General features: G+C 52.8%; 215 protein-coding genes, 1 pseudogene and 1 other annotated feature (2 of these 217 running past the window's edge). Of the genes and pseudogenes, 143 read left to right on the forward strand and 73 right to left on the reverse strand.

Features of this window, described 5'->3' with window-relative positions:
- The 6 genes from J9880_RS16505 to J9880_RS16530 form a co-directional block, all read left to right on the forward strand.
- A protein-coding gene (locus J9880_RS16505) for a glycoside hydrolase family 1 protein (RefSeq protein ID WP_095922378.1) crosses the window boundary here: on the forward strand, positions 1-750 show its 3' portion. Its footprint begins 648 nt before the window's first position; the window shows 750 of its 1,398 coding nt (coding positions 649-1,398); its start codon lies beyond the left edge, outside the window; it ends in the stop codon at positions 748-750.
- A 119-nt stretch (positions 751-869) separates the two neighbouring features.
- Positions 870-2,279 carry a carbohydrate porin gene (locus J9880_RS16510; protein WP_408637207.1) on the forward strand — a complete coding sequence of 470 codons (1,410 nt, stop codon included), beginning with the start codon at positions 870-872 and terminating at the stop codon, positions 2,277-2,279.
- A gap of 124 nt (positions 2,280-2,403) precedes the next feature.
- The gene (licT, locus tag J9880_RS16515) at positions 2,404-3,252 is read left to right on the forward strand and encodes a BglG family transcription antiterminator LicT (RefSeq protein ID WP_095922376.1); all 849 of its coding nucleotides are present in this window, start codon (positions 2,404-2,406) and stop codon (positions 3,250-3,252) included.
- 230 nt (positions 3,253-3,482) lie between these two features.
- Positions 3,483-4,964, forward strand: coding sequence for an L-asparagine permease (ansP, locus tag J9880_RS16520; RefSeq protein WP_119822361.1), 1,482 nt, complete (start codon positions 3,483-3,485; stop codon positions 4,962-4,964).
- Positions 4,965-5,100: 136 nt separating this feature from the next.
- Entirely contained in the window at positions 5,101-5,298 is a 198-nt protein-coding gene (locus tag J9880_RS16525) for a hypothetical protein (protein WP_095922374.1), read from the forward strand.
- Positions 5,298-6,104: a hypothetical protein gene (locus J9880_RS16530; protein WP_119822362.1), complete on the forward strand. Its 807-nt coding sequence runs from the start codon at positions 5,298-5,300 to the stop codon at positions 6,102-6,104. The genes J9880_RS16525 and J9880_RS16530 overlap by 1 nt, the downstream gene beginning before the upstream one ends.
- Positions 6,105-6,124: 20 nt before the next feature.
- On the opposite strand, the gene J9880_RS16535 is transcribed toward J9880_RS16530, so the two are convergent.
- A complete protein-coding gene (locus tag J9880_RS16535; protein WP_095922372.1) occupies positions 6,125-6,814 on the reverse strand; it encodes a fumarylacetoacetate hydrolase family protein in 690 nt (229 codons plus the stop codon).
- Positions 6,815-6,906: 92 nt separating this feature from the next.
- Positions 6,907-7,701, reverse strand: coding sequence for an SDR family NAD(P)-dependent oxidoreductase (locus J9880_RS16540; RefSeq protein WP_095922371.1), 795 nt, complete (start codon positions 7,699-7,701; stop codon positions 6,907-6,909).
- 112 nt (positions 7,702-7,813) lie between these two features.
- Between J9880_RS16540 and J9880_RS16545 the strand changes: the two genes are divergently transcribed.
- Positions 7,814-8,260, forward strand: coding sequence for a winged helix-turn-helix transcriptional regulator (locus tag J9880_RS16545; protein WP_095922370.1), 447 nt, complete (start codon positions 7,814-7,816; stop codon positions 8,258-8,260).
- A 181-nt stretch (positions 8,261-8,441) separates the two neighbouring features.
- Here J9880_RS16545 and J9880_RS16550 read toward each other — a convergent pair whose 3' ends face one another.
- The 5 genes from J9880_RS16550 to J9880_RS16570 are packed head-to-tail and all read right to left on the reverse strand — an operon-like array spanning position 8,442 to position 15,476.
- Positions 8,442-10,469, reverse strand: coding sequence for a CocE/NonD family hydrolase (locus J9880_RS16550; RefSeq protein WP_119822364.1), 2,028 nt, complete (start codon positions 10,467-10,469; stop codon positions 8,442-8,444).
- A complete protein-coding gene (locus J9880_RS16555; RefSeq protein WP_095922368.1) occupies positions 10,466-12,109 on the reverse strand; it encodes an ABC transporter ATP-binding protein in 1,644 nt (547 codons plus the stop codon). The genes J9880_RS16550 and J9880_RS16555 overlap by 4 nt, the downstream gene beginning before the upstream one ends.
- Positions 12,106-12,933: an ABC transporter permease gene (locus tag J9880_RS16560; protein ID WP_095922367.1), complete on the reverse strand. Its 828-nt coding sequence runs from the start codon at positions 12,931-12,933 to the stop codon at positions 12,106-12,108. The genes J9880_RS16555 and J9880_RS16560 overlap by 4 nt, the downstream gene beginning before the upstream one ends.
- 12 nt (positions 12,934-12,945) lie before the next feature.
- Entirely contained in the window at positions 12,946-13,893 is a 948-nt protein-coding gene (locus J9880_RS16565; RefSeq protein ID WP_119822365.1) for an ABC transporter permease, read from the reverse strand.
- Positions 13,893-15,476, reverse strand: a complete 1,584-nt coding sequence (locus J9880_RS16570) for an ABC transporter substrate-binding protein (RefSeq protein ID WP_232769639.1) — start codon at positions 15,474-15,476, stop codon at positions 13,893-13,895. Before J9880_RS16570 ends, J9880_RS16565 begins: the two co-directional genes overlap by 1 nt.
- 218 nt (positions 15,477-15,694) lie before the next feature.
- On the opposite strand from J9880_RS16570, the gene J9880_RS16575 reads away from it, so the two are divergent.
- Positions 15,695-15,970, forward strand: coding sequence for a CBU_0592 family membrane protein (locus J9880_RS16575; protein ID WP_095922364.1), 276 nt, complete (start codon positions 15,695-15,697; stop codon positions 15,968-15,970).
- 57 nt (positions 15,971-16,027) lie between these two features.
- Here J9880_RS16575 and J9880_RS16580 read toward each other — a convergent pair whose 3' ends face one another.
- Positions 16,028-16,918, reverse strand: coding sequence for a LysR substrate-binding domain-containing protein (locus J9880_RS16580; RefSeq protein ID WP_095922363.1), 891 nt, complete (start codon positions 16,916-16,918; stop codon positions 16,028-16,030).
- 24 nt (positions 16,919-16,942) lie between these two features.
- On the reverse strand, positions 16,943-18,361 hold the full coding sequence (locus J9880_RS16585) for an aminotransferase-like domain-containing protein (RefSeq protein WP_095922362.1): 1,419 nt from the start codon (positions 18,359-18,361) through the stop codon (positions 16,943-16,945).
- A 168-nt stretch (positions 18,362-18,529) separates the two neighbouring features.
- Between J9880_RS16585 and J9880_RS16590 the strand changes: the two genes are divergently transcribed.
- Positions 18,530-18,802 carry a DUF1127 domain-containing protein gene (locus J9880_RS16590; RefSeq protein ID WP_095922361.1) on the forward strand — a complete coding sequence of 91 codons (273 nt, stop codon included), beginning with the start codon at positions 18,530-18,532 and terminating at the stop codon, positions 18,800-18,802.
- Between the two features lie 145 nt (positions 18,803-18,947).
- Here J9880_RS16590 and metG read toward each other — a convergent pair whose 3' ends face one another.
- Positions 18,948-20,978, reverse strand: a complete 2,031-nt coding sequence (metG, locus tag J9880_RS16595; protein WP_095922360.1) for a methionine--tRNA ligase — start codon at positions 20,976-20,978, stop codon at positions 18,948-18,950.
- A 152-nt stretch (positions 20,979-21,130) separates the two neighbouring features.
- On the opposite strand from metG, the gene apbC reads away from it, so the two are divergent.
- The 4 genes from apbC (at position 21,131) to asmA (ending at position 25,552) form a co-directional block, all read left to right on the forward strand.
- Entirely contained in the window at positions 21,131-22,243 is a 1,113-nt protein-coding gene (gene apbC / locus J9880_RS16600) for an iron-sulfur cluster carrier protein ApbC (RefSeq protein ID WP_095922359.1), read from the forward strand.
- A gap of 147 nt (positions 22,244-22,390) precedes the next feature.
- Positions 22,391-23,032, forward strand: coding sequence for a uridine kinase (gene udk, locus J9880_RS16605; RefSeq protein WP_013575064.1), 642 nt, complete (start codon positions 22,391-22,393; stop codon positions 23,030-23,032).
- Between the two features lie 37 nt (positions 23,033-23,069).
- The gene (gene dcd / locus J9880_RS16610) at positions 23,070-23,651 is read left to right on the forward strand and encodes a dCTP deaminase (RefSeq protein WP_095922358.1); all 582 of its coding nucleotides are present in this window, start codon (positions 23,070-23,072) and stop codon (positions 23,649-23,651) included.
- A 44-nt stretch (positions 23,652-23,695) separates the two neighbouring features.
- Entirely contained in the window at positions 23,696-25,552 is a 1,857-nt protein-coding gene (gene asmA, locus J9880_RS16615; protein WP_232769640.1) for an outer membrane assembly protein AsmA, read from the forward strand.
- 75 nt (positions 25,553-25,627) lie between these two features.
- Here asmA and J9880_RS16620 read toward each other — a convergent pair whose 3' ends face one another.
- Positions 25,628-27,217 carry a TerC family protein gene (locus tag J9880_RS16620; protein ID WP_095922356.1) on the reverse strand — a complete coding sequence of 530 codons (1,590 nt, stop codon included), beginning with the start codon at positions 27,215-27,217 and terminating at the stop codon, positions 25,628-25,630.
- 763 nt (positions 27,218-27,980) lie between these two features.
- On the opposite strand from J9880_RS16620, the gene J9880_RS16625 reads away from it, so the two are divergent.
- From J9880_RS16625 to gndA, 15 genes are all read left to right on the forward strand, one after another.
- Positions 27,981-29,951 (forward strand): polysaccharide biosynthesis tyrosine autokinase, encoded by a 1,971-nt coding sequence (locus J9880_RS16625; protein ID WP_119822370.1) that lies wholly within the window; start codon positions 27,981-27,983, stop codon positions 29,949-29,951.
- 151 nt (positions 29,952-30,102) lie between these two features.
- A complete protein-coding gene (gene wbaP / locus J9880_RS16630; RefSeq protein ID WP_119822371.1) occupies positions 30,103-31,542 on the forward strand; it encodes an undecaprenyl-phosphate galactose phosphotransferase WbaP in 1,440 nt (479 codons plus the stop codon).
- 131 nt (positions 31,543-31,673) lie between these two features.
- Positions 31,674-32,672, forward strand: a complete 999-nt coding sequence (gene pseB, locus J9880_RS16635) for a UDP-N-acetylglucosamine 4,6-dehydratase (inverting) (protein WP_119822372.1) — start codon at positions 31,674-31,676, stop codon at positions 32,670-32,672.
- Positions 32,672-33,823 carry a UDP-4-amino-4,6-dideoxy-N-acetyl-beta-L-altrosamine transaminase gene (gene pseC / locus J9880_RS16640; protein ID WP_119822373.1) on the forward strand — a complete coding sequence of 384 codons (1,152 nt, stop codon included), beginning with the start codon at positions 32,672-32,674 and terminating at the stop codon, positions 33,821-33,823. Before pseB ends, pseC begins: the two co-directional genes overlap by 1 nt.
- Positions 33,824-34,516 carry a pseudaminic acid cytidylyltransferase gene (gene pseF / locus J9880_RS16645; RefSeq protein WP_119822374.1) on the forward strand — a complete coding sequence of 231 codons (693 nt, stop codon included), beginning with the start codon at positions 33,824-33,826 and terminating at the stop codon, positions 34,514-34,516.
- A complete protein-coding gene (gene pseG, locus J9880_RS16650) occupies positions 34,517-36,064 on the forward strand; it encodes a UDP-2,4-diacetamido-2,4,6-trideoxy-beta-L-altropyranose hydrolase (protein WP_232769641.1) in 1,548 nt (515 codons plus the stop codon). It abuts the gene before it with no gap.
- Entirely contained in the window at positions 36,065-37,117 is a 1,053-nt protein-coding gene (gene pseI / locus J9880_RS16655; protein ID WP_232769642.1) for a pseudaminic acid synthase, read from the forward strand.
- An 8-nt stretch (positions 37,118-37,125) separates the two neighbouring features.
- A complete protein-coding gene (locus J9880_RS16660) occupies positions 37,126-38,373 on the forward strand; it encodes a lipopolysaccharide biosynthesis protein (protein WP_232769643.1) in 1,248 nt (415 codons plus the stop codon).
- A 20-nt stretch (positions 38,374-38,393) separates the two neighbouring features.
- A complete protein-coding gene (locus J9880_RS16665; protein ID WP_232769644.1) occupies positions 38,394-39,458 on the forward strand; it encodes an alpha-2,8-polysialyltransferase family protein in 1,065 nt (354 codons plus the stop codon).
- Positions 39,459-39,465: 7 nt separating this feature from the next.
- Positions 39,466-40,536 carry a glycosyltransferase family 4 protein gene (locus J9880_RS16670; protein ID WP_232769645.1) on the forward strand — a complete coding sequence of 357 codons (1,071 nt, stop codon included), beginning with the start codon at positions 39,466-39,468 and terminating at the stop codon, positions 40,534-40,536.
- A 604-nt stretch (positions 40,537-41,140) separates the two neighbouring features.
- Positions 41,141-41,851, forward strand: a complete 711-nt coding sequence (locus J9880_RS16675) for a DUF6418 domain-containing protein (protein ID WP_232769646.1) — start codon at positions 41,141-41,143, stop codon at positions 41,849-41,851.
- Between the two features lie 32 nt (positions 41,852-41,883).
- On the forward strand, positions 41,884-42,648 hold the full coding sequence (locus tag J9880_RS16680; RefSeq protein ID WP_232769647.1) for a DUF4422 domain-containing protein: 765 nt from the start codon (positions 41,884-41,886) through the stop codon (positions 42,646-42,648).
- A gap of 1 nt (position 42,649) precedes the next feature.
- Positions 42,650-43,795 (forward strand): UDP-galactopyranose mutase, encoded by a 1,146-nt coding sequence (gene glf / locus J9880_RS16685; RefSeq protein WP_119822382.1) that lies wholly within the window; start codon positions 42,650-42,652, stop codon positions 43,793-43,795.
- A gap of 338 nt (positions 43,796-44,133) precedes the next feature.
- Positions 44,134-45,027 (forward strand): UTP--glucose-1-phosphate uridylyltransferase GalU, encoded by an 894-nt coding sequence (gene galU, locus J9880_RS16690; protein ID WP_119822383.1) that lies wholly within the window; start codon positions 44,134-44,136, stop codon positions 45,025-45,027.
- Positions 45,028-45,341: 314 nt separating this feature from the next.
- The gene (gene gndA, locus J9880_RS16695) at positions 45,342-46,751 is read left to right on the forward strand and encodes an NADP-dependent phosphogluconate dehydrogenase (protein ID WP_095922354.1); all 1,410 of its coding nucleotides are present in this window, start codon (positions 45,342-45,344) and stop codon (positions 46,749-46,751) included.
- A 102-nt stretch (positions 46,752-46,853) separates the two neighbouring features.
- Here the strand turns inward: gndA and hisIE are convergent, their stop codons facing one another.
- From hisIE to hisG, 8 genes are read right to left on the reverse strand one after another with little or no spacing between them, the layout of a single operon-like run.
- Positions 46,854-47,468, reverse strand: coding sequence for a bifunctional phosphoribosyl-AMP cyclohydrolase/phosphoribosyl-ATP diphosphatase HisIE (gene hisIE, locus J9880_RS16700; RefSeq protein ID WP_232770484.1), 615 nt, complete (start codon positions 47,466-47,468; stop codon positions 46,854-46,856).
- Between the two features lie 23 nt (positions 47,469-47,491).
- Positions 47,492-48,265, reverse strand: coding sequence for an imidazole glycerol phosphate synthase subunit HisF (gene hisF, locus J9880_RS16705; protein WP_095922350.1), 774 nt, complete (start codon positions 48,263-48,265; stop codon positions 47,492-47,494).
- Complete coding sequence (gene hisA / locus J9880_RS16710) at positions 48,247-48,984, reverse strand: 1-(5-phosphoribosyl)-5-[(5-phosphoribosylamino)methylideneamino]imidazole-4-carboxamide isomerase (protein WP_095922349.1); 738 nt, start codon at positions 48,982-48,984, stop codon at positions 48,247-48,249. The genes hisF and hisA overlap by 19 nt, the downstream gene beginning before the upstream one ends.
- 5 nt (positions 48,985-48,989) lie before the next feature.
- Entirely contained in the window at positions 48,990-49,580 is a 591-nt protein-coding gene (gene hisH / locus J9880_RS16715; protein WP_095922348.1) for an imidazole glycerol phosphate synthase subunit HisH, read from the reverse strand.
- The gene (gene hisB, locus J9880_RS16720; RefSeq protein ID WP_229921109.1) at positions 49,580-50,644 is read right to left on the reverse strand and encodes a bifunctional histidinol-phosphatase/imidazoleglycerol-phosphate dehydratase HisB; all 1,065 of its coding nucleotides are present in this window, start codon (positions 50,642-50,644) and stop codon (positions 49,580-49,582) included. The genes hisH and hisB overlap by 1 nt, the downstream gene beginning before the upstream one ends.
- A gap of 14 nt (positions 50,645-50,658) precedes the next feature.
- Positions 50,659-51,792 (reverse strand): histidinol-phosphate transaminase, encoded by a 1,134-nt coding sequence (gene hisC / locus J9880_RS16725; protein WP_232769648.1) that lies wholly within the window; start codon positions 51,790-51,792, stop codon positions 50,659-50,661.
- Complete coding sequence (gene hisD, locus J9880_RS16730; RefSeq protein ID WP_095922345.1) at positions 51,792-53,105, reverse strand: histidinol dehydrogenase; 1,314 nt, start codon at positions 53,103-53,105, stop codon at positions 51,792-51,794. Before hisD ends, hisC begins: the two co-directional genes overlap by 1 nt.
- Before the next feature lie 4 nt (positions 53,106-53,109).
- On the reverse strand, positions 53,110-54,009 hold the full coding sequence (hisG, locus tag J9880_RS16735; protein WP_095922344.1) for an ATP phosphoribosyltransferase: 900 nt from the start codon (positions 54,007-54,009) through the stop codon (positions 53,110-53,112).
- Positions 54,010-54,082: 73 nt separating this feature from the next.
- Positions 54,083-54,204: a sequence feature (His leader region), on the reverse strand.
- Positions 54,205-54,533: 329 nt separating this feature from the next.
- On the opposite strand from hisG, the gene J9880_RS16740 reads away from it, so the two are divergent.
- Positions 54,534-55,358, forward strand: a complete 825-nt coding sequence (locus tag J9880_RS16740) for an SDR family oxidoreductase (protein WP_119822389.1) — start codon at positions 54,534-54,536, stop codon at positions 55,356-55,358.
- A gap of 206 nt (positions 55,359-55,564) precedes the next feature.
- Here J9880_RS16740 and J9880_RS16745 read toward each other — a convergent pair whose 3' ends face one another.
- On the reverse strand, positions 55,565-55,708 hold the full coding sequence (locus J9880_RS16745) for a hypothetical protein (protein WP_165497994.1): 144 nt from the start codon (positions 55,706-55,708) through the stop codon (positions 55,565-55,567).
- Positions 55,709-56,620: 912 nt separating this feature from the next.
- On the opposite strand from J9880_RS16745, the gene flhD reads away from it, so the two are divergent.
- From flhD to J9880_RS16785, 8 genes are all read left to right on the forward strand, one after another.
- Positions 56,621-56,965, forward strand: coding sequence for a flagellar transcriptional regulator FlhD (gene flhD / locus J9880_RS16750; protein ID WP_095922342.1), 345 nt, complete (start codon positions 56,621-56,623; stop codon positions 56,963-56,965).
- A gap of 2 nt (positions 56,966-56,967) precedes the next feature.
- Positions 56,968-57,576: a flagellar transcriptional regulator FlhC gene (gene flhC, locus J9880_RS16755; protein ID WP_095922341.1), complete on the forward strand. Its 609-nt coding sequence runs from the start codon at positions 56,968-56,970 to the stop codon at positions 57,574-57,576.
- 176 nt (positions 57,577-57,752) lie between these two features.
- Positions 57,753-58,643, forward strand: coding sequence for a flagellar motor stator protein MotA (gene motA / locus J9880_RS16760; RefSeq protein WP_095922340.1), 891 nt, complete (start codon positions 57,753-57,755; stop codon positions 58,641-58,643).
- Entirely contained in the window at positions 58,640-59,743 is a 1,104-nt protein-coding gene (motB, locus tag J9880_RS16765; RefSeq protein ID WP_232769649.1) for a flagellar motor protein MotB, read from the forward strand. Before motA ends, motB begins: the two co-directional genes overlap by 4 nt.
- A 36-nt stretch (positions 59,744-59,779) precedes the next feature.
- On the forward strand, positions 59,780-61,810 hold the full coding sequence (cheA, locus tag J9880_RS16770; RefSeq protein ID WP_232769650.1) for a chemotaxis protein CheA: 2,031 nt from the start codon (positions 59,780-59,782) through the stop codon (positions 61,808-61,810).
- Between the two features lie 83 nt (positions 61,811-61,893).
- Entirely contained in the window at positions 61,894-62,391 is a 498-nt protein-coding gene (gene cheW, locus J9880_RS16775; RefSeq protein ID WP_095922337.1) for a chemotaxis protein CheW, read from the forward strand.
- Positions 62,392-63,086: 695 nt separating this feature from the next.
- On the forward strand, positions 63,087-63,482 hold the full coding sequence (locus J9880_RS16780; RefSeq protein WP_195817229.1) for a hypothetical protein: 396 nt from the start codon (positions 63,087-63,089) through the stop codon (positions 63,480-63,482).
- Positions 63,479-63,697: a helix-turn-helix domain-containing protein gene (locus J9880_RS16785; protein ID WP_131694394.1), complete on the forward strand. Its 219-nt coding sequence runs from the start codon at positions 63,479-63,481 to the stop codon at positions 63,695-63,697. Before J9880_RS16780 ends, J9880_RS16785 begins: the two co-directional genes overlap by 4 nt.
- A gap of 825 nt (positions 63,698-64,522) precedes the next feature.
- On the opposite strand, the gene J9880_RS16790 is transcribed toward J9880_RS16785, so the two are convergent.
- Together J9880_RS16790 and J9880_RS16795 are read right to left on the reverse strand one after the other, a co-directional pair.
- Entirely contained in the window at positions 64,523-64,813 is a 291-nt protein-coding gene (locus tag J9880_RS16790; protein WP_133824145.1) for a Bor family protein, read from the reverse strand.
- A 299-nt stretch (positions 64,814-65,112) separates the two neighbouring features.
- On the reverse strand, positions 65,113-66,126 hold the full coding sequence (locus tag J9880_RS16795) for a helix-turn-helix domain-containing protein (protein ID WP_095922333.1): 1,014 nt from the start codon (positions 66,124-66,126) through the stop codon (positions 65,113-65,115).
- 114 nt (positions 66,127-66,240) lie between these two features.
- Between J9880_RS16795 and J9880_RS16800 the strand changes: the two genes are divergently transcribed.
- The 27 genes from J9880_RS16800 to J9880_RS16930 all read left to right on the forward strand — a co-directional run bounded on the left by J9880_RS16800 (position 66,241) and on the right by J9880_RS16930 (position 96,418).
- Complete coding sequence (locus tag J9880_RS16800; RefSeq protein WP_195817227.1) at positions 66,241-67,716, forward strand: MFS transporter; 1,476 nt, start codon at positions 66,241-66,243, stop codon at positions 67,714-67,716.
- Positions 67,717-67,782: 66 nt separating this feature from the next.
- A complete protein-coding gene (locus tag J9880_RS16805) occupies positions 67,783-68,376 on the forward strand; it encodes a hypothetical protein (RefSeq protein ID WP_195817226.1) in 594 nt (197 codons plus the stop codon).
- Between the two features lie 99 nt (positions 68,377-68,475).
- Complete coding sequence (locus tag J9880_RS16810) at positions 68,476-70,170, forward strand: methyl-accepting chemotaxis protein (protein WP_095922330.1); 1,695 nt, start codon at positions 68,476-68,478, stop codon at positions 70,168-70,170.
- Between the two features lie 189 nt (positions 70,171-70,359).
- On the forward strand, positions 70,360-72,030 hold the full coding sequence (locus J9880_RS16815; protein WP_119822394.1) for a methyl-accepting chemotaxis protein: 1,671 nt from the start codon (positions 70,360-70,362) through the stop codon (positions 72,028-72,030).
- Between the two features lie 81 nt (positions 72,031-72,111).
- Positions 72,112-72,984, forward strand: a complete 873-nt coding sequence (gene cheR / locus J9880_RS16820; protein WP_095922328.1) for a protein-glutamate O-methyltransferase CheR — start codon at positions 72,112-72,114, stop codon at positions 72,982-72,984.
- On the forward strand, positions 72,984-74,033 hold the full coding sequence (locus tag J9880_RS16825; protein WP_095922327.1) for a protein-glutamate methylesterase/protein-glutamine glutaminase: 1,050 nt from the start codon (positions 72,984-72,986) through the stop codon (positions 74,031-74,033). The genes cheR and J9880_RS16825 overlap by 1 nt, the downstream gene beginning before the upstream one ends.
- A gap of 46 nt (positions 74,034-74,079) precedes the next feature.
- Entirely contained in the window at positions 74,080-74,469 is a 390-nt protein-coding gene (cheY, locus tag J9880_RS16830; RefSeq protein WP_095922326.1) for a chemotaxis response regulator CheY, read from the forward strand.
- A gap of 10 nt (positions 74,470-74,479) precedes the next feature.
- Positions 74,480-75,124 (forward strand): protein phosphatase CheZ, encoded by a 645-nt coding sequence (gene cheZ, locus J9880_RS16835; RefSeq protein WP_095922325.1) that lies wholly within the window; start codon positions 74,480-74,482, stop codon positions 75,122-75,124.
- Positions 75,125-75,649: 525 nt separating this feature from the next.
- The gene (locus J9880_RS16840; RefSeq protein WP_095922324.1) at positions 75,650-75,841 is read left to right on the forward strand and encodes a DUF4762 family protein; all 192 of its coding nucleotides are present in this window, start codon (positions 75,650-75,652) and stop codon (positions 75,839-75,841) included.
- 138 nt (positions 75,842-75,979) lie between these two features.
- On the forward strand, positions 75,980-76,654 hold the full coding sequence (locus tag J9880_RS16845; protein WP_095922323.1) for a DsbA family protein: 675 nt from the start codon (positions 75,980-75,982) through the stop codon (positions 76,652-76,654).
- A gap of 185 nt (positions 76,655-76,839) precedes the next feature.
- On the forward strand, positions 76,840-77,601 hold the full coding sequence (locus tag J9880_RS16850) for a lysophospholipid acyltransferase family protein (protein ID WP_232769651.1): 762 nt from the start codon (positions 76,840-76,842) through the stop codon (positions 77,599-77,601).
- Between the two features lie 63 nt (positions 77,602-77,664).
- Positions 77,665-79,803, forward strand: coding sequence for a peptidase domain-containing ABC transporter (locus tag J9880_RS16855; RefSeq protein ID WP_195817224.1), 2,139 nt, complete (start codon positions 77,665-77,667; stop codon positions 79,801-79,803).
- Positions 79,800-80,981 carry an efflux RND transporter periplasmic adaptor subunit gene (locus J9880_RS16860; protein ID WP_408637208.1) on the forward strand — a complete coding sequence of 394 codons (1,182 nt, stop codon included), beginning with the start codon at positions 79,800-79,802 and terminating at the stop codon, positions 80,979-80,981. Before J9880_RS16855 ends, J9880_RS16860 begins: the two co-directional genes overlap by 4 nt.
- On the forward strand, positions 80,974-82,917 hold the full coding sequence (locus J9880_RS16865; RefSeq protein WP_232769652.1) for an ABC transporter permease: 1,944 nt from the start codon (positions 80,974-80,976) through the stop codon (positions 82,915-82,917). Before J9880_RS16860 ends, J9880_RS16865 begins: the two co-directional genes overlap by 8 nt.
- Positions 82,914-84,308 carry an efflux transporter outer membrane subunit gene (locus J9880_RS16870; protein ID WP_119822397.1) on the forward strand — a complete coding sequence of 465 codons (1,395 nt, stop codon included), beginning with the start codon at positions 82,914-82,916 and terminating at the stop codon, positions 84,306-84,308. The genes J9880_RS16865 and J9880_RS16870 overlap by 4 nt, the downstream gene beginning before the upstream one ends.
- A 3-nt stretch (positions 84,309-84,311) precedes the next feature.
- Positions 84,312-85,583, forward strand: a complete 1,272-nt coding sequence (locus J9880_RS16875) for a beta-ketoacyl-[acyl-carrier-protein] synthase family protein (RefSeq protein ID WP_232769653.1) — start codon at positions 84,312-84,314, stop codon at positions 85,581-85,583.
- Complete coding sequence (locus J9880_RS16880) at positions 85,583-86,407, forward strand: MaoC/PaaZ C-terminal domain-containing protein (protein WP_131694388.1); 825 nt, start codon at positions 85,583-85,585, stop codon at positions 86,405-86,407. Before J9880_RS16875 ends, J9880_RS16880 begins: the two co-directional genes overlap by 1 nt.
- 56 nt (positions 86,408-86,463) lie before the next feature.
- Positions 86,464-86,718 (forward strand): acyl carrier protein, encoded by a 255-nt coding sequence (locus J9880_RS16885; RefSeq protein ID WP_095922316.1) that lies wholly within the window; start codon positions 86,464-86,466, stop codon positions 86,716-86,718.
- Positions 86,719-86,726: 8 nt separating this feature from the next.
- A complete protein-coding gene (locus J9880_RS16890; protein ID WP_133824154.1) occupies positions 86,727-87,461 on the forward strand; it encodes an SDR family NAD(P)-dependent oxidoreductase in 735 nt (244 codons plus the stop codon).
- A 704-nt stretch (positions 87,462-88,165) separates the two neighbouring features.
- Entirely contained in the window at positions 88,166-88,714 is a 549-nt protein-coding gene (locus J9880_RS16895) for a tyrosine-type DNA invertase (RefSeq protein WP_095922315.1), read from the forward strand.
- A 496-nt stretch (positions 88,715-89,210) separates the two neighbouring features.
- A complete protein-coding gene (locus tag J9880_RS16900) occupies positions 89,211-89,732 on the forward strand; it encodes a fimbrial protein (RefSeq protein ID WP_095922314.1) in 522 nt (173 codons plus the stop codon).
- Positions 89,733-89,821: 89 nt separating this feature from the next.
- Entirely contained in the window at positions 89,822-90,508 is a 687-nt protein-coding gene (locus J9880_RS16905; protein WP_131694385.1) for a fimbrial biogenesis chaperone, read from the forward strand.
- A 101-nt stretch (positions 90,509-90,609) separates the two neighbouring features.
- Positions 90,610-93,168: a fimbria/pilus outer membrane usher protein gene (locus J9880_RS16910; protein ID WP_095922312.1), complete on the forward strand. Its 2,559-nt coding sequence runs from the start codon at positions 90,610-90,612 to the stop codon at positions 93,166-93,168.
- A 14-nt stretch (positions 93,169-93,182) separates the two neighbouring features.
- A complete protein-coding gene (locus J9880_RS16915) occupies positions 93,183-94,271 on the forward strand; it encodes a fimbrial protein (RefSeq protein ID WP_229921055.1) in 1,089 nt (362 codons plus the stop codon).
- Positions 94,272-94,306: 35 nt separating this feature from the next.
- Positions 94,307-94,861, forward strand: coding sequence for a fimbrial protein (locus J9880_RS16920; protein ID WP_095922311.1), 555 nt, complete (start codon positions 94,307-94,309; stop codon positions 94,859-94,861).
- 117 nt (positions 94,862-94,978) lie between these two features.
- Positions 94,979-95,692, forward strand: a complete 714-nt coding sequence (locus tag J9880_RS16925) for a response regulator transcription factor (RefSeq protein ID WP_229921054.1) — start codon at positions 94,979-94,981, stop codon at positions 95,690-95,692.
- A 75-nt stretch (positions 95,693-95,767) separates the two neighbouring features.
- Positions 95,768-96,418, forward strand: coding sequence for a helix-turn-helix transcriptional regulator (locus tag J9880_RS16930; RefSeq protein ID WP_095922310.1), 651 nt, complete (start codon positions 95,768-95,770; stop codon positions 96,416-96,418).
- 105 nt (positions 96,419-96,523) lie between these two features.
- Here the strand turns inward: J9880_RS16930 and J9880_RS16935 are convergent, their stop codons facing one another.
- The gene (locus J9880_RS16935; protein WP_095922309.1) at positions 96,524-97,075 is read right to left on the reverse strand and encodes a tyrosine-type DNA invertase; all 552 of its coding nucleotides are present in this window, start codon (positions 97,073-97,075) and stop codon (positions 96,524-96,526) included.
- Positions 97,076-97,658: 583 nt separating this feature from the next.
- Here J9880_RS16935 and flhB point away from each other — a divergent pair.
- The 5 genes from flhB (at position 97,659) to J9880_RS16960 (ending at position 102,154) form a co-directional block, all read left to right on the forward strand.
- Positions 97,659-98,813, forward strand: a complete 1,155-nt coding sequence (gene flhB / locus J9880_RS16940; RefSeq protein WP_095922308.1) for a flagellar biosynthesis protein FlhB — start codon at positions 97,659-97,661, stop codon at positions 98,811-98,813.
- A complete protein-coding gene (gene flhA, locus J9880_RS16945; protein WP_095922307.1) occupies positions 98,806-100,890 on the forward strand; it encodes a flagellar biosynthesis protein FlhA in 2,085 nt (694 codons plus the stop codon). Before flhB ends, flhA begins: the two co-directional genes overlap by 8 nt.
- A 1-nt stretch (position 100,891) precedes the next feature.
- Positions 100,892-101,308, forward strand: a complete 417-nt coding sequence (locus J9880_RS16950; RefSeq protein ID WP_119822403.1) for a flagellar protein FlhE — start codon at positions 100,892-100,894, stop codon at positions 101,306-101,308.
- 190 nt (positions 101,309-101,498) lie between these two features.
- Positions 101,499-101,837, forward strand: coding sequence for a toxin (locus tag J9880_RS16955; protein WP_095922304.1), 339 nt, complete (start codon positions 101,499-101,501; stop codon positions 101,835-101,837).
- Positions 101,838-101,839: 2 nt separating this feature from the next.
- Positions 101,840-102,154 (forward strand): helix-turn-helix domain-containing protein, encoded by a 315-nt coding sequence (locus J9880_RS16960; RefSeq protein WP_195817528.1) that lies wholly within the window; start codon positions 101,840-101,842, stop codon positions 102,152-102,154.
- Between the two features lie 65 nt (positions 102,155-102,219).
- On the opposite strand, the gene J9880_RS16965 is transcribed toward J9880_RS16960, so the two are convergent.
- The 3 genes from J9880_RS16965 to flgA form a co-directional block, all read right to left on the reverse strand.
- Positions 102,220-102,657: a flagella synthesis protein FlgN gene (locus J9880_RS16965; protein WP_119822404.1), complete on the reverse strand. Its 438-nt coding sequence runs from the start codon at positions 102,655-102,657 to the stop codon at positions 102,220-102,222.
- Between the two features lie 49 nt (positions 102,658-102,706).
- Positions 102,707-103,009, reverse strand: a complete 303-nt coding sequence (gene flgM / locus J9880_RS16970) for a flagellar biosynthesis anti-sigma factor FlgM (RefSeq protein WP_095922301.1) — start codon at positions 103,007-103,009, stop codon at positions 102,707-102,709.
- Positions 103,010-103,171: 162 nt separating this feature from the next.
- Positions 103,172-103,897 carry a flagellar basal body P-ring formation chaperone FlgA gene (gene flgA, locus J9880_RS16975; protein WP_232769654.1) on the reverse strand — a complete coding sequence of 242 codons (726 nt, stop codon included), beginning with the start codon at positions 103,895-103,897 and terminating at the stop codon, positions 103,172-103,174.
- 164 nt (positions 103,898-104,061) lie between these two features.
- Between flgA and flgB the strand changes: the two genes are divergently transcribed.
- The 11 genes from flgB to flgL all read left to right on the forward strand — a co-directional run bounded on the left by flgB (position 104,062) and on the right by flgL (position 114,215).
- Positions 104,062-104,472, forward strand: coding sequence for a flagellar basal body rod protein FlgB (flgB, locus tag J9880_RS16980; protein ID WP_095922299.1), 411 nt, complete (start codon positions 104,062-104,064; stop codon positions 104,470-104,472).
- A gap of 5 nt (positions 104,473-104,477) precedes the next feature.
- Positions 104,478-104,882 (forward strand): flagellar basal body rod protein FlgC, encoded by a 405-nt coding sequence (gene flgC / locus J9880_RS16985; RefSeq protein WP_013575164.1) that lies wholly within the window; start codon positions 104,478-104,480, stop codon positions 104,880-104,882.
- Between the two features lie 11 nt (positions 104,883-104,893).
- On the forward strand, positions 104,894-105,595 hold the full coding sequence (flgD, locus tag J9880_RS16990) for a flagellar hook assembly protein FlgD (protein ID WP_119822406.1): 702 nt from the start codon (positions 104,894-104,896) through the stop codon (positions 105,593-105,595).
- 76 nt (positions 105,596-105,671) lie between these two features.
- Entirely contained in the window at positions 105,672-106,919 is a 1,248-nt protein-coding gene (gene flgE / locus J9880_RS16995) for a flagellar hook protein FlgE (RefSeq protein ID WP_095922297.1), read from the forward strand.
- A 34-nt stretch (positions 106,920-106,953) separates the two neighbouring features.
- A complete protein-coding gene (locus J9880_RS17000) occupies positions 106,954-107,709 on the forward strand; it encodes a flagellar basal body rod protein FlgF (protein WP_232769655.1) in 756 nt (251 codons plus the stop codon).
- 21 nt (positions 107,710-107,730) lie between these two features.
- Positions 107,731-108,513, forward strand: coding sequence for a flagellar basal-body rod protein FlgG (gene flgG / locus J9880_RS17005; RefSeq protein WP_095922295.1), 783 nt, complete (start codon positions 107,731-107,733; stop codon positions 108,511-108,513).
- A 128-nt stretch (positions 108,514-108,641) separates the two neighbouring features.
- Complete coding sequence (locus J9880_RS17010; RefSeq protein WP_095925152.1) at positions 108,642-109,346, forward strand: flagellar basal body L-ring protein FlgH; 705 nt, start codon at positions 108,642-108,644, stop codon at positions 109,344-109,346.
- A 10-nt stretch (positions 109,347-109,356) separates the two neighbouring features.
- Positions 109,357-110,463: a flagellar basal body P-ring protein FlgI gene (locus tag J9880_RS17015; protein ID WP_095922294.1), complete on the forward strand. Its 1,107-nt coding sequence runs from the start codon at positions 109,357-109,359 to the stop codon at positions 110,461-110,463.
- The gene (gene flgJ / locus J9880_RS17020) at positions 110,463-111,431 is read left to right on the forward strand and encodes a flagellar assembly peptidoglycan hydrolase FlgJ (RefSeq protein WP_095922293.1); all 969 of its coding nucleotides are present in this window, start codon (positions 110,463-110,465) and stop codon (positions 111,429-111,431) included. Before J9880_RS17015 ends, flgJ begins: the two co-directional genes overlap by 1 nt.
- Before the next feature lie 141 nt (positions 111,432-111,572).
- The gene (flgK, locus tag J9880_RS17025) at positions 111,573-113,225 is read left to right on the forward strand and encodes a flagellar hook-associated protein FlgK (protein ID WP_119822407.1); all 1,653 of its coding nucleotides are present in this window, start codon (positions 111,573-111,575) and stop codon (positions 113,223-113,225) included.
- 27 nt (positions 113,226-113,252) lie between these two features.
- The gene (flgL, locus tag J9880_RS17030) at positions 113,253-114,215 is read left to right on the forward strand and encodes a flagellar hook-associated protein FlgL (protein WP_119822408.1); all 963 of its coding nucleotides are present in this window, start codon (positions 113,253-113,255) and stop codon (positions 114,213-114,215) included.
- Between the two features lie 328 nt (positions 114,216-114,543).
- On the opposite strand, the gene J9880_RS17035 is transcribed toward flgL, so the two are convergent.
- The 4 genes from J9880_RS17035 to lsrR form a co-directional block, all read right to left on the reverse strand.
- Positions 114,544-115,239, reverse strand: a complete 696-nt coding sequence (locus J9880_RS17035; RefSeq protein ID WP_119822409.1) for a CidB/LrgB family autolysis modulator — start codon at positions 115,237-115,239, stop codon at positions 114,544-114,546.
- The gene (locus tag J9880_RS17040; RefSeq protein ID WP_131694326.1) at positions 115,232-115,636 is read right to left on the reverse strand and encodes a CidA/LrgA family protein; all 405 of its coding nucleotides are present in this window, start codon (positions 115,634-115,636) and stop codon (positions 115,232-115,234) included. The genes J9880_RS17035 and J9880_RS17040 overlap by 8 nt, the downstream gene beginning before the upstream one ends.
- A 588-nt stretch (positions 115,637-116,224) precedes the next feature.
- Positions 116,225-117,817: an autoinducer-2 kinase gene (lsrK, locus tag J9880_RS17045; protein WP_232770485.1), complete on the reverse strand. Its 1,593-nt coding sequence runs from the start codon at positions 117,815-117,817 to the stop codon at positions 116,225-116,227.
- 70 nt (positions 117,818-117,887) lie between these two features.
- Positions 117,888-118,862 (reverse strand): transcriptional regulator LsrR, encoded by a 975-nt coding sequence (gene lsrR / locus J9880_RS17050; protein ID WP_095922287.1) that lies wholly within the window; start codon positions 118,860-118,862, stop codon positions 117,888-117,890.
- A 231-nt stretch (positions 118,863-119,093) separates the two neighbouring features.
- Between lsrR and lsrA the strand changes: the two genes are divergently transcribed.
- From lsrA to lsrG, 6 genes are read left to right on the forward strand one after another with little or no spacing between them, the layout of a single operon-like run.
- On the forward strand, positions 119,094-120,656 hold the full coding sequence (lsrA, locus tag J9880_RS17055; RefSeq protein WP_095922286.1) for an autoinducer 2 ABC transporter ATP-binding protein LsrA: 1,563 nt from the start codon (positions 119,094-119,096) through the stop codon (positions 120,654-120,656).
- Positions 120,650-121,726, forward strand: coding sequence for an autoinducer 2 ABC transporter permease LsrC (gene lsrC / locus J9880_RS17060; protein ID WP_119825189.1), 1,077 nt, complete (start codon positions 120,650-120,652; stop codon positions 121,724-121,726). Before lsrA ends, lsrC begins: the two co-directional genes overlap by 7 nt.
- Complete coding sequence (lsrD, locus tag J9880_RS17065) at positions 121,726-122,751, forward strand: autoinducer 2 ABC transporter permease LsrD (RefSeq protein ID WP_195817216.1); 1,026 nt, start codon at positions 121,726-121,728, stop codon at positions 122,749-122,751. The genes lsrC and lsrD overlap by 1 nt, the downstream gene beginning before the upstream one ends.
- A 28-nt stretch (positions 122,752-122,779) precedes the next feature.
- On the forward strand, positions 122,780-123,781 hold the full coding sequence (gene lsrB, locus J9880_RS17070; RefSeq protein WP_408637209.1) for an autoinducer 2 ABC transporter substrate-binding protein LsrB: 1,002 nt from the start codon (positions 122,780-122,782) through the stop codon (positions 123,779-123,781).
- 19 nt (positions 123,782-123,800) lie between these two features.
- Entirely contained in the window at positions 123,801-124,676 is an 876-nt protein-coding gene (gene lsrF, locus J9880_RS17075; RefSeq protein WP_131694322.1) for a 3-hydroxy-5-phosphonooxypentane-2,4-dione thiolase, read from the forward strand.
- Positions 124,677-124,679: 3 nt separating this feature from the next.
- Entirely contained in the window at positions 124,680-124,970 is a 291-nt protein-coding gene (gene lsrG / locus J9880_RS17080) for a (4S)-4-hydroxy-5-phosphonooxypentane-2,3-dione isomerase (RefSeq protein ID WP_095922281.1), read from the forward strand.
- A 187-nt stretch (positions 124,971-125,157) separates the two neighbouring features.
- On the opposite strand, the gene xylB is transcribed toward lsrG, so the two are convergent.
- Together xylB and xylA are read right to left on the reverse strand one after the other, a co-directional pair.
- Positions 125,158-126,609, reverse strand: a complete 1,452-nt coding sequence (gene xylB, locus J9880_RS17085; protein WP_119825183.1) for a xylulokinase — start codon at positions 126,607-126,609, stop codon at positions 125,158-125,160.
- 92 nt (positions 126,610-126,701) lie between these two features.
- Entirely contained in the window at positions 126,702-128,021 is a 1,320-nt protein-coding gene (gene xylA, locus J9880_RS17090; RefSeq protein WP_095922279.1) for a xylose isomerase, read from the reverse strand.
- 383 nt (positions 128,022-128,404) lie between these two features.
- Between xylA and xylF the strand changes: the two genes are divergently transcribed.
- From xylF to xylR, 4 genes are all read left to right on the forward strand, one after another.
- Positions 128,405-129,397, forward strand: a complete 993-nt coding sequence (gene xylF / locus J9880_RS17095; protein ID WP_095922278.1) for a D-xylose ABC transporter substrate-binding protein — start codon at positions 128,405-128,407, stop codon at positions 129,395-129,397.
- Positions 129,398-129,461: 64 nt separating this feature from the next.
- On the forward strand, positions 129,462-131,003 hold the full coding sequence (locus J9880_RS17100) for a xylose ABC transporter ATP-binding protein (RefSeq protein WP_119825181.1): 1,542 nt from the start codon (positions 129,462-129,464) through the stop codon (positions 131,001-131,003).
- Between the two features lie 64 nt (positions 131,004-131,067).
- Positions 131,068-132,195, forward strand: coding sequence for a xylose ABC transporter permease XylH (gene xylH / locus J9880_RS17105; protein WP_229921105.1), 1,128 nt, complete (start codon positions 131,068-131,070; stop codon positions 132,193-132,195).
- A gap of 180 nt (positions 132,196-132,375) precedes the next feature.
- Positions 132,376-133,563, forward strand: coding sequence for a D-xylose utilization transcriptional activator XylR (xylR, locus tag J9880_RS17110; protein WP_095922275.1), 1,188 nt, complete (start codon positions 132,376-132,378; stop codon positions 133,561-133,563).
- Between the two features lie 55 nt (positions 133,564-133,618).
- On the opposite strand, the gene J9880_RS17115 is transcribed toward xylR, so the two are convergent.
- From J9880_RS17115 to J9880_RS17130, 4 genes are all read right to left on the reverse strand, one after another.
- The gene (locus J9880_RS17115; RefSeq protein ID WP_095922274.1) at positions 133,619-135,043 is read right to left on the reverse strand and encodes a CBM96 family carbohydrate-binding protein; all 1,425 of its coding nucleotides are present in this window, start codon (positions 135,041-135,043) and stop codon (positions 133,619-133,621) included.
- Between the two features lie 252 nt (positions 135,044-135,295).
- Complete coding sequence (yicI, locus tag J9880_RS17120; RefSeq protein WP_232769656.1) at positions 135,296-137,620, reverse strand: alpha-xylosidase; 2,325 nt, start codon at positions 137,618-137,620, stop codon at positions 135,296-135,298.
- A 31-nt stretch (positions 137,621-137,651) separates the two neighbouring features.
- Positions 137,652-139,019 carry a glycoside-pentoside-hexuronide family transporter gene (locus J9880_RS17125; protein ID WP_095922272.1) on the reverse strand — a complete coding sequence of 456 codons (1,368 nt, stop codon included), beginning with the start codon at positions 139,017-139,019 and terminating at the stop codon, positions 137,652-137,654.
- Between the two features lie 193 nt (positions 139,020-139,212).
- On the reverse strand, positions 139,213-140,286 hold the full coding sequence (locus J9880_RS17130) for a sugar ABC transporter substrate-binding protein (RefSeq protein ID WP_095922271.1): 1,074 nt from the start codon (positions 140,284-140,286) through the stop codon (positions 139,213-139,215).
- Positions 140,287-140,587: 301 nt separating this feature from the next.
- Here J9880_RS17130 and J9880_RS17135 point away from each other — a divergent pair, with 301 nt between their 5' ends.
- Positions 140,588-141,742: a PQQ-dependent sugar dehydrogenase gene (locus tag J9880_RS17135; RefSeq protein ID WP_232769657.1), complete on the forward strand. Its 1,155-nt coding sequence runs from the start codon at positions 140,588-140,590 to the stop codon at positions 141,740-141,742.
- Between the two features lie 43 nt (positions 141,743-141,785).
- Here J9880_RS17135 and J9880_RS17140 read toward each other — a convergent pair whose 3' ends face one another.
- Together J9880_RS17140 and J9880_RS17145 are read right to left on the reverse strand one after the other, a co-directional pair.
- Positions 141,786-143,069 carry an MFS transporter gene (locus J9880_RS17140; protein WP_095922269.1) on the reverse strand — a complete coding sequence of 428 codons (1,284 nt, stop codon included), beginning with the start codon at positions 143,067-143,069 and terminating at the stop codon, positions 141,786-141,788.
- Positions 143,066-144,487: a M20 family metallopeptidase gene (locus tag J9880_RS17145; RefSeq protein ID WP_232769658.1), complete on the reverse strand. Its 1,422-nt coding sequence runs from the start codon at positions 144,485-144,487 to the stop codon at positions 143,066-143,068. Before J9880_RS17145 ends, J9880_RS17140 begins: the two co-directional genes overlap by 4 nt.
- Positions 144,488-144,643: 156 nt before the next feature.
- On the opposite strand from J9880_RS17145, the gene J9880_RS17150 reads away from it, so the two are divergent.
- Positions 144,644-145,591 carry a LysR family transcriptional regulator gene (locus tag J9880_RS17150; protein WP_095922267.1) on the forward strand — a complete coding sequence of 316 codons (948 nt, stop codon included), beginning with the start codon at positions 144,644-144,646 and terminating at the stop codon, positions 145,589-145,591.
- On the opposite strand, the gene J9880_RS17155 is transcribed toward J9880_RS17150, so the two are convergent.
- Together J9880_RS17155 and J9880_RS17160 are read right to left on the reverse strand one after the other, a co-directional pair.
- Complete coding sequence (locus tag J9880_RS17155; protein WP_232769659.1) at positions 145,571-146,284, reverse strand: HAD family hydrolase; 714 nt, start codon at positions 146,282-146,284, stop codon at positions 145,571-145,573. The genes J9880_RS17150 and J9880_RS17155 overlap by 21 nt on opposite strands.
- 92 nt (positions 146,285-146,376) lie before the next feature.
- Entirely contained in the window at positions 146,377-146,718 is a 342-nt protein-coding gene (locus J9880_RS17160) for a GlpM family protein (RefSeq protein WP_095922265.1), read from the reverse strand.
- Between the two features lie 310 nt (positions 146,719-147,028).
- Between J9880_RS17160 and J9880_RS17165 the strand changes: the two genes are divergently transcribed.
- Positions 147,029-148,240, forward strand: a complete 1,212-nt coding sequence (locus J9880_RS17165) for a serine hydrolase (protein ID WP_095922264.1) — start codon at positions 147,029-147,031, stop codon at positions 148,238-148,240.
- Positions 148,241-148,316: 76 nt separating this feature from the next.
- Here the strand turns inward: J9880_RS17165 and ybjG are convergent, their stop codons facing one another.
- On the reverse strand, positions 148,317-148,922 hold the full coding sequence (gene ybjG, locus J9880_RS17170) for an undecaprenyl-diphosphate phosphatase (RefSeq protein WP_095922263.1): 606 nt from the start codon (positions 148,920-148,922) through the stop codon (positions 148,317-148,319).
- Between the two features lie 493 nt (positions 148,923-149,415).
- Here ybjG and J9880_RS17175 point away from each other — a divergent pair, with 493 nt between their 5' ends.
- The 4 genes from J9880_RS17175 (at position 149,416) to J9880_RS17190 (ending at position 152,269) form a co-directional block, all read left to right on the forward strand.
- The gene (locus J9880_RS17175; protein ID WP_095922262.1) at positions 149,416-149,703 is read left to right on the forward strand and encodes a hypothetical protein; all 288 of its coding nucleotides are present in this window, start codon (positions 149,416-149,418) and stop codon (positions 149,701-149,703) included.
- Positions 149,704-150,223: 520 nt separating this feature from the next.
- Positions 150,224-151,333, forward strand: coding sequence for a porin OmpC (ompC, locus tag J9880_RS17180; protein ID WP_119825164.1), 1,110 nt, complete (start codon positions 150,224-150,226; stop codon positions 151,331-151,333).
- Between the two features lie 173 nt (positions 151,334-151,506).
- On the forward strand, positions 151,507-151,872 hold the full coding sequence (locus tag J9880_RS17185) for a bleomycin resistance protein (RefSeq protein WP_095922260.1): 366 nt from the start codon (positions 151,507-151,509) through the stop codon (positions 151,870-151,872).
- An 85-nt stretch (positions 151,873-151,957) separates the two neighbouring features.
- On the forward strand, positions 151,958-152,269 hold the full coding sequence (locus J9880_RS17190; protein ID WP_195817209.1) for a hypothetical protein: 312 nt from the start codon (positions 151,958-151,960) through the stop codon (positions 152,267-152,269).
- Between the two features lie 60 nt (positions 152,270-152,329).
- Here J9880_RS17190 and J9880_RS17195 read toward each other — a convergent pair whose 3' ends face one another.
- The 4 genes from J9880_RS17195 to J9880_RS17210 form a co-directional block, all read right to left on the reverse strand.
- Complete coding sequence (locus J9880_RS17195; protein ID WP_195817208.1) at positions 152,330-152,806, reverse strand: hypothetical protein; 477 nt, start codon at positions 152,804-152,806, stop codon at positions 152,330-152,332.
- Positions 152,770-153,135, reverse strand: coding sequence for a tlde1 domain-containing protein (locus J9880_RS17200; RefSeq protein WP_195817207.1), 366 nt, complete (start codon positions 153,133-153,135; stop codon positions 152,770-152,772). Before J9880_RS17200 ends, J9880_RS17195 begins: the two co-directional genes overlap by 37 nt.
- Before the next feature lie 10 nt (positions 153,136-153,145).
- Entirely contained in the window at positions 153,146-153,631 is a 486-nt protein-coding gene (locus J9880_RS17205) for an Hcp family type VI secretion system effector (protein WP_195817206.1), read from the reverse strand.
- A 359-nt stretch (positions 153,632-153,990) separates the two neighbouring features.
- Complete coding sequence (locus J9880_RS17210; protein WP_095922256.1) at positions 153,991-155,673, reverse strand: aspartate:alanine antiporter; 1,683 nt, start codon at positions 155,671-155,673, stop codon at positions 153,991-153,993.
- A 325-nt stretch (positions 155,674-155,998) separates the two neighbouring features.
- Between J9880_RS17210 and ybjM the strand changes: the two genes are divergently transcribed.
- Complete coding sequence (gene ybjM, locus J9880_RS17215) at positions 155,999-156,370, forward strand: inner membrane protein YbjM (protein ID WP_095922255.1); 372 nt, start codon at positions 155,999-156,001, stop codon at positions 156,368-156,370.
- An 80-nt stretch (positions 156,371-156,450) separates the two neighbouring features.
- On the opposite strand, the gene J9880_RS17220 is transcribed toward ybjM, so the two are convergent.
- Entirely contained in the window at positions 156,451-156,717 is a 267-nt protein-coding gene (locus J9880_RS17220; RefSeq protein ID WP_013575818.1) for a GrxA family glutaredoxin, read from the reverse strand.
- Between the two features lie 285 nt (positions 156,718-157,002).
- On the opposite strand from J9880_RS17220, the gene nfsA reads away from it, so the two are divergent.
- From nfsA to rlmC, 9 genes are all read left to right on the forward strand, one after another.
- Positions 157,003-157,725, forward strand: coding sequence for an oxygen-insensitive NADPH nitroreductase (nfsA, locus tag J9880_RS17225; protein WP_232769660.1), 723 nt, complete (start codon positions 157,003-157,005; stop codon positions 157,723-157,725).
- A gap of 18 nt (positions 157,726-157,743) precedes the next feature.
- Positions 157,744-158,646, forward strand: coding sequence for a 30S ribosomal protein S6--L-glutamate ligase (gene rimK, locus J9880_RS17230; RefSeq protein ID WP_131694311.1), 903 nt, complete (start codon positions 157,744-157,746; stop codon positions 158,644-158,646).
- Positions 158,647-158,793: 147 nt separating this feature from the next.
- Positions 158,794-159,276 (forward strand): type III secretion system chaperone family protein, encoded by a 483-nt coding sequence (locus J9880_RS17235; protein ID WP_095922252.1) that lies wholly within the window; start codon positions 158,794-158,796, stop codon positions 159,274-159,276.
- Positions 159,277-159,704: 428 nt separating this feature from the next.
- Entirely contained in the window at positions 159,705-160,814 is a 1,110-nt protein-coding gene (gene potF, locus J9880_RS17240) for a spermidine/putrescine ABC transporter substrate-binding protein PotF (protein WP_112289375.1), read from the forward strand.
- A 269-nt stretch (positions 160,815-161,083) separates the two neighbouring features.
- The gene (potG, locus tag J9880_RS17245; protein ID WP_095922250.1) at positions 161,084-162,217 is read left to right on the forward strand and encodes a putrescine ABC transporter ATP-binding subunit PotG; all 1,134 of its coding nucleotides are present in this window, start codon (positions 161,084-161,086) and stop codon (positions 162,215-162,217) included.
- A 12-nt stretch (positions 162,218-162,229) separates the two neighbouring features.
- Positions 162,230-163,183, forward strand: a complete 954-nt coding sequence (gene potH / locus J9880_RS17250; protein WP_232769661.1) for a putrescine ABC transporter permease PotH — start codon at positions 162,230-162,232, stop codon at positions 163,181-163,183.
- Positions 163,180-164,025 carry a putrescine ABC transporter permease PotI gene (gene potI, locus J9880_RS17255; RefSeq protein ID WP_095922248.1) on the forward strand — a complete coding sequence of 282 codons (846 nt, stop codon included), beginning with the start codon at positions 163,180-163,182 and terminating at the stop codon, positions 164,023-164,025. The genes potH and potI overlap by 4 nt, the downstream gene beginning before the upstream one ends.
- 65 nt (positions 164,026-164,090) lie before the next feature.
- Positions 164,091-164,537 (forward strand): YbjO family protein, encoded by a 447-nt coding sequence (locus tag J9880_RS17260; RefSeq protein WP_095922247.1) that lies wholly within the window; start codon positions 164,091-164,093, stop codon positions 164,535-164,537.
- A gap of 84 nt (positions 164,538-164,621) precedes the next feature.
- Positions 164,622-165,752: a 23S rRNA (uracil(747)-C(5))-methyltransferase RlmC gene (rlmC, locus tag J9880_RS17265; protein WP_232769662.1), complete on the forward strand. Its 1,131-nt coding sequence runs from the start codon at positions 164,622-164,624 to the stop codon at positions 165,750-165,752.
- A gap of 9 nt (positions 165,753-165,761) precedes the next feature.
- Here the strand turns inward: rlmC and fliR are convergent, their stop codons facing one another.
- The 13 genes from fliR to fliF all read right to left on the reverse strand — a co-directional run bounded on the left by fliR (position 165,762) and on the right by fliF (position 177,029).
- The gene (gene fliR / locus J9880_RS17270; protein ID WP_119825013.1) at positions 165,762-166,544 is read right to left on the reverse strand and encodes a flagellar biosynthetic protein FliR; all 783 of its coding nucleotides are present in this window, start codon (positions 166,542-166,544) and stop codon (positions 165,762-165,764) included.
- Between the two features lie 3 nt (positions 166,545-166,547).
- A complete protein-coding gene (gene fliQ, locus J9880_RS17275; protein ID WP_095925151.1) occupies positions 166,548-166,817 on the reverse strand; it encodes a flagellar biosynthesis protein FliQ in 270 nt (89 codons plus the stop codon).
- A 169-nt stretch (positions 166,818-166,986) separates the two neighbouring features.
- Entirely contained in the window at positions 166,987-167,751 is a 765-nt protein-coding gene (fliP, locus tag J9880_RS17280; RefSeq protein ID WP_095922244.1) for a flagellar type III secretion system pore protein FliP, read from the reverse strand.
- Positions 167,748-168,185, reverse strand: coding sequence for a flagellar biosynthetic protein FliO (gene fliO / locus J9880_RS17285; RefSeq protein ID WP_095922243.1), 438 nt, complete (start codon positions 168,183-168,185; stop codon positions 167,748-167,750). Before fliO ends, fliP begins: the two co-directional genes overlap by 4 nt.
- Positions 168,185-168,601, reverse strand: coding sequence for a flagellar motor switch protein FliN (gene fliN, locus J9880_RS17290; RefSeq protein ID WP_095922242.1), 417 nt, complete (start codon positions 168,599-168,601; stop codon positions 168,185-168,187). Before fliN ends, fliO begins: the two co-directional genes overlap by 1 nt.
- Entirely contained in the window at positions 168,594-169,610 is a 1,017-nt protein-coding gene (gene fliM, locus J9880_RS17295; RefSeq protein WP_095922241.1) for a flagellar motor switch protein FliM, read from the reverse strand. The genes fliN and fliM overlap by 8 nt, the downstream gene beginning before the upstream one ends.
- A gap of 7 nt (positions 169,611-169,617) precedes the next feature.
- Entirely contained in the window at positions 169,618-170,118 is a 501-nt protein-coding gene (fliL, locus tag J9880_RS17300; protein WP_095922240.1) for a flagellar basal body-associated protein FliL, read from the reverse strand.
- A gap of 220 nt (positions 170,119-170,338) precedes the next feature.
- Complete coding sequence (locus J9880_RS17305) at positions 170,339-171,742, reverse strand: flagellar hook-length control protein FliK (RefSeq protein ID WP_232769663.1); 1,404 nt, start codon at positions 171,740-171,742, stop codon at positions 170,339-170,341.
- Positions 171,739-172,185, reverse strand: a complete 447-nt coding sequence (gene fliJ, locus J9880_RS17310) for a flagellar export protein FliJ (RefSeq protein ID WP_095922238.1) — start codon at positions 172,183-172,185, stop codon at positions 171,739-171,741. Before fliJ ends, J9880_RS17305 begins: the two co-directional genes overlap by 4 nt.
- Positions 172,186-172,203: 18 nt before the next feature.
- Positions 172,204-173,568, reverse strand: coding sequence for a flagellar protein export ATPase FliI (fliI, locus tag J9880_RS17315; RefSeq protein WP_095922237.1), 1,365 nt, complete (start codon positions 173,566-173,568; stop codon positions 172,204-172,206).
- Positions 173,568-174,329, reverse strand: a complete 762-nt coding sequence (fliH, locus tag J9880_RS17320) for a flagellar assembly protein FliH (RefSeq protein ID WP_119825005.1) — start codon at positions 174,327-174,329, stop codon at positions 173,568-173,570. Before fliH ends, fliI begins: the two co-directional genes overlap by 1 nt.
- Entirely contained in the window at positions 174,322-175,314 is a 993-nt protein-coding gene (gene fliG, locus J9880_RS17325; RefSeq protein ID WP_095922235.1) for a flagellar motor switch protein FliG, read from the reverse strand. The genes fliH and fliG overlap by 8 nt, the downstream gene beginning before the upstream one ends.
- Positions 175,311-177,029, reverse strand: a complete 1,719-nt coding sequence (gene fliF, locus J9880_RS17330) for a flagellar basal-body MS-ring/collar protein FliF (RefSeq protein ID WP_095922234.1) — start codon at positions 177,027-177,029, stop codon at positions 175,311-175,313. The genes fliG and fliF overlap by 4 nt, the downstream gene beginning before the upstream one ends.
- A 283-nt stretch (positions 177,030-177,312) precedes the next feature.
- Here fliF and fliE point away from each other — a divergent pair, with 283 nt between their 5' ends.
- Complete coding sequence (fliE, locus tag J9880_RS17335) at positions 177,313-177,627, forward strand: flagellar hook-basal body complex protein FliE (RefSeq protein ID WP_095922233.1); 315 nt, start codon at positions 177,313-177,315, stop codon at positions 177,625-177,627.
- Positions 177,628-177,662: 35 nt separating this feature from the next.
- Here fliE and J9880_RS17340 read toward each other — a convergent pair.
- Positions 177,663-177,923: pseudogene (locus J9880_RS17340) on the reverse strand (integrase); the annotation flags it as partial.
- Between the two features lie 71 nt (positions 177,924-177,994).
- Here J9880_RS17340 and J9880_RS17345 point away from each other — a divergent pair.
- Positions 177,995-179,172, forward strand: a protein-coding gene (locus tag J9880_RS17345; RefSeq protein ID WP_232769664.1) for an IS3 family transposase whose coding sequence is annotated in 2 segments (ribosomal slippage) — positions 177,995-178,253 and positions 178,253-179,172 — 1,179 coding nt in all. Because the reading frame shifts where the segments join, the coding sequence is not laid out codon by codon here.
- On the opposite strand, the gene J9880_RS17350 is transcribed toward J9880_RS17345, so the two are convergent.
- Together J9880_RS17350 and J9880_RS17355 are read right to left on the reverse strand one after the other, a co-directional pair.
- A complete protein-coding gene (locus J9880_RS17350) occupies positions 179,147-180,013 on the reverse strand; it encodes an acyltransferase family protein (protein ID WP_232769665.1) in 867 nt (288 codons plus the stop codon). The genes J9880_RS17345 and J9880_RS17350 overlap by 26 nt on opposite strands.
- A gap of 100 nt (positions 180,014-180,113) precedes the next feature.
- Positions 180,114-181,262 (reverse strand): acyltransferase family protein, encoded by a 1,149-nt coding sequence (locus tag J9880_RS17355; protein WP_232769666.1) that lies wholly within the window; start codon positions 181,260-181,262, stop codon positions 180,114-180,116.
- A 200-nt stretch (positions 181,263-181,462) separates the two neighbouring features.
- Here J9880_RS17355 and J9880_RS17360 point away from each other — a divergent pair, with 200 nt between their 5' ends.
- The 3 genes from J9880_RS17360 to J9880_RS17370 all read left to right on the forward strand — a co-directional run bounded on the left by J9880_RS17360 (position 181,463) and on the right by J9880_RS17370 (position 183,309).
- A complete protein-coding gene (locus tag J9880_RS17360; RefSeq protein ID WP_232769667.1) occupies positions 181,463-181,735 on the forward strand; it encodes a hypothetical protein in 273 nt (90 codons plus the stop codon).
- Between the two features lie 283 nt (positions 181,736-182,018).
- A complete protein-coding gene (locus J9880_RS17365) occupies positions 182,019-182,924 on the forward strand; it encodes a bestrophin family protein (protein ID WP_095922232.1) in 906 nt (301 codons plus the stop codon).
- A 145-nt stretch (positions 182,925-183,069) separates the two neighbouring features.
- Positions 183,070-183,309, forward strand: coding sequence for a hypothetical protein (locus tag J9880_RS17370; RefSeq protein ID WP_095922231.1), 240 nt, complete (start codon positions 183,070-183,072; stop codon positions 183,307-183,309).
- A gap of 82 nt (positions 183,310-183,391) precedes the next feature.
- On the opposite strand, the gene J9880_RS17375 is transcribed toward J9880_RS17370, so the two are convergent.
- Complete coding sequence (locus J9880_RS17375) at positions 183,392-183,856, reverse strand: GNAT family N-acetyltransferase (RefSeq protein WP_095922230.1); 465 nt, start codon at positions 183,854-183,856, stop codon at positions 183,392-183,394.
- A 330-nt stretch (positions 183,857-184,186) separates the two neighbouring features.
- Between J9880_RS17375 and J9880_RS17380 the strand changes: the two genes are divergently transcribed.
- Entirely contained in the window at positions 184,187-184,360 is a 174-nt protein-coding gene (locus J9880_RS17380; RefSeq protein WP_162928640.1) for a hypothetical protein, read from the forward strand.
- 73 nt (positions 184,361-184,433) lie between these two features.
- On the opposite strand, the gene J9880_RS17385 is transcribed toward J9880_RS17380, so the two are convergent.
- On the reverse strand, positions 184,434-184,634 hold the full coding sequence (locus J9880_RS17385; protein WP_232769668.1) for a DUF7736 domain-containing protein: 201 nt from the start codon (positions 184,632-184,634) through the stop codon (positions 184,434-184,436).
- Between the two features lie 130 nt (positions 184,635-184,764).
- Here J9880_RS17385 and J9880_RS17390 point away from each other — a divergent pair, with 130 nt between their 5' ends.
- A complete protein-coding gene (locus tag J9880_RS17390; RefSeq protein WP_095922228.1) occupies positions 184,765-185,034 on the forward strand; it encodes a hypothetical protein in 270 nt (89 codons plus the stop codon).
- Positions 185,035-185,107: 73 nt separating this feature from the next.
- On the opposite strand, the gene J9880_RS17395 is transcribed toward J9880_RS17390, so the two are convergent.
- Positions 185,108-185,383 (reverse strand): hypothetical protein, encoded by a 276-nt coding sequence (locus tag J9880_RS17395; RefSeq protein WP_095922227.1) that lies wholly within the window; start codon positions 185,381-185,383, stop codon positions 185,108-185,110.
- Positions 185,384-185,620: 237 nt separating this feature from the next.
- A complete protein-coding gene (locus tag J9880_RS17400; RefSeq protein ID WP_095922226.1) occupies positions 185,621-186,076 on the reverse strand; it encodes a DUF4186 domain-containing protein in 456 nt (151 codons plus the stop codon).
- Positions 186,077-186,205: 129 nt separating this feature from the next.
- Here J9880_RS17400 and J9880_RS17405 point away from each other — a divergent pair, with 129 nt between their 5' ends.
- Together J9880_RS17405 and J9880_RS17410 are read left to right on the forward strand one after the other, a co-directional pair.
- Positions 186,206-186,460 (forward strand): hypothetical protein, encoded by a 255-nt coding sequence (locus J9880_RS17405; RefSeq protein ID WP_095922225.1) that lies wholly within the window; start codon positions 186,206-186,208, stop codon positions 186,458-186,460.
- Between the two features lie 71 nt (positions 186,461-186,531).
- Positions 186,532-186,690, forward strand: coding sequence for a YqaE/Pmp3 family membrane protein (locus tag J9880_RS17410; RefSeq protein ID WP_015690040.1), 159 nt, complete (start codon positions 186,532-186,534; stop codon positions 186,688-186,690).
- Positions 186,691-186,755: 65 nt separating this feature from the next.
- On the opposite strand, the gene J9880_RS17415 is transcribed toward J9880_RS17410, so the two are convergent.
- The 5 genes from J9880_RS17415 to fliD form a co-directional block, all read right to left on the reverse strand.
- On the reverse strand, positions 186,756-186,932 hold the full coding sequence (locus J9880_RS17415) for a GhoT/OrtT family toxin (RefSeq protein WP_095922224.1): 177 nt from the start codon (positions 186,930-186,932) through the stop codon (positions 186,756-186,758).
- Between the two features lie 119 nt (positions 186,933-187,051).
- On the reverse strand, positions 187,052-187,732 hold the full coding sequence (locus J9880_RS17420; protein ID WP_229921048.1) for a helix-turn-helix transcriptional regulator: 681 nt from the start codon (positions 187,730-187,732) through the stop codon (positions 187,052-187,054).
- A gap of 392 nt (positions 187,733-188,124) precedes the next feature.
- A complete protein-coding gene (gene fliT, locus J9880_RS17425) occupies positions 188,125-188,487 on the reverse strand; it encodes a flagella biosynthesis regulatory protein FliT (protein WP_095922223.1) in 363 nt (120 codons plus the stop codon).
- The gene (gene fliS, locus J9880_RS17430) at positions 188,462-188,899 is read right to left on the reverse strand and encodes a flagellar export chaperone FliS (RefSeq protein WP_131694371.1); all 438 of its coding nucleotides are present in this window, start codon (positions 188,897-188,899) and stop codon (positions 188,462-188,464) included. Before fliS ends, fliT begins: the two co-directional genes overlap by 26 nt.
- A gap of 13 nt (positions 188,900-188,912) precedes the next feature.
- Positions 188,913-190,340 carry a flagellar filament capping protein FliD gene (gene fliD, locus J9880_RS17435; RefSeq protein ID WP_131694372.1) on the reverse strand — a complete coding sequence of 476 codons (1,428 nt, stop codon included), beginning with the start codon at positions 190,338-190,340 and terminating at the stop codon, positions 188,913-188,915.
- Between the two features lie 253 nt (positions 190,341-190,593).
- Here fliD and J9880_RS17440 point away from each other — a divergent pair, with 253 nt between their 5' ends.
- The 7 genes from J9880_RS17440 (at position 190,594) to tcyN (ending at position 197,404) form a co-directional block, all read left to right on the forward strand.
- Positions 190,594-192,096, forward strand: a complete 1,503-nt coding sequence (locus J9880_RS17440; protein ID WP_131694373.1) for a flagellin N-terminal helical domain-containing protein — start codon at positions 190,594-190,596, stop codon at positions 192,094-192,096.
- Positions 192,097-192,403: 307 nt separating this feature from the next.
- Positions 192,404-193,126 carry an RNA polymerase sigma factor FliA gene (locus J9880_RS17445; protein WP_095922219.1) on the forward strand — a complete coding sequence of 241 codons (723 nt, stop codon included), beginning with the start codon at positions 192,404-192,406 and terminating at the stop codon, positions 193,124-193,126.
- A gap of 54 nt (positions 193,127-193,180) precedes the next feature.
- On the forward strand, positions 193,181-193,687 hold the full coding sequence (fliZ, locus tag J9880_RS17450) for a flagella biosynthesis regulatory protein FliZ (protein WP_095922218.1): 507 nt from the start codon (positions 193,181-193,183) through the stop codon (positions 193,685-193,687).
- A gap of 187 nt (positions 193,688-193,874) precedes the next feature.
- Positions 193,875-194,885, forward strand: a complete 1,011-nt coding sequence (locus J9880_RS17455; RefSeq protein WP_095922217.1) for a D-cysteine desulfhydrase — start codon at positions 193,875-193,877, stop codon at positions 194,883-194,885.
- A 135-nt stretch (positions 194,886-195,020) separates the two neighbouring features.
- On the forward strand, positions 195,021-195,821 hold the full coding sequence (gene tcyJ / locus J9880_RS17460) for a cystine ABC transporter substrate-binding protein (RefSeq protein ID WP_095922216.1): 801 nt from the start codon (positions 195,021-195,023) through the stop codon (positions 195,819-195,821).
- Positions 195,822-195,986: 165 nt separating this feature from the next.
- Complete coding sequence (gene tcyL / locus J9880_RS17465) at positions 195,987-196,655, forward strand: cystine ABC transporter permease (protein WP_095922215.1); 669 nt, start codon at positions 195,987-195,989, stop codon at positions 196,653-196,655.
- Positions 196,652-197,404 (forward strand): L-cystine ABC transporter ATP-binding protein TcyN, encoded by a 753-nt coding sequence (gene tcyN / locus J9880_RS17470; protein ID WP_015697534.1) that lies wholly within the window; start codon positions 196,652-196,654, stop codon positions 197,402-197,404. The genes tcyL and tcyN overlap by 4 nt, the downstream gene beginning before the upstream one ends.
- Positions 197,405-198,019: 615 nt before the next feature.
- Here tcyN and putA read toward each other — a convergent pair.
- The gene (gene putA / locus J9880_RS17475; RefSeq protein ID WP_119824990.1) at positions 198,020-201,994 is read right to left on the reverse strand and encodes a trifunctional transcriptional regulator/proline dehydrogenase/L-glutamate gamma-semialdehyde dehydrogenase; all 3,975 of its coding nucleotides are present in this window, start codon (positions 201,992-201,994) and stop codon (positions 198,020-198,022) included.
- A 515-nt stretch (positions 201,995-202,509) separates the two neighbouring features.
- Between putA and putP the strand changes: the two genes are divergently transcribed.
- The 7 genes from putP (at position 202,510) to phoH (ending at position 210,479) form a co-directional block, all read left to right on the forward strand.
- The gene (gene putP, locus J9880_RS17480) at positions 202,510-203,994 is read left to right on the forward strand and encodes a sodium/proline symporter PutP (protein WP_095922212.1); all 1,485 of its coding nucleotides are present in this window, start codon (positions 202,510-202,512) and stop codon (positions 203,992-203,994) included.
- A 247-nt stretch (positions 203,995-204,241) separates the two neighbouring features.
- On the forward strand, positions 204,242-205,093 hold the full coding sequence (efeU, locus tag J9880_RS17485; RefSeq protein ID WP_095922211.1) for an iron uptake transporter permease EfeU: 852 nt from the start codon (positions 204,242-204,244) through the stop codon (positions 205,091-205,093).
- 44 nt (positions 205,094-205,137) lie between these two features.
- Complete coding sequence (gene efeO / locus J9880_RS17490) at positions 205,138-206,265, forward strand: iron uptake system protein EfeO (RefSeq protein WP_133823879.1); 1,128 nt, start codon at positions 205,138-205,140, stop codon at positions 206,263-206,265.
- Between the two features lie 156 nt (positions 206,266-206,421).
- Positions 206,422-207,717 (forward strand): iron uptake transporter deferrochelatase/peroxidase subunit, encoded by a 1,296-nt coding sequence (efeB, locus tag J9880_RS17495; RefSeq protein WP_095922209.1) that lies wholly within the window; start codon positions 206,422-206,424, stop codon positions 207,715-207,717.
- 167 nt (positions 207,718-207,884) lie between these two features.
- Positions 207,885-209,030: an N-acetylmuramoyl-L-alanine amidase gene (locus J9880_RS17500; RefSeq protein WP_232769669.1), complete on the forward strand. Its 1,146-nt coding sequence runs from the start codon at positions 207,885-207,887 to the stop codon at positions 209,028-209,030.
- Positions 209,031-209,213: 183 nt separating this feature from the next.
- Positions 209,214-209,630: a hypothetical protein gene (locus tag J9880_RS17505; protein WP_119824984.1), complete on the forward strand. Its 417-nt coding sequence runs from the start codon at positions 209,214-209,216 to the stop codon at positions 209,628-209,630.
- Positions 209,631-209,690: 60 nt separating this feature from the next.
- The gene (gene phoH / locus J9880_RS17510; RefSeq protein WP_095922206.1) at positions 209,691-210,479 is read left to right on the forward strand and encodes a phosphate starvation-inducible protein PhoH; all 789 of its coding nucleotides are present in this window, start codon (positions 209,691-209,693) and stop codon (positions 210,477-210,479) included.
- A 77-nt stretch (positions 210,480-210,556) separates the two neighbouring features.
- Here the strand turns inward: phoH and chaA are convergent, their stop codons facing one another.
- Positions 210,557-211,657 (reverse strand): sodium-potassium/proton antiporter ChaA, encoded by a 1,101-nt coding sequence (gene chaA, locus J9880_RS17515; protein WP_095922205.1) that lies wholly within the window; start codon positions 211,655-211,657, stop codon positions 210,557-210,559.
- Between the two features lie 471 nt (positions 211,658-212,128).
- Here chaA and chaB point away from each other — a divergent pair, with 471 nt between their 5' ends.
- The 13 genes from chaB to narH all read left to right on the forward strand — a co-directional run.
- Positions 212,129-212,362 carry a putative cation transport regulator ChaB gene (chaB, locus tag J9880_RS17520; protein WP_095922204.1) on the forward strand — a complete coding sequence of 78 codons (234 nt, stop codon included), beginning with the start codon at positions 212,129-212,131 and terminating at the stop codon, positions 212,360-212,362.
- A 351-nt stretch (positions 212,363-212,713) separates the two neighbouring features.
- Positions 212,714-213,403 (forward strand): gamma-glutamylcyclotransferase, encoded by a 690-nt coding sequence (locus tag J9880_RS17525; protein WP_095922203.1) that lies wholly within the window; start codon positions 212,714-212,716, stop codon positions 213,401-213,403.
- 265 nt (positions 213,404-213,668) lie between these two features.
- On the forward strand, positions 213,669-215,906 hold the full coding sequence (locus J9880_RS17530; protein WP_232769670.1) for a TonB-dependent receptor: 2,238 nt from the start codon (positions 213,669-213,671) through the stop codon (positions 215,904-215,906).
- A 333-nt stretch (positions 215,907-216,239) separates the two neighbouring features.
- On the forward strand, positions 216,240-217,808 hold the full coding sequence (locus tag J9880_RS17535) for an ABC transporter substrate-binding protein (protein WP_119824980.1): 1,569 nt from the start codon (positions 216,240-216,242) through the stop codon (positions 217,806-217,808).
- Entirely contained in the window at positions 217,808-218,860 is a 1,053-nt protein-coding gene (locus J9880_RS17540; RefSeq protein ID WP_131694378.1) for an ABC transporter permease, read from the forward strand. Before J9880_RS17535 ends, J9880_RS17540 begins: the two co-directional genes overlap by 1 nt.
- A 5-nt stretch (positions 218,861-218,865) precedes the next feature.
- Positions 218,866-219,744, forward strand: a complete 879-nt coding sequence (locus J9880_RS17545; protein ID WP_095922199.1) for an ABC transporter permease — start codon at positions 218,866-218,868, stop codon at positions 219,742-219,744.
- Entirely contained in the window at positions 219,734-220,603 is an 870-nt protein-coding gene (locus J9880_RS17550; protein ID WP_095922198.1) for an ABC transporter ATP-binding protein, read from the forward strand. The genes J9880_RS17545 and J9880_RS17550 overlap by 11 nt, the downstream gene beginning before the upstream one ends.
- Positions 220,596-221,273, forward strand: coding sequence for an ABC transporter ATP-binding protein (locus J9880_RS17555; RefSeq protein ID WP_095922197.1), 678 nt, complete (start codon positions 220,596-220,598; stop codon positions 221,271-221,273). Before J9880_RS17550 ends, J9880_RS17555 begins: the two co-directional genes overlap by 8 nt.
- Positions 221,274-221,410: 137 nt before the next feature.
- Entirely contained in the window at positions 221,411-222,988 is a 1,578-nt protein-coding gene (locus tag J9880_RS17560) for an ABC transporter substrate-binding protein (protein ID WP_232769671.1), read from the forward strand.
- Between the two features lie 403 nt (positions 222,989-223,391).
- A complete protein-coding gene (locus J9880_RS17565) occupies positions 223,392-223,913 on the forward strand; it encodes a GNAT family N-acetyltransferase (RefSeq protein ID WP_232769672.1) in 522 nt (173 codons plus the stop codon).
- Between the two features lie 41 nt (positions 223,914-223,954).
- Positions 223,955-225,658 carry a chloride channel protein gene (locus J9880_RS17570; protein WP_232769673.1) on the forward strand — a complete coding sequence of 568 codons (1,704 nt, stop codon included), beginning with the start codon at positions 223,955-223,957 and terminating at the stop codon, positions 225,656-225,658.
- 445 nt (positions 225,659-226,103) lie between these two features.
- Complete coding sequence (locus J9880_RS17575) at positions 226,104-229,868, forward strand: nitrate reductase subunit alpha (protein ID WP_232769674.1); 3,765 nt, start codon at positions 226,104-226,106, stop codon at positions 229,866-229,868.
- Positions 229,865-230,686 carry the 5' portion of a nitrate reductase subunit beta gene (gene narH, locus J9880_RS17580; RefSeq protein WP_120163019.1) on the forward strand. It continues 714 nt past the right edge of the window, so 822 of the gene's 1,536 nt are visible here — the first part of the coding sequence; the start codon lies at positions 229,865-229,867; its stop codon lies beyond the right edge, outside the window. Before J9880_RS17575 ends, narH begins: the two co-directional genes overlap by 4 nt.

Genomic DNA, 230,686 nt, shown 5'->3' on the forward strand with positions numbered 1-230,686 from the left:
ATCGTTCCTGACGGCAAAATCGGCAATATGCTGCTCGGCGGCATGTTATATCCGCTGACCTGCAAACCGGCCGATATGATGGAAACCTTGCAGCAAAACCGCGACTGGTTATTCTTCGGCGATGTGCAGGTGCGCGGCGCGTATCCGGCCTATATGCAACGATTCTTTAAAGATCGCGGAATGGAGATCATTATTACCGCTGAAGATAAAGCTGCATTAAAAGAAACGGTCGACTTTATTTCATTCAGTTATTACATGACCGGTTGTGTGACGACAGATGAAGAACAAAATATTAAGGCGCGCGCCAATATATTAAATATGGTGCCCAACCCGCATCTGAAAAGTTCTGAATGGGGCTGGCAGATTGATCCGGAAGGTTTGCGTTTCTTAATGAATGAACTTTATGACCGTTATCAGAAACCGTTATTTATTGTGGAAAACGGTTTGGGTGCGCGGGATAAAGTCGAAGCAGACGGCAGTATCAACGACGATTACCGTATTCAATATATCAACGACCATCTGGTTCAGGTCCGCGAAGCCATTGAAGACGGCGTCGACGTGATGGGCTACACAAGCTGGGGGCCGATTGACCTGGTCAGCGCCTCGAAAGCGGAATTCTCCAAACGCTACGGCTATATCTACGTTGACCGTGACGATCAGGGTAATGGCACGCTGGAACGCCGCCGTAAGAAAAGTTTCTTCTGGTATAAAGAAGTGATTAATTCAAACGGTGCAGCGTTAACATCCTGATCTGAATTTCCCGCTAATCATCAATAACCCGTGCGGCTTATATATTATAAGCCGCCTGTTCGCCTTGTATTGCCCGATAACAATAATGATGATGTTAATAATCATACGGAAATATAATAATGAAAATTTCTCAGACTTCTGCAACACCTACCACTACACCTGTAAATAATAATATCCGGCTGCTGAAAAACAGTCTTCTGGCGCTGTGTTTTACCACGGCAAGTATTTATTCAGCGCAGGCTGCCGAAAACTGGAACGGCACCGTTCTGGGTTTTGAAGCGCCCGGCGAAGGGATGCTCGGCGATATGATGGGCATCCGGCCGATTATTGAAGATCACGGTTTCCATTATCAGCTGGGCTACCTGAGTGAATCTTCTTATAACGCCGGTGGCGGGTATAACCACGATAAACATCTGGCGTATATCGATCAGTTCTCGCTGACCTTTACGCAGGATCTGGAGATGTACACCGGCATTCCCGACGCCGCCATTGAAGGCAACATTGTTAACCGTAACCACAATGATAACCTGACCACCAAACGGACGCAGGATCCGCGCGTCGGGATTAACGACATTGCGCAGGAAAGCTGGGGCGGGCAGTCGATTACCCGTCTGGGCTGGCTGACGTTTGGCCGCAGCTTTGATGACCGCAAGCTGCACTGGCGTATCGGCATGATGAACAAGAATCAGGATTTCGATCAGATCATTCCCTGCGATTTCCAGTTGCTGAGCCAGTGCGGCGGTAAATCGGCTAACTCCATGACCTGGTACAACTGGAACAAACATTACTGGGGCACCACGATCCAGTACAAACTGACGCCGGAACTGACGCTGAAAACCGGCATCATGGAACAAAACCCCGACGCGTCGGATCGCAAATACGCCTGGAGCGGTTCCCTGAAAGGCGCGCGCGGTATCCTGCTGCCGATGGAAGCCGAGCTGAAAACTAAAGTGAATGGTTTGCCGGGGATTTATAACTTTGGCCTGCTGTATACCAACTCACCGCAAACCGATTTGTCAGAAGGCAAAACGCAAAGCGTGGGCGCGACGGATCCTGAAGGGTATCGCAAACACAGCAGCACCTGGTTTATGTACACCGGCTTCAACCAGCAGGTGACGCAGCGCGGCGACGATCCGAACCGTGGCATGAGCGTCTCTTACAGCCTCGGTCTGGGCGATCAGCGCAGCAACAGTATTCATTACACGCAGGCGGCGTCTATGCGTTATCGCGGGCTGTTTGATGCCCGTCCTGACGACTGGCTGGGCTTTGGCATGACTTACATTAAAATGAGCAATCACTACCGTCAGAATCAGGAAAACCTGAATGACATTTATCAGGTGGATGATTATGGCAATCCGCTGTATACGCCGCTGTCGGGGCATTCGGTGAACGCCGATTTGTATTATCAGATCAAAGTGCGTTCATGGCTGATTCTGCAACCGGATTTGCAATACTGGTACCGTCCGGGCGGGGTGAAGGAAACGCAGGATGCCTGGGTGACGGGACTGAAAGCCATCGTCACGTTCTGAGTGCAAAATTTACGTCTGACTGAGGATCGGATCTGGTAAAATTATCAGGCAGATCCCAAGACTGCGGCAGACAAAACCTGATCATCCGTACGGACGATCGGGTTTTTCTTTTCAGGGAGTTACAATGAAAATCGCCAAAATACTCAATAATAATGTGGTGGTGGTTGTCAGCGAGCAGCAGCGCGAACAGGTGGTGATGGGCCGCGGGCTGGCGTTTATGAAAAAAGCCGGGGATGAACTCGATGACAGCAAGATCGAGAAAATCTTCGCCCTGCAAAATGACGAACTGGTGGCGCATCTGACGGAACTGCTGTCGCATATTCCGATGGAAGTGATGACCACCTGCGATCAGATCATTTCGCTGGCGCGGGGACGGCTGGGGAAATTACAGGAAAATCTTTATATCGCGCTGACCGATCACTGTAATTTTGCCATCGAACGGCAAAAGAAAGGCGTGCCGATCAGCAATGCCTTGCTGTGGGAAACCCGCCGTCTGTACCCGAAGGAATATGCGCTCGGGCTGGAAGCACTGGAGATTATCGATTCCCGTCTGGGCGTGCGACTGCCGGTGGATGAAGCGGGTTTTATTGCCCTGCATCTGGTCAATGCGCAGCTCAACGGCGAAATGCCGGAAGTGGCGCAAATCACCCGCGTTATGCAGGAAATCCTCAATCTGGTGAAGTACCAGTTACGCATCGAATATGACGAAGAGTCGCTGAGCTATCAGCGTTTCGTCACCCATCTTAAATTTTTCGCCCAGCGGATGCTCAGCCGCACGGTAGTGGCGGATGACGACATGACCCTGCATGTGGCGGTGAAAGAAAATTACCCGCAGGCGTGGCTGTGCTCGGAAAAAATCGGCGATTACCTGACCGCGCAGTATCAGCGTGAACTGACCACCGAAGAGATCATGTATCTGTCGATTAACATCGAACGGGTGAGAAAAGAGTGTTTACCGAAAGGAACGGCCTGACCGCACGCAAGGGCAAAATTCTCTGCGCGAAATATGACTGCTCACAATTTTTAATGACGGTTTTTTTTGCCACGGTTAATGAGAACAGGTAGCATCCCTCGCCGTTATTGCACCAAAACAGTTCCGGCTAAAAAAACTACAGTGGGTAAACCCCATAAACGGCGAGGCTTGCAATCGTTTGCTTGCAGCACCCGGCGTCAGGTGAAGGTTATTTTGGAGAACAAGTCATAATGAAGTCTCATAAGAAAACGGCAGAGGCGAAGCACGCGGCGAAACGACGCTGGCTGGACTCGCACGATCATGGTTATCACAAAAGTATGGGCAACCGTCAGGTTCAGATGATTGCCATTGGTGGTTCTATCGGTACCGGTCTGTTTCTCGGCGCGGGTGCGCGATTGCAGATGGCCGGCCCGGCGCTGGCTATCGTCTACGCGGTTTGCGGTATTTTCTCCTTCTTTATTTTGCGCGCACTGGGCGAACTGGTGTTACACCGTCCGACCAGCGGCAGCTTCGTATCCTATGCCCGTGAATTCCTGGGTGAAAAAGCCTCTTATGTTGCAGGCTGGATGTACTTCCTCAACTGGGCGATGACCGGCATTGTCGATATCACCGCAGTGGCGCTGTATATGCATTACTGGGGCACGTTTGGTGATGTCCCGCAGTGGATGTTTGCCCTTGGCGCGCTGGCGATTGTCGCCACCATGAACATGATCGGCGTGAAGTGGTTCGCTGAGATGGAATTCTGGTTTGCGCTGATCAAAGTTGCCGCGATTGCGATTTTCCTGGTGGTGGGCGTGGTGTTCCTCGGCACCGGCAAACAACTCGACGGCAACACCACCGGCTTGCATCTGATCACCGATAACGGCGGTATCTTCCCGCACGGGTTGTTACCGGCGCTGGTTCTGGTTCAGGGCGTGGTCTTTGCCTTTGCGGCGATCGAACTGGTCGGCACCGCAGCGGGCGAAACCAAAGATCCTGAGAAAGTGCTGCCGAAAGCCATCAACAGCGTGATCTGGCGTATCGCCTTGTTCTACGTCGGTTCCGTGGTGCTGCTGGTTCTGCTGCTGCCGTGGAATGCCTATCAGGCGGGGCAGAGTCCGTTCGTGACCTTCTTCAGCAAGCTGGGCGTGCCTTATATCGGTACCATCATGAACATCGTGGTGCTGACCGCCGCGCTGTCGAGCCTGAACTCCGGGCTGTACTCCACCGGCCGTATTCTACGCTCGCTGTCGATGGGCGGTTCCGCACCGAAATTCATGTCGAAGATGAGTGCGCAACAGGTGCCTTATGCCGGTATTCTGGTGACGGTCGGTATTTACGTGATCGGCGTGGTACTGAACTACTACGTGCCATCGCAGGTGTTTGAAATTGTCCTGAACGTCGCGTCACTCGGCATCCTCAGTTCCTGGGCTTTCATCATCGTCTGTCAGATGAAACTGCGTACCGCGATTAAAGAAGGCCGCGCGAAAGACGTCTCCTTCAAAATGCCGTGGGCACCGTTCACTTCGTGGCTGACGCTGGCGTTCCTCGCGGGCGTGCTGATCCTGATGGCGTTTGACTACCCGAATGGTACGTTCACTGTGGCGACGATCCCGGTACTGATTATCCTGCTGGTTCTGGGCTGGATTGGCCTGCGCAAACGCGCCGCTGAAGTGCACGCCGAACAGGCTGCGCAGGAAGAAGCGCATCAGGAAAGCATAGAAGCGAAATAACCTATTTCGTGGAATATCCGTAAAGGGCTGCCGTCATGGCGGCCCTTTTTTATATCCGCATGTGTAATAAATCCGAAACCGCCGGAGTGACCCTGTGGATTGACTAGGCTTAGCCTTTGGTTATGGAGGCCAACCTATGCTTAAGATTGTATTGCAGATTTTTTCCAGCCCGGAAAAATTCCTCGGATTGTTCAGTGCTGCGGATATGGAAAATACGCTGGAAGAGGGCGAGCGTATTTTGATTGATGAGAATGGTACAGCGTCGGTGAACCCGGCCAATCAAAGTATGCAGGCAGACTTTGCCCGCCACGTAAAACGCATGAGTGTGCTGTAATGGCGACAGCGGTTTTCATGGTGTTAATGGTCTGCGGCTACTGGTATACCACCCGCGACATCTCATCACGTTTCAAACTTAAACGGACTTTCGGCTGGGACGTCTATTTTCTGGTGGCCTTGTACGGCTGCATTTTTGTCCTGCAGGGCTTACTGGTTATCGCCCTGGTCTATATGGCGCTGTGGGGGATTTCCGGCGTGATCAACTGGCTGCCCGCGCTGCCACACTTGCATCAGGATGTGCATTATCATCGCGATTTCATCAACTGGAGTTTCCTGGGCATTCAGGCGCCGGTGGTGATTATGCTCGCGGTGTCCGTGATGCTGTGTCTGGTGCGAACCACCTGGTCGCCGGGTTTACGGCTCAATACCGCCGGACGCAAACAGTTGTACAAACAACTCACCCGCGCCAACGGGGTAGAAGGGCTGTTATATCAGTGCATGGAAGAGGGCGACATGGTGTTTATCACCTTACAGTCACGTCGCGTTTATATCGGCATGGTGCATACCGCACGCTGTGAAACCAGTTCGTCGGACAACGTGGTGGTGATCCCGATGGTCAGCGGCTATCGCGATAAAGACACGCTGGAACTGCGCGTTGAGCACAATTATGCCCGTTATTATCAGGAACACGGCGTTACGCCGGTATCTGATCCGGTGAATGCGCTGAAATTCCGCAAGGTGATTTTACTGAGTCAGATCGAAACGCTGTCGTTGTTTGATCCGTCAAGTGCCTGTGCGTTTGAGAAGCTGATCCCACAGGTTGAGGAAGAGATGAGGGGAGAACCGGCTGAAAAGGACGCCTGAGAAAAGGCGTCCTGTGCGCATTACACGAGGGTGAAGCTGAACTCGCTCAGACCGTCGATGCCGCCGGTGATCACATCACCGCGCACTGCCGGGCCGACGCCCGCCGGGGTGCCGGTGTAAATCAGATCGCCTGCCTTGAGTTCCACCGCCTGCGACAGATAACTGATGACGTCCGCCACCTGCCAGATCTGGTCACTCAAATCGCCGCGCTGACGTTTCTCTCCGTTCACATCCAGCCAGATTTTACCGGCCGCCGGATGTCCGGTCTGGCTGACAGGCAGCAGCGGACTGGCCGGTGCGGACGCATCAAACCCTTTGGCAAAATCCCACGGACGCCCTTGTTTCTTGGCCTGCGCCTGAATATCGCGACGGGTCAGATCCACGCCGACGGTATAACCCCAGACGTGCGACAGTGCCTCTTCAGCCGCGATGTTTTTGCCGCCTTTGGCAATCGCAACCACCAGTTCCACTTCGTAATGCAGATCTTCGGTCAGCGTCGGATAAGGCACGTTGCCGCTGGCGGGAACCACCGCATCAGCCGGTTTACCAAAGAAGAAAGGCGGTTCACGGTCGGGATCATGGCCCATTTCGCGGGCATGTTCGGAATAGTTGCGGCCAACGCAATACACGCGGCGCAGAGGAAAACGGGCGCTCTGGCCAGCAACGGCAAGAGAGGGAACTTCGGGTGCAGCAATTACATAGTCAGTCATCGTATTCACTTCACAAAGTTGTCGAATTAACATATTTGCAAAGCGAATCCACATTGACCAGTAAATTTATGTTACTGGTCAATGTGTCAGTGTCAGGCTTTGTAACGCGGTGCCGCGTGAGCCTGCAGGAAGTTCGGCACCATCGCACCGCGCAGGGCATCAAAATCGTCCCACTGTTTTTCATCCTGCAATGGCGGGATAGTGACTTTCTCTTTGCGGTCAAAACCCAGCAGGGCGGCGTCCACCAGTTCACCCACTTCCATCACGCCCGGCACTTCATCGATATTCTTGCCTGAACGTTCCCAGATTTCCGTACGCGTTGCGGCAGGCAGCACCGCCTGAACGTACAGGCCGCGCTGAGCCATTTCAAATTGCAGCGTCTGGCTGAAGGTCAGTACAAACGCTTTGGTCGCGGAATACACCGCCGATTGCAGCTCCGGCGTCAGCGCCATCACGGACGCGATATTAATGATCGCGCCGTCCGGATGTTTGATCAGGCCATCAAACGCCACGCGGGAAAGTCGCGCCACGGAGGTCACGTTCAGGGTGATCAGATTCTCAATGGCATCGGCATCGCTGTTCTCAAAACCGGCTTTGAGGGACGCCCCGGCATTGTTGATCAGCAGGGAAATCTGCGGCGTGGCGCGGATAAAATCCTCAACTCGGGCTAACTCTTCGCTGCGGGTTAAATCGGCAGGCAGCACGGTGATATTGACGCCCGTTTCCTGTTGCAGGCGTTCAGCCAGCGTTTTCAGACGCGCCGCATCACGGGCAACCAGCACCAAATCATAGCCGCGTTTCGCCAGACGGTCGGCATAAGTGGCACCAATGCCGCTGGAAGCGCCGGTGATTAAGGCTACAGACTGAGAGCGAATTGAATCTGACATGAGAAGACCTCTGGGTTGATTAAGTGGTTTAATAATGAAACCAGATGATTTTTAGCACCAGTGGTTTTATAATGCAACCAGATTCTTTCCGACCCTATGAGCAGGAAGTGCCATGAAACGAACCCGTCTGGAAAACACGCCGTGTCCGGCTGGCCGTGCGCTGGATTTAATTGGTGACTGGTGGACGCTGCTGATCGTACGCGACGCCATGCGTGGCATCTCGCGTTTCAGCGAGTTCCAGCGCAGTCTGGGCGCGGCAAAAAACATTCTCAGCACCCGTCTGAAAGCACTGGTGGCGGAAGGCATTTTGAAAATTGAACCGGCAGCCGATGGCTCGGCGTATCAGGATTATGTGCTGACTGAAAAAGGGCTGGCGCTGCAACCGGTGCTGGTCGCGCTGGGGCAGTGGGGAAGTGAATACCTGTTTGAGGAAGGCGAAGCCTGTACGCAACTGGTGGACAGTGAAAACCGCCAGCCGCTGCGCAAACTGGAAATCCGTGCGCAGGACGGGCGGGTACTGGAAAGCCAGGATATTACGGCGATTTTTCCTGAGATTTAAAATTTGAACGCGATCGGCTCCCGCGCCTGCGCAGGGGAGGGTTGGGGTGGGGTATTAAAGCGAAATCAATAAGTTGAAGTTTGCACTGACCAGGTGTCAGCCCTTAAAACCCCCTCCCGGCCTCCCCCTTCGCAGGGGGAGGAGCAAGGCCAAACCCCGGCTTACAGGAGCAAACAAAACCTTACCGCGCAATCCTCTCGTGCCAGTATTTGGTGAACTCTTCCTCGCCGTTGAGGCTCACCACCATATCGCCGCTGACGATAAAGTGCGTCAGGTCGCTGCGCAGTTCGAGGGTGATTTCCGCTTCCATCCACCAGCCTTCACGTCCCATTTTCATGGTCTGCGTCAGCAGATAACGGGCGGATAATGGATCGCTGTTACTCACCGTCAGTTCGCGGCGCAGACCGTGATCGACGGTGGTATCGATATCATCAAAGCGGTAAACCCCTTCGCCAAAGACGCCGCCCACGCCGTGCGTGACGCTGGTCCAGCTGTCGGTGAGGAAATCATAAGTGATGTTGCGGTCCACGCGTCCCGGCGACAGTACCGTTTGCGGCGTCAGCGGCGCGCTTTGCGGTTCTTTGATCGGGCCTTCAATCGCCACCGGCTGCTCGCACACCGGCAGGCTGAGTTGCGCACTGTGCAAATCTAACGTCAGGATCGCCGCTTCTGCCATCGGCCAGATCATCGGCCAGAAGGTGGTCGCCAGCGAGAGTCGCATCCGGTGGCCGGTGGCAAAGCGGTGCGCAATGCCGTCCAGTTGTACCGGTACTTTAACTTTCTGACCGGGGATCAGCGGCACAGATTTGTCGTGACCGTGCAGATGGGAAAGATTCAGCCAGCCGTGGGTGACGCGGTTTACTGCGCCGTCCGGCGAAACGTCTGAAAGCCGGACGTACAACATCGCCGCCGGTTTATCGCTGCTCAGTTCGACGGTGAATTCCGGGAAACCGAAAATGGTCAGCGGTTCGGCCAGCGGTTCGCCGTCGAAGATTTCCGCCATGCCGTCATCGACACGCTGATCCGGCGGCATTTCGCCGGGCACACCGGCGCCCATCCATTCTCCGGCCATCAGACCGTGATTCTGCGGCGAACAGATATTGAGCACGCCTGCGTCAACGTCCGGCTGGGTATTCAGCTGGCCGCGTGTCAGCCAGCGCGGGCTGTGATTAATGTTGCTGGCGGTGCCGCGATCAAATCCGACCCATTCGCCACGACTGACCGGACGCATCGCCGAAGGCGGCTGACTGTCCTGCAACCAGGTCTGGATCATCGGGCCTTCCATCGCGCCGTTGTCTTCGCCTTTCAGCCAGTGATCCCACCAGCGGACGGCTTCCTGTAAGAAACCTATCGCCGGTTCCGGCGTGCCGTCCTGCGGATAAATATGCGCCCACGGGCCGAGAATGGCGCGGCGCGGGACTTTCAGGTTGTCCATCAGGCGGAACACGGCGTTGCTGTAGGCATCCGCCCAGCCGCCGATCGCCATCACCGGACACTGGATTGCTGACCAGTCTTCGCACACCGAACCATGCTGCCAGTATGCATCGCGCAACGGATGTTCCATCCACAGCGCCGGGAAGAATGGCATGTTTTCCAGACGGTTCAGCCAGTCCTGATACCAGCTTTCGCCGACCAGTGCGGGGTCGGCAGGGCGGCTCTGGTACGCCAGCATAATGCCGCCCCACCAGAGGTTGTCGTTGAGCAGGCAGCCACCTTTGTAATGAATATCGTCGCGGTAACGGTCATCCGTTGAACACACTGTGATGATGGCTTTCAGCGCGGCGGGGCGGCGGGCGGCCACCTGCAGGCCGTTAAAACCGCCCCAGGATTTCCCCATCATGCCGACGTTGCCGCTGCACCAGCGTTGTTCGGTGATCCACTGAATGACTTCCAGCGCGTCGTCCTGTTCCTGCAACAGGTATTCATCGGCCAGCAGACCGTCGGATTCGCCGCTGCCGCGCATATCCACACGTACGACTGCGTAGCCGTTTCCGGCGAAAAAGCCGTGCATCGGTTCATCGCGGGTGCGGGTGCCGTCGCGTTTACGGTAGGGAATGTATTCAAGAATGGCCGGAACCGGCTGGCGTTCAGCGCCATCCGGCAGCCAGAGACGGGCGGCGAGACGCGTGCCGTCGCTCAGCGGGATCCACAGATGTTCGGTCACGGTGACGGCGTGAGGGAATTCAGTCACGATACGTTTGGTGCTCATAAGACTCCTGTCGAAGAAATGGCTGCCGCTGGAAGCGCCGTGCCGCGCAGGGCGAGAACTTCGTCCAGCCAGCTGGTGCGCATTTCCGGTACGGAGGTCAGCAGTTTTTCGGTATAGCTGTGCATTGGCGCGCTGAAAACCACGTCGGTATCGCCGCTGGCGACCACCTGCCCCTGATACATCACCGCGACCTGATGAGCGATACGTTTCACCGTACCGAGATCGTGTGTGATGAACAGGTAGGACAGACCGAGCTGTTCCTGCAAACGACGCAGCAGATTCAGCACTTCCTCCGCCACCAGCGGATCGAGCGCCGAGGTGGCTTCATCGCAGATAATCAGTTCCGGCTGCGCGGCCAGCGCGCGGGCAATACAGACGCGTTGTTTCTGTCCGCCGGAAAGTTCGCCGGGGCGACGGTCGATCAGTTTGACCGGCAGTTCGGTCAGGCGCAGTAACTCTTCCACGCGTTCGCGCACCTGCTTTTTGTTCATCCCGAAGTAGAAGGTCAGCGGGCGGCCGATGATGTCCAGCAGGGTCTGGCGCGGATTGAGCGCCACATCGGGAAGCTGATAAATCATCTGCATACGGCGCAGCGTTTCTTTATTGCGCTGGTGGAAATTGTGCGAAAGCGACATGCCGTCGAAATCCACCGTACCTGCGGTGTCGGGCAGCAATCCGACCAGCGCCCGCGCCAGCGTACTTTTCCCGCTGCCGGATTCGCCGATAATCGCCAGCGTTTTGCCGCGCGGCAGTTGCAGGCTGACATCGTGCACCACCCGTTTACCATTGTAGCCGGTGCTCAGTTTACGCATCGTCAGCAACGGCTGACCGGCAGTGTCATGGTCGTCTGCCAGCGGCTTCAGCCCCTGTTCGCGCTCCGCCACCAGACGCCGTGTGTAATCCTGCTGGGGATTTTCCAGAATGGTTTGTGTGTCGCCGGTTTCTACTTCTTTGCCGTGGCGCAGGACCATAATGCGGTCGGCAAGCTGCGCAACAACCGCCAGATCATGCGTGATGTACAGCGCCGCCGTGTTGAATTCGCGCACCAGCTTGCGCAGCATCACCAGCACTTCAATCTGCGTGGTGACGTCCAGCGCCGTGGTCGGCTCATCCATGATCAGTAAATCAGGTTTACAGGACATCGCCATTGCAGCCATCGCACGCTGAAGCTGTCCGCCGGAAAGCTGATGCGGATAGCGTTTGCCGATGTTTTCCGGATCCGGCAAATCGAGCGAGCGGAACAGTGAAATCGCCCACTGACGGCTTTCTTCTTTGTTCATCAGCCCGTGGCGGATGGGACCTTCGCAGACCTGTTTTTCAATGGTCAGCGCCGGATTAAACGAAGCTGCCGCGCTTTGTGCCACATAGGCCACACGCCTGCCGCGCCATTCACGCTTGATGCGTGAGGGCTGCGAAACGATATCGGTGCCATCGAGGAAGACTTCACCACCGGCAATCCGGCAGCCCTGCCGCGCATAGCCTAACGCGGCCAGCCCGATAGTGGATTTGCCTGCGCCGGATTCCCCGATCAGGCCGAGCACTTCGCCCGCAGCCAGCGTCAGGGAAATATCCTGCACCAGCGGCGAACCGTCGAGGGTTTCGATACGCAACCCGCGCATTTCTAAAATCGTGCGTGTCATGCTTCATCTCCATGCGGCAGGCTGTTGCGTGCCAGCAGCCAGTCGACCACCAAATTGACGCCGATCGTCAGCAGGGCAATGGCCGCCGCCGGATACAACGGCGCGAACTGACCAAAGTTAATCGCCTGCGCGTTGTCGCGCACCATGCTGCCCCAGTCGGCATACGGCGGCTGAATACCCAGCCCTAAGAAACTTAAGCCCGCGATAAACAGGAAGGTAAAGCAGAAGCGCATACCAAACTCTGCCAGCAGCGGCGGCAGGGCGTTGGGCAGAATTTCTTTCATCAGCACCCAGCGCAAGCCTTCACCCCGCAGACGGGCCGCTTCCACGTATTCCTGACAGACGATTGCCTGCGCCACCAGGCGCGCCAGACGAAACACGCGGGTGGCATCGAGCAGGGCGATGGTCAGCACCAGCACCGGAATCGAGGTGCCCATCACGGACAATACGATCAGCGCAAAAATCAGCACCGGAATCGACATCACGGTATCGACGATGCGCGACAGCACCACATCAACCCATTTGCCATAAATCGCCGCCGTGAAGCCGGTGACAATGCCGATGATGAAGGAGCTGAAGGTGATGGTCAGCGCAATGGCAATGGTGGTGCGGGCACCGAACAGAATGCGGGACAGCATGTCGCGCCCGAGACTGTCAGTGCCAAAGGGCGTGGCGGCGGAAGGCAGCAGCCAGATGTCGCCGACCTGCTCGGTTTCGCTGTGCGGCGCCAGCCAGGGCGCAAAAATAGCCGCCAGCAGGTTCACCGCAATAATCACAATACCAATCCAGGCCGACAGCGGGATGTTAATGAAATATCGGTTCATGTGTTCCCCCTTTTAGCGCGCATGGCGCAGACGTGGATTGCACCAGATCGCCAGTAAATCGGCAGTGGTGTTGAGAAAAATGTAAGTGCCGCCAAACAGCAGACCGCAGGCCTGAACCACCGGCAGGTCGCGTTTGGTCACGGCATCTACCATGTATTGCCCGATGCCCGGATAGACAAACACCACTTCCACCAGGATCACGCCGACCACCAGATACGCGAGGTTAAACGCCACCACGTTGATGATTGGCGCAAGGGCGTTCGGCAACGCGTGAGAAACCACAATGCGCCAGCGCGGAATGCCTTTGAGCACGGCGCTTTCGATATACGGGCTGGCCATGACCGCCGTCACCGAGGCCCGCGTCATGCGCAGCATATGCGCCAGCACCACCAGCGTCAGGGTAAGCATCGGCAGGGTGCAGACGTAAAGACGGTCAATGAACGACGAGCTGCTGTCGACCATCGCCAGACTCGGAAACCAGGTCAGACGGATGGCGAAGGCGATCACCAGAATGTAGCCGACGAAAAACTCCGGCACCGAAATGCTGATAAGCGTCAGGGTATTGGCCAGCCGGTCAAAGACGGAGCCGCGCCAGATAGCTGACGCGATACCCAGACCGACCGCCAGCGGAATGGCGATGACTGCCGCGTATCCGGCGAGGAACAAGGTGTTTGCCAGACGGGGCAGCAGTTCGTCGCTGATGGCGCGACCGTTCGCCAGTGAATGCCCCAGATCGCCGTGCATAATGCCCGCCAGCCAGTGCAGGTAACGCAACACAGAGGGTTCATCCAGCCCGAGTTGCAGGCGCAATGCGGCCACGGTTTCAGGCGTGGCGCTCTGGCCTAAAATGGCGGTGGCGACGTCACCGGGCAGCATTTCCGTGCCGATAAAAATCAGCACGGAAACCAGCCACAGCGTGATGATGCCCAACAGGACCCGCTGTAAAATCCGTTTTTTCATCATGCCTCCAGCCAGACGCGCTCGGCCAGACGACCACCCATAAAGTTGAACATCGGATGCGGTTTGATACCGCCGACTTTTTTGCTGGCCGCATCCAGATAATCGCCAAACAGCGGGATCATCGCGCCGCCGTTATCGCGCACGATACTTTGCAGTTCGCCATAGATTTCTGCGCGTTTGCCTTCATCAAGCAGGGAACGGGCCTGTAACAGCAGGGCGTCAAACTTCTCATCTTTCCAGTGCGTATCGTTCCATTTGGCGGTGGACTGGTAGGCGGTGGAGAACATCTGGTCCGCCGTCGGGCGTCCGCCCCAGTAACCCATGCTGAACGGCGCTTTCATCCACACGTCATCCCAGTAACTGTCGGCGGGCTGGCGCTTGATGTTGACCTGAATACCGCCTTTCTGCGCCTGTCCCTGGAACAGGGCAGCGGCGTCGAGCGCACCGGCAAAGGCGGCGTCAGAGGAAGACAGCTCGATTTTGAGATCCGTCAGACCGGCTTTTTTCAGGTAGAATTTTGATTTATCCGGATCGTAAACGCGTTGTTCCAGACTGTGATTGAAGAAGCGGTCAGTTTTCGGGATCGGATGGTCATTGCCCAGCGAGCCGTAGCCGCGCAGCACGGTGTCGAGGATTTTCTGGCGGTCGATGCCGTGTTTGATCGCCATGCGCACGTCGTTGTTGTTGTACGGCGCGACGCTGCAATCCATCAGGAAGGTGAAATGCTGGCCGCCGGAAGAACGCACAATGTTCAGCGCCGGGCTGCGTTTAAGGAAATCGACAGTTTTGAAATCGACGCGGTTAATCGCATGAACCTGGCCGGAAATCAGGGCGTTGGTACGCGCGGTCGGGTCGTTGATAACCAGCACTTCTACCGCATCGACAAACGCGCGATCCGGCTTCCAGTAGTTCGGGTTGCGTTTGAACAGGGAGCGTACGCCCGGCTCATACTGATCAAAGATAAACCCGCCGGTACCAATCGGGTGCGACCAGTCGGTGAAGCCGTCCGGCACCACCACCAGATGGTAATCCGCCAGCAGATACGGCAGGTCGGCGTTGCCGCTGTCGAGGGTGATCAGGATCTGGTTGTCGCCCTGTTTGGTCAGGCCGGTAATCGGTGCCAGCTGGGTTTTGATGGCGCTTTTCGATTTGTCGCCGCGATGCAGGTTGATGGAGTAGAGGATGTCATCGGCATTAAGTTTCTTGCCGTTATGGAAGGTCACGCTATCGCGAACGGTAAACACCCATTCGGCGGCACCCGGTTTGGCTTCCCAGGCGGAGAACAATTCCGGCGTGGCTTTGTTATTTTCATCAATTTCAATCAGGCCGTTCATCAGCATATACGCCTGATTTAAGGGCACCCAGTCGCTGAATAATGTCGGGTCCAGCGTATCACTGGTATTTCCGCCTGACATACCCAGTTTTAATACGCCGCCTTTTTTCGGTCCGGCCGCGAACGCAGAGAACGGTGAAAAGCCCATGGCACTGGTAATACCCACAGCGGAAGCGCTGGTAATAAAGCCGCGACGGCTAAGTTGTGCATCCTGCATTAATTTCGTCAAAGGGGAATTATTATCTTTCATTAATTTTCTCCATAGTACGTGCTGGAATTTTATAGGTGCAGGCGAAATACCCCGGGTGTTTCTAAATGGCGCAATGGATTGCCTTGATGATTTATATCAAAACCCCCTGTTGAACTTGCATGAGAATTTATCATGAGGGTATGCGAAAAAGACGCGGCAGAACACCCTGAAAAGCTTTATTTTTCCAGCTAATCATTATGAGGAAAGGAAAGGGACCCGTGGAACTGCATACGGTTGTCGGCTTAATTGGCGTGTTTTGCTATCTTCTGGCTTATGCGCTGGTTCAGATGCGCAGGCTAGCGGTTGATGCTAACAGTTACGCCTATCTTAATATAATCGGCGGTGTGTTTGGGCTGTATTCGTTAAGCCATGATTTTAACCTTGCATCCTGTATTTCACAGTCATGCTGGCTGTTGTTTACATTAATTGGTATGAATTCTGCGAGAAAACGAAGATATCTGGAAAGGAATAAAATCCCGCCTGCGGATATATAATTAACATATAAGATTATTATTATTTTACGCCTCCCCCGGCGAAGGGGGAGGCGTTTATTATGGCTGTTTCAGCCAGTTAATCACTTTGTGCACCACCGGTTTCAGGAATCTGTCCTGCGGGGTCAGCATGTAGCATTTTCCGGCGGCGGCCAGTTTTCCGGGGTGTGCGGCGACTAACTGGCCGTTGTTAATATAATCCTGTACCAGTCCTTCCCAGCCCAGCAGAATTCCATCCCCCAGTACCGCCGACTGCACCAGAAACGGGTAGTTATTGGCACGCCAGGTTCTGCGTGGCGTCACGAAACTGACATCCTGTGAGGCAAACCAGTCGCGCCAGCCGGTCCATTCCCGCTGCGGGTCGTCCTGGATCAGCAACGTCTGTTCGAGCAGATCAGCCGCAGACGCGTCCGGCGGAAGCCGGGTAAGAAATTCCGGCGAACACATCGGATAACACACTTCATCAAACAGGGCCTGAACGTGATAGCCGGACGGTGGCTCGCGGAGATAGAAAATAGCCAGATCAAATTCTGATGACTTGAGGTCTGAAAAACTGTCAGAAATCTTCATGCGGATTTGCAGGTCAGGCAGTAACTGGCGCAAAGAGGAGAGGCGGGACGAAAGCCACAGCCCGCTCATGGCGCTGGTGCAGGCCAGCGTAACCTGCGGCAGGCCGTTCCAGCCCATGACTTCCGCGGTGGATTGCGAAATATCGCCCAGCAGTTTACGTACCTGCTGCGCATAGGTTTCACCGCGCGGTGTCAGCGTGGTTTTACGCTGGGCGCGCTGGAAAAGCTTACAGCCGAGCATGTCTTCCAGCTGGATAATCTGGCGGCTGATGGCGCTCTGAGTCAGATTCAGCTCATCGGCAGCCCGCGAAAAACTGCAATAACGCGCCACGCATTCAAAAGCCACCAGTGTGTTCAGCGGCGGTAACGGTTCTATCTGCACGGTAAAAGTCTCTCCGGATGACGTTTAGCAGTTTTCCAGCATTTGTGAAATCGTCATGCCCACCTGCTGGACAGCACGTTCAGTTTTGGCCGTCAGCGTCTGGGCATAGTTGATGCGCAGGCAGTTGCGGTATTTGCCAGAGGCAGAGAATATCGAACCGATGGCAATTTGCACGAAATGTTCTTCCAGCAACCGGTTCAGGCGCTGCGTATCCACACGTTCATCGAGTTCGATCCACAGCAAAAATCCGCCCTGAGGACGGCTGACCCGCGAGCCGCAGGGGAAATATTTCATCACCCAGTCGGTCATGGTGCACAGATTTCGCTGATACTGATTACGCATCCGCCGCATATGTTGCAGGTAATGCCCCTGTTTGATGAAGTCCGCGATAGCGATTTGCGGCAGGGTGGCGGATGCGCCGGTGGTGATGTATTTCATGTGCAGGGCGCGGTCATGATAGCGACCCGGTGCAATCCAGCCGACGCGCAGACCGGGCGCCAGCGTTTTGGAAAACGAGCTGCACAGAAGCACGCGGCCATCTTCATCAAACGAGGTAATGGTGGCCGGGCGCGGATACTGATAGGCCAGTTCGCCATACACATCGTCTTCGATAATCGCGATATCGTAGCGTTGCGCCAGTCGCAGCAGGCTTTTCTTGCGGTCATCCGGCATGTTGTAACCGAGCGGATTATTGCAGTTGGGCGTCAGCTGTATGGCTTTGACCGGCCACTGCTCCAGCGCCATCTCCAGCGCTTCCAGACTGATGCCGGTCACCGGGTCGGTGGGGATTTCCAGCGCCTTCATGCCAAAGCCTTTCAGGGTCTGCATCGCGCCGTGAAAACTGGGGGAATCCACTGCCACAATATCGCCATGCTCGCAGACCGAACGGATGGCGATAGACAGCGCCTCATGGCAACCGGTGGTGATCAGAATATTGCTGGCATCCATATGGCTGCCGCTGTCGATCATCAGGCGGGCAATCTGTTCGCGCAGATCTTCTGAACCGTAAATGCTGTCGTAATGAAACGCGCTGAGGTTTTGATGCTGCCCGGCACGCCCCATCAGGCGGCTGAGCGGCCTGAGCGTGGCAGCAGTCACGTCCGGCGAGCCGCGCCCGAGCTGAATGACGCCGGGACGATGCGGGGAAGTGATCAGTTCCAGCACCTGATCCCACTGGGAAATATCCACCGGACGCTGCGTCGGGCGGCAAACCGCCGGAAGGGCCGCCTGAATACGGGAATCTTTCACGAAGTAACCCGATTTCGGCCGGGCTTCCACCAGCTGTTTTTCTTCCAGCACCCGGTACGCCTGCTGAACAGTGCTGACGCTGACGCCGTGTTCACTGCTTAACACCCGCACTGAAGGCAGACGGATCCCCGCCGGATAAAGCCCCTGTTCAATACGATCACTCAGAACATTTGCCAGATTTTCGTAACGGTTCATTATCTTTTCCTCAACGCCTGTGCAAAGAAAGCAGTACAGATGGACACAATCTAACGCTGAATCTGTCATCAGATCCAGATCTGTATGGTCGAAATACAAAAAAACTGAATCTGTAATGTTTTTGCCCGTTGTCAGATCCTGATGTCAGGTCGTCAACGGGAGCAGAATATGAAAAATATCATTGAAGAACGGCAGTTTGCCGGATGTGAGACACGGGTTTGTGCAGAAATCGCAGTGCATGAGCGGGCAGTACAGATGCCGCAGAAAAAGGCCGGATGGTTGAAACAGTTTTTTGCCGCAGTACATGGCTGGAATGAGCGGCGCGTCAGTCGCAAGATTTTGCATGCGCTGAGTGCAGATCAGCTGAAGGATATCGGGCTGGCGAAATCGGATATCGACAGGGAGTATCCGCGCAGCGTGTGGCCGAACTGGCCGAAGTGATTATGCTCCCACCCCTGCGAAGGGGAGGGCCGGGGTGGGGTATTAAGGTCAAAAAAATAAGCTGAAGTTTTCTCCAACCCTTAATTTAGTCTGTAAAACCCCCTCCCAACCTCCCCCTTCGCAGGGGGAGGAGCAGTCATGAGTTTTATTTAACCTGCATACCTGGCTGTGCGCCGGAATCCGGGCTGAGCAGGAAGATGTCTTTTCCGCCCGGGCCTGCTGCCATTACCATCCCTTCAGAAATACCGAAGCGCATTTTACGCGGGGCGAGGTTGGCGACCATGATGGTCAGACGGCCTTCCAGTGCTTTCGGATCAGGATAGGCTGAGCGGATACCGGAGAAGATCTGACGGGTTTCGCCACCCAGATCCAGTTGCAGACGCAGCAGTTTGTCCGAACCTTCCACGAAATCAGCGCTCTTGATCAGCGCGATACGCATATCCACTTTGGCGAAATCATCAAAAGTGATGGTTTCCTGAATCGGATCATCTGCCAGCGGACCGGTTGCCGGTGCGTTGGCGGCAGCGATATCTTCTTTTGAGGCATCAACCATCGCGGTCACTTTATCCATTTCAATACGGTTAAACAGCGCCTTGAACGGATTCACCTGATGCGAGAGCAGCGGTTGCGCAATCGCGTCCCAGTCCAGCGTGCAGTTGAGGAACGCCTCAGTGCGCTCTGACAGGGAAGGCAGAACCGGTTTCAGATAGGTCATCAGTACGCGGAACAGGTTGATGCCCATTGAACAAATCGCTTGCAGGTCGGCGTCGCGGCCTTCCTGTTTTGCGACCACCCACGGGGCCTGCTCATCGACATAACGGTTAGCCAGGTCAGCCAGCGCCATGATTTCACGGATTGCACGGCCTGATTCACGGCTGTCGTACGCCTGAGCGATGCTTTCAGCGGCATCGGTGAAGGTTTTGTACAGCGCTTCGTCAGCCAGTTTGTCAGCCAGTTTGCCGTCAAAACGTTTGGCGATGAAACCGGCGTTACGTGACGCCAGGTTAACCACTTTATTCACGATGTCTGCGTTAACGCGCTGCACGAAATCTTCCAGATTCAGGTCGATATCGTCGATGCGTGAAGACAGTTTCGCCGTGTAGTAATAACGCAGGCAGTCCGCATCCAGGTGATTCAGATAGGTGCTGGCCTTGATGAAGGTGCCGCGTGATTTGGACATCTTCGCGCCGTTAACCGTGACATAACCGTGCACGAACAGGTTGGTTGGCTTGCGGAAACCGCTGCCTTCCAGCATCGCCGGCCAGAACAGGCTGTGGAAATAAACGATATCTTTACCGATAAAGTGATACAGCTCGGTGGTGGAATCTTTTTTCCAGAACTCGTCGAAGTTCAGATCGCTGCGGCGGTCGCACAGGTTTTTGAATGACCCCATATAGCCGATCGGCGCATCCAGCCAGACGTAGAAGTATTTGCCCGGCGCATCCGGAATTTCAAAGCCGAAATACGGCGCATCGCGGGAGATATCCCACTGTTGCAGACCGGATTCAAACCATTCCTGCATTTTATTCGCCACCTGCTCCTGCAACGCGCCGGAACGTGTCCACGCCTGCAACATGGCGCTGAATTCTGGCAGATCGAAGAAGTAGTGCTCGGAATCACGCAGTACCGGCGTCGCGCCGGAAACCACTGATTTCGGCTCGATCAGTTCGGTCGGGCTGTAGGTCGCGCCACACACTTCACAGTTATCGCCATACTGATCAGGCGATTTACATTTCGGGCAGGTGCCTTTGACGAAACGATCCGGCAGGAACATGCCTTTTTCCGGATCGTACAACTGGGAAATGGTGCGGTTCTTGATGAAGCCGTTTTCTTTCAGACGACCGTAAATCAGCTCAGACAGCTCACGGTTTTCGTCGCTGTGCGTGGAGTGATAATTGTCGTAGCTGATGCCGAAGCCGGCGAAATCTTTCTGATGCTCCTGGCTCATTTCGGCAATCATCTCTTCCGGCTTGATCCCGAGTTGCTGCGCTTTCAGCATGATCGGCGTGCCGTGTGCATCGTCCGCACAGATGAAATGCACTTCATTGCCGCGCATTCGCTGGTAACGAACCCAGACGTCAGCCTGGATGTGCTCGAGCATGTGACCGAGATGGATGGATCCGTTGGCGTACGGAAGTGCACAGGTTACCAAAATTTTTTTCGCGACTTGAGCCATAGTAAGAGCTTGCTTTCTGTAGTTGAAATCAGGGGTATTGATGTTAACCGAAACCGCCGCCCCGCGTAAACAAACGGGGGGATCTCCTTACGCGTGTTCTGTTATGCTTAAAGGCAGATACATAGTCTGATAACACCTTTCAAGGAGCCGGGATGACATCTCAATCCCCACAGCAGACCACCCCCGCAGGGCTGCGCGCACTCGTGACCGGCGTACTGGCCACCTTCCGCCATTCCACATTGCAAAAAGACCTGTCCGCGATGAAAGCGCTGCATCAGTGCGTACTGATGGACGACGTATTGCACATCGATCTGACGTTGCCGTTCGTGTGGAACAGCGGATTTGACGCATTAAAAGAAGAAACCAGCAATGAACTGTTGCGGGTTACCGGTGCTTCGGCGATTCAGTGGAACCTGCGTCACGATGTCGCCACGATGAAACGGGCCAACGATCAGCCCGGCATCAAAGGTGTCCGTAATATTCTGGCGGTCAGTTCAGGCAAAGGTGGCGTGGGTAAATCCACCACCGCGGTGAATCTGGCGCTGGCGCTGGCGGCAGAGGGCGGCAAAGTCGGTATTCTGGATGCCGATATCTATGGCCCGTCAGTGCCTAATATGCTGGGTACCGAAGACGAACGTCCGACCTCGCCGGACGGGGTGCATATGTCCCCGATTATGGCGCACGGACTGGCGACCAACTCGATTGGTTATCTGGTCACTGATGAAAACGCCATGGTGTGGCGCGGGCCGATGGCCAGCAAAGCCCTGATGCAGATGCTTTCCGACACGCTGTGGCCGGATCTTGATTATCTGGTGATCGACCTGCCACCGGGTACCGGTGATATTCAGCTGACGCTTTCGCAAAACATTCCGGTGACCGGTGCCGTTGTTGTGACCACACCGCAGGACATCGCATTGCTGGATGCAATGAAAGGCATTGTGATGTTTGAGAAAGTGCATGTGCCGGTTCTGGGCATTGTCGAGAACATGAGCATGCATGTGTGCAGCAACTGCGGGCATCATGAGCCGATTTTCGGCACCGGCGGTGCGCAACGTCTGGCGGAGAAATACCGCTGCGAATTACTGGCGCAATTGCCGCTGCATATTTCACTGCGTGAAGATTTAGATCGCGGTGAACCGACGGTAGTGTCGAATCCGGAAAGTGAATTCACCACGATTTACCGCGAACTGGCGGCAAAAGTGGCGTCACAATTGTTCTGGAAAGGCGACGCCATCCCGACAGAAATTGCATTCCGGGCCGTTTAATCTCCCAACTCCGCGATTTATTGCCTGATGTCAGCGATTACACAGCCTTAACGCTGGCATCGGGCAGTGTCTTGTACTTATAATTGGCGCGTTCAAAGCACATGCCTTGTGCTTGCCTTCCAACTTCCAAATCAGGTCTTTAATTTTATGTCTGACAAATTCCATCAGTGTGTCATCGTGGGTATCGCTGGCGCATCTGCTTCGGGAAAAAGCCTTATCGCCAGTACGTTATACCGTGAACTTCGTGATCAGGTGGGTGATGAGCATATCGGGGTGATCCCGGAAGATTGCTACTATAAAGACCAAAGTCACATGACCATGGAAGAGCGTGTCAAAACCAACTACGACCATCCAAGTGCGATGGATCATAATTTACTGTTCCAGCATTTGCAGGCCATGAAGTCGGGTCAGGCGATTGAATTGCCGAGCTACAGCTTCATTGAGCACACGCGTCTGCCTGAGACAGTGACGTTAAAACCGAAGAAAGTGATTATTCTGGAAGGGATCCTGCTCCTGACCGACGCGCGCTTGCGTGATGAAATGAATTTCTCCATCTTCGTTGATACCCCGCTGGATATCTGTCTGATGCGCCGCATGAAGCGTGACGTTAACGAACGTGGTCGTTCGATGGACTCCGTAATGGCGCAGTATCAGAAAACGGTACGTCCAATGTTCCTGCAATTTATCGAGCCTTCAAAACAATACGCAGACATCATTGTGCCGCGCGGCGGCAAAAACCGGATTGCGATTGATATCCTCAAGGCGAAAATCAGCCAGTTCTTCAATTAATCGCGGAACAATCCGTAAAAACCATACCGGAGAAACGATGAGACTTTGCGACCGAGATATAGAAGCCTGGCTCGACAGCGGCAAATTAGGCATTTCACCCCGTCCGCCGGTTGAACGAATTAACGGCGCAACGGTAGATGTGCGTCTGGGTAACGGATTTCGCGTTTTTCTGGGGCATAACGCGGGTTATATCGACCTGAGTGGCCCGAAAGATGAAGTCAGCGCCGCGCTCGATAAAGTGATGAGCGATGAGATTGTCTTGCCGGAAGGCGAAGCTTTCTTCCTGCATCCGGGCGAACTGGCGCTGGCGGTCACCTATGAGTCTGTCACCCTTCCTGACGATCTGGTCGGCTGGCTGGACGGACGTTCATCCCTGGCACGTCTCGGACTGATGGTGCACGTGACTGCACACCGTATTGATCCGGGCTGGCAGGGGCGTATTGTCCTGGAGTTCTATAATTCAGGTAAGCTTCCGCTGGCGTTGCGCCCGGGAATGTTGATTGGTGCACTGAGTTTTGAACCGTTATCCGGTTCAGCGGCGCGCCCGTACAACAGCCGTCAGGACGCGAAATACCGCGACCAGCAAAGCGCAATTGCCAGTCGTATTGATAAAGACTGATTCTGTTTTTTATCCGTTCATTGGGATAAAAACGTGAGGAAGGCATGAGAAGACTACTGACAACACTGGTGATTTTACTGGTGGTTATCATTGCCGGCATGACTTCGCTGGTGTTCCTGATCAACCCCAATGATTTTCGCCAGTACATGGTGGAACGCGTTGAGGTCAAAAGTGGCTATCATTTAGCCATTAACGGATCCCTGCGCTGGCATGTCTGGCCGCAGCTCAGCATCATTGCGGGACAAACCTCCCTGACCGCACCGGGTGCTAAAGAACCGGTTGTCAGTGCTGAAAACATGCGGCTGGATGTCAAACTCTGGCCTCTTCTGTCTCATCAGCTTGCGGTGAAAGAAGTTCTCTTCAAAAACGCGGTGATCCGTTTAACGCCCGATACTGAAGAGAATCAGCCGGACGCGCCGGTCGCGCCTTCCACACCGACGCCGATTGCCCCTGTGGCCACCGGCATCGACGCCGGATGGAAATTTGATATCGATAAGATCACGGTCGCCGACAGTCTGCTTATCTGGCAGCGCGGCGATGATGAGCAAATCAATGTGCGTGATATCAATCTGGAAATGGAAAAAGACGACAGCCGTCAGGCAACGATCCAGCTTTCCACCCGCATCAACCGTAACCAACGTGATCTTGCCTTTACGATGAAGGCGGATCTGGATATGCAACATTATCCTCAGGCTGTCTCTGCCAATATCAGTCAGTTCAGCTATCAGCTCAGCGGTGCCGATATTCCGGTCAAAGGCATTCAGGGTAAGGGCGCTATGCAGGCCCGTTATGAGCGTGATAATGATTCCCTGACCCTGGAACAGCTGGCATTGACGGCGAATGACAATCAGATTTCAGGCACCGCGTCTGCCACGCTGGGCGGCGATATTGCGGACTATCAGCTGAATTTAAATGCCGATAAACTCGACCTTGATGCACTTTCCGGCTGGCAGCCGCTGGCTGCGGAACAACCGGCAGATCAGACCGCTCAGTCGATGACATCAGCCCCTGTTATTGCGCGCGATGTGGACGAGCAGCCTAACGGCCTCAGCAGCCTGCAAGCTTTCAATGCGCGTCTGGCGTTGAAAGTCGCGGATCTGACCTATCGCGGAATGAAAATTCACGATCTGGCGCTGAACGCAGATAACCGGCAAGGCAAGGTCTCTCTCGCGACGTTCAGCGGGACAATGGGCAACGGACATTTCTCCCTGCCGGGTGATATGGATGCCACCGGGAAAAATATCCGGGTTCATATGACCCCGGACGTCGATAAAATTGAACTGGGTAATCTGCTGACCGCGTATGGATTACCGCAGGCGCTGACCGGCAGCTTCTCCATGAAAGGTGAGGTGAACGGCGAAGGATTGTCAGCAGCCGATTTTGCCCGTCGCTGGAAGGGCAACGGCCAGTTGTCGATGGATAATGCACGCCTGAATGGCCTGAATATCCAGCAACTTATCCAGCAGGCGGTCTCCCGCAACAGCGATAAGGTTCAGGGGCTTGAACGTTATGAGCATTACAGCCAGATCGATACCCTGAAAGCCGAAGGGGAACTCGCCGGCGGCAAGCTGACGCTGAGTAATCTGGAAGGCCAGTCGCCGATGGTGTCGGCAAAAGGCGATGGCACGATTGATCTGGCCGCGCAGAAAGTGGATATGAACCTGCTGATCCGCGTGACCGGCGGCTGGAAAGGCGACAGTAACCTGATCAATACGTTGAAAACCACCGACATCCCGCTGCGTGTTTACGGACCGTGGGCGCAAATGGGTTATCAGTTGCAGGTCGATCAGGTGCTGCGCAAAACACTTGAGCAAAGTGCCCGCAGCGCTATTCAGAACTGGATCGACAAGCGGAAAGACAGCAAAGAAAACGATGATGTGCAGAAATATCTGAATAAGTAATTGTTCTTAAACCAAAAAGATTAAACGGGGTGCCCGCAAAGGCATCCCGTTTTTTTATCGGCGAATCGTAACATCTCAGACTTCGTAATCGTCTTCTGATTCGGTTTTAGGCGGGGTGATTTTCACTTTCAATATACGGTGACTGCTCACTTCCAGCGGTTCAAACAGATAATGGTTAATTTCTATCTGTGCGCCAACCTGCGGGATGCTTTGGGTATATTCCATCAACAGACCGGCAAGGGTATGGTATTCCCGCTTTTCATCCACCGGCAGCGCGATATACATCACCAGATCTTCAAGAGGCATATAGCCGTTGGCAATCCAGCTGCCGTCGTCCTGTTGCTGGATATCGTGACGGGCGTCCGGCGTTTCATCCGATTCCGGCAGATTTCCGGCAATGGTTTCCATCACATCGGTCAGGGTAACAATCCCTTCGACAGAACCAAACTCATCCACCACAAAGGCAAAATGGGTTTTCGCCAGCCGGAATTGTTCGAGGGCCATCAGCAGCGAAAGTTGCTCAGGGAAGATCAGCGGCTGACGGATCAGTGCCTTCAAATCTAATTCATTCTGCAGAAGCTGTTGTCTTAGCAGATCAACAACATGCACCACGCCCAAAGGTTCGTCGGTCGAACTGTCCTCCGTCACCACCAGCCTGGTGTGCTGATTTTCGGCAATCTGGCGGGTCAGCACTTCGAGCGGATCATTAAGCTCCAGATTGTCGACGTCATGACGGGAAGTCATCACGCTGCTGACGGTCCGTTGTCCCAGCCCCAGTACGCGCTCAATCATATGGCGCTCTTGATGGTTAAAAATTGCGTCTTCTTCGTTAGCGCTGTCTGCGATCAGGTTGGAAGAATGGGCATCCAGCTCAGCTTCTTCATGTTTACCGCGCAATACACGCAATACCGTCTCTGCCGTACGCTCACGCAAAGACCGGCGCGAGGATAAAAAACGTTTACGGTTAAACTGCGCCAGCTGGTTCAATCCCTCGATGATGACAGAGAAGCCGATAGCCGCGTACAGATAGCCTTTGGGGATGGCGTAGCCAAAACCTTCAGCGACCAGACTAAAGCCGATCATCAGCAGGAAGCTGAGACATAAAATGACTATGGTGGGATGTGCGTTCACAAAGCGGGTCAGCGGTTTACTCGCCAGCAGCATGAGCCCGATGGCAATACAGACGGCAGCCATCATGACGGCCAGATGCTCCACCATGCCGACAGCGGTGATCACGGAATCGAGTGAAAATACGGCATCCAGCACCACGATTTGCGCCACAACGGGCCAGAATTTAGCCCCACTTTGCTGGTGACTCTGCTCCTCATCCTTTCCTTCCAGCCGCTCGTTCAGTTCCATCGTGGCTTTGAAGAGCAGGAATATGCCTCCGGCGAGCATGATCATATCCCGCGCACTGAACGGATGACCGAGAAGGCTGAGAAGAGGGCGGGTCAGAGTTGATAACCAGGAAATGGACGCCAGCAGCAACAAACGCATCACCAGTGCCAGCAGAAGCCCGGTAACCCGTGCTTTATCACGCTGCTGGCGTGGGAGTTTTTCCGCCAGAATGGCGATAAAAATGAGATTGTCTATCCCAAGAACAATTTCGAGAACGACCAGGGTGGCCAGCCCGGCCCAAATCGACGGATCGGCGATCCATTCCATATTGCGTTTTTCACCTTTGGTTACACGGCGGTCGCCGCACGTTGAATAATGGGCGGGAGAGGGTGAAATTTCAAATTTAAATCAGCAGGAACGACCTGCGTCTAAAGAAAAATCAAACCTCGAAATCGGGAGGAGAGTGCAAGGTCAGCAAGGGGGAACATCTCGAACAAAAATTTAGGTAAAAATTAGCATCCGGAACATCCCGGAGCTACAATAGATTGTGCTTTTTCACAGTAACTTGTTCATTTTACAGGTATTGGGATAAAAAATAATCAAATATTGTAATAAGACATAACACGATTGAAAATCAAGCGTGATTTATTAGAAAACATATGATTTTTAGTCCCACTCCGAAAAAATGCTTTTTAGGAGTTATGCGGTTCTAATTTTTCGTCATTGGCATAAAATTCGTTGTTAGACAAAGGGAATTGCTGAAATTTTGAACCGGGATGTGTAAGATTTTTGCACCCTGGATGAACATGGGAAGGGATTTGTAAGCGCATTGGTTGCTATGAGCCAAGGGCGGTAGCGTGCCCAAAAGGTAACTGAAATCTAATCACCTTAGTCCATCAGGATGCTACATACAGACCCAAGCTAGCGGCCCTTTTGAAGGTTAAATAGGGTGAAGTAAACACTTGAGTTTGATATTCATGTCAATCGTAGTATTACTATGAAACTAACATGGTCGAAGTTCTAATCGCCGATTAGAATATTTTAGTTCGAACAGTTAAACATTTAATAAAAAATTAAATTAGAGAGCCTAATGACGAAAAATATTATTGATTCATCTTCTATGAATAATCAAGTAAATGAGATCGACCTCGGAAGGATAATCTCGCATCTGGTTAAAAGAAAATGGATTATAATAACCAGTTGTGCGGTCGCTATGGTCCTTGGGATTATAGCGGCAGCAACCTTGGCTCCAAGTTACAAAGTGAATTCTGTTATCCAGATCAATACACTGCCGGACGACATGTATGTGTCTAAGTCGAGTTCTGCAGAAGAAATACAATGGATAACTTCACGAAATGTAATTGAAAAAACGGTTAATACGCTAAATAAAACGATAAGCATTGAACCAAAACATATTCCAGTAATCGGCGGTCTAATCTCAAAATTGATTAAAAATGACGATGAGCCTGAAATCACTATAACACGACTGGATGTTCCGCGCGAAGTCATTAATCAAGAAATGCTATTAACCATTGAAGAGAACGGAAAATATAAAGTCCAATATAATTCGAAGGAAGTCATCTCTGGTACTGTTGGTGAGGTTAGTAAAAATTCTAATTTCACGATGTTATTGAATGGTACAAATGCGCCTGCAGGATCCCAGTTTATTCTGAAGAAAAATAATCTTGAGGACGTCATCAGTAATATTCAAAAAAGAATGAATGTTATTGAGCAAGCTAAAGATAGTGGATTGTTGACGCTCACTTTAACGGGTGATGATGAAGGGGAAACAATCAAGTTATTAGATAGCATTGTCAGAGATTATGTTCAAAACAAAAACAATCGTAATATAAGTGATGCTGACCAAAGTTTAGTCGGTGTAAATCAACGATTGGAACAAGTTAGTAATGATTTAGATTTAGCAGAAAAGAAATTGAATGAGCTGAACGAGGTTACGCGAACAGGCAAATCTTTATCTCAAAAACAAATCCAGGATGCTGCTACCGCGCTTAATCAAATCAACAGTAATAATGGTTATAACGAAATAGGGGGAGCCGGTGGGGCACAAAATGATACCGCAATTACGGCACTTCCTGGCAGTGGTCAGCAGATACTATTGCGACTAACACGTGAAATCTTGACTGGACAGGAACTTAATGTTCAACTTCAAAACCAGAAGCAAAGACTTGAACTAATCAAATCGGCCAGTATCAATGATGTCAGAGTAGTTGATCCGGCATTTGAAGAAAATAGTTCGACAACTATACTGCGTGTAGCCATAGTTCTCATTGCGGGAATATTAGGAGTTATCCTTTCTTCTGGTTTTATATTGACACGCGCTTTGATTAATAAAAATCTACAAAATGCTTCGGACATTGAATTACTAGGCATGACGGTAAGCACCGGTGTTTCCTTGCCAAAAATCCGTAATAATGAACCCGGTAAATATCTCCATGTTTTAGAAGAGAGGGATTCCGACTTCGAAGAATCGCTTCGAACAGTACGGACCCATTTAAGCTATTTGATGGCTGAAAATAGCAACAACGTGATTGTCATTTCGACACCACAAATTAGTGGGGCCAAAAATGTTCTTGTCGCAAATTTGGCGATTGTCTTCGCTAATGCGGGCAAAAAGACTTTATTAATCGACAACGACATTAAGTCGGATTCTTTAGGAGAAGTATTTGACATTGAATCGACATCCGGATTATCAGAATATCTTAATGATGAAATCGGGTTAACTGATATTCTAAAAAGTAGCAATATCAATAATCTGGATGTAATGACCTCTGGTAATATCAGTAAATATTCTACGGATAAGTTATTGTCAACATCCTATCACTCCATGATTGAAAAGGTTCGGGAAATTTATGATGTTGTGATAATCAATTGTCCTGCAATCTTAAAGGCTAATGATACTGCCATCGTTGGGCGCTTCTCGGAGTGTAGAGTTATTGTGGTAAATAACAATGAAATTACAGCGGATGAGTTGAAGCAAAGTAATAAACGGTTACTACAAAATGGCGTGAAAATTGAGACTACGATATTTTGCATGATTTAATGAGGCGTTTTTTTAATCTGAACGGTTTCATTTTACTATGAAGCCTTAACTCAATGTAAAAGGTTTCTTACAAGGATGAAAAGAAATTTCTGTTGGGAAATTGAGTGCACTCAATAACTAATGGAAATTTCTAACTATAAAGAGTGGCTATATGAAAAACTATAATGCTCGGTTCAGGAAATTTGCTGTGCATTTTTCTTTAGGATTGTCAGATTTTGCTTTTTTTAATCTTTCACTCGTTTTAGCAATAATGATTGTAAACTATATATCAGGCGATATTTATAGGTTCATACCGCGTCGGGAATTATCATCTTTTTATTTATCGCATTTTATCTTATCTCTATTCTGTGTGGGATGGTTTTGGATAAGATTAAGGCATTATACTTTTCGCAAGCCTTACTGGTTTGAATTAAAAGAAATAATTCGAACTATTTTTATTTTTGCAATTATCAATCTTGCACTAGTGGGATTTTCAAAATGGGGGATGTCAAGATATGTTTGGGTATTGACCTGGCTTCTTGCATTAACCACAATTCCCCTCGCGCGTTCGATCACTAAAAAAATACTTAATCGATTTGGTTTATGGACCAAGCCAACTGTAATCATAGGCGCTGGAGATAATGCATTAGACGCTTATGCAGCATTGCAAAGTGAAGAAATGCTGGGTTTTGATGTAAGAGCATTCTTTCGCGTTCAAAATGATTCACATGAAACAGTGGTATCGACCCCCGTGCCTCTGATAGAAAATGAACAAGCCCTCTGGGAAGAATTCGATCCAGGGGAAACGCAATTTATTGTCGCTGTAGAGTTTGATCAGCATTCAATCAGAGACTATTGGCTAATGTGTTTGGCAAAACACCATTGTGCATCAGTTTCTGTCATTCCGACACTCCGGGGCGTGCCATTATATGGCACCGATATGTCCTTCATTTTTAGTCACGATGTAATGATTTTGCGTGTTCATAATAACCTTATGAAACGAAGCTCGAGGCTTATCAAGCGCACCTTCGACATTTTTGGTTCGTTTGTACTTATGATACTTTTATCTCCTGTCTTATTGACGTTAATGTATTTAGTATCACGCGATGGGGGAAGCCCGATATATAGCCATCAGCGTATAGGTCGTTCAGGGAAAAAGTTCGGCTGCCTGAAGTTCCGTTCAATGATAAAAAATTCTCAGCAAGTTCTGGACCAATTGCTTGCGAGTGATCCGGCTGCAAAAGAAGAATGGGATAAGGATTTCAAGCTTAAAAACGATCCACGTATAACCAAAGTGGGTCATTTTATCCGCAAGACTAGTCTCGACGAATTGCCTCAGCTTTGGAATGTGTTCAAAGGCGAAATGAGTCTGGTAGGTCCCAGACCTATTATAGATTCAGAACTTGAAAGATACGAAAGCAATGTTGAATATTATCTAATGGCTAAACCCGGAATGACAGGGCTATGGCAGGTAAGCGGTAGGAACGACGTCGACTACAGCGAAAGAGTTTATTTTGATGCCTGGTATGTTAAAAACTGGTCGCTCTGGAATGATATTGCTATTTTGTTTAAAACCATTAACGTTGTCTTAAAGCGTGATGGTGCGTACTGATCATTATTGTAGTGTCGCTTTATATTATTTTTACTAACAATTAAGATTCCAATTTTATGTTTGTGATATGGATATCGTCAATTAGTTAAAAATAAACCCCTTAATTTATAGTGCTAACTGTGGTGAAGAATATGTTTGATAACAAAACGATCCTTGTAACTGGCGGTACTGGTTCTTTTGGTAATAAGTTCGTACGCATGACTCTGGCGAAATATAACCCAAAGAAAATTATCATTTATTCCCGTGATGAAATGAAACAGTGGGAGATGGCGAAGCAGTTTAAAGATGAAAAACGCATCCGTTTCTTCATTGGGGATGTACGTGATAAAGAACGTTTATATCGCGCTTTAGACGGTGTTGATTTTGTAGTGCATGCAGCAGCAACTAAAATTGTACCAACGGCTGAATATAACCCATTCGAATGTGTCAAAACCAATATCAATGGTGCAATGAATGTTATTGATGCCTGCCTTGATAAAGGTATTGACCGTGTTGTCGCTCTTTCTACGGATAAAGCGAGCAGCCCAGCTAATCTCTATGGTGCTACTAAGCTTGCATCAGATAAATTATTTGTCGCTGGAAATTCATATAGTGGTGCAACTAAAACACGTTTTTCAGTCGTTCGATACGGAAATGTCATGGGATCACGTGGTTCCGTAATCCCATTCTTCCTTTCAATTAAGGAGAAGGGGGTTTTACCTATTACTGATGATCGAATGACGCGATTTATGATTACCCTGGAACAAGGTGTTGAACTTGTCTGGCATGCTTTCGAAGATATGGCTGGCGGCGAGATCTATGTAAAAAAAATCCCTTCTATGAAAGTCACAGATGTTGCCACTGCCACGGCACCAGAAGCACGACAGGAAGTGATAGGTATTCGTCCGGGCGAAAAACTGCATGAGCAAATGATCAGCGCAGAGGATGCTTACTACACTTATGAATATCCTGAGCACTTTAAAATTTTGCCAGCAATTCATAATTGGTGTGATACACCAGAACGTATTAAAGATGGTGTCCGTGTTCCTGAGGGTTTTGTGTACGAAAGCGATTCCAATCCAGAATGGATGAGCATTGAAGAATTACAGGAATGGATTGAAATTAATAAAGATAAAGTAGGCAATATATAATGAATTACATTCCTTATGGTCGGCAGAATATCTCTGAAGATGACATAAAGGCGGTCAGGGATGTATTAACTTCTGATTTCTTAACGCAAGGGCCGGCTGTGCCGGCATTTGAAAAAGGAATATCAGAGTATGTTGGTGTCGCGCATGCTGTCGCTGTTAACAGTGCAACATCAGCTCTTCATATTGCATGCCTTGCTCTTGGGCTGAAAGAAGGCGACTGGCTTTGGACTAGCCCGAATACTTTTGTCGCCTCCGCCAATTGTGGTCGGTATTGTGGTGCAAATGTCAGCTTTGTAGATATTGATCCAAAAACCTACAATTTGTGCCCTATTGCTTTAGAAGGAAAGTTAACCAAAGCGAAAGCTGAAGGTAATTTGCCTAAAATTGTTGTTGCCGTCGATTTTGCAGGACAGTCTTGTGATCTGAAAGCCATTCGTAAATTGGCCGATGAATATAATTTCTTTCTCATTGAAGATGCGTCGCATGGCATAGGTGGATATTATCTTGATGCTAAGATAGGCGCGAGTAAATATTCTGATATCACTATCTTAAGCTTCCATCCTGTTAAGATCATTACTACCGCTGAAGGTGGTATGGCTTTGACAAATAATGATGAGCTTGCAGAAAAGATGCGTCTTCTTAGAAGTCATGGCATTACACGTGATACTGATAGCATGACCAAAAATGCTGAAGGACCCTGGTATTATCAACAGATTGAGCTTGGATTGAATTACCGAATGACGGACATGCAGGCGGCATTGGGGGTAAGTCAGTTGACGCGTATTGACGATTTTGTCAGTCGCCGGCATCAACTTGCGAGACAATACGAAGATCTGCTGGCAAATTTGGATGTGGTCATTCCATTCCAAAGCCCTGATAGCTATAGTGCATTACATCTTTATCCCATCGTGCTCAAAGATGCCTCAAAAAGACTTGAAGTTTTCAATGGCATGAGAGCAGCAAATATTGGTGTGAACGTTCATTATATACCAGTTCATCTTCAACCATATTATATGGACCTGGGGCATAAGGAAGGAGACTATCCTCACTCGGAGGAGTATTACTCTGGTGCCATCAGTTTGCCAATGTATGCAACACTGTCTGATGATGAACAGAAGTTTGTAGTCAACACGTTGAAAGGTCTGCTGTAAATGAAAGTAGCAATCATCCCTGCCCGTGGTGGAAGTAAAAGGATTCCCCGCAAGAATATTAAAAATTTCTGTGGTAAGCCGATGATTGCTTACTCCATTCATGCCGCTCGTGAGAGCGGCCTCTTTGATAAAATTATTGTCTCAACAGATGATAATGAAATTGCCAAAATAGCGATACAATTTGGAGCGGATGTTCCTTTTACACGTCCGGAATCAATCTCTGGTGATTACGCAGGAACCATACCAGTTATAAAACATGCGGTAGAGTGGATAACTGAAAATATCAGTAAGCCAGATTATATATGTTGCATTTATGCAACAGCTCCCTTTATAAACAAAGATGACATATTAAAAGGGCTGGCAGAGATATCCGCAGGGGATTGTGAATATGCTTTCTCTATCACGAGTTATCCTTACCCAATACAGCGTGCATTGATGGTGAGTGAATCCCGTCAAATAGAAATGTTTAACCCCGAGCTTTTTAACACTCGTTCTCAGGATTTAATTGAAGCTTGGCATGACGCCGGTCAATTCTATTGGGGAACCTATGATGCCTGGGTTGCTGAATCTCCGATTTTTACTGCACGGTCCAGAGGTATTATTCTCCCCCGCCATCGGGTACAGGATATTGACACGCAGGAAGACTGGGTATTAGCTGAATTAATGATGAAAGCATCGGGATTAGCGCAGTAAATGAAGATTTTATTTCGTACGGATGCGTCATTGAAAATTGGCTCAGGCCATATCATGAGATGCCTTTCACTTGCTAAAAAATTACGTGATTGGGGGCATACATGTGCTTTTGTAAGCCGTGAGCATACTGGTAATCTCAATTTGACTGTGTTCGAAGCGGGTTTTGATGTTTATTCTTTACCCAACAATACAGTAGTAAGGGTGTCAGAATTAACTAGTGCGCAAATTGTACATCACGCCGAATGGCTTGGTTGCTCCTGGCATGCAGATGCTCAACAGTTTAATGATATTGTGGATCTTTTTAAGCCACATATAGTTGTTGTTGACCACTATTCGTTAGATGAATCATGGGAAAAGTTTATTCAACAAAAATTCACAGGAACCTTTGTTGTTATTGATGACTTGGCTGACCGAAAGCATTATTGCAATATATTGATTGATCAAACTATTATGCGTAAAAGAAAGAGTTACGCGAAACTTGTCAATGAAAATTGCACGATGTTACTTGGTCCGAATTTTGCTTTTATTCGCGATGAATTTATACAGATTAGAAATTACGCTATATCCCAACGTCTAAAATGTCGTGAACCCAAAAAAATATTAGTCACGATGGGCGGCGTAGATGAACATAATGTTACGGAAAAAATATTAGGCCATATTAAAACATTATGCTTAACTGCAGACTGGAAAATAACTGTTGTTCTGGGACAGTTAAATCCTCATATCGAAAAATTAAGAATTACCGCTACTTCCTATCATGAAAATATAGATTTAGTTATTAACAGCAACAACATGGCATCTCTTATGGCGGAACATGATATTGCCATCGGTGCGATTGGCGGCACAACTTGGGAAAGATGCACATTAGCTCTACCTACGATTAACATCGCAATTGCAGATAATCAATTGCAAATAGCTGAGGCTCTCCAAAAATTAGGAATGGTCGTTATTACGACTATAAGTCCCTCATTGGAGGAGTTCAAATTCTGCTGGTCATTAGTTCTTGATAATTATCAGAAACAAGTAAATAAAGCTTTAAGCATCTGCGATGGACATGGTGTGTTCAGAATATCTCAGGAAATCGATCCTCTTTTTGATAAAGAGGGAAATAGTATTGTGCTTGAATATGCTACCAGTGAAGATATTAAATATATTTATAGTTTGCAATGTCTGCCTGAGACCAGAAAATATGCCAGAAATCCTGATATTCCTACATGGGAAGGTCATTATAACTGGATGACCACAAAGCTAACAGATGATAATTGCTATTTTTATATTATAAAAGTAGCAGGGAACTCTTGTGGCAGTCTTCGTATTGACAGTACAAATACCCTTGAGGCTGCAAATGAATTTGAAATTTCAATTTTCATTGACCCGAATTTTTTTGGCAGAGGGATCGCTTCTTCAGCAATGAAAATTTTAATGAAAGAACATTGTGAAAAGACCCTTATCGCAACGGTTCTTGAATCCAATAAAGCATCAAATATCTTATTTAAATCATTAGGTTTCAAAAAACTTAATGAAACTCAATATTTTTGGAAGGCGTGAATGAAAAAGACAATTAAAATTAACGGTCGCGAAATTGGGCCTGACCATGCACCATACATTATCGCTGAGCTTTCTGCTAACCATAATGGTGATATTCAGCGGGCATTTCAGATCATGGAAGCAGCAAAAAAAGCTGGGGCCGATGCTATTAAATTGCAAACTTACACTGCTGATACAATAACAATTGATTGCGATAGTGAGGATTTCCAAATCCATGGAGGTTTATGGGATGGTCAAACTCTTTATAATCTTTATAAAGGTGCCCAAATGCCTTGGGAGTGGCACAAGCCACTTTTTGAGAAAGCGAAAGAATTAGGGATTACTATTTTTAGCTCACCATTTGATTATACCGCAGTAGATTTATTGGAAGAGCTTGCTGCTCCCGCATATAAGATAGCCTCTTTTGAAGCAATTGATCTTCCTTTAATCAAATACGTCGCAAAAACAGGCAAGCCTATGATTATCTCCACTGGCATGGCCAATGAAGAGGAAATTCAGGAAGCGATTAATGCGGCTTACGAAGGGGGCTGCAAAGAGCTCGTTGTGTTGCATTGTGTAAGTGGATATCCAGCACCTGCTGGAGAATACAACCTGGCCACCATTGCTGATATATCAAACCGCTTTAACGTGATTTCAGGCCTATCAGACCATACTATTGATAATACAACGGCCATTGCTTCTGTGGTGCTTGGTGCTTCCGTGATTGAAAAACATGTTACTCTCGATCGCAATGGCGGCGGACCCGATGACAGTTTTTCTCTGGAACCCAAAGAACTGGAGCAGCTTTGTCGCGATGCAAAAGTTGCATGGCAGGCTCTGGGGAAAGTGAACTACGAGCGTAAAGAAAGTGAGAAAGGCAATGCCAAATTCAGACGCTCGCTCTATGTTGTAAAAGATATTGCTGAAGGTGAAGAGTTTACTACTGAAAACGTGAAAAGTATCAGGCCGGGTTTTGGTTTAGCCCCTAAACATTTAGATGATATTTTAGGTAAAAAAGCAGTTAAAAATATACCCAAAGGTCAGCCAATTTCTCTTTCATTAGTAAAAAAATAGGTCTTTACGTGTACCAACATGATGTTTTTTTAAAAAAAATGTTCCCCCTGGGGATAAGGGGAGCAACTTTAGCGAGCAAGTTTTTGCTGATTATTTTTATGGCAAAAGAGTTTTCCATTAAAGATATCGGGGTTTACGCCTTAGTTGTTTCAGGTATTAGCTATCTAGGTTATTTATTAGGATTTGATTTTTATACATACTCATCGCGAGAAGTTGTTGTTGGAAGTCGGGAGTATAAGTCTGGAAAAATAAAGAACCAGTTTTCATTTTATTTTTCTCTGTATGTTGCAGTTATCATAATTACTACTTTTACCTATTACGCAGTTGGTTTTGAAAGTAAATATATATATTTATTTTGTGTGATACTAATTTTAGAGCACTTTTCTCAAGAAGTAATGCGCCTTTTGGTAATATTTGGAATGCCAATCTTGGCTAATATACAGTTTTTCGTTCGAGGAGGACTGTGGGCATATCTGTTTATTATCTATATGCTTTGTGGTAATAATGCTAGTCTTGAAAAACTATGGTTTTTCTGGCTTTTTGGGGATCTGCTAAGCCTGCTATTTATAGTCCCTATATTTCGCATTATTTCATTATCCTCCTATTTATCTTCTAGAGTTGACTGGAGATGGATTTTCCGAGGGCTAAAGGTTTGTATGCCATTATTATTGGCGACTTTGGCTTTAAGGGGGATATTTACGGCTGATAGGTATCTTATCAATACGTTTTCTAATAAAACAGATGTTGGTGCTTACTCCTATTTCTCTAGTTTTTCAGCTGCATTGATGGCTTTTGTCGATGCAGGTGTTGTAGTTATCTTTTACCCCAAGCTTGTTAAGTATTATAAAAATAGCGATCTCAAGAGTTTCGATGAATGCAAAAAGAAGTTTTACAAATCCGTTATTATAACTGGTTCCCTAGTCTCGGCTTGTCTAGCGATAATCGTTCCCCTTATATCATATTATCTTCACAAATCAGACTTGGTGGCACACCAGGGAGTATTTTATGTCTTACTATTGGGTGCTTTTATTTACTGTATATCATTAGTGCCGCATTTTGAGTTATACGCTAAAGGTATGGATAGACAAATAATCGTATCTACTGTGATATCGTTTTTGCTCGGCTTGGTAACAATGTCAATTCTTGGTTTTTACTTTTCTTCGTATGGTATTGCATTTGGTCAGCTAATCGCGATTACATTAATGTGCTATATTAAACATCGAATGGTAAATGCAGTTCGCTTCAGCGATAAATAATTTATTTGAGTGAAAGACAAATGGTATTTGATAATTATAAAGAAATAGCTTTTGTAGGCACTAGGCATCAACTCAATATTTTAGAAGCAATTTTGAGACAGCAAGGAAGAAAGTTAGAAGATATTGATGTTATAGTTACTATATCTGATACCAAGTTGAATGTTAAAAATGAATTACATATTCCTCCGATAGTCACAAAGGTTAGTGACCTTTATGGTATTAAAGAAAAACTAATAAATTTAATTTCCTCAATTAAATCGGAACTTGATAGCAAGTATATTTCTTATTTTAGTAATGATAACAATCTGTTAGTGCAATTAATGATTAATGATACTGATTGTGTTTTCTCTGAAATGATGGAAGATGGGCTGGGAAGTTATTTACCCAGAGTTCGTCCTTTCTGGGGGAAGAAAAACATTAAATCTTATGTTTATCATTTTTTATTGTCATTAATATTCAAGAATAAATATAAATATAACCCTCGATATTATTTTGGGCAGTACACCAGAGCTTCAAGATATTGGGCTCTTTCTGCAAACTGTTTTCCTCTCGTAACCAATGTTCAATTAATTAAACCAGAAAATTATATAAATATCATTTCCAGAGGTTCTGGCCTTCAAACAAATCAATTTCTGAAAAAAACAACAAGTGATACATTAATTTATGTTGAATCTCCTTTAGTTGAGGATCGGATTATTTCCAGGCATGACTATTTTGTATATTTAAATGAAAAGTTCGAGTCGTTTTGTGAAAAATTTGCATTGCATAAGATCTTGATAAAAACCCATCCCAGAAGCAACATGAAGGTGATGATGGAGTTGAAGCAATTTCTTTCGGAAAAAAATCCAAATTTACTTTTTGAAATTTGCGATGAATCTTTTAATTTCGAGTCGGTACTCATAAATTTAATTCAAGATAAGGTATATATTTCTTCTCTATTATCGTCATCAATTTTTTATTCAAACGTATTATTTGGCCAAAATGAACGTGTGTTTTATCTTGATGGCAGTGACTTAAATATTTTTCTTATTGATGACTTCCAAAGATTATTAAAAAGCATAGCGCCAAAAGTTCTTTTTATATAGGTTAAATATGAAAATTTTTCTGATAATAAACGCCCTCTCAAATAGTGGCGGGACCGAGAGAGTGATTTCAATGCTTGCGAATGACTGGAGCGCAGAAAATGAGGTTACTATCATTACAATGAATCGCGAAGCATCATTCTTCCCTATTAATACTAAGATCAAAGTTATTGGGCTCGATGGTGGTTTACTGTCAAATTGGCTTAGAATACGTAAAATAGTTTTTGAACAAAAACCGGATGTAATAATTAGTGCTTCTTTAAAATTATTGAATATATTTATGGGAAGCATTTATTTTACTCTCAATACAAAAAATATAATAAAAATTGCGGCGGAACATATTTCTTATCAATCTGCTGGGGTGAAGATAAATACTTTAAAAAGATTGTTTTATAAAAAATTTAATTATATCTCCGTTCTTACAGAACACGATAAAGAAATCATGAAGTCTACGTTTAAAAATGTAGTTGTCATTCAAAATCCATCGCCGTTCTCTATTGATAATGAGAATAATTCAAAAGATGGTTATGATATGAATTACAAAACAATTGCTGTTGGACGACTCACTTATCAGAAGGGTTTTGATGACCTTTTAATAATTTGGTCCCAGCTGGACAGAAAGCTTAAGGAAATTTGGTCACTTGATATTGTGGGTAATGGTGAGGATGAGCAAAATCTGAAACAACTGGCCGCAACTTTAGAAATTTCGGATAGTGTTAACTTTGTTAAGCCAACAAAAGATATTTTGTCCAATTACCGTCAAAGCAATATTTATCTTATGACATCCAGATTTGAAGGTTTGCCAATGGTTTTAATCGAAGCGAAAACTCTAGGGTTACCTTGTATCGCTTTTGATTGCCAAACTGGTCCGGCAGAAATCATCCACGACAGTGAAGATGGATTTCTTATACCTGAAGGGGACAATCAAAAATTTGTTGAGCGACTAGAACAACTAATGCGCGATCCAGTACTGCTTGATAAAATGAGCAGAACAAGTTCTAAATATGCTGAACGGTATAGTATTTCTTCAGTTAGAGAACAATGGTTTAAACTTTTTTCTGGAAGAAAGATCAATGTTTAGCATATCACTTGGATGGATGTTGATTTTTTTATTATCGTTGATTATTCCACCTAGTATAATATTTAATACTTTTGTTTTATTATATTGGTTTATTATGGTTGCTTTTATCTTCTTAAAACGAGAAAAGTATTCCTATTTTATCCTTGTCTTTATTTGGGCATTTACTTTCTCGGGTGTTTGTTGTTACTTCATTGAGTACGGAACCTATTTAACGGAGACGCAACTAAATTCCTTTCTTAGCGGTGCAACAGTTAGAAACCTATTTCTTGCGGCTACTTTCATTATTTCCTCTTATTGTACTTTTGTAAGCTTAAATAAAACTAAATTAATATCAATTCGCTTTCCTTTTGTACTAAATACTTCAGTGAAGACTGTTTTTTTAGCGATTTTTCTATTTAGCCTCGGGTGTCTAATATATATATATATTAAATATGGGACTCCTAGCAGTCATGGTGTTGACCGTTTTTATTATTGGGGTAATATAGCGCCCGAATGGGGGGGGTATGTACGATTCGTTCTTTCTCAATTATCAATATTCATTGGATACTTTTACGTCACATCTAAAAACAGATATTTCATTATATTGTTTGTCTTGAGCCTTGCTGTGCAAAGTTTAGTCGGAGAAAAATTCTCCGGACTATTTATATCAACATTATATTTCATAATTCCAATACTTTTGTTCTCTAGGAAGAGTGTTTTCCATTTTTTATTTAGATTCAAGAAAACAATTATTTTCAGTTCTTTCATCGTTTTTTTATTAATATTGAGCAGCTATGCCTCCATACGCTCCGCAGGAACAAGTGATGCTCTGGACGCGTTGAGTACGCGTATATTACTTCAAGGTCAAATGTGGTGGGCTGTAGACAGCGTAAGTGACTTAGGTAATCTAAAGAATTTGGCTATAATCATTCACCACTATTTTGGCTTCGGCACTGAATATGAAGGCCAGGGAATGTATTACCTGATGCAGCAAATCTCTCCTCCTGAGGTTTTCGAGAGATATAAAAATGCTGGTATAACATTCACTATGGCATCACCAGTCAATAATATTTACTTTTTCGGATATTACTTATCGGTTATACCCGTTTCTATTATTGGTATTTTCTGCGGATTGTCATTTTGGATGTTGTATCGGTCATTCGTTGTTAAAGATTATATATTGCTTTTTGTGGCAATGAAATTCTATTTTATGATGTTTAGGGTTGCAACAATGGGAGATACGGGCTATTTGTACTCTTACAAGACGGTTGTTTACCTGCTAGTGATAATTTTTTATTGTTTAATGTCGGGTTTTAAAAAACGCACATTCCAATAGCGTAGCATTTATTATTAAACTGAAGGTTCATAATGCAAGTTTTCATTGTGTCGCATAAAAATTATAATTTCCCTCTGGATTCGAATTACTCTCCCTTAAAAGTTGGTTTAAGCCGTCTTGATAATAACGCATCGTTTTTGCAGGACAATACAGGCGATAACATCAGTCACCTTAACTCTTCATTCTGTGAATTAACTGCCTTATATTGGATCTGGAAAAATAATCGCGATGATGAAATTGGTCTTGTCCATTATCGCCGCTATTTCAAACCAGCTACACAAGCAATAGATTTGAACGGTTCGCAAATCGCCAGCAGTGGCGATTTATCATTAGCTTTGAATGAGTCCGACATTATTGTTGCAAAGCCTAGAAACTATGTCATTGCTAATATCAAAGATCACTATCTTAAAGCACATAGTAAAGACGACCTTGACTTGTTGAGAAAGGAAATTGCTCTTCAATATCCTGATTACATATCATCTTTTGACCATGTCATGTCTGATAGTAAGCTCAGTCTCTACAATATGTTTGTTGCAAAACGTAAGGTCATTGAACCCTATTTCGAATGGGTGTTTTCAATTCTTCTGTCCTTAAAGGATAAAATACCGTACGAGACATATGACCCGTATCAGAGGCGTGTTTTCGGATTTATGGCGGAGAGACTTTTTAACGTTTGGTTGTATCATCACCGTAATGAAATAAAAATAGGGTATAGAAAAGTTGTAAATATCGAAGGAGAAAACCTTTTACTCAAAGGGGTAGGTTTTCTTAAAAGACAATACCTAGGGAAGCGATAAAATGAATATAGCATTAGTTGGAGCGGGATTATCAGGTGCGGTTATCGCGCGACAGCTCGCAGAAGCGGGACATGACTGTACAGTATTTGACTCACGTCAGCACATCGCAGGTAACTGCCATACGTATCGTGATGATAAAACCGATGTCATGCTTCATGTTTACGGACCTCATATTTTTCATACTGATGACACAGAAGTTTGGGATTATGTGAACCGGTTTGAGGAGTTCAAACCTTATGTGAACCGCGTTAAAGCTATATTTAATGACCGGGTCTATTCATTACCTGTCAATTTACAAACCATTAACCAATTTTTTGGTAAAACTCTGAGCCCGAAAGAGGCTTACGATTTTATCCGTGAACTGGCAGATAAATCGATCACTGATCCTCAGAACTTTGAAGAACAAGCTCTGAGCATGATTGGAAAAGAACTCTACGAAGCCTTCTTCAAAGGTTATACGCAAAAGCAGTGGGGTTGCAGTCCAACGGAATTACCAGCAAGTATCCTCAAACGTCTGCCATTGCGCTTCAACTATGATGATAACTACTTTAATCATAAACATCAGGGGATGCCTGCTGAAGGTTATACCCAAATGGTTGAACGTATCCTTTGCCACGAAAAAATAAATGTTCAGTTAGGTACCACTTTCGACTCATCACAAGTTAAAGACTTTGACCATGTGTTTTATTCCGGGCCTATAGATGGCTATTTTGCCTATTCAGAAGGTCGTCTTGGATATCGTACTCTTGATTTTGAACGTTTCTATGCTGATGGTGATTATCAAGGCACAGCAGTAATGAATTACTGCAATGAAGAGGTGCCTTTCACCCGCATTACTGAGCATAAATATTTTGCACCCTGGGAAAAACACGAAAAATCTGTTTGTTATCGTGAGTTTAGCCGTGCTTGTCAACCTTCGGATATTCCGTACTACCCTATCCGGTTGGTAAAGGAAAAAGCCTTGCTCAACCGTTATCTTGATATGGCAGAGGCAGAAACCAACATATCCTTCGTCGGCCGGTTAGGGACATATCGTTATCTGGATATGGATGTCACCATCAGGGAAGCGTTAAATGCGGCCTCGATTTTTATTACATCCGTAAAAGAAGGGCAGGTAGTGCCTGTCTTCTTTGTTGACCCACGCTAAATCTGATTATGTTTTTTTTGGATGAAAGTTTTTTTTCGTCCAAAAACCGGGAAACAGTCCTAATTTTATTGATTTGACTCGCAGCGCAGATGGGGAAACTGTTATCGTTATTGGCACCAAACACCTCTTTGCCGGGTCATCAACAATAGATTAAAGATCCTGAGAAAGTACGTAGCGCAGTCAGACTTGAGCGATGGGTCTATAATTATGCGTATAGTTTTGGCGACAAAAGAAAACCGGTTTGTGTGTTTCTGCAAACACAAGTAGGATGCACAAGATTCTGATTTCATAACTAACTGATTTTTAAAATCTATTGGTTTCAAGGAGTATCTTTTACAATGTTGAAAGCTGTTATCCCTGTTGCCGGCCTTGGTACGCGTATGCTGCCAGCCACTAAAGCGATTCCAAAAGAAATGTTGCCTATCGTTGATAAGCCATTGATTCAGTACATCGTTAACGAATGTGCTGCAGCGGGAATCAAAGAAATCATTCTTGTTACACACTCCTCCAAGAACGCAATTGAAAACCACTTCGATACCTCCTTCGAACTGGAAAGCATGCTAGAAACACGCGTTAAACGCCAGTTGCTGGAAGAAGTGCAATCTATCTGTCCTAAAGGTGTGACGATCATGAACGTTCGTCAGGGGCAGTCAAAAGGCCTGGGTCATGCTGTCCTGTGTGCGAAACCTTTAATCGGTAATTCGCCGTTCGCTGTCATCCTGCCTGACGTTCTGATGGATGAAGCATCCAGTGACCTGCGCAAAGACAATCTTGCCGCCATGCTTCGCCGCTTCAAAGAAACAGGCAACAGCCAGGTTATGGTTGAAGAAGTGCCTGAGAAAGACGTGTCTAAATACGGTGTAGTTGATGTGAATGGCGCTGAGGTTGAACCTGGCGAAAGTGCACCCATGACAGCGATTGTTGAGAAGCCTGAGCTGAAAGATGCGCCTTCCAACCTCGCCGTAGTTGGCCGTTACGTTCTGTCTGAAGCTATCTGGCCTCTGCTGGCTATCACACCTTACGGTGCAGGTAACGAAATTCAGCTGACAGATGCCATTGCTATGCTGATGAAAAAGCAAACCGTTGAAGCTTTCTCAATGACCGGGCGTTCACATGACTGTGGCGATAAACTGGGTTACATGAAAGCCTTTGTAGAGTACGGTCTGCGCCATCCAACTCAGGGTGAGGCTTTCTCTGAATGGCTGCAATCTAACTACGACTGCAAAGCATAAATAATGTCAGGCAAGATGTAGTTGAAGAATAAAACCGGGACCCCATGGGGCCCGGTTTTTTGTTTTAACAAAGCTCTTTTTAACCTGCATTTCTGCGATGTTACCGGTAAAGTGAAATCCGTTAGTGAGAATGGAAAGCAGCCAGCCACTGCCCCCGGGATCAGAATATTGTTATGGCTGCAATAGGTTCACCCTTTGCCATTCTCATGTACAATGCTTGTGTTCATTTGTATGGCTCAGTGCAGTTAAACTCACTGTTTACAGGGGTTTAGACTAAAATCTGGGCGATCAACTAATTCAGACAGGAGTTGCTAATGTCCAAACAACAGATCGGCGTAGTCGGTATGGCGGTAATGGGCCGTAACCTCGCGCTTAACATCGAAAGCCGTGGTTATTCCGTATCCATTTTTAACCGTTCCGGCGACAAGACTGATGAAGTCATCGCTGAAAATCCGGGTAAAAATCTGGTTCCGCACTACACCGTTGAAGAGTTTGTTGACTCGCTGGAAAAACCTCGTCGTATCTTGCTGATGGTGAAAGCCGGTGAAGCAACTGATAAAACCATCGCATCCCTGACTCCGCACCTGGATAAAGGCGACATCCTGATCGATGGCGGCAACACCTATTATAAAGACACCATTCGTCGTAACCGCGAACTGTCTGAACAAGGTTTCAACTTCATCGGTACCGGTGTTTCTGGTGGTGAAGAGGGCGCACTGAAAGGCCCATCCATCATGCCTGGCGGTCAGAAAGAAGCTTATGCACTGGTTGCACCGATCCTTGAGAAAATCGCAGCTCGTGCAGAAGATGGCGACGCTTGCGTGGCTTACATCGGGGCGGATGGCGCAGGTCACTACGTCAAGATGGTTCACAACGGCATCGAATACGGCGACATGCAGCTGATCGCAGAAGCCTATTCCCTGTTGAAACAGTCTCTGAACCTGAGCAACGAAGAGCTGGCTACCACCTTCGCTGACTGGAACAAAGGCGAGCTGAGCAGCTACCTGATCGACATCACCAAAGATATCTTCACCAAGAAAGATGAAGAAGGTAAATATCTGGTTGATGTGATCCTGGATGAAGCGGCGAACAAAGGCACCGGTAAATGGACCAGCCAGAGCTCACTGGATCTGGGTGAGCCACTGACCCTGATCACCGAGTCTGTTTTTGCCCGTTACCTGTCATCTCTGAAAGATCAGCGCGTCGCTGCTTCGAAAGTATTGTCTGGCCCGGCTGTTAAACCTTTCGCGGGTGACAAAGCTGAGTTCATTGAGAAAGTTCGTCGTGCACTGTATCTGGGTAAACTGGTCTCTTACGCACAAGGCTTCTCACAGCTTAAAGCAGCGTCAGACGAGAATAACTGGGACCTGAACTACGGTGAAATCGCGAAGATCTTCCGTGCTGGTTGTATCATCCGCGCTCAGTTCCTGCAGAAAATTACCGATGCCTACGCTGAGAATGCGTCTATCGCTAACCTGCTGCTGGCCCCGTACTTCAAAAATATCGCTGACGAATATCAGCAAGCGCTGCGTGATGTGGTGTCTTATGCCGTTCAGAACGGTATCCCGACACCAACCTTCTCTGCTGCGATCAACTACTATGACAGCTATCGTTCTGCGGTTCTGCCAGCCAACCTGATCCAGGCACAGCGTGACTATTTCGGTGCGCATACTTACAAACGCACTGACAAAGACGGCGTATTCCACACAGAATGGTTGGATTAATGCCCTGACCGGCGCGCACTTAGCGTGCCGGTTTTTAAGTCCGATACAAAAAAGCCGCCAATGCATCAGCAAAGGCGGCTTTTTTACGTCCGTAATCTGACGTTATTTCTTATGACGCTGACGCAGATTATCGATCACTGCACTGAGGTTCAGATCCTGATCCTGCAGTAATACCAGCAGGTGATAGACCAGATCTGAAGCTTCGTTTTTCAGTTCAAAACGGTCATTGACGGTAGCAGCCAGCGCGGTTTCCACGCCTTCTTCACCGACTTTTTGCGCGATGCGTTTGGTGCCACTGGCATACAGTTTGGCGGTATACGAGCTTTCCGGGTCGGCGGTTTTACGCGAGGCCAGCAGTTCTTCCAGCTGATATAAGAACGCCCAGTCGGTTTCGGCAGGGTGGAAGCAGCTGTTGTTGCCTTTGTGGCAGGTCGGTCCGACCGGATTGACCAGCACCAGCAAGGTATCGTTATCACAATCAGGCGTGATGCTGACGACGTTCAGGTAGTTTTCCGACGTTTCCCCTTTGGTCCACAGACGCGCTTTGGTGCGTGAATAGAATGTCACTTTACCGAAAGATTGGGTGACGCTCAGCGCTTCCTGGTTCATGTAACCAAGCATCAGCACTTCACCGGATACCGCGTGCTGGATGATGGCCGGCATCAGGTTGTCCACTTTTTCCCAGTCGAGCTGGTCGATTTGTTCACCGGTCAGCAGACCGGTTTTTCCTTCCTGATTACTCACAAGCGGATCTCCACGCCATTTTCGGCTAAATAGCTTTTCAGCTCGCCAATATTGATAATTTGTTTGTGGAACACGGAGGCGGCCAGTGCGCCGTCGACCCGCGCTTCGCGGAATGCATCGAGGAAATGCGGCATGGTGCCTGCGCCCCCCGAGGCGATCAGCGGAACATGACAGACTTCGCGGATCATCTTCAGTTGCTCAAGATCGTAACCGTTACGCACGCCGTCCTGATTCATCATGTTCAGCACTATTTCACCGGCGCCACGTTCCTGCACTTCTTTCACCCAGTCGATGGTCTGCCAGGTGGTGATTTTAGTGCGGGCCTCGTCGCCGGTAAACTGATGAACCTGATAAGTGCCGCTTTCGGCATCATGCCAGGTATCAATGCCCACCACGATACACTGTACACCATAGCGGTCGGCGAGACGGGTGATCAGTGTCGGATCCGCCAGTGCAGGGGAGTTAATGGAAATCTTGTCTGCGCCAAACTGCAAAATCTGGCTGGCGTCTTCAAGGCTTTTAATCCCGCCCGCCACACAGAAGGGGATATCAATGACTTCAGCCACACGCGAGACCCAGCTTTTATCCACCACGCGGCCATCGCTTGACGCGGTAATGTCGTAGAACACCAGTTCGTCGGCGCCTTCCTGCGCATAACGCTGTGCCAGCGGCACGATGTCACCGATGATCTCGTGATTGCGGAACTGTACGCCTTTGACGACCTGGCCGTCTTTAACGTCGAGGCAGGGGATTATCCGTTTTGCCAGCATGAAATTGCCTCCGTCACATTAAATTTACCGTCGAGCAATGCACGCCCGACAATCACGCCTTCCACGCCGCTGTCACGCAATTGCGCGATATCTTCCAGCGAGCCGATACCGCCGGAAGCCTGAAACGCTACCTGTGGATAACGGGCGGTCACTTCGCGATACAGTTCGACGTTGGAACCGGCCAGCGTACCGTCGCGGGAAATGTCCGTGCACAGCACATGTTTGAGACCGAACGGCAGATACTGTTCGACCACCTGTTCCAGCGTGGCATTGGAGTTTTCCTGCCAGCCGCTGATGGCGACATTTTTCGTGCCTTCAGCATCGATACGCACATCCAGCGCCAGCACCAGTGCGTCTGCGCCAAAACGGCTGAACCAGCCCTGCACGGTCGCCGGGTCTTTCACGGCAGTGGAACCGACGACGACGCGGGTCGCACCGGCATTCAGCAGGGCTTCTACATCCTGCTCACTGCGGATACCGCCACCTACCTGAACCGGCACAGAAACACCGGCCAGTAACGTGGTCAGTAACGGGATCTGGCGGGCGGCCGGATCCTTTGCACCGGTTAAATCGACAAGGTGCAGAACCTGCGCGCCTTGCTGCTGATAATCCTGTAAACGCGGCAGCGGATCATTGCCGTAGTCGCGTTGCTGACCGTAATCGCCCTGATGCAAACGCACCACGCTGCCTTCGATCAAATCCAAAGCGGGAATAATCATGCTGTTTACATCTCCAGAAAGTTTTTCAGCAACTGTGCGCCAGCGGCACCGGAACGCTCGGGATGAAACTGCACGCCGAAGAAGTTGTCTTTTTGAACGGCGGCGCTGAAGGGCTCGCCGTAAAGTGTCTGTGCGACCGTATTTTCGCATACCGGCATGGCAAATCCGTGGACGAAATAGAAGTAAGCATTTTCATCAATGCCGCGGAATAAATGGCTGTCGGCGTTGGCGATGACCTGATTCCAGCCCATATGCGGCAGAGGTAAACCCAGATCCTGCATACGCTGGACCGGCGTATCGATAATGCCCAGCGTATCGATGCCGCCATTTTCTTCACTCGACGACGCCAGCAACTGCATACCCAGACAAATCCCCAGCACCGGCTGGGTGCAGGCTTTGATCAGATCAATCAGCTCGCGTTGCTCAAGTTGTTCCATCGCGGCCTGAGCCGTGCCCACGCCCGGCAAAAATAACTTATCCGCCTGCAACACAATCTCCGGCTCACGACTTACCGTCGGCTCATAACCCAGACGCTGAACCGCATATTTAACGGAAGAGAGGTTGGCGCAGCCGGTATCAAGGATAACGACATTCATCACAGCACTCCTTTCGAGCTCGGCAGGGTGTTGCCATCGACGCGGATCGCCTGACGCAGCGTGCGTCCGAAAGCTTTGAACAGGCTTTCAACACGGTGGTGATCGTTTTTGCCCTTGGTTCGCAAGTGCAGGGTACAGGCCATCGCGTAAGACAGGGAACGGAAGAAGTGTTCAACCATTTCTGTGCTCAGATCACCGACGCGCTGATAGTTAAATTCCGCTTTGTATTCGAGGTGCGGACGCCCGGAGATATCCAGCGCGCAACGGGCCAGACATTCATCCATTGGCAGCACGAAGCCGAAACGGCCGATGCCGCGTTTATCGCCCAGCGCCTTATTCAGGGCTTCGCCCAGCGCCAGCGCGGTATCTTCTACTGTGTGGTGATCGTCGATATAAAGATCGCCTTTCACTTCGATGTTCATGCGAAAACCGCCGTGTGTGGCGATCTGATCGAGCATGTGGTCAAAGAAGCCGACGCCGGTGCGGATTTTGCTTTCGCCTTCGCGATCCAGCCAGACATCGACATCAATCGCCGTTTCGCGGGTAACGCGGTTCACTTTTGCGTGACGGTCACGTTTGGTCAGCTGTTCCGCAATGCTGGCCCAGTTCAGCGTATCGCGCTGATAACGCAGCCCGGCGATACCCATATTGGCGGCGAGCTGGATATCGGTATCCCGGTCACCAATCACGTAGCTGTTTGCCGTGTCCAGCACGCCGCTTTCCAGATAGCCCGCCACCAGTTTGGTTTTCGGTTTACGGCAATCACAGTGATCGGCTGGCAGGTGCGGACAAATCAGCACGTCATCAAAAACGATGCCCTGAGACGTCAGGATCTGCATCATCAGGTTGTGCGGCGGGTCGAAAGTGTCCTGCGGGAAACTGGCGGTGCCCAGCCCGTCCTGATTGGTGATCATCACCAGTTTAAAGCCTGCATTCTGCAAGGCTAACAGGGCCGGAATGACGCCCGGCTCGAGGGCCAGTTTGTCCAGACGATCGACCTGGAAATCTTCCGGCGGCTCAGAAATCAGGGTACCGTCGCGGTCGATAAACAGTGTTTTTTGCAATAACGGACTCTGGCTCACATGTGCTCCTTGCGGGGGCTATTTTGATTATCATTAAGGGTCGTGGCGATGGCGCCCGGTAACGGTTGCAGCGCAGTGATCACACGTTGCAGCTCTTCCCGTGTACCGATAGTAATACGCAGGCAGCCGGAAAGCCCCGGTTGCTTGTTCTGGTCACGCAGGATAATGCCCTGATCCCAGAGGTTTTTAAAGACGGCGCTGGATGCGCTGAAGCGGGCGAGCACATAGTTGGTGTCGCTGGCGAAGGCTTCTTCGACACAGGCGCATTGTTCCAACTCTGCGATCAACCATTCGCGGTTGTTCGTGACTTCCGCCACGCGCTGACGCATCACGGCCAGTCCTTCCGGGCTGAGTGCCTGTGCGGCAATATCCGCGACCGGAGTGGATAAAGGATAAGGCGCGATCACCTTCATTAATAAACCAATCAGCTCGCTGTTCGCCAGCGTGAACCCGCAACGCAAACCGGCCAGCGCGAAGGCTTTAGACAGCGTGCGCAGAACGGCCAGATGCGGATATTCCTGCAACCAGCCGGACACCGTCGCCTGCGGGCAGAATTCAATATAGGCCTCGTCGACGGCGACAATGGCGCGACCGCGGGTCATCTCCAGCACGGCACGGATTTCATCCGGATCGATGATATTGCCGGTCGGGTTATTCGGACTGCACACGTAAACCAGTTTCACGCCATCCAGTGCGGCTTCAATCGCCGGAAGATCCAGAGACCAGTCCGCTTTCGCGGCAACGGTGCGGCCTTCCACGCCGATGGTTTCGGCGCTGACGCTGTACATGCCGTACGTCGGCGGGCAATAAAGGATGGCGTCTTTGCCCGGCTCGCAGAACGCGCGGATCAGCAGTTCAATGCCTTCATCTGCGCCACGGCTGACCAGAACCTGTTCCGGATCGACACCGGCGTAGGCCGCGTAACGGTTGATGACCAGCGCAGGCTGACATTCCGGATAGCGGTTAAAGGTCTGTTGCGTAAGTTCGAACTGGGGTGCCAGGGCATATTCGTTGGCATTCAGCCAGACATCACCGTTGCCGCCGAGACGGCGTGCGGACTGATAAGGTGTCAGTTCCTGCACATTCTTACGTGCCAGCGCCTGAACGCTGAGGTTTTTTGCATCGCTCATCAACGTTGCTCCTTTAAAGCATTCACGCGCAAAGTTACGGCATTTTTGTGTGCGGTCAGTTGCTCTGCCTGTGCCAGCGTTTCAATGGTGTTGGCCAGACCCAGCAAACCTTCCGGTGTTAACTGCTGAACGGTCATACGTTTCTGGAAATCCGCCAGACCCAGGCTTGAACAGGTCGCGGTATAACCGTATGTCGGCAGAACGTGGTTGGTGCCGGAGGCGTAATCCCCCGCCGATTCCGGTGACCAGTCACCGAGAAAGACCGAACCGGCGCTGGTGATGCTGTCTACTAACTGCTCCGGCTCGCGGGTTTGCAGAATCAGGTGTTCCGGGCCATACGCATTGCTGATTTCGATACATTGCGCGATGTCCTTCGCCACAATCAGTCGGCTGCTTGCCAGCGCCTGACGGGCAATCTCACTGCGGGATAATGTCTGCAACTGGCGCTCGACGGCTTCGCCGACCGCCTGAGCCATTTTCAGATCCGGCGTCAGTAAAATAACCTGCGAATCCGGGCCGTGTTCTGCCTGCGAAAGTAAATCAGATGCCACAAAGTCAGGCGTCGCGCCGCTGTCGGCGATCACCAGCACTTCCGACGGACCGGCAGGCATGTCGATCGCCGCGCCATCAAGACTCTGGCTGACCTGACGTTTCGCTTCCGTCACGTACGCATTACCCGGTCCGAAGATTTTCGCCACGCGCGGTACGGTTTCAGTGCCGAAGGCCAGAGCGGCAATCGCCTGCGCGCCGCCGAGCTGATACACCTCTTCCACACCGCAAAGTTGCGCGGCATACAGAATTTCATCGGCGATCGGTGGCGGTGAACACAGCACCACTTTCTGACATCCGGCGATGCGTGCCGGGGTGGCCAGCATTAATACGGTTGACACCAGCGGTGCTGAACCACCCGGAATATACAGCCCGACGGACTGAATAGGGCGGGTGAGCTGCTGACAGCGGACGCCCGGCTGGGTTTCAATATCCACCACCGCCAGTTTTTGTGCCTGATGGAACGTGTCGATGTTACGCACTGCGTGCGCCATCGCCTGTTTCACCTCTTCACCTAAACGCGCTGACGCGGCCCCGATTTGCTGTGCGGTGACACGCAGATCCTGAACGTCAGTCTTATCAAAGCGGGCGCAGAATTCGCGCAGCGCACTGTCACCTTCACTGCGCACGCGGCGCAGAATTTCACTGACAGATTCGGTAATACGATCAGAGGCTGACATCGCCGGGCGGGTCAGCAGGTCGCGACGTTGTTGTTCATCGCATTGTTGCCAGTCAATCGGGGTGGTGAACGCGTCAGGCTTCATGGCATTACTCCATCATTTTTTCGATTGGCAGAACCAGAATGGAGCTGGCGCCCAGCGCTTTCAGTTTCTCCATTGTTTCCCAGAACAGGGTTTCGCTGCTGACCATGTGCATCGCCACGCGTTGCTGATCGCCTGCCAGCGGCAGAATGGTCGGACGTTCCGCGCCCGGCAGCAGCGCAATGATTTCGTCCAGACGCTCACTTGGCGCGTGCAACATAATGTATTTGGATTCGCGGGCCTGAATCACGCCCTGAATACGGGTCATCATTTTGTCGATCAGCAGTTGTTTCTCTTGCGGCATTTCACCGTCGCGCTGGATCAGACAGGCTTTGGAGCGGTAAATCACTTCGACTTCGCGCAGGCCGTTGGCTTCCAGCGTGGCACCGGTGGACACCAGGTCACAAATGGCGTCTGACAAACCGGCGCGCGGCGCGACTTCGACCGAACCGTTCAGCAGGCAGGATTTGAAATCGACGCCTTTCTTATCGAGGTATTGCTTGAGCAGGTGAGGGTAGGAGGTGGCGATACGGGCATTTTGCAGGCTCTGCGGACCGGTGTAATCGGTGTCCAGCGGTGTGGCCAGCGACAGACGACAGCCGCCGAAATCCAGACGACGCAGGGTGAAGTAACGCGGATCTTCGCCCTGAGCGCGGCGGCTCAGCAACTCTTCTTCCAGCACGTTTTCACCGATGATGCCCAGATCGACCACGCCATCCATGACCAGCCCCGGGATATCGTCATCACGCACGCGCAAAATGTCGATCGGCATGTTTTCTGCGAAGGCGATCAGGCGCTGTTCCTGCAGGTTGATTTTAATCCCGCAGCGGGCGAGCAGTTCGCGTGATTCATCGCTCAGGCGACCAGACTTCTGCATTGCTATCCGTAAACGTGTTTTATCCAGCATGATGACCTCAGTTTCTTAATTATTTATCGTAAAATCGTGAATTTCTAATTTCTTATCTTCAATCCGTCAGGCCAAAAAAAAGCCCCCGGAAGTCATCTTCCGGGGGCTATCTCTGCGTTCTGCGCCACTGGAAGATCTAAACAGTCTCCCAGCACCAATCGCCTGAAAGACTAGTCAGGGTGATGGTGATGATGGTGGTTAATCAGAACGTTTGTCATGTCAGTGTCTCTGTGCGTTTATTCAGGTGCCGCGAGATTCAGTATTGAATCATTCGCCACACGCATCAAATTCATTGCCAATAAAACTAAACTATCGGGCGGCCGCAGCGCAACCTTTTTTTCCGATGATGAGTTTTTCTTATCCGCAGCGGTAGTTTCATCGTAATCATGAATGATCTGTTAACAGACGCAAAGAAAACCTTACGCAGACGGGGCGGGGAAAACACCGCGTTTGCTAGTATAAAGGAAGAGAGAGCAGCAACTGGCGCAGTGATGCCAAATGCCACTGAACAAACGGAGTGACGTATGAAGAAGGTTTCGATTATCGGTCTGGGCTGGCTGGGAATGCCACTGGCAATGGCGCTGGCGTCGAGAGGATATGACGTCGTGGGCAGTAAAACGACCCTGGATGGTGTGGATGCGGCGCGAATGGTGGGCATCGAATGTTTTCCGCTGGTATTCACGCCTGAAATGGAATGCGAAGCGGAAGATCTCGATCGTCTGCTCAACGTTGATGCGCTGATCATCACCTTACCGGCGCGGAGAACGGTCGAAGGCAGCGAACTTTACTTTCAGGCGGTCCAGATGTTAACCGACAGCGCGCTGGCGCATAACGTCAAACGCATCATCTTCACCAGTTCGACCTCTGTTTATGGCGAGGCGGAAGGGGTGGTCCGTGAAGACGCGGTTCTTGAACCGGTCACGGCCAGCGGAAAAGTGCTGAAAGAGCTGGAAAACTGGTTCCATGATTTGCCGAACACATCCGTGGATGTGTTGCGGCTGGCGGGACTGGTTGGCGGCGATCGCCATCCGGGTCGCTTTATGGCCGGTAAGACAGATGTGAAGGACGGGACGCATGGCGTCAACCTGGTGCATCAGGACGACGTGGTGGCAGCAATAACCTTATTGCTGAGCCTGCCCAAAGGCGGCCACACCTATAACCTTTGCGCGCCTGCTCACCCGGCCAAAGCCGACTTTTATCCTGCGCTGGCCAGGCAGATGGGGCTGCAACCCCCAACCTTTGCTGAACAGACTTCAGCAGGTAAAGGAAAAGTCGTGGATGGCGGGCGGATCTGCAAAGAACTCGGCTTCGAATACCAGTACCCTGATCCGCAAGCTATGCCTTTTTAGTCGCTAAACGCGGTTTAAATAATAATATGTTATGACCTGCCGGAAATTCCGGCAGGTGTTCAAAATGTGACGGATTAATGTTCAGTAACTAACCGCTTCATTTTGAGGGAAAGGTTTTGCGCGGCCAAATGCCCCTTATTTATTCTCATGCCATTAATTAGCCTGCTTAATGACGTTCCGTTTCTTCCGGTCATTCTCTTATACGCTTAATAAGCAGAGTTAAAGATGCGTTTTATTCGCTTTTTTGGGGATGAAAGTGGCGGTGGATGCTGCATCAGTAATAAAATTCCTAATCCTGCGCTTTTTATTTGCCATTGAGCGGTATAAACCACTTTTTTAAGCACAATCATTAAAGTTTTCCTGAAGAGTTGCCGATAGGTTTGTACGGCAACAGTCCGCCGTTCCATCATTTCTTCTTATCAATCTAGTCGACAGACTGGATGACGTCCCGTGTTTGATCACAAATTGTTACAATCATTGTCTTTTTGCTTTTGAAACCGCGTGGTTGCTCACGGATTCAAAACAATCTGCGCTTATTTTAACCAAAATTATCTCAGACTACTCCCCGACAGCCCGCAGCATGACTGGGTTGCGCATAATTAGCACAATGATCATGCTATTCTAAATTTCCAGCACAAAACCCTGCCTGAACTATCATTAATTGCTGCGTGTGCTAATCATTTGGCTTTAGATGGACTTTGTACAAAATGATCTAAAAATGGCTAAAAAACGCAGTTTGTGAGGAGTTTTTTAGACGGTTTTTTACTTTTGGCTTAAAAGTGCGCAAATTTTTACGATAAATTGCACTTTTAGAGACAAAATAAATTTATAAAGTGTGATGCGTGTCACACTTTATTCAAAATTCGGCAACGGTAAGATTGTATGTATAAAGGAAACGGGGTTAGAGTTGCGTCGTAGTAAGATTATTCCTAATAATGTATGTAAAAGCGTTTCACTGAATGAGACGTCATCACAGCAACGGACCCTGCCAGTACATAAAAACTGAAGTGTTTTTCGATTACTTAGCAGTGCAATTGTCACAATTAATTTAGTTTACATCAGGAACAACTTTGTATTGGCGGTGAAGTAAATACCGCGGGATAAATCTTTTTTCATCGTGAGATTTATTAATCAGCCAATGATCCAATTGTTTTGATAGTAAAAAATACTCCTGTCACGCCGGGTAAAACTCTTGCTGCATGGAATATGTCTATCAATCAGCCGCCTTTAAAAAAGCGGCATCGGTAATGGGGTAGAACAGAATGTCCGAATTGCTTAAGCACATATATGATATCAACCTGTCATATTTACTGTTGGCACAGCGTTTGATTAACGACGAGAAAGCCTCAGCGATGTTTCGTCTGGGGATTGATGACGTAATGGCAGACACCCTCGGCCAGCTCACGCTGCCGCAGATGGTGAAGTTAGCTGAAACGAACCAGCTTTTGTGTCAGTTCCGCTTTGATGACAGCAAGACAATTGAACGCTTGACGCAGGAATCGCGTGTGGATGACTTACAACAAATCCATACCGGCATCCTGTTGTCCAGTCACCTGCTGAAAGGCCTCGCTGCGAAAGACAGCGGCGTGATGAAGAAAAGGGCGTAGCTATGTCTGGTAGAGATGCGTCAACCAAACCGGCAGAAAAAAGTATTGTTCAGGAAGCACGGGACATTCAGCTGGCGATGGAACTGATTACGCTGGGTGCCAGATTGCAGATGCTGGAAAGCGAAACGCAACTGAGTCGTGGCCGGCTGATCAAACTGTACAAAGAATTGCGCGGAAGCCCTCCGCCGAAAGGAATGTTGCCCTTTTCCACTGACTGGTTCATGACATGGGAACAAAACATTCATTCCTCGATGTTTTACAATGCGTACTCTTTCCTGTTGAAGAGCGGCCATTGTAACGGCGTGGAAGCGGTGATTAAGGCCTACCGTTTATATCTGGAACAATGTCCTGAACAACCGGGTGAAGCGCCGATCCTCGCGCTGACTCGTGCCTGGACATTGGTACGGTTTGTCGACAGCGGCATGTTGCAACTTTCCGCCTGTAACTGCTGTGACGGTTCATTTATCACCCATGCACACCAGCCCCGTCATGGGTTTGTTTGCAGTCTTTGCCAGCCCCCATCCCGAGCAGTAAAAAAACGTAAACTTTCCCCGCAGGTTGCCGATATAACATCTCAAGAGCTGGACGAACAGGTCAAGCGCGCAGTTTGAGATAGTTGGGTTGCAGTAAGTCGTTCTGAGCGGTGGCTACCACCGCTCATCATTTCTCCCCCGAACATCTCAGTCATTCTCTGGCACCTTTTATGCACGATCCTGCTGCAAGGTCTGTCAGACACATGGCGCGCGTTTTACCTCGCCCTAAAACCACATCGAATTAAGGATTCATCGTGCTAGTGATAATAGGTTACATCGTGGTAATGGGCTCAGTCTTCGGCGGTTTCATGCTCGTCGGCGGTGAACTGGGCGCGTTATACCAACCCGCAGAATTACTCATCATCGGCGGTGCCGGTATCGGTGCCTTCTTTGTCGGTAACAACGGCAAAGCGATCAAATCCACTATGCGCGCGTTGCCGCAGCTGTTCCGCGCGTCGAAATACAACAAAGCGTTGTACATGGATCTGATGGCGCTGCTGTACCGCTTACTCGCCAAATCACGCCAGCAGGGGATGCTGTCGCTGGAAAATGACATCGACAATCCGGCTGAAAGCGACATTTTCGCTAATTATCCGCGCATCCTTGCCGATAAACATTTAGTCGAATATCTGACGGACTATCTGCGTCTGATGGTCAGCGGCAACATGAATGCGTTCGAAATCGAAGCACTGATGGACGAGGAAATCGAAACCTACGAGCACGAAAGTGAAGTGCCTGCCAACAGCCTGGCGCTGGTCGGTGACTCACTTCCGGCCTTCGGTATCGTGGCCGCGGTGATGGGGATCGTACACACCCTGGCCGCCGCAGACCGCCCGGCAGCAGAACTGGGGGCATTGATTGCTCACGCAATGGTCGGGACCTTCCTCGGTATCCTTCTGGCTTACGGCTTTATCTCTCCGCTGGCCAGCGTACTGCGCCAGAAGAGTGCTGAAAACGCCAAAATGATGCAGTGCATCAAGGTGACATTACTGTCGAGCATCAACGGTTATGCGCCACAAATCGCCGTCGAGTTTGGCCGTAAAACCTTGTACACCTCTGAGCGACCTTCCTTTATTGAACTGGAGGAGCATGTTCGCCAGGTCAAGTCGCCGGGTCAGAAACAAACTGAAGAAGAAAAAGTATGAAGCATCAAAGCCATCCAATCGTTGTTGTTCGTAAGAAAAAAGGTAAACACGGCGGAGGGCATCACGGCGGGTCGTGGAAGATTGCTTACGCTGACTTTATGACAGCGATGATGGCTTTCTTCCTGGTGATGTGGCTGATTTCCATCTCCAGCCCTAAAGAACTGGTGCAAATTGCCGAATACTTCCGTACGCCCCTTGCGGTGGCGATCACCGGCGGGCCGCGCAGCAGCGATGCCACCAGCCCGATCCCGGGCGGCGGCGAAGACCCGACGGTGCAGGACGGCGAAGTGCACAAAATGGATCAGTCACAAGGCGAAAGCCGTCGCGAAGCCGGTGACTTGCAAAGATTACAACAGAAACTGGAAGACATGCTGGCATCCGATCCGCGGCTGAAAGATTTACGCCCGCATCTGATGATTAACCTGACTGAGCAGGGTTTGCGTATTCAGATTATCGATAGCAAAAACCGCCCGATGTTCCAGCTTGGCAGTGCGATTGTTGAACCGTACATGCGCGATATCCTCCGGGCGATTGCGCCGGTTCTCGATGATTTCCCGAATAAAGTCAGTCTGGCAGGTCATACCGACGACATGCCGTATGCCACCGGTGAACGCGGCTACAGCAACTGGGAGTTGTCCACAGACCGCGCCAACGCGTCACGTCGCGAGATGATGATCGGCGGCCTGAGCGAAGGGAAAATCCTGCGCGTGATGGGCATGGGTTCCTCGATGCAACTGAAAAACCATCCGGCAGGCGACGCCATTAACCGTCGTATCAGTATTTTAGTCCTGAACAAACACGCCGAAGAAGCGATTGAACGGGAAAACAGTGAGGGCGAGGCGATCACGATCAGTGACGCGGGCGAGCTGCAAAGACAAGTACAAGGCACACGTACAGTGCCGGCATTAGCACCACAAATGAGTCCGGCTCCGGCCGCCGCGGCGTTAGCGCCACAGGCAAGTCCGGCACCGGCAGCACCAGAAAACGTACCATCAATACCCGGGATTGAGACGCAGACGCCAGTGACACCATCGGCAGGCGCTCAACCTGCGACGGCAGCTCCGGCTGTCGCGGCAGGCACGGCACCTGCGACACATTAACAAGCCGCGATTCACAGCAGAGGTGATCACGTGAGCATGGATATTACTGATTTTTATCAGACATTTTTTGATGAAGCAGACGAGTTGCTGGCGGACATGGAACAACATCTGTTGTTGCTTGATCCGCAGGCGCCCGACATTGAGCAGCTCAACGCGATTTTCCGCGCGGCGCACTCAATCAAAGGCGGCGCAGCCACGTTTGGATTTACGGTTTTACAGGAAACGACTCACTTACTGGAAAACCTGCTCGACGGTGCTCGTCGTGCTGAAATGAGCCTGAGCACCGACATCATCAACCTGTTTCTGGAAACAAAAGACATTATGCAGGAGCAACTCGACGCCTATAAATCATCCCGGGATCCTGACGCAGAAAGCTTTGAATATATCTGCGCGGCCCTGAGACAACTGGCCCTCGAAGCGCAACAGGCGCGTGAACCTGCGCCCGATCTTCACGTGGTTGAAGAAGCGCCGGTGGCTCAGGCTGCTGCGCCTGCACCCGTTGCTCCGGCGGCAGGCAAGGGCGGTTTACGTGTGCGCCTTTCCGGCCTGAAAACACAGGAAGTGCCTGTGATGCTGGAAGAACTGGGTAATCTCGGCGAGATCAAAGACCCGGTGCAGACCGATGACAGCGTGGAAGCGACGCTTATCACCACGGTGACCGAAGACGACATCATTGCCGTCCTGTGTTTCGTGCTGGAACCGGAACAAATCAGTTTCACTCAGCCTGTGGGATCTGCTGCGGCTGACGTGGTGGCTGTCAGCGCGCCGGTAGTGGCGGAAGTGGCCCCGGCTCCGGCAGTCGTCGCCCGTCCGGCACCGGTACTGACTGCGGTACCGAACGGTGAACCGGCGAAAGCCCGCGCACCGAAAGCACCGGAATCAACCAGCATCCGCGTGGCCGTCGAAAAGGTCGATCAGCTGATCAACCTGGTAGGCGAACTGGTGATCACCCAGTCAATGCTGGCGCAGCGTTCAGACCTGCTGGATCCGGTGGTTCACAGCGACCTGCTCAACAGCATGGGTCAGCTTGAACGCAACGCCCGTGATTTGCAGGAATCGGTGATGTCGATCCGTATGATGCCGATGGAATTCGTGTTCAGCCGCTTCCCGCGTCTGGTTCGCGATCTGGCCAGCAAACTGAACAAGCAAATCGAACTGACCCTGCTCGGCAGTTCCACCGAGCTGGATAAGAGCCTGATCGAACGCATCATCGACCCGTTAACGCACCTGGTGCGTAACAGTCTGGATCACGGTGTGGAAACGCCGGAAGTGCGCGTGGCTAACGGCAAAGAAGCGACCGGTAACCTGACACTGTCAGCCGAACATCAGGGCGGAAACATCTGCATCGAAGTGATCGATGACGGTGCCGGTCTGAACCGCGAACGTATTCTGGCGAAGGCCGCATCGCAGGGCATGAACGTCAACGACAACATGAGCGACGAAGAAGTCGGCATGCTGATTTTCGCCGCAGGTTTCTCGACGGCAGAAAAAGTCACCGACGTATCCGGTCGCGGTGTGGGCATGGACGTGGTGAAACGTAACATTCAGGAAATGGGCGGTCACGTTGAAATCCATTCCCAGCAGGGCAAAGGCACCACTATCCGCATCCTGCTGCCGCTGACACTGGCTATCCTCGACGGCATGTCCGTGAAAGTGGGCGAAGAAGTCTTCATTCTGCCACTCAATGCGGTGATGGAATCCCTGCAACCGCTGGCGGAAGATTTGCATCCGCTGGCCGGTGGTGAGCGGGTTCTGCAGGTGCGCGGCGAATACCTGCCGCTGGTTGAGCTTTACAACGTCTTTGATGTTGAAGACGCGAAAACCGAAGCCACGCAGGGCATTGTGGTTATTTTGCAAAGCGCCGGACGTCGCTACGCCTTGCTGGTTGACCAGCTGATTGGTCAGCATCAGGTTGTGGTGAAAAACCTGGAAAGCAACTATCGCAAAGTACCGGGCATTTCCGCCGCCACCATTTTGGGCGACGGCAGCGTGGCGCTGATCGTGGACGTGTCTGCCTTGCAGTCACTGAACCGCGACAAATTAGCAACCGGTGCCACTGCCGCATAACAAGCAAAGCTTCCGGCGGCCTTAAACGTCGCCGGGTGTGAAAAACTCAGGCCGATTTAAAGATAAAAGCAAAGGTGAACAACATGGCAGGACTTGCAACCGTGTCAAAAATTGCGGGCGAAACAGTAGGTCAGGAATTTCTGATCTTTACGTTGGGCGATGAAGAATACGGCATCGATATCCTGAAAGTGCAGGAAATCCGCGGATACGATCAGGTAACCCGCATTGCGAACACCCCGGCATTTATTAAAGGTGTCACCAACCTGCGTGGTGTCATCGTGCCCATCCTCGACCTGCGCGTGAAATTCGCGCAGGAAGATGTGATTTACAACGAAAACACCGTCGTGATCGTCCTGAACTTCGAAAACCGCGTCGTCGGGATCGTGGTTGACGGCGTGTCAGACGTGCTGTCCCTGAGCCAGGATCAGATCCGCCCGGCCCCGGAATTTGCCGTGACCATGTCGACGGAATACCTGACAGGGTTAGGGTCGCTCGGTGACCGTATGTTGATCCTGGTGGATATTGAGAAGCTGCTGAGCAGTGAAGAAATGGCCTTAGTGGATTCGGTGACGAAAATTTGATTTTCGTTTTTTAAGGTCAAGGTCGTGGGCTCGCCGCCCACACTGGCCCAGAGACCCGCAGTCGCGCGGGCCTCTGGACTCCACGCTCTTTTCACTGCGCGCTGTCGCAGGCACGACGGACATGTTCTGTCACCGCCGCGTGTGGCGCAAAATCTTGTCGCTCCGCGATACCTTCTCTCGGTCTTCGAGCCTCCGGTCTCGAAGCCGCTCCGTTCAGCAAGATTTTTGATCACGCCAGATAAGATTGAATAAAATCCTCGTTCTGCTTCTCTCCAAAATCAAAGGCGGAAGGGGATTGTCTTGCTCCTTCCCCTGCGAAGGGGAAGGCCGGGATGGGGTATTAATGGCATCTCTGCAACTTACTGCAAACCATAAAAACTCCTTGGAAGCAGTATCTCATCTCCGCGATTTGCCCATTTTTAATGTGTGGATATCCAGTTATTGTCTGCTCGCTGCGGCAAAATCCGCAGTCGGGTGTAGGAGCCTGGTTTTCTGCCGTAGCACCGTATATGTGTGCTATCGCTTTGAATCATCTTTATAAAACGTTTTTTAACGTATATTGTTTTGGTGACTCAGGCGGGGCAGCCTTCGGGCTGGTCGGACGGTAGACCGATCTCCTACCCCCGCTTGGGTTACCACTTTTGCGTAGGAGCTTAGGTGGTAGCAGATATGCAATCTGCCATAGGTTTCAGTCAATGAAGACAATAGATACCAACGACACATCCCCCGATTCATGGACACTCACCGATCGCTGCCGTTTGCTGGCGCACGCACTGGTGAATCCGCAAAATAAAGGCGCACAGGACAGACTTTGCGTGATGCTGCAAAACCAGCTTGAATGCCTTGAAGCGACGTTATCGCTGCCCGTTCCTGAGCACCGGAAAGATTTAGGCATACCGCTGGACGACGGCTTATATGATTACGCCGATCTCGAACCCGACGAACTTTGCGACCAGTGCATGGCGCTGAACTTCACACTGATGACGCTGCACGACAGAAAGATAAAAGAGATCATCGCGTATATCTTGTGGGAGCGTTTTGAAATGCTGCGCTGTTCGCTGTATTCCTCATCTGAGGAGTTTGACGCATGAAAAAAGACTGGCATCAGGCCGACATTATTGCGGCGATCAGAAAGAAGGGCACCACACTGGCGGCGGTGTCACGCCGCGCGGGGCTGTGTTCCTCCACGCTGTCGAACGCGTTAACCCGCAAATGGCCGAAAGGTGAAAGGCTGATTGCCGAAGCCATCGGCGTAAAAGCCGAAACCATCTGGCCGAGCCGTTACACCGAAATCAAATACAACTGAGAACGGCTCCCTCCCCTGCGAAGGGGAGGGCTGGGGTGGGGTATTAAGGTCAAAAACTAAATTCAAAGTGTGCTTTAACTCATTGCTTTGTATTTAAAACCCCCTCCCAACCTCCCCCTTCGCAGGGGGAGGAGCTAAAAACCGCCCCGGTCTGGCCGCCAGACATTGCTGAGAAAGTGCTCAGTTAGCTCCCACCCCTGCGAAGGGAAGGGCCGGGGTGGGGTATTAATGGCATCTGTGAACTGACCCTATTTTTTGCACCCTTTCTAACTCATTGATTTTACTAAATCACGCAAGCCACATAAAAAAGAGGGTATTTCTGCCGAAATAGGAATAATCTTTTGCAGTTCAACGCCTAAACCTGAAAACCCAACAGTTCACTGCCGCATAGGCCGCTTAGAAAGGCTGAGTAACATATCCCGTATCCATGCTGGGGTTGCCGAAGCCATCGGCGTAAAAGCCGAAACCATCTGGCCGAGCCGTTACACCGAAATCAACTACAACTGAGACCGGCTCCCTCCCCTGCGAAGGGGAGGGTTGGGGTGGGGTATTAAAGACGGCTTAACTGTTTGCGTTTCCATCAAACCCACACCCCATCCCAGCCTTCCCCTCGTGAGAGGGGAAGGAGCAAAAGCAAAGCGTGCTGCTTTGAGTTCACTGCCGCACAGGCAGCTCAAGATCGCAGGTCAATGCCGGAGGGCGCGATCTGATTATTGAGACCACAGGCGTTGTAAAATTAATTAATACTAAGATCTGATTTAAAAGATGCCTGCTAATCATCTTTAGCAATGACAGCAGGCATTTATAAAAAATCATCATGAGTTATTATTTCGTGCAATAAACTCTTGCTTCACGAGGTGTATATATTCCTAAAGTGATGATGCGCAGGAATACATCCATACCTGATTCCTGAACTTCAGTACGAACAACTTTATTTGCGCCGCCACAAATTTTTGCTGCGTCTATTGTATGTTCTTGCCCAATACCATTAACGAAGAAAGCTTGTCTGGTAACATGAGCGGGTTGCTCTGCAATACCCTCATTTAATTTGAATGTCTGTTGAGCGCAGCCTGACAATGCAGTGACAGCAAGGACCGAAATAATTAATTTTTTCATGATAACTCATATTGATAATAAAGAGGTGAAATCATATATTCTGGCCTGTTGATACTTTCACAAATCCGACCACTCACTATTATTCGTTATTAAAGTACTTGGTTTACTCTGTGTTGAACTATGTGAGGATTGAGGCTTTTCTGTGTTGTATTAACGGAGGGTAAAGGTTATTAGCCGGTTGCATTTTAATATGAATGATAATCAATAATATTCAGCCATTATACTAATAATAAACGCTGCGTATTTATGCGGATCACGATTGGGCTGACTGTTCACTGCCGTCCAGCCAGCCTCAGCACTCACCCCACCAAATCCCGTTCAACAAACGCCTTTCGCCACTGTGAGGGCGTCGTCCCGAGCCGCTGGCGGAAGTGATGGCGTAAAGTTTCCGGCGATCCGAAACCGGCCTGTTCGGCGACGCGGTCGATACTCAGTGTGCCGTTTTCCAGCAGGGCGCAGGCTTTTTCCAGCCTTACGCTCAGCATCCATTCGCCCGGCGTGGTGCCGGTAGCATCATGAAAACGACGCAGGAAGGTACGGCGGCTCATGCCAGCTTGTGCGGCGAGTTGATCAATCACCAGCGGCGTATTGAGATGGCTGCGTAAATCATCGAGCAGCGGAGCGAGGGTTTTTGCCGGATGCCGCGGCACTGGCTGTTGTATCAGCTGCGCCTGATTGCCTTCACGCAGCGGCGGCGTCACCATCCTGCGCGCGGTGCGGTTAGCGACTTCAATGCCGTAATCGCGGCGGATCAGGTGCAGACACAAATCGACGCCCGCCGCGCCACCGGCTGAGGTGATAATGCTGCCTTCATCGACATAAATCATGCCATGTTCAACCTGTACCCGCGGAAATCGCTGCGCCAGCACATCGGTGCTGTTCCAGTGCGCGGTGGCGCGTTTGCCGTCCAGTAAACCGGCAGCGCCGAGCACGAAACTTCCCGCGCAGATCGACACAATCCTCGAGCCGTTACGATGTGCTGTTTGCAGGGCCGCGATCAGCCGGTCAGAGGCCGGTTCGTGGATGCTTCGCCAGCCGGGGATGACAATGGTTCCCGCATCTTCCAGCAGTTCCAGCCCGCCATCGACCACCAGCCGCACGCCGCCTTGTGCGCCAAACGTCCCTTCCTCGACGGAGGCGACGGATAACTCATACAGCGGTTCGCCGGTGAGTTCATCGGCGCGACCAAACGCTTCGACGGCTGTCCCGAACTCGAAGGTACACAGACACTCGTAGGCCAGCAGCACCAGCCGCCGGTTTCGCGGAGCAGGATTGCGCGGGGAAGACATCAATGACAGACCAGCGTTTTGCATAAAAGGAAAACCATCAGATTGGCATGATCTTGACGATACATGGCATCCGCGCGGATTTCTACGCCGCCGTCAATCTTCCATGCTGTGCGTCTCTTACCCTTGCAGGATTTCAGCATGAAAAACACCTTCGCCCTGATGGCGGTATGTCTGGCGGCTCTGATGTCAGGACTGGAAATCTCCAGCGTACCCGTATTATCACCGGTACTTGAACAGCAACTGCATGCCAGCTTCCGTGAACTTCAGTGGATCATGAACGCCTATACGCTGGCCTGTACCACGGTACTGATGGCGACCGGCACGCTGGCCGATCGCTACGGTCGAAAACGTGTTTTTATCCTCAGTATTGCTGCGTTCGGACTGACGTCACTGTTATGTGGTTTAGCAGGCAGTGCGCAATGGCTTATCGCAGGACGTTTCGCGCAGGGGCTGAGTGGCGGTGCGATGCTGACTTGCCTGATCGCTATTCTCTCGTCGCAATTTCCGCAAGGAAAACCACGCAGCCGGGCTTTCGCTGCATGGGGAATAACCTTTGGTTTCGGGCTGGGATTTGGCCCGGTCATCGGCGGCATACTTGTTGCCTGGCTGAGCTGGCGATGGGTGTTTCTGGTTCACGTATTTATCGCCGTACTGACCCTGATTCTGGCGCTGAAAAACGTGGTGGAATCCCGTGACGGACAGTCCCAAAAACTGGACCTCGGCGGACTGATTACGCTGTCGGTCACGGTGATGGGCGCGACGTTCCTGATTACGCAGGGCAGCAGTCTGGGCTGGAACAGCCTCACCGCAGGCGCCGTTCTGCTGGCGACTGCCGTCAGTGCTGCGATGTTCATCTGGATTGAAAAACGCCATCCGCATCCGATGTTCGATTTCTCTGTTTTTCGCATCCGCGCATTTTCCGGGGCGCTGATGGGATCCATTGGCATGAACTTCAGCTTCTGGCCGCTGATGATTTATCTGCCGGTCTATTACCAGGGCGGGCTGGGCTACGACAGCGTATCCACTGGTCTGGCGCTGCTGGCCTACACCTTACCGACTTTGCTGATGCCGCCGCTGGGCGAAAAGCTGACGGCGCGTTTTGGTGCGTCCCGGCTGATCCCGGGCGGGTTATTCGCAATCGGTGCGGGCTTTATGCTGATGCACATCGCGGTGGTTCATCATCTGAGCCTGTTGCCCGGCGCGTTGCTGGCAGGCATGGCGCTCGGGCTGACCAATACCCCGGTCACTAACACTACCACCGGTTCGGTCGCAGCAAACCGCGCGGGAATGGCCTCGGGCATTGATATCAGCGCACGGCTGATCACGTTGGCAATCAACATTGCGCTGATGGGCAGCCTGCTGGTGGCGGGAATTGCCGCGAGCCTGAAAAAGGTCATGCCAGCCGCAGGGGAACTGTCTTCTCTGGCAGAACGTATTGCCGGTGGCGCAGTGACAGATGGCTTGCCCGGTGGGCAGATTACGCAGGCGCTGACGGAGGGTTTTGCCGTCATTCTGGTCTACGGCATGGTCGGGGTGTGGATGCTGTCACTGATGAGTTATGTGCTGTTTAACGTCAGACGGCAAAACAAAGCCCGAACCGCAATGAAAACTTGAGGATGTACGACGGGTGGCGTACATTGCGGGCAGTGTTTTTATCAGTGTTCATCATTAAGGAAGAATATGAATATTTGTAAAGTAGGGGATGAGAAAAAGGCGATGTGCGGCGTGTGTGAGGCTTTTCGCACGGTGAGCTATCAGCTGCGCGATGTGCCGTTTGATGACGGCAGTGGTGTGGTGAAAAATATCATCGCGGGCGTGTGCAAAACCTGCGGCAATGTCGCGGTAATCCCTTATCAGTCTGTGCCTGCCATCCGTAAACAGCTGCAGGTACAACGTAAAGCCGTGGAAACCCGTGTGCCTGCGCACATGATTGATCTGCTGAATCTGGCCAGCGCGGAATTGGGGGCAACCCCTGATTTCGTGCCGTTACTGCTGAAGTATTACATTCATCAGCTGGCCTCAAATCCGGAAGCGGCTATGCGTATGGTCACCATGTTGACCTCTGAACTGGCGACCGGTCTGGCCAATAAGCGTCTCTCGCTGAAAGGGCGTGAGATTGGCAATGATATCGAAAAGCTCAAAAACCTTTCCCAAATCGACAACACCACCGAGCTGCTGAAAGGCGTGGTGCTGATGATTCACCACGATCTTCTGGTCAGTCCGGATAGCCATCGCATCGCACTTTTAAAGAGTTTTGTCGCCACCGTGGCCTGATCTCATTCCCCCCGAAAAAAATCTGATCCCTATCACATAAAGTTCCTCTTCTGTCTGCCGATAACTGTTCCAGATAATTCTCATTTGAAAAGGAACAACATGTTTAACCGTATGAAAGTGGTCACGGGCATCGTGATCTTACTGGTGGTCTTCGGTGCTTTACAGTTGGTATCCGGTGGCCTGTTCTTTAAATCCCTGAAGACAGACAAAGACAATTTCACCACATCACAGCAGATCCGTTTACAGCAGGCAGAATTTAATGCCAGCTGGATTTATCTGCTGCAAACCCGTAACACCCTGAACCGCGCGGGTATCCGGTTCATGCTTGACGCTAACCAGATGGGGAGCGGGGCAACGGTCAAGGAACTGATCGATACGGCGACGAAAGATCTGCAAATCGCCGATCAGCACTTTGCCAATTATCAAAAAATCCCGGTGGATGCCAGCCAGAACCCGCAATACGCGGAAGAGGCTAAAAAGCAATATCAGGTGCTGCACGACGCACTTTCTGAACTGATTGAGCTGATTGGTCTGGGGCGTATCAATGACTTCTTCGAACAACCGACTCAGCAATATCAGGATAACTTCGAAAAAGCGTTCGTCACCTATATCGATCAGAACGATCACCTCTACGACAACGCGGTAAAAATCAGCGACAACTCTTTCCACCACGCCATGTGGATGCTGGGCACTGTGCTGATTGTACTGGCTATTTTCATTGTTCTGGCCTGGGTCGGCGTACAACGCGTTCTGATCCATCCGCTGAAAAATATCGTCGATACCATCCGCAAAATTGCAACCGGTGATCTGACGCACGAAATAGTCGTGAAAAGCCGTAATGAAATCGGCCAGCTTGCCGATAGTCTCAAGTACATGCAGGACGAACTGATCCGCACGGTCTCCGGTGTACGCCACGGCGCTGATGCGATTTACAGCGGCGCGAGCGAAATCTCCGCAGGCAACAGCGATTTGTCTTCACGTACCGAGCAGCAGGCGTCCGCGCTGGAAGAAACCGCAGCCAGCATGGAACAACTGACCGCCACCGTGAAACAGAACGCCGAAAACGCCCGTCAGGCCAGCCAGCTGGCGCTGAGCGCATCGGAAACGGCACAGAAGGGTGGGAAAGTGGTGGCAAACGTGGTCGATACCATGAATGACATCGCCAGCAGCTCGAAGAAAATCACCGACATTACCGGTGTGATTGACGGGATTGCCTTCCAGACCAACATTCTGGCGCTGAACGCCGCCGTTGAAGCCGCGCGTGCAGGTGAGCAGGGCCGTGGATTTGCGGTCGTGGCCGGTGAAGTTCGTACTCTGGCGCAACGCAGCGCACAGGCAGCAAAAGAAATTAAAGGGCTGATTGATGATTCTGTCAGCCGTATTAATACCGGTTCAGTGCTGGCGGAAAGTGCCGGTGAAACCATGCATGACATGGTCAATGCCGTCACACGTGTGACTGACATTATGGGCGAAATCACCTCGGCGTCGGATGAACAAAGCCGTGGGATCGAGCAGGTCGCACAAGCCATTACTGAAATGGATCGGGTGACACAGCAAAACGCCTCACTGGTGGAAGAATCCGCGTCCGCTTCGGCGGCGCTGGAAGAGCAGGCCAGCCTGCTGACGCAATCCGTGGCGGTCTTTACGCTGAGTCAGACCACAAATAACAACGTGCGCCAGAACCCGGCCTCTTCGGCCAGACTGCCTCTGTTGACTCCGAACCTTTCAGGTTCAAAAGCCGGTACAGGTGGAGCGCAGGGTACAGATTTAACCGAAAACTGGGAAACCTTCTAAGCACGTACATCAACATCGCTACCCAACATAGCCAGGTTTGCAGGAAGGCGGCAAACGAGGAAATCCCGGTGCGCTTACTTCGGTAAGAGATCCGGATGACTGAGAGCAGCCAATGCAACTGCAGACCTGAATATGAAGGGTATTAAGAAATAAGGTGCCGGTCAGGGCTGACACCTAACGAGGTTATCCATGTTTAAGCACATCCGTGTGTCCACCTGCATGTTTTTGTTATTGATAGTGTTCTTTGTAATGCAACTGGTTAACAGCGGATTATCGCTGCAGGCTGCCCACACGGATAAAATGAATTTTGAACAGATATCCAACACCACGGAACAACGCGATGCGCTGAGCCAGACCTGGTCTTATCTGCTGCAAACCCGTAATACCCTGAACCGTGCAGCAACACGTCTGGCGCTCCAGCAACCGCAGGACAACATCACTCAGCTGATAGCGGATGCCAAAAGCAGCCTGAAAAATGCCGAAGATTCTTATGCCGCGTTTCTGGCGCTACCACGCAGAACCGAAAAAGCCGCAGAACTGACCACCGTGAACAAAGCCAGTTATCAGGCGCTGCATGACATGTTGCAGACGCTGATTAACCTGCTGTCCACCGGTGACATGAATGGCTTCCTGAACGGTCCGGCACAAAAATATCAGGATCAGTTCCAGAAAGATGTCGGCGATTATGTCGCCTACGTGGGCGGACGTTTCCAGCAAGCCAAAGCGCAAACGGCGGCGTCATACCAGAACGTTATGATCAACACCTCGGTGGTGCTGGTATTGCTGATTGCCCTCACCGCGCTGGCGCTGGTCGTTACCCGCCGCATTCTGTTTACGCCGCTGACCGTGATGCGCGGGCATTTTGACCGTATTGGTGCCGGTGATATCTCCGCGCCGATCACGGTAGAAGGGCGCTACGAAATCAAAGTCATGCTGGAAAGCCTGCAACAGATGCAGAAGTCGCTGGCAGACACCGTCCGTACCGTCCGTCACGGGGCTGACACCATGTTCTCCGGTCTGAAAGGCATTGCCGCCGGCAACACTGATTTATCTTCCCGTACCGAGCAACAGGCGTCGGCACTGGAAGAAACCGCAGCCAGCATGGAACAGCTGACCGCTACCGTGAAGCAGAATGCCGAGAACGCCCGTCAGGCGACACAACTGGCGCGTGATGCGTCGAACACGGCTGAAAAAGGCGGCGAACTGACCGGCAATGTGGTGAAAACCATGAATGATATTGCGGGCAGCTCGAAGAAAATCAGCGCGATCACCAGCGTCATTGATGGCATTGCATTCCAGACCAATATTCTGGCACTCAACGCGGCGGTAGAAGCTGCCCGCGCCGGTGAGCAGGGACGTGGATTTGCGGTGGTCGCCGGTGAAGTGCGCAGTCTGGCACAACGCAGTGCTCAGGCCGCGAAAGAAATTAAAGCCCTGATTGATGAATCTGTCAGCCGTGTCAGCCAGGGTTCAACGCTGGTGGAATCCGCCGGGAATACCATGGATGACATCGTGCGTGCAGTAACCCGTGTCACCGACATTATGGGTGAAATCGCGTCGGCGTCTGACGAACAAAGCCGTGGGATCGAGCAGGTTTCGATTGCCGTGACGCAAATGGATCAGGTTACGCAGCAAAACGCCACGCTGGTTCAGCAGGCTGCTTCTTCCACGCATGCGCTGGAAGTCGAGTCTGAAAATCTGACCCGGGCAGTATCGGTGTTCCGCCTGGCCTCTGCGGACGGAGCGGTTTCACGCCGTGGCCTGCAGGCTCAGGGCGTAACACCTCGCCAGGTGGCGCAACCCGCGTTACTTCCGGCCACCGCGCGTGCGGGTTCGGCAGATAACTGGGAAACCTTCTGACAGGGTCATCTGATGAAAAGTCAGCGGATGAAGAGTAATTGGGTACCCGTAACACCACCTGTCCATTAATGGAGCTGCACCATGAATCAACCAGGCTCGCCAATGAGTGCTGATAACACCTCGATCATGGCACAGATGATCCAGCGTTTACCGCTGTCCGATACCCATTTCCGCCGGATCAGCGAGCTGATCTATCAGCGCGCGGGTATTGTGCTGGCGGATCACAAACGCGAAATGGTCTACAACCGCCTGGTCCGGCGGTTGCGGATCCTCGGGCTTAATGATTTCGGCAGCTATATGGCGCTGCTGGAAAATGACAGTAACAGTCCGGAATGGCAGGCGTTTATCAATGCGCTGACCACTAACCTGACGGCATTTTTCCGCGAAGCGCATCACTTCCCGATCCTGGCGGAGCATGCCCGTTCGCGTCCGAATAATTACAGCGTCTGGAGTACGGCGGCGTCGACCGGCGAAGAGCCGTATTCCATCGCCATGACGCTGAGCGAAGCACTCGGGCCGCGCATGGCAAACTGCCGCATTCAGGCCAGTGACATCGACACGCAGGTGCTTGAGAAAGCCACGGCGGGCGTGTACCGGCTGGAAGAGCTGCGCACGCTCAGCCCGCAGCAGTTGCAGAAATTTTTCCTGAAAGGCACCGGCCCGCACAGTGGTCTGGTGCGTGTGCGTCCCGAACTGGCGCAAATGGTGGCTTTCCAGCAGCTGAATTTGCTGGCAAACCAGTGGCAGCTGAACGGTCCGTTTGATGCAATTTTCTGCCGTAATGTGATGATTTATTTCGATAAAGAAACACAGGAGAAAATTTTACGCCGATTTGTTCCGTTACTTAAACCGGGTGGCCTGATGTTTGCCGGACACTCCGAGAACTTCAGCCAAATCAGCCGGGAATTTTATTTGCGCGGTCAGACCGTCTACGGCCTCGCCAAGGAGAGGTAATGAATAAAATCAGAGTGTTGAGCGTCGATGACTCGGCGTTAATGCGTCAGCTGATGACTGAAATCATCAACAGCCACCCGGATATGGAAATGGTGGCGACCGCGCCGGACCCGCTGGTGGCGCGCGATCTCATCAAAAAATTCAACCCGGATGTGCTGACGCTGGATGTCGAAATGCCGCGCATGGACGGACTGGATTTTCTGGAAAAACTGATGCGCCTGCGCCCGATGCCGGTGGTGATGGTCTCCTCGCTGACCGGTAAAGGCTCGGAGATCACCCTGCGTGCGCTGGAACTGGGGGCGATTGATTTCGTCACCAAACCGCAACTGGGGATCCGCGAAGGCATGCTGGCCTACAGCGAGATGATTGCCGACAAGATCCGCACGGCCTCGAAAGCGCGTCTGAATAAAAGCGTCAACATTGATCAGCCGCGCATTCTCAGCCATACGCCGCTGCTGAGCAGTGAAAAGCTGATTGCCATCGGGTCGTCTACCGGCGGAACCGAAGCCATCCGCCATGTGCTGCAACCGCTGCCGCCGACCTGTCCGGCGCTGATGATCACCCAGCATATGCCACCGGGCTTTACCCGTTCTTTTGCAGACCGTCTGAACAAGTTATGTCAGATCACGGTGAAAGAGGCGGAAGACGGCGAACGTGTACTGCCGGGCCATGCGTATATCGCGCCGGGCGACCGGCATATGGAGCTGGCGCGCAGTGGTGCCAACTATCAGGTTAAGTTGAACGACGGTCCGGCGGTGAACCGCCATCGTCCGTCGGTCGACGTATTATTCCGTTCGGTGGCGCAATTCGCCGGACGCAATGCCGTCGGGGTGATCCTGACGGGAATGGGCAATGACGGAGCCGCCGGCATGCTTGAGATGCACCGCGCAGGGGCTTACACCCTTGCACAAAACGAAGCCAGCTGTGTGGTGTTCGGTATGCCTCGTGAGGCTATCGCCACGGGTGGCGTAAACGAAGTGGTGGATCTCAGCCAAATCAGCCAGCGGATGCTGGCACAAATATCAGCCGGTCAGGCATTACGTATTTAATTTTTCAGCCTTGCGCTGGGTAGCAAACCTTAGGAGTAGATAAAACATGGCCGATCCAAATCTGAGATTTTTGGTAGTAGACGATTTCTCTACCATGCGTCGTATCGTTCGCAACCTGCTGAAAGAGCTGGGCTTCAACAACGTTGAAGAAGCGGAAGACGGTGTCGATGCACTGAACAAACTGCGTGCCGGAGGTTTTGACTTCGTGGTATCCGACTGGAACATGCCTAACATGGACGGTCTGGATCTGCTGAAAACCATCCGTGCTGACGGCGCACTGTCCAAACTGCCGGTGCTGATGGTGACGGCAGAAGCGAAGAAAGAAAACATCGTTGCCGCCGCACAGGCCGGGGCCAGTGGCTATGTTGTGAAACCTTTCACCGCCGCCACGCTGGAAGAAAAGCTGGGCAAAATCTTCGAAAAACTGGGCATGTAGGAGTACATATATGGCAGAGATACCAATGCCTGCAAATGATGCAGCCACCGCGGGCGATATTATCGCCCGCATTGGGCAACTGACCCGTATGTTGCGTGACAGTATGCGTGAACTTGGCCTGGATCAGGCCATTGCTCAGGCGGCAGAAGCGATCCCGGATGCCCGGGATCGTCTGGACTACGTGGTGACCATGACGGCTCAGGCGGCTGAACGCGCCCTGAACTGCGTCGAGGCCGCACAGCCACGCCAGAACAAACTGGAGTCGGGTGCCAAAAAACTCGACAAGCGCTGGGACGAGTGGTTTGAAAATCCGATTGAATTATCGGATGCCCGCGAACTGGTCACGGACACCCGCAGCTACCTGAAAGAAATCCCTGAGCACACCAGCTTCACCAATGCTCAGTTGATGGAAATCATGATGGCGCAGGACTTCCAGGATCTGACCGGTCAGGTCATCAAACGCATGATGACCGTGGTACAGGAAATTGAAAATCAGCTGTTAATGGTGCTGATGGAAAACATTCCTGAACAACAGGTTAAAGCCAAGCGCGAAAATGACAGTCTGCTGAACGGCCCGCAACTCGACGCCAACGGCGTCGGTGTGGTGGCTTCGCAAGAACAGGTTGATGATCTGCTGGATTCATTAGGTTTCTGATGAAGAACGTGTTGTGCCCATCCGTTTCCTGCGAAAGGAGGCGGATGGGATGTTGGCTCCCTTTGCTGTATTTTCCTTCCTAAGTCCCCGCAAAAGCGTTACGTCACGCTTAACTCCAATATTTTTTAAAATATTTTGCCCTTCGGGGATCCGGTATTCTTAATATTATCCGGGAAATATCCTGCATCATAAATAAGGCAGATCTGGCATCGGGCACGGCTGAATTTATCCGATGCGCTTTATCTTAATTTTATATCAGAAAACTCCTGTGACATAGGTAATGGAACGGTTGATTTTGCTCGTTTTATGTCATTTCAGGTGTATTGCCCAATTAAAAAACCGCCGCTACAATGCGCCGCATCCGACAATGAAAGCCTGAATGTTTCTGTTCTGGGTAATTATTTCGGAGCACAGGAGGACGTGTTTTATCATGTTTTTCTGTGCGGGGATTCACTGGAAACAGGTCAGTGAATAATATCCCCAAACTATTTTTATATTAACTCTGACTAAATAAGGATATCACAGATGAAAAAGATCAACATGAATGAAGCAAGCGCAATTGTTGGCGGTACCACGACTTGCGTAAACAGCTTTGAATTAAACCTGGTGGGTGATGCAACCGTTTGTAATGCAGTGAAAACTTGTACTGACAAAAATGGTGTTGTGACTAAAACCTTCACCGCTGCAGCCATCATCAACTGCGGTAACGTAGGCTGAGAAACATTTGTTTCTTATTAAATCAGACTAAATAGTTTTACTGTTTATCTGACAGGGCGTTGTATTACCTTTACAACGCCCGCCTGATATTTCCCCGGTGAGCGTCGCGTATTATTATTTCAGGATGAAAAGCCTCCCATGAAAAAAAGAATTCTGCCCATTCTGGCGTATACCGTTTTTGTCGCAGTTATTTCAGCGCTGATTACGACAGCCTGGATCCATTACCTTGTACGCAACCAAACCAGCGATGACGGACAACAGGTTCTGACGTCGCTGTCGGCGGATAAATTAGCCAAAAGTCCGATTACGGATGGGCAAGATATTATTGAAATCTTCTCATACGGTTGTCATTACTGTGCATTAAACGAAAAGAATGTTGAGGCGCTGGAAAAACGTATGCCAGCGGGCAAGAAACTGGTTCGTCTGCACTTCAGCCTGGATAATCAGGGCGGACTGGCGCGCTTTGCACCGGTATTTGCCACATTGCAGGTGATGGGCATTGAAGAAGCCCACCGTGAAAGCGCCTATGACGCGGTCATGAAAAATCACATTGATTTAGGTGATCCGGCAAAACGAGATGCGTGGCTGGCAGAGAATAAGATTGATGTCGATGAATACCATAAAGTCAGTCAGTCGGCAGAAGTCAAAGACCTGCTCGATTATATGACCCGCGTTTCACAGTATTACGACATTAATGCGACCCCGACCTTTATTGTGGCCAAAAAATGGGTAGCGATTCAGGATCGTGATTTTCCGTCATTCTCTGACAAATTACTTTCTATTTTGAAGAATGATCAGGCGCCGGAGAAATAATGAAATTCGTTGCCCTGTGGTGCGCGCTGTTTTGGAAAAACCTCACCGTCAGATGTCAGTGGTTTTTGTATAAACTCCGGCTTACTGGCTACAGGGCGCATTGTTTATTATTCCGGCACATGCATTATCGCGTTATTTTTGCTTTGTCCCACGTCAGCCGCTATTTAGGGCTGACAGGGCGTGATGTGAAGTTACGGGCGGCGGTCGCGCAGTCTAACCGTCAGTGTCTGATGAATGACAATAAGAAATTTGATTATATCTGGCTGACCCAGCGGCGACAGCTGCTGATTCAGGCGGTGACCTACGGACAGAATCGCCGTGCATTACGTGAGCTGGCCGACTGCTCGGCCCGGCTCAATGCGGTGGTCGAGCCGCTGCAACGCGCCGGTCAGCCGGTGATCCTCGCGCCACTACACATGGTGTCGGACGTACTCAGTACCATGGTCGGTGCCGCGGCGTTTCCGGGTAAAGCAACGGTCATTACCTCGCGCAGCGCGGATGCACATTCCGCAGCGGAACGGCAACTGGGTGGCGTCGATCTGACCTATTGTTCAATACATGAAGATAATAAAAATATTGCCGGGAATCTGATGACGTCGGTCATGGAGGCCGCCGATAACCAGCGGAATATTATTTTATTCCCGGATATCACGCCTGATTTCACGCAGTTCGCCAGTAAAGACAAAGCTGAAAAATTATCCTGCCGGATATTTGGTCGTCCCGCCAGTTTACACAGCGGTATTATCCGGCTGGCACGAATGATGTCTGCGAAGGTGATTTTTTATCATCTTTATTATGACAAAGGTTTGAATATCGTTATTCATGACCCGGTCGGTGCTAAAGAATTAAAAGAAAAAATGCCGCACATTATTGAACAAAGTATTCGTGAACACTCAACCGACTGGATGCTGTGGCATTCGCATTCGTTATTTTTTATTAATGAATGAAAACCCATCCGCAACAGCGCAGCGATATTACTGAAAAGAACAGGGCGTTTTAAGGTATCGATTATGGATAATATTATTCCTAAGCTGGTTTATCAGGCAGAAACGAACGAATGCGCGCTGGCCTGTGTTTCTATGCTGGCGGAAACTCAGGGCATCAGCGCACCGCTTGAAGCGTTACGCGAACGTTTCCCGACATCGTCCCACGGCACCGCGCTGTCGACCCTGTGCGACATCTTATCTGAGCTGGCGATCCCGGCGTATCCGGTGGCGTTTGATTTCGATGAGCTGGCAGAACTGCCATTACCGGCCATTTTGCACTACGGTGCCAGTCACTATGTCCTGCTGGCCTATCGTCAGGGCAGCTATGTCTGCGTGATGAATCCGGCGATTGGCGAACAGCTTCTGCCGGTTGCCGCGCTCAAATCTGAAATCAGCGGTTACGCGGTGGTGCTCGATCAGGAGGCGCCGCGCACTGCGCAGACAGCAGAAAAACAACCGCGCACGCGTCGTTTCCGTGCGCTCGAATGCATGAGCCTGAAACAAACGGCGGCGATCCCCGGTATTTACAAGCTGATGTTGCTGGCATTCCTGGTGTCACTGACCTTGTTCATCATGCCGGTAATGGTCAGCTCGGCAATCAACAACGTTTTCTCTTCCGGCGGCAAAACCGAATTCCCGTATTTCTATTATCTGCTGGCCTTCGTGGTCTCGACGCTGCTGGCGTTTATTGTGCGCAGCGTGACCGAGCGGTTTATCAAACGTTTTGTCGTGATGCAAAGCGTCAGCGGTTTTGCCCGGTTGCTGAACAACACGCTTTCGTTCTTTGAGAAGCGCAGCCCCGGCGAAATCTACAGCCGTTTCTCCAGCTGGCAGATGGCGGCGGCGCAAAAAATCGAGCTGGATAACGGCCTGCGTGTGGACTGGGTGGTCGGTGTGATTGCGCTGGCAGTGATGTGCTATATCAGCCCGTTGCTGGCCGGCATTTCCGCCATCGGCGTCACGCTGATGGGGCTGGTCAGCGTCTGGGCGATTTTCCGCGACCGCCATTACACCCAGCAGATTCAGGTAAAGAGTGCAGAACAAAGCGACTTCCTGCTGGAAACGATTCAGGGTTTCGCCACGCTCAAATCCGCCGGGCTGAACAGCCAGCGTCAGGCGGCATTCGCCGGATATGCGCTGTCGCTGTTTGACTGCCGCCAGAAACAGAAAGTGTACGAGCAGGTGAAAAGCAGTCTGTATCAGCTGATTGGCAGCCTCGAGATGGTGTTCTTTATGCTGCTGGCGCTGCCGTTGCTGAAAGATAACCGGATTTCACTGGGTGAATTCTTCGCCTACAGCTTTGTGCGCCAGATTTTTACCGCTTACATCACGCAGATTTTCTTCTCTGTGCTGCAAAAGAACCAGCTGCACGTGATTGATACCCGCGCCGCCGATCTGTTCCCGCCGGTCAGGGAAGAGGCCGCCGGTGACGTGCTGCCGCCTGTCCGCTTCAGCCAGCAGCTCAGCTACCGGGCACTTCAGTTTGCTTACGATCCCGGTAAACCGGTGCTGGATCACGTGTCGCTGACGGTGCGTCAGGGCGAAACGCTGGCGATTGTCGGTGAGTCGGGCGCGGGGAAAAGTACGCTGCTGAAAGTCATTACAGGGCTTATCGAGCCTCAGGGCGGAGAAATCCTGGCCGACGGACACCCGGTCAGCAGCCGTCAGGCACAGAAGCTGTTCTTCCTGCAAAGTCAGGAGGACATCCTGTTCAATACCAGCGTTCTGCAAAACATCACGCTGTTTGATCGTGAACACGACGCGCAAAAACAGCTGCGTATCGATAAGTCGCTGCGCGGGCTGAACCTGACGGAGGTGATCGACCGTCTGCCAGGCAAACAAAACGCGCTGATCCGTGAAAGCCATCCCGCGCTGTCGCTGGGGCAACGCCAGCGTCTGATGCTGGCGCGTGCGATGTACAGCGATTGTCCGGTGATGGTGCTGGATGAGCCGACGGCCAATCTCGATGAAGAAACGGCGCAGCAGGTGATGCAAACCCTGATCAGCCATTGCCGTGAATACGGGAAAACCCTGATCACCGTGACGCACAGTGAAACCGCGCTGTCCCTGTTTGACCGGGTCTGTGTGATGAGAAATGGCCGCGTAGCGGCGACAACGGGGGCTGTGATTTCCGTTATCACTCCGCAGGGAGAACCGGCGTGAGTAACTCAGTCAGACACATCGCCGCCGGACGCCGCAAGGTCATTTATACGCTGATCATTGTGTTGTTGATCCTGCTGGCCGGGGCTGCGTACGGCATACACCGCATGATGTCCGGCACCGCCGCGCCGCAGGTTTCGCAGGCTATCGGCCGCGGGGATATCGAAAAAACCGTACTGGCGACCGGTATCCTCAAGCCTTCCGCGCAGGTCAACGTCGGTGCGCAGGTCAACGGTCAGTTGAAAAAACTGTATGTCCGTGCGGGCGATCGCGTTACCAAAGGCCAGTTACTGGCGGAAATCGACCCGACTCTGCAACAGAGCGAACTGCGCAAATCCGAGGCGGAACTCGACAGTGCCGTGGCGCAAAAACAGGCGTCGCTGTACACGCTCAGGCAATATCAGCTGGAGCTGAAACGTCAGTTACAGATGGATCGCGACGGCTCAGGCACCAAAAGTAATCTCGAGCAGGCGCAGGCTAAAGTCGATACCCAGAAAGCGCAAATCAAAGTCAACGAAGCGCAGATTGTGCAGGCGCAGATGGCGCTGGAAACAGCGAAAGCCAATCTGGGTTATACGCGGATCCTGGCACCGGTGGACGGACAGGTGCTGGGCATCGTCACCAAAGAAGGGCAAACCGTGGTGTCCTCGCAGACCGCGCCGACCATTCTGGTGCTCGCCAACGTCGATACCATGACCGTGCAAACCCGTATCTCAGAAACCGACATCCTGAAAGTGCATCCCGGCCAGCCGCTGTGGTTTTACGTGGTCGCCGATCCCAAACATCGTTATCAGAGCGTCATGGGCACCTTGCAGGACGCGCCAAACGACGCCTTACAGGATGAAAGCACCAGCAGCCAGACTCAACAACCTTCTGCCGTCTATTACAACGGCGTGTTCAGCGTGCCGAACCCCGGTCATTTGCTGCGCACCTCAATGACCGCGCAGGTCTTTATCATCACCGAACAGGCTAAAAATGTGCTGCGTCTGCCGGTGATGGCGCTGGGTCAGCCACTGGGCGATGACCGGTATCAGGTGCAGGTGGTGAACGGCGATAAGACCGAACCACGGGTGATCCGTGCGGGCATCAATGACCGTCAGTTTGTCGAAGTGAAAGACGGGTTGCGCGAAGGTGAGCAGGTGGTGGTGATGCAAAATGAGGCTGTGACGGCAAATGGCTAATTCTCCGGTCATCGAACTTTCGCATATCTCCCGCCGTTTTGGTGAGGGCAACGCTGCCGTCACGGTGCTCAAAGACATTTCCCTGCGCGTCAATGCCGGGGAAATGCTGGCGATTATCGGCGCGTCCGGTTCGGGTAAATCGACGCTGATGAACATTCTCGGTTGTCTGGATAAGCCGTCGGAAGGCGAAATGCGCATTATGGATGTGCCTGCGCATGTGGCGACCAGCGAACAACTGGCGCAATTGCGCAGCCAGTATCTGGGCTTTATTTTTCAGCGCTATCACCTGATGCCGTATCTCACGGCCCTCGAAAACGTCACCATTCCGGCGCTGTATACCGACATGCCCGCGGCGGCGCGTCAGGCGCGGGCGGAACATTTGCTTAACCGGTTAGGCCTTGGCAACCGCATGAATTACCGGCCTGCGCAGCTTTCCGGCGGGCAACAGCAACGCGTCAGCATTGCGCGGGCACTGATGAACGGTGCGCCGGTGATCCTCGCCGATGAACCGACCGGCGCGCTCGACAGCACCAGCGGTCAGGAGCTGATGGCGATTTTGCATGGCCTGCATCAGGCGGGGCATACGCTGATTATCGTCACCCACGACCGCAGCATTGCCGAACAGTGCCAGCGTATTGTCGAAATCCACGACGGCGAGATTGTCGCGGATCGCATCAATCCGGTGATGCAGCAGGGCAAATCTCAGGGGTTACCGGCCATTGCCGCCACCGGACGCACGCCGCTGTGGCAGAGCCTGAAAGAAGCGGTGCGCATGGCGTGGCGTTCCCTGCTCGGGCACCGGATCCGCGCTTTTCTTTCCATGCTCGGCATCATTATCGGCATCTCTTCGGTGGTGTCCTCAATGGCGGTGGGCGAGGGCGCGCGGCAGAGCATTCTCAGCCAGATAAGCCAGCTTGGTACCAGCACCATCGAAATTCAGCCCGGTCTGGGCTGGGATAAACCGCGTCCTGATTTTGAACGTTCCCTGACGCTGGAAGACGTGGATTTGCTCGGCAGACAGCCGTACATCGACAGCCTGTCGCCGGTGGTGAGCAAAACCGTCATGGCGATCCGTGGCGGTAAGCAGGTGCTGGTGTCGTTGTCGGGCGTCAGTAACGGATTCTTCCGTGTGCAGGGGCTGAATTTTATAGCCGGAAACCGTTTTACGCCGCGCGATCTCGATGACCGCGAACCGGTGGTGATCATCGACCCGAATGTGCGCAGCACGCTGTTTCCCGGACAGGATCCGCTGGGCGAAATTATCCAGCTTTCCGGCGTGCCTTACCGGGTGATCGGCGTGGCGGATAAAAAAGGGCCAAAGTATATCGGCGAGCAGCTCGGCGCGTGGATCCCTTACACCTCGCTGCTCGAGCGCATGTCGGGGGATACGCCGCTGCAATCCATCACCCTGCGCATTGCCGACGGTTACCCGACGGATGTCGCCCAGCGCAACGTCGAACAACTGATTGATGCGTCGCATGGTAAACGCGATTTCTTCACCATGACCAATGATCAGCTGACGAAAACCATCCGTAAAACGTCGGAATCCATGACGTTACTGATCACCGCAATTGCCGGAATTTCGCTGCTGGTGGGCGGTGTGGGCGTGATGAACATCATGCTGGTGTCGGTGACGGAAAGAACGCACGAGATTGGCATTCGTCTGTCGGTTGGCGCACGTCCGGCGGACATCATGCGTCAGTTCCTGATTGAGGCGGTGGTGATTTGTACCCTCGGCGGTCTGACCGGCATTGTCGGATCCGGCGTGGCGGGGCTGATTTTTTCTCAGGTTACGCAGGAATTCACCATGATTTTCACCTGGCCGCCGATCCTATTAGCCTGCGGTTTCTCGGCGCTTATCGGACTCGGCTTCGGCTTTTTCCCGGCACGCAACGCCGCGCGTTTGCATCCGACAGAGGCGCTGGCACGCGAATGAACAAACTGAATTTACTCTCAATGGCGGTGATGACGTTACTGCTGACCGGCTGTGGTCAGGCGCTGAAAAGCGAATACCAGCGGCCGATGCTGTCAGTTCCGCCAACCTGGCGCGTGCAGGATACCGGCGAAGGCGTGGCGAAATTTTCTCCGCACTGGTGGGATAACTTTGATGACCCGCAGTTGTCACGGCTGATTGTTTCCGCATTGCAAAGCAATAACGATCTGGCGCTGGCGGGCATTAAACTGCGGCAGGCGCTGCTGACGGCGGGACTCTCAGATCTGAATCAGACCCCTGATTTCTCCGCCAGTGCATCGGCCAGCAACACCAAAAATATGCGCCGCGACACCACGCCGGTCGAAAGTTACGCAAACTCACTGTCGGCCTCTTATGAGCTGGATCTGTGGGGAAAACTGGCGCGCACCCGTGAGCAGTCCGACTGGCTGGCAAAAGCCTCGGAACAGGATTTGCAGGCCACGGCGCTGACGCTCATTGGCACGACTTCACAGCTTTACTGGCAGATTGCCAGCCTCAATCAGCAGATCAGTAATTTGCAGCAAAGTCTGGCGATTGCCCGGGAAACGCAGGTGATGGTGACCTCGCGCTGGAAGGCCGGTGATCTCGGTCAGCTGGATTATTTGCAGGCACAGCAAACGGTTTTGAGCCGCGAAAACAACCTGCGCGATTTGTATCAACAGCGCGATGAAAACCGTAATGCACTGGCGATTTTACTCAGCCGCCCGCCGGGGCAATACCCTGCGGAGCGTCAGTCGCTGGATATTCATCAGAGCGTGCCGGTGGCGCAGCGTTTACCGCTTGACGTGATCGCCAGAAGGCCGGATGTACAGTCGGCTGAACTGAATCTGCGTGCGGCGCTGGCCGGTTCGGACGTCGCCCGGCTGAGCTTTTATCCGTCGCTGACGCTCAATGCGTCGCTGAATGCCGGGGCTTCGGTGTTTCAGCAATGGTTCAGCAATCCGGCCAGAACGCTCGGTTCTGCGCTCGACCTGCCGTTTATCGAATGGAACAAAGTGCGGCTGACCGTTGAACAATCCGGTCTGGATGTGCAAACCGCGGCGATTCAGTTCCGCAGCGCGTCCTACAGCGCGTTGCAGGATATCGACAATGCCATGTCGCAGCGCCTGACCTATCAGCAGGAAAAACAGCGACAGCTGCAAGATCTGGCATTAAGTCAGCAGCGGCTGGCACTGGTGGAAAGCCAGTATCGCCACGGTTCGGTGGTGTATCAGACGCTGCTCGACGCGCAGAACACCTTGCTGGACAGCCAGAACACGCTGGTCACCACGCAATATAACTACCTGTATTCCACGATGAAACTCTGGCTGGCGCTGGGGGGCGGGGAAGACAACACATTGAGTCAACAAGGATAAAGCATGCAAAAGGATGTTTTACAGACGGCTGATACGCCGCGTCGGGTGGTCGTGACCGGTTACGGGGCGGTGACCCCGCTGGGGGTGAACTCCACCGAAAGCTGGGCCGCGATCATGGATTACACCCCCGGCTACCGCTACTGCGACAAATCAGCTGCGGGGATTAAATCCCGTTTTTACGGCCTGATTGATCATGAACCTTCGCTCAAAGGCGTGCCTGCGGCAATCCGTCGCCGCCTGCCGCGTTATGCACGGCTGACGCTGGCGTCTGCGCGGGAAGCCATGCAGATGGCGTTTGGCGATGACAAACCGGAGCAACATTACGATTTGCGCGACTGCGGCGTCATTATGGGCACCGGCTGGGCGGGGCAGGATGAAACTCAGCTGCATTACGAAGACTATCTGCGTACCGGTATGGGATCTCCTTTTGGCTGCTTTTTCTCCATGCCGAATTCCGCCACGGCGGCAGTCAGTTTGCTGTGGGGATTGCGTGGCTATCAGAACACGCCGGTGGCGGCCTGTGCGACCGGAACCATGGCGGTCGGCGACGCTTTCGAACTGATCCGCAATGGCCGGGCCGGCATGATGCTGGCGGGCGCGGGAGAATCACTGCGTTCTGATTCGGCGGTATGGAATATTGACGTGCTGGGCGCGCTGGCCAGTGAACAGGAAGAGATCACCCGCGCCTGTTGCCCGTTCAGCCTGCATCGCAACGGTTTTGTGCTTAGCGAAGGTGCGGCGGTGCTGTGTCTGGAAGAACGGGAATCGGCCCTGGCGCGCGGCGCAAACATTCTCGGTGAGATCCTGGGTTACGGCAATTTCTCGGATGCCTTTGATTTTACCGCACCGGCTGAAGACAAAATTGCGCGGGTGCAAACTATCCGCCATGCGCTGGCGCAGGCCGGTATTGCCGCCAGCGATCTGGATTATATCAATGCGCACGGCACCTCTACGCCGCTCAACGATCTCAACGAAACTGAAGCGATCAAGATTGCGCTGGGCGAAACGGCGGCTTACGCCACGCCGTGCTCCAGCACCAAATCCTATACCGGACATCTGATCGCGGCGGCAGGCAGTTTTGAATCCATCGTCTGCCTGCAGGCGCTTGCGCATCAGATCATGCCCGCGACCTGCCATCTCGATGCGCCCGATCCGGCGTGCGATCTGGATTACGTCGCCAACGTGCATCGCCCGGCGGTACTGAACACCACGCTGAATCTGAGTTTCGGTTTCGGCGGGGCGAACGCCGCGCTGGTGATCGGAAGGGGGAAATAATGCTGGCGGGTGACACTCTGCGTTACAGCCTGTCGGATGCCGAACGCTGGGCGGCATTTTCCGGTGATTACAATCCGATCCATTTTGACGCGGCTGAGGCGCGGCGTCTTGGTCTGACCGGATTATGCGTTCACGGAATGCGCGCAATGCTGGATATGAAACTGGTACTGACTACTTCGCAGGAAAAGCATGGGTTAACGGCAGACGGACTGATGTTCACCAGCCGTCTGCGCGAACCGGTGTTGTGCGACACGCCGTATCAGCTGCCGGTGCGCGAAACGCTGCGTGATGACGGGGTGCAGCTGAGCGCAAGCTTGCGTCATGCACAGACACAGCAGGCCAGCATCAGCAGCAAACTGACACCGACGAAGGCACTGGTGCTGTCGCCGCACACGCCGGGGAATACGCTGGCCGCGCAGGAACTGGCAACGCTGCATACTCAGTTTCTGGCTGTCGGCAGCCCGGTGGTGCCGGCGTGGAGCTTTCTCGACGCGGTGCTGTTTCGCCAGATGGTGAATGCCCCGCAGACGCTGGAAACCGTGCACAGTCTTTTACCGTCGCTTCAGGCGACCCGCCTGAGTGACGTTTTTACTCTGGTACAGGTGGTGCAGACGCATCATGAAACGCATTTTTCCCCGCGATTACTGACGCAGACAGGGCAGGGACAGCGTTTCGGCGCGATAGATTACGCCATCCGGCCGACGCTGGTTATGGGCGAAAAACAGCGCGGGCTGGTGCTGCTGGCAGGCATTCAGGCATGGCAGGCCGGTGAACCGCTGATGTCCGTCGCGGTCACGCTGAAAACCGGACCGCTGACGGAATAGCACACTGATTTTTTCATAATAAACAAAGACAACTGACTCACTTAAAGGAATAAAACATGGCGAATTATGATGAGGTTTACAGCAAGGTTTGCGAGATGCTGTGTGACGCGAAGGATCTGGAGCAGGAAGATCTCACCCCGGACATGCCGTTGTATCAGCTCAAACTCGACAGCCTGGATTACGTTGAACTGATGGTGCTGGCGAAGAAAGAGTTTGGCGTCACCATCGAGGCTGATTTGTTCGTCGATAACGTCAACATTACGCTGCGTGAGCTGTGCCAGTATCTCAGCGAAAAAGCCACTAAGCCATGAATGACGTCATGGGAAATCAATGGATTCTGGTCACCGGTGGCAGCCGGGGGATCGGACGCGCCGCCGTGCAGCGTCTGGCGAAAGAATGGAATGTGGTGTTTACCTGGTGTCAGGGCGAAAGCGCCGCCCGCGAGGTGGAACTGGCCTGCGTGGGGTTGCCCGGCCGGGTCGAAAGCCATCAGTGCGACGGGCGTGATGAGCAGGCGGTTACGCGTCTGGCCACTGACCTGCTGGCACGCTACGGCGCGCCGCACGCCATGGTACACAATGCGGGTATCACGCTTGATGCGCTGCATATTCACCAGAATGCGGATAACTGGCGCAACGTCATGGACACCAATTTAAACGCCATTTTCTACTGGAACAGCCAGTTACTCGAACCGATGATGATGCAGGGCGGGGGTTCGGTGGTAATGATGTCGTCGGTGACCAGCATAAAGGGTAACAGTGGCCAGAGCGCTTATGCGGCGAGTAAGGCTGCGATGATCGGCCTGGCGCGGACGTTATCGGTTGAACTGGGGCGCTTTAACGTCCGGGTTAACTGCCTGCTGCCTGGCTATATCGACACCGAAATCCTCGCGGATATGCCTAAAGACAAGCTGGTTGCACTGCGTAAAACCATTCCGATGAAACGTTTCGGAAAGGTGGACGAAGTGGCAGGCGCGGTGGCGTGGCTGGTCGGTGAAGACAGCAGGTACATGACCGGACAATCTCTCATTCTGGACGGTGGTCTTTCCGCCTGATCCCCCCCTTATCGTCTGCCTGACCCAAACAGGACGCATTGCGTCCTGTTTTTTTATTTTCGCACTGTCTCAGGTTCTTCCTGCTTTGCCTGTCCCCGAACATAGACGGTATAAAAACGACTTTTGGCGACCAGATCACCGTATATTTGGCACAACGTTCGGATGTTCTGCTTTTCCCCTGAAATAAAATCCCCGCCCGCGATAAAAATGCTTAAAAGGCCTCAGAAATTTCCTTGTAAAAAATTCCGGCCACAGGCAGGATAAAACGCCTCCGAAGTGCCGAAAATGAGAGAGTATTAAAGGGTAAGCGCGAAAAAATGCCCTGCTGATTGTCACGGTCGTGACAGGTTAAATATAATTCACAACAGTTTAAAAAGGGTGAATTATTTTAAATCACGCCTCCGTTGTGGCGAATGTGATATAAACTTAATTGTCAGTGCTGATAAGCATAATGCGTTGGTTTTTATTTTATTTGATGACGTTGGGTTTAGGACGTATATTGAAAATGAGTGAATTAATTTTACAGGTATCACTTTAAGGAGGGCTTGAAACACACAGGGTTATTAAAACCCCTGTTATTAAACGACGAATTAATGAACCGCTGTGCAGCAGGCGATCACTAATTCCATTTTCGGAAAGTGTTGAATGATGAGTGCCACTGAAATCAATACTTATCCGGGACGACATGAACATGAAGAGGCACTATGAAAAATCGTAAATACCTGACTCCGTCTGAGGTTGAGAAACTGCTCGAGGCGACGTTGCGCGGAAGGCACGCAGAACGGGATTATTGTCTGATCTGGATGTGTTTTATCCACGGTTGCCGGGTCAGCGAAATCAGTAGCTGGCGGCTCTCGGATATCGACATGGAAGGCAATAATATCTATATCCACCGGTTAAAAAATGGCTTCTCTACCGTTCATCCTCTCTATATGCGGGAAAGGAAATCGTTAATGCTCTGGATGAATAAAAGAAAGCAATACCGTGGTGCGGATTCAGACTGGTTGTTTCTTTCTAACCGTGGTTCTAAATTATCACGGCAGCGCATTTACTGGTTAATTAGAAATTATAGTCAGGCCGCTAATCTGACTATTAATGCCCATCCGCATATGTTAAGACACGGCTGTGGTTTTGCGCTGGCAGACAGAGGGATTGATACCCGCTTAATTCAGGATTATTTAGGTCATCGTAATATTCAGAATACGGTTTTATATACGGCGAGTAACGCCAAAAGATTTAAAGAAGTCTGGTAGTTAACCTGTAATTAATTGTTTCAATGGAGTCATTTTGAACTAAATTGGAGCATACTCTAATCAGCCGGTAAATTTCTGTCAATACTGAATGCACCCCTCCGCAGAAGTTTATTAAAATCATATCAAATTCAGTTGCTTACACATTTATTTGTTATTTCAGCACACCAGAAGCCTCTCGGTTTTTTCTTATATCCACTTCCCTTGATTTCCCGTGTCATTCTCACTCCGCCTGCCAATACGTTAGTTAAATCTCACAAAGTTCTCATATAAAAGCAGTAAACTCCGCACAATGTCATCTATTTGGCATAATAAACCAAAGGAGTCACTTTAGTTCAAAATGAATCGTTTGGGTTTCGGGGTTAAACCCGTCCGGCGGCTTATTAAGTGGGGTGGAACCTCATGAACTAAATAAAGGAATGACAGATGGTTTTGTCAAAACTAATTCGGACACCGGGAAAGGTGTTTCGATGTGCATTATGTTAATAGGAAAAATTTCGTGAAAAAGAATCTTCTTGCTGTTGCCCTGATCGCGTCTTCTGTATTCGCTTCTTCTGCTTTTGCAGCAGATGGCGCCGTTAACTTTACCGGCACTATCACAGATGCGGCTTGTACGATCGATACTGCTTCTCAAAACCAGGATGTCTTCCTGGGTAATATCGCCCGTACCGCGTTCCCTGTGGCGGGTTCACTGGCCGCTGCCAAAAAATTCACTTTAGTTCTGACCGACTGCCCTGACACCGTGACCGGTGCGACCGTGCGTTTCGACGGTACTCAGGTTTCTGGTGACAACACCGTGCTGGCACTGACTGCCGGTGACAGCACTGCCTCAGGCGTGGGTATTCAGATTTCTGACAACCAGAACAAAGTGGTTCCGTTGTACGAAGACTCCTCTGTTTATCCGCTGGTCAGCACTGGTCCTAACAACCTGGACTTCAGCGCCCGTTACATCTCCCTGACTGACGCTGTCACCGTGGGTGATGCAAACGGCGTGACTCAGTTCACCGTGGTTTATCAATAAGCCTTTTGATTCGCTTCAGTTGAATTAAGTCAGACCAGGGGAGTGTATCCCCCTGGTCTATTTGAATGGTTAAGACAGGCAGGAACACCATGAAAACATGGCGCGCTACAGCGGTGGCAGCATTATTAATGACCTTTGGCATGGCCGCACAAGCGGGTGTCGTGGTCGGCGGCACGCGTCTCATCTATGACGGCGGCAAGAAAGAATCCTCCATCAATATCAGTAACCCCGATAAAACGCCGTATCTGATCCAGTCCTGGGTGGATGGCGATGAAAACGGCAAAACAGCACCGGCAGACAAAGCGCCGTTTATCGTGACGCCACCTTTATTCCGCCTTGACGGTAATCAGCAAAACATTCTGCGCGTTGTGCGTGCGGGCGGTGATTTGCCTGAGACCAAAGAGTCGCTGTACTGGCTGAACATCAAATCGATTCCTTCCGCTGAGAAGCGGGAAAACACCCTGCAGATTGCCGTGAAGACGCGCATTAAGCTGATTTTTCGCCCGTCTGGCGTGAAAAGTACGCTGGACGAGTCCGCTAAAACGCTGACATGGAAACGCACCGGTAACCACATTCAGGTGACCAATCCGTCAGCGCATTACATCACATTCTTCAACGTGAAAATCAATGGCAGCGCGATGAAGAACGTCACCATGGTCGCACCGCAGTCTGACGCCAGTTTTGACTTACCGTCCGGCGTCACCGGCGGCTCATTGAGCTGGCAATTCATCAATGATTACGGCGGCACCAGCACACCTTTTATTGCCAGTCTCTGACCTGAATTCATAACCAGCAGAAGTCTGTCACGGCGGTAAACAAGGAAGGCGAGGGAGAAGCGCCAGAAATTCTGGCTGCGTTGCAACATGGAATTAACACAATGAAGAACAAAACGAAAAGTCATAATTCGACCGGCTTTACGCGTTCCCGGCTTGCCTGGCTGGTGTCGTGCCAGATAGCCATGTTAACGGGCGGAACACATCTGGCCAGCGCAGCGGAATATTTCAACCCGGCCTTACTGGAAATCGATAATCCTGCACAGGGTAATGCCGATCTGTCAATTTTCGAAGACGGGGATTTACAGCCGCCAGGCACTTATCGTGTTGATATTTATCTGAATGGATCAGAGGTCGATACCCGCGACGTAAAATTTACCCTTACGACGGATGCGGCGGGTAAGCAAAGCCTGCAACCCTGCCTGAGCGGCGAACTGCTGCGGGATATGGGTGTGAAGATTGGCATGTTCCCCGGCATTCAGGCGACAGACGAGTGTGCCAATTTCACCGGTGCGATAGCGCAGTCTTCTGCGGCTTTCCGCTTCGATCAGCAACGGCTGGATCTGAGCATTCCCCAGGCGGCGCTGAATTCGCAGGCGCGCGGGTACGTGTCTCCGGACAAATGGGATCCGGGCATTCCGGCTTTGCTGATGAACTACAGCTTCAGCGGCGCGAACACCGAAGCGCGGGAAAACGACACGCGTAACAGCAATACCTATTACCTGAACCTGCGTTCAGGGGCGAATCTGGGTGTCTGGCGTTTGCGTAACTATTCCACCTGGAACCGCGACAGCAAAGGCACTGACCACTGGGATTCCATCAACACCTATTTGCAACGTGACATTCAGATGCTGCGGAGCCAGCTGACGTTGGGCGACAGTAACTCGCCGACCGAAGTGTTCGATACCGTCCCGTTTCGCGGTTTACAGCTGGCCTCCGACGACGACATGTTGCCGGACAGCATGAAAGGCTATTCGCCGGTGGTGCGTGGCATTGCCAACAGTAATGCGCAGGTGACCATCCGCCAGAACGGCTATGTCATCTACCAGAGTTACGTGCCTGCCGGGCCGTTCGCTATTTCTGACCTCTATCCGACAGCAGGCAGTGGCGACCTGAATGTGACGATCAAAGAAGCCGATGGCAGTGAGCGAAATATGGTGGTGCCTTTCGCGTCGGTGCCGGTGCTTCAGCGCGAAGGACATCTGAAATACAGCTTCACCAGCGGTCAGTACCGCTCGTATAACGATAACGTCGAAAAGACGCCGTTCACACAGGGCACCGCAATTTATGGTTTATCGCATGGTGCGACGGTGTACGGCGGCTTGCAGGCGGCCAGCAAATACCAGTCAGTGGCGATGGGGCTGGGTCAAAACCTCGGCAGCATCGGTGCGCTGTCCGCTGACGTGACGCAGGCCTGGACTAAACAGGAAGATGCGCCAAAAGACAGCGGTCAGTCTTACCGGCTGCGTTATGGCAAAAGCTTTGTCGAATCAGGCACCAACTTCAGCCTGGCCAGCTACCGCTATTCCACGGCCGGGTTTTACACCTTGCAGGAAGCGCTGGAAAGCTACTCCGGCGGCAGCGGGTATTACAGCGATCATAAAAAAAGCCGCGCTGAACTGACCCTGAGCCAGAACTTGTGGGAAAAGGGCGGTGCGCTTTCCCTGAGTCTGGTGAAAGAAGAATACTGGAATAACAACCGGTCAACCCAATCAGGCAGCGTGGGCTACAACAACACCTGGGACGGCATTTCCTGGGGGGTTAACTACACCTATAACCGCAATGGCACGGACAGCAACGGCAACCGGACCTATTACACCGATCAGATTGTGGCTTTTAACGTCAGCGTGCCGTTGAGCAAATGGCTGCCGGGCAGTTACGCCACCTATAACCTCAACAGCAGTAAAAATGGCAATACCTCGCATAACGTCGGGCTGAGCGGCACGGCACTGCGTGATGACAATTTGAATTACAACATCAGTCAGGGTTACACCACGCAGGGGCAGGGTGCGAACGGCTATGCCAGCGCCGACTATAAAGGTGGCTACGGCGAAGTGAATGCCGGTTACGGCTACGACCGCAGCCAGCGCCGTATGGATTACGGTCTGCAGGGCGGCATTTTGCTGCATGAAAATGGCGTGACCTTCTCGCAACCGCTGAGTGAAACGGTGGTGCTGGTGAAAGCACCGGGCGCGGACGATGTCAGCATCACCAGCAATACCGGGGTTAAAACCGACTGGCGTGGCTATGCGGTGGTGCCTTACGCCACGGCGTACCGGCGTAACCAGATTTCCCTGGATACCTCAACCTTGCCGGACAATGTCGATATGACGCTGACCAGCACCACGGTGATCCCGACACGTGGCGCGGTGGTGCGTGCGGACTTTGATCCGAACATCGGCCAGCGTGTGCTGATGACACTGACCCGCGCCAATGGCGAGCCGGTGCCCTTTGGTGCTACCGCAGGGGTGAACAACGGGGACAAGGAAAACAGCAGCATTGTCGGCGACGGCGGCCAGGTTTATCTGTCAGGTATGTCCGACAGCGGCACGCTGACAGTGAAATGGGGTAATTCAGCGGCGCAGTCCTGTCAGGTGAACTATCGCCTGCCTGAACAACCGGCCACGTCGGGTATTCAACTTATTAACGGAGACTGCCGGTAAGGCGGAACATGGAAATGACCGATCGTATGAATCAATTAACCACACACGTGACTTCTCCACGCCAGCCCATTCTCCGCGGCGTGTCCGGGGGTAAAAAGGGCGCATTGTTCGGGCTGTTGCTGGCCGGTGGCATGCTGAGCGCCAACGTGCAGGCAAGTGACTGTGCCCCGACGGATGGGACAAAATCCTATACGTTCAACATGACTTATTTGTTGACCGACCCGACTCAAAACACGGCCGGAAAGATCGTCAACAACGCCTATGAATGGAACCTCAGCGGTAACTACAATGTGACCTGTTCCTGCACCGGCGACTATGTCGGGGGTTACGTGACCGCAAAAGTGCCGGATACCGGGCTGGCGTACAACGACGGTAACCTGAATTATTACAGTATCAACGAGTTTCTGGCAGTGGCCAGTCAGGTCTATATTGCCGGGGGATTTGGCGATTATAAATCGACGCCGTTTACCAGTGTCAGTAACCAGAATACCGCCACCAGCTGCGCCCGATATCCTTATGCCACGGGCGCCCGCGGCACCATTTCACTCTACTTCCGCCGGCCTTTTGTCGGTGTACAAACCATTCCGCTGACCAAAGTCGTGGATGTGTATATCGCGTCTGATCCGACCACGCAGTCGACCGTTCCTGTCTCGACCGTCTGGATGAGCGGCACAGTGACGGTGCCGCAGTCGTGCGTTATCAATGGCGGGGGTGTGATCACGGTACCCTTTGGCGACATCATGTCGGGCGATATCGCCACCAAAGGTCAGATGGCGAAAAACTTCACGCCGAAAAACGTCAATTTCAACGTGGCCTGCACCAATATTTCCGAAGGCGTCAATGTCAGTCTCTCTTTCCAGGGAACGCCGGATGCCAATGATCCGACCGCACTCTCGACCACTAACGCCGATGTGGGCGTCAGGATCCAGGACAGCGCGGGTGCAACCGTGGCACCGCTCAGCGGCCGCTTACCGCTGACGATGGATTACGCCACTCAGGCGGGCACGTCGCAAATTAACTTATTTCCGATTAACACCAGTGGTAAAGAGCCGGGCACCGGTGATTTCACCGCCACCGCGACTATCCGCGCAGAAATACAGTAATTCCGGAACGTGACCGGTAAGGGAATATCACCAAGATGAAAAGCTTAGCGGCATTTGTAATAACTAAAGGAAAAGCACCGGCGCTGTTTCTGGCGCTTGGACTGGGGCTGACGGCCAGCACGCTGTGGCAACCGGTCAGCGCGGACACCGTACTGAATATCACCGGCAATATTAAAGCGTCGCCGTGCACGGTCAGTCTGCCTTCCGGCGGAATGAATGTGGATCTGGGGCAGAAGATTCTGGCCTCGTCGATGGCTGAGGCCGGGTCATCATCAGACTGGAAACCTTTTTCGATTGCGCTGACGGCGTGTCCGGCATCGACCTCCGAAGCCACCATGACCGTGAACGGGACACCGGATGAGGCTGAAAGCGACATGTATGCCAACACCGGCAGCGCCACGCAGGTGCAAATTCAGCTGCAAAGCAGCGACGGTACCGCACTGGGAAACGCGGGGTATAAAGTTCAGAACATTGATACCGCCACCCGCAGTACCACGTTTGATCTGCGCGCCCGGGCGTACAGCGCGCAGGGGAAGGTGACGCCGGGGACGATTGTCGGCAGCGTACAAGTCACGTTTACCTACCAGTAAGCCCATTTGCACGCTCAACAACTGAGGGAAATCAGTAAGCACCATCAATAAAGAACGTAAGGATTTTGTACAGGATTATGTCCCTGTCGGGAATGTGACTGAGAAAACAAGGAAGCTATGATGAACAGTGTCGACAACCTCACGCCGGGTCATGTTGCCCGTGACGCTTTCCGCCCAAATTTACCGGCGGAAGGCGTACTGATTATGGACGCTTGTCCCGTTACTGCTCTGGGCATGAAGCGTGTACTGACCGCTTCCTGCGGCATCACAAAATCCGTCAATTATGTACAGCGCCTTGCAGGTATTCAGGCGGCCATCGCCCGCTCGCTACCGGCACTGCTTATCATGGACATTTGCGGCGAAAAGGAATCGGTGCTTGATGGCCTGCGCTTGCTGGCCCATCTGCAAGATTCACATCCGCAGATGAAAATTATCATCTGCACTGATTTCAGCGACCACCGCGTGCTGGAACTGCTGGCGTCTTCTCCGGCCAACGGTGTGTTACTTAAACACGAGCCGGAGCTGGCGCTGGTGCAATGTGTTTTTGACGTGATGGCCGGCGGGCGCCAGTGGCTGAGCCCGAAAGCCAAGAGGCTGGTGACGACCCCCGCGATGAAAAACCCGGCACTCACCGCCCGTGAACTCGAGGTGCTGACCTGTCTTTTCTCGGGCATGAGCGTTTCCAGCGTCGCACAGACGCTGCATCGCGATATCCGCACAGTGAGCACGCATAAGCGCAATGCGATGATGAAACTGGGTTTTCACAATGACAGTGAACTTTTTGCCCAGGGCTCATGGATGGCGAAGATTGGTCCGGCTGCCAGCCATTAATTCCGGTGGCAATAGGACATCCTCAAATGGAACGGTGCCGGGAAATGAAGCCCGGCAGCAAGGAGCAAGAGAGTTATGCATCATACTCATACATCGACCCGCGCTGTGGCGCTGATGGACAGCCAGCCGCTGACGCTCTCCGGACTGTCATCACTGATTACGTCCATTGACAGCGGCTGCGATATCCGCGTGAAAGAAACATGTCTGGAGAAAATCTCAGAAGCCCTGATGTATCAGTCCGTGGATATTCTGGTGACAGACCTGCAAAGCGCCCAGGAAAACCTGCACCAGGGGCTGGATATTCTGCTAAATCTCAGTGAGCAATTTCCCCGTCTGAATATGGTGGTTTATACGCTTTGCCATAATGGCAACGAACTGCGAAAGCTGGTCAACCAGCGCAATATCAGTCTGATTGCACGCGGTGAATCGCTGCGCGACACCGAGGATTATTTCAGACAGGCATTTGCCCGAAAGCGCGTCTTAAGCCCGCGGATCTGTTGCGACCTGGTGCGTCTGACTGAGCAAAACATTCAGGCTTCTGCACGGATCACGCGAAGCGAAACGGAGGTGCTGCGACATCTGTTTAACGGCATGGACCTGCGTGAAATTGCGCAAGCTAAGCAACTGAGCATAAAAACAATCAGTGCGCACAAATGTAATGCGATGCGCAAACTGGGTGTGAAAACCGATTCCGAACTGTTCCTGATGTTGAAAAACATGTGTTAAAAAAAGGTATTGAACAGGCCGTGAAGGGGAGGGGGCTGCGGGCGGGGGAAATGCCCCTTCATAAATAAAGCGGGCATTTCCGTTTCGGGGTGCAGAACACGATGACTATATATTGATGGCCCTGAATCGCTCTGCATTACTTGCCGTATAAATAACGGTATTTTGAATGTTTCTGTGGCCGAGATAATCCTGAATCAGCCGGGTGTCACAGCCTTTATCTGCCAGCGCAAACCCGCAAGCATGCCGGAGCATATGGGGGTGAACATTGACGTTGATACCGGCTTGTTTTCCATAGTTGCGTATTAAACGGTAGATCTGCTGGCGTGAGATCTGACCACCGTGTCGTGAGAGAAATAACCACTCAGTGTCTGGATCAAGATATTGTGAACGTACTTTCAGCCAGTCTTTAATTGCCTTAACCTCGCGGATCTGTAACGGGTGATGAACCGAAAAACCATTTTTCAGCCGGGATATGTGAACTATATTCGTTGCCAGTTCAATGTCGTTTACCCGTAACTTTGTGAGTTCACTGACACGAAGACCATGAATGAAACACATTAATAACATGCATTTATCTCTGACTGCGTTTTTTCCGCCCGCGGTTGCGGCGACCAGTTTCTCAATTTCCAAATGAGTGAGATATTTTCTCCCTGCCATTGTCCTAATCCTTTGAGCAATTCTTTTATTTTACAGGTTATTGTGCTTCATACGCGATGGTGAGCTATTTAAGCATTAGATTATACATTCAGCAAATGAATTATTCAGAGCGGGTATTATTCGACGTATTAGGTAATTAAATTTCGGTGTTTAGACCCAAAAAATATAATGTGATAATGAAATCATCATGCGTGAAATTAGTTTTCTGCACGCGCTGTATCATTTAAATATTATTTAAACAGGCTACATAATTAATTGTTTTAATTATCAATCTGAGAGGATCCTGGGATTATTCCTATTATATCCCCCCCTTATGACTGGCGTGTAAATCAAAAGCCTCCGGCGCGGGGATATTTGCGTGATTGTCACAAAATAGCCAAATGTAAATTTTACCGGTGACAACTCAGCACAGTACGTTATTTTCACTTTCCTGAGCCGGGCACGCCGTCCCGTTTGATTTAGGGAAAAGACCTCAAAACCTCCCTTTGTTCTCCCCATCGAACCTGCAGATGTTTGTCATGCTAAGCCTGAAATTGTGCCCGTGGTGTTTTACACGTCGGGTTAACGCTGACAGGAACCCCCGGTGGCTGAAGAAAGCGATCTCGAAAAAAGTGAGGCCCCCACCGCACACAGGCTTGAAAAGGCGCGTGAAGAAGGGCAAATCCCGCGCTCGCGCGAACTGACGTCCGTTCTGATGCTCGGCGGCGGGTTAACGCTGCTTTGGATGTCCGGCGAATCTATGGCGCGCCAGCTTGGCGTGATGATTTCGCAGGGTCTGAAATTCGATCACGGCATGGTCAGCGATGACCGGCAGGTGTTGCAGCAAATGGCGACCCTGCTCGGACGCGCGGTCTGGGCGTTACTGCCGGTGATTGGCGGCCTGATTTTGATCGCCCTTGCCGCGCCGTTACTGCTCGGCGGGCTGATGTTCAGCGGCAAGTCTTTTGCGCCCAAGTTCAGCCGTATGGATCCGATTGCCGGTTTCAAGCGTTTATTTTCCGGTCAGGTGCTGGCCGAACTGCTGAAAGCCATCCTGAAAGCGTTACTGGTGGGCACCGTCGCCGGATTGTATTTGTGGCACAAATGGCCGGACATGATGCGTCTGATGGCGCAACCGACCATTCCCGCGCTCGGCGAAGCGCTGAACATGGTGGTGTTTTGCGGGCTGATGGTCGTCCTCGGATTAACGCCGATGGTGGCGTTCGACGTGTTCTGGCAAATCTGGAGCAACCTGAAAAAGTTGCGCATGAGCAAGCAGGACATCCGCGACGAACATAAAAGTCAGGAAGGTGATCCGCACGTCAAAGGGCGTATCCGCCAGCAACAACGTGCGATGGCCCGACGCCGCATGATGGCCGATGTGCCGAAAGCGGATGTGATCGTCACCAACCCGACGCATTATGCCGTCGCGCTGCAATACAGTGAAAATAAAATGAGTGCACCGAAAGTGTTGGCGAAGGGCGCAGGGAACGTGGCACTGCGCATTAAAGAACTCGGTGCCGAACACAAGATTCCGATGCTGGAAGCGCCGCCTCTGGCGCGTGCGCTGTACCGGCACAGTGATATTGGTCAGCAAATTCCGGCCACGTTGTATGCCGCCGTTGCTGAAGTGCTGGCCTGGGTATATCAGCTGAAACGCTGGAAGCGTGAAGGCGGACTGATCCCGAAAAAACCTCAACATTTACCAGTGCCTGATGGTCTGGATTTTGCAGCAGGAGAGAGTGATACCCATGGCTAATCTGGCCGCGATACTGCGTTTACCCGCCAACTTTAAGTCCGGACAATGGCAGGTGCTGGCAGGCCCTATCCTGATCCTGATCATCCTGTCGATGATGGTGCTGCCGTTGCCGCCGTTCCTCCTCGACTTGCTGTTCACCTTTAACATTGCCTTATCCATCATGGTGTTGCTGGTGGCGATGTTTACCCAGCGAACGCTGGATTTCGCGGCGTTCCCGACCATTCTGCTGTTCTCCACCTTATTACGTCTGTCGCTGAACGTGGCCTCGACGCGTGTGATCCTGATGGAAGGTCACACCGGCGGCGCGGCGGCAGGGCGGGTCATCGAAGCCTTCGGCCACTTCCTGGTCGGCGGTAACTTCGCCATCGGTATCGTGGTGTTTATCATCCTGGTGCTGATCAACTTCATGGTTATCACCAAAGGTGCCGGGCGTATCGCCGAAGTCGGCGCGCGTTTCGTGCTCGATGGTATGCCGGGTAAACAGATGGCGATTGATGCCGATCTGAACGCCGGTCTGATTGGCGAAGACGAAGCGAAAAAACGCCGCAGCGACGTGACGCAGGAAGCGGACTTCTACGGTTCCATGGACGGTGCCAGTAAATTCGTTCGTGGTGACGCCGTGGCGGGTCTGATGATCATGATCATCAACGTGGTCGGCGGCCTGCTGGTCGGTGTTCTGCAACACGGCATGGATCTCGGTCACGCGGCTGAAAGCTATACCCTGCTGACCATCGGTGACGGTCTGGTGGCGCAGATCCCTGCGCTGGTTATCTCCACCGCAGCGGGTGTTATCGTGACCCGCGTCGGCACCAACGAAGATGTCGGCGAACAGATGGTCACCCAGCTGTTCCGCAACCCGCGCGTTATGATGCTGAGCGCCGGTGTGCTGGGCTTACTCGGTATGGTGCCGGGCATGCCCAATCTGGTGTTCCTGCTGTTCACTGCGGGCCTGTTAGGTCTGGCGTGGTGGACGCGCGGTCAGGAGCTGAAAAAACCGGCGACCAAAGAAGCGGCACCGGCGGCCTCAGACAGCGGCAAGCAGATGGTGGAAGCCAGCTGGCAGGACGTTCAGCTGGAAGATCCGCTGGGCATGGAAGTCGGCTACCGTCTGATCCCGATGGTGGATTTTGCACAGAACGGCGAACTGCTCGGGCGTATCCGCAGTATTCGTAAAAAATTCGCGCAGGAGATGGGCTATCTTCCGCCGGTCATTCATATCCGCGATAACCTCGAACTGCCGCCTGCGGGCTACCGTATTCTGATGAAAGGCGTGGAAATCGGCACCGGCACGGCGCACCCTGGCCGCTGGATGGCGATCAACCCGGGCAGCGCCATTGGTGAATTGCCGGGCGAGCCGACGGTCGATCCGGCATTCGGGCTGGCGGCGGTGTGGATCGAACCGGCCATGCGCGAGCAGGCACAGATTCAGGGCTTCACCGTAGTGGAAGCCAGTACCGTGGTCGCCACGCATCTGAATCACCTGATCAGCCTGCACGCCAAAGAACTGTTTGGCCGTCAGGAAACGCAGGAGCTGATGGAGCGGGTGAACAAAGAAATGCCGAAACTGACGGAAGATTTCATTCCGGGCGTCATTTCCCTCACCAACATGCATAAAGTTCTGCAAAACCTGTTAGCCGAGCGTGTCTCGATCCGGGATATGCGCACCATTATTGAAACGCTGGCGGAATATGCGCCGAACCAGCAGGATCCGAACGAACTGACTTCCGTGGTGCGTGTCGCGCTCGGTCGCGCCATCACTCAGCAATGGTTCCCTGGCAACGGCGAAGTACAGGTTATCGGGCTGGATACCTCGCTGGAGCGTCTGTTGTTACAGGCGCTGCAAAGCGGCGGCGGGCTGGAACCGGGCCTTGCCGACCGCCTGCTGACGCAATCCGAAGCCGCACTGCAACGTCAGGATATGCTCAGTGCGCCGCCGGTTCTGCTGGTGAATCACGCGCTGCGTCCGCTGCTGTCACGCTTCCTGCGTCGCTCACTGCCGAATATCGTGGTGATGTCGAACCTTGAAATGACCGACAGCCGCCAGATCCGCATGACGGCCACCATCGGTGGTGAATAAGATGTGCCGTCCCGCGCTGCTGTTATTGATCGCGCTGAGCCTGCCAGCCATGGCGGCCTCCGGCTCGTGGTCGGATACGCAGCGCGGTGTCACATTGCAAAACCGGGGCGTAATGATGTCGTCGGGGGCCTTAGCGCCACCGGCCTCCGCGCCGGTCAGAAGTCAAAACGCGCCCACGATCACCACAATCAGCTGGAAGTACCAACTGCTGGGCGCAAGACCCGCCGGATTGCAGGTGAAGCTGTGCAACACAGTAAATCATTGCGTGAATCTGGATGCAGACAGCGGCGTTACCCAATCCTTCTACGGCCAGACAGCCATCGCACCGCTGCGGCTGGTCTATTTCGTCCCCGGCGGCGGCGCAATGAATACCCCGCTGCGGGTGATCAGTAATGAAGTGATCGTGAATTATAAGTAAGCACTCGACCGTCTCCTGCAATCCCTGCAATCCCTAAAAACCTTCTGGAAGCCGTCTCCCATCCCTGGTTATTCCCTCTTAGCAGTCTGTCATCATTCCGTTAATGTTGCGCGTGTAGTGATTTGAATCGTCTAACTATCCTTTACATGGGGATAGTTTTATCAGAATATAGGGAATCTCAGGGGCATGGATGAAAGCTGTATTTGTAGAATTACCCGTTTTTGAAGCACATCGGTCTGCATATCTGACGGACGATGAGTACCGGATCCTCCAGAATGCGTTATTGCTTTTCCCTACCTGTGGAGATGTGATTATGCATACCGGGGGGTTACGCAAACTCCGTTTTCCTGATCGTCAGAGAAATAAGGGTAAGCGTGGTGGTACAAGGATTATTTATTACTGGTGGGTCGCAAAGGCGCATTTTCTTCTCATTACGGTGTACGGAAAAGGCGAAATGGATGACCTGACCTTCGCGCAAAAGAAGATGTTAGGACTGCTGTTGAAACAGCATAAGGCGAAACAAGAATGACAATGAAAAGGGATCTGTTTGCTGAGATTGCTGATGGCCTGAATGCATGGGGTGAGGCTGGTCAGGGTAAGCGTACGCTTAAAACGGTGGAAAGAACTGTCGGTCGTGAAGTGAGATTGAGCGCGGTTGAGTTAAAAGAGATTCGGGAGAACCTGAATATCTCTCAGGCAGTTTTCGCCTATTACCTGCAAACCGCTCTGACAACCTATCAGAACTGGGAACAGGGCAGAGCGAAACCTAACCGGCAGGCCATTTTGCTGATAAAACTGGTCGAAAAGGATCCGGCGACATTAGAGCAACTGGCGGGGTTGGTATAGATATCGCGGATATGAATTGGCGAACGGGAGAAGTGCTGAGGGGAAAACTTTCCCCTCGTTCGGCGTTAAACGGAGATCTTCCTGACGGTTTGCCCCGATACGGTTTCCTGCCCGTTCGGTCCGTAGAATTTCTGCGTCTGACTGGCGTTGAGGATCGCCAGCGCCTCAGTGTTATAGGCGATTTGGTTACCCAATAACATGCCGTTATGACGGTTAATCTGACTCAGTCTGGTGGTCAGTTGCACCACATCCTTCCACATCGCGGCGATTTCCGGCTGGCGGGAATAGGGTGCGGATTGTCTGAGGCGTTCGTCATGCTGACGACGCTGTTTATCAAGATAGTCTACCGTGGCTAACAATGAGCTTTTCTGCTCGGTGATATGTTGCAAGGCTGCACCATTAACGCGGCCTGAGCACAGTATCGTTTGTTCGTGATTAATCACTTGATCCAGCGCCTGCAACGTTTCAACCAAGGTAGTCATGGTCTTGATAAAGTTCTTCATCGGGCCTTATTACCTTCCAACTTTTTGTCTTTACACTGAGATCTTCAGTTTAAAAACCTTTGAGATAATCCTGCGTGTCCTGCAACAAAGCGTCGGCAATTTTGCCGGTATCCATGGTCAGTTTGCCGTCACGGATAGCTTGTTTCAGTTCGTCGACACGTGCCGTGTTGATATCCTGCGCACTTGACTGGGTCAGCGACGTTTGTGCTGAACTCAGGGTCACCGCCGTACCGCTGGTGGTGGTGCCAGAAACAGTGTCTTCTTTACGCGCGTTCTGTACTGAAGCTTCAGACGTGTCGCGTTGCTGGATCGGAGTTAAAGGTGAAACACCTTGAGTACGATCGATAGCCATAAATTTCTTCTCCAGTATGGGGACTCAGGGTTTTGAAAAATGTCACGAAAACCCTAAAAATGCCGTCGTGGGACGACTCTGATACGTTTGTTATCGACATGTGGCGAAATAACTTTAGCCTTTATTGCAGCTTTTTCTACAAAACCCCGCTGCAATACCGGATTAAATTTCCACCGTCACAGACCCATCCGAGCCTACCGTTCCGTTGACAATCACGCCTGACGGCATTCTGATCCTCACGGATTCATTCGCGGCAGCATTGTTCATCGCCTTACCGGCACTCGATACATTGAAACCACTGCCTGTTGCCTGAACCTGAACATCCTGCCCCGCGTGAACCATCCACGGACGGCGCAGCATGGAAAGCGTCAAAGGCTGCCCGATGCTGATATTGCGCAGCGTGATGCCGTTAACGGCCAGCTTACTGTCCAGCACCGCTTTAGGCGGTAACAAATCCAGACGCCCGGTTTTTTGTTGCATGTCTGTTTGCGCCAGATGCGATCCGGCAGGCACATTTTTCGCGGCCACCCAATAGGTGCCGCTCACCTGTACTTTGGTCTGCACATAGCTTTTACGCCCGTTACAGTTCACCGCCACCGAGACATTGCCCCAGGTGCGACTGTTCGGAGAGAGCATAAATTGCGGCGATAAACATTGTGGCTGACGGGCGCTCGGGGTGTTGACCACCACCGTGACCTGCATACCACTTTCCGCATATTGCTGGCGGAAGAACTGCTGAATTTGCGAGGACAGCAGTGTATCGCTATTGGATGAAGCAGGCACGCTTTTGACCTGCGTTGTCTGCGCATAGCTCATGCCGCCGGACGTCGCACCGATCATGATGCAGCCCAGCGTGATGCCTAAACGACGGATTGTCTGCCTGTTCATACGCAATTTACCTTTGTGCCAACCTACTACTGGCGACAAGTCTACGCTCACTTCGCAATTCCTAAAGGGACAAATAGCGCCCGATTTTATGCTTATTCAGACGATAGGTAGTTGACACTCGCATTTATGCTGTCGACTCCAAAATCTCACTTTGCGGAGGGCGCATGCTCGACAAATTGAACGCCGCACTACAGTTCCAACAGGAAGCGCTCAACCTGCGCGCCCAGCGGCAAGAAATACTTTCAGCCAATATTGCGAACGCGGATACCCCGGGGTATCAGGCCCGCGATATCGATTTCGCCAGTCAGTTACAGAAAGTGATGGAGCAGGGGCGTGCCAGCGGCAGCGGCATGTCGTTATCGCTGACCTCCGATCGTCATATCGCGGCCTCGAACGTTCAGCCCGCTGATATGGATCTGATGTACCGGATCCCTGACCAGCCGTCAGCAGACGGCAACACGGTAGACATGGACCGTGAACGTACCAACTTTGCGGATAACAGCGTGCGCTATCAGACCGATTTGACCGTTCTCGGCGGGCAAATTAAAGGGATGATGTCGGTGCTGCAAGGATAATTCATATGTCGATGCTCGGTATTTTTGATATCGCCGGTTCTGCGCTTGCCGCGCAGTCTCAGCGTCTGAACGTCAGCGCCAGTAACATGGCCAACGCCGACAGCGTGACCGGCCCTGACGGTAAACCCTACAAAGCGAAGCAGGTTGTCTTCCAGGTGGATGCGGCACCCGGACAGGAAACGGGCGGCGTGAAAGTGGCGCAAGTGGTTGATGACCCGGCGCCGATGCGCATGGTGTACGAGCCGGGCAATCCGATGGCGGATGCGAAAGGTTATGTACAGATGCCAAACGTAGATGTGGTCAGCGAAATGGTGAACACCATCTCCGCTTCCCGCAGTTATCAGGCCAACGTCGAAGTGCTTAACACCACCAAGTCGTTGATGATGAAAACTCTCACTCTGGGGCAATAGCGGAGCGAACCATGGCAATTACGACGTCGATTAATGACACCACTGATAACACGACGATATCCAGTACCAGTTCCAGCACATCGACCACCGGCACCAGTTCGGCAGAAGACTTATCCAGCAGTTTCCTGACCCTGCTGGTGGCGCAGCTGAAAAACCAGGATCCGACCAATCCGATGGATAACAGCGAGCTGACCAGTCAGCTGGCGCAAATCAGCACCGTGAGCGGGATTGAAAAACTCAATACCACCTTGGGCAGCATCTCCGGACAAATCTCCAGCGGGACTTCCGTGCAGGCCAGTTCGCTGATCGGCCACGGCGTCATGGTATCCGGCAGTGCGATCCTGGTCGGCAGTGATACCGACGGCACCGTCAGCACCACACCTTTTGGTTTCGAACTGGAAACCGCGTCCGATACCACCACCGCCACTGTCAGTGACTCCACCGGTAAAGTCGTGAAAACCATCACTCTGGGATCCCAGACTGCCGGGGTTCACAGCTACACCTGGGATGGCACACAGGATGATGGCACCAAAGCACCGGACGGCAGCTATACCTTCAGCATCAATGCCCTGAACAATGGTCAGCAAATGGTGGCAACACCGCTGAACTATGCACTGGTCAACGGTGTGACCACAGATTCATCCGGTAATACCGCGTTGGATCTGGGTGTACGTGGAACCGCTACCGTGGATTCCGTACGCCAGATTTTGTAAGCGAATAACTCAGACCGCTCCCTCCTCTGCGAAGGGGGAGGAGCTGAAAACACTTCACACAGTAAACGGAGCTAACATGAGCTTTTCACAAGCAGTCAGCGGTCTCAGCGCGGCATCAACCAACCTCGACGTGATTGGTAACAACATTGCCAACTCCGCGACCGTTGGGTTTAAAACCGCGACCGCCTCTTTTGCCGATATGTTTGCCGGTTCCCAGACCGGTATGGGCGTTAAAGTTGCCGCTGTCACCCAGAACTTCAACGACGGTACCACGACGTCTACCTCGCGCGGACTGGACGTGGCACTGAGCGGCAACGGTTTCTTCCGTCTGACCGATGCCAGCGGCGGTGTGTATTACTCCCGTAATGGTCAGTTCTCTCTGGATGAAAACCGTAATCTGGTCAATACCCAGGGCCTGAGCGTGACAGGTTATCCGGCAACCGGTACACCACCGACCATCGCGGCGGGCGCACAGCCTGTTGCCCTGAGCATTCCGACCACCATGATGAGCGCCAACGCGACCACCGTGGGGACGATGGTGGCTAACCTGAACTCTACTGATACCGCGATCCCGGCAGCGACCACGTTCAACCCGAACGATGACACCAGCTACAACTACGTCAGCACCATCACCACCTATGACTCACTGGGTAACTCCCACGATAACAGCGTGTATTTCGCCAAAACTGCCGCCAACACCTGGGATGTGTATTCCCTTGATGGCAGCGACGCGACGGCGACCGCAGCCAAAATCGGTACCCTGAATTTCAGCACCAGTGGCGCACTGACCAGCACCGATGACGCAGCGGGCAACCCGACGACCACTCCGCTGACTCTGACCCTGCCAATGAGCACGGCGACAAACGGTGCGGTGGATCCGCAATCCGTGGCGCTGAACTTCACCGGCAGTATCCAGCAGAGTACCGGCAGCGACAGCATCGGTTCCCTGACTCAGGATGGTTACGCCGCGGGTCAGATGACCGGTTACACCATCAATGATGACGGCACCATTTCAGGGACTTACTCCAACAACAAAACCCAGTTACTGGGGCAAATTGTGCTGAGTAACTTCTCCAACCCTGAAGGTTTGAAATCTGAGGGCGATAACGTGTGGTCCGCCACCGCGTCTTCCGGTCAGGCTGTGAACGGCATTGCAGGTGAAGGTGGTTTAGCCTCCATGACCAGCGGCGCGTTGGAATCTTCCAACGTCGATCTGAGTGCTGAACTGGTCAACATGATTGTTGCTCAGCGTAACTATCAGTCGAATGCGCAAACCATCAAAACTCAGGACTCCATCCTGAACACGCTGGTTAACCTGCGTTAATAGCCGTTTTATCACCTGAGAACAGGGCAGCATTATGGATCACGCTATCTACACCGCAGGCGGCGCCGCCAGTCAGACGCTGGTTCAGCAGTCGGTGACGTCGAGTAACCTGGCCAACGCCAATACACCGGGCTTCCGCTCGCAGCTTTTAGCGATGCGCGCAGTGCCGGTGGACGGGGAAAGCCTGCAAACCCGTACGCTGGTCACCGCGTCTACGCCGGGCGCAGACATGACCCAGGGGAAACTGAACTACACCGGACGCCCGCTTGACGTGGCGTTACAGCAGGACGGTTTCCTTGCGGTGCAGATGCCTGATGGCTCTGAAGCCTATACCCGTAACGGTGACATGCAGGTTTCCCCCACTAACCAGCTGACCGTTCAGAGTCATCCGGTGATGGGGGATAACGGGCCGATCGAAGTTCCGCCGGACTCTCAGCTCACGATTTCAGCGGACGGCACCATTGCCGTACTTGAAGCCGGTGCTGATCCCAACACCATGGGTCAGCTCGGCAAACTCAAGCTGGTAAAGGCTGCAAACAACGAAGTCACCCGTGGCGACGACGGCATGTTCCGGCCAACCCCGGCCACCGTGCAGGCGCGGGGTGCCGCGTTACAGGCTGACCCGACCATTCACGTCATGCCCGGCACGCTTGAAGGCAGTAACGCGGACCCGGTGTCTACCATGGTTGACATGATCGCCAACGCCCGTCGCTTTGAGATGCAGATGAAAGTCATCCACAGCGTCGATGAAAATGAACAGAGTGCCAACAATCTGCTGTCAATGAGCTGATGATGGCAGAGGAGTAAAAACATGATCCCATCGCTGTATATTGCGAAAACCGGTCTGGATGCCCAGCAGACCAACATGGACGTCATCGCCAACAACCTGGCGAACGTCAGCACTAACGGCTTTAAACGCCAGCGTGCGGTATTTGAAGACCTGCTTTACCAGACGGTCCGTCAGCCTGGTGCGCAGTCTTCTGAACAGACGAACCTGCCATCCGGTTTACAGATCGGTACCGGTGTGCGTCCTGTGTCCACAGAACGTCTGTTCTCGCAGGGTAACCTGTCACAGACCAGCAACAGCAAAGACATCGCCGTAAAAGGGGAAGGGTTCTTCCAGGTGCAGTTGCCGGACGGCACCACCGCCTATACCCGTGACGGTTCTTTCCAGGTTGACCAGAACGGTCAGCTGGTGACCTCCAGCGGTTATCAGGTGATCCCGGCCATCACCATTCCGGCCAATGCCCTGAGCATGACCGTGGGCCGTGACGGTATCGTCAGTGTGACCACGCAAGGTCAGACGGCGGCACAGCAGGTCGGTCAGCTGACGCTGAGCACCTTCATCAACAACAGCGGCCTGGAGTCACTGGGTGAGAACCTGTATCAGGAAACCCAAAGCTCCGGCGCACCGACTGAAAGCACACCGGGCCTGAACGGCGCGGGTCTGCTGTATCAGGGTTATGTGGAAACCTCTAACGTCAACGTGGCGGAAGAACTGGTCAACATGATCCAGACGCAGCGCGCTTACGAAATCAACAGTAAAGCCGTGTCCACGTCGGACGAAATGCTGCAGAAACTTTCTCAGCTGTAAGTTTTTTGTGTCAGTAAGACAAAAAGAGGACAGGGGCGGATCCGCTCCTGTCCTGAACCGGTTCAGATCCCTACCAGGTCGATTTTTTAAAGGCGATAACTGTGGTGACCAAAAAAAACACGTCGGTAATGACTTCTTCTACAGACCGACCAGGCAAGCTGGTGCTGCCGCTGTTAATCACATTACTGGCGAATGGCTGCGCGTATATGCCGCACACCCCGCTGGTCCCCGGAACAACCACAGCGGCGCCTGCGCCTGCCGCACCGCCGGTTCCAAACGGTTCGATTTTCCAGTCAGTACAGCCGATGAACTACGGTTATCAGCCGCTGTTTGAAGACCGCCGTCCACGTAATATCGGCGATACGCTGACCATCGTCTTGCAGGAAAACGTCAGTGCGAGCAAAAGCTCCTCGGCGAACGCCAGCCGTAACGGTTCCACGACGTTTGGCTTTGATACCACCCCGCGTTATCTGGAAGGCTTGTTCGGCAATGGCCGTGCCGCCGTGGATACCTCCGGTGCGAATACCTTCGCCGGCAAGGGCGGTGCTGCTGCCAATAACACCTTCAGCGGCACACTGACCGTGACCGTCGCCGAAGTGCTGGCGAACGGCAACCTGAAAGTGGTCGGTGAAAAACAAATCGAAATTAATCAGGGAACCGAATTTATCCGGTTCTCCGGTGTGGTCAACCCACGCACCATCAGCGGCGCGAACGCCGTGATCTCCACGCAGGTGGCAGATGCACGCATCGAGTACGTGGGTAACGGCTACATCAATGAAGCGCAGAACATGGGCTGGTTGCAGCGGTTCTTCTTAAACTTATCGCCGTTATAACGAGGCAATCATGCGAAAACTTCTCTCCGGTATTCTCTGTCTGGCGATGTCTACCCTGGTGGTACTGCCCGCATCCGCCGATCGTATTCGCGATCTGACCACCGTTCAGGGTGTGCGTGATAACGCCCTGATCGGCTACGGTCTGGTTGTCGGCCTCGACGGTACCGGTGACCAGACCACCCAGACGCCGTTCACCACCCAGACGCTGACCAACATGTTATCCCAGCTCGGTATCACCGTACCGGCAGGCACCAATATGCAGCTGAAAAACGTGGCGGCGGTCATGGTCACGGCCAAGATGCCGCCGTTTTCGCGAGCCGGTCAGGCCATCGACGTCGTGGTGTCTTCCATGGGTAACGCCAAAAGTATCCGTGGCGGCACCTTGCTGATGACGCCAATGAAAGGCGTAGATAATCAGGTGTACGCGCTGGCACAGGGTAACGTGCTGGTGGGCGGTGCCGGTGCGTCTGCCGGTGGCAGCAGCGTCACGGTGAACCAGGTGTCCGGCGGTCGTATCACCGGCGGGGCAACCATTGAACGTGAACTGCCAAGCACCTTCGGGACCGAAGGCGTGATCAACCTGCAACTCAATGACGAAGATTTCAATCTGGCGCAGCAGATCAGCGATGCGATCAACCGTCAGGGGATGGGCGTGGCGTCGGCACTGGATTCCCGCAATATTCAGGTGGTGGTGCCGCGTGGCAACACCTCGCAGGTGCGCATTCTGGCGCAGATCCAGAATATCGAAGTCAACGTCGGGCCGATGGACGCGAAAGTGATCATCAACTCCCGTACCGGTTCGGTGGTCATGAACCGCGATGTCACGCTGGACAGCTGTGCGGTGGCGCAGGGCAACCTCTCTGTGGTGGTCGATCGTCAGAACGATGTCAGTCAGCCGAACACGCCATTTGGCGGCGGTCAGACCGTGGTGACGCCAAACACCAATATTTCCGTTCGTCAGTCGGGCGGGTCGATTCAGCAGGTACGTTCGAGTGCCAGCCTGAACAACGTGGTGCGTACCCTGAATGCGTTAGGCGCGACGCCTATCGATCTGATGTCTATCCTGCAGGCAATGAAAACAGCCGGATGCCTGCGTGCTGATTTGGAAATTATCTGATGAGCGATCTGATGTCGATGTCAGGGACGTTTGACCCGCAATCTGCGGCGTACGATACGAACTCCCTGAACAAACTGAAGCGGGATGTGGCGCAGGATCCGCAGGCGCACATCAAAGAAGTGGCTAAACAGTTTGAAGGGGTGTTCGTGCAGATGATGCTGAAAAGCATGCGTCAGGCACTGCCGCAGGGTGGCATTCTGGATAACGAATCCACCAAACTTTATACATCGATGTACGATCAGCAAATTGCGCAGGACATGTCCAACAAAGGGTTGGGCATGGCTGACATGATGGTGGAACAGCTCACCGGCGGCAGTAAACAACCGTCTGAACTGGCGGGTACGGTGCCGATGGCGCTGGATAACGAAGTGCTCAAAACCCTTCCGGTTCAGGCCATGGAACAGTACCTGCGTAAAGTCATCCCGACCGCGCCGGACCGCACCACCGGCGGCGCACCGTTGCCAACCGACAGCGGACAGTTCGTCTCCAGCCTGACCATTCCGGCGCAGGTCGCCAGTAAAGACAGCGGGATCCCGCATCAGCTGATCATGGCGCAGGCCGCGCTGGAATCCGGCTGGGGGCAGCGTGAAATCCCGACCTCCGATGGCAAGCGCAGCTTCAACCTGTTTGGTATCAAAGCGGGCAGCAGCTGGGACGGCCCGACCACCCGGATCACCACCACCGAATACACCAACGGCGTGGCGAAAAAAGTGCAGGCCAGTTTCCGCGTCTATGGCTCTTATGTCGAAGCCATCAGCGACTACATCAAATTGCTCACCAATAACCCGCGTTACGCACAGGTTGCCTCCGCCAATACCCCGGAACAGGCGGCTCACGCTCTGCAACGTGCCGGTTACGCCACCGACCCGAATTACGCCGATAAACTGGTCAGTGTGATCCAGAAAATTAAAGGCGCGGGCGAGCAGGCGGTGAAGGCGTATAGCCATGATTTAAAAGATATCTTTTAGACCTGCAAATCCTCGTTTTTTTTCTCAAGTTTTAGCGGTGCAGGCCGATAACACGATCAGAATGGGAAAAGGGGAAAGCCCCGGTTCAGCTCCCTTAATTACACGGTGGTAAAAAAGTCACCGGCAGCCAAAAGGTCACTCATGTCCAGTAGCTTAATAAATACCGCAATGAGCGGACTGAACGCAGCGCAGGCCGCGCTCAGTACCACCGGGAACAACATCGCTAACGTCAGTGTGGCCGGTTATAACCGCCAGACGGCCATTATTGCTGAAAGCAACGGCACCTCAACCTCTGCCGGGTACATCGGTAACGGTGTCACGGTCACGGGCGTTAACCGTGAGTACAACTCTTTTGTGGTCAAACAGCTTCTGGGTGCCAGCGCAACCAGCAGTGCGTTGTCGACACAGCTCGATCAGGCCAGCTCCATCGATGACTTACTGGGCGACAGCTCAACCGGTATCGACGCCACCATGGCGACGTTCTTCACCGGCCTGCAAACCCTGACCAGCAATGCCAGCGACAGCTCGGCGCGTCAGGCGGTACTGGGCGAAGCGCAGGGCTTAACGGCGCAGTTCAACAGCTCAGCCAAATACCTGAACGACATGAACACGGCGGTTAACCAGCAGATCACGCAGAATGTTGACCAGATCAACACCTATGCGACGCAGATTGCCAAACTCAACGATCAGATCACCGCGACCCGCGGCAGCACCGGGCAGGAGCCGAATGCCCTGCTTGACCAGCGCGACCTGCTGGTCAGCCAGCTGAATGACATTACCGGCGTGACGGTGACCCAGCAGGATGGCGATACTTACAACGTCTCCTTTGCCAACGGCACCCCGCTGGTCAGCGGTGGGTCGGCGAAAACCGTCGTGGCGATGGCGTCGAGTGCGGATCCTTCCAAACTGACCGTGGGCATGACGCAGGCGGACGGTTCCGTGACCGAAATTCAGGAAAGCCGTCTGACCACCGGTTCACTTGGCGGCACACTGGCTTTCCGTAAAGAAAACCTGGAACCGGCCATCAACCAGTTAGGTCAGCTTGCGCTGGCGCTGGGCGACAGTTTCAATACCACCAACAAAGCCGGTTTTGACCTCAACGGTGACGCAGGGACGGATTTCTTCTCCTTCACCGGCGCGACCACCGTGGGCAACACTAAAAACACGGGCACGGCAGCCGTGGATGTGGCGTATACCGACACCTCAGCGGTAAAAGCCAGCGATTACACCATGTCGTACAACGGCACAAGCTGGGATGTGACCCGCGTTTCCGATGGGGCAAAAATCACCCCGACGGCAGGGACTGACAGTAACGACGATCCGACCCTGGAATTTGATGGTCTGTCGGTGTCTGTCAGCGGCACACCGGATACCAAGGACAGCTTCACCATCAAAACGGTGAGCAATGTCGCAGGCAGCCTGAATGTCGCCATCAGTGATTCTTCCCTGATTGCCGCCGCCAGCGCCGCAGACAGCGGTGTCAGTGATAACACCAACGCACAAAACATGCTGAATCTGCAAACCGCCAAACTGGTGGAAGGCAAATCCACCCTGACCGGCGCGTATGCCAGTATGGTGAGTAACGTCGGTAACCAGGTTGCCACGCTGACCACCACCAGCACGGCGCAGGCCAATATTGTGACGCAGCTGACCACGCAGCAGCAGTCTATCTCCGGGGTTAACCTCGATGAGGAGTACGGCGACCTGCAACGTTTCCAGCAATATTATCTGGCTAACGCCCAGGTTGTGCAGACAGCATCGACGATATTCGACGCCATTATAAATCTCCGCTGATCCCGGAACTGATAAGGAACTGATGCCATGCGCCTTAGTACCAATATGATTTACCAACAGAACATGGATGCGGTGCTGGATGGTCAGAACCGTTTCCAGGCGACCGGCTTACAGCTGTCTACCGGCAGCAAAGTGAGCAAGCCTTCGGATGATCCGCTGGCGGCATCGCAGGCGGTGCTGGTGCGTCAGGCACAAACAGAAAACAGTCAGTATTCTGTAGCCCGTACCTTTGCCAACCAGAGCATGAGTCAGGAAGAATCGATTTTAGGCAGCGTGACATCCACCATCCAGGATGCGCAGACGCTGATCGTTCAGGCCGGTAACGGTACGCTGAGCGATGACGACCGCTCTTCACTGGCGACCAAACTGGAAAGCCTGAAATCTCAGCTTCTGAATCTGGCAAACAGCACTGACGGCAATGGACGCTATATTTTCGCCGGTTATAAAAGTGATACCGCGCCTTATACCCAGGATGCCACCACCGGCGAAGTGACTTATTCCGGCGGTACGACGGCGATCACCCAGCAGGTTGATGCCAGCCGCACGATGACCATCAACCATACCGGTAATCAGATTTTTGATACCCTGACGGGTGATGCGAAGACCGAACCGGGCGGTTCTGTCGGTGAATCGGATATATTCAAAACCATCGACGGCGCGCTGAAAGCCCTGACCACGCCATCCGCCGACTATACCACTGACACGGAATATACTGATGCCATCGATAAAGCCAACCGTGGTCTGAGCAATTCACTCAACAACGTGCTGTCAGTGCGTTCTGAGTTGGGTACGCAGATGAGTGAACTGGACAATCTGGATACGCTGGGCGATAACCGTGAAGTCACCAACTCCACCAAACTCAGTAATCTGGTGGATACGGAATGGACCTCGGCGATCTCGACCTACACCCTGCAACAGGTCGCGCTTCAGGCGTCCTACAAAACCTACAGCGCCATGCAAGGTATGTCACTGTTCCAGATGAATTCGTAATCCTCTCCGGCGCGTGATCCTGCGCGCCAGACACCTTCTCGTTATCGACTGCATAACCGTAAATCTGCGGTTATGCAGGCATTTTTCTGACTGTACTTAAACCGGGTACTCTCAGCTTTGTATGTCGTCTTTCTAAGGTTTGGCGACATACTCTTTTTCCCTCTTCATATTTCAGACTGGCTCAGCGTTGGCTTCCTTCGCGAACCCCGGTCACATACTTATTGTATGCTCCCGGGGATTCACTCAGTTGCCGCCTTGATACAATCCGAACCAGTTAGAGGAATCTGTACTCGTTATTCAGGGGAACCTACCAGAGGATTAATCATTCTTAATGACCAAACATGGCAAGTAATACGGGGAACAGGAACGGGGCGAGGAGGGAGGTGATGATCCCGCAAATCACCAGCGCCAGTGAGCTGAACGCGCCTTCCTGATAATCCATTTCTGCGCAACGTGCGGTGCCCAGTGCGTGCGAGGCGGTGCCCATCGCCAGTCCGCGTGAAGCTTTGGTGGTGATTTTGAGAATATTCAAAATCGTGTGACCAAAGACGGCACCAAGAATACCGACGAAAATCACACACACGGCGCTGATGGCCGGAATGCCGTTGATGGATTGCGCCGTCGCCATGGCGATCGGCGTGGTGACGGATTTCGGTAAGACCGATGCCGCAATCTGCGGTGTTGCACCCATCCACAGCGCGATCGCCGTGCCGGTGACCATGGCGACGACACTGCCGATAAAACAGATACTGATGATGGATTTCCAGCGGGCGCGGATCTGATGCAATTGCTCATACAACGGAAAGGCCAGCGCGACCACCGCCGGTTGCAGCAAATCATTGAGGATTTTGCTGCCAGCGAAATAGCGGGCGTAAGGAATATTTGTCACCAGCAGCAGCGGAATAATCACCACCATCGACATCAGCAGCGGATTGAGCAGCGGCATTTTCAGTTTGATGGCTAGCTTGCGGGTGGCAAAAAACACGATAAGCGTCAGCGGCAATGACCACAGAATATCAATCATTTTTGTTCTCCGCCTTTTCGCCCACCGCACCGCGTTCGCCATGAATGTAGTGTGAACAATAGGCGACAACCAGCAGCACGATAAGGGTACTCACCAGACAGGACACCACCAGCGGACCAAACTGCGTGCGCAGTTGCTCGTAATAATTCATCACCCCGACGCCGATAGGCACGAACAACAGCGCCATATAACGGATCAGAATGTTACAGCCCGGTTTGACCCATTTAAACGGCAGAATTTGCGTGGAAAGCAGCCCGAACAGGATCAGCATCCCGATAATGCTGCCAGGTATCGTGAGCGGCAAAAGAGATGAAATCGCATTCCCGGCGAATAAACAGAGATAGATCAGAATAAACGCCCGAATATATTGAAATGCCAGAGAGGTTGCATTGCTCATGGTGTTTCACCCAGTTGAATGATGCATTCATCATACAATTAAGATGTGATCTGTGCCACATAACTCAGTATGAAATTTAGGAATGAAGTGTATTCCAAAATGGCGTGTGACTGGCAGGTTTTGTTTTCTCCTTCACCGCGCCGGAGAGACGTTTCAGCGGGTATTGAGAAAGTAGCAACGGGTCCGTGATGTGCTCCACTCATGGCGAAGTGTGAGGCGGCAACGCAGTTTTGGCTCCTCCCCCTGCGAAGGGGGAGGCGGGGAGGGGGTTCAGCAGGCAACACCAGATTCCGAGTTGTCATTAATACCCCACCCCAGCCCTCCCCTTCGCAGGGGAGGGAGCAAGCCGGTTTTCGGCTCCCCCCGCGGCGAAGTGTGAGGGAGCAAGCCGGTTTTCGGCTCCACCCATGGCGAAGTGTGAGGGAGCAACGCGGTTTTGGCTCCTCCCCCTGCGAAGGGGGAGGCGGGGAGGGGGTTTAGCAGGCAACACCAGATCCAGAATTGTCATTAATGCCCCACAACAGCCTTTCTTTTTGCAGGGGGGAGAGCCACCCATTTCTTCATCGCACGCAGGCGTTGCCGGTTAGATCATAACCCCGGCGCTTTCCACATCGACGTCGTCAGCTGCCGGTCCACCAGCCCGAGCTGGTCGGCGTACACTTCCTGCCAGTTGGCTTTCTGTACCAGATAATTTGCATGATGCGCGGCCACCGGCTGGTATTCCCGCTCCCAGCGCACCAGCGCTTCGCCGGTGTCGGCAAGTGACGCGTACACACCCGCCGCGACACCGGCCGCAATCGCACAGCCCAGTGCGGTGGCTTCTTTTACCACCGGCACATTCACCGGCACCCCGGTGACATCACTTAAAATCTGACACCACAATTTTCCTTTTGAGCCGCCGCCGGAGAACACCAGCGATTTGGCGCGGACACCGGAGAAGCGGGCGATCATATCCAGATTGCAGGCCGAGACGATGGCGGCGTTTTCTTCCAGCGCGCGGAACAGCACCGGTTTGTTGCACTTTTCAGGATCGATGGACAAATTGATGAACGACGGCGCGGCGTGATACCAGTTCTTGAAATGCATGGCGTCGGAGAACACCGGGGTGACGCCCCAGGCGCCGGCGGGTACACGGGCGGCCATATCCTCCAGAAGACTGTAAGCATCGACACCCAGACGCTGCGCCATGGTTTTTTCTTCAGTGCAAAACGCGTCGCGGAACCAGCGCATGGTCAGGCCGGTGAAAAAACTGATGGATTCGGCCTGCGCCATACCGGGGATAACATGCGGATTGACGCGGATGTTCATCTCCGGATCGGTGACCGGTTGCGGTAAGTTGACGATCTGCTGCCAGAAGGTGCCGCCGAGTACCGCTGTCTGACCGGGACGTACCAGTCCCAGCCCCAGCGTGCCGAGCTGGGCATCGCCGCCGCCCATGCCGACCGGCGTACCGGCTTTCAGCCCGCAGGCGTCGGCGGCGCTGGCGGTGACATAACCCAGCCGGGTGCCGGTTTCCGCTACCGGTGACAGCATATCGGCGCGCAGACCGGCCATATCCAGCAGTTCAGGCCGCCAGTTGCGCGTGGTTAAATCCAGCATGCCGGTGGTCCCGGCGTTTGACGGATCCACCGCCAGTTCGCCGCTGAGCATATACGCCAGCCAGTCGCTGATCATGGTGATGGTCGCCGCCTGACGGTAAATGTCCGGGCGATGATGGGCCAGCCACAGCAAACGCGGCATGGCGCTGAGTGCCAGCGTCTGGCCGGAACATTCATAGACTTCGCGTTCAAATTCGAAATCGTGGATTTCTTTTAATTCGCTCACTTCCCGGCTGGCGCGGGCATCGACGTTGGCGCAGGCCCAGATGGGCGCGCCGGATTTATCGTACAGCACGATGCCTTCGCGCATGGAACAGGCAGCGACGGCGCGGATCGCGGAAGCGGGGAGGCGCGCTTCCTGCAGCGCCTGACGGATGCACTGACACGCCAGTTGCCAGTTTTTGTGCAGATCAAACTCCATCGAACCGGGGACATCCGGCACAGCCAGATGGATCCATTCGGCCTGCCCGGCGGCTATCTGCTCACCTTCGAGATTGAAAATCACCGCCCGGATACTGCCGGTTCCGGCATCCAGCGCCATCAGATAGCTACGTTCGTGCTCAGAGTTCAGGGTAGAGGTCATCGCGATGTTCTCTCGTGCCAGTTTATCGGGCACCGTTTACCTGACCGCCACGCCCCTCACTCCCTGCGGGTCAGTCGAGCAGCGCCAGCATGGCTCTTGCTGTGCTCTCTTCGGTTACCAGTGCGTTAATTCGTTTACCTTTCAGTGCCGCCACAATGGCTTCGGCTTTCTCAACGCCACCCGCCACACCTAACACCGTCGGAATGCTGGCCAGTTCGTCCGGCGCGACGGCAATCAGTTCGTCGTGGATCGCCATGTTTTCCGCCAGCTGACCGTTACGTTGCATAAAGAAGCCCAGAATGTCGCCGACCGCGCCTTTGCGGCCAAACAGCAGCTGTTCGCCTTCGCTGATATAGCCGGAGCGCAAAATGGTCGCTTCCTGTTTCTGGTTCAGCGAACCAATGCCGACGACCGCGATATCGGCCGCGCAGGCCGCCAGCATCACATCGTGAACGTTACGTTCCTGGCGGAAAATGGCCGCCACGCTGGCCGATGACGCCCGCAGCGGCGCGGGAATAATGCTGACCCCGCAGGCGGCGTCGAGCTGTCCGATGCCGGTCATATACGGCCCGACACCGCCGGAAAGCGTGACCATGCGGATTTGCTGCGACGAAATGAATCCGCTCAGATGTTGCAGCGTACTCATTGCCGTTTCGCCAAATCCCACCGCCAGCAGTTGCTCCGGTTTGAGTAATGTCATCAGCATATGCGCGGCACCGACACCCAGCCGGGCGCTCAGCGAGCCATCAGCAAGCTGTGGCAATACGCGGATCTGCTGCAAACCAAAACGTTCAAGCAGGGTGTTTTCCAGCGACAAACAGCCCTCAAAACGCGAGTTGATTTGTACGCGGATCACCCCGGACTGCCGGCCTTTTTCCAGCAGGCGCGACACTTTAAGCCGCGTCAGCCCAAGCCGTTCACCAATCTCATTCTGGGTCAGGCCGTCGTGGTAGTAGAACCACGCGGTGCGTGCCAGCAGTTCCTCTTCACCCATGCTGAATTCCGGATGGTTAGTCAAATCGGAAAGCGTTGTCTTGTCATTCATAGTGAACACTTATCAAAATGTAGATCAATTGTTCGTTAACAAAATGTTGTTAACTGTGATGTGTTTTGCAAAATTCAAATGATTACCGCCTGAATCATAACGCAGAGTATATGAGTTGAACAAACTGTGATCAGTGCAAAAGTTTTCCCCGCTACCTCGGACTAGCTTTATGAACAATATTAAATCATAAATACATTTGTTCAGTAAATGTATTCAGTCAGGGGCCAGCACATGCAGTTCAGCGAACAGTCAGCAGCAGACCTCCCGAAGCCCGACCTGTTGTTGCAGGTCAGCGGCGTCAGTAAAAGCTTTTCCGGTGTGGCGGTGCTGAAAGATATCGATTTCAGCCTGCAACGCGGCGAAGTGCACGCCTTGCTTGGCGGCAACGGCGCCGGTAAATCGACGCTGATGAAAATCATTGCCGGTGTCGAAATAGCCGATCGCGGCACGCTGCTGCTCGGCGGCGAGCCTCTGCTGGCGCTGTCACCGGCGAAAGCGCATCAGGCGGGTATTTATCTGGTGCCGCAGGAACCGATGCTGTTTCCGAGTCTGACGGTGCGTGAAAACATTCTGTTTCGTCTGCCTGCCCGTCAGGCCAGTGAGAAGAAATTGCAACAGACGCTGACGGAACTGGGGTGCAATTTGCCGCTCGGCGCGCTGGCCGGCACCCTTGAAGTCGCCGATCAGCAACTGGTGGAGATCCTGCGCGGTCTGATGCGCGATGCGCGGTTGCTGATCCTCGATGAACCGACCGCCTCGCTGACCCCGGCGGAATCTGCCCGCTTATTTACCCAGGTGCGCCATCTCACCGGACAGGGCGTCGGCGTGGTGTTTATCTCGCACAAACTGCCGGAAATCCGTGCCATTGCTGACCGCGTCAGCGTGATGCGCGACGGCAAAATCGCCCTCAGCGGCACACTTGCCGGACTGGATAACGATGCGTTGATCCGCGCCATCACGCCGCAGACTCAGGACACCGCGCTGCCCGCAGAACAAAAACTGTGGCTGGATCTCCCCGGCACGCGCCGCAACAGCGCAGGCAGCGAGCCGGTATTGCAGGTGCAAAACCTGACCGGTGAAGGCTTTATCAATATTTCATTCAGCGCCCGCGCCGGGGAAATCGTCGGGCTGGCGGGCGTCGTGGGGGCAGGGCGAACCGAACTGGCGGAAACCCTGTATGGCCTGCGCGATGCTCAAAGCGGTCAGGTTCTTCTGATGCAGCAAGACATCAGCGGGCTGACCACCTTACAGCGCCTGAAAAAAGGGCTGGTGTATCTGCCGGAAGACCGGCAGGCCTCCGGTTTGTATCTCGATGCGCCGCTGAGCTGGAACACCACTTCGCTGACCTTTAACCGTCAAAGCTGGTGGCTGAACATCAAACGCGAAGCGGCGGTGCTCGAACGTTATCACCGTGCGCTGGGAATTAAATACCGCGACGGATCGCAAACCGCCCGCACGCTTTCCGGCGGAAACCAGCAAAAGCTGCTGATCGCCAAATGTCTGGAAGCACAGCCTGCGGTGCTGATTGTCGATGAACCGACACGCGGCGTGGACGTGTCCGCGCGGGCTGATATCTACCAGTTGCTGCGCAATGTGGTGGAACAGAACGTGGCGGTGATCCTGATTTCTTCCGATCTGGATGAAATCGAAGGGCTGGCGGATCGGGTATTCGTCATGCATCAGGGGGAAATGAGCGGCGAGTTGCAGGGCAGCGACATTAACGTCAGCAACATCATGCACATCGCGTTTGGTAATCATGCCCAAACCCCTGCCACCGGAGGAACCTCATGCTGAAGCGGATACAAAACAACCGGGAACTCACCGCGCTGATGGCGATCATTGCGCTGTTTGCCCTGCTCGGCGCGATGGACAGCCAGTCGTTCAGCTTCCAGACGCTGAGCATGATTTTTGGCAGCGCGCAGATCCTGATGCTGCTGGCGATGGGCGCCACGGTAGTGATGCTGACCCGCAACATCGACGTGTCGGTGGGGTCCATCACCGGCCTGTGCGCGGTGACGCTGGGCGTGCTGCTTAACGGCGGCATGAACCTGCTGCTGGCCTGTCTGCTGACTCTCGGCACCGGTTTGCTGGCCGGTTTGTTTAACGGTGTGCTGGTCGCCTGGCTGCGCATTCCGGCGATCGTCGCCACGCTCGGTACGCTCGGTTTATACCGTGGCCTGATGCTGCTGATGACCGGCGGCAAATGGATTGAAGGCTTACCGGCCGGGCTGAAATCCCTGTCGGAACCGGTGTTTCTCAACGTTTCATCACTGGGCTGGCTGGTGATTGTCCTGCTTGGCGCGATGTTCTGGATGCTGAGCCGCACGGTGTTTGGCCGCAGCTTCTACGCCGTGGGTGACAACTTACAGGGCGCACGGCAACTCGGCGTAGCCGTCAACCGCGTGCGCATCCTGGCGTTTGGCATCAACGGCATGATGGCGGCGATCGCCGGGATCGTGTTCGCCTCACAAATCGGTTTCGTACCCAATCAGACCGGCAGCGGGCTGGAAATGAAAGCCATTGCCGCCTGCGTGCTGGGCGGCATCAGCCTGCTCGGCGGTACGGGGTCAATCCTCGGCGCGGTGCTCGGCGCGTATTTCCTGACCCAAATCGACAGCGTGCTGGTGTTGTTACGTCTTCCGGCCTGGTGGAATGATTTTATCGCCGGACTGGTGCTGCTGGCGGTGCTGGTGTTCGACGGCAGATTGCGCCAGGCATTGCAGAAAAACCTGCGCCGCCAGAAGTATTCACGCTTCCTGACGGCCAGCCCGCCGGTACAAAAGAAACCGGCTGAACGCCATTCGCGGCAGCAAAAAAATCTCACACGCCGGTTGAGTACCGGCAAAAAGGGCGGGGTGATGTGATGAATAAACTCCAACAATATGGCTGGGAAGCGGCACTGCTGGCGCTGCTGATCCTGGAAATCTTACTGTTCGGCGTCGCCAACCCGCGCATGCTGGATGCCAATACGCTGCTGTTCAGTACCAGTGATTTCATCACTATCGGCATTGTGGCGTTACCGCTGACGCTGGTGATTGTCAGCGGCGGCATCGATATTTCTTTTGGTTCGACCATCGGCCTGTGTGCTATCGCGCTCGGCGTGTTGTGTCAGGCGGGCGTGCCGCTGGCACTGGCGCTTATCCTGACGCTGGCGCTCGGAGCAGCCTGCGGTTTACTCAATGCGGCGCTGATCCTGTATACCGGCGTCAATCCGCTGGTTATCACGCTCGGCACGCTTTATCTGTTCGGTGGCAGCGCCTTGCTGCTTTCCGGGCTGGCGGGCGCCACTGGCTTTGAGGGGATCGGGAATTTCCCGGATGCCTTCACCAGTTTCGCCAATCTGGTGGTGTTGGGGCTGCCGGTGCCGCTGCTGATTTTCCTCGCCGCCACCCTGTTTTTCTGGCTGCTGATGCACCGCAGTCGCACCGGACGCAACGTGTTTCTCATCGGTCAGAATGCCCGCGTGGCGCGCTACGGTGCCTTGCCGGTCAGCCGCACGGTATTTGCGCTCTACGGCATGACCGGCCTGGCCTCGGCGGTGGCCGCCATTCTGATGACCTCTTATTTCGGCTCGGCGCGTTCTGATCTCGGTAACGCGCTGCTGATGCCTGCCATCACAGCGGTGGTGCTGGGCGGCGCCAATATCTACGGCGGTTCAGGTTCTGTTCTCGGCACGGCGCTGGCGACGCTGCTGATCGGGTATCTCCAGCAGGGGTTGCAAATGGTGGGAGTCTCCAGTCAGGTCTCGAGTGCGCTTTCGGGTGCGCTGCTGATCCTGGTGGTGATTGGCCGTTCCGCCAGCCTCAACCGTGGTCTTATCCGCAGTGTTTTCCAGCGTTATCGCCAGCGCGGGTCTGCGTCTTCTCCTTCCTTGACGTCTTCACAATAAGCCGGGGTAAATGATGAAAGCCAAAACGATGAAAACCTTATTAATTGCCAGTGCCGTGAGCCTCGCCTGCCTGAGTGCGCAGGCGGCTGAACGCATCGCGTTTATCCCAAAACTGGTGGGCGTCGGCTATTTCACCAGCGGCGGCAATGGTGCCATGGCGGCGGGTAAAGCGCTGGGCGCGGACGTGACCTATGACGGGCCGACGGAGCCGAGCGTGTCCGGTCAGGTACAGATGATCAATAACTTCGTCAATCAGGGATACAACGCGATTGTGGTCGCGGCGGTATCGCCTGACGGCCTGTGTCCGGCGCTCAAGCGCGCCATGCAGCGTGGCGTCAAAGTGCTGACCTGGGATTCTGACACCAAACCGGAATGCCGCTCGATTTACATCAATCAGGGCACCCCGCAACAGCTTGGCTCGATGCTGGTGGACATGACCTCCAGCCAGGTGACGAAAGAAAAAGCCAAAGTGGCGTTCTTCTATTCCAGCCCGACGGTGACGGACCAGAACCAGTGGGTGAAAGAGGCGAAAGCCAAAATCGCCAAAGAGCATCCGGGCTGGGAAATCGTGACCACGCAGTACGGCTATAACGACGCCACCAAATCACTGCAAACCGCCGAAGGGATCCTGAAATCCTATGGCGATCTGGACGCCATTATTGCGCCGGATGCCAACGCCTTACCGGCTGCTGCGCAGGCGGCGGAGAACCTCAAACGCACCAACGTGACCATCGTCGGCTTCAGCACGCCAAACGTGATGCGCCCGTATGTCGAACGCGGCACGGTGAAACAGTTCGGCCTGTGGGACGTGGTCAGTCAGGGCAAAATCTCGGTTTACGTCGCCGATCAGTTACTGAAAAAAGGCGAACTTAATGTGGGTTACAAGCTGGACGTGCCGGACGTCGGCCCGGTGGAAGTGGTGCCGAACAGCGTGCAGGGCTACCAGTATGAGGCCAAGGGCAACGGCATTGTGTTACTGCCGGAACGCGTGGTCTTCACCAAAGACAACATCGGTAAATACGACTTCTGACAGGTAAGGAGAAAGTAACATGGCAGATCTGGACGATATCAGAGACGGTAAGAACTTCGGCATCGGCACGCCGCAGGATAATCACGCGTTCTTCCTGAAAGGCAGCGGTCAGCTTGACTGGGGAATGCAGTCGCGGCTGGCGCGGATTTTCAATCCGGCATCCGGCCGGACGGTGATGCTGGCGTTTGACCACGGTTATTTTCAGGGGCCGACGACGGGTCTCGAACGCATCGACATCAACATTGCGCCGCTGTTTGCCCACACCGATGTGCTGATGTGTACCCGTGGCGTGCTGCGCAGCGTGGTGCCTGCGGCGGTCAATAAACCGGTGGTGATGCGGGCTTCGGGCGCTAACTCGATCCTGACTGAACTCTCTAACGAAACCGTCGCCGTCGCAATGGAAGATGCGCTGCGTCTGAACGTCGCCGCGATGGCTGCGCAGGTATATATCGGCAGCGAATACGAACATCAGTCGATTAAAAACATTATCCAGCTGGTCGATCAGGGCATGCGCTACGGCATGCCGACCATGGCGGTGACCGGCGTCGGCAAAGACATGGCGCGGGATCAGCGTTACTTCTCACTGGCGACCCGTATCGCGGCAGAAATGGGCGCAAACATTATCAAAACCTATTACGTCGATGAAGGGTTTGAGCGTGTGGCGGCGGGTTGTCCGGTGCCGATCGTTATTGCCGGTGGCAAAAAACTGCCGGAACGTGAGGCGCTGGAAATGTGTTATCAGGCGATTGATCAGGGCGCTTCCGGTGTGGATATGGGACGTAACATCTTCCAGTCCGAATCACCGGTTGCCATGCTGAAAGCGGTAAAAGCCGTCGTCCACGAAAACGCCAGCGTGGCGCATGCTTATGAACTGTTCCTGAGTGAAAAGGGGTGAATCATGGAAGTGACACTGGTCGAGATTAATGTTCAGCCCGAAAAAGTGGATGAGTTTCTGGAAGTGTTTCACGCCAACCATTCAGGGGCGGTAAAGGAGCCGGGAAATCTCCGGTTTGATGTGTTGCAGGATGAAGCGATACCGACGCGATTCTTTATATACGAAGCCTATCAGGATAACGATGCCGTACTGGCGCACAAGAAAACGCCGCATTACCTGAAATGCGTCGAAGCGCTGGAGGGGATCATGTCGGAGCCGAGGAAGAAGACAGTGTTTAAGGGGATATATCCGTAAGAGTAAAACCGGTTTGCTCCACCTTTAGAAAGGAGCAGGGCAGTATGGTTTTTTGGCTCCTCCCCCTGCGAAGGGGGAGGTTGGGAGGGGGTTTTAAGGGCGAACAAATCGTCAAAGCTAACTTTTTGATTTTTCTTTAATACCCCACCCCCGCCCTCCCCTTCGCAGGGGAGGGCGCCGATCTGTGTTACATCAATCCCTCAAGTCTCACATATAACTCCCTGAACACTTTGCGCCGCTCCGCATACGCAGTGTGCTTATCAGCATCGGGCTGATGCACTTGCTCAAGTGCCAGCTCCGGCAGGAACTGCTCCAGCGGCTGACCGGGATTCATCGCGATCTGCGCCAGACGCGCTGCGCCCAGGGCGGGGCCGACGTCTCCGCCGGTGCGGTATTCCAGTGTTTCACCGCTGATATCCGCCAGCATCTGACGCCAGTAAGGGCTGCGGGCGCCGCCGCCGATCAGGGTGATGCTATGAGGTTTCAAACCCGTGGCATGCAGCACATCCATGCCATCCGCCAGTGCGAAACCGACACCTTCAAGTACGGCGCGGGCGATATCGGCGGGGCCATGCTGATGGGTCAGACCAAATAATGTGCCTTTGGCATTCGGATTGTTATGGGGTGTGCGTTCGCCGGAAAGATACGGCAGGAACCACACCGGTGAACCGGCCGGTTGCGTTTTTTCGGCCAGCGCGATCAACTCACCTACCGACGCGGTGCCGGTCAGTTTGGCGGCCCAGTCCAGACAGGACGCGGCGCTGAGCATCACAGACATCAGGTGCCAGGTATCCGGCAGCGCGTGACAGAAACTGTGTACCGCCTGCTGCGGATTGCTGAGGAAACCGTCACTGACGGCGAAATACACGCCTGAGGTGCCAAGTGACAGCATCGCCTGTCCGGTTTTGTATAATCCGACGCCCACCGCGCCAGCTGCGTTATCACCGCCACCGGCGATAACCGGAACGGAATCCATATTCCAGCGCGATGCGATCTCAGGAAGCAGGTGGCCGGTGATCTGATTGCCTTCAAAAAGGGCAGGCATCTGGCTGCGCGTCAGGCCGGTCGCATTCAGTAATTCATCATTCCAGTCGCGTTTAGCCACATCCAGCCACATCGTGCCTGCGGCGTCGGACATATCGCTGGCGAACACGCCGGTCATCAGCCAGCGAAGATAATCTTTAGGCAGCAGGACTTTGTCGATTTTGGCAAACAGATCCGGCTCGTTTTCACGTAACCAGAGTAATTTGGGCGCGGTAAAACCGGGCATCATCAGATTACCGGTGATCTGGCGCGAATCAGGGACTTCCGCTTCCAGTTGCTGACACTGACTGAAGCTGCGGCCATCGTTCCATAAAATGGCCGGACGTAACACGTTCTGTTGTGCATCCAGTACCGTCGCGCCATGCATCTGACCGGTCAGACCGATGGCTTTGACGTCTTTGAGTGAACGCTGATGCGAAAGCGCCGTGACCGCCTTGTCCGTGGCTTTCCACCAGTCAGCGGGAAGTTGTTCAGACCACAGCGGATGCGGACGGGACAGGGTTAACGCCTCGTTGTGACTGGCAACAACGCGACCTTCTTCGCTGAGTAAAATGGCTTTGACGCCGGAGGTGCCGAGATCGATACCGAGATACATGGTGGTTTTTCCCTTATCTTTTAATCCGTATCCAGAACGAGTTACGCCCTGACGCCGCACAAGCGGGCAGGGCGTAAACGTATTTTAGCCAATTAACCAAACAGATAGCGGTTAACCAGATTTTCCAGACGTTCCTGCTGACCGCTCTGGTGCTGAGGTGCCAGCGCATTTTGCTGCGCATAGTTGCTCAGGGATTCCAGTGACATTTTACCTTGCAGGATTTGCTGACCCAGCTCGGTATTCCAGCCTGCGTAACGTTGGGCCACGTGTTTATCCAGCTCGCGGCTTTCAATCATCCGTGCTGCCACTTTCAGCGCCAGCGCCATGGTGTCCATTCCGCCGATATGGCCGTAGAACAGATCGTATTTGTCGGTGCTCTGACGGCGCACTTTAGAGTCAAAGTTCAGGCCGCCGGTGGTAAACCCGCCCGCTTTGATGATTTCATACATCACCAGCGCGTTTTCTTCCACACTGTTCGGGAACTGGTCAGTATCCCAGCCACATTGCGGGTCGCCGCGGTTGGCATCCACAGAGCCGAAGATCCCCAGGGCGATGGCGTTGGCAATTTCGTGATGGAAGGAGTGACCCGCCAGCGTTGCGTGGTTGGCCTCGATGTTCACTTTGATCTCTTTTTCCAGACCAAATTGTTTCAGGAAACCGTATACAGAGGCCACATCGTAATCGTACTGGTGTTTGGTCGGTTCCTGCGGTTTTGGTTCGATCAGCAGGGTACCCTGGAAGCCAATTTTGTGTTTGTGCTCAACCACCATCTGCATGAAACGACCCAGTTGTTCACGCTCCTGACGCAGGTCGGTATTCAGCAGGGTTTCGTAGCCTTCACGGCCACCCCACAGCACATAGTTTTCGCCCCCCAGTTGTTTGGTGGCATTCATGGCGTGAACCACCTGAGTTGCCGCCCAGGTATAGATTTCAGGGTTCGGGTTGGTCGCTGCACCTGCGCCGTAACGTGGATTGGTGAAGCAGTTTGCCGTGCCCCACAGCAGTTTCACGCCGCTTGCTTCTTGTTTTTGTGCCAGCACGTCAGTCATGACGGCAAAGTTGTTCACATATTCTTTCAGCGATGCGCCTTCCGGCGAGACATCCACATCATGGAAGCAGTAATAAGGCACATTCAGTTTCTGGAAGAATTCGAAAGCGACATCCGCTTTACTTTTGGCCAACGCCAGTGCGTCGCCCGGTTGCTGCCACGGACGGTCAAACGCGCCGATGCCGAACATGTCATTACCGTTCCAGCAGAAGGTATGCCAGTAACAAGCCGCGAAACGCAGATGCTCAGCCATCGTTTTGCCGAGGATCACTTCTTCAGGGTTGTAGTGACGGAATGCCAGCGGGTTAGTGCTGTTAGCACCTTCGTAGCGAACTGCGTCGAGCTTGTCGAAATATGCGTGCATTGAAAAACTCCTTGAAAACGGGCCCAGCGGGACTGGGAGGCTGAGGCTCTATCTTCGGAGTTGAGGTTTAATCTCACAATTACGTTATTTCACACTCAATTTAATAGAATTATTAAGTGTGCGGTAGATCGCATAAATAGGCCTTTTTACGCCTCTTTTTTATTCATTTTCCATGAAGCCTCGGTAATAAAAGGTGTCGTTATGGATGTATTACAATCAAACCATGATCCCCATCATAATTCCGGAAATAAACAAGAAATCGTAATGCAGTGATTAAAATCTGCAATTGCCGATTAATTACCCAGCGACAACAATCCCTGTGTCATTGCTATTCGGGTTTCTCTGTATCTGCCTCTACTTATTCTTATAAAAGGTCTGACATGATGAAAATGAATAAACTCATTCTTTCCGCCTGTGCCGCGTTGGTTCTTTTTAGCCAGACAGGGTTTGCGAAAGAAATTAAAATTGGTATGGCTATTGATGACTTACGTTTAGAACGCTGGCAAAAAGACCGCGATATTTTTGTGGCTAAAGCCAAAACGCTGGGTGCCGATGTTTTCGTTCAGTCAGCGAACGGCAATGAAGAAACACAAATGGCGCAGATCGAAAATATGATCAACCGTGGCGTCGATGTGCTGGTCATCATCCCGTATAACGGCGAAGTGCTCAGTAACGTGATTGCTGAAGCGAAACAGGAAGGCATTAAGGTGCTGGCCTATGACCGCATGATCAACAACGCGGACATTGATTTCTATATCTCTTTTGACAATGAAAAGGTTGGCGAACTGCAGGCGAAAAGCCTGGTGGAGCGCGTGCCGCAGGGCAATTACTTCCTGATGGGCGGTTCGCCGGTGGATAACAATGCCAAGTTGTTCCGCGCCGGACAAATGAAAGTTCTCAACCCGCTGATTAAAGACGGCAAGATTAAAGTCGTGGGCGATCAATGGGCTGACGGCTGGCTGCCGGAGAATGCGCTGAAAATTATGGAAAACGCCCTGACCGCCAATAACAACAAAATTGATGCTGTTGTGGCCTCTAACGATGCCACGGCCGGTGGCGCAGTGCAGGCGCTGTCTGCGCAAGGGCTGGCAGGCAAAGTGGCTATTTCGGGGCAGGATGCCGATCTGGCGGCGATTAAGCGTATCGAAGCCGGTACACAAACCATGACCGTGTATAAGCCGATCACCAAACTGGCCAACGATGCCGCAGAAATTGCCGTGCAGTTAGGCAAAGGTGAAACCCCTAAATCCAATGCCACATTAAATAACGGTAAAAAAGAAGTGCCTTCTTATTTATTAACTCCGATCCCGGTGGATAAAAATAATATCGAAAGCACCGTGGTGGCTGACGGATTCCATAAAAAATCAGACCTTTAATTTTTCAATATTTTCTGTAGAAACAACACTTCCTGTTGAAGTGTTGTTTCTGCTGGAGGTGTAAATGCCAGAACAATATGAAAAATTACCTTTGCTGGATATGCGCAATATCACCAAGAAATTCGGCGCAGTCAAAGCGGTGGATAATATCAGCCTGACATTGTCTGCCGGAGAGGTGTTGTCGCTGTGTGGTGAGAACGGATCGGGGAAATCCACCTTAATGAAAGTGCTGTGCGGTATTTATCCGGACGGGTCATTTGAAGGCGAAATTTATTTTTCAGGAGAACGTCTTACTGCAAAAGGTATCCGGGATACCGAACAAAAAGGCATCGCCATTATTCATCAGGAACTCGCGCTGGTAAAACAACTGAGCGTGCTGGAAAACATGTTTCTGGGTAACGAGTGGGGCCGCTATGGCATGCTCGATACCGACAAAATGTATCTGCGCTGCCAGCGAATGCTGGCGCAGGTAAAACTCAATATCGATCCGCATACGCTGGTCGGTGAACTGGGACTCGGGCAGCGACAACTGGTCGAAATTGCCAAGGCCCTGAACAAACAGGTCCGGCTACTGGTGCTGGATGAACCCACCGCGTCGCTGACCGAAAGTGAAACCGCGATTTTGCTCGATATCATTCGCGATCTGCGCCATCACGATATCGCCTGTATTTACATCTCCCACAAACTCAACGAAGTCAAAGCGATATCCGACAAACTGTGCGTGATCCGCGATGGCCGCCATATCGCCACCTGCAATGCCGCAGGGACATCCGAGAAAGAGATCATCGCCATGATGGTGGGGCGTGAACTGACGGAACTGTTCCCGTCACGCGAACGGCAGATCGGTGACCAGATCTTGCGGGTAGAAAATCTTAACGCCTGGCATCCGGTGAACCGCCATATCAAACGGGTGGATAACGCCGGTTTTGACCTGCGGCAGGGCGAAGTGTTGGGGGTTGCCGGGCTGGTGGGCGCGGGAAGAACCGAAATGATGGAATGTCTGTTCGGTGTCTATCCCGGGCGCTGGTCGGGTGATATCTGGCTGCAGGGCGAAAAAGTGCAGATCGCCGGTTGCCGCGATGCCATGCGCCGGGGGCTGGCAATGGTGCCGGAAGACCGTAAACGTGATGGCATCGTGCCGGTCATGGCGGTGGGCAGCAACATCACATTGGCGGCGTTAAGCCAGTTCAGTGGCGGCGGCGTACTGCGGGAAGCGCAGGAACAGCACACCATCAGCGAATCGGTGAAGCAACTCAAAATTAAAACCTCATCACCGGAGCTGGCGATCGGGCGGCTAAGTGGCGGTAATCAGCAAAAGGCCATTCTGGCCCGGTGCCTGCTACTGAATCCCAAAATCTTAATTCTTGATGAGCCGACGCGCGGGATTGACGTCGGGGCAAAACATGAAATCTACAAACTGATCGGCCAGCTGGCGGCGCAGGGAATGGCGATCATCGTCATCTCATCAGAGTTACCCGAAGTGCTGGGGCTGAGTGACCGCGTGGTAGTGATGCATCTCGGGCAGGTTAAAGCCTGTCTGGATAACAATAATTTAAGTCAGGAACAGGTCATGGAAGCCGCATTGAGGAGTGAAGCTTATGTCTAAATTTTCCCAACCAGGGGCGACGCCCGCGTCTGCCGGCAATGGCGAAGCGGAGACGCTGTTTTCAATGCAGAAACTGAAGAACATTAATCTGCAGGTTTTCGTGATGCTGGCGGCGATTGCGGTGATTATTGTCTTTTTCAGTGTCACCACGGACGGCGCTTATATCAGCGCGCGTAACGTCTCTAACCTGCTGCGCCAGACCGCCATTACCGGCATTCTGGCTGTCGGGATGGTCTTTGTGATTATCTCGGCGGAAATCGACTTGTCCGTCGGTTCCATGATGGGATTACTCGGCGGTGCGGCGGCGATATTCGACGTCTGGCTCGGCTGGCCGTTGCCGCTCACCATTGTGGTCACGCTGGCGCTGGGGTTGTTGCTGGGGGCATGGAATGGCTGGTGGGTGGCATACCGCAAGGTTCCGTCATTTATCGTGACACTGGCCGGGATGCTGGCGTTTCGCGGGATTCTGATCGGTATCACCAGCGGCACCACGGTTTCACCGACGACGCCTGCGATGTCGTTAATCGGTCAGAGCTATCTGCCTGATTCTTTAGGCTTTGGTATTGGTGCGATTGCCCTGGCGCTGTTCATCGGCTGGCAGTGGCGCAGACGCAAACAACGCGCGGCGCTGGGGCTGCCCCTGACCGCTGCCAAAGGCGACGTCACTCGTCAGGCGCTGACGGCCATTATCGCATTGGGCGCTATTTATCTGCTCAATGATTACCGTGGCGTCCCCACGCCGGTACTGATTTTGGTGGCGCTGATGCTGGGCGGCATGTTTATGGCCTCAAGAACGGCTTTCGGTCGCCGTATTTATGCGATTGGCGGCAATATCGAGGCGGCGCGGTTATCGGGTGTCAACGTCGAGCGCAGCAAGCTGGCGGTGTTTGCGATTAACGGCCTGATGGTGGCGATTGCCGGTTTAATCCTCAGCTCGCGGCTGGGGGCGGGGTCGCCCTCGGCGGGGAACATTGCAGAACTGGATGCCATTGCCGCCTGTGTTATCGGCGGAACCAGTCTGGCGGGCGGCGTCGGTAGCGTGGCCGGTGCGGTGATGGGCGCGTTTATTATGGCCTCGCTGGATAACGGCATGAGTATGCTGGATGTGCCGACGTTCTGGCAGTACATCGTCAAAGGGGCGATTTTACTGCTGGCCGTATGGATGGATTCTGCGACGAAGAGACGTGCATAAAGTCAGCAGAAGGGGCGGCGTTTACAGACAGTTTCTCAGGAAAATCTGAGGTACCTCACAGTTTCGCTATGCTAAATCTACGCGAGCCATTGCGTTGTGCTATTGACCACGCAATCAGCCTCATTCGTTTGTACTTAAGGATGAGGCTTTAGTCTATTTGATCACCGGTGAGAAACAGGCATGTTTGAAAAACGTTATCGGATCACGCTGTTATTTAACGCGAATAAAGTCTACGACCGTCAGGTGGTAGAAGGCGTGGGCGAATATCTGCAGGCTTCGCAGAGTGACTGGGATATCTTCATTGAGGAAGATTTCCGCTGTCGCATAGACAATATCAAGGACTGGCTGGGGGATGGCGTGATCGCCGATTTTGACGATCGCGAAATTGAAACCCTGCTCGAAGGTCTGAATGTGCCGATTGTCGGCGTTGGCGGCTCTTACCATCGCGAAGAAGATTATCCGCCGGTTCACTATATCGCCACGGACAACTACGCACTGGTTGAAGCGGCATTTATGCACCTGAAAGAAAAGGGTATAAACCGTTTCGCGTTTTACGGCTTGCCTGATGCAGGCGGAAAACGCTGGGCGCAGGAACGTGAGCACGCGTTCAGAAAACTGGTGTCTGCCGAACAGTATCAGGGCGTGGTGTATCAGGGGATGGAAACCGCACCGGAAAACTGGCAGCACGCGCAGAACCGGCTGGCGGACTGGATCCAGACCTTGCCGCAACAAACCGGCATTATTGCCGTCACCGATGCCCGCGCGCGCCATCTGCTACAGGTATGCGAGCATCTGAATATCCCTGTGCCGGAAAAACTCAGCGTGATTGGTATTGATAACGAGGAACTGACGCGCTATTTGTCGCGGGTCGCCTTGTCATCGGTGGTGCAGGGTACGCGCCAGATGGGGTATCGTGCCGCGAAACTTCTGCATCAGTTGCTGGATCAGCGCGATTTGCCGCTGCAACGTATTCTGGTGCCGCCGGTAAAAGTGGTGGAAAGGCGCTCAACGGATTTCCGTTCACTGCGTGATCCGGCCGTCATTCAGGCCATGCATTACATCCGTTATCACGCCTGCAAAGGCATCAAGGTTGAACAGGTACTGGATGCCATCGGCATGTCGCGTTCTAATCTTGAGAAGCGTTTTAAGGATGAAACCGGACAGACGATTCATGGCGTGATCCACGAAGAAAAACTCGACCGCGCACGCAATCTGCTGGCTGCGACGTCGATTTCCATCAACGAAATCTCGCAGATGTGTGGCTATCCGTCGCTGCAATATTTCTATTCGGTATTCAAAAAAGGCTATGAAATGACGCCAAAAGAATACCGCAGTATTCACGGTGACAGCGTGTATCAGGACGTTTAGTAAACGCAAAAAAGCCCCGCAATGAGGGTTGCGGGGCAAGGCGGGCAGGCACTTCTTAAGGTTCTACGACCTTTTGATATCCCACCAGCATCATGGTCGGCGTCTTCCCACTTTCTCTCGAGTTCACGCTAATGGTTCTGCCATTACGTTCTCCGCCAATATAATAAGCCACTTCCGTTTTACCGGCGGCCAGTGCGGCACGTACGGCACTGTCCACATCGACATAACGGAACTGCTGCGTATTATTCATATATAAGCTGGCATCAGAGCTGTATTTAAATGACGGTTTATTATTCCAGGTGACTGTGTTTTCATCCCAGCCGTCCGGTGTCGTAGGGTAGAAAAATATAGTAAATGCTTTGGCGTCAGTAATATTTCCTTCATAAAGGCGTATTTTGTATTTAAAACTCACGCCGGTGTAATCTTCAATATTTGTGGGTTGTGGCGGGATTTTAAATTTAATTAACGTCAGTATTTGTTTGTTGATATTCCGGCCCGAATTTCGCCAGTCATCCTGCACGAGTAATGTGGCGGCATGACCGAAATTTGTGTCCGCCTCAGTCTGATTACTGACATAAGTATCGGCAACCGCTTCCGTAAAGCTGTAAGGAATATTGGTGCTACATTCCATAGCAAAATTCATACAATGATCGGCCATGAATCGGGTGGCATCTTCCGTCCAGCCATTCATAAAATCACCGTGCGCCGTATAAATACTGCCCCAAAGCGGGGTCAGTTCACCGTCTACCAGTTGCGGATCGAGAGACAGCTCAACTTTGCTGACATCCAGGGAGGTAATCTGCGGTAAAACGTAGGCGACGTTCATGTTCACTTTCGGCAGTTTCACCGGATGATCCGCAGGGCACTGACCCTCATTGTCACTGTAGACGGCATTCTTCGTGCCTCTGGCTTTCAGGTTTTTACCATCCCAGCAATCAGGGAACATGATGCCGATATTAAACTGAACAGCATCTCCTTTTGATCGTAATCCGCAGATTTGATTGGCCTTATTGGTGTAACCGTTGCCGTTGGCACACAGGAAAGAAATATGGGGGTTCGGGCTGTTTCCCCGGTGGTCGCCTGCCAGAAGTTGCAGCCCGTGAGGGTATCCGGTCACCGGATATTGTCCGACGTTATATGCCTGATAATACGTTTTGATGTAAGTGGGATGAACAATTTCGCCATCCGGTAACTTCATGGTAGGTATCCAATAACCGGTGCTGTCAGCCCCGTTATTGCAGGTGGTGCCTGAGCGTTGCAAAAGCGTTTCGGCGGTGGAAAAAGCATCGGTAGAACGGTTACCCATAAAATCATGTGACATCGCCATGCCTGGCATATCCGGCATCATTATCGCGTCGTCCGGTTTCATATGGCTGAAATTACACACGACGTTAGCCTGCCCGTCGGCAGCCTGCGCGGAGGTTATGGATATTCCTGCGCTACAGGCCAGCAGTAAAGAAAAACAGAAAACAGATTTCATATTGGCATCCTTTAAGGGCGCGGAAGTGTATCTGAAATTAACGTCGTCAATGAATCGGCAGTGATTTCCGGTCGGGTGAAAGGGGTGAGCTTATTATTTTTATTGTCGGAAAATCCTGCACGTAAAATCTGCTTAAATAATAAAAGCATGATGTGTTTTATAATAATGAGCAGATAAGAGTGGCGCGGGGAATTGACGGAAATAAAAAGCCCCGCTACCGATGACGGAAGCGGGGCGGGACAGTGATAAATTTTATAACGTAATCACGAACTCTTCAGCGTCAGCCCCTGGCGTCAGGAGCAGCCCCTGCGGATGCGTCGCGGATGTCCCCTGCGAGATCCCCGCTATGCGCTGAATATTGCGCAGACAGAGCGTCCAGCCTGGCGCTTCACCTTTACGGGTCAGAGTAATGGTGTTGCCGTTGCGTACCGCACGGAGAGTGAAGACGGTTTTTCCGCTCAGGTCGGTAATCTGGCTTTTCGCGACCGCGCCGTCTTCCAGTTCAAACAGATGGAATTCAGGCTTCTGGCTGTAATCGTAATCCGGCTTCTGATTATTGCTGCCCAGCGCCAGCAAGGTGTTCTGACGGACATACAGCGGCAGGCTGTTGAAGCCATGCTGCTGACGATGCCAGCGTGAACCTTCCGCAACGTCGTTGTTAAGAAGGTGCGTCCAGCGGCCTTGCGGCAGATAGAAATCGACATCCCCTTCTTCACTGAACACCGGTGCCACCAGCAGGTTATCGCCGAGCATATACTGACGATCGAGATAGTCGCATGCCGGATCGTCCGGGAACTCCAGCATCATGGCGCGCATCACCGGCGTACCGTGGCTGGCGGCCTGCGCCGAGGCCGGATAGAGATACGGCATCAGACGGCATTTCAGCTGTGTAAATTCGCGTACCACATCGCAGGCTTCATCGTCATACACCCACGGCACACGATAGGATTTGCTGCCGTGCAGGCGGCTGTGGCTTGAGAGCAGACCGAATGCGCACCAGCGTTTGTAGATATGCGCCGGTGCGGTATTTTCGAAACCGCCGATGTCGTGGCTCCAGAATCCGAAGCCGGACAGACCGATGGATAATCCGCCGCGCAGGCTTTCAGCCATGGATTCATAGGTCGCGTAACAGTCTCCGCCCCAGTGAACCGGGAATTGCTGGGCGCCCACCGAAGCGGAACGGGCGAACAGCACCGCTTCGTCTGCGCCGAGTTTATCCTGCAAGGTTTCGTACACCAGTTTGTTGTACACGAACGCGTAATGGTTGTGCATTTTCTGCGGATCGCTGCCATCGTGCCAGACCACGTCGGTCGGGATGCGTTCGCCGAAGTCGGTTTTAAAGCAATCCACGCCCATATCAACCAGGCGTTTCAGGTGACCGGCATACCAGTCGCACGCCTCTGGATTGGTGAAATCGACAATCCCCATGCCTGCCTGCCATTTGTCCCACTGCCAGACACGGCCGTCAGGGCGTTTCAGCAGATAGCCTTTCTCTTTGCCTTCGTGGAACAGCGGCGATTTCTGGCCGATGTACGGGTTTATCCATACGCAGATTTTCAGGCCGCGCGCTTTCAGACGTTGCAACATGCCCTGCGGATCCGGGAAGGTCTGTGGATCCCATTCAAAATCGCACCACTGGAAAGCTTTCATCCAGAAGCAGTCGAAGTGGAAGACGTGCAAGGGCAGCTCGCGTTCAGCCATACCGTCAATAAAGCTGTTAACCGTCGCTTCATCATAATTGGTGGTGAACGAAGTGGTCAGCCACAGGCCAAACGACCAGGCAGGCGGCAGCGCAGGGCGGCCGGTCAGACGCGTATAGCGGTCGAGCACTTTTTTCGGCGTCGGACCATCAATGACGAAATACTCAAGATATTCGCCTTCCACGCTGAACTGCACTTTAGAGACTTTTTCGGAGCCGACTTCAAAAGACACACATTCAGGATGATTCACCAGCACGCCGTAGCCGCGGTTGGTCAGGTAGAACGGAATGTTTTTGTAAGACTGTTCGGTGCTGGTGCCGCCATCGCGGTTCCAGGTCTCCACGGTCTGGCCGTTTTTGACCAGCGCGGTGAAGCGTTCGCCCAGTCCGTAAACGGTTTCGCCGACGCCCAGATCCAGGCGTTCCATCATGAAGGTTTTCTGCGTTTTGGCATCCTGAACATAACCGTTCGATTTCGCGACGCTGCCGGTGATCCGGCGGCCGTTGCGCAGGAAATCCAGCGTCCAGTTATTGCCTTTGGTGACGCGAACACTCAGGTCGCCGCTGTGCAAGGCGGCGAATTCGTCGTTGTCCTCAAAGCGCAGTTCGGGGGTATCGTTTTGCATTAACGGGTAATGCGGGCCTTTATCCGTTTCGCCATCAAAATGGGTAATGCGCACACCAATCACGCCGGTCTGCGGCGAGAAAAATCGCAGGGTGAACAGCGGAGAATCCAGCTGGCTGGCGCGTTCCGACGCATCTTTCGGCGCGGCGTAAACCACCATGTCGTTGCCTGAGCGCTGTACTTCAAACACCTGTAGCGGGTGTGTGAGTGTGAGACCGTCCTGGATCAACCAGTTACCGTCACTAATTTTCAAAATAAAACCCTCCTTTTAAATGTGATCCCATTCATTTCATAAATTCTTGCTGATTGCGGCGGATGCCTTGTGAGACTTCATCCAGAATGCGGCGCAGCAGCGGGGTGCGCAGAATGTAATAACGTTTGCATATGATGGCGCTCAGCAGGTAGCAGACCGCAGGAACCACGGTGAACAGCGCGATGATGCTGGTCATGGTGGCGGCATTCTGTGTCGCTGCACCGGACTGATAACCTGCACCGGCCAGCATCCAGCCAATCATGGCGCCTGCCAGGGCCAGACCGAGTTTCAGGACGAACAGGGTGCCCGCGAAGCTGATACCGGTCAGACGTTTGCCGTCATTCCATTCGCCGTAATCCACGGTGTCGGACATCATGACCCACTGGATTGGCGTCACTAACTGGTGCAGAACGCCGATAACGAAGATGAAGATAAACATCAGTACACTGCCGTTCACCGGCAGGAAGAACATGCCGATGCTGAGTACGGCGAGAATGGCGTTGGTCCACCAGAACACGCTGACTTTGCATTTCCAGTCGGTCAGCGGTTTTGCCAGCGCACTGCCGAACAGGTTGCCGACGGAATAAACCCCCAGGAACCAGGCGAACAGCACCGGATTGCCGAGAATATAGGTGACGTAATACATCATGGCACCGCCGCGCACGGCGACCGCCATGATGTTGAGGATGGTCAGCAGGCCGACGATGCGCCACTGGTCGTTGTGCCAGATGTCACGCAAATCTTCGCGCATGGTGCCGGTCGGTTTGCCCGGATCGATACGTTCTTTGGTGGTGGCAAAGCAAATCGCCAGCATCACGGCGGCGACAATCGCCAGTACCGCAATCCCGCCCTGATAGCCGAGGGCTTTATCTTCACCTCCGATGAAGTTCACCAGCGGCATCATCAGCACGGTACTTAACATGCCGCCCGCCGTGGCCAGCACGAACCGGTAGGATTGCAGGGAAATACGTTGCGTCGGGTTCGAGGTGATCACGCCGCCGAGGGCGCAATACGGGATGTTCACCACGGTGTACATCAGCGTCAGCAGCGTATAAGTGATGGCGGCATAAATCATTTTGCCGGTCATGCTCAGCTCTGGCGTGGTGTAAGTGAAGACGCAGACGATCCCGAAGGGAATGGCACCAAACAGCACGTAAGGGCGGAATTTACCCCAGCGGGTGCGGGTACGGTCAGCCAGTAATCCCATGCATGGGTCAGAGATCGCGTCCAGTGCGCGGGCCAGCAGGAACATCGTACCGACATAACCTGCGGGGATGCCGAAAATATCGGTATAAAAAAACATCATGTAGAGCATGACGTTGTCGAAAATGATATGGCTGGCGGCATCGCCTAATCCATAACCAATCTTTTCCTTCACCGAAAGGATTTCTGTACTCATTGCTTCAATGTCCATATGAAAAGGGAGAGTACAGGTTTTAACGGTTGGCGGGGGCGGCGGCTATTGAGATTTTTACTTCTGAAATTATGTTTCTTTATTTCTGTGATCACAGGGGGCAAACGGGGGAAAGTTGAGCGGAGAAGCGCGGGGGAAGTGCTGAAAAAACCTCCCGTTTCCGGGAGGTCGCAGACGATTACTTTTTGTATTTGGCTTCCAGCGTCGCAAACCACGGCGCGGTGAAATCTTCGGATTTACCCCAGCCAGGGATAATTTTGCTCAGACCGGTCACGTTAATGCCATCCGGCTGGCTCAGCAGCAGGGATTGCGGGATGGTTTGTGCCGGGAATTCATAAGTGGCAGGCGTTTTCTCACCGGCAATTTTCAGCGCCACAATACGCAGGTTAACGGCACCGATCAGCTGGGTATCCACGGCGGCGGTCATCTGCCACGGGCTGCCTTTTTCGCGCATCAGTTGCAGATCCTGATTCGACACGTCGATGCTGTAGAGTTTGATCTCGGTACGGCCATTCTCTTTCAGCGCCTTGTACGCGCCCTGACTGAACGCATCCCACGCGCCCCAGATGGCATCAATCTGACCTTTCGGGTATTTCGCCAGGATCGCGCCCACTTTGTTGGCGGTATCGCCCTGCACATCAGACGAAACTGCGCCGATGGATTCCAGCTGATGAATGCCCGGGTTCTCTTTCAGGATCGCTTCGTAGGTTTTCTGGCGGCGTTCCATTGGCGGGAAACCGGCCACCCACAGTTTGACGATATTGGCTTTGCCGTTGAAATCTTTCACTAACTGACCGACAGAGGCTTTCGCCAGCGAGGCGTCGTCCTGACGGGTCACGGTGACGCCCGGAATGTTTTCCGGCACTTCGGTATCGAACGCGGAAACGGCGATACCGGCAGCGGCGATACGTTTTACCAGCGCTTCGGAATACGGCCCACGGCCCTGAGAAAGGATAATGCCGTCATATTTCTGGCTGATGGCCTGATTAACGAAATCCTGAAATTTGGCGTCGTCGCCATTACTCAGGAAGGTATCGACTTTAAAACCCAGTGCGCGGCCTTGTTTGATAGCACCGGCCAGAAACTGGGTGGTGTTGTCGTCAGAACCCAGATTACGCACCACGGCGATACGCACCGGGCCGCTGTGCTGGGCAATGGCCGCCGGAACAGGCGCTGGCGTTTCACCGGCAGCGAATGCCGGTACGGCAGAAAACAGGCTTAAAGCCAGCAGGGATGCGGATATTTTTTTCATTATGAAACTGCTCCGTCGGACGCGATGTTTTTTCTGGTGTTTTTTTGTAAATCGGGGAAAGCAACACGCCTTACCCGATTGAGGATGTACAGAAGTCTGTCTGTCCAGACGTCTATTCTGTCGGGGCAGTTTACCGGTATGTTAAGAAAGAGGGAATGGCTTGTTGTTATTATATTTCGCCGCGCTGTTATTCCTGTTAGTTATAGTGAACGCGCAGGGGGCGAGCAAAATCAGGGGCATGGCCTAAACTTTAACTTCACCGTGATCCTTCTTTTCTCAATACACCTCCGGGAGAAGCCCTATGCCATTTCCTTTCCGCGTCCCCCTGTTGCCGGTGTTTGCGCTGGCATTGTTTAGCGGTCATGCCACCGCCGCCGCTCCGCAAGCCCCTGAGTCGCCGCCTTCTGCCGCCACCGACGTTACCGAACTGGCGAAAGGGCTGGCGCATCCGTGGTCACTGGCTTTTCTGCCTGATAATCAGGGCGCGCTGATCACCGAGCGCAGCGGGCAGTTACGGTTGTGGACGCAGGACAACGGATTATCCGCACCGCTGAAAGGGGTGCCACGGGTGTGGGTCGCCGGGCAGGCGGGTTTATGGGATGTGCGTTTGTCGCCAGATTTCGCCCGTAACCGGCGGGTATATCTGACCTACGCGCAACCGGGGGAAGTGGGTGAACCCCACGCGGCGCTTGGCTATGGCACATTGTCTGCCGACAATAAATCCCTGACCGGTTTTAAAGCCATTTTCGTGCAGCAACCGGCGTTGCAGAGCGGCATCAATCTGGGCGGACGCATCGCCTTTGATCAGAAGGGCAACATTTTCCTGTCCACCGGCGATAACAACCAGCGCATCAGGGCGCAACATCGCAATCAGTTGCAGGGCAAAATCTTGCGCCTGACCCCGGAAGGTGGCGTGCCGCAAGACAATCCGTTCGTGAATGATCAAAGTGCGAAACCGGAGATCTGGACCTACGGCAACCGTAACGCGCAGGGGCTGGCGATCAATCCGTGGAGCGGCGCGCTGTGGGAAACGGAGCACGGCCCGCGCGGGGGCGATGAAGTGAACCTGCCAAAAGCCGGTAAAAACTACGGCTGGCCGCTGGCGACTTTTGGTATCAACTATTCCGGCCAGCCGATCCCGGAAGCCAAAGGCACGACGCTGGCCGGGGCGGAAGATCCGATTTATTACTGGAAAGTATCGCCCGCGCTGAGCGGCATGGCGTTCTATCACGCGCAGACTTTCCCGCAATGGAAAAACTCGCTGTTTGTCGGGGCACTGGCGGGAAAATCACTGATCCGCCTGACACTGGACGGCGAAAAAGTCACTCATGAGGAACGGCTGCTCAGTGAACGGAACGAGCGTATCCGCGAGGTGCAGGTGGGCGATGACGGCTTTGTGTATGTGCTGACGGATGAAAGTGACGGCAAACTGCTGAAAGTGGCACCCAAGCATTAACCCTGAAAAAGGCGGGCTGCCATCGCCCGCCTCAGAGAGCACCTCAGCGCTGGGTTCGTTGTGCCTTGAACAGCGCCCAGACACTGAGCAATCCGACCATCATCAGGTAGTAGCCGGGTGCCAGACTGCTGCCGGTGGCGGAAATCAGCAATGTACAAATGAACGGGGCAAAACCACCAAATACCGTCACGGCGACGTTATAGCTGATCGCCATACCGCTGGCGCGGGTGGTGATCGGGAACAGATCCGCCATCATCGACGGCACGGTGGAGAAATACACCGATTTCAGCAGGGCCAGCCAGCTGATCAGCAACAGCAACGACATCGCCGAGGTGTGTTGCAGCATCAGCCAGAAGGCCGGATACACCGTCAGCAACAGCAGGATCAGTGACCCCCACATCAGCGGCAGGCGACCAATTTTCTCTGCCCACAGCCCCATAATTGGCGTCACCACGGTCAGGATAATCCCGGCTGCCAGCGTGGCGCTGAACCCTGCGGACGCAGGCAGATGCAGCGTTTTGGTGGCATACGTCGGCACGTAGTTCAGCATGTAGTTAATTGCGGTAGAGACCACCATCAGGCCGATCGCCGTAAAGAACAGACCTTTTTGCGCCCGCACGATTTCCTTCAGCGGTGAGGCGGTTTTCTCGGCCTTGCTGAAACTTTCCGATTCTTTGATATGGCGGCGGATATACAAACCGACAGGACCAATCAGCAGCCCGAAGATAAACGGAATACGCCATCCCCAGTCCTGCAACTGTGTTTCACTCAGAATCGCCGACAACCCCAGACCGAATGCCGAGGCCAGCAATGTGCTTGCGCCCTGCGTCGCGAACTGCCAGCTGGCGATAAATGCCTTGCGCTCCGGGAAGTGTTCCACCAGAAAGGCCGTCGAGCTGCCGAATTCACCGCCCGCCGAAAAGCCCTGGATCAGACGTGCGGCGAGGATCAGCAGCGGCGCAGCCATCCCGATGGTGCCGTAGGCTGGCGTGATCACGATGATCAGTCCGCCCACCATCATCAGGCTGATGGAGAGCAGCAATGAGGCTTTGCGGCCATGTTTATCCGCATACGCACCCAGCACAATGGCACCGAGCGGACGGATCAGGAACGACACGCCGAAACTGCCGAATGTCAGTAACAGGGAAACTGTCGGGTCGGAAGTCGGGAAATACGCATGGGCAATGTAGCTGGCGAAAAAGCCATAAATCGCGATATCAAACCACTCCAGCGCGTTACCGATACAGGTCGCGAACAGGGTCTTCATCAGATGTGGCTTTTCGGTCACCGCACCTGCGCTGCCTGAAGATGCCGTTAACTGGCTCATTGGTCACCTCCGGCGTGTGCGGCATGTTGCGCGAGCAGGGTGGCACCCCGTTCGCCGAGATCCCAGAGCAGATGGGTCATGATCGCCAGCCCCTCGCGGGCGACGGAAATCAGCATATGTTCGTTGACGCCGTGCTGGCCGCAGGCCGGATAGGAATGCGGCACCCACAGCGTCGGCAGGCCGAGAATGTCGGCAAAGACGTCATTAGGCAGCGACCCGCCGAGATTCGGTAACAAGGCCGGTTTCTTGCCGGTGGTGTGCTGCATGATGTCCAGCGCCCAGCCGACCAGCGGGTCGGTCGGATCAAAACGGGTGGCCGGTGAGCCGCGCATAAATTCCACCTCTACCTGCGGGAAACCCTGCGCATCGAGGTGCGCGCGGACATGTTCTGCCAGATGCTGCCAGTCAGTGCCGACCACAAAACGCAGCTGACATACCGCCGTGGCACTGCCGGGAATAGCATTCATCGGGCGCTCAGGGTTGCCGGTCAGGAAGGAGAGCACCTCCAGCGTATTCCATGCGTACAGCCGTTCCGTGGGCGTCAGACCGGCTTCGCCCCAGTGCGGATCAATTTGCGGATCGCTTTCGCCCCCGCCAACCTCCACATCACTGAGGATCTCGCGGAGGGCGTCGCTGACCGCAGGCGGTTTCAGCGCCGCCACCTGCAACTGACCGTGCTGATCCACCAGACAGGCCAGCGCATTGGCAAGCTGGGTGCCCGGATTGGTCAGCAGACCGCCCCAGTTACCGGAGTGGTAGGCGTTGTCGCGCGCGTTAATTGTCAGACGGAAATTCACCGCGCCGCGTGAACCGAGGAACAGCGTCGGGCGCACGGCGCTCAGGCGCGGGCCGTCGGAGGCGAGAAAAATATCGGCGCTGAGCTGGTCGCGGTAATCGCGGCACAGTTCAGCCAGCCCCGGAGAACTGATCTCTTCGCCCATCTCAAACAGCAGTTTGCAGTTGAAGCCCAGACGCCCGCCGCGGGCGTTGAAGATCTGTTCCAGCGCCGCGATATTGATGCTGTGCTGGCCCTTGTTGTCGGCGCTGCCGCGTCCGTACCAGCGGTCGCCTTCCTCTTTCAGCACCCAGGGAGACAAATCGCTGCGCCAGTTTTCGTCGTCACCGAACACGACGTCGCCGTGACCGTAACTCAGCACGGTGGGCAATGCGCTGTCTTCAATGCGCGTGGCAATCAGAAAAGGACGGTTGGCGGCATGCGGATTTTCCACGCTGAGCAGGCTGAAACCCATCGCTGAAAGTGCCGGTTTTATCTCTTCATCAAGATAACGCGCCAGTTCTGCATCGCGCTGATTGCTCTGGCTTTCAGTGGCGATCGCCACCCTGCGTGCCAGAATTCGCTGGTATTCACCCTGATCGAACCAGGCTAATGCCTGTTTTACGATATTTTCCGCTGTCATGAGGAACCTGCTTTTAAATGTTTTGAGGATTTATTGTTGGTTTTTTTAGCAGTTTCACTCTACGTCCCGTGTCAGCGTTGCCACAATAATAATAATTGCAAGTCAGCGTTGCTTTTATTGTAATGCTCGTCTGCACAATGATGAGGCAATACGGTCATGCAAAGTACCGAGATTCGTTATTTTCTGGCGGTGGCAAATACCGGCTCGCTGAGTGCCGCCAGTAAACAGTTGTTTGTGGCGGTATCTGCCATCAGTCGCCAGATCCAGAGGCTGGAAGAACGCATTGGCGCGCCGCTGTTTGAGCGTCACGCACGCGGCATGGTGCTGAACGACGCCGGGCAAATTCTGGAAAACCATGTGCGGAAAAGCATGATGGACATGGAACACGCCATCGCAGAAATTCAGGGGTTAAACGCGGTGCGCCGCACGGTGATCCGCATGGCCTGCACCGACGGGCTGGCGTTTGATCTGCTGCCGCAGATGTTTTCGCAGTTCCGGCTGATCAACCCCGGCGTGATGTTTTATCTCAATGTCGGCACGGCGGCGGAGGTGTCGGAGATGATCCATAACGGCGAGGTGGATCTGGCCTTGCAGTTCAGTCTGGTGGCGGAGCGCGGCGTGGACATCATGGCGTCTTTCCCCGCGCCGGTGCGCATGGTGATGCGGCCGGATCATCCGCTGGCTGACGCGGATGTTCAGCTGACGGATTTGCATCCGTATCCGCTGGCGATGAACGAGCAGGGCAGCACTATCCGCCAGTTGTTTGATTTGTCCTGCCGGATGAGCGGGATCTTTCTTGAACCGGCGGTCAGCTGTAACCGTTTTTCGACACTGTACGATTTTATGGTACAGACGCCGGGGGCGATTGCGGCATGCAGTCATTTTTCGATTATGTACAAAGCGCGGCGCGATAACCTGCGGGTGAAACCGGTGAACATCGAACAGCTGAGTCAGCGCACGTTGCAGTTGCAGTCACCGGCAGGGAAGCGGCGGTCGGCCTCGCTGAGTCAGTTTATCGAGTTTATCCGTGATGAACTGACCCGCGAAAACGACGCCTTTATTCGTGATTTTGGGCTGCAACCGTCAGCAGGCGGTTTTTTGTAGCCGGGGATAGCGCGACCAGTGCTGGCTGTTCCAGCCCTGTGCGGCAGCGATTTTTTGCAGCGGTTCGCTGGCATTGATGACCGTTGCCACATCGGCAAATTCCAGCAGGGGCTGATCGTAAAGGGTGTGGCTGTAGGCGAAAATCTGCTGATAAGTTTGTGGCCTGCGGGCGTCCAGCCACACTTTCAGCCGGTCGACGCGCCCCTGATGAAAGGTCAGTTCGCCTTCCACCGTACCGCTGAAACGCTGATTGAGGATGCCGGTTTGCAACCCCAGACCGGCGTCTGCGCCCAGCCTTCTGGCCACCGGTATCACCAGATGTTCGCCGGAATCCGACACTATCAGGATCTCGTCGCCGCGTGCGCGATGCCATTCCAGCTTTTCGCGCGCCTGCGGGTAGACTCGCGGCAGGATATCCCGGTGGATAAACCGCTGAACCCAGTTCGCCACCGTCGCGCAGCTCATGCCACTCATCGGCAATAAAGTCTGAGAAAGATACTGACTGTAACGGGCGGCATAGTGCGGGCAAAACACGCCACTGGCGGGCGCATTGTGCTGATGAACGGCATGAAGACGATAATGGCTGAGTTCTTCGCGGGAGGCGTAACCCTGCGAAATCAGCCAGTGCAGCCACAGGTTATGGCTGTCGTCACAAATCAGCGTGTGGTCGAGTTCAAATATTGCGAGATCCATGGCGCGGATTCCCTCATCTGAAAGTCTTCATTCAGCGTAGCGCAATTTTTGAGTTCGGGTGTTTTATGTACAATCTTGTCACGCGATCTTCATCAGGCGTGAAAGCGGGTCCACAGCGTGATCAGCAGCCAGGCGGCCAGCGACCAGCAGACCACGGCGCAAAACAAGGCATAAGGCAGTTTCATCGAACCGATGAAAAAATACAGCGAAATCAGATACACCATATAAGGGATCACTGCCCACAATCCGAAAATGATGGTGGTGCGCAGAGCCTCAATATTTCGCTCGGTGCCGACAATATAATGGGCAATCAGGGCAAACGTCGGGAACAACGGCACCAGCCCGGCGATGTAATAATTGCGGGTTTTCGACAGGATGCCGATCAGAATAACCACCAGTGCGCCAATCAGCGCTTTTATCACCAGACCTGTCATGGATGCCCCTGAAAGCGATTCTCCCACGCAGACCTCACGCGGAGATTAACCCCTTTATTGTTATAGATATTTTATATGTATTTGCAGACTAAACTGCCGCACATCAATGGAAGGGTCAAGTGCTGACTGCTTATTTTCCCGCCAGTGAGATGTGCGCAAGCAGCGGAAATCTCAACTATTCTTTAGATCTTTACACTATTTAGGTTTATTCCCGAGCCGGAAAGCAGTAGGTTTTACACCTGACAGAGTTGCACAATCTGATTGAAAGATAAGATAAATTTCAGTTACCCGGACAAAAGCGCTGATACCTATGACTATTTCTTCCCAATTCAAACGGACTTTCATTTACGCGCTGGGCGGTGGAGTTTTGCTGCTGGCGCTTCCTGCCGCTCAGGCGGATAACGGCCCCGTCGCCCCACAGATTAATGCCAAATCCTGGGTATTGATGGATTACAACAGCGGTAAGATCCTGACGGAATCGAATCCTGACGCGCGTCTCGACCCGGCCAGCCTGAGTAAAATCATGGTCAGCTATGTGGTCGGGCAGGCGATCAAATCCGGCAAAATCAAATCCGACGATCTGGTTTCCGTCGGTAACGATGCCTGGGCCACCGGCAATCCGGTGCTGCGCGGCTCCTCGCTGATGTTCCTCAAGCCGGGCGACCGTGTGCCGGTGTCTGAGCTGAATAAAGGTATCGTGATCCAGTCAGGTAACGACGCCAGTATCGCACTGGCGGATTACGTGGCAGGCAGTCAGGATTCTTTCGTTAACCTGATGAACCGCTATGCCGAACAACTGAAACTGCAAAATACCCATTTCAAAACCGTTCACGGGCTGGATGCGGACGGTCAGTACACCTCGGCAACCGACATGGCGTTGCTGTCGCAGGCGCTGATCCGCGATACGCCGGATGAATATGCGCTGCATAAAGAGAAAGAATTTACCTTCAACCACATCAAACAGATTAACCGCAACCGCCTGTTGTGGAGCTCAAACCTGAATGTCGACGGCATCAAAACCGGCTACACCTCCGGCGCGGGCTACAATCTGGTGTCGTCGGCCAGTGATCCCAACGGTATGCGTCTGATCGCCGTGGTGATGGGCGCGCCGAGCGACCGTATCCGTTTCAGTGAAAGTGAAAGCCTGCTGACCTGGGGATTCCGTTTTTATGAAACCCTGACACCGATTAAAGCCGGTGATGCCTTCACCAGCCAGCGCGTGTGGTTTGGCGACGAGAAAATGGTGCCGCTGGGCGTGGCCGAAAATGCCTCGCTGACCATGCCGAAAGGCCAGCTGAAAAACCTCAAAGCCAGCTTCAACCTGACCACGCCACAGCTGGAAGCACCGCTGGCGAAAAATCAGGTGGTGGGCACGGTGGATTTCAGCCTGGATGGCAAAGTGATTGAGCAGCGTCCGCTGGTGGCCTTGCAGGAAGTGAAAGAAACCGGCTTTATCGGCCGCATCTGGGACTTCGTGATGATGAAAATCAGCAGCTTGTGGACCAGTGTTTTTGGCAAATAAGGCAGGCTGATAAACAAAAACGAGGCTCAGGTGGCCTCGTTTTTTATGCGTTCATTCGGAGAAATTCAGAGCGTAATCAGTTACGCACCCAGCCCTTCTTAATCGGGAAGGCAAATCCGAAGCGGTAAACCTTACACATCAGCGCGTTAATCGGCTCGCCAAACAGGTTCCATACCAGCTGCGCGAACAGGCATCCCAACATTCCTACCAGGAATCCTCCCAGCATATCCAGCGGCCAGTGAACGCCAAGGTAAACGCGCGACCAGGCGATCGACAGGGCGGTCACCATCAGTAATGCGCCCGACCAGGCGCGGTGCCAGAACATAAAGGCCAGTGCAAAGGTGAAGCTGACGGTACCGTGATCGCTCGGGAAGGAATCATCCGGCGAATGGTGCAGGAAGTTATAGCCAAAGCCTTCGACAAAAGGACGGGCATGCGGGAACAGGGCGGAGATGGCTTTTGCGGTAGACATGGCGAAAAGCAGGGCGATGGCGGTCTTGCTGATCATTTCGCGTTGCTGACCGATACGTTCCTGATGACCCCACAGCCAGAGGCCGATAATCAGCAGCGGAACAATCATGATCAGATCATTCGCCAGAAAAGTGGCCAGTTGGATCAGCGCCTTCGGCGACGCCGGTGTGGCGTTAATCCATAGAAACACTAAATGATTCAGTTGCTCCATTAAACATACCCTCATATGTACAGGCCAAATTAGCCTTCAAAAATTTCCGATAACCTGCTGACATCGCGCAGAAAAATAAGTTCTACGTTAGTTTGTGCTATCTGCAAGGTAAAGGGGGGATCGTCTGAATATCCGTGATTCATTGAATAACGGTATAGTTTCACGATGAAAATGAGTCTAAAGATCAGAACTTAAGGAAGCCTTAAGCACACGGACTGAAGAGGGATGCCGGGTGCCATGAGGAGCCTGTATACTGTAACGAGTGATGTCACAGAAGGGGGCAGAATGGCGATTCGCGATGCGGTCATGGCGGATTCAGGCGTGTCACAGCGCCTGGGAAAAGAGACCTGTCGCCATTATTTTGGTAGTTTGTGGCAAAACGGTTGACCGGCGATCGGTTTTTATCAACGTCAGGGGATGCATCAGGCCGCCGGGACAGCCTGTGTTACCGTGACGCAAACCACCAATTTGTGGATCATGAAAAAGGATATCAATGATTAAAATACGTCTGGGCGGTCTGTTTATCACACTGGAAGCCGGGGAAGATATCCCCTACGCACCGGAATTTTGTGAACATTACACCTACCTTTTTCATCCGGTGGACGGCGGCTATGAAATCCTGCGCTACGATGCTTATTCCGGCTGGCATAAACGTCCCGATCAGTTATTTGAAGACGGTCATCAGGCGTTCGTGTTTGCCTATCAGTCTTATGAAAAAGAGTGGAATCAGACCGACGGCCGTTTAGGCGGGAAAGATCAGCGCCTTGAGCGAATTATGTAAATAACCTTTCTGACATGATGAAAATATAAACGACCACCTGCGGGTGGTTTTTTTATTTTCAGGGATAATACTGGAATAATCTGAAGCCAATATACTTAACTTTACATTGAATAGCATTTTCCTGACGGTAATGAGTATTGTGGATATAATTATCCCGCCGATAAATTCTGTTCATAACATATTGTTGTGCAGATGTGATTGTCATTTTTCGCGATGGGTTTTTACTCTATCTTAATGATTAGTAAGGTTATGTCTTGTTCCCTTGGCCTCTGATATCCTCCCGTCGCAGCAACTGTTTTACCAAGCATGTTAATGTTTGTGGCGGCCCTGGTTATTATTCTAAATGCTTCCTAAACGAAAATTATTTCAAATGTTTTCCGGTTGCAACGGAACTTATCCTCGTTTAATTTGACGCTCATCTGCTCCGGGTCTGATGAAGAAATATAACTTCACGGTGGAGAGAAAATAATTTTGTCGCATGACGGCATCGATCGTTTATAAATAATCAAGGATATTGATAATGAAATTACGCGTACTTTCTCTGGTGGTTCCGGCTCTCATGATGGCAGGCACTGCGGGCGCTGCTGAAATTTATAACAAAGACGGCAACAAGCTGGATCTGTTCGGTAAAATCGACGGCCTGCATTATTTCTCTAAGGATAACAGCACGGACGGCGATCAGTCTTATATGCGTTTCGGTCTGCGCGGTGAAACCCAAATCAACAGCGAACTGACCGGTTACGGCCAGTGGGAATATCAGGCTTCGCTGAATCAGGCTGAAAGCGATGATGCGAACAACTTCACCCGTATCGGTTTTGCCGGTCTGAAATTCGGCGACTGGGGTTCACTGGATTATGGCCGTAACTACGGCGTGATGTACGACGTCGCGGCATGGACCGACGTGCTGCCGGAATTCGGCGGCGACACTTATGGCGCGGACAACTTCCTGTTCCAGCGTGCTAACGGTGTGCTGACTTACCGTAACCAGAACTTCTTCGGTCTGGTGGATGGCCTGAACGTTGCTGTGCAGTATCAGGGCAAGAACGGCAGCGCGACCGAATCCAACAACGGACGTGACGTGCTGGCGCAGAATGGCGACGGTTACGGCATGGCGCTGACCTATGATCTGGGCGACGGCTTCAGCGCCGGTGCCGCGATGATGGCCTCGGACCGTACGAATGAACAAAATGGTCGCAACAACCCGGCGATTCTGGGTGACGGCGACAAAGCCACCGCCTACAGCGGCGGTCTGAAATACGACGCGAACAATGTCTATCTGGCTGCCATGTATACGCAAAGCTACAACGCCAACCGTTTCGGCAAGGCAGGCAGCACCGCGTACGGCTACGCGGATAAAGCTCAAAACTATGAACTGGTTGCACAGTACCAGTTCGATTTCGGCCTGCGTCCTTCCGTTGCCTATGTGCAGTCAAAAGGTAAAGACATTCAGGGCTACGGCAACCAGAATCTGACCAAATATGTTGATGTCGGCGCGTCTTATTTCTTCAACAAGAACATGCTGACTTACGTCGATTACAAAATTAATCTGATGGATGACAGCCGCTTCACCCGTAATTCCGGTATCAACACTGATAACGTGATTGCTACCGGTCTGGTTTATCAGTTCTGATAATCCGGCAATGCCCTGAACCCTCAGGGCATCTGCGTCTGCTGTGTCTGATTCTCCCGTCGCAAGGCGGGGGATGACCTTTCTCACAGAATCTCATCGGTCGCTTTCCCCCTCATCTCCGCTCAGGCATCATGACGCATACGTATCATTCGCATCTGACGCACGGAGCCCCCATGACCGATTACGCCACACCCAATCTTCCTTCCCGAAATTTCGAAGAAACCCAATGTTTTTATAGCAGTTTTGGTTTCTCCACCACCTATGTCGATGACGGCTGGCTGATCATGACCCGTGGCACGATTACGCTGGAATTCTTCCTGCATACCGATCTGGATCCGCTCACCAGCTGGTTCAGCTGCTGTCTGCGTGTTGATAATGCCGATGAATTTTTCGATGCGTTTATTGCCGCCGGAATAGGGCAGGATAAGAAATCTCATCCGTGCATTCATCTGCCAAAAATGCAGCCTTTCGGATTGAGAATGGGCGCAATGATCGATATCGACGGCACGCTGGTGCGGGTGATTGAGAATGAGAAATAGGCGGCAATGAATGCGTCTTTGATCTTCATCTCCAGTGAAATCTTCGTTATGTTATTGAGCTAACACTGATTATGGAGATGAAATCATGATAGTAAGAACCTGGCACGGATGTGTTCCTTTGAAACATGCAGAGGGATTTGCTGAGCATCTGCAACTGACGGGTGTTCAGCATTCGCAGGGTATCGAGGGCAATTCAGGCGCGTTGGTCAAACGAGTGACGCAAGGTGAATGGGAGCACTTCTTCCTGGCAACTTACTGGCAGGACATCGACGCGGTAAAAGCTTTTGCCGGTGATGACTACCATGTTGCCGTAACCTATCAGGACGATGAACAATTCGAACTGCTGTCTGACCCTTATGTGTTTCAGCATGAAGTTGAGGGTGTGGTGGGTTTGTAGGGGAAAGTATTATCTGACTGCCCGTTTCTGAGGCAGTCAGACTATAGTGGGCCTGCGTGGCTAAAATCCACGTTCAACAGTGATGTAGCCGCCAAAACCTACGGAGCATTCATCATCATTTCTGAATGTTGAACCAATGAAGATATTTTTATGTCCGGCATTATCTTCAAAAGTAAACTTCACAATCAGGTTATAGACATTATCTTCAGCATACGTTGAATAATAATCCTTCCACGTCATTCCCATTTGATTTTTCCCTGATTCGACCTGATCCTTTTTGGCAAGCTGAGCAGCCATAACAGGGCTGACTTTCGTTTTACTTAATAATGTCATGGTCGTTTTATGGTTATTCACTGATTTTACGTCAACACCTAATTCATGCTGCATGGCATCTTTCATCGCAGTTTCAATATATGAACCAGGTTTTACGCAGGTATCTTTTGGATCCTGTGCCATTGTGCTAAATGCTATGCCGGTCAGGAAATAAAGAAGAATGAATTTCATTTTACGGTTAACTCCCTGTCGCCGCTTGCCCATATTCTCTTCCTTTCTGTGAGGCTGGTTACGATACAGCCACTTGATGCCTCGCCAGGGTGCTGACTGCTGTCCCCATGTATTTTAAAGGCGTCCCTGTCACACATATTATTACTGCTGGAAGGGGTTAGTGATAATGAATATTTTCCGGTTCTATGGGAGGTGTGGGGCGGGCCAATCTGATAGCTACCTCTGGGTAAAGGCCCCCGGTCCTTAACGCATTCTTGTGTCGGGTCATTTTTATAACCTGGGGCACCAGCATAGGAACCGGTGAACTGAAAAGTTCCATTGTGATAAAACTTCCGGGTGCTGACTTCATAAGTCCATGACATATTTTATCCTTTATGCTCTTTCATTCCATGTGTCTGAATGGACTACATTCCCATCCAGATAGTGCCAGATTATCTTTTCATAGCTTAATTCAACATATTCATGATGGGTGTGGCGTTCGAATAATCCATTTTTAATGTCGTGCATAAAAGGTTCGACAGATATAATCTTTACATTCTCTAACGTGACGCGGAAATATTCTTTTTCCTGCCCTCCATAATCAATGCAATAAAATTTAAACTCAGCACTTTTTAACGTCTGACCTGTAGAGAGAGCCTTGTAGAGAAAAGGGGATGAGGCATCAACTTCTTTCTCAAATGCATAGCCGCAATGAATGCGTTTTGCGGTGAGCTTGCCCGTCTGCGCATCAATGGGGACTTCAACAGCATGCATCAGTTCTAAAACCTCGATGCTGCCTTCTCTCTGACGGATATCTACCGACCCTTTGATGTCTGTACCATCATCATGTTTAAGCCATAAGTAAACAGGTATTGCCATTTTAACCCCCGGAAAGTAATGAATGCCTGAAGCAAAATTACGCGCGTTGGAAGCAAGTTTCTTTTAAGCCCGAGTGCTTTAGGTATTTTTAAGACTGTTTGCAGAAAGGATTTTGCGTTTAAGCACGCAGAACGGGGGAAGTGTGATCAATTTGAAATCTACAGTAAGCAGAAAAGAAAAAACCCATCAATCTTGAACCTAACGAGGCGGGATTGACGGGCTCTCCAAATTTGGGGACTTCAAAGAAAAGCAGTGGCACTAATTAAGACTCTGGCTAACTTTAAAAGTTCGCGCGATGTGGCAAAAAATTAAAAAAATTATTGATTTTTTTTTGCCACATTACAGTTCAATGAGTTACGTCATGCGCCGGGCCAGATGATGACGATCAGCGTACCGGCGAGTGTCAGTAATACGTTAGCAATCGCGTAGGTTCCTGCATAACCGAGTGCCGGAATGTTACTGCGCGCGGTGTCACTGATGATTTCCATCGCCGGAGCACAGGTTCGTGCGCCCATGATCGCGCCGAACAATAATGCGCGGTTCATGCGTAAGACATATGCACCGAAAATAAAGCAAATCACCACCGGCACCAGGCTGACAATCAGACCGGAAACCAGCATCTGGCCGCCGACCGCGCCAAGCCCGTTATTGATGCCCGCGCCAGCACTCAGACCGACACCGGCCATAAACACCATCAGACCGAACTCTTTCACCATGTTCAGCGCGCCCTGCGGGATATAACCAAAAGTAGGGTGGTTGGCCCGCAGGAAGCCAAGCATGATACCGGCGAACAGCAGACCCGCCGCGTTACCGATGCCAAAGCTGAAGTTTTTAAACTGGAAGGTGATAAGCCCAATCATCAGGCCGACAATAAAGAAGGCGCAGAAGGCCAGCAAATCGGTGAGCTGACTGTGAACCGAGATAAACCCGATGCGCTCTGCCACGCTTTTCACGCGTTTGGCGTCGCCGCTGACCTGCAACACATCCCCTTTATTGAGGACGATGCTGTCGTCGATCGGCATTTCAATCTGGCTGCGGATCACGCGGTTAAGGAAACAACCCTGATCGGTCAGGTTCAGCTGACTCAGACGTTTGCCGACCGCGTGGTTATTCTTGACCACCACTTCTTCGGTCACGATACGCATGTCGAGCAGGTCGCGGTCGAAAACTTCCTTACCGTTTCTGAAACTCGGGTCGAGACGCGAATGCGCGTCCGGATAACCGACCAGCGAGATTTCGTCACCGACCTGCAAGACTGCGTCACCGTCCGGCGTCGCCAGAATGCCGTTACGGCGGATACGTTCGATGTAACAACCGGTCTGGCGGTAAATGCCCAGTTCGCGCAGGTTTTTGCCGTCGGCCCATGCCACCAGTTCCTGTCCGACGCGGTAGGCGCGGATCACAGGCAGATAGACTTTGCGTTTGCTGTCGGTATCCAGACCCCGTTCGCGGGCGATTTGCTGGGCGCTGGTCGGTAAATCCTGATGTTGCAGCTTCGGCAGATAGCGTGCGCCGAAAATCAGGCTGACCAGACCGATAAGATAGGTCAGGGCGTAGCCCAGACTCAGGTTGTCCAGTTCAGGGCCGAGCAGCTTATTGCCGCCCATGGTGTTACGCAGCGTGTCTCCGGCACCGACCAGAACCGGCGTCGAGGTCATCGAACCCGCGAGCATACCGGCGGTAAGACCAATATCCCAGCCGAACGCTTTGCCCAATCCGAGCGCCAGCAACATGGCGCTGCCGACCATCACCAGTGCCAGCATGAAGTAATTTTTGCCGTCCCGGAAGAAAATGGAAAAAAAGTTGGGTCCGGCTTCGACGCCGACACAAAAAATAAACAGCATAAAGCCGAGGTTGAGCGCTTCCGTATTAATACTGAAATGCTGCTGACCCAGCAGAAGGGAAACCACTAATACGCCAATAGAATTTCCGAGCTGGACGGAACCCAGGCGAATTTTCCCCAGGCATAAACCCAGTGCCAAAACCACAAATAATAACAGGATGTAATTCCCGTTTAACAAACTAGCGACGTTTATATTCACAAGGATAACTTATTGTTTACCAACAAATTCTTGATATAGGAGAATGTAAAGGATAAATTCAGAACCGGAATATTCCTACTCTTGCTGACACTTTCTGTCACTGAATCAGGTGGAGTGGAAAAGCGGGTTTCGGGCGTCATTTTAGTCACAGAACGCCGGTTCAGCCAGAGAAAACCCCGTATAAATCTTCTGAAAGCTTTTTTTGTGTTTCGCGGGAGTGCGTGACACCTCAGGGAAGTGAGCCAGAAGGCTCCGACAGGTAAGAAAGAACACATTTGTGCTGCAGATAACCTGTAAATCTCGCCAACTTTAAGGAGGAAGTAAAATGGCAATTTGGCGAAAAGTGGTAGCCCCGTTAATTTGTTGCATAATATTCTTAATTATATTTCTTTTATTAAAAAACGGTTGGATTATTGTTAGAAATGTCGCGCCGGGGCCAGAATACGGCCTGTTATTATTTATGATCCCGGGGGTGATTGCGTCGCTGATTTCCCGTGATTCGGCGATATTCTCGTCTTTTGTCGGCGGGCTGGTGTCCATTCCTGTTTGTTTTTTATTGCGCATGGCGTTTTACCCGCGCGTTCGTCCGCTGGTTCAGGAGCTGGCTTATGCCACCAGCGCGATATTTTGGTGTGTTCTGGGAGCCATACTGGTGCAACTGCTGGTCATCGCTTACCGGCAGTTCAGGCAACACTGACAGATGATGAGGTCGGGGCAATAAAAAAGGCGCTCAGTGAGCGCCTTTTTGCTGTGTGTCAGTCTTTATTTTTTTGCGGATCAGTTGCTGAACAACGCCAGATGCTCTTTGGCATAGGCTTCAAAATCAGTGCAACCGCCGATGTGTTTCTGATCGAGGAAAATCTGTGGAACCGTTTCTACCGGTTTGCCCACGGTTTTTTCCAGGTCGGCTTTAGTGATGCCTTCCGCATGGATGTCGATGTAACGGAAGTTGAAATCATCACGTTCTTCAGTCAGTTTTTCAGCCAACTCTTTAGCGCGTACACAATAAGGACAGCCAGGACGCCCGAAAATTACTGCAAACATGGAGACTCCTTTGTTAATGCCAACGAGATAAATGAAAGGGGAGTGTCGTTTTTGTTATCCACATCACCTTTTTGATGTCGCTACTATGCCTGTTGCAAACCATAAAAAAAAGCAGGAATTACCTGTCAGTCCGATACCTTTGACCTATCTAAATGAACCGGCAGTCATTTTTAGCCGCCGCACATTGTTACAGCTATTGATGCCACAATCCTTGCAAACAGTGCTCACAGCATGAATGATTGGGACGACTGTTTTTATTTACCGCTACCGTTCAGGAATTTTTAAATGACGCCGACTATCGATCTTCTGCGCTCACACCGCTCCATTCGTGCCTTTACCGACCAGCCGGTATCCGATGAGCAGCGCGAAGCCATTATCGCCGCCGCTCAGGCCGCTTCCACGTCCAGCTTCCTGCAATGTTCTTCTATTATCCGGATCACCGATCCTGCGCTGCGTGAAACGCTGGTGCAGTACACCGGCGGACAAAAATATGTCGCCAGTGCCGCCGAATTTTGGGTCTTTTGCGCCGATTTCAACCGTAACTGGCAGATTAACCCGGAAGCGGAACTGGGGCTGGCGGAACAACTGCTGCTCGGCTGTGTGGATACCGCGCTGATGGCGCAAAATGCCATGACCGCCGCAGAATCGCTCGGGCTTGGCGGTGTGTTTATCGGCGGGATACGTAATCAGGTCGACGATGTGGTGAATCTGCTGAAATTGCCTAAATTTGTCATGCCGCTGTTCGGTTTTTGCATCGGCACACCGGCGCAGGATCATCAGGTTAAACCGCGTATGCCGCAGTCATTGCTGGTGCATGAAAACGCCTATCAACCGGTCGATAAAACGGTGCTGGCGGACTATGACGAACAATTAAGTCAGTATTATCTTCAGCGCGACAGCAATGCCCGTCGCGATACCTGGAGTGATCTGATCATGCGTACACTGAAAAATGAACAGCGTCCGTTTATGCTGGACGCACTGCACAAGCAAGGCTGGGCAACACGCTAATCGGCGACGGAGTGTCGGATGAAAATTGCAATTCTTTCCCGTGACGGGTCTTTGTATTCGTGTAAGCGCCTGAAAGAAGCGGCGGAGTCCCGCGGCCATGAGATCGACATCATCGATCCTTTGTCCTGCTATATGAATATCAATCCGGCCGCGCCAAGCGTGCATTATCGCGGGCGGCAACTGGATAAATACCATGCCGTGATCCCGCGAATCGGCTCTGCGATTACCTTTTATGGCACCGCCGTGTTGCGCCAGTTCGAGATGCTGGGCAGTTTTCCGCTGAACGAATCGGTGGCGATCACCCGCGCGCGCGATAAATTGCGCTCAATGCAGATTCTGGCGCGCGAAGGTATCGATTTACCGATCACCGGATTTGCCAATGCCCCTGATGACACGTCCGATTTGATTGCGCTGGTCGGTGGTGCGCCGCTGGTGGTGAAACTGGTGGAAGGCACGCAGGGTATCGGCGTGGTGCTGGCGGAAACCCGTCAGGCGGCGGAAAGCGTGATTGATGCCTTTCGCGGGCTGAATGCGCATATTCTGGTGCAGGAATATATCCGCGAAGCCGAAGGGCGCGACATCCGTTGTCTGGTGGTGGGTAAAAAAGTGGTGGCGGCCATTGAACGGCAGGCCAAGCCGGGGGATTTCCGCTCCAACCTGCATCGTGGCGGCACGGCCAGTAACGTCAAAATTACCCCGGAAGAGAAAGATATTGCCATCAAAGCGGCGCTGACCCTCGGGCTGGATGTCGCGGGTGTCGATATCCTGCGCGCGCATCGCGGGCCGCTGGTGATGGAGGTCAATGCGTCGCCGGGGCTGGAAGGGATTGAAACCACCACCGGCCTCGATATCGCCGGGATGATGATCGACTATATTGAGCATAGAGCGCGGCCGGGATTTCGTCTGAAATCCGGCGGCTAAATCTTATTTCACCGCGTTAATCACCATCAATCCGCTATTGATCGTAGCGCCGGGCAGTAATATTCCGTAAGCTATAACCCCTTCGTAATGCTGACGGCGTTGCGAAGGGTTTGTTTTTTTCGTTGTGTTGAACTCGTGAGGCATTTTATGGATTCGCTCATCGTCCCTGATTTGGCGCTGCTGCGGCGCTGGCTGGATCAGCTGGGCATCTCTTTTTTCGAGTGTGATTCCTGTCAGGCTCTCCATTTGCCGCATATGCAGAATTTTGATGGCATTTTTGATGCCAAACTCGATATCGTCGACAACGTGATTTTGTTCTCTGCGCTGGCCGAAGTAAAACCGACGGCGCTGATCCCGCTGGTGGCGGATTTAAGCTCGATTAATGCCAGCTCGCTGACCATCAAAGCGTTCGTGGATATTCAGGATGATAATCTGCCAAAACTGATTGTCTGCCAGTCGCTGACCATCGCCGTGGGCGTGACCGAAGAGCAGTTTGCCTTCTTCCTGCAACAGGCAGAAGAGCAGATGTCGATGATTATTCTCGAAGCACATGCCAATGACCTGCTGTTTCTCGGCGATGAAGAAGAAGGGGTTCCGGTGACGTCCGTGAACCTGCCGCTGTTGCATTAAGCCTGACCCGGCTGTTCGTTATTCCCCTCTGAAGATCCTTTCCTGCGAGCCGTGTTTATTGCGGCTCCGCTGCCTTTATTCGCTTTCGCCATAAGTTATGCTGCCTTGACGGCAGTGTTGCCAGATATTTCACTTTGTTAAAAGGCAAAATGCCAGACGGTATAGACCAAATCTGCATAATTAATCGATAAACGCCGGTTTTGTCTCAGGAGGCTGGTACGCAGGGGTTGCAGGCGCTATTCTTCTGACTCTGCATCACGCGTGATTACGTCGTAAAACCAAACGGTTAATTCGCAGGCAGCGTATGCGCCAACATTGAATGTCTATGCACATGTCGTGGAGGACAGTTGGCTTTGTGTGAAAGGTTTTGTATCAGTCTCAGTGATACAAATTCAATTTTATATTCCCTGTCTTGGAGGTAGTAACGGATGTTCACCCTGCGTAAAAAGTGGTTATCGGGTGTTGTCGCCGGCCTGGTCATGGCTGCGTCCGTCACAGCGTCTGCGGAAGAAAAAACGCTGCATATCTATAACTGGTCCGATTATATCGCGCCAAATACCGTGCCTGATTTCCAGAAGGAAACCGGCATTAAAGTGGTTTACGACGTCTTTGACTCCAACGAAGTGCTGGAAGGCAAACTGATGGCAGGCAGCACCGGTTTCGACCTGGTGGTGCCATCGGCCAGTTTCCTTGAGCGTCAGCTGGCGGCAGGCGTCTTCCAGCCACTCGACAAGAGCAAACTGCCTAATTACAAAAATATGGATCCTGATCTGCTGAAGATGGTGGCGCAACATGATCCGGGCAACAAATACGCTATCCCTTATCTGTGGGCGACCACCGGTATCGGCTATAACGTCGATAAAGTGAAAGCCGTTCTCGGTAAAGATGCGCCGGTAGACAGCTGGGATCTGGTGCTCAAGCCTGAAAACCTTGAGAAACTGAAAAGCTGCGGCGTGTCATTCCTTGATGCACCGGCGGAAATCTATGCCACGGTGCTCAATTACCTGCATCTGGATCCGAACAGCACCAAAGCGTCCGATTACACCGGTGCGGCCAACGATCTGCTGCTGAAATTGCGTCCGAACATCCGTTATTTCCACTCTTCCCAGTACATTAACGATCTGGCGAACGGCGATATCTGTGTGGCGATCGGTTGGGCAGGCGATGTCATGCAGGCGTCAAACCGCGCGAAAGAAGCGAAAAATGGCGTGAACGTGGCGTACAGCATTCCGAAAGAAGGGGCGCTGGCCTTCTTCGACGTGTTTGCTATTCCGGCGGATGCGAAAAACCTCGATGAAGCCTATCAGTTCCTGAATTACCTGATGGAACCGAAAGTGATCGCGCAAATCAGTAACACCGTTTACTACGCCAGCGGCAACAAAGCCGCGACGCCACTGGTGAACGAAGATGTGCGCAACAACCCGGGCATTTATCCACCGGCAGACGTTCAGGCGAAGCTTTTCACCCTGAAAGTTCAGGATCCGAAAATCGACCGGGTTATCACCCGTTCGTGGACCAAGGTCAAAACCGGCAAGTAATACTCTTCATCCTTCAGGCTGCTTCTGCGTTGGCTGCGTGAACGCGCCCCGGTCACTGACTTGTGTCAGCTCCCGGGGACTTGCTCACTTGCCGCCCTGATGCAACCAGAATGATTTTGAGTATCGTTAACGCGGCTCCGCTTATTGATGGCGGGGCCGCTGACGTTTTGCTTCCGGCTCTATTTTGGGCATAGAGATCAGGCACTTTTCCCCCTGACTGTTATGCTTATTTGAACTGCTTTTTTTTCTGATACCGGAGATTTCTCTGAGTGAACGACGCTATCCCCCGCCCGCAGCCTAAGTCCCAGAAGGGTTTCACGCCTTTACTGGAGATCCGCAATCTGACCAAATCTTTTGATGGTCAGGCCGCCGTCGATGATGTGAGCCTGACCATTTATAAGGGCGAGATTTTCGCACTGCTCGGCGCGTCCGGCTGTGGGAAATCCACACTGTTGCGTATGCTGGCCGGTTTTGAGCCGCCGACGCAGGGACAAATCGTCCTGGATGGTGTTGACCTGTCGCAGGTGCCGCCGTATCAGCGGCCGATCAATATGATGTTCCAGTCCTACGCGCTGTTCCCGCACATGACCGTGGAGCAGAACATCGCCTTCGGCCTCAAGCAGGACAAACTGCCGTCGGCGGAAATCAAAAGCCGCGTGGCCGAAATGCTGACGCTGGTGCATATGCAGGAATACGCCAAACGTAAGCCGCATCAGCTTTCCGGCGGTCAGCGTCAGCGCGTGGCATTAGCGCGCAGTCTGGCGAAACGGCCAAAACTGCTGCTGCTCGATGAGCCGATGGGCGCGCTGGATAAAAAGCTGCGTGACCGTATGCAGCTGGAAGTGGTGGATATTCTTGAGCGTGTTGGCGCGACCTGTGTGATGGTCACGCACGATCAGGAAGAAGCGATGACCATGGCCGGGCGCATTGCCATCATGAACCGTGGCAAATTCGTGCAAATCGGCGAGCCGGAAGAAATCTACGAGCATCCTACCAGCCGTTTCAGTGCCGAATTTATCGGCTCAGTGAACGTATTTGAAGGCGTACTGAAAGAACGTCTGGACGATGCACTGGTACTGACTTCGCCGGGGCTAAAGCATCCCCTGAAAGTCGATCCGGACGTGTCGGTGGTGGACGGCGTGCCGGTGTTCGTTGCGCTGCGTCCGGAAAAAATCATGCTGTGCGAAGAGGTGCCGCAGGACGGCTGTAACTTCGCGGTCGGCGAAGTGGTCAACATTGCGTATCTCGGCGACCTGTCGATTTATCACGTCCGGCTGCACAGCGGTCAGATGATTACCGCGCAATTGCAGAACGGTCACCGTTTCCGCAAAGGCATGCCAACCTGGGGCGACGAAGTGCGCCTGTGCTGGGAAGCCGACAGCTGTGTCGTGCTGACTGTTTAAGGGGGGATGAAAATGTCTGTGATCTCCGAACAACCGGCCAGCAAACCTCCGGGCGGATTTAAAGCCTTCACCGGACGTCTGCAACAGCGTCATGGCCGCAAGCTGGTGATCCTTCTGCCGCTGGTGTGGTTCCTGCTGCTGTTTTTACTGCCGTTCCTGATTGTCTTTAAAATCAGTTTCGCCGAAATGGCGCGCGCGATCCCGCCGTATACCGATCTGGTCACCTGGTCAGACGGTATGCTGGATATCGCGCTCAACATTGCCAACTACATCGGGCTGACGCAGGATCCGCTGTATATCGATGCCTATCTGCAATCGCTGCAAGTGGCGGCGATTTCCACACTGCTTTGTCTGCTGATCGGTTATCCGCTGGCATGGGCGGTGGCGCACAGCCGCACCTCGACGCGCAATATCCTGCTGTTGCTGGTGATCCTGCCGTCGTGGACATCGTTCCTGATCCGCGTCTATGCCTGGATTGGCATTCTCAAAGACAACGGCGTGCTGAATAACGTTCTGCTCTGGCTGCATGTGATCGACCAGCCGCTGGTGATCCTGCATACCAATCTGGCCGTGTATATCGGCATTGTGTACTCCTATCTGCCGTTTATGGTGCTGCCGATTTATACCGCGCTGACCCGTATGGATTACTCGCTGGTGGAAGCGGCGCAGGATCTCGGTGCGCGTCCGATGAAGACCTTCTTCAAAGTGATTATGCCGCTGACCAAAGGCGGCATTATCGCCGGTTCGATGCTGGTCTTTATTCCGGCGGTCGGGGAATATGTGATCCCGGAACTGCTCGGCGGGCCGGACAGCAATATGATTGGCCGCGTGCTGTGGCAGGAATTCTTTAACAACCGCGACTGGCCGGTGGCTTCAGCGGTGGCGGTGGTCATGCTGTTGCTGCTGATCATGCCTATTCTGTGGTTCCAGAAATACCAAAACAAAGAGCTGGGAGAGAAAGAATGAATCAGTTACCGGTTGTCCGTTCGCCGTGGCGAATTCTTATTCTGGTGCTCGGCTTTACGTTTTTGTACGCCCCGATGCTGATGCTGGTTATTTACTCATTCAACAGCTCGAAGCTGGTAACGGTCTGGGCGGGCTGGTCTACCCGCTGGTATACTCAGCTTTTCCATGATTCAGCGATGATCAGCGCCGTCGGCATGAGTTTGTCGATTGCGACGGCAGCGGCGACCATGGCGGTGATTGTCGGCACGCTTGCGGCGGTGGTGATGGTGCGTTTCCGGCGTTTCCGCGGTTCCACCGGGTTTGCCTTCATGCTGACCGCGCCGCTGGTCATGCCCGATGTCATTACCGGTCTGGCGTTGTTGTTGTTGTTTGTGGCGATGGGGCACACCTTCGGCTGGCCTGCGGAACGCGGCATGTTCACCATCTGGCTGGCGCACGTGACGTTTTGTAGTGCGTACGTTGCCGTGGTGGTGTCGGCGCGCCTGCGTGAACTGGACCGCTCGATTGAAGAAGCCGCGATGGATTTAGGTGCCGCGCCGCTGAAAGTGTTCTTCATTATCACGTTGCCGATGATTTTACCGGCGCTGATTTCCGGCTGGCTGCTGGCGTTTACCTTGTCGCTCGACGATCTGGTTATTGCCAGTTTCGTCGCCGGACCCGGCTCGACGACCTTACCGATGCTGGTGTTTGCCAGCGTGCGCATGGGCGTCAACCCTGAAATCAACGCACTGGCGACACTGATCCTGCTGGTGGTGGGCATCATTGGTATGATTGCCTGGTGGTTTATGGCGCGGGCGGAAAAGCAGAGAAGAAAGGAAATCCAGCGCGCACAACGCGCTTAAATTTAAAGATAATGTCAGGGCGGATTTTTCCGCCCTGAAGGTAAATGGAGAGCCCAAACGGATTTATGAAACTGGCATTTATCCCTGTTCCCGTCATGATCGGCGCGTCGGCGATTGTCGCCACACGCTGTCTGGAATTCATTTTGTTGTTCGATGCGATGGGCTTTTCAGGGCTGATGAGTTTTATCGAGGTCAGTGCAGAATCCTGGCTGAACTGCTTCATTATGCTGGCGAGCCTGCTGATTGTTCTGATCGAATGCCGTGCCGCGTATGCGATGATGCGCGCCCGCCGCTGGGGACGTCGGGCATTTATCGGCTGTCAGGTGATTGTGGTCGGTTACATGATGCTGGCGTCATTCGACTGGTTCGGGCCACGTATCTTTCGCTTTAACGTTGAAACACAGGGCGAGTTTCTCTCTTCGCTGCTGATGCAAAAAATCCCTGATATCGTGGTGTTGCTGTTGTTATATCTGCCCGCCAGCAGCCGCAGATACTTTTCCCGTAACAAATAGCCACGACGTACATGAGCCTTTCCCGCCGCGCAGTGATAAACTGCGCGCCAGTTTTTCCCAGCATTCGATGACCGGAACATTTTCATGCATTGCGCACTTTACACCGCAGGAACCTGCCGTTCCTGCCAGTGGCTCGACAAACCTTATTCACAACAGTTAGCCGACAAGCAGCAAGATCTCAGTGATCTGCTCTCCGATTTGCCTGTGGGTGAGTGGTGTGAACCGGTCACCGGCCCGGAAAGTGCGTTTCGCAATAAAGCCAAAATGGTGGTCAGCGGCAGCGTGGAGCGTCCGTTGCTGGGCATGTTGCATCGTGACGGTACGCCGGTAGATTTGTGTGATTGCCCGCTGTATCCGGCCAGCTTCCCTGCGGTGTTTTCCGTGCTCAAAACCTTCATCGCCCGCGCCGGTCTGACGCCTTATCACGTGGCGCGTAAACGCGGCGAACTGAAATTCCTTCTGCTGACAGAAAGCCAGAAAGACGGCGGCATAATGCTGCGCTTTGTGCTGCGCTCAGACACCAAACTGGCGCAACTGCGGGCCGCGCTGCCGTGGCTGCAACAGCAGTTGCCGCAGTTGACCGTGATTTCTGCCAATATCCAGCCGGTGCATATGGCGATCCTCGAAGGCGACACCGAAATCCCTCTGACGGAGGTTCAGCGGCTGGAAGAAGACTTTAACCATGTGCCGCTGTTTATCCGCCCGCAGAGTTTCTTCCAGACCAATCCTGTGGTGGCTGAAAAACTCTACGCTACGGCGCGTGACTGGGTGAGGGCGCGGGGTGATATTCACAGTATGTGGGATTTGTTCTGCGGCGTCGGCGGTTTTGGTCTGCACTGCACAACGCCGCAGATGAAACTGACCGGTATCGAAATCAGCGCCGAAGCCATTGCCTGCGCGAAGGAATCGGCGGCGCGTCTGGGGCTGCAAAACGTCGAGTTTCAGGCGCTGGATTCCACCGGTTTTGCCACCGGCAAAGGCGAGGTGCCGGATCTGGTGCTGGTGAATCCGCCACGTCGCGGCATCGGCAAAGCGTTGTGTGAGTACCTGAGCCACATGGCGCCAGACACCATTCTTTATTCAAGCTGTAACGCTAAAACCATGGCGCAGGATCTGGCGTTACTGCCGGATTATCACATCCTGCGTGTCCAGCTTTTCGACATGTTCCCGCATACCGCGCATTACGAAGTGATGGTACTGCTGGTCCGGCGTTAAGCCTGTCCGTCAGCCCGCCAGCTGATTCACGATCAGCACAATCTTATCCAGAATCTCACTGAACAGATGCTCGCTGAATGGCGCGAGCATCGGCATCATCAGGCTGATGGCCAGAATGCCGATGCTGAGGGTCAGCGGGAAACCGATCACGAAAACGGAAAGCTGAGGCGTCATGCGGTTTAACAAGCCCAGCGCCATGTTGAGGGTCAGCAGCAACGTCACAATCGGTAACGCCAGCATCATGCCGCCGCTGAACACAATGCTGCCGGCTTTGGCGACCGCCATAAATCCTTCCGCGTTCACCGGATTCAGACTGATGGGCAGGGTATGGAAACTGTCTGCCAGCAGGGAAATCAGCCACAAATGGGCGTTAAAACTCAGGAACAGCAACACCGCCAGCAGGTTTAAAAACTGCGCCAGCAGCGGGGTGTTGAGACGGTTGCTCGGGTCATAGAACGTCGCGAAGGAAATCCCCATCTGCAATCCCATGATCTCACCGGCCATACGGATGGCGGCAAACGCCAGTTGCATGGTGATGCCTAACGCGGTACCGATCATGATTTGCTGCATCGCCAGCCACAGCGCGGGCGTGGAGAAAATCGGCGTTTCCACCGGCGGCAGGGACGGTGCGATCAGGAAGGTAATCATCATGCCAAGCCCGAGTTTGACCCGGTTAGGCACCGATTTCTCGCTGGTGATAGGGGCGGTGCTGATCAGCGCCAGAATTCGCAGCAGGGGCCAGAAATACATGCTCAGCCAGCCGGCTAACTGGGTGCTGTCGAAGGAAACCATAGATTACCCGATGATGTAGGGCAGGTTGGAGAACAACGTGCGGATGTAATCGAGCAGCAGATTCAGCATCCACGGGCCTGCAATCACGATAGTGGCGACAACAGCCAGAATTTTCGGGATGAAGGACAGCGTTTGTTCGTTGATCTGTGTCGCCGCCTGCAACAGGCTGACGATAAGCCCGGTCACCAGCGCGGCCAGCAATAAAGGCGCAGCAACGGCTAATGCCACTTTCATTGCCTCGTTACCCAGTGCCATTACCGATTCAGGAGTCATTACTCAATTCTCACAAAAGAAGACGGGCGACTCCCTCCCCTGCGAAGGGGAGGGTTGGGGTGGGGTATGAATAGCAGCTCAGAATTTGAAGTTGCCTGTAAAACCCCCTCCCGGCCTCCCCCTTCGCAGGGGGAGGAGCAAAAACGCCCATTAAGTCAGGCGTTTTGAATTAACTGTAAAAACTCTGCGCCAGTGATCCGAGCAGCAGTTGCCAGCCATCGACCAGCACGAACAGCATCAGCTTGAACGGCAGTGAGATGGTCGCCGGTGGCACCATCATCATCCCCAGTGCCATCAGGACGCTGGCGACCACCAGGTCGATAATCATGAACGGGATGAATACGGTGAAGCCAATCTGGAATGCGGTTTTCAGCTCGCTGGTGACGTAAGCGGGCAGCAAAATACGCATCGGTACGGCTTCCGGCCCGGCCAGTGGCGGGATGTTGGCCAGCCGCGCATACAGTGCAAGGTCGCTTTCACGGGTCTGACGCAGCATAAACTGGCGTAACGGCTGCGCGCCTTTGTCCATCGCTTCCTGCATGGTGATTTTGTTTTCAGAAAACGGCTGGTAGGCATCGCTGTAAATCTTGTCGAAAACCGGTGCCATCACGAAGAAGGTCAGAAACAGCCCCAGGCCGAGCAGCACCTGGTTTGGCGGCGCGGAAGGCGTTCCCAGCGCGTTTCGCAGCAAACCCAGTACGATAATGATGCGGGTAAAACTGGTACACATCAGCAGCATCGCCGGTAACAGCGTCAGCGTGGTGATAAACACCAGCGTCTGGATCGGCAGTGACCAGTTTTGTGCCCCGTTAGACATTTGCTGGCTGATGATCCCCGGCAGTTGTGCGAACGCCGAAGGGCTGATGAACAGCAGCAGCGGCAGGCAAACGGTAAGGGCGGAGTTGATTACTTTCTTCACGACGGACTGAGTCATGCCTGCTTTCCCGGACGTTTCAACATTTTCTGCATCAGCTGACGGAAATCAGCGGGCGCGTGATTCGGATGGCCTGATTCAGGCGGTTGTTCAGCCGGAGGTGCGCTCAGGGTGTGCAGCGGGGTGATGTTGTGTGCCGTCACGCCCAGCACCAGCCAGGTATTTTCGACTTCCACGATCACCACTTTCTCACTGCGACCGACCTGAACACTGGCGGACACTTTCAGCAGTTTGTTATGTTTCGATTGCGGTGCGAAACCGGCGCGCTTCACGATCCAGCCGATAAACAGGATCAGCAGCAGAATGCCGCCCAGCACGGTACTGACTTGCGTCAGCACGGAACCGGCAGGCATGGCCTGAGGCGCAGCCTGCGTGGTGGCATGGTTTGCCGGGCCGGAAATGTACGGAGAATCCGTCGCGGCATTCTGGCTCATCAGCGGCTCAGACGACGCATACGTTCGGACGGCGTGATGATGTCAGTGATACGCACGCCGTATTTATCGGCGACCACCACCACTTCACCCTGAGCAATCAGGTAACCGTTGATCAGGATATCCAGCGGCTCACCGGCCAGACCGTCCAGCGCCACCACGGAACCCTGCGAAAGACGCAGCAGTTCTTTGATGGTCATTTTCGTGCGGCCTAATTCCACGGTCAGTTTCACCGGAATATCGAGGATCATGTCGATATCCTGCAAACTGCCGGTTCCGTCCTGGGCACCCAGCGCGGCGAACACACCGTCGGTGGACGTCTTGGCGCCGCCCGCAGATTGTTGTTCGTTAAACGCATCAGCCCATAAATCGTCAACGTTATCCGATCCGGCGTCAGACGGTTTATTAGTGTCACTCATGGGGCTGTTCCTCATCTAGAGAATTTAAAATTGGGTTGATCAAATGTTCAACGCGCAGGGCGTATTGTTCGTTTAGGGTGCCGTACTGACTGGTCAGTACCGGGACGCCATCGACGTGGGCAATCAGCCGATCCGGCTTTTCAATCGGCAGGACATCGCCCGGTTGCAGTTTCAGGATCTGAGACAAACGCAGCGGGATTTCGACGAAATTCGCCACCAGTTCCAGTTCTGACTGCTGAACCTGACTGACCAGGTTTTCGCGCCACTGACTTTCTTCATGACGGGAGTTCTCGACCGGCGGATTGGTCAGTAACTCGCGTAACGGTTCAATCATGCTGAACGGAATACAGATGTTGAAGTCACCGCTCAGCGCACCGATTTCCACGTGGAACGGCGTGGTGACCACGATATCGTTCGGTGAAGAGGTGATGTTGGTGAACTTGATCTGCAATTCCGCACGCACATATTCCACGCTCAGCTTGTAAACGCCGCTCCAGGCATCTTCGTAGGCATCGAGTGCCAGCGTGAGCATGCGTTTAATCACCCGCTGTTCGGTATGGGTAAATTCGCGTCCTTCGACTTTGGTCGGGAAACGGCCATCGCCGCCGAACAGGTTATCCACGGCGATGAAGACCAGGCTCGGTGCGAACACAAACAGCGCCGTACCACGCAAAGGCTTCAGGTGGATCAGGTTCAGGTTGGTTGGCACCGGCAGGTTACGGGCAAACTCATGGTAAGGCTGGATTTTAATCGGCCCTACGGTGATGTCCGGGCTGCGGCGCAACAGGTTGAACAGCCCCATGCGGAAATGACGGGCAAAACGCTCGTTAATGATTTCCAGCGCCTGCAACCGCTCACGAACAACGCGACGTTGCGTCGTGGGGTCAAAAGGTTTTACACCGTCATCAGACGCGGCGGTCTTTGCAGCAGCGTCAGTGTCGCTTGCACTGTCACTGTCGCCATTGAGCAGCGCGTCGATCTCGGCCTGTGAAAGTATGCTGTCGCCCATAATTTGTTTATCGCAGTATGAAAGCAGTGAAAAGCACGTCGTTGATCACCTGTGGGGGCTGACCTTTGACCAGTGGCGCGTCCAGAACCTGTTTGATGTCCTGCACCAGTTGTTGTTTACCGGCTTCGCTTGCGAGGTCCGTCGTTTTCTGACGGGACAGCAGCAACAGCAGACGGCTGCGAACTTCTGGCAGGTATTCTGTCAGCGTAGCCCGGTTTGTTTCATCCGGCAGGCGCAGGGTCAGGCCGATATACAGCACGCGATCCGGATCGTTATCCGGCGTTTGCAGATTAACGGTGAAGGTATCCAGCGCCAGGAAAATTGGCGCGGCAGGCGGTTCATTCTTTTTCACTTCTGCTGTTTGTGTTCCATTTCCAGATTGTTGCTTGTGCAACATCCACCAGGCGTAACCGGCCGCACCACAGGCTCCGATGGCAATGAGTAACAGCAGAATCATCATTAACGGCCGCTTTTTCTTACGCGACGCCGAGAGAGCAGAGTCAGACATGGATGAGGCGATTTCCTGTAAGTATGCGCAGAGTGGCGTGAGGAGCACCCTTCTGCTGAGTCAATTCTGAGAATGATTATCCCGCTTATCCCGTTGTTCAATAGTCAGAATAGGCGGGGTAAATAAGGTCAGCTCTGCCGTTTGAATTAAGGGAGAACTGACCGTCTGCAATTATCTGAAACAATTTAGCCAGCGTTGATGCACATTTGTTCACCCGTAGTCAGGCGAAAATATCCACGCTGTTGTTGCCGCTGACCCGTGAAGCGAGAGAGGCCGGTACCGGCAGGGCATCACTGGCGGAGACATTGTTACCGGAATTAAAGGCCGCCCAGCTTGCTGCGCTGCCTTGCTGCGAGCCGGACTGTCCGCTTTGCTGCTGCGCCTGTTGCCACTGCGAACTGTCGCTGCCGACGCTGCTCTGACCCAGACTGATGCCGTTATCGGCCAGTGCGGTTTTAAGCTCCGGCATGGCGGCTTCAATCGCGGAACGCACGCCGCTGTGACCGGACACAAAGTGCAGCTGCGCCTGGTTGTTTTCGATTTTCATGCTGATCTGGATGGAGCCCAGATCTTCAGGGTGCAGACGCAGCTGAGCGGTCTGTTGTCCCTGACGGTTGAACATTAATACCTGCTGACCGAGCTGTTGCTGCCATTCCGGCGTGCCCAGCTGCGCATTCAGTAACGGCGTTGATGGCGCCGTCACGGCGCTGGTGGTGGTCGGTGTGGTGGACACCGGCGCAGAAGACACGGCGACCGCTGCGGTATTCAGCTGACTGAGTGCCTGTGTGCTGTTATCCAGCGTGCGGCTGTCGGTTTGCTGCAACGCGGCGGCATTCCCCGTCGCGGCACTCATTGATGCCAGCGCACTGCTGAAATCAGGGGTGTCGGTGGCGGCGGCTTTACTGGCGGCGTGCTGCGCGGAATTCGCGGCGGCATTGCCGGAGGCCGCCGCAGCGGCTTTCGGATCGGTATCCGTCACCGCTGCCGTTTTATCATCACCGGTCAGCAACGAGGAGGCCGTCAGTCCGGCCAGCAGTGCGCCTTTCTTATCACTGCCGGTCGCGCCGTCAGATGCCGTTTGTGTCGCCACGGCAGAGGCAGTCTGGATCTGCTGTGCCGGTTGCTGCTGAGCGGCCAGTTGCGCGAACAACGCCTGGATCGGCAGGGCACTGGTATCGTCAGTTTTGCTGTCTTTGTCTTTATCACTGAGCGCGGTATTTTTTACCGCCGCCGCGTCAGCGCCTTTCAGGCTGCCGTTGGGCAGGATCTGAATGGCGGCGATCATTTTGCTCAGGTCTGAGTCATCGAGCATCAGACTGCCGTCTTTTTCACCGACTTCCACCGCCTGCGTCAGCGTGGCTTTATCCACGGTTTCGCCTTTGGCGGTGATCTGCTGGCCGAGTTTGGCTAATGTGCTGGTCAGTTTCGGATCCAGTTTTGCGCCGAGCTGGGCTTCTAACTGGCTGGCGAAATCTGAGTTCGCGGGAGTGGTGGCCGATGCCGTCGTTGATTCACCGATTGTCGACAGGTCGGTGGCTGACGTGGCAGAAGACGTCGTGCCCGTCGCCGCGCTGGCGGTGGTTTTTGCCGTGGTCACGGCAGCAGGCAAAATGTTCAGATTCATGGTTGTTTCTTCCTGTGTGCGCTGCGCTGGGCGAACTCATCGTTCTGTTTTTGATCAAGCTTGTTTTCCAGAGAACGTTGCTGCTCGCTGGCACGGGTTTGCAGCGTCTGATACGCATTCAGCCGCTGCTGCTTGTCCTGCCACTGGTTGACGGCCGCATTCAGCCGCTGATCCCACTGTTGTAACTGTTTACGGTGCTGGTCAATGGCCACTTCCAGCGTGCCGATAAACTGCTGATAGTTCTGCCAGGTATTGGCTGCAATTCCGTCAGTCATGGTGGAATTGAGTTTCTCCCGGTACTCGCGCTGATAATTGAGCAGCATGGTCAGCTGTTCCTGCGCCTGATGGTGCGACTGCCTGATCTGGCCCAGATGACTGGTGGCCTGATCCAGCGCTTTTTGCGCCAGAGAACAAAGGGTGATCAATGGTGACGAGCTTTCCATTCGACTTTCCTTCAGTTATTAGCCCGGGAGCAACATGTTCAGTTCCAGACAGGCGTCTTCGTAAGTGCTGCGTTCCATGATGTCCTGCTGCAGGAAGTTCTCCATCTGCGGATACAGCTTAATGGCGCGATCCAGCATCGGGTCACTGCCTGCGGCGTAAGCGCCGACGCTCACCAGATCACGGTTGCGCTGGTAGCTGGACAACAGTTGTTTAAATTGACGTACGCGCCCGTACTGCGCGTCGTCGATAAGCGAGGTCATGGCACGGCTGATCGACGCTTCAATATCGATGGCCGGATAATGCCCTGATTCGGCTAACCGGCGGGACAACACCACATGACCGTCAAGGATGGCGCGGGCGGAGTCAGCAATCGGATCCTGCTGGTCATCGCCTTCGGTCAGCACGGTATAAAACGCGGTGATCGAGCCGCCGCCGCTGATGCCGTTACCCGCGCGTTCAACCAGCGCAGGCAGTTTGGCAAAGACGGAAGGAGGATAGCCTTTGGTGGCCGGTGGCTCACCGATCGCCAGGGCGATTTCACGCTGTGCCATGGCGTAACGGGTCAGGGAATCCATGATCAGCAACACATGCTGACCGCGATCGCGGAAATCTTCGGCGATACGCGTGGCGTAAGCCGCACCCTGCATACGCAAAAGGGGCGACACGTCAGCCGGTGCCGCGATGACAACGGAACGGGCGCGACCTTCGTCACCTAAAATGTTCTCGATAAAATCTTTCACTTCACGGCCACGTTCGCCAATCAGCCCGACCACGATCACGTCGGCTTTGGTGTAACGCGCCATCATGCCGAGCAGGACGGATTTACCCACGCCGGAACCGGCGAACAGGCCCATACGCTGGCCGCGACCGACGGTGAGCAGGGCGTTAATGGCGCGCACGCCGACATCCAGCACATCGGTGATCGGGGTCCGTTGCAGCGGGTTAAACGGTGGCGTAATAAGCGCGGCGCGGTAACCTGTGTCCGGGGGCGGTAAACCATCGAGCGGTTTGGCGCTGCCGTCGAGCACACGGCCGAGCAACTGCGGGCCGAGCGGCAATTGTTTACCGGCGGTCTGGCCATCGGCGGCGATACGGGCATACACCCGCGCGCCCGGCAAAATCCCTTCCACTTCTTCCAGTGGCATCAGGAACAGGCTCTGGCCGTTGAAACCGACCACTTCACTTTCGACTTCCTGCACTACCGGCCCGTCATGGCGCTCGATCAGACAGGTCGCGCCCAGCGGCAGCTGCAAACCGGTGGCTTCCAGCACCAGACCTGTCGCACGGGTCAGACGGCCGTAACGGCGGACGGACGGCGTGCGCAACATCCGCTTTTCCGCATCATCCAGCGTTTTCAGCAGGCGGCTCAGGCGGGCGGTCATCAGAGATCTCCCGGTGCCGCGAGACGGCACAGCTCATGCCAGCGTGTTGCCAGCGAGGCATCCATGTCGCCGTCTTCGGCGCTGACTTTACAACCGCCGCTGTGGATCTGGCTGTCAGCCAGCAGACGCCAGCCGTTCATGCTCAGGCTGGCACCGAGTTGTTGTTCTACACGCTCGAAATCCGCCGGGTTAACGCGCAGTTGCGGTTTGCCTTTGAACATCGGCTCCTGCTGGATCAGCTGTTGGATCTGGTTGAGCAGGGCTGAACCGTCACAAATCGGCGCCTGACCAATAATCTGTTTGGCCGCCGTCAGCGCCATCTGCATCAGACGTGAGGCGATCACGCTGTCCAGCGCGTCCAGCGTTTGCTGGAAATCGGTCACCATGTTCTGCCAGTGTTCGGTCAGTACAGCCTGCTGATGCTGGCCTTCCTGCAAACCCTGTTGCTGACCGGCTTCCAGCCCCTGCTGAAAACCGGCGGCATAACCTTGTTTCTGACCGGCTTCCTGACCCTGCTGGAAACCCTGCTGTTCCGCACGGCGTTGCAGGTTCAGTAATTCATTCTGATCGACCTGAAGTTTGGGCTGCCCGTCGTCCTGCTCTTCCTCACCTTCGGCCAGCAAAGGTTCGTCGGGGGTGGCGAAGACCGGCACCGTCAGATCGCCCGGTCTCCAGGGTTGCCACGGCAGGGCGTTAATACGCTCCGCATGGCGTTCTTCAGCGGTTTTCTTTTCCGGTGCCGGGTGTTCAGAATCAGACATAAGAATCCTCGCCGCCGCCAACCATCATTTCGCCAGACTCTGCCAGACGGCGAACCGTCTGCAGGATTGCTTTTTGTTCGTTCTCGACCAGAGACATACGCATCGGCCCGCGGTTTGCCAGGTCGTCGCGCAGGATATCGGCTGCACGCTGGGACATGTTGCGCAGGAACTTGTCGCGCAGCGGTTGTTCCGCCCCTTTCAATGCCACCAGTAACGATTCGCCTTCGATTTCCTGCAACAGGCGCTGGATACTGCGGTCGTCCACATCCACCAGGTTTTCGAACAGGAACATCTCGTCGATAATTTTTTGGGCCAGTTCGCCGTCGTAACCACGCACCGCTTCGATAACCGCTTCTTCCTGCTGGGTTTTCATCAGGTTGATGATTTCCGCCGCAGTACGAACACCGCCCATCTTCGCGCGCTTGAGGTTCTGACCGTCGAGCAGGTTGTTCAGCACTTCGGTCAGTTCCGCCAGCGCCGCTGGCTGAACACCGCCGAAGGTGGCGATACGCAGCATGACATCGTTGCGCAGACGCTCGTCGAACAGCGCCAGAATATCTGCCGCCTGACCGCGTTTGAGGTGCACCAGGATGGTGGCGATAATCTGCGGATGCTCGTCGCGGATAAGATCGGCCGCCATCTGCGGTTCCATAAAGTTGAGCGTTTCCATCCCGCTGGTGGTTTCGCGAGATTCCAGAATGTCTTCCAGCAGGCTTGACGCACGCTCCTCGCCGAGGGCTTTGGTCAGAACCGCACGCAGATATTCGCTGGTGTTGACGCTCAGTGCGGCGTACTGCTCGGATTCGTCTTCGAACTCGTTCAGCACGTCGGCCAGTTGCTTGTTGGAAATCTGATGGATATTCGCCATCGCGCCACTGATTTGCTGTACCTCGCGCGGGGAGAGGTGCTTGAACACCTCTACTGCGCGGTCTTCACCCAGCGTGATCATCAAAATGGCGCTTTTCTCGGTTCCGGTCATAGTCATGATTGTTCGTTACTCATCCATTGGCGGATAACCAGGGCGACGATACGCGGATCCTTATCGGCCAGCTCCTGAACACGTTGGGTCTGAACTTCAACACTGACGCGCTGTTGTGAACGTTTACGTTTTTCCAGCTCGTCATTGCTGAGTTTGACCGGCTTGCTGCCTTCAGGCTGTGGCATGGACGCAGCGAGGGCGGCAGCGGCGGCGGCATCTTTCTCCGCCTGCTGTTTGCGCAGCATCGGACGAACCATCTTGCGCCACAGCAGCCAGGCCACAATCAGCACCAGTAACCAGCGACCTGCATTGAGTAACTGATCGAAGAACGCCTGTTGTTTCCAGAATGGCAGTTCACCGGAATCTTCAGCCGCGTCGTTGAACGGTGTATTCACCACGTTCAGCGTATCGCCACGTTCCTGTGAGAAGCCCATCGCTTCGCGTACCAGATCATCAATTTTCTTCAACTGCTCATCGGTCAGCGGCTTGGCTTTACCGTCAGTCCCGACCTGATAGTTAACCACCACCGCCGCAGACAGACGCTGTACCGCGCCCGCACTGTGCTGGGTATGGGTGATCGTACGGTCAACTTCATAGTTGGTGGTTTCATCACGGCGGCGGTTAGACGGCACGTTTGAATTCGCGCTGGTGGCGCTGTTCTGTGCGGTGTTACCGGCCTGGTTCTGCGCACCGTTGGCGTTATTCGCATTATTGGCGGCTGGCGGATTGGTCACCGGTGCCGTCGCGGCCGGTGCTGGCTGGTTGCTCAGCGCACCCGGAACACCGCCGACGGCTGAACCGCCAATCTGATCGCTGGTGCTCAGCTGACGGGAACGCACCGCAGCTTTATCCGGCGAACCGTTTGGCTGGTAGTTCTCATCGGTCTGTTCGCGGCTGGCGTAATCAATCTGCGCGGTGATTTGGGCGTGAACGTTACCGTTACCTACTACCGGTTGCAGAATGGATTCGATACGGCGTTGCAGACGGCCTTCCACTTCATTGGCGTATTTCAGCTGAGACGCGTTAAGGTCACGGCCATTGTTATCAGACTGGGTCAGCAGATGTCCGCTCTGATCGACCACGGTCACGTTAGCGGGCGGTAAGCCGGATACGCTGCTCGACACCATATAAACGATGGCGTTGATCTGACCGTCATCCAGCGCGCGACCCGGTTGCAGATTCAGGGTCACAGACGCGGAAGGATTTTTCTGTTCGCGGACAAATAAAGAAGGTTTTGGAATGGCTAAATGCACACGGGCGCTGGACACCGGTCCCAGCGTTTCGATGGTGCGGGAAAGTTCGCCTTCCAGCGCGCGCTGATAGTTAATCTGCTCGCTGAACTGGCTGATGCCGAATTTTTCCTGATCCATCAGCTCAAAGCCGACCGCGCCACCTTTCGGCAAACCGGCCGCCGCCAGCTTCAGACGGGTTTCATAGACTTTATCCGCCGGGATCAGTAAAGCACCGCCGTTATCAGAAAACTGATAAGGGATGTTCATCTGGGTAAGCTGCGTGACGATGGCACCGCCATCCTGGTCACCGAGGTTGCTAAACAACACCTTATAGGTAGGCTGCTTCGCCCACAGCATCATGACAACAACAATAGCCACGGCGGCCGCAGCGGCGATGGCGATAGGAATTTTTGGGTTGGCGCGCAGGCGATTAAGCAACGCAGTAAAACCGCTTCGAGGGCTTTCTGCGCCGGCTATTGCGGAACTCATACAAGATCCCTATTTAGCTGTTGAATGGTGGTGTTCATGTTGTCTCTTAACAAAACAGACTCCCAGGTGGCGCAATCGTTGAAGCGTGACATTTTTCAGTCCTCCATACAGGCAGGCCTATTTTCTAGGTGAGCCATTATTTGCCGCTTAACGCAAAGTTAATGGCCCGATAAGCCATGGTTTTTAGGTTCAATTACCGCGTTTAGGAAAAAACTGATGTGATAGGGTGTCATTCCATGAAAGAAGCCCTTTGTTAACCGACACCCCGAAATACGGAGAAAGCATGTCAATTCAAGGTATTGAGAGCGTTTTACAGCAGATGCAGGCCACCGCCATCCAGGCTGGCGCTGCACCTAAGACCGATACCGCCTCTGAAGCCGGTTTTGCCAGCGAATTAAAAGCGGCATTAGGTAAGATCAGTGAGACGCAAAACAACGCAAAACTGGAATCTGAAAAACTGGAGATGGGCGTTCCCGGCGTCAGCCTGAACGATGTGATGGTCGATCTGCAAAAATCCTCAATTTCACTGCAACTCGGCGTGCAGGTCCGCAACAAGCTGGTGACGGCGTATCAGGATGTGATGAACATGTCGGTTTAGGGTGTGTAACTACATAATTACATTGGATAAACATGTTATCCAGTTTTCTTGTGGGGCATGGATGGGGCAAAGTCTCCTAATTTCTGGTTGAGCATCGCAATTTGTTCACCGTTGTTGTCGTTCATCCAAGTTCCATAAACCGAGTAAACCATCTGTGCGGATGTATGACCCATTTGACTTGCTATGAAGTTTGGATTCGCTCCGGCAGAAAGTGACCAACACGCATAAGTGTGACGAGACTGATATGCCTTTCTGTGTCTTATCCCAGCTCTACGTAAAGCAGAATCCCAAGACTGAAGTGGAATACTAAATCTGTCCACCTGAATAGAGGTGATATCATCGCCTCATAGTCAAAACAGGTGACATTATGACCGGACGTAACAGACGTAATTTTAGCCCCGAGTTTCGCCTCGAAGCTGCCCAGCTTGTACTCGATCAGCACTACACCGTTGCCGCCGCTGCAACGGCAATGAATGTCGGTAAATCCACGATGGATAAATGGGTTCGCCAGCTTAAAGAAGAACGCGCAGGGAAATCCCCAAAGGCCTCTCCGATGACGCCTGAGCAACTTCGCATTCGTGAATTAGAAAAACGACTGCAACGTGTTGAAATGGAAAACGATATATTAAAAAAGGCTACCGCGCTCTTGATGTCAGACTCCCTGAACAATTCTCGTTAGTTGAGAAACTCAGGACGCGGTTTCCTGTTGCCTTTATATGCAATGTGTTCGGGATCCATCGCAGTAGCTATCGGTACTGGCTAAGCCGACCGCAGAAACCTGATGCAAAACACATCATTATACTAAGCCTGGTTCGTGAAGTTTATCATGCCAGTAATGGCTCTGCGGGGGCCCGGAGCATTGCCGATATGGTCAGCGCAAAAGGTGTTCCGTTGAGTCGCTGGCGGGCCAGTAAGATAATGAAAGAGCTGAATATTGTTAGTTGCCAGCAACCGGATCATCGCTACAAAAAAGCCACAAAAGAGCATGTGGATATCCCTAATCATCTGGATCGCCAGTTTGCAGTAACGGAACCTAATCAGACCTGGTGCGGCGACGTGACCTACATCTGGACGGGCAAACGCTGGGCTTATCTGGCGGTTGTTCTGGATTTATTTTCCCGCAAGCCAATAGGCTGGGCGATGTCGTTTTCTCCGGACTCAGGTCTGACAGGAAAAGCATTAACGATGGCCTGGGAAGCCAGGGGGAAACCGGCTGACGTTATGTATCATTCTGACCAGGGAAGTCACTATACCAGCAGGGAATTCAGACGGTTACTGTGGCGTTATCGTATAAAGCAAAGCATGAGTCGCCGTGGAAACTGCTGGGACAACAGCCCAATGGAACGATTTTTTCGCAGCCTGAAATCAGAATGGGTACCGAACTGTGGATACGCTAATTTTAGCGAAGCAAATAGATCAATAACAAATTACATCATTAGTTATTACAGCCAACTCAGACCCCACCAATATAACGGTGGCTTAACACCCAATGAGTCAGAGCGATTGTTCTGGAAAAACTCTAAAACTGTGGCCAGTTTTTGTTGACCACTTCAATTTTTAAGTTACCGCACAAAACAACAAGGTACAAAAACAACCCGAAAAACAGCCCGAAATACAAATTGTATGACTCAATGTTTTCCCCATGGGAAGCAAACCTAACAGCATGTTTAATTGCATAGGCGGCAGTAGCGACAAGAAGGATAAGTGCTATGTGTTTTGAGTGTTTGTAATTAATTCGCATATAAGAAAGTAGCAATCCGAAAAACCAGACCTTTGAGTATGTTAAGAACTCATGCTTTACCCCGCATATAAAAACAAAAACCATTATGGCTATAGCTATTAAAACTGGTTTTTTTGTAAAAACAAGTCCGGCGACCACATAATACCAAACTTCGAATGGAAGGCTCCATAATGGGGCATTGAATGAAAATGGTGAGTTAAGCAGCCCATTTGTAAAGGTCATTACCCCAAACATATGCGATGAGTAAAATGATAAAGATCTATTTTTTAGCCAAATATCAGGGTGAGAAAATGTTGAACTGCCAGATTCAAATAAATAGAATGACAAGTGATATAGAATAAAAACAACTAATATTGACGTAATGAGAGTGGGGTATATTCTTTGGAATCTGCTTGATGCATATTGTGATAATGAAAATGATTCATTCCGTAATGTATTGTTTTGAATTGATTTGCCAATCAAAAATCCGCTCATAACAAAAAAAACCATGACGCTTGATTGAGCTGCTAATGCAAAATACTTATAAAAATAAGGCTCATGCCTAGCCATAAATAACTGATAGAAGTGAGCAAATACAACCAAAAAAGCTGATATGCCACGCATTGACTCAAGGGATAAGGTTTGATTGTCGGTTAGCTTTTGCATGATTTTATCTTAATAAATTATTGTTGGGTGTGTAAATATAGTTTTGTATTCTAATAGAAGGTCACGGCAGGCACCCCAGGCACATGGAAACGAGGAGGATCTATAGAGGCATAGCTTTCTTGCCCTCATCATTTGCGGAAATGATGGGGGGTTTCATCGTGCTTAAAATGATTGGCTTGTTGTCTGAAATGCCACCTCTGGATAACAAACTTCTTGCAAACTTAATGCACGGCTTCTCAATGAATTTATGAAGCAATATAGCTAGCAGGAAGCTTGAAGCCAAAAGTGGCACAAACTTAATTACCCAGTCAACATTGTTCCAATCCTTTGGAAAAAATGTTAGATAAGTGCGAATGACACACCAGTGAGACAAATATAAAGCATATGAAATATTCCCAATGTAGGATAAATATTTTGATTCTTTTAATGTTCCAAAGTCTAAAGCTAAGAAGCTTATAAAGCACAGCAATGCAACAGGCAAAAGGCCAGTTACGCCACTTGTATGATTTGTAATAGTGATGAAAAGATAAGAAAAACATATCATCCCTATTGCAAAAAATGAAATGCAAGTTAGGTTGCTTATCTTGATTTTTATTTTATCGAATAAAAACGCAATAAAAATCCCTAACGCAAATTCATATAACAGAGTAGACCCTAAGACCCTTACGATAGGTGTTAATATGCTGTTTGTATCAATGTTGGCTGTGACATTAACCTTAAATGATATTGTGGAATTGTAATGCCATTGGAGAGCTAATGGGATGGTTAGCAATGCTATTATAGTCAACAACCCCCTGTGCTTGTGGGATATAAATGCCATCAGGCAAAATATAGCATAGAAGAAAATTTCATATGTTAGAGTCCATGCCGGACCTATAATATTGAAACCAAATGATGGAGCTGCATTACTATAATTAACATGCAGAAAGAAAAGCCCCCTGATGACCTCAGAGAAAGGTTTTTCTCCAAAGTTAATAAGCGCGGTTACAAACCACAATGTAAAGAATACAGGGTATATCCGGAACAACCTTTTAGTTATAAAAACTTTAGGTTCTGATTCGGACTTCTTCTTAGTTGCGTGATATATAATAAATCCACTTATTATAAAAAATATGTCCACCCCAATCATGCCATTGGCCCACATAGGCTTAAACCATGTTGGAAGAAATGGCGTGAAGTGAAAAAAAACAACTAACAGACACGCGATACCACGAAGGTATTGCAAAGAATAAATCTTTCCGTTGTTCATTGTCTGGCTAATTCCATGAGATTCTGTTAAGTAAATTCTAACAGATCTTTGACGAAAAACTTACTTTTCCGCCCCGGCGCCGTCGGGTTTTTTATTGCCCGACAGATCAGCCATCTAACACTTTACTCCCATCTTGCACTTCACAATCATAGAAACACATGATTATACTGTATACATACACAGTGCTCGTCAGGTGGCACATGGGCGGCAAGGATTTGGGCTTTGATGTTGTGTATCGAGGCGAGACTCGCAACCGCATTGATCCGGGCAAGTACGTGTTCTTCAAGCGCCTCAAGGAGCATGGCGGAGGATGCTGGCTTGGTCAGGCTTATGATGACTGGTTCGGCTTTGTGATTGAGCGGCCAGTGTCTATTCGTGAGGGAATGGAGTTGTTGCAGACGATAGCGGGGCAGAAGAAGGACATCATGAGGTTCGATGACAGCCTGGATACCTTCATGCTGAAGAGTGAGTGAGGCGGATGGGGCATGGATGGGGCAAAAAATTAACGCGAACTTACATTCACTATCCTGCTTTGAATGTCGGCTCGCGTTAATCGTCTACATTTTACCTGCTTTTACTCGTTCTTCTATGTATTCAAAAAGTTAAGCCTCATATGATGAATATGTCCGTGTAACAAAGAACGACGGATTTCAAAATAAATGTTACCGGTGTCACAAAATTGTCCTTTGCATGTGCAGGTTTATTTGCCAGAATCGCAAAAAAAATCGCTTCACCTGCATAAAGTACCTGCACAAAATGATAATCCGTCCTCCACGTCACTGGTTCTTGCGTTTGTTCGCCTGGCATGGCTCTGTCCTGCCCAGCATTCTGTTCCGTCTTAGCCTCAATTTACTGATGTCGCTTGCCGCCATTCTCAGCCTGCCCTGGTATGAGACGCTGGGCGTTAAGCTGACGCTCGCGCCTTTCAGCCTGCTCGGTGTGTCTATCGCGATCTTCCTTGGCTTTCGTAACAGTGTGGCCTATTCACGCTACACCGAAGCGCGGCAGTTGTGGGGCGGGTTGCTGATTGCCTGCCGCACCTTGCAAAGTCAGGTGATGGCCGTGTGTCCGGGCGAAGCACAGCGGGTGACGACCTTACTGCTGGCGTTTTGTTACAGCCTAAAACATCAGTTGCGCCACAGCGATCCGCGTCCGGATCTGGAGCGTCTGCTGGGCGAAGATGCGGAAGATATTCTTTCACGCCGCGCACCGACCAACATGGTGCAGTTGCGGCTGTCACAATGGCTGGCGGAAAAACGCCGGACGGGGGAGTTGTCGGATATTGTTTATACCCATATGGACACGACGTTATTGCAGCTTTCGCAGGTGGTGGGCGGTTGCGAGCGAATTGTCAGTATGCCGATCCCGTTTGCCTACGGGCTGTTGCTGCACCGCACGGTATACCTGTTTTGCAGCCTGCTGCCGTTTGCGCTGGTGGTGGATTTGCATTACATGACATTGCTGGTGTCCGGCTTTATTTCCTATAGTTTTCTGTCACTTGATACGCTGGCGGAAGAACTGGAAATGCCGTTCGGTTATGCCAATAACCATCTGCCCATGGATGCCATGTGCACCAATATCGAAATCAATCTGCGCGAGATGAACAACCAGACACACCTGCCGGATACGCCGATGCCGGATCCGTATTTCCGTCTGACGTAAGTGTGATCCTCTGCACGGTTTGAGGATTTTTTGCGCGCACTGATGGCAATATTCCTAAGCTTCACGAGACTGTCATAATATCGAAACAAAAGTGAAATAACCTGTTCGGGCAAAGACAACTTCCGTCCGTTATCACGAGGTATGTATGTCAGTCATTCAGGCCAAATCCTTGCACGAAGCCGAAGACCTGCTGAATTCCGGTATGGTAAAAAAAGTAGAACTGGCTTTTAGTATTAACAGTGATGAGTTTTTTAAGCTTGCGCTGGAGTGTGGTGACCGGGGTGCGAAAATCACCAAGGGGAAAGAGTTCTTTATGATCACACTGAAAAAATGGGTTATTCCGTCGAATGACCTCTCTGCTACAAAAAGTAACGTACTGATGTAACGGCTTTTTGCATCTCCATAACCCTGTCACAGGGCAGCGTTATGGAGATATCCGCCTCACGCCTCACGGCGCTTTTCTTCAATTATTTCACCGATTTCATCATATAGACACTCAGGGGATCCGGCGACTGCTGGTAATCACCGAACGCCTGCGTGCGGGAATAGCCCAGCTTTTCGTACAGCGTGATGGCTTTTTCCTGAAAAACGCCGGTTTCCAGAAACAGCTCGTTGTGTCCTAAGGCTTTCAGTTTCTTTTCCATTGCCTCGATCAGCAGGGATGCGATACCTTGCCCGCGAAACACCGGGTTCACGTAAACCCGTTTCATTTCAGCTATTCCCTGCCGGGTAATATACAGACAGGCGCAACCGGCCCAGTCGTCATCCACCCTTGCCATAAAACAGGTGATCTCCCCTTCATCCAGTTCAGTGATATTAATCCCCTGAAACGATTCCGGCGGATAAAGAGGGTATTGATAAGCATCCAGCTCTGCAATAAGTCGGGTTAAATGCGGGTGGGTGGCATCGGTTTCAAAAATCTGGGCACTCACAGCGTGGGCTCTCAATGCAACAAAATGGACATGTATTCTTAACCGAAATTGGGCCGAAAACAAGGCATTGCGGCGTGACGGAAGCCCCGGAAAGCCTTGCAGAGGTAAGAAGAGTGTAAAAATTAATTATGTTCGCCGAACGTCTGTCAGAGTTGTCTGAATTTTACCTTGTTGCAGCAATTTATACGTTATCCCTCTTTCTTTTCTTTAACATTCATTCAAAGTGGTGAAGGATACAATGAAGTCACTTACCGTGATTAATGAAAAAGTTAGGATCGTGAATGAGGTAAAGGAAGTTAATTATAAGATCATGATTGAAAGGATAAAATTATGGCAGTCTATCCTGTTGGCGTTTTTGTCACGCTTACTTTTACACCAGGTTTGTTCGAAGTTATCGCTGTACTGGATGAGGTTAAACCAGTGCAATATCAGGTCATTAATGTGGAAACGGGAAATGTGATCAGGGTGAACGAGCATTTTATCCGTGGCATTGTGAAACCCTGATGCTCTGCGTATCAATGTAAATGGCTTGCGCATCGGGCCGGGTAAACACGGGGTGTTTGCCCGGCCTTCTTGTTTAGTCCGGCATCAGGCTGTTGAAGTCTTCTTCATACAAATCGCGACACGCTTGCATAGATTCCGGGTACCCCAGCTCTGAGGTCTGCACTTCACGGCCCAGCCGCTTTTCTAAATCCTCGTGAAACCACTCAAATTCACCATGCAGAATGCCGGTAAATCCGGTCAGGATGATGCACTGTTGTGGCGTTAATTTTTTCACGGCGGGTCCTCGTTAATCTGTTTTTGAAAAATAATGCGCAAAGAGAGAAGTGCTTCACGCCGGTATGCGGCAGGACGCGACAACTTATTCTATCCTCTAATGAATCTCACTGGAAAACAAGGAGTCACATATGGATCAGGATCTGTTCGAACAGGCACCTCTGCCGTTGCTCACCCGCTTTCAGGTCGGCGACCGTGTCAAATTGCTGACGTTTCCGGTGGGTGTGCATCCGGCCAGTTACCAGCTGGATGTGGCCATCACCCGGATCCAGGACGGCGAGTTTGAAGGGGAAATCGTGCGCATCGCGCCGCTGGGAAGACTGGGCCATCACGAGGCGCATTTCACGATAGGGGGAACGGTGGCGTTCTTCGCCCGCAATATTCAGGGCATGGCCGCCTGAACCATTTGCCGGTGACAGAAAGCAAAAACCCCGCAACAAGGGCGGGGTTAAATGGCTTTGAAACACCATCTGGTTACATCAGGGGTTTAACATGTTTCGTCAGCGCCTGGGTGGTCAGTTCGTCGGCTTTTATTTTGGAACAATTTCCACAATAGCCCACGAGATACCAGTTACCGTCTGCGCCTTTTTCCGGATTCACTTTGTAACGTTCGTTACGCTTACCATAAAACTCGCGTTCTGCGTTCTGTGCTGCCTCTTCCCAAAAGCACAACGAAAACTGATGTTGCTGATCAACATGCCGTTGTCCGTTGCGACTTCCACCTACCAGTAAATAATGATACTCAGACATGCATCCTCCTTTTCCCAATACGGGCAATGTTCCTGACAACAAGTGTAAAACTCGTTTCACCTGGAAAGCACATTCGAAAGACTGCAAAAGAAAGACAACAAAGGCCGGGCTGAATGATGCCCATGGCAAAATTCTTATTTCTCTAAAATTATAGAGTACGATCGGTTCTGGGTATGTATATTCGGAAAATATGTGATAACTGTCACTCTTTATTTTTTAGCGACTGTGATGTGCGTCTTATAACAGATTGAGCTGTTGTGCGTCATCCGGTTCTGTACCGGTTTTTTTCTTAGGTTTTCGCACTTTAGCCGCCGGTGCCGGGCGCTGCATTTCCTGATGCAGCCAGTGCAAAATCACTTCTGCTACGTAGTCTTGCTGCACCTGTGTCATGGCGGTGTGCGCCGCAATCTTGTGCCATTTTTCCAGACAGCCACGGCAACAGGTGGCGGTCGCGTGCTGGGCGATAAACACCGGATGGCCGCGCATCGGCGTCTGTTTGCCGTCATTTGCTGGTTCAGCCGGGGCGAGGCGGGCGGCAATAAAATCAGCGGCATGCTGAGTCACCGCATCCGGCCCTTTATCCTGACAATAGGCATATTCTTTTGCGCCGAGATGAAAACGCTGGCGAAAGGGTGACGCGGCCAGACGCTGAAAAACGGTATCGATAGAATTTGGGGCAGGGCTGGAAGGCATAGTGGTCGTGTCCGTTCACATTCTAGACGCAGAAATAGCGGCTTTACTCTCGTCAATTGTCGGCTTTAACGCCCGTCAGCCCGTGCTAGTCTGGCTTTACTGACGCTCTCACCCCAACAGGGATCCGCAATGGCAGAAAAACATGTTATAGATTTGGTTATGTCGGTCAACAAGCACGCCGAAGAAACTGCCATGCAACAGATGATGCTGCGCAATTTTATCATCGTGATGTGCCGCAGTATGACGGAAGAACAGAAGAATCAGGTGAGATGGCAGATGCGTCAGATCCACCAGCTGACGGACGCCGAATACCGCAGCGGCGATATTGAAATACTGGAAAAAGCCCGACGTGACGTTGAGGTGATGCTGGAACTGATCAATTAAGGTTCATCTGATGTGCGCCGTCGTTTCGCCGTACTATCATTAACACAATGATAACCAAAGGGAGAATGACGATGGGATTCTGGAGAGTATTGATTACCATTCTGGTACCACCATTAGGCGTACTGATCGGCAACGGTTTCGGTGGCGCATTTTTACTGAATATTATTCTGACACTTTGTGGCTATCTGCCTGGCCTGATCCACGGCTTCTGGGTGCAGACGCGCAAATAAGCACAGCCCGACCGCAAAACCCGGTGATAGCCGGGTTTTTTTATGCCCGGAAAGGGCGGTGTGGATCAGAAAAGCGAGAAGAGCAGAACCACGGGCAGGCTCATCGGCCAGGTAAATCCGATAATGCCGGAGGTTAACAGTCTTATTTTAATCGTATCGCGGCTCACTAACAGCGTAACCAGCGCGGCGATGCCCAGCCCACCCCAATAAATCGTCTTAATTACTTCCCACCAAACGTGCACAACCAACCCCTGACCATCAGATTATTCTTTGGCGCGTATGATATTCCGTTAACATCTGGTAATCAATTATTGTGTGATGTTACTCAAGGTTTTGTATTGTGGCATTTCGGCGGGAATTGTTATATCTCATCGCTTGTGCTGGGTGCCGGCGCAGAAAGCGGGCGCAAATGCCCGCGGATGGCGGTCGGGGCGAATCCAAAACGTTTCCGGAAACGCTCGGCAAAACGTGAGCCACTTTCATAACCCACCTGATGCGCGATATGTGAAATCGCCAGATCGGTGCATTGCAACAACCGCAGGGCATGGGTCATCCGCACGTCAATCATCAGGTTTCGCAGTACACAATCCTCGGACGCCAGCCGTCTGCGCAGCATCACTTCATTCATCATCAGCTGTTCGGCGACTTCTGCGGCGGTAAAAGATTTATGCAAATTATTGATTAATAATTCACGCACGCGCTGGGTGACGCTCTCGCTGTGCTGCAGGGAATAGCGCACGCCAAGCTGGGATAACCAGAGTAATTGTTCAAGCATGCGATGGCGGGTAATGGGCGCGGGCAGGCCGTGATGCCAGAGGATGGCGCTGTGGGTATCGGTAAAACTTTGCTTAAATGCGCCGGGAATATGCGGGATGACCTGAAAGTTATCAACGGTGATCAGCGGCGGGCTAAAGCCGGTGGCATGCAGCCCGGCGTCGCTCAGCAACTGGTGATCCCAGGCCATGATGGCGCAACTGAAAGGGCCGTTTTCAGACAAATGGTGCGTCAGGCTCAGCGTTTGTCCGCTATTAAGCACGAGCATTTCGCCAGCCTGCAGGGTGACCTGCTGTTCCTGGAAAGTAATTGAAAGGCTTCCATTCTGGACGAGAACCAATTGTGGCTTATCGATATAAACATCATGAATAAAAAGTTCACTATGCTGAATAAGCAGTGAAATGGTTCCTATCCCTGGCGTCACTTTTATTTTACGAACCATGTTGATGATGCCCGAAAAAGACGACTGCAACGTGTTGTTTGCTGCCTGATATAAAATTTCCCGCTTATGCTATTACAAACAGGTTGCCTGATAATACGCGTAAGTCACGGAAGAAGACAGAGAGAACCAGCTCTGGTAGCCAGATGCTCTCTGCCCCTGAAACCTTATATATGCACAAGAAATATTGAAAAAAAGTCTAACAAACAGAGTCTTAATAATTATTGGCGATCACCAAAGGCAATCGAACGGAGGTCAATTTTTCCGTAAGTCGTATTCACTTGTTGTTGTCGGGACGACTGACCAATCAGCTCGGTGAGTTTATTCATCCGCGTCTGTAATAACGTTTTAATGGTGTTCTCATTCTCCAGAATAATACGCAAATAGCGGCGGACATCATTCTGAATCATTATCGATGTCTGTTCTGACATCGGTAAACGGGTGGTAGCTTCTACTGCTTTCACGTAACTGACTTCGAGCTCAACCAGCTCATCCCATTTTTCTTCTTTCGCCAGCCGCAACATCTGCTCGCTTAAAGACAGGATCAGTTGATATTCATTAACCAGAAACTGATGTTGATCCATTATTTTGGTCCTGCGACGGGTGGTAGTTTGGGCCGATTTGCCGCCAGGCATCGGCGATGTTTTCAAGCAAGGCCAGCACCTCAGTGATGGCCTCTTGATCGTTGTGTAAATTGGCATGCAATAAACGACGGACCATATAGGCGTAGAGCGCCTCGAGGTTATCCACTAATTCAGGATCGCCTTTCTCACGGCTCAGGCCCGCTTTTAATCCGCTGTCGATAATGTTGATCGCCATAGACAGGGATTTGCCTTTCTCAGCAATACTGCCCTGTTGGATAAAAATACGTGCGCGGATCAGGGCGCTGCGCGCCCCGTCAAATAACATGGTCACCAGCTGATACGGAGAGGCGCTCATCACGCCACTCTCCAGGCCTACCTGTGCGTAGGCGTCGGTTCCTTTAGGGTTATACATGGGCTTGCTATCCTTACGAACTAGAACTTGAAGTTGTCATTGCATCGAACTGCTGCGTCAGATAATCCGCGGTGCTGTTGAGCTTTTGTATAGCCACATCAAGTGCTGTGAACTGCGTTTTATAACGGGCAATAGTGGTGTTAATACTGTCGTTGACCTTGTTGTATTGCTCGGTCAGGCTTTTCAGTGTGGTATTAACGGCTGTTTTTGCTGTCGCAATGGTGCCGCTATCGGTATCGAGGAAAGTGACGTTGAGATTATTAATTCCTGTGATAACCCCGGTTGTTTTACCATCACCCAACAGCATGGTTTTAACATCGCTGGTGCTATTACTCAGCGCTGTATCGAGTTTATCGCTGTCGACTTCAAGATTACCCGTATCAGGATCCGTTGTGATCCCAATGCTTGCGAGTGAGCTAATTCCATTGGAATTAAATGCTGAGGTTACAGCAGTCTTAAGCTTTGACTGAATCGTGCGTAAGGCACTGTCACCTAACAGAGCGCCATTACTGGTGTCTTGTGTGTCGGTGTTACTGTCTACCGCGGTATATTTGGTAAGATTTGTGAAGGTGGTTTGCAATGCATTATACGCGGTCACAAATGCCTGGATCTTGGTGCTGGCATCGCTGGTGTCTTTCTTCACAGTCAGCGTCGCGGCGCTGTCAGTGGTTGCCAGCAGATTTAGCGTCACCCCTTCTGGAGCATCGGTCACTTCATTGCTCTGACGTTCAAGAGCAATGCCATTTACGCTGAGTTCAGCATTTTTCGCCTCAGCGTTCTGCGTCATGCCGCCTGTGTTGGTTGCAGAATCATAACCAATGAACGCGTTCAGCGTGTCATCGCCGGTGACGCTCAGGGTCATTTGCGAATCTGTTCCGGTATCGTCAGCAGACACGATCAGCTGATAGCTGCCGTCGGACACTTTTAAAATGCTGGCGGTTACACCGGCGTCTGCGCCATTAATAGCATCGCGCATCCCGGCTAATGACGTCTGGGCATCGGTCAGAGAAATCGTGACCGGCTTGCCATCGCCCTGAGTGATGGAAAGGGTGCGAGTCCCTGACGTCGATGTTTCGCCCAGCGCGCTACTGCTATCAGTCGCTGTTCCGGAAACCAAAACTTGCGCCTGCGCCAGTTGCGTAACGTTTACCGTATATTTGCCTGATGCCGCGCCAGCCGCCGTCGTTGCAGTAAATGCGGACGTGTTGCTGGAGGTTGCTGTTGTTGATGCGTAAACATCTGCGCTATTTAGGGCGGAAGTGGCGTCAGCAAATGTCTGCAGTGAACTTTGCAAAGTTCCATAAGCAGTCAGCTTCGCGCTGTAGCTGGTTTGCGCTGTAGTGATCGGGGTTAAACGCGCTTTTTCTGCGGTGGTCAGGTTATCCAGCAAGGTGGATAAATCTAAGCCTGAGCCGATACCTAATGAAGAGACAGTGGCCATATGTATCCTTTACAAGTTGTATAAGAGTCTTTAAGCCCTATCGGCACGACGGAGAAAAAGTTTAATAGATCGCAACAAAAAGTAATGGGCTGAATAGGCGGTATAAGGAAGGGTAATTCTCAAAGTAAGAAATCGATCTTTTTTGAGAAATAATTCTAAAGGTTGCGGGTGTAGCGCCGATACAAGTTTGGACGGTGATGAACGCCGTGGGCAATAAGCCCGAACCCTTAACCAGATTTGAAGGAATACACTCATGGCTCAAGTTATCAATACCAACACGCTGTCTCTGATGACTCAGAACAACCTGAACAAATCCCAGTCCGCACTGAGCACCGCTATCGAGCGTCTGTCCTCCGGTCTGCGTATCAACAGCGCAAAAGATGACGCTGCTGGTCAGGCGATTGCTAACCGCTTCACTTCAAACATCAATGGTCTGACTCAGGCTTCACGTAACGCCAACGACGGTATCTCCGTTGCGCAGACCACTGAAGGTTCACTGAGCGAAATCAACAACAACTTACAGCGTGTTCGTGAGCTGTCTGTTCAGGCTGCTAACGGCACCAACTCTGATTCCGACCTGAAATCAATCCAGGACGAAATCACCTCCCGTCTGTCTGAAATCGACCGTGTATCGGGTCAGACTCAGTTCAACGGCGTGAAAGTACTGGCTTCCAACCAGACTATGTCTATCCAGGTTGGCGCAAACGACGGCCAGACTATCGATATCGACCTGCAGAAAATTGACTCATCAACTTTAGGCCTGAGCGGCTTCAGCGTCCAAAGTCCAACCACTTTGACTACCGGTACAGCTATTACTACATTGGGTACCGCTGGCTCTACAGTGGCAATTAATGATGCTGCAATTGCCACGAGTGTTGCTGCTTTTGCAACCACTGGCACCAATTCTTACACCTTGTCTAAAGACGACGCTGGGAATGTTTTTGCCACAGTAACGGGTACTACCTCAGATGATGGTGTTTATTCAGTAGCCCTAGCCGCAAACGCCACGGCAGGTACAGCTCGTGTTGCAACACTTGGAACAATTGGTGCGACTCCAGGTGCAGGTAATACAACGATTACCGCTGCTACTGCAGCAGTTGAAGACAGCACAGCTCCTGCTACTGGTGCTACCGTTTCTATCGGTACAGACACTAACACCGCTTCTATTACCGGGGCGGCACTTTACAAACTTCAGGACGCAGACGGTAAAGATACCGGCGTTTATGCTCTGAAAGGTACCGATGGTAAGTTGTATGCAGCAAATGTAGACGCAACTACTGGTGACGTATCTGTTAAAACCGCAACTTATAAAGATTCTACTGGCACTTCTCAGACTGCTAAAGTTGAATTAGGTGGTTTAGACGGTAAAACTGAAGTTGTTACTGTTGGTACTGGTTCGGATGCAAAAGTGTATAAAAGCGCAGATTTGTCAGGTGCTGATTTGTCTAAAGACACTCTGACAGCTGTTCCAACGGCAAAGACTACTGATCCGCTGGAAGCTATCGACGCAGCAATCAGCAAGGTTGATGATTTCCGTTCTTCACTGGGTGCGATTCAGAACCGTTTCGATTCTGCTATCACTAACCTGGCGAACACCACCACCAACCTGCAGTCTGCACAGAGCCGTATTCAGGATGCTGACTACGCAACTGAAGTTTCTGCCATGTCTAAAGCACAGATCCTGCAGCAGGCGGGTACTTCTGTACTCTCCAAAGCAAACCAGGTTCCTCAGTCTGTTCTGTCCCTGCTGCAATAATTGTCTTTGCCGACAATATAAGCAATCAGGTTACATACAGCTCAAACCCCGCTCCGGCGGGGTTTTTTTTAACCAAAATTTACCTTTCTCTGCAATTAATGAAACGCATTCGCTGGTATAATTTAGGATAATCTTTATGTTGTGATGGTTTTTTGTGCAATCGTTTTCGCGTTGTCCGCAGGTGTCCCGGAACAGAATGTGCGAGACATAATCAAAATAACCGCGCTTTTCTGGCCTTATTCAGCCGATTGAACAGGGCTTAACGCTGGCAAAATGATACTGACCCTCAATTTGCCAGGTTACGACAGTGAGCGATCTGTATACCGCCGACGGCGTGATAGACAAAAATTCTTTGTGGCAGCGCTATGTTCCGCTCGTGCGCCATGAAGCCCTGCGTTTGCAGGTGCGGCTTCCCGCCAGCGTAGAGCTTGATGATCTACTGCAAGCGGGCGGGATCGGCCTGTTAAATGCGGTTGAGCGTTTTGATGCGATGCAGGGGACGGCGTTTACGACCTATGCCGTTCAGCGCATTCGTGGCGCAATGCTTGATGAGTTGCGTAGCCGCGACTGGGTGCCGCGCAGCGTCAGACGCAATGCGCGTGAAGTGTCCCAGGCGATGCATAACGCAGAACAGAAATTAGGGCGACCGCCGAGTGAAGGAGAGGTGGCGCAGGCGCTGGATATTCCCATCGAGGAATACCGGCAGATATTAATGGATACGAACAGCAGCCAGTTGTTTTCTTATGACGAATGGCGCGAAGAGCACGGCGATACTGCCGAGGCATTGATGGAAGGGCACGAAGAGGCCAACCCGTTACATCATCTGTTGGAGGGCAATCTGCGCCACCGGGTGATGGAAGCTATCGATGCGTTACCAGAACGGGAAAAGATGGTACTTACGCTTTACTACCAGGAAGAGTTGAATTTAAAAGAGATCGGGGCGGTGCTGGATGTCGGGGAATCCCGTGTAAGCCAGCTCCACAGTCAGGCGATTAAGCGTTTGCGAACACGCCTGGCAAACGACCACTGATCCGCTTTTTCCTGGCCGGTTATACATTTTATATCCCTTATCAGGAATAAATTTATGCCAGCGGGAATCAAAACAAGGCCTTTAAGCCGTTATCTTAAAGATTTTAAACACAGTCAGACTCATTGCTCACAGTGTGCGAAAGAACTCGACAGGATGGCACTGGTGTTTCGCGGGCAAATCATCAATAAAGAGGCCATCGCCAAGATGGATCAGCCTATTGATGATGACGTGTGGCACAACCTGTCGCAGGAACTGACCGCACTGTGTCGTTTTTGCAGTGAGATAAGCTGTAACAGCCATTCGTCATATTTTGACATCATGGCGTTTAAGCAATACCTGTTTGAGCAGACGGAAATGAATCACAGCACGGTGCGCGAGTACGTTGTCCGCCTCCGCCGTCTGGATGAAATTCTCTCTGCCAATAACTATCCTCTGGATAAGCTTTCCGGGGACAGTATCCACCAGCGGATCATCAGTGATTTGCCGGTGGCGGGCCACGACAACTACCGTATTGCCCTGCGCAAATACGATCAGTATCTGGCCTGGCAGAAATCCGCGTAAGCGGCGCTCTTACAGACTGACACACAAAACGCAAACAGGCTCCTCCGGGGGCCTGTTTTTTGTCTTGAATCTCTCCGCAGTTTCTATAAATTCTTTATATACTTACTTAATAACCCGTCTCTGAAATTATACCTACTTTAACGATAACGACTTCGTACGGCCCTGTGCTGTGCGTCAGGGGAACATTGTGCCTGCTAAAATTTCTTTGCTTAAAACCCGGCTGGAAGCCTTTGATCGTCTCGATTTATTAGGCAGCGCCACGCCATTAGAAAAACTGCACCGTCTTTCGGAAACCGTCGGACGGGATATCTACATCAAACGCGATGACATCACGCCGCTGGCGATGGGCGGCAATAAGCTGCGCAAACTGGAATATCTCGCCGCTGCCGCGCTGGCAGAAGGGGCCGATACGCTGGTGACGGCGGGCGCTATCCAGTCAAACCATGTTCGCCAGACCGCTGCCGTGGCGGCCAAACTGGGCCTGAAATGTGTGGCGCTGCTGGAAAACCCGATCGGCACCACCGAGGCTAATTACCTGACCAACGGTAACCGCCTGCTGCTGGATTTATTTAATGTGGACGTGGTGATGTGCGATGCCCTGCATGATCCGATGGCGCAGCTGGCAGAGCAGGCCGAACGTCTGGAAGCACAGGGTTTCCGTCCGTACGTGGTGCCGGTGGGCGGCTCCAATGCCCTGGGCGCACTGGGTTACGTGCAGTGCGCGCTGGAAATTGCCGAGCAATCTTCCGCCAGTTTTGTCGATTTCAGCGCCGTGGTGGTGGCATCGGGCAGTGCCGGTACTCACGCCGGTCTGGCGGTCGCCTTACGTCACTTAATGCCGGACACGCAACTGATCGGCGTGACAGTGTCACGCAGCGCAGGCGATCAGCGTCCGAAAGTGGAGGCCATTGCGAAAGAAGTGGCCAGCGCACTCCAGCTCGATGAGAAAGTGCCGCCGGTGATTTTATGGGATGACTATTTTGCGCCGCGCTACGGTGAACCGAATGACGCGGGCATGGCGGCGGTGAAACTGCTGGCGGAACAGGAAGCGATGTTGCTGGATCCGGTGTACACCGGCAAGGCGATGGCGGGGTTGCTGGATGGCATCGAACGCGGATTATTCCCGGATGAAGGCCCGATCCTGTTCATTCATACCGGCGGTGCCCCGGCACTGTTTGCGTATCATCCGCACGTTTAATGGCTCACACTATGCTTATGCTTTTTTGAGCTAAGATTATAGAATTATATTCCTGATAACTGGCGCGGCGGGTGCTACTGTGCGCAAATTCGTAGGGGATATAACGTTCTATAACTAACAATAACTGAGGTGAATATGGGTTTTTCTACACTGCGTCGTCGTTTACTTCTGGGTGCTGTTGCGGTCACGCTGACGGCAGGCATGGTCAGCAATACGTTTGCTGATGAAGGGTTACTGAAAAAAGTTAAAGATCGCGGCACGCTGATCGTCGGGCTGGAAGGGACGTATCCTCCGTTCAGTTTCCAGGGTGAAGACGGCAAGCTGACCGGTTTCGAAGTGGAATTCGCTGATGCGCTGGCGCAGCACATGGGCGTGAAAGCGAAACTGCAACCGACCAAATGGGATGGCATGCTGGCGTCGCTGGAATCCAAACGCATTGATGTGGTGATCAATCAGGTGACCATCTCCCCTGAGCGTGCGAAAAAATACGATTTCTCCACCCCGTACACCGTTTCCGGTATTCAGGCGCTGACCAAAAAAGGTCAGGAAGGCACCATCACCAAACCTGAAGATCTGAAAGGCAAAAAAGTCGGTGTGGGTCTGGGCAGTAACTACGAGCAATGGCTGCGTGAAAACGTGCAGGGCGTCGACATCCGTACTTATGATGATGACCCGACTAAATATCAGGATCTGCGCGTAGGCCGTATCAACGCGATTCTGGTTGACCGTCTGGCGGCGCTGGATCTGGTGAAGAAAACCGGTGATACCTTAGCCGTGGCGGGTGCACCGTTCTCCCGTCTGGAATCTGGCGTGGCAATTCGTAAAGACAACCCGGAACTGCTGGCCGCGATCAACAAAGCGATTGCTGAAATGCAGAAAGATGGCTCGCTCGCCAAAATCTCTGAAAAGTGGTTTGGTGCTGACGTCACAAAATAATGCTCGTCATAACTGAACTTGCCCCGGCGTTAGCTGCGCTTGCTCGCCCGAATCACTTACCTGTGTAAGCCCATCGGGACTCGCGCACTTGCTGCCTTGATGCAAGTTCATTTATTTAGAGCATATGTGAATATCTTAAAGATCCAGAAAATCTAAAGGTCTTAGATGCAAGAAAGTATTCAACTGGTGCTGGATTCAGCACCATTTTTATTGAAAGGGACACTGTTTACGCTCCAGCTCAGTCTGGGCGGGATGGTGTTCGGTCTGATCCTGGGCTTTGTGCTGGCGCTGATGCGCCTTTCGCATTTCTGGCCGCTGTCATGGATATCGCGTTTTTACGTCTCCGTTTTCCGTGGCACGCCGCTGATCGCCCAGCTGTTTATGATCTACTACGGTTTGCCACAGTTTGGCATCGAGCTGGATCCTATCCCCGCAGCGATGATTGGTCTTTCGCTGAACACCGCGGCCTACACCTCTGAAACCCTGCGTGCGGCGATTTCGTCCATCGAAAAAGGGCAGTGGGAAGCCGCCGCCAGTATCGGCATGAACCCGTGGCAGACCCTGCGTCGCGTGATTTTACCGCAGGCAGCCCGCACCGCGCTGCCTCCGCTGGGTAACAGTTTCATCGGGCTGGTGAAAGATACCTCGCTGGCGGCCACCATTCAGGTGCCGGAACTGTTCCGTCAGGCACAGCTTGTGACGTCGCGTACGCTGGAAGTGTTCACCATGTATCTCGCGGCCTCTATTATCTACTGGGTGCTGGCGACCGTTTTATCCTTCCTGCAAAACCGTCTGGAAGACCGCGTTAACCGTCAGGATCAGGAGCCTTCATGAGTACCATTGACGTTAAGCAACTGACAAAAAAATTCCACGGACAGACGGTGCTGCACGGTATAGATTTGCAGGTCAATTCCGGCGAAGTGGTGGCGATCATCGGGCCGAGCGGCTCGGGTAAAACCACCTTACTGCGCAGCATCAACCTGCTGGAAGAGCCGGACGGCGGCACCATCAAAGTCGGCAACATCGAAATTGACGCCAGCAAACCGATCAGCAAGCAGAAGAACAACGTCCGCGAACTGCGCAAGCAGGTGGGTTTCGTTTTCCAAAACTTCAACCTGTTCCCGCACCGTTCCGTGCTGGAAAATATCATTGAAGGGCCGGTGATTGTGAAGGGCGAGCCGAAAGAAAAGGCCATCGCCACGGCGCGTCAGTTACTGGAAAAGGTCGGATTAAATGGCAAAGAAAACGCCTATCCGCGCCGTCTTTCCGGCGGTCAGCAACAGCGTGTCGCCATCGCCCGCGCACTGGCAATGAACCCTGAAGTGATTTTGTTTGACGAACCCACGTCCGCGCTGGATCCGGAACTGGTCGGCGAAGTGCTCAACACTATCCGCGCACTGGCACTTGAGCACCGCACGATGGTGATTGTGACCCACGAAATGAGTTTCGCCCGTGACGTGGCAGATCGCGCGATCTTTATGGATCAGGGCAAAATTGTCGAGCAGGGACCGGCGAAAGAGCTGTTTTCAAATCCGCAACATGCGAGGACGAAACAGTTTCTGGAGAAGTTTTTAGCGCATTGATTTCTGTCCCTTTCTGCGAAGTGAAACAAAAAAATCTGCAAGCGATCCGGTCTGCTCCCTCCCCTGCGAAGGGGAGGGTTGGGGTGGGGTATTAATGCAAAATCAGTAAGTTGAAGTATGCTTTGACCAGGTGTCAGCCCTTAAAACCCCCTCCCAACCTCCCCCTTCGCAGGGGGAGGAGCAAAAAGCAAAACCTAAGAACGTCACGGACAGCTCCCCTTCGCAGGGGTGGAGCAAAAAGCAAAACTTAAGAACGTCACGTGCTGCTCCCTCCCCTGCGAAGGGGAGGGTTGGGGTGGGGTATTAATGCAAAAACAGTAAGTTGAAGTATGCTTTGACCAGGTGTCAGCCCTTAAAACCCCCTCCCAACCTCCCCCTTCGCAGGGGGAGGAGCAAAAAGCAAAACCTAAGAACGTCACGGACAGCTCCCCTTCGCAGGGGTGGAGCAAAAAGCAAAACTTAAGAACGTCACGTGCTGCTCCCTCCCCTGCGAAGGGGAGGGTTGGGGTGGGGTATTAATGCAAAATTAATAAGTTGAAGTATGCTTTTACCGGGTGTCAGCCCTTAAAACCCCCTCCCAACCTCCCCCTTCGCAGGGGGAGGAGCAAAGCACCTTTACCCGATCGTCATCAGACTCGCATTCCCCCCTGCGGCAGCCGTGTTCACACTCAGTGAACGTTCGTGCAGCAGGCGTTCCAGCAGGATGTTATCCTCGCCGCGCGCAAAGCCCTGTACGGAAATAATGGCGCCCGGTCGCTGTGCGATGGTCTGACAAAGCTCGCGCAACTGATCGGCATCACCGTGATAAATCACTGCATCGAATACCTGCGCATCGTTCTGCCAGTCTTTGGCGAAATCAACCCGCGCCTGCACCGCTTTGGGTAACAGGTTGAACAGATCACGCTGCAACGGCGCTTCCGGCCACAGAATACGGCAACCGGTGGCGGTGACGGCGGCGAGCTGAGTCAGGGCATCTTCCTGATTATCGGCCAGTGCCAGCACACGTTCGCGCGGTAACAGCGCGTAAGTGTTGCGTTCACCGGTTGGCCCCGGCAGGGTGCGTAACGTGCCGCCCTGGCTGGTCTGCGCAAAGCGTTCGCAAACTGCGACTAACTCCTCACGATGTTTTTGTTCGGCGGCCCATTGCTGCAATGCGCGGTGCGGTGCCAGTAAGGCTTCGCGGACAGACACGTCCAGCGGCAGCTCTCTGTCCTGACGCAAAAGGGTTTGCTGCACGGCGTCCTGCGGACGGCTGCTCAGCAGGCGATACAGATACAGCGGGCCGCCGGCTTTCGGACCGGTGCCTGATAAGCCTTCGCCGCCGAACGGTTGCACACCCACCACCGCGCCGACCATATTGCGGTTCACGTACATATTGCCGACGTGTGCCTGCTGGGTGACGCGATGGATGGTTTCGTCGATGCGGGTATGAATACCCAGCGTCAGACCATAACCAGCGGCATTAATCTGACCGATCAGCGTATCCAGATCCTGACGGGCATAGCGCACCACGTGCAGCACCGGGCCGAAGATTTCTTTCTTCATCTCATCAAAGCTTTCCAGCTCGATCAGTGTCGGTTTCACGAAGGTGCCACGGTTCCATTCCTGCTGGTCGGCAGTGAATTCCTGCGTGGCCTGATACACGGTGCGGCCTTTAGTGCGCATCGCATCGATGTGTTTTTCGATACCGGCTTTGGCGTCGGCGTCGATCACCGGCCCGATATCGGTACACAAACGCTCCGGATTACCCATGCGGCATTCCGCCATCGCACCGCGCAGCATTTGCAGGGTGTGGTCGGCGACGTCGTCCTGAATACACAACACGCGCAGGGCAGAGCAACGCTGACCGGCGCTGTCAAAGGCCGAGGCCACCACATCCATCACCACCTGTTCGGTCAGCGCGGAGGAATCCACAATCATGGCGTTCAGGCCGCCGGTTTCGGCGATCAACGGCGTCGGACGCCCCTGCGGATCCAGACGACCGGCGATGTTGCGTTGCAGAATGCCCGCAACATCGGTTGAACCGGTAAACAGCACGCCGCGCACACGTTCGTCATTCACCAGCTGCGAGCCGACGGTTTCACCCTGACCCGGCAACAGCTGCAATACGCCTGCCGGTACGCCCGCTTCATGCAGAATGCCGACGGCTAATGCGGCGATCAGCGGCGTCTGTTCTGCCGGTTTGGCCAGCACGCTGTTACCGGCGGCCAGTGCGGCAGCAATCTGACCGGTAAAGATCGCCAGCGGGAAGTTCCACGGGCTGATACACACCACCGGCCCCAGCGGACGGTGCGTGTCGTTGGCGAAATCTTCGCGGATCTGACCGGCGTAGTAATGCAGGAAATCCACCGCTTCACGCACTTCGGCGATGGCGTTATTAAAGGTTTTTCCGGCCTCACGCACCAGCACGCCGAGCAGGTTTTGCAACTGCGCTTCCATCAGTTCTGCAGCGCGTTGCAGGATGGCGGCGCGTTCTTCGGGAGGTGTCGCAAACCAGATCGCGCCTGCGGCAGTGGAGGCATCCAGCGCACGGCTGATTTCGGCTTCGGTCGCTTCACGCACATAACCGACGATATCGGTATTTTCCGACGGATTGATCACCGGCAGGAATTCGCCGTCATCGGTTTGCGCATCAATCATCGGCTGCGCTTTTACCGGATGGCTGGCGCTTTGCAGCAGGGCGCTGGACAGGGAAGCCAGACGGTGTTCGCTGGACATATCCAGACCCGCAGAGTTCACCCGTTTGTCGCCATACAAATTACGCGGCAGGGCGATACGCGGATGCGGTAATCCGACCTGTCCTTCGCTGGCAGCCAGCGCCTCGACGGCCAGCACCGGATCGGCAACCAGTTCGTCAATCGGCAAGGTGGCATCGGCGATACGGTTGACGAAGGACGTGTTCGCGCCGTTTTCCAGCAGGCGGCGCACCAGATACGCCAGCAGCGTTTCGTGCGTGCCGACCGGGGCATAAATACGGCAGGGACGGTTCAGTTTGCCGTCGGAAATTTTCCCCACGACCTGTTCGTACAGCGGTTCACCCATCCCGTGCAGGCACTGGAACTCATACTGTCCCGGATAATAGTTGTTACCCGCCAGCTGATAAATCGCCGCCACGGTGTGGGCGTTATGGGTGGCGAACTGCGGATAAATCAGGTTCGGCACCGCCAGCAGTTTACGGGCGCACGCCAGATAGGACACGTCGGTGTACACCTTGCGGGTGTAGACCGGATAATCTTCCAGTCCGTCCATTTGCGCGCGCTTGATTTCGCTGTCCCAGTACGCCCCTTTCACCAGACGGATCATCAGGCGGCGGCGGCTGCGTTGCGCCAGATTCGTCAGGTAATCAATCACCATCGGGCAGCGTTTCTGATACGCCTGAATCACGAAACCGATGCCGTTCCAGCCCGCCAGTTCCGGCTCGAAACACAGTTTTTCCAGCAAATCGAGGGAGATTTCCAGACGGTCTGCTTCTTCGGCGTCAATGTTAATGCCGATATCGTAGCTGCGCGCCAGCAAGGTCAGCGACAGCAGGCGCGGATACAACTCTTCCATCACACGTTCGTATTGCGCACGGCTGTAGCGCGGATGCAGGGCAGAAAGTTTGATGGAAATTCCGGGGCCTTCATAAATGCCGCGACCGTTGGAAGCTTTACCGATGGCATTGATCGCCTGCTGGTAAGACTGCAAATAGGCCTGCGCATCTTTTTCGGTCAGTGCCGCTTCGCCCAGCATATCGTAGGAATAGCGGAAGCCTTTTTCTTCATGTTTGCGCGCATTCGCCAGCGCTTCGGCGATGGTTTCACCGGTCACGAACTGTTCGCCCATCAGGCGCATCGCCATGTCTACGCCTTTGCGGATCAGCGGCTCACCGCTTTTCCCGATAATGCGGTTCAGGGATTTCGACAGGCTGGCTTCGTTATGGGTGGCCACCAGTTTACCGGTGAACAGCAGGCCCCAGGTGGCGGCGTTGACAAACAGAGACGGACTGCGCCCGAGGTGCGAGTGCCAGTTACCGTTGCTGATTTTGTCGCGGATTAAGGCATCGCGCGTAGGTTTGTCGGGAATACGCAGCAACGCTTCGGCCAGACACATCAGCGCCACGCCTTCCTGAGAAGACAGCGAGAACTCCTGCAACAGACTTTGCACCATGCCGGCGCGTCCGTTTGCACTCTTTTGGTTCCTCAGCTTCGTGGCGATATCTGCCGCCAGTTTCAGCGCAGCCTCGTTGAGCGGTGCTGGTAAACGGGCCTGTTCAAGCAGCATGGACACCGCTTCAGGCTCAGGGCGACGATAGGCGGCGGTGATGGCGGAACGGCTGACGGACTGCGGCTGGATCTGCTCGGCGAAATCAAGGAACGGCTGATGGACGTCCTGAACCGCATGGGCGGTCAACTCATCGGCACCCTCAGACGCCGCGCCGTTCAGCGCCGGGATCTCAGGTAACGCGTCGCCATTTTCCAGACGTTCCAGATAGGAAAAAATCGCCTGCTTGATCAGCCAGTGCGGCGTACGGTCAATCTTATGTGCCGCTTCTTTAAGCCTGTCGCGTGTGCCTTCGTCCAGCTTCACGCCCATCGTTGTCATACCCATGCGCAACCACTCCATATGAAAAGGTTCAGGTGAATTCATTATCTTTATGCTGAGCAATATCTTCTATGTTGCAACCTTGTGCAACCCCGTTAATGCAGGAAGTATGCCTGTTGTGATTTGTCTGGCATTTTTAACAATAAAATAACGGCATGGATCTTGCCTGCATGAACGGTAAGTGAAATTTCAAAGGCGGTATCGGGTGCAACCTTTGTCACTGCAAAGTACAACCGGCATTCAGAATAACTGTGATGGAGGGTGAATTTTGTGTATTTGAAATGTTAAAAACCTTGAAAAGTGGAGGAGGCTAAACCAGTATCCGGCCCGACAGTAATTTTGAATAAAAACCACACAAAGACTGTAACGACGTAAAAAATATGGAGAGTCTTGCTGCAACCTTAGCGGGTTTCAGCCATCATCTCGCCCCGGCATGATTTTGCACGCTTTTCTCAGGAACAAGGCGTCAGGACAGACAGGTGCCGGACAACATCGCAAATAAGAAGAAAGTGGAGACTGGAATGACAATGAACACACCGATGCTGGTGACGTTTTGTGTTTATATTTTCGGGATGATTTTGATTGGTCTCATCGCGTATTTACGAACCAAAAACTTTGATGATTATATTCTGGGTGGACGCAGTTTAGGCAGTGTGGTGACGGCACTTTCAGCCGGTGCCTCTGACATGAGCGGCTGGTTGCTGATGGGTTTACCGGGGGCGATTTTCCTTTCCGGGATTTCTGAAAGCTGGATCGCCATCGGCCTGACCATCGGCGCATACCTGAACTGGAAACTGGTGGCGGGGCGGTTACGTGTGCACACCGAAGCCAACAACAACGCGCTGACTTTGCCGGATTACTTTACCCACCGCTTTGAAGATTCCAGCAAAATGCTGCGCATTATTTCGGCGATTGTAATTTTGGTATTTTTCACCATTTATTGTGCTTCCGGCATTGTGGCCGGTGCCCGTCTGTTTGAAAGCACCTTCGGCATGACTTACCAGACGGCGCTGTGGGCAGGCGCGGCGGCAACCATCATCTATACCTTCATCGGCGGTTTTCTGGCGGTCAGCTGGACCGACACCGTGCAGGCAACCCTGATGATTTTCGCGCTGATCCTGACGCCGGTGATCGTTATTCTCGCGGTCGGCGGTATTGATACCTCGATGATGGTGATCCACGCGAAAAACCCTGAATACACGGACATGTTCAAAGGCATGAATCTGGTGGCGATTCTGTCACTGCTGGGCTGGGGACTGGGCTACTTCGGCCAGCCACATATTCTGGCGCGTTTCATGGCGGCCGACTCCCATCACACCATCCGCAGCGCACGCCGTATCAGCATGACCTGGATGATTTTGTGTCTGGCGGGCACCATTGCGGTCGGTTTCTTCGGTATTGCTTACTTCAGCAATAATCCGGGTGAAGCGGGCAACGTGACGCAAAACGGTGAGCGTGTGTTCATCGAGCTGGCAAAAATTCTGTTCAACCCGTGGATTGCCGGTATCTTGCTGTCGGCGATTCTGGCGGCGGTGATGAGCACCCTGAGCTGTCAGCTGCTGGTATGTTCAAGCGCCATTACGGAAGATTTGTATAAAGCCTTCCTGCGCAAAGGCGCCAGCCAGCGCGAGCTGGTGTGGATTGGTCGTCTGATGGTACTGGTGGTCGCTCTGGTGGCCATTGCGTTGGCGGCGAACCCGGAAAACCGCGTACTCGGTCTGGTCAGCTATGCCTGGGCCGGTTTCGGTGCGGCATTCGGGCCGGTGATCCTGATTTCCGTCATGTGGAAACGCATGACGCGTAACGGCGCGCTGGCAGGCATGCTGGTCGGCGCAGTGACGGTGATTGTCTGGAAGAATTTCGCCTGGTTTGATCTCTACGAAATCATCCCCGGCTTTATCTTCGCCTCACTGGCGATCTGGATTGTCAGCCTGATGGGCCGTCAGCCTTCCGCCGCAGTGGAAGAACGCTTCACGGCAGCCGAAGCGGAATATAATACTATTTAGCCACTCCTCAGTTTTGAGGTGACGAAGATCGGGGTCGTCCTGACCCCGGTTTTCAGCATTTTGTTTCAGAGAACACTTCTATCCTGATTTTTCCTGCGCATTTGCCATCAGCCCTTCAAAAATCGATCTGTTCCCTCTTGTATTTCTTTTTCTAAGAATGATAATCACTATCGTTTCTTTTTACTTTTCTTTACAGAGAGCTTACAGATTCTGTGATTCGCCAGAATTAGGGGCCGGGAGTTCCAACATGTTCGTTCCGTTTCTCATTATGTTTCGCGAAGGGCTGGAAGCTGCACTGATCGTCAGCCTGATTGCCAGCTATCTCAAACGGACGCAACGCGGGCAGTGGCTCGGTGTGGTCTGGATTGGCGTTTTCATCGCCGCCGCACTTTGTCTGGCGCTCGGTCTTTTTATCAATGCCACCACCGGCGAGTTTCCGCAAAAACAGCAGGAGCTGTTCGAAGGCATCGTGGCCGTGGTCGCCGTGTGCATTCTGACGTATATGGTGTTCTGGATGCGCAAAGTGTCGCGCTCCATCAAAGTGCATCTGGAAGGCGCGATTGATAATGCGCTGAATTCCGGCCGCGGGCAGGGCTGGGCGCTGGTCGCCATGGTGTTTTTTGCCGTCGCGCGTGAAGGGCTGGAATCGGTGTTTTTCCTGCTCGCCGCATTCCAGCAGGATGTGGGTATCGAAGCACCGATCGGCGCGCTGCTGGGACTGGCTGCCGCCATTGTGCTCGGCTTCCTGATTTATTACGGCGGCGTGAAACTGCATCTGGCGAAATTCTTCAAATGGACCAGCCTGTTTATTTTGTTTGTCGCCGCCGGTCTGGCCGCTGGCGCGATCCGGGCTTTCCACGAAGCCGGTTTGTGGAATCAGATGCAGGACATCGCCTTTGATCTCAGCGGCACGTTATCCACGCACTCATTATTTGGCACCTTGCTGGAAGGCATGTTTGGCTATCAGGAAGCGCCGACGGTCAGTGAAGTCGCCGTGTATTTCCTGTATCTGATCCCTGCGCTGTTTCTGTTCTTTATGCCACAGGGCAAAAATCCTGTCGCCGCTCCGGCCTCTGCCGGGCAAAAAACACCACGTTGATTTCATAAACTTTTCATCACTTTGCGTTAGCCACGGAGTTGTACATGCCACATTTTCGCCGTAAAGCTTTACAGATCGCACTGTTGTCCCTGCCGGCCTTTGCGCTGAGCACCCACGTGCTGGCTGCCGATGTTCGTCAGGTTAAAATTGCCGTTAACGACAAACAATGTGAACCGATGGCGCTGACCGTACCCGCCGGTAAAACTCAGTTTGTTATCCATAACAACAGCCAGAAAAACCTGGAATGGGAAATTCTGAAAGGCGTGATGGTGGTGGAAGAACGTGAAAACGTGGCGCCGGGCTTCACGCAGAAAATGACGGCTAACCTTGAGCCGGGCGAATACGACATGACCTGCGGCCTGCTGAGCAATCCAAAAGGTAAACTGACCGTGACGGCAGAAGGCGCGCAAGCCTCCGGTAAGCCTGACGCCATGGCGCTGGTCGGCCCGATTGCGGAATACAAAGTGTATGTCACGCAGCAGGTGGCTGAACTGGTTGCCCACACCAAAGCCTTTACCGACGCGGTGAAGCAGGGCGATCTGGCGAAAGCTCAGGCGCTGTATGCCTCAACCCGTGTTTACTACGAGCGCATCGAACCGATTGCCGAACTGTTCTCTGATCTGGACGGCAGCATCGATGCCCGTGAAGATGATTTCGAGAAAAAAGCCGAAGATCCTAACTTCACCGGTTTCCACCGTCTGGAGAAAATCCTCTTCGCGGATAAAACCACTAAAGGCGCCGGACCGTTTGCTGACAAGCTGTATACCGACACGGTTGATCTGCAAAAACGCATCACTGACCTGACTTTCCCGCCGAGCAAAGTGGTTGGCGGCGCAGCAGGGCTTATCGAAGAAGTGGCGGCCAGCAAAATCAGCGGTGAAGAAGACCGTTACAGCCGCACCGACCTGTGGGATTTCCGTGCCAACCTTGATGGCGCACAGAAAATCGTTAACCTGCTGCGTCCGTTGCTGGAAAAGGCCGACAAACCGCTGCTGGATAAAATCGACGCCAACTTTAAAACCGTCGATGCGCTGCTGGATAAATACAAAACCAAAGACGGTTACGAGAATTACGAAAAACTGTCCGATGCAGACCGTAACGCAATGAAAGGGCCAATCACCACGCTGGCAGAAGATCTGGCTAAACTGCGCGGTGTTTTAGGTCTGGATTAATATCTTAAGCTCCCTCCCCTGCGAAGGGGAGGGTTGGGGTGGGGTATTAAAGTAAAATTCAGTGGCCAAAGTGTGCATAACCCCCTGTTTTGCCATTAATACCCCCTCCCGGCCTCCCCCTTCGCAGGGGGAGGAGCGTCACACCGAGGCATAGCAATGAGTCACAAAAACAATAATCAGGATGACGTTTCCTCTTCCCGCCGCAGCTTGTTGAAAGGCGTGGGATTGTTAGGCGGGGCATTTGCCCTGGGCGGCGCCACCACGGTGCAGGCTGAGAAAACACCCGGAGCAAAAAAAGAGTACACGCCGGGCACGGTGTCCCCCGATGAACGCTGGGGCAAACAGCCTTATTACGGCGAACATCAGGCAGGCATTTTAACGCCGCAGCAGGCGTCCATGATGCTGGTTTCTTTCGACGTGCTGGCGACCAGCAAAGCCGAGCTGGAACGCCTGTTCCGCCTGCTCGACAGCCGGTTTGTTTTTCTCACGAAAGGCGGCACCGCGCCGTCAATGGATCCGAAATTCCCGCCGATGGATTCCGGCGTAATGGGCGCTGAAATCTACCCGGATAACCTGACCATGACGCTGTCTGTGGGGGATTCGCTGTTCGATGAACGTTTCGGCTTAGCGCCACATAAGCCGCTGAAATTACAGCGCATGACGCGTTTCCCGAATGACTCCCTCGATGCCAAACTGTGTCACGGCGATCTGTCCCTGCAGATCTGCGCCAACAACAGCGATACCGTGGTGCATGCGCTGCGTGACATCATCAAGTACACGCCGGATTTACTCAGCGTGCGCTGGCGTCGTGACGGCTTTATTTCCTCCCATGCCGCCCGCAGTCAGGGCAAAGAAACGCCGATCAATCTGCTGGGCTTCAAAGACGGTACCGCCAATCCGGATGCCAAAGATAAGCCGCTGATGGATAAAGCCATCTGGGTGACAGACGGTCAGGGCGAACCGGCCTGGACGCTCGGCGGCAGTTATCAGGTCACCCGTCTGATCCCGTTCAGGGTGGAATCCTGGGACCGTACGCCGTTGCAGGAGCAGCAATCGATCTTCGGGCGCGACAAGGCTACCGGCGCGCCGCTGGGGATGGAAAAAGAGCACGACGTGCCGGATTACAGTAAAGATCCGGAAGGTAAAGTCATCCACCTCGACTCGCATATCCGGCTGGCGAACCCGCGTACCAAAGAGACCGAAGACAGCCTGATGATGCGCCGTGGCTACAGCTATTCGCTGGGTGTGACCAATGCCGGGCAACTGGAAATGGGACTGATTTTTGTCTGCTATCAGCATGATCTGGAGAAAGGCTTCCTGACCGTGCAGAAACGCCTGAACGGCGAAGCTCTGGAAGAGTATATCCGTCCCAACGGCGGCGGTTTTTTCTTCACGCTGCCGGGGAATAAAGACGAAAATCATTATCTCGGACAATCTTTGATCGAAGCCTGATACTGCGCCTCCCCCTGCGAAGGGGGAACCTGACACCAGACATCCTTTTTACGCCTGGTTACGCAATTCACTTTCTGTTAATACTCCGCTTCATTCCAAAAAACCTCAGCAATGTCATGATGATAAATCGTCGTCCTGATTTATCATCTTGCCTGCCTGAGACTGTTATGAGCATCAATCAATCCCGCAGAAAATTACTGATTTTCGGCATCGGACTTTCCCTGACGGCACCGCGCCTGTATGCGGCGCAAAAAGCCGTGCGCATCACCATGACGTCGGACGCAAGCCAGATCCGTCTCGCGCTACCGGCGGGCGATAAACGTTGCCGGGTGTTTATGCTCAGTGCGCCGGAACGGGTGGTGATTGATATGCCGATGGTGTCATTTCCACCGGAACTGGAACATGCGCTGACCGTGGTCCGGCAGAAATTTTCATGGGTAAAGGAGGGGAGGATTGCTCACTTCAGCCCGGACGTGGCGCGCATTGTATTGCAGGTGGACGGTAAACCTGAGATTACGCGCAGTACGGAAAACGGCGTGCTGAACGTGGCGATACGCGAAGCGAATGCCGCGCAGGTGCTGCCCGTCACGACCACCACACCGCGGGCGGAGAAACCGCTGCTGGTGATGATCGATCCCGGCCACGGCGGTAAGGATCCGGGGGCGATCGGCAATGAAGGCACTTATGAAAAACATGTGGTGCTGCATATCGCCAAAAGGCTGCAAACCTTGCTTGACGAGCAACACGGCATTCATGCGGTACTGACGCGGCAGGATGACGTATTTATCCCGTTGTATCACCGTGTCAGTCTGGCGCATCAGCATGAAGCTGATCTGTTTATCTCGATACATGCGGACGGGTTTACCAATGATCAGGTCTCCGGCGCGTCAGTGTTTGCGCTGTCAGAACACGGCGCGGGCAGTGCGATGGCACGCTATTTATCGCAAAGTGAAAACAGTGTCGATGTGCTGTACGACAACGATTTTAAGACTGATGATCAATACCTTAAAGAAACGCTGTTTGATCTCGACCAGCACGAAACCATTCACCGCAGTCTGGATTTTGGCCGCCATCTGGCCGCCAATATTATCAGGGTGCATCACATGCACAGCCCCCATCCGGAGCAGGCCGGTTTCGCGGTGCTGAAATCGCCACGCATCCCGTCGGTGCTGGTGGAGACGTCGTTTATTACCAATAAGCAGGAAGAAAAATTGCTGGGCGAGCCTGTTTTTCAGGAGAAAATGGCACGCGCGCTGGCGGATGGGATTAACAGTTACTTCATCAATGAAAAGAAAAACAATCTGCTGAGCTGAGAGAAATTCAGCGCGATTTAAGAGGATCTGAAAAAGATCTTCACGATCCTGTTGACGACGGCTACAAACTTTTTTACATTTTGGTAACGCAAATGTTTCAGCTGTCATTATACTGACATTTATAAGCGGTAGTTTTCACGAGGTGTACGGCAGGTGCCGTTAATAACACTGCGGGGAGCGCGAATGGTAAAGTCCTTGTTTGGGCTGTTGACAGAAAATAACATGCTTCACGCATTTACTCGTTGTTGTCGCTTAAATGCAAACGAGGATAAGGCCTCCGACTCTCTGTTATATCCACTTTTACTTTCAGCATTTCCCTGCCGCTTTTTACAACATTTCTCATCCACGCAACCTCTACCCTGTTCTTTAACTGACCCCTTAAATGTTTATGAAAATGATGTGAATATCATTGGCTTTTATTCTGGAAATTTCATTATATGGGTCAGCGGTTTGTCATTATTGACGATATTGGCAATGCCTCCTCGTGAACAGAAAACAGCCAAAAAATTACCGGTTAATCTTTTTGGTTTCTTTTCCTCTTCACGTTATTCATTGGCTTCACTTGGTCTAAAAGGAGACCAAAACCTCATTTGTGAGTGAAACATAACCGTGCGGGCATTATGCCTTAGCGTTAAGTGAATCAAACTGTAAGGTGCCACTATGGGAAGACAGAAAGCAGTGATCAAAGCTCGTCGTGAAGCAAAACGTGTTATTCGTAATGATTCACGCAGTCACCGCCAGCGCGAGGAAGAATCTGTGACGTCATTAGTACAGATGGGCGGTTTGGAATCGATCGGCATGGCTCGCGACAGTCGCGATACGTCCGTCATCGAAGCGCGTACTGAAGCTCAAGGTCATTACTTATCAGCCATAGAGAATAAGCAGTTAATTTTTGCTACCGGCGAAGCAGGCTGCGGCAAAACATTTATCAGCGCTGCGAAAGCGGCAGAGGCATTAATTCACAAAGAAATCGACAGAATTATTGTGACACGCCCGGTATTGCAAGCCGATGAAGATCTCGGTTTCCTGCCCGGTGATATTTCTGAGAAGTTCGCGCCTTATTTCCGACCGGTCTACGACATTTTATTACGTCGTCTGGGTTCATCATTCCTGCAATATTGCTTACGACCGGAAATAGGGAAAGTTGAAATTGCGCCATTCGCCTATATGCGCGGACGCACTTTCGAAAATGCGGTGGTGATTCTGGACGAAGCCCAGAACGTCACGGCCAGCCAGATGAAAATGTTCCTGACCCGTCTCGGTGAAAATGTGACGGTCATTGTTAACGGTGATATTACCCAGTGCGATTTACCACGCGGCGTAGTATCGGGGCTCAGCGATGCACTTTCCCGCTTCGAAGAAGACGAGATGGTCGGCATCATTAAGTTTGATAAGCAGGATTGCGTCCGTTCCGAGCTGTGCCAGAGAACGTTGAACGCGTATTCATAAACCGTCATCACAATGCAAAAGGCCGCTCAAATGAGCGGCCTTTATTGTTTGTGCCCCTCACGGGGAAGGCGAGGGCGTTACAACATAATTAACATCATATACGCGCAGAACAACGCCAGATGCGCAGTCCCGTTCAGTACATTGGTACGGCCGGTCGAGAACGAAATCTGACACAAAATCAGTACCGCGAGCATCACCACAATGTTTGCCGGATCCAGGCTGAAAATCAGGTTCTGACCGGTCAGGGTGGCGATCACGGTCACGGCCGGAACGGTCAGTGAAATAGTCGCCAGCACGGAGCCGAAGAATAAATTCATCGCACGCTGTACCTGATTCTTCAGTACTGCTTTCAGGGCGCCCAGACCTTCCGGTGAAAGAATAAGTAACGCGACCAGGAAGCCGGTGAATTGTGCAGGCGCGTTCAGTTCCGTCAGCAGGCTTTCCAGCGGATTGGCGTTGAACTTGGTCACCGCGATCACCAGCACCAGGTGGACGATCAGCCACAAGGTATGTGTCAGATTGCTTTTGGACGAGGGCTTACCGTGGCCGTCTTCTTCGCCTTCATCTTCATGCTCGTAGATAAACAGGCTCTGATGGGTTTTGGTCTGGATCAGCAGGAATACGCCGTACATGGCAGCTGAAATCATTGCGACAAACAGCGCCTGCGTCGTCGAGAAATTGCCGGCAGGCAATGCGGCAGGCAGTACCAGCACGATCACCGCCAGCGGGAAAATCGCCATCAGATACTGTTTGATGCCGCCGAGATTGACATACTGCGTCGCAAATTTGCGCCCGCCAAGCAGCAGGGCGACGCCTACCAGACCGGCCGTCACAATCATAATGATCGAAAATAACGTGTCACGCATCAGCGCCGGTGCGGCATCACCCGTCGCCATCAGGGCGGAAATCAGGCTGACTTCGAGGATTACCACGGAAAGGCTGAGAATAAGTGACCCGTAGGGTTCGCCCAAACGGTGTGCCAGTACGTCTGCATGACGGACTACGCTGAACGCGCTGGCGAGGATACCGACCAGCGCGATTAAATTGATGCCGACAACAGCGCCAAAATTACTGCTGTTGCCCCAGAGGACGAGAACGATAAGTGCTGCAATGGGAAAAATCAGGGAATATTCCTGATGGCGGGTTTTGATTTTTGGATGTTCCTGTGAAGACACCATGATGATTATTCTCCTTATAAACGCTCACGTAATAACAACCGCCTGTCTGTCAGTTGTCCGCAAAATGCATAGCAGCATAAAAGTCTAACCCGTTAAGTATAGTAGATAAATTAATCTATTAACAGAATAAAATCATGGTTAGGAACAAAATCGTCACATAGCCATCATTTAACGATACATAATTTGCTTTAAACCATGATAAGTGGTGCGCTAATTTTTCATGTTAAGAAAATAATTCATTTAAAAACAATGCACTGATCATTCATGATGAGTTTATGGCGTCTATGCGTCAATTTATGTAAATACTCCCTATACCCGCACAATCTCAGGGCAAAAAAGGGCGTTCAGGTACCTGATAACAAGAATAATCTGGCAGGATCCTCTGAGGGTAGCAGCTAGACTTAATGTTGTGCTCAGACTCAGCACATAAAGAATGTAACGATCATGAACGTCATGAAAAAGGAGATCACTATGCCTTATCAGAATCGCTCAGCGTTGCCTGATTCCGTCCGCAATGTGCTGCCCGCTCATGCGCAGGACATCTATAAGGAAGCGTTCAACAGTGCGTGGGATGAATACGCGAAATCCAAAGACCGTCAGGGTGACAGTTCCCGTGAAGAAACCGCCCACAAAGTGGCCTGGGCGGCGGTGAAGCATGGGTACAAAAAAGGGGATGATGACAAGTGGCATCCTAAAAAATCCTGATGTTGACGGCAGGTGAGGGGAAATGCCGGCCTGCCGATCTTTCTCACGCCGCACGCTTTGGTTTCCTGTTTTTTGTCTTATCCCCCCTCAAAATCTCAACATTCATACAATGTTCATAAAATAATCACTTTATTTTCGTTTTGTGATCCCTCTCAACCTTGATTGCAACGAAAGAAACGAATAAGGTTTCAGCAAGCAGGGTGATACTAAATTTCTTAATAAACCTGCGCGCCCCCTCAAGCAGAGGCGAAAATTGTCCGATATATCTCAAAACCACGACCCACGATAACGGAGAGCACAGCGTTAACAGCATGGCATGTTCAAAAGTACGTCGTACCGAAGGGGGAATGAATGTTAACTCGAGATTTCCTGCGTAACGCAGATTGCAAAACAGCATTCGGCAGCATTGATGAATCGATGCTACTGACCCCTGAACAACGCGCGGCTTCATTAGGTTGTACGCTGGCGCGTCGCCCGGATAACAGTCCGGTGTGGATTTTTGGTTACGGTTCACTGATGTGGAACCCGGTTTTTGATTCTGAAGAGGCGCGTCCCGCCACGCTTCATGGTTATCACCGTGCTTTCTGTTTACGTCTGACGTCCGGGCGCGGTACCCACGCGCAACCGGGGCGTATGCTGGCGCTGCGCGATGGCGGACAGACCACCGGGCTGGCATTCCGCCTGCCGGAAGACAAACTCCTCGAAGAACTCGAACTGCTGTGGAAGCGCGAAATGCTGACCGGCTGTTACCGGCCGACCTGGTGCGAACTGGATCTTGATGATGGCCGCAAAGTCACGGCGCTGGTATTTATCATGGATGCGTCCCATCCGCAGTATGAGGCGGATACCGATTATCAGGTCATTGCGCCTCTGATTGCGCAGGCCAGCGGCCCGCTTGGCACCAACGCGCAGTACCTGTTTGCGCTGGAAAAAGAGCTGAACAGCTACGGCATGCGTGACGACTGCATGAGTGAGCTGGTGAAGCAGGTGAGAATGCTGCTTTCCGTCTCTCCGGGCTTTGATGTGCCGGGCCTGAGTTAAAAAATCTGAACCGCTATTTCAGGCTGAGCGTCACTGGCGCCCAGCCTGCTGATTCATCCTCCCGCGTGATATTTCTCTGAATTCAATTAATTAGAATCCCTTCCAATAATAAAATTCCTAATCCTTATAAAATATCCGCATTAACATCCTGTTTACCCTGACGTTATCCCTGAAAAGTTGATTGCATTTGCTCTGTCAATCAGCATAATTCGAATCGTTATGATAATTATTACCATTCACGATTGAACTTTTTCAGGGAATTACCATGCGCACCAAAAGTGAAATCCTTCACACTCCAGCCTTTGCCCGTAAAGTCTTGCCGGTGGTGATTTCTGCCGCGCTGAGCGGGTTAGCGTTACCGGCCATCGCGGCAACCCCCACACCACAAACCACCGCGTCCACTGCTAAAACCGGCGACACCATCACCATTGAAGCCGCGCCACAGACTTTTAAATCTGGCGGCAACGACACGGTTCCGGCGTATCTGGACGGACAAATCGCCAACGGCGGACGTCTGGGGATCCTCGGTGAACAGGACGCGATGAATGTGCCGTTCAGCGTCGTGAGCTTCACCGACAAACTGATGCAGGATCAGCAAACCCGTACGCTGGGCGACGTGCTGAATAATGACGCCTCGGTGCAGACCGGTTACGGCTACGGCAACTATTCAGAAACGTTCGTGGTGCGAGGCTTTGAGCTGTCCGGCGACGATATCTCTTACGGCGGATTGTACGGTGTGCTGCCGCGTCAGCTGTTACCGACCGAATTTGCTGATCGTGTTGAATTACTGAAAGGTTCAAGCGCCTTCCTCAACGGTGTACCGCCAGGCGGCACCGGCGTGGGCGGCAACGTCAATATCGAGCCAAAACGTGCCACCGATACCCCGATTAACCGCGTGAGCGTGGATTACACCTCTTCTTCGCAGGTCGGCGGCGCGGTGGATGTGGGGCGTCGTTTTGGTGACAACAACCAGTGGGGCGTGCGCGTCAATGCTGTTCACCGCGAAGGTGAAACGGCGATTGATGATGAAAAGCGCCGCCTGACGCTGGGATCCATCGGCCTTGACTACCGTGGCGATCGCTTCCGTTCATCTCTGGATTTCGGGATGAGCAAAACGACGGTGCACGGTGGCCGTCCGGTGGTGTATCTGGGTAACGCGAGCAAAATTCCTGATGTGCCTTCTGCGACCGGCAACTACGGACAGAAATACGCATCGACCGATATGGAAAACGAGTTCGGCATGCTGAAAGGCGAATACGATGTGGCCGACAACTGGACGGTATATGCCGCCGCCGGTGCTAACCATACGCATGAATTTGGTAAATACAGCTCGCCGACCCTGCAGGATAACGACGGTAACGCCACAATGAGCCGCATGACCGTGCCTTATTTTGCGGACAGCTTCTCCTCTCAGGCGGGCGTACGCGGCAAATTTGATACCGGTTTTGTTAACCACAGTGTCAACCTCGGCATGTCGACGCTTTACCGTAAATACAAAACCGCGTACACCATGACCGCGGCTTCCATTAATACCAATATTTACGATCCTTCTCATGTGGATGAACCGCTGACCAATCTCTACAGCGGCGGCGATATGAGCGATCCTGCGGTGCGCAACCGTACCCGTAGCTATGGCGTTTCACTTTCCGACACCATGTCCGTGCTCGACGACCGTCTGCAATTTATCGCCGGTCTGCGTCGTCAGAATGTCGTGGTCAAAAACTACAACTACGACGGCTCTGAAAACACCTCGTTCGACGAAATGAAAGTCACTCCGGCGTTTGGTCTGGTGGTGAAACCATGGGAACACTACTCCTTCTACGCCAACCACATTGAAGCGTTGCAGGCAGGTGAAACGGCCGGTACGACTTACAACGGTCTGGTGGTCAGTAACGGCGGACAGGTCACCGGCATCGAAACCTCCAAACAAAACGAAGTGGGTGTGAAAGCGGATTTCGGTCGCGTTGCCGGTTCACTGGCGCTGTATGAGATCAAAAAGCCGATCGGCATGTACCGCGCCACGGGCGACGGTTATACCTACGGTAACTATGGCGAAGTGCGTAACCGCGGGATCGAGCTGAATGTCTTCGGCGAACCGGTCACCGGCGTGCGCCTTAACAGCAGCATCACCTGGATGAACCCGGAAATGACCAAAACGCAGGGCGGAGCCTATGACGGCAACGACGCCGTTGGCGTGCCGGATTACCAGTGGGTAGTGGGCGGCGAATGGGATATTCCCGGTGGCAGCGGTGTCACCGCCACCGGTAAAGTGATCCGCTCCGGCTCGCAGTATGCTGACGAAGCGAACAAGCTGAAAGTGGACGGCTGGACACGTCTGGATCTCGGTCTGCGCTACGCGATGCCGGTAGGGCAGAACACCCTGACCTGGCGTGCAAATCTGGAAAACGTCACCAACGAGAAATACTGGGCATCGGCCACCGGGGGATATCTGACTCAGGGCGATCCGCGTGAATTTAAACTTTCCGCCACCTACGATTTCTGATGATTTACGCCTCCTCATCACCGGGGAGGCGTTCACATTTGTACAGTAACAATTCCCCGCCAGCCCGCATTCCGACGCTTTAATAACCAATCAGATAACGTTATGCAAAATTTGCATAACGATAGTATTTATCAGACTTTCTGGTAGGTTGAAGAAACTTTACACTCACTCACCCGACATACTTCGAGCCGCAGATGCGTTGGCTGCGCTCAGTCACCCGAATCACTTACTCATGTAAGCTCATCGGGATCCCTTCGTTTGCCGCGTTACTGCAACTCGAATTATGTGGGCTAACTTGAATAGCAATTTCGCTACCCTGGAGAGTCTGTCTTGATGAAAGCTTTATTACCGTCCGTCCTGTTCACGGCTATTGCGGCTACTTTCTCTGTGCAGGCTGCCACGCCGCCGGATACCCTGGTTATCGCGCAATCCATCGATGACACCTCCAGTTTTGACCCGGCGCAGGGCTTCGAACTGACCACTGTTCAGGCTTTCAATAACATTTATCAGCGTCTGGTGCAGTCTGACCCGAATAATCCGATCGATTTAAAACCGACACTGGCCGCCTCCTGGGAAGCGGGTAAAGATAACCGCAGCCTGACGTTTGCGCTGTCGCCGAAAGCCACCTTTGCCAGCGGCAATCCGCTGACCGCCGATGACGTGATTTTCTCACTGTCGCGCGTGGTGAAGCTGAATCTTGAGCCTTCCTTCATTCTGACGCAGCTGGGCTGGACCGATAAAAACGTCGATACCTTCCTGACCAAAGTCGATGATCAGCATGTGAAAATCAGCTGGACCGCCGATGTCAGCCCGTCATTCGTGCTGAGCCTGCTGTCTGCGCCGGTATCCTCAATTGTCGACAGCAAACTGGTGAAAGCTAACGCCACCGCTGACGATTTGGGGCATCAGTGGCTGAGCAACCATTCTGCCGGTTCCGGTCCGTACCAGATCCGTAACTACATTCCCCATGAAGTGGTGATCCTGTCCGCCAATCCGACCTCACCGGAAGGCGCACCGAAACTGAAAACCATTCTGATCAAAAACGTACCGGATCCTGCGGCACGCCGTTTGCTGATCGAGCAGGGCGATGCTGACATGGCGCGTAACCTCGGTTCCGACCAGATGGCGGCGCTCGAAGGCAAGAAAGGTGTGAAACCGCTGGCGGTGCCGTATGCGTCCCTGTACTTCATGCAGTTCAACGCCAAAGCCTCTCCGGCGCTGGGAAATCCGGCCTTCTGGGAAGCCGCGCGTTACCTGTTTGATTACAACCACATCGCGCACGACCTGATGAAAAATCAGTTCCAGGTGCATCAGGCTTTCCTGCCTGAAGGTTACCTCGGCGCGCTGAATGACACGCCTTACACCTACGATCCGGCCAAGGCTAAAGCGATTCTGGCGAAAGCCGGACTGACCAACGTTAGCTTCACGCTGTCCACGGCTAACCAGCCGCCGTATCTGGACATCGCGCAGGCATTGCAGGCCAGCTTCGCGCAGGGCGGCGTGACCGTGAAACTGGATCCGGGTTTAAGCTCGCAGATTTCCACCAAAGTGAAGGCGCATGAATACGATGCTTACATGTCTTCATGGGGCCCGGATTACTTTGATCCGAACACCAACGCCTCGGCGTTTGCCTTCAACCCGGAAGACGGCAGCAAAACGCTGGCATGGCGTGCTAACTGGTCCATTCCGGCGCTCAACAAACTGACACTGGCCGCGATTGCTGAGCCGGATCAGGCTAAACGCGTGGCGGATTACCGTCAGCTGCAACTGGAAGTGCAGAAAAACTCGCCGTTCGTGATCGGCCTGCAAGCGAAAAGCCTGATTGCCGTTCGCGACAACATCAAAGGTTACGTGCAGGGCATCAACCCTGACATGGTCTTCTACAGCAAGGTCACCAAGTAATGACAGACAGTTCAACGCCCGCCGGATTCGTCCGGCAGGGTTGGCGCTGGTCAGGCCGTTTGCTGACCGGCGTGATTTCGCTGGCGCTGACATTGCTCGGTCTGCTGGCGTTCACCTTTACACTTTCCCATCTCGCACCGATTGACCCGACACTTCAGGTGGCGGGCGATCACGCCAGTGAAGCCACCTATGCGCAGGTGCGTCGCGATTTAGGGCTGGATCAGTCGGTGCCCGTGCAGTTCGCCCGTTATCTGGATCATCTGGCGCACGGCGATATGGGGATCTCGCGTATCACCGCGCAGCCGGTCGCCAGTGACTTAATGCGCACCTTCCCGGCGACGGTCGAACTGGCAACCTGTGCGATCCTGCTTGGCGGGTCGCTCGGCATCCTGCTGGCATTGCTGGCGGTGTGGAAACCGGGAAGCTGGCTGGATAACATCGCGCGGCTGGTGTCGCTGCTCGGCTACTCCGTGCCGATTTTCTGGCTGAGTCTGCTCGGCCTGTTGTTGTTTTACGCCGTGCTGCACTGGGCGGGCGGGCCGGGGCGGCTTGACGACCTGTATATGTACACCATGACGCCGCGCACCGGTTTTGTGCTGATTGATACCTGGCTGTCCGGTGACCGCGAGATGTTCTACAACGCCATCAGCCATTTATGGCTGCCGGTGACGGTGCTGGCGATGCTGTCGATGGCGGGCATCACGCGCCTGCTGCGGGCATCCATGCTCGGCGAAATGAACAAAGAATATGTGATTCTGGCGCGCTCCAAAGGCGCGGGCAGGGTGCGGGTATTGCTGTGCCACGTGTTCCCGAATGTGCTCGGCACATTGATCACCGTGCTGACGCTTTCCTACGCCAGCCTGCTGGAAGGCGCGGTACTGACGGAAACCGTCTTTGCCTGGCCGGGCGTCGGACGTTACCTGACCACTGCGCTGTTCGCCGCGGATACCCCGGCAATTCTTGGCGCTACGCTGCTGATCGGCACCTGTTTTGTGCTGCTTAATGCGCTGGCTGACGCCCTTACTTACCTGCTCGATCCGCGAACCCGGTAGTTTTTATGACACAAATGATCCCTGAACAACCGACGCAGGTGGAAGCGGAAGCCGAAACCTCCGTCTGGAAACCGACCCGGCGCATCACCGCGTTTTCTGTCGGGCTGGTGCTGGTCGCCATTCTGGTGCTGACCGCGCTGCTCGCGCCGTGGCTGGCGCCTTTCGATCCGAACATCCAGCATATCGAACTGCGTCTGTTGCCGCCGTCCGACACCCACTGGCTGGGCACTGACGGTTTTGGCCGTGATTTGCTTTCGCGCGTGGTGTACGGTGCGCGCCCGACGCTGCTGCTGGTCTCGCTGATCCTGGTGCTGACCATTCCGGTTGGCCTGCTGATTGGCATCAGCGCCGGTTACATTGGTGGCTGGTACGAGCGCATTGTGATGCGTCTGACCGATATTGTGATGTCGTTGCCGAGTCTGGTGATGGCGCTGGCGCTGGTGGCTATTCTCGGCCCCGGCCTGATGAACGGCGCACTGGCGCTGGCTTTCACCAGCTGGCCGCCGTTTGCGCGACAGGCGAGGGCGGAAACGCTGGCGCTGCGCCGCAGTGATTATCTGGCTGCGGCACGGATGCAGGGCATTGGCGGATTGCGTCTGATGTTCGGCCATATTCTGCCGTTGTGTCTGCCGAGCGCCGTGGTGCGTGCGGCACTCAGCCTCGGTGGCATCATTCTGGCTTCTGCCGGTCTCGGCTTCCTCGGTATGGGGATCCAGCCACCGACCGCCGAATGGGGCTCGATGGTTGCCGAAGGCAGCAAAGTTATTTTCGATCAGTGGTGGGTCGCCGCTGCACCGGGCGGGGCGATCCTTTTCGCCAGCCTGGCTTTCAACCTGCTGGGCGATGGCCTGCGTGACAAAATGGATCCACGACATGGCAACTGACTTTTCACATCACGACAAACTGGTCGCAGACGATCTGACCATTTATCTGCCGGGCGAGCGTCCGCTGGAGCTGGTGAAATCCCTCTCCTTCAGCGTCGGGCAGGAACGCGTGGCGCTGGTCGGTGAATCCGGTTCCGGAAAATCCCTGACCGCCCGTGCGCTGATGGGCTTGCTGCCGCATCCGTGCAAACTGCGTGCTTCGCAGCTCACACTCGGCGATCACGATCTGACCCGGCTTAAAGAGCGCGAATGGAGCCAGCTGCGCGGTAACCGCGTATCAATGGTGATGCAGGATCCGAAACACGCGCTCAATCCGACGCAAAAAATCGGCAAACAGGTGGAAGAGCCGCTGCGTCTGCACACCCGTCTTGGCCGCAAAGAGCGTCAGGAAAAGGTGACCGACATGCTGAATGCGGTCGGCCTGCCGAATCCGGCTTTCCTGCAACAGCAATATCCGCACCAGCTTTCCGGCGGCATGGGGCAGCGCGTGATGCTGGCGATTGCGCTGATTAATGATCCGCAATGGCTGATTGCCGACGAACCGACTTCCGCGCTGGATTTCGACATGCGCGAACAGGTACTGGGGCTGATTGAGCGTTTGGTTGAGCAGCGCAATATGGGGTTGATCCTGATCAGCCATGACCTGCAACAGGTCGCACATTATTGCGAGCGGGTGCTGGTGATGTACAAAGGCGAACTGCTGGATGAACTGCCGGCCGATCAGCTGGCGAACGCCACACATCCGTACACCCACACGCTGTGGTCGTGCCGTCCGAGTAAATTTACCCACGGTGAACGTCTGCCGGTGCTGGATCGCGCGCTGCTGGCCTCTTTAACACAGGAGCCGCGCCATGAGTGACATTGTCGCTGAACTGCACCAACTGAGTGTGTCGCACCGTCAGGGCTATGAAACCCGCACGGTGGTGCACAACGTCAATCTGACCATCAACAAAGGCGAATGCTTCGGTCTGGTCGGGCCGTCCGGTTGCGGAAAATCGTCCCTGCTGTGGGTGCTGGCGGGTCTGAACGGTCACTGGGACGGCAGCCTGACACTGCTCGACCATCAGGTGAAACCCGGCAAGCCTTTTACCGGCAGCCTGCGCCGCGATGTGCAGATGGTTTTTCAGGATCCGTATGCCTCGCTGCATCCGAAACACAAGCTGGTGCGCACGCTGGCAGAGCCGCTGAAAATCCTCAAAGAGCAGGACATCGAACAGAAGATTGCAGAGGGGTTCCGTCAGGTCGGGCTGGATCCGGCGCTGATGAACCGCTATCCACATCAGCTTTCCGGCGGACAGCGTCAGCGCGTGGCGATTGTCCGCGCGTTATTGCTCAAACCGAAACTGCTGTTGCTCGATGAGCCGACGTCGGCCCTCGACATGTCCGTACAGGCGGAAATTCTCAATCTTCTCAACGACCTGAAAGCCAGCAGCGACCTGACCATGATACTGGTCAGTCACGATGCCGATGTGATCGATCATATGTGTGATCGTGCCGTGCATATGGCGAAGGGTTACGTGCTGACTTAGCTCCTTCGCAGGGGAGGGAGCCGGAAAATCCTTAATCTAATTTATTAAATAACAAAGCTTTATTTCATTGTTCTGGCCTTGCCGCTGCACCTCTACACTCGGAAAAACTGTCTTTTCACCTGTGGAGATCGACCTCAATGAAAGTACGTGTTCCTTCCCTGTTATTCCTGCTTATGATGGCGGCAACCCGTGTGGATGCGGCGACACCGGCCGATACGCTGGTCGTTGCCGGTTCGCTTGAAGGCATTATCAGCCTGGATCCGGCTGAAAGCTTTGAAACCGTCAGTTCCGGTAATCTGGTTAACCTGTATCAGCAGCTTGTTGTTTCTGACCGCCAGCATCCTGATCAACTCGATCCAGACGCTGCCGCCAGCTGGCAGCCGGGGCCGGACGCGCACAGCCTGATCTTCACCCTCAAGCCGGGGCAGAAATTTGCCAGCGGCAATCCGCTGACTGCCGACGATGTCATCTACTCCTTTACCCGTGTGGTCAAACTCAATAAAAGCCCGTCGTTTATTTTGGGTGAACTGGGCTGGACGCCGGAAAACGTCGACGGCAATCTAAAAAAACTGGCGGATGATAAAGTCCAGCTGAGCTGGCCTGCGGACATCGGCAGCGGTCTGGTGCTGAGCATTTTATCCGCGCCGGTGGCGGGCATTGTCGACAGCAAGTTGCTGAAAGAACACGTCGATCAGAACGATTTCGGCAACAGCTGGCTGCGTTCGCGCTCGGCGGGCAGCGGCGCATTTGAAGTCCGTAACTATGTGCCTCACGAAGCGTTGATTTTCAAACGAAATCCGAATGCGAAGCCGCTGGCGAAACTCGAAAATGTGCTGTTTAAAAATGTCGGCGATCCGTCCACCCGCCGTCTGCTGGTACTCAACGGTGATGCGGATGTGGCCTACGATTTAGGGGCAGACCAGTTCAGTTCGCTGGAAAAAGAGAAGGGGGTGCACGTCGCCCAATTCCCGGCCGCGAAAGTCTTCTATCTGGCGTTTAACGTCGGCGATACCACCCAACCGGCGCTGGCCAATCCGGCTCTCTGGGAAGCCGCCCGCTGGCTGGTGGATTATCAGGGCATTTCTACCGATCTGCTAAAAGGCCAGTACGGCATTCATCAGACTTTCCTGCCCGACGGATTAGCCGGAGCCATCGACGATCAGCCGTTCAAATATGACGTTGCGAAAGCCAAAGCCATTCTCAGCAAAGGCGGCATCGCACCGGGCACCAAAATCGATTTGATTGTGATTAACCAGCCGCCTTATTCAGATATCGCGCAGGCATTGCAGGCCAGTTTCGCTAAAGCCGATATCAATTTAGTGGTGCATCCGCTGGTCGAAAGCGACGTGCTGACCCGTATGCGTGCACATAAATTCCAGTCGATTTTCACGTACTGGGGCGCGGATTATCTGGATCCAAACACGAACGCCAGCACCTTTGCCTACAACGTGCCGAATGGCCCTAAAACACTGGCGCAGCGTATTCAGTGGGTGATCCCGGAAATCAGTAAGCAAACCCGTGCGGCGGCGGCAGAATCGGATCCAACCAAACGCAAGGCGCTGTATGCTGATTTACAGCGCGAACTGCAGAAAAACTCGCCGTTCGTGGTGTCGCTGCAAAGTAAGTTGCTGGTGGCAATCCGCGATAACGTGAAAGGCGCAAGTCAGAATGTGGCAGGCAGCCAGTTGTATCTGGATACGGTGAGTAAGGAATAAGGGAAGCCTTATCATCCGTTGTTCTCAGGTAATGACCCCGGGGCACAGGTCCCGGGGTTACACCGTTCAGCCAGATGTTGAGCGCGCCATTGACGAGGCGACCCCTGCTGTTTCATGACTTTTTCTGAAAATCTTTGAGATGGACGACTTTGTTGATGTCATCCATCAGGCGCGGGTTATTGCGTACTTCCCAGATATCGACATTGGTTGTTACGAGGTGCTGTCCAGAGAATCTGCTTATGTGGCAGTGAAAGGTAAGAAAAATGCGGGAAGGCGCGCAGTAATGGCGCTGACCGCAGCCGGCGCGGAGAGTGAAAATTTTTGGATTTTACATTCAATCCTTAATAGGATGAGTTTTGGGCAGGTGATAACCGATATAACATTGATTTTAAGAAAGGATTTGATGATGGAACTCAATACGCCGCGCTTAACCCTGACGCCGGTGACGTCAGATGACTGGCCGTTTTTTCTCCAGCTTCGTCAGGATGAGACACTGATAAAATTCATGTCAGCGATGATGACGGAAGAAGAAAACCGGGCGGTATTTGCGCGACGTCTTCAGGGCTTTGTTCCCGGCGTCCGCCATCAGGCTGAGTTCATTATCAGAGACCGCGAAACCGGCAAGCCACAGGGAAATATCGGTTTTCGTGCCGAAGATGACGATATGGCGAAAGTGGAAATTGGCTACACGCTGGCACCCTACGCGCAAGGAAAAGGCTACGCGGGTGAAGCGCTGCAAGCCTTATGTGATTTCGCATTAAGCAGCGGCGTTATTCACCGGCTTAAAGCCGCTGTGCTGGCGGGGAATGTCAGTTCTGCCCGGTTGCTGGAAAAGAACGGTTTCATCCTGCACGAAACGCTGAAAGGCGGCTACCTGCTGAACGGAGAACATCACGACGACTGCATTTATTATTTAGAAAAATGATACTGTTGCCTTTGCGAATCCGTTTCCATTACTGAGATCTTATGACGCTGAAAGCCCTCAATACTGAATCCCTGCAAAAGAGCGATCTGATTAACCTGCTGATTGCCATTCCAGCGGGGATTGTCGCCGCGCTGGTGACGATTGCTTTTCGCGGCGCGATTTCGGGTGTCAACGGCCTGATGTTCGCGGACGGCAGTGACATCACCAACGCTTTCAATGAATATCCCAAAATTGTCTGGCCTCTGATCACCACGACAGGCGGGGTGATTGCCGGTTTCATTCTGCTGTGGGCGCTGCGCCACGAAAGCAAATACGGCAAGATGCCGGATTACCTCGATGTTATCGATCAGCGTTTGCCGGGTATTCCGGTGGTGAGCACCGTGTTGCGCGGATTGTCCTCGCTGGCCAGTATTGCCAGCGGCGGTTCAATTGGTCGGGAAGGGGCGATGGTGCAGCTTTCGGCGCTGAGCGGCAGTCTGCTCGGGCGGTTTTCGCGGTTTAAGGGCGTTCATCAGTCCGATATTATCGCGATGGCGGCGGCGGGCGGGCTGGCGGCGGTGTATCACGCCCCGTTTGCCGGTGCGCTGTTTGTGGCGGAAATCGCCTTCGGCGTGACCGCCGTTCAGCGACTGATCCCGCTGTTTATCTCAGCATCGGTGGCGGTGCTGACCGTCCGGTCGCTGACCGATTACGCGCCGCTTTATCTTTATTCCTCCGTGTCTTTCAGTCCGTCTCCCGGCGCGATATTAACCGTGCTGATTATCGGTGTGGCGACGGGGATCCTCGGGCCATTATTCATTTCGTCTATCGATAAAGTCCGTCAGTGGATGAAACCCATTTCGCACCCGGCGCTGCGTCTTGGTCTCGGCGGGCTGGGCGTCGGGCTGGTGGCGATGATTTCGCCGCTGGTGCTGGGTAACGGTTTTGAAGTGATCGATTTAATCCTCAACAACGGCAATTTACAGACGTCACTGCTGGTGCTGCTGATCCTGAAAATTGTCGCCACGGCGATCACCATCGGTTCCGGTGCCGTCGGCGGGCTGTTTACGCCTTCGTTACTGATTGGCGCGGCGGGCGGGGCGCTGGTGTGTACTTTCCTGCAATGGCTGGGGTTCGATCCCGGTCCGGTCGGTTTATACGCGGCGACCGGCATGAGTGCGCTGCTGGCGGCGACCAGTCACGCGCCGCTGATGTCGATCATGATGGCGTTCGAGATGACCCTCAACAGTTCGCTGCTGTTCCCGCTGATGCTGGCGACGGCGATCTCTTATGTGGTTGCCTCACGTCTTAAAGTCGGCGGAACCTATCCGGTGCTGACACGGCATAATGCGCGGTTTGCGGCGAAAAATGCCTTTGAATACAGCACGGTGGCCTCGCTGATTTCACTCTGTTCGAAAATGTACGTTGATGCCTCGCTGTCTGAAGTGGTCAGCGAAGGGCTGAAACAGCGCACGCGTTATGTGTACGTGGTGGATCGGGAAGAGCGTTTTCTCGGCGTGGTGCCGACTAACGTGGTGGCGGCTGGTCTTATTGATGGCAGCGTGAAATCCGACAGCCCGATTGACCCGTTTATCGAGCAGGAATTCACCACCATTTTCCAGCAGGCCAGTTATGAGCAGGCGTGGGCAATGTTCAGTCATTCCCCGCTCGAACGTTTGCCGGTGCTGGAAAACGCTGAATCACGCCGGTTACTGGGTGTGATCACCAAAGCGGCGCTGCTGAACAAAGCCAAAGACTTCCTCTGATTAACCGCCGGTTTGCTCAATGGAAACCGGCTGCTTTCTGAAATACCCCTCATTTTCCATATCCTCCCGTCCTGCATAAAAGGGCTTGCCTGTTTTTAAATTACATCCTGTAAATCAATAAGATGACGATTCCCCTGTGGATACCCCTTTGGGGGTATCTTGCGTTATGTAAATAAATACACGACGAGGCGGCCTTGATCGCAATCAAGTAGGGCGCTCCCGCGCGTGCATACCCTGAGGCCAATTTCCCCTTTGTACTTGAAATAGCAGCAGCGTTAGCAGCACTCAGTCACCCGAATCACTGACTTGTGTCAGCTCATCGGGATTCCTTCGTTTGCTGCCTTGCTGCAATTCCAATTACTTCGGGCACGAGCAATGAAGTTGTATTCCCCGCCATTCACATAATGACAAAGCGCAAATAAGCCTTTGCACAGGAGAGTTCCGGATGAGCAAGTTTCTTGACCGGTTTCGCTATTTCAAACAGCTAGCTGAACCTTTCGCTGACGGCCATGGCCAGACGCTGGATACCAATCGTGACTGGGAAGACGGCTACCGTAGCCGCTGGCAGCACGACAAAGTGGTGCGTTCCACACACGGTGTGAACTGCACCGGTTCATGCAGCTGGAAGATTTACGTTAAAAACGGTCTGGTCACCTGGGAAACCCAGCAGACTGACTATCCGCGCACCCGTCCGGATCTGCCGAACCACGAACCGCGTGGCTGCCCGCGTGGTGCCAGCTATTCCTGGTATCTCTACAGCGCAAACCGCCTGAAATATCCCCTGATGCGCAAAAAGCTGATCCAGTTATGGCGTGAAGCCAAACTGAAACACAGCGATCCGGTGGATGCCTGGGGCTCGATCATTAATCAGCCGGAAAAAGCCAAAGAATATAAAGCCGCACGCGGACGCGGTGGGTTTGTGCGTTCAAGCTGGCAGGAAGTGAATGAGCTGATTGCAGCCTCCAACGTGTATACCGCCAAAACTTTTGGCCCGGACCGCATTATCGGTTTCTCGCCAATTCCGGCGATGTCGATGGTGTCTTACGCATCCGGCGCTCGTTATCTGTCGCTGATCGGCGGCGTGTGTCTGAGCTTCTACGACTGGTACTGCGATTTGCCACCGGCTTCTCCGCAAACCTGGGGCGAGCAGACCGACGTGCCGGAATCGGCTGACTGGTACAACTCTTCATATATTATCGCCTGGGGTTCTAACGTTCCGCAGACCCGTACGCCGGATGCTCACTTCTTTACCGAAGTGCGTTACAAAGGCACCAAAACGGTGGCCATTACGCCGGATTACGCCGAAATCGCTAAGATTTGCGACCAGTGGCTGGCACCGAAACAAGGCACCGACAGCGCACTGGCGCTGGCCATGGGCCATGTGATCCTCAAATCCTTCCATATCGATAATCCGAGCCAGTACTTTACCGATTACGTGCGTCGCTATACCGACATGCCGATGCTGGTGATGCTCGAACCACGCGAAGACGGTTCGTATGCCGCAGGCCGTATGCTGCGTGCGTCTGATCTGGTGGACAATCTCGGTCAGGAAAATAACCCGCAGTGGAAAACCATCGCCTTTGACGAAAATACCGGTGAACTGGTGTCGCCGTTAGGCTCGATTGGTTACCGCTGGGGTGAAAAAGGCCAGTGGAATCTGGAATCCCGCGAGGGCAAAGACCACAAAGACGTCAGCCTGCAACTGAGCCTGCTGGATAATCACGATGAAGTGGTGAACGTCGGTTATCCGTACTTTGGCGGCGCGGTCAGCGAGCATTTCAACAGCGTGGCGCTGGATGAGATCCTGATGCACAAACTGCCGGTCAAACGCCTGCAACTGGCGGATGGCAGCACCGGTCTGGTCGCCAGCGTGTACGACCTGACGCTGGCAAACTACGGTATTGAGCGCGGTCTGAATGATGAAAACTGCGCGCAACGCTATGACGAAATCAAAGCGTATACGCCAGCCTGGGCCGAAAAAATCACCGGCGTGTCTCAGCAGAACATCGTGCGTATCGCTCATGAATTTGCCGATAACGCCAACAAAACCCATGGCCGTTCGATGATCATCGTCGGTGCCGGGATGAACCACTGGTATCACCTCGACATGAACTACCGGGGTCTGATCAACATGCTGATCTTCTGCGGTTGCGTGGGTCAGAGCGGTGGCGGCTGGGCACACTACGTCGGGCAGGAAAAACTGCGTCCGCAAACCGGCTGGCAGCCGCTGGCCTTTGGTCTTGACTGGCAGCGTCCGCCGCGCCAGATGAACAGCACCTCGTTCTTCTACAACCATTCCAGCCAGTGGCGTTACGAAACCGTCGCACCGCAGGAACTGTTGTCGCCGCTGGCGGATAAATCCAAATTCACCGGCAGCATGATCGACTATAACGTGCGCGCCGAGCGTATGGGCTGGCTGCCATCTGCGCCGCAGCTCAACGTGAACCCGCTGCATATCGCGCAACAGGCGAAAGCCGCCGGTGTTTCTCCGGCAGATTTCACCGTCGCTGCCCTGAAAGACGGCAGTGTGCGGTTCGCCGCTGAACAGCCGGATAATCCGCAGAACTTCCCGCGTAACCTGTTTGTCTGGCGCTCTAACCTGCTGGGTTCTTCCGGTAAAGGCCACGAGTACATGCTGAAATATCTGCTGGGTACCGAACACGGTATTCAGGGAGAGGATTTAGGCATTCAGGGCGGCGTGATGCCGGAAGAAGTCGAATGGCAGGCGCAGGGCGGCGAAGGCAAACTGGATCTGGTGGTCACGCTGGATTTCCGTATGTCCAGCACCTGTCTGTATTCCGACATCGTTCTGCCGACCGCGACCTGGTACGAAAAAGACGACATGAATACCTCGGACATGCATCCGTTTATTCATCCGCTGTCAGCGGCCGTTGATCCGGCCTGGGATTCGAAAAGCGACTGGGAAATCTACAAAGGCATCGCCAAGGAATTCTCCCGTGTTTGCGTCGGCCATCTGGGTGTGGAAACCGACATGGTGACCTTGCCGATCCAGCACGATTCCGCCGCTGAACTGGCACAGCCGTTTGGCGTGGAAGACTGGAAAAAAGGCGAATGCGAGCTGATCCCGGGGCGTACCGCACCGCATCTGATGGCGGTTGAACGCGATTATCCGAATACTTACGAACGTTTCACCTCAGTCGGTCCGTTGCTGGAAAAACTCGGTAACGGCGGCAAAGGCATCAGCTGGAATACCGACAGCGAAGTCGGTTTGCTGAAAAAACTCAACTACACCAAACCGGACGGTACGGCGAAAGGCCAGCCGATGATCAACACCGCCATTGATGCGGCAGAAGTCATCCTGACGCTGGCACCGGAAACCAACGGTCAGGTGGCGGTGAAAGCCTGGGCGGCGCTGAGCCAGAATACCGGCCGCGACCACACGCATCTGGCGCTGAATAAAGAAGACGAGAAAATCCGCTTCCGCGATATTCAGGCGCAGCCGCGCAAAATCATCTCCAGCCCGACGTGGTCTGGCCTGGAAGATGAACACGTTTCTTACAACGCCTGTTACACCAACGTGCATGAGCTGATCCCGTGGCGCACGCTGTCCGGCCGTCAGCAGATTTATCAGGATCACGCGTGGATGCGTGCGTTCGGTGAAAGCCTGCTGGTATACCGTCCGCCAATCGACACCCGCGCGGCGCAGCCGTTGCTGAACGCGAAACCGAACGGCAACCCGGAAATGGCGCTGAACTTCCTGACGCCGCACCAGAAATGGGGCATTCACTCCACCTACAGCGACAACCTGCTGATGCTGACCTTAGGTCGCGGCGGCCCGATTGTCTGGCTGAGTGAAGACGATGCGACAAAACTGGGTATCGAGGATAACGACTGGATCGAAGCGTTCAACGCCAACGGCTCGCTGAGCGCCCGTGCGGTGGTCAGCCAGCGCGTACCGGCGGGGATGACCATGATGTATCACGCGCAGGAACGCATCGTGAATATTCCGGGTTCGGAAATCAGCCAGCAGCGCGGCGGGATCCACAACTCCGTTACCCGCGTTTGCCCGAAACCGACTCACATGATCGGCGGCTATGCGCAGCTGGCATACGGTTTCAACTACTACGGCACGGTCGGTTCTAACCGCGATGAATTCGTGATTGTGCGCAAAATGAACCGCATCGACTGGTTAGACGATGAAGGCAATGACTACGTGCAGGACGCCGTGCAACAGGAGAAAGCCAAATGAAAATTCGTTCACAAGTCGGCATGGTGCTGAATCTCGACAAATGCATTGGCTGCCACACCTGTTCCGTGACCTGTAAAAACGTCTGGACCAGCCGCGAAGGGATGGAATACGCGTGGTTCAATAACGTGGAAACCAAACCGGGTCTGGGTTATCCGCACGACTGGGAAAACCAGGAAAAATGGAAGGGCGGCTGGATCCGCAAAATCAACGGCAAACTGCAGCCGCGTATGGGCAACAAAGCCAACCTGCTGCATAAAATCTTCGCCAACCCGCACATGCCGGAAATCGATGATTATTACGAGCCGTTTGATTTTGATTATCAGCATCTGCACACCGCGAAAGACAGTAAACATCAGCCGGTAGCCCGTCCGCGTTCACTGCTGACTGGCAAACGCATGAAGAAAATTACCGGCGGCCCGAACTGGGAAGACGATCTGGGCACCGAGTTCAGCAAACGTTCTGCCGATCAGAACTTCGCCAACATGCAGAAAGAGATGTACGGCGAATTCGAAAATACCTTTATGGCGTACCTGCCGCGTCTGTGCGAACACTGCCTGAACCCGGCGTGTGTGGCGACCTGTCCGAGCGGTGCGATTTATAAGCGCGGCGAAGACGGCATCGTGCTGATCGACCAGGACAAATGCCGCGGCTGGCGTATGTGCCTGACCGGCTGTCCGTACAAAAAAATCTACTTCAACTGGAAAAGCGGCAAGTCAGAAAAATGTATTTTCTGTTATCCGCGTATCGAAGCGGGCCAGCCAACGGTCTGTTCCGAAACCTGCGTTGGCCGTATTCGCTATCTCGGCGTGGTGTTGTAT

Origin of the sequence: Rahnella victoriana, from assembly GCF_021276285.1 — a bacterium.
In the GTDB taxonomy this organism is placed as follows: Bacteria; Pseudomonadota; Gammaproteobacteria; order Enterobacterales; family Enterobacteriaceae; genus Rahnella; species Rahnella victoriana.

What these genes read in the sequence shown, in the direction of transcription:
- J9880_RS16895 (WP_095922315.1), top strand. Translation starts at nt 88,166, where the DNA reads ATGAAAAATCGTAAATACCTGACTCCGTCTGAGGTTGAGAAACTGCTC.
- J9880_RS16555 (WP_095922368.1), bottom strand. Translation starts at nt 12,109, where the DNA reads ATGACACGCACGATTTTAGAAATGCGCGGGTTGCGTATCGAAACCCTC.
- J9880_RS16740 (WP_119822389.1), top strand. Translation starts at nt 54,534, where the DNA reads ATGAAGAAGGTTTCGATTATCGGTCTGGGCTGGCTGGGAATGCCACTG.
- rlmC (WP_232769662.1), top strand. Translation starts at nt 164,622, where the DNA reads ATGCATTGCGCACTTTACACCGCAGGAACCTGCCGTTCCTGCCAGTGG.
- hisD (WP_095922345.1), bottom strand. Translation starts at nt 53,105, where the DNA reads ATGAAGCCTGACGCGTTCACCACCCCGATTGACTGGCAACAATGCGAT.
- ansP (WP_119822361.1), top strand. Translation starts at nt 3,483, where the DNA reads ATGAAGTCTCATAAGAAAACGGCAGAGGCGAAGCACGCGGCGAAACGA.
- J9880_RS16815 (WP_119822394.1), top strand. Translation starts at nt 70,360, where the DNA reads ATGTTTAAGCACATCCGTGTGTCCACCTGCATGTTTTTGTTATTGATA.
- glf (WP_119822382.1), top strand. Translation starts at nt 42,650, where the DNA reads ATGAATATAGCATTAGTTGGAGCGGGATTATCAGGTGCGGTTATCGCG.
- J9880_RS16855 (WP_195817224.1), top strand. Translation starts at nt 77,665, where the DNA reads ATGGATAATATTATTCCTAAGCTGGTTTATCAGGCAGAAACGAACGAA.
- hisA (WP_095922349.1), bottom strand. Translation starts at nt 48,984, where the DNA reads ATGATTATTCCCGCTTTGGATTTGATCGAAGGCAGCGTGGTGCGTTTG.
- xylR (WP_095922275.1), top strand. Translation starts at nt 132,376, where the DNA reads ATGTTTGAAAAACGTTATCGGATCACGCTGTTATTTAACGCGAATAAA.
- J9880_RS16880 (WP_131694388.1), top strand. Translation starts at nt 85,583, where the DNA reads ATGCTGGCGGGTGACACTCTGCGTTACAGCCTGTCGGATGCCGAACGC.
- J9880_RS16510 (WP_408637207.1), top strand. Translation starts at nt 870, where the DNA reads ATGAAAATTTCTCAGACTTCTGCAACACCTACCACTACACCTGTAAAT.
- lsrK (WP_232770485.1), bottom strand. Translation starts at nt 117,817, where the DNA reads ATGACCTCTACCCTGAACTCTGAGCACGAACGTAGCTATCTGATGGCG.
- J9880_RS16585 (WP_095922362.1), bottom strand. Translation starts at nt 18,361, where the DNA reads ATGAACCGTTACGAAAATCTGGCAAATGTTCTGAGTGATCGTATTGAA.
- J9880_RS17015 (WP_095922294.1), top strand. Translation starts at nt 109,357, where the DNA reads ATGCGAAAACTTCTCTCCGGTATTCTCTGTCTGGCGATGTCTACCCTG.
- gndA (WP_095922354.1), top strand. Translation starts at nt 45,342, where the DNA reads ATGTCCAAACAACAGATCGGCGTAGTCGGTATGGCGGTAATGGGCCGT.
- chaA (WP_095922205.1), bottom strand. Translation starts at nt 211,657, where the DNA reads ATGGTGTCTTCACAGGAACATCCAAAAATCAAAACCCGCCATCAGGAA.
- J9880_RS16925 (WP_229921054.1), top strand. Translation starts at nt 94,979, where the DNA reads ATGATGAACAGTGTCGACAACCTCACGCCGGGTCATGTTGCCCGTGAC.
- J9880_RS16800 (WP_195817227.1), top strand. Translation starts at nt 66,241, where the DNA reads ATGAAAAACACCTTCGCCCTGATGGCGGTATGTCTGGCGGCTCTGATG.
- flgL (WP_119822408.1), top strand. Translation starts at nt 113,253, where the DNA reads ATGCGCCTTAGTACCAATATGATTTACCAACAGAACATGGATGCGGTG.
- J9880_RS16825 (WP_095922327.1), top strand. Translation starts at nt 72,984, where the DNA reads ATGAATAAAATCAGAGTGTTGAGCGTCGATGACTCGGCGTTAATGCGT.
- J9880_RS16620 (WP_095922356.1), bottom strand. Translation starts at nt 27,217, where the DNA reads ATGGAATGGATCGCCGATCCGTCGATTTGGGCCGGGCTGGCCACCCTG.
- fliD (WP_131694372.1), bottom strand. Translation starts at nt 190,340, where the DNA reads ATGGCCACTGTCTCTTCATTAGGTATCGGCTCAGGCTTAGATTTATCC.
- J9880_RS16915 (WP_229921055.1), top strand. Translation starts at nt 93,183, where the DNA reads ATGACCGATCGTATGAATCAATTAACCACACACGTGACTTCTCCACGC.
- flgJ (WP_095922293.1), top strand. Translation starts at nt 110,463, where the DNA reads ATGAGCGATCTGATGTCGATGTCAGGGACGTTTGACCCGCAATCTGCG.
- J9880_RS17420 (WP_229921048.1), bottom strand. Translation starts at nt 187,732, where the DNA reads ATGCTCGTGCTTAATAGCGGACAAACGCTGAGCCTGACGCACCATTTG.
- J9880_RS17040 (WP_131694326.1), bottom strand. Translation starts at nt 115,636, where the DNA reads ATGAGCAATGCAACCTCTCTGGCATTTCAATATATTCGGGCGTTTATT.
- fliO (WP_095922243.1), bottom strand. Translation starts at nt 168,185, where the DNA reads ATGAGCCAGAATGCCGCGACGGATTCTCCGTACATTTCCGGCCCGGCA.
- J9880_RS17010 (WP_095925152.1), top strand. Translation starts at nt 108,642, where the DNA reads ATGACTTCTTCTACAGACCGACCAGGCAAGCTGGTGCTGCCGCTGTTA.
- J9880_RS16840 (WP_095922324.1), top strand. Translation starts at nt 75,650, where the DNA reads ATGAAAAAGATCAACATGAATGAAGCAAGCGCAATTGTTGGCGGTACC.
- fliP (WP_095922244.1), bottom strand. Translation starts at nt 167,751, where the DNA reads ATGACTCAGTCCGTCGTGAAGAAAGTAATCAACTCCGCCCTTACCGTT.
- udk (WP_013575064.1), top strand. Translation starts at nt 22,391, where the DNA reads ATGTCTGACAAATTCCATCAGTGTGTCATCGTGGGTATCGCTGGCGCA.
- J9880_RS17000 (WP_232769655.1), top strand. Translation starts at nt 106,954, where the DNA reads ATGGATCACGCTATCTACACCGCAGGCGGCGCCGCCAGTCAGACGCTG.
- J9880_RS16930 (WP_095922310.1), top strand. Translation starts at nt 95,768, where the DNA reads ATGCATCATACTCATACATCGACCCGCGCTGTGGCGCTGATGGACAGC.
- flgB (WP_095922299.1), top strand. Translation starts at nt 104,062, where the DNA reads ATGCTCGACAAATTGAACGCCGCACTACAGTTCCAACAGGAAGCGCTC.
- J9880_RS17175 (WP_095922262.1), top strand. Translation starts at nt 149,416, where the DNA reads ATGATTAAAATACGTCTGGGCGGTCTGTTTATCACACTGGAAGCCGGG.
- J9880_RS16965 (WP_119822404.1), bottom strand. Translation starts at nt 102,657, where the DNA reads ATGAAGAACTTTATCAAGACCATGACTACCTTGGTTGAAACGTTGCAG.
- metG (WP_095922360.1), bottom strand. Translation starts at nt 20,978, where the DNA reads ATGGCTCAAGTCGCGAAAAAAATTTTGGTAACCTGTGCACTTCCGTAC.
- J9880_RS16590 (WP_095922361.1), top strand. Translation starts at nt 18,530, where the DNA reads ATGAAAAATATCATTGAAGAACGGCAGTTTGCCGGATGTGAGACACGG.
- phoH (WP_095922206.1), top strand. Translation starts at nt 209,691, where the DNA reads ATGGGAAGACAGAAAGCAGTGATCAAAGCTCGTCGTGAAGCAAAACGT.
- wbaP (WP_119822371.1), top strand. Translation starts at nt 30,103, where the DNA reads ATGAAAAACTATAATGCTCGGTTCAGGAAATTTGCTGTGCATTTTTCT.
- cheA (WP_232769650.1), top strand. Translation starts at nt 59,780, where the DNA reads ATGGATATTACTGATTTTTATCAGACATTTTTTGATGAAGCAGACGAG.
- J9880_RS17570 (WP_232769673.1), top strand. Translation starts at nt 223,955, where the DNA reads ATGACGCTGAAAGCCCTCAATACTGAATCCCTGCAAAAGAGCGATCTG.
- pseF (WP_119822374.1), top strand. Translation starts at nt 33,824, where the DNA reads ATGAAAGTAGCAATCATCCCTGCCCGTGGTGGAAGTAAAAGGATTCCC.
- J9880_RS17380 (WP_162928640.1), top strand. Translation starts at nt 184,187, where the DNA reads ATGGCAGTCTATCCTGTTGGCGTTTTTGTCACGCTTACTTTTACACCA.
- lsrF (WP_131694322.1), top strand. Translation starts at nt 123,801, where the DNA reads ATGGCAGATCTGGACGATATCAGAGACGGTAAGAACTTCGGCATCGGC.
- J9880_RS17550 (WP_095922198.1), top strand. Translation starts at nt 219,734, where the DNA reads ATGGCAACTGACTTTTCACATCACGACAAACTGGTCGCAGACGATCTG.
- pseG (WP_232769641.1), top strand. Translation starts at nt 34,517, where the DNA reads ATGAAGATTTTATTTCGTACGGATGCGTCATTGAAAATTGGCTCAGGC.
- xylH (WP_229921105.1), top strand. Translation starts at nt 131,068, where the DNA reads ATGCAGAAACTGAAGAACATTAATCTGCAGGTTTTCGTGATGCTGGCG.
- J9880_RS17205 (WP_195817206.1), bottom strand. Translation starts at nt 153,631, where the DNA reads ATGGCAATACCTGTTTACTTATGGCTTAAACATGATGATGGTACAGAC.
- J9880_RS17035 (WP_119822409.1), bottom strand. Translation starts at nt 115,239, where the DNA reads ATGATTGATATTCTGTGGTCATTGCCGCTGACGCTTATCGTGTTTTTT.
- fliM (WP_095922241.1), bottom strand. Translation starts at nt 169,610, where the DNA reads ATGGGCGACAGCATACTTTCACAGGCCGAGATCGACGCGCTGCTCAAT.
- efeU (WP_095922211.1), top strand. Translation starts at nt 204,242, where the DNA reads ATGTTCGTTCCGTTTCTCATTATGTTTCGCGAAGGGCTGGAAGCTGCA.
- cheY (WP_095922326.1), top strand. Translation starts at nt 74,080, where the DNA reads ATGGCCGATCCAAATCTGAGATTTTTGGTAGTAGACGATTTCTCTACC.
- flgM (WP_095922301.1), bottom strand. Translation starts at nt 103,009, where the DNA reads ATGGCTATCGATCGTACTCAAGGTGTTTCACCTTTAACTCCGATCCAG.
- xylF (WP_095922278.1), top strand. Translation starts at nt 128,405, where the DNA reads ATGAAAATGAATAAACTCATTCTTTCCGCCTGTGCCGCGTTGGTTCTT.
- fliR (WP_119825013.1), bottom strand. Translation starts at nt 166,544, where the DNA reads ATGGTTTCCTTCGACAGCACCCAGTTAGCCGGCTGGCTGAGCATGTAT.
- flgD (WP_119822406.1), top strand. Translation starts at nt 104,894, where the DNA reads ATGGCAATTACGACGTCGATTAATGACACCACTGATAACACGACGATA.
- cheR (WP_095922328.1), top strand. Translation starts at nt 72,112, where the DNA reads ATGAATCAACCAGGCTCGCCAATGAGTGCTGATAACACCTCGATCATG.
- cheW (WP_095922337.1), top strand. Translation starts at nt 61,894, where the DNA reads ATGGCAGGACTTGCAACCGTGTCAAAAATTGCGGGCGAAACAGTAGGT.
- J9880_RS16530 (WP_119822362.1), top strand. Translation starts at nt 5,298, where the DNA reads ATGGCGACAGCGGTTTTCATGGTGTTAATGGTCTGCGGCTACTGGTAT.
- J9880_RS17530 (WP_232769670.1), top strand. Translation starts at nt 213,669, where the DNA reads ATGCGCACCAAAAGTGAAATCCTTCACACTCCAGCCTTTGCCCGTAAA.
- J9880_RS17115 (WP_095922274.1), bottom strand. Translation starts at nt 135,043, where the DNA reads ATGAAATCTGTTTTCTGTTTTTCTTTACTGCTGGCCTGTAGCGCAGGA.
- J9880_RS17440 (WP_131694373.1), top strand. Translation starts at nt 190,594, where the DNA reads ATGGCTCAAGTTATCAATACCAACACGCTGTCTCTGATGACTCAGAAC.
- J9880_RS16565 (WP_119822365.1), bottom strand. Translation starts at nt 13,893, where the DNA reads ATGAAAAAACGGATTTTACAGCGGGTCCTGTTGGGCATCATCACGCTG.
- J9880_RS17405 (WP_095922225.1), top strand. Translation starts at nt 186,206, where the DNA reads ATGGCAGAAAAACATGTTATAGATTTGGTTATGTCGGTCAACAAGCAC.
- potF (WP_112289375.1), top strand. Translation starts at nt 159,705, where the DNA reads ATGTTCACCCTGCGTAAAAAGTGGTTATCGGGTGTTGTCGCCGGCCTG.
- J9880_RS17160 (WP_095922265.1), bottom strand. Translation starts at nt 146,718, where the DNA reads ATGACAGGTCTGGTGATAAAAGCGCTGATTGGCGCACTGGTGGTTATT.
- xylA (WP_095922279.1), bottom strand. Translation starts at nt 128,021, where the DNA reads ATGCACGCATATTTCGACAAGCTCGACGCAGTTCGCTACGAAGGTGCT.
- flhC (WP_095922341.1), top strand. Translation starts at nt 56,968, where the DNA reads ATGTCTGGTAGAGATGCGTCAACCAAACCGGCAGAAAAAAGTATTGTT.
- fliT (WP_095922223.1), bottom strand. Translation starts at nt 188,487, where the DNA reads ATGGATCAACATCAGTTTCTGGTTAATGAATATCAACTGATCCTGTCT.
- J9880_RS17575 (WP_232769674.1), top strand. Translation starts at nt 226,104, where the DNA reads ATGAGCAAGTTTCTTGACCGGTTTCGCTATTTCAAACAGCTAGCTGAA.
- pseB (WP_119822372.1), top strand. Translation starts at nt 31,674, where the DNA reads ATGTTTGATAACAAAACGATCCTTGTAACTGGCGGTACTGGTTCTTTT.
- ompC (WP_119825164.1), top strand. Translation starts at nt 150,224, where the DNA reads ATGAAATTACGCGTACTTTCTCTGGTGGTTCCGGCTCTCATGATGGCA.
- xylB (WP_119825183.1), bottom strand. Translation starts at nt 126,609, where the DNA reads ATGTATCTCGGTATCGATCTCGGCACCTCCGGCGTCAAAGCCATTTTA.
- flgE (WP_095922297.1), top strand. Translation starts at nt 105,672, where the DNA reads ATGAGCTTTTCACAAGCAGTCAGCGGTCTCAGCGCGGCATCAACCAAC.
- lsrR (WP_095922287.1), bottom strand. Translation starts at nt 118,862, where the DNA reads ATGAATGACAAGACAACGCTTTCCGATTTGACTAACCATCCGGAATTC.
- J9880_RS16535 (WP_095922372.1), bottom strand. Translation starts at nt 6,814, where the DNA reads ATGACTGACTATGTAATTGCTGCACCCGAAGTTCCCTCTCTTGCCGTT.
- chaB (WP_095922204.1), top strand. Translation starts at nt 212,129, where the DNA reads ATGCCTTATCAGAATCGCTCAGCGTTGCCTGATTCCGTCCGCAATGTG.
- J9880_RS16745 (WP_165497994.1), bottom strand. Translation starts at nt 55,708, where the DNA reads ATGATTGTGCTTAAAAAAGTGGTTTATACCGCTCAATGGCAAATAAAA.
- fliZ (WP_095922218.1), top strand. Translation starts at nt 193,181, where the DNA reads ATGCCAGCGGGAATCAAAACAAGGCCTTTAAGCCGTTATCTTAAAGAT.
- J9880_RS16790 (WP_133824145.1), bottom strand. Translation starts at nt 64,813, where the DNA reads ATGAAAAAATTAATTATTTCGGTCCTTGCTGTCACTGCATTGTCAGGC.
- dcd (WP_095922358.1), top strand. Translation starts at nt 23,070, where the DNA reads ATGAGACTTTGCGACCGAGATATAGAAGCCTGGCTCGACAGCGGCAAA.
- J9880_RS17560 (WP_232769671.1), top strand. Translation starts at nt 221,411, where the DNA reads ATGAAAGTACGTGTTCCTTCCCTGTTATTCCTGCTTATGATGGCGGCA.
- potH (WP_232769661.1), top strand. Translation starts at nt 162,230, where the DNA reads ATGTCTGTGATCTCCGAACAACCGGCCAGCAAACCTCCGGGCGGATTT.
- lsrB (WP_408637209.1), top strand. Translation starts at nt 122,780, where the DNA reads ATGAAAACCTTATTAATTGCCAGTGCCGTGAGCCTCGCCTGCCTGAGT.
- J9880_RS17220 (WP_013575818.1), bottom strand. Translation starts at nt 156,717, where the DNA reads ATGTTTGCAGTAATTTTCGGGCGTCCTGGCTGTCCTTATTGTGTACGC.
- J9880_RS16885 (WP_095922316.1), top strand. Translation starts at nt 86,464, where the DNA reads ATGGCGAATTATGATGAGGTTTACAGCAAGGTTTGCGAGATGCTGTGT.
- J9880_RS17140 (WP_095922269.1), bottom strand. Translation starts at nt 143,069, where the DNA reads ATGAGCCAGTTAACGGCATCTTCAGGCAGCGCAGGTGCGGTGACCGAA.
- motB (WP_232769649.1), top strand. Translation starts at nt 58,640, where the DNA reads ATGAAGCATCAAAGCCATCCAATCGTTGTTGTTCGTAAGAAAAAAGGT.
- asmA (WP_232769640.1), top strand. Translation starts at nt 23,696, where the DNA reads ATGAGAAGACTACTGACAACACTGGTGATTTTACTGGTGGTTATCATT.
- J9880_RS16625 (WP_119822370.1), top strand. Translation starts at nt 27,981, where the DNA reads ATGACGAAAAATATTATTGATTCATCTTCTATGAATAATCAAGTAAAT.
- lsrG (WP_095922281.1), top strand. Translation starts at nt 124,680, where the DNA reads ATGGAAGTGACACTGGTCGAGATTAATGTTCAGCCCGAAAAAGTGGAT.
- tcyJ (WP_095922216.1), top strand. Translation starts at nt 195,021, where the DNA reads ATGGGTTTTTCTACACTGCGTCGTCGTTTACTTCTGGGTGCTGTTGCG.
- J9880_RS16785 (WP_131694394.1), top strand. Translation starts at nt 63,479, where the DNA reads ATGAAAAAAGACTGGCATCAGGCCGACATTATTGCGGCGATCAGAAAG.
- J9880_RS16955 (WP_095922304.1), top strand. Translation starts at nt 101,499, where the DNA reads ATGAAAGCTGTATTTGTAGAATTACCCGTTTTTGAAGCACATCGGTCT.
- J9880_RS16910 (WP_095922312.1), top strand. Translation starts at nt 90,610, where the DNA reads ATGAAGAACAAAACGAAAAGTCATAATTCGACCGGCTTTACGCGTTCC.
- J9880_RS17400 (WP_095922226.1), bottom strand. Translation starts at nt 186,076, where the DNA reads ATGCCTTCCAGCCCTGCCCCAAATTCTATCGATACCGTTTTTCAGCGT.
- J9880_RS16540 (WP_095922371.1), bottom strand. Translation starts at nt 7,701, where the DNA reads ATGTCAGATTCAATTCGCTCTCAGTCTGTAGCCTTAATCACCGGCGCT.
- fliE (WP_095922233.1), top strand. Translation starts at nt 177,313, where the DNA reads ATGTCAATTCAAGGTATTGAGAGCGTTTTACAGCAGATGCAGGCCACC.
- J9880_RS17370 (WP_095922231.1), top strand. Translation starts at nt 183,070, where the DNA reads ATGTCAGTCATTCAGGCCAAATCCTTGCACGAAGCCGAAGACCTGCTG.
- efeB (WP_095922209.1), top strand. Translation starts at nt 206,422, where the DNA reads ATGAGTCACAAAAACAATAATCAGGATGACGTTTCCTCTTCCCGCCGC.
- J9880_RS17185 (WP_095922260.1), top strand. Translation starts at nt 151,507, where the DNA reads ATGACCGATTACGCCACACCCAATCTTCCTTCCCGAAATTTCGAAGAA.
- J9880_RS17565 (WP_232769672.1), top strand. Translation starts at nt 223,392, where the DNA reads ATGATGGAACTCAATACGCCGCGCTTAACCCTGACGCCGGTGACGTCA.
- J9880_RS17260 (WP_095922247.1), top strand. Translation starts at nt 164,091, where the DNA reads ATGAAACTGGCATTTATCCCTGTTCCCGTCATGATCGGCGCGTCGGCG.
- J9880_RS16875 (WP_232769653.1), top strand. Translation starts at nt 84,312, where the DNA reads ATGCAAAAGGATGTTTTACAGACGGCTGATACGCCGCGTCGGGTGGTC.
- fliN (WP_095922242.1), bottom strand. Translation starts at nt 168,601, where the DNA reads ATGAGTGACACTAATAAACCGTCTGACGCCGGATCGGATAACGTTGAC.
- J9880_RS17200 (WP_195817207.1), bottom strand. Translation starts at nt 153,135, where the DNA reads ATGTCATGGACTTATGAAGTCAGCACCCGGAAGTTTTATCACAATGGA.
- J9880_RS16935 (WP_095922309.1), bottom strand. Translation starts at nt 97,075, where the DNA reads ATGGCAGGGAGAAAATATCTCACTCATTTGGAAATTGAGAAACTGGTC.
- J9880_RS16845 (WP_095922323.1), top strand. Translation starts at nt 75,980, where the DNA reads ATGAAAAAAAGAATTCTGCCCATTCTGGCGTATACCGTTTTTGTCGCA.
- fliL (WP_095922240.1), bottom strand. Translation starts at nt 170,118, where the DNA reads ATGTCTGACTCTGCTCTCTCGGCGTCGCGTAAGAAAAAGCGGCCGTTA.
- J9880_RS17500 (WP_232769669.1), top strand. Translation starts at nt 207,885, where the DNA reads ATGAGCATCAATCAATCCCGCAGAAAATTACTGATTTTCGGCATCGGA.
- J9880_RS16570 (WP_232769639.1), bottom strand. Translation starts at nt 15,476, where the DNA reads ATGAAAGATAATAATTCCCCTTTGACGAAATTAATGCAGGATGCACAA.
- flgG (WP_095922295.1), top strand. Translation starts at nt 107,731, where the DNA reads ATGATCCCATCGCTGTATATTGCGAAAACCGGTCTGGATGCCCAGCAG.
- ybjG (WP_095922263.1), bottom strand. Translation starts at nt 148,922, where the DNA reads ATGGAGCAACTGAATCATTTAGTGTTTCTATGGATTAACGCCACACCG.
- pseI (WP_232769642.1), top strand. Translation starts at nt 36,065, where the DNA reads ATGAAAAAGACAATTAAAATTAACGGTCGCGAAATTGGGCCTGACCAT.
- efeO (WP_133823879.1), top strand. Translation starts at nt 205,138, where the DNA reads ATGCCACATTTTCGCCGTAAAGCTTTACAGATCGCACTGTTGTCCCTG.
- fliQ (WP_095925151.1), bottom strand. Translation starts at nt 166,817, where the DNA reads ATGACTCCTGAATCGGTAATGGCACTGGGTAACGAGGCAATGAAAGTG.
- J9880_RS17525 (WP_095922203.1), top strand. Translation starts at nt 212,714, where the DNA reads ATGTTAACTCGAGATTTCCTGCGTAACGCAGATTGCAAAACAGCATTC.
- J9880_RS17395 (WP_095922227.1), bottom strand. Translation starts at nt 185,383, where the DNA reads ATGTCTGAGTATCATTATTTACTGGTAGGTGGAAGTCGCAACGGACAA.
- tcyN (WP_015697534.1), top strand. Translation starts at nt 196,652, where the DNA reads ATGAGTACCATTGACGTTAAGCAACTGACAAAAAAATTCCACGGACAG.
- lsrD (WP_195817216.1), top strand. Translation starts at nt 121,726, where the DNA reads ATGAATAAACTCCAACAATATGGCTGGGAAGCGGCACTGCTGGCGCTG.
- J9880_RS17410 (WP_015690040.1), top strand. Translation starts at nt 186,532, where the DNA reads ATGGGATTCTGGAGAGTATTGATTACCATTCTGGTACCACCATTAGGC.
- J9880_RS17130 (WP_095922271.1), bottom strand. Translation starts at nt 140,286, where the DNA reads ATGAAAAAAATATCCGCATCCCTGCTGGCTTTAAGCCTGTTTTCTGCC.
- flhA (WP_095922307.1), top strand. Translation starts at nt 98,806, where the DNA reads ATGGCTAATCTGGCCGCGATACTGCGTTTACCCGCCAACTTTAAGTCC.
- J9880_RS16950 (WP_119822403.1), top strand. Translation starts at nt 100,892, where the DNA reads ATGTGCCGTCCCGCGCTGCTGTTATTGATCGCGCTGAGCCTGCCAGCC.
- J9880_RS17535 (WP_119824980.1), top strand. Translation starts at nt 216,240, where the DNA reads ATGAAAGCTTTATTACCGTCCGTCCTGTTCACGGCTATTGCGGCTACT.
- licT (WP_095922376.1), top strand. Translation starts at nt 2,404, where the DNA reads ATGAAAATCGCCAAAATACTCAATAATAATGTGGTGGTGGTTGTCAGC.
- fliF (WP_095922234.1), bottom strand. Translation starts at nt 177,029, where the DNA reads ATGAGTTCCGCAATAGCCGGCGCAGAAAGCCCTCGAAGCGGTTTTACT.
- J9880_RS16920 (WP_095922311.1), top strand. Translation starts at nt 94,307, where the DNA reads ATGAAAAGCTTAGCGGCATTTGTAATAACTAAAGGAAAAGCACCGGCG.
- tcyL (WP_095922215.1), top strand. Translation starts at nt 195,987, where the DNA reads ATGCAAGAAAGTATTCAACTGGTGCTGGATTCAGCACCATTTTTATTG.
- rimK (WP_131694311.1), top strand. Translation starts at nt 157,744, where the DNA reads ATGAAAATTGCAATTCTTTCCCGTGACGGGTCTTTGTATTCGTGTAAG.
- J9880_RS17135 (WP_232769657.1), top strand. Translation starts at nt 140,588, where the DNA reads ATGCCATTTCCTTTCCGCGTCCCCCTGTTGCCGGTGTTTGCGCTGGCA.
- J9880_RS17505 (WP_119824984.1), top strand. Translation starts at nt 209,214, where the DNA reads ATGGTAAAGTCCTTGTTTGGGCTGTTGACAGAAAATAACATGCTTCAC.
- J9880_RS16810 (WP_095922330.1), top strand. Translation starts at nt 68,476, where the DNA reads ATGTTTAACCGTATGAAAGTGGTCACGGGCATCGTGATCTTACTGGTG.
- J9880_RS17145 (WP_232769658.1), bottom strand. Translation starts at nt 144,487, where the DNA reads ATGACAGCGGAAAATATCGTAAAACAGGCATTAGCCTGGTTCGATCAG.
- flgA (WP_232769654.1), bottom strand. Translation starts at nt 103,897, where the DNA reads ATGAACAGGCAGACAATCCGTCGTTTAGGCATCACGCTGGGCTGCATC.
- lsrC (WP_119825189.1), top strand. Translation starts at nt 120,650, where the DNA reads ATGCTGAAGCGGATACAAAACAACCGGGAACTCACCGCGCTGATGGCG.
- J9880_RS16805 (WP_195817226.1), top strand. Translation starts at nt 67,783, where the DNA reads ATGAATATTTGTAAAGTAGGGGATGAGAAAAAGGCGATGTGCGGCGTG.
- fliS (WP_131694371.1), bottom strand. Translation starts at nt 188,899, where the DNA reads ATGTATAACCCTAAAGGAACCGACGCCTACGCACAGGTAGGCCTGGAG.
- J9880_RS17540 (WP_131694378.1), top strand. Translation starts at nt 217,808, where the DNA reads ATGACAGACAGTTCAACGCCCGCCGGATTCGTCCGGCAGGGTTGGCGC.
- flgK (WP_119822407.1), top strand. Translation starts at nt 111,573, where the DNA reads ATGTCCAGTAGCTTAATAAATACCGCAATGAGCGGACTGAACGCAGCG.
- J9880_RS17360 (WP_232769667.1), top strand. Translation starts at nt 181,463, where the DNA reads ATGGGCGGCAAGGATTTGGGCTTTGATGTTGTGTATCGAGGCGAGACT.
- hisG (WP_095922344.1), bottom strand. Translation starts at nt 54,009, where the DNA reads ATGCTGGATAAAACACGTTTACGGATAGCAATGCAGAAGTCTGGTCGC.
- nfsA (WP_232769660.1), top strand. Translation starts at nt 157,003, where the DNA reads ATGACGCCGACTATCGATCTTCTGCGCTCACACCGCTCCATTCGTGCC.
- J9880_RS17235 (WP_095922252.1), top strand. Translation starts at nt 158,794, where the DNA reads ATGGATTCGCTCATCGTCCCTGATTTGGCGCTGCTGCGGCGCTGGCTG.
- J9880_RS16525 (WP_095922374.1), top strand. Translation starts at nt 5,101, where the DNA reads ATGCTTAAGATTGTATTGCAGATTTTTTCCAGCCCGGAAAAATTCCTC.
- J9880_RS17150 (WP_095922267.1), top strand. Translation starts at nt 144,644, where the DNA reads ATGCAAAGTACCGAGATTCGTTATTTTCTGGCGGTGGCAAATACCGGC.
- J9880_RS16780 (WP_195817229.1), top strand. Translation starts at nt 63,087, where the DNA reads ATGAAGACAATAGATACCAACGACACATCCCCCGATTCATGGACACTC.
- putA (WP_119824990.1), bottom strand. Translation starts at nt 201,994, where the DNA reads ATGGGTATGACAACGATGGGCGTGAAGCTGGACGAAGGCACACGCGAC.
- hisC (WP_232769648.1), bottom strand. Translation starts at nt 51,792, where the DNA reads ATGAGCGATGCAAAAAACCTCAGCGTTCAGGCGCTGGCACGTAAGAAT.
- J9880_RS16680 (WP_232769647.1), top strand. Translation starts at nt 41,884, where the DNA reads ATGCAAGTTTTCATTGTGTCGCATAAAAATTATAATTTCCCTCTGGAT.
- flhD (WP_095922342.1), top strand. Translation starts at nt 56,621, where the DNA reads ATGTCCGAATTGCTTAAGCACATATATGATATCAACCTGTCATATTTA.
- J9880_RS17555 (WP_095922197.1), top strand. Translation starts at nt 220,596, where the DNA reads ATGAGTGACATTGTCGCTGAACTGCACCAACTGAGTGTGTCGCACCGT.
- fliG (WP_095922235.1), bottom strand. Translation starts at nt 175,314, where the DNA reads ATGACTATGACCGGAACCGAGAAAAGCGCCATTTTGATGATCACGCTG.
- J9880_RS16545 (WP_095922370.1), top strand. Translation starts at nt 7,814, where the DNA reads ATGAAACGAACCCGTCTGGAAAACACGCCGTGTCCGGCTGGCCGTGCG.
- flgC (WP_013575164.1), top strand. Translation starts at nt 104,478, where the DNA reads ATGTCGATGCTCGGTATTTTTGATATCGCCGGTTCTGCGCTTGCCGCG.
- galU (WP_119822383.1), top strand. Translation starts at nt 44,134, where the DNA reads ATGTTGAAAGCTGTTATCCCTGTTGCCGGCCTTGGTACGCGTATGCTG.
- J9880_RS17305 (WP_232769663.1), bottom strand. Translation starts at nt 171,742, where the DNA reads ATGAATCTGAACATTTTGCCTGCTGCCGTGACCACGGCAAAAACCACC.
- J9880_RS16890 (WP_133824154.1), top strand. Translation starts at nt 86,727, where the DNA reads ATGGGAAATCAATGGATTCTGGTCACCGGTGGCAGCCGGGGGATCGGA.
- J9880_RS16795 (WP_095922333.1), bottom strand. Translation starts at nt 66,126, where the DNA reads ATGCAAAACGCTGGTCTGTCATTGATGTCTTCCCCGCGCAATCCTGCT.
- J9880_RS16560 (WP_095922367.1), bottom strand. Translation starts at nt 12,933, where the DNA reads ATGAACCGATATTTCATTAACATCCCGCTGTCGGCCTGGATTGGTATT.
- J9880_RS17155 (WP_232769659.1), bottom strand. Translation starts at nt 146,284, where the DNA reads ATGGATCTCGCAATATTTGAACTCGACCACACGCTGATTTGTGACGAC.
- J9880_RS17545 (WP_095922199.1), top strand. Translation starts at nt 218,866, where the DNA reads ATGACACAAATGATCCCTGAACAACCGACGCAGGTGGAAGCGGAAGCC.
- J9880_RS16550 (WP_119822364.1), bottom strand. Translation starts at nt 10,469, where the DNA reads ATGAGCACCAAACGTATCGTGACTGAATTCCCTCACGCCGTCACCGTG.
- J9880_RS17165 (WP_095922264.1), top strand. Translation starts at nt 147,029, where the DNA reads ATGACTATTTCTTCCCAATTCAAACGGACTTTCATTTACGCGCTGGGC.
- pseC (WP_119822373.1), top strand. Translation starts at nt 32,672, where the DNA reads ATGAATTACATTCCTTATGGTCGGCAGAATATCTCTGAAGATGACATA.
- J9880_RS16865 (WP_232769652.1), top strand. Translation starts at nt 80,974, where the DNA reads ATGGCTAATTCTCCGGTCATCGAACTTTCGCATATCTCCCGCCGTTTT.
- J9880_RS17390 (WP_095922228.1), top strand. Translation starts at nt 184,765, where the DNA reads ATGGATCAGGATCTGTTCGAACAGGCACCTCTGCCGTTGCTCACCCGC.
- lsrA (WP_095922286.1), top strand. Translation starts at nt 119,094, where the DNA reads ATGCAGTTCAGCGAACAGTCAGCAGCAGACCTCCCGAAGCCCGACCTG.
- J9880_RS17365 (WP_095922232.1), top strand. Translation starts at nt 182,019, where the DNA reads ATGATAATCCGTCCTCCACGTCACTGGTTCTTGCGTTTGTTCGCCTGG.
- cheZ (WP_095922325.1), top strand. Translation starts at nt 74,480, where the DNA reads ATGGCAGAGATACCAATGCCTGCAAATGATGCAGCCACCGCGGGCGAT.
- fliI (WP_095922237.1), bottom strand. Translation starts at nt 173,568, where the DNA reads ATGACCGCCCGCCTGAGCCGCCTGCTGAAAACGCTGGATGATGCGGAA.
- J9880_RS16665 (WP_232769644.1), top strand. Translation starts at nt 38,394, where the DNA reads ATGGTATTTGATAATTATAAAGAAATAGCTTTTGTAGGCACTAGGCAT.
- fliH (WP_119825005.1), bottom strand. Translation starts at nt 174,329, where the DNA reads ATGTCTGATTCTGAACACCCGGCACCGGAAAAGAAAACCGCTGAAGAA.
- J9880_RS16960 (WP_195817528.1), top strand. Translation starts at nt 101,840, where the DNA reads ATGAAAAGGGATCTGTTTGCTGAGATTGCTGATGGCCTGAATGCATGG.
- J9880_RS17190 (WP_195817209.1), top strand. Translation starts at nt 151,958, where the DNA reads ATGATAGTAAGAACCTGGCACGGATGTGTTCCTTTGAAACATGCAGAG.
- J9880_RS17350 (WP_232769665.1), bottom strand. Translation starts at nt 180,013, where the DNA reads ATGCAAAAGCTAACCGACAATCAAACCTTATCCCTTGAGTCAATGCGT.
- apbC (WP_095922359.1), top strand. Translation starts at nt 21,131, where the DNA reads ATGACATCTCAATCCCCACAGCAGACCACCCCCGCAGGGCTGCGCGCA.
- J9880_RS16670 (WP_232769645.1), top strand. Translation starts at nt 39,466, where the DNA reads ATGAAAATTTTTCTGATAATAAACGCCCTCTCAAATAGTGGCGGGACC.
- J9880_RS17100 (WP_119825181.1), top strand. Translation starts at nt 129,462, where the DNA reads ATGCCAGAACAATATGAAAAATTACCTTTGCTGGATATGCGCAATATC.
- J9880_RS16905 (WP_131694385.1), top strand. Translation starts at nt 89,822, where the DNA reads ATGAAAACATGGCGCGCTACAGCGGTGGCAGCATTATTAATGACCTTT.
- J9880_RS16870 (WP_119822397.1), top strand. Translation starts at nt 82,914, where the DNA reads ATGAACAAACTGAATTTACTCTCAATGGCGGTGATGACGTTACTGCTG.
- hisF (WP_095922350.1), bottom strand. Translation starts at nt 48,265, where the DNA reads ATGCTGGCAAAACGGATAATCCCCTGCCTCGACGTTAAAGACGGCCAG.
- potI (WP_095922248.1), top strand. Translation starts at nt 163,180, where the DNA reads ATGAATCAGTTACCGGTTGTCCGTTCGCCGTGGCGAATTCTTATTCTG.
- J9880_RS17355 (WP_232769666.1), bottom strand. Translation starts at nt 181,262, where the DNA reads ATGAACAACGGAAAGATTTATTCTTTGCAATACCTTCGTGGTATCGCG.
- hisH (WP_095922348.1), bottom strand. Translation starts at nt 49,580, where the DNA reads ATGAATGTCGTTATCCTTGATACCGGCTGCGCCAACCTCTCTTCCGTT.
- J9880_RS17125 (WP_095922272.1), bottom strand. Translation starts at nt 139,019, where the DNA reads ATGAGTACAGAAATCCTTTCGGTGAAGGAAAAGATTGGTTATGGATTA.
- fliJ (WP_095922238.1), bottom strand. Translation starts at nt 172,185, where the DNA reads ATGGAAAGCTCGTCACCATTGATCACCCTTTGTTCTCTGGCGCAAAAA.
- putP (WP_095922212.1), top strand. Translation starts at nt 202,510, where the DNA reads ATGACAATGAACACACCGATGCTGGTGACGTTTTGTGTTTATATTTTC.
- ybjM (WP_095922255.1), top strand. Translation starts at nt 155,999, where the DNA reads ATGGCAATTTGGCGAAAAGTGGTAGCCCCGTTAATTTGTTGCATAATA.
- J9880_RS17195 (WP_195817208.1), bottom strand. Translation starts at nt 152,806, where the DNA reads ATGGGCAAGCGGCGACAGGGAGTTAACCGTAAAATGAAATTCATTCTT.